Genomic DNA, 178,207 nt, shown 5'->3' with positions numbered 1-178,207 from the left:
ATAATTCTCATCCACACAACACAGACAAAAATATAAAATCTAGTACATTGGTACACTATTGAGTTCTCAGACAACAATCGCACACTCGATTGGAGCTTTTTTAGCTTAGCCCCGCTCTTAAGCGGCTTTATTGAACTTACGCTTCCGATTTAACTTTGTCAAATCCTTGCTTGGAAGTTCTTGTTTGTTTCGCTTCGCGTTTACCTTGCGGCAACCTCTCGGCGACATCCATAAAGGTAGTTGATGTTGACCGATTAAGGCAAATCGGCCTTTCGCACTACTCCTTTTTCGCAGGTAAACAACCATTTCTGTTCTTGTGCAATCGATTGCTAGTTCATCGAAGAATGCACAATGCCCGCCACCATTGCGGTGACGGGCATTGAAAAGAATCTATTTCTAACTAGTGGTAGCAAGCCAGTAATCCACCAGGACCATCAATGACTTGAATCCGGGTATTGAAGATTGGCGTGAGGACTTCTTCGCGCATGATTTCTTCGGGCGTACCGAAGGCAACGATCTGCCCATCTTTAACCGCGCAGATGTATTCCGCGTAGCGCGCTGCGTAGTTGATATCGTGCAACACCACGATAATGGTGCGGCCAAGTTGTTTCGCTGCTTCCTTAAGGTGACGCATCATCTCCACGGAGTGTGCGATGTCTAGGTTATTGAGCGGCTCGTCGAGCATGACGTAGTCAGTCTCCTGGCACAGAACCATCGCAACATAAGCACGTTGACGCTGTCCACCAGAGAGCTGATCCAAGTAGCGGTCTTCTAATTCACCAAGGTGAAGGAAGTCGATGTACTTGGTGATGATCTCTTCGTCTTCATCGGTAAGCCGACCCTGTGAATATGGGAAACGTCCAAATCCTACGAGCTGGCGCACGGTGAGCTTAGTGATGAAGTGGTTTTCCTGACGCAGGATAGAGATAATCTTCGCCAAGTCCTTGGACTTGGACGTCGAGATATCCATGTCCGCAACCTGAATTTGGCCAGCGTCCATGCCAAGCAGGCGGCCAATCATGGTCAGCAGCGTGGATTTACCGGCACCATTAGGACCGACGAGTGCGGTGATACCGCCAGCTGGGATTTCGAGGTTGACAGGACCAATTTGAGTTTCTGATGAATACGCCTTTTTGACGTCAGTCAGAGTAATCACAGTCGTCCCTTTCTTAAGATGACGTACAGGAACACCGAACCACCGATGAGTTCAATGATGATTGTAACTACGCCTTGGGCGTAGAAAACATGCCTCATTATGAAGTATGCGCCGGTTAGTACCGTAAAGCCAGTGACAGCGGCCATCGGGAACAAGTAGCGGTGGTCATAGGTATCAGCGAATTGATAAGCCAAGGTCGCAACCAAGAAGCCAAGGAAGGTCATCGGCCCAACCAGTGCCGTGGTGGTTGCCATCAAGATGGACACCAAAACCAAGGTGTAGATCGCATTGGTTTTGTGATTAACACCCAAGCTAATTGCGGCATCACGTCCCAAAGACAAGACATTGAGGCGACGGGAGTTGAGATACATCAACACTGTTGCGCCGATAATCAACGGAATCGCGATTGGATAGTAGTCAGTATCAGCATTGGTCACTGAGCCGAAGAGACGAGCAGTGAGGATATCGAACTCACTTGGAGTCAGTAGTCGCTGCATAAAGGTGGAGATTGAGCCCAGTCCGCCACCGATGACGATGCCGACAAGCAACATCGCATGCATGTTTTGTGCACGGCCGGTCAACAGCCAGGAGTAAAGCAGCAGCGAGAGGAAGACCATCAAGATGAGCTGGACGATAAACATTTCCACTGTGCGCGCGTTGTTAAGACCAACGGCGCCGAAAAAGAAGATAGTGGACGTGTGAATCACTCGGTACAGCGATTCAAAACCCATAATCGATGGAGTCAGAATGCGGTTATTGGTCACCGTATGAAAAGCGACGGTGGCGACAGCCTGGCACACAGCAACCAGTCCCATCGCGATAACACCATCGAGACGGCGATTAGCGATAAGCCAGTAACCCTTGGAACCGAATTCCATCGGGTTTTCATAGGACAGGAGCCCAAAGGAAAACAGTACTGCCATGGCTGACATAACAATCAGCATGATCCAGTATTTGCGCGCTGCCTTGGCAGATTGGAAAGCACCGACGTGGCGAGTCTTTCCTGCGTTTGGTGCATCCACTGTGGATTTGAGTTTATTTGTCACGGGTCGACCTCACAATCAATCCGACGAATACGAATGCGCCGACGATGCCCAAAATGACAGACACAGGCATTTCAAATGGAGAGATGATTGTGCGGCCCAAAAGGTCACACACGGTAACGATGGCAATACCTAAGAGCAAGACCCATGGAAGGTTGGAACGCAGGTCGTCGCCTCGGAACATGCTGACGATATTCGGGACAATCAGGCCCAAAAACGGCAGTGCACCGACTACAACGGTCACAACGCCAGTTGCAATGGAGACCAACGCGGTGCCCAGCAGCAAGATTTGGTTGTAATTGAGCCCGATGTTGGTTGCGATGTCTTCGCCCAGGCCAGCTGCGGTGAGCTTGTCAGCGAAGATGAAGACCATAATGACGACAACGAGAACAACCCACAGCACTTCGTATTGCCCCTTGTAAACAGAGGTAAACGAACCCATGAACCAAATGCCCAGCTGCTGCAGAGCATCGTTGGACAACGCGACAAAAGATGAGACTGCACTAACCACAGCGCCAAGCATGATGCCGACGATGGGCACAACCATCGAGGAGCGCAAAGTAACGCGGCGCAAGAACAAGAAGAAGACCATTGTGCCGATGAAGGCGAATATAACGGCGACGATCATCTTCACCAAGACTGAAGATTGTGGAAACAGAATCAGGCAGGTCAAAAGCCCTAGGCCAGCCCACTCAGTAGTACCCGTGGTGGTGGGTTCGACGAAGCGGTTTTGGGTGAGCAGCTGCATAACCAGGCCACAAATAGCCATGGCGGCGCCAGATAGAACCAGCGCGATGGTGCGAGGAATGCGGGTAATACCGAACATCTCCCAGCCGAATTCGCTGCTCAAGATGCTGTATTCGCCAACTGACAGCGAAACGATCAGCAAGAGTGCTACACCCGCAGCAGCGAGCGTGAGCTTCCAATTCCACAGCTTGCCACGCGAGCGCCGTATCGGCGCCTTTAATTCAGGACTCGATGCCGGCGCATTAGTCGCGGGCGACGAGCTCACAGAATTTTCCATAATTTTTAACTTCTTCCAAACTAAAAACCGGTTGAGGCTCTTGGGTCTGTATTCCCAAAGGTCAACCGGTTTTCATCGCTTAGCATATTGCAACTTTATCCAAGCTACAAGAATGCTCCTTAGTTCTGAGCCTCAAAAGCGTCAGCGATGAGGTTGAGAATCTCGGTGTAGGTCACGATGTTCTCGTTGGTGTAGGTGTCAGTTGGAGCAATGACGATGTTGTCATCCTGGATTGCGGTGACGTTCTGCAGAGCAGCGCTGTCAGCAATCAGGTCAGATGCTGGAGAGTAATCTGGCTCGTCGGAAGAAACAGCTGCGTCGCGGTCCAGAACCAACAGGAAGTCAGGGTTGGACTCTGCAATTGCCTCTACGGAGATGTCATCACCTTCGTGGTTGGAAGAACCATCTTCAACTTCGAGAGATGGGGTGAAACCGATCAGGTCAAACAGTGGACCCCAGGTACGGCCAACGGAAGGTGCGATGTAGTTGATCTCGCCACCGGAGGTGTTAACCGCCATGACGGTCTTTTCTGGATCGTATGCTTCCTTCGCACGCTCCAGAGCCTCGTTGAAGTCATCGATAGCAGCCTGTGCTTCATCCTCGTGGCCGAAGATCTTGCCCAGGGACTCAGTCAGACGGATAAGTTCTGCATCTAGTGGCTCACCATCACGTGGGGTGAAGTCAACCAGGGTTGCATCCGGAGCAAGTTCCTCAAGATCCTCACCGTGCTGGGAGAAACGCTGGCCGTTCCAGATCAGGTCCGGAGCCGCTGCAACAATTTTCTCTAGGTCTGGCTCACGGTGGCTACCGAGGTCAAACTCGATGGTGTCTTCGTTGTACTTATCAGACAGGGTGTCTGGAATCAGACCGATTGGAGCTGCTGCGAGTTCAACATCCCAGTCGTGGAGAAGCTCGAACGCACGGTTGTCAGTGACCACTGGGTTCTCAACTGGCAAAGAAATGGTCTTTTCACCGAAGTTGTCTTCAATAACCAGTTCACCTTCGCCGGCCGCTGCTTCATCGGTTGAGTCTTCAGATGCAGAGGAGTCAGAAGCGGTGGTTTCTGCAGCAGAATCAGCGGAGTCAGACTCAGAGTTGGAGCAGGACGCCAACACGAGGGACGCAGCTGCGACAGAAGCCACAAGGGCGTGACGAATCTTCATGGTTATAGGTAAACCTTTCTCAGTAAAATATCCACTTTGAGCATTAAGGGAGTTAGTAGAAAACACTTAACTTCCCCCAAGCTCTGACAAGGCTAACCTAACTGAGGAAAGGTTTATCTACAAGCCCTATTTTTAAAACCGGGGGTAAGAATACCCATCAGAAGTTGCACCCCTTTGCAAGCATTAGTCGTTGTTGTTAGCAAAAGCGCAGGGCACAAGACCTTTCCCGGCAAGTGGAACAACATCCAAGTGTGCCATTCCGTGAGGTAAGACACACCCTGGATGTCGAATTTATTTCAGCAAGTCCGCCACTGCCACTTGCCCACCCGCGCGCTCAAATTCGGTTTTAGCGGCGTCCAGCAAGGTGGCATCGGCAAGCAAATCTAGCGTGACCTGAGCCAACCCGGCCGCGGAGTCAACTGCTGCTTGCTTGGCTGCGGGCGTATTAGCCCACGTGGCAAATGCTTCGGTGTGCAAAGCAACATCTTCCGGTGACACCTTGACCATCGGGTGAATACCGGGGATCTGCTGGGAGACATTGCCAAAATCCGTGGATGCCGCGAGGGTGTCTGGCACCGTACCTTCGGGCAGCGCTACCCTGCCGCGCTGTGCTTGAGTGTGCGACCAGCGCGCGGCCATAGCTTTGTTATTGCGCACCGGTAAGGACATGGGGTGCGGGTCCCACTCGATCTCAAACCCACAACCCGCCATGAGTGCTGCTCCCTCAACGATTTCATTGACACGCTGGGAGATATCCATCAACGTGTCCACGCCTAAAGAGCGAACATATAATTCGAGGGTGGATTCCGCCGGGATGATCGACGGCCGGTGCCCACCGTGAGTGATGATCGCATGCAACCTATCACTCGGCGGCATCTGCTGCCGGAAAAGGCCCAGGCCCTGGTACACCAACGATGCCGCGTCGAGAGCATTTTTTCCCATATAGGGCTGGGAGCTGGCATGCGCCGCTACCCCATGGAACCGCACCGTAGCAGAACGACGACCCACCCACGCGTGTGAGGCAATGTCATAGCCAAAGCCGTGGATCATCACCGCGGCATCAATGCCCTCCAAGCTGCCGCCGCGGATCATGTACTCCTTGCCGGTATGTCCTTCTTCCGCCGGGGTTCCCTGCAGAACAATCCTGCCCTCAATTCCCTGCGCTGCCTGCGAAGAAAGTACCTGTGCCGCTGCCAGGTACGCACCCACGCCGGAAGCGGCAATGACATTGTGCCCGCATGCATGACCAATTTCTGGTAGCGCATCATATTCCGCCATAATCACGATGCTCGGATGTATCTCAGCATCGAAGCCGGGAGTCTGCACCGAAGATTCGAAGGCTGTGCTGACACCGTATACGCCAAGTTCAACATCGTGCCCATGATCTTCGAGCACCTTGGCAAGCACTTGTTGCGAACGCACTTCCTCAAAAGCCAGCTCCGGGTGTGCGTGCAGATCCTCGACGATGAAATCAAGCTCTGCCTGGATGCTCGCGACATGGCTATCCACTGCCGCCCACAGCTCGTGTTGCTGCGGATAGGCATCGAGGCGAAATTCTTGCTCGCCTTGCGCTTTTTGCGCCGCAGCCACGCGAGCCTCAATCAAATCCGAAGTGGCATCCAAGAAGGCCGTCGACGGCACTTGTGGTTGTCGGAGATCCGAATTATCTAAATGACCAGAATTATCAGTACACATATTAGCTACCGATCATAATGCCATTACCAGGTCCAAGTGGCAGGTCAACGAAGTACCACAGTCCCAGCAGCGCGGCCCACGCTACCCAGAATGGAATAACGAAAGGAATCAGACGCGCCATCAAGGTACCGATTCCGGCACGTGGTTCATAGCGCTGCAACAGGCCCAGCATCACAATCAGGTACGGGTTCAGCGGGGTAATAATCTGGGTTGCAGAGTCACCCACGCGGAATGCTGCCTGAATGAAGGCTGGCTCGTAGCCCAGCAAAGCAAACATCGGAACGAATACCGCTGCCATCAAAGTCCACATGGAAGAACCGGAAATAATCAGCAGGTTCAGCAGTGATGCTAGGACACAGAACGCTAGGATTGCTGGGAAGCCGGTCAGGCCGATCTGCTCGAGGAATGCTGCGCCCTTCACCGCGGTGTAGGTACCAATGCCGGTCCAGGAGAACAGCGCGATGAACTGGCCCAAGATGAACGCCAGCACCAAAAAGCCCATCATGGAGGCCAGAGATTGGCCCATCATGTCCACAACATCTTTCATATTGCGGATGGTCTTGACCACGTAGCCATAAACCAATCCCATGACGATGAAGTACGCGAAGATAATAAAGACGATGGAGCTAAGCAATGGTGAGGACGGCAAGAAACCGCCTTCTTCATTGCGCCATGGGGAGCCTGGCACCAAGACGGCTGCCAGAATAATCGCAGTCAAAATGACAATGGAGATAACCGACCAGACCAGGCCGCGGGATTCTTCGGCAGACAGTTCAGCGGAGAGTTCGTTACCCTCGGCATCGCGGTCGCCGCGTTCCTCGGCTTCTTCTGGGTCAATGTCCTCTTCAGTCGGGACATCTTGGCGCCACATGCGCGGTTCCAGCACCTTATCGATGAGCCAACCGGCAATCAGGCCGAGCACAATCGAGGAAGCGATGTTGAAGAAGTAGTTAGACACTGCCGTGACTTCTTGGAAGTCAAAGTCCGGCAAGGTCTCCATCACCGCGGTAGAAATACCAGCAAACAAAGCATCCAATGAGGTTGGCACCAGTGCCGTGGAATAGCCCGCACCAACCGCTGCGAAACCTCCCAACAGACCCGCTACCGGGTGACGGTTAGCGGCTTTAAACACCATCGCTGCCAGGGGCGGGATGACCACGAAGGCGGCGTCGCCCATCACGGAGCCGGTAACACCAATAACACCAACGGCATAAGGCAAGACGGCAGGCCGTGCGGAGCCAAAGAGCTTGCGAATCAGCGCTGAGAGCATGCCGGAGCGCTCCGCGATACCCACACCCAACAGAATGGGCAGCACGGTAACCAGCGGCGGGAAGCCGAGGTAGTTCTCACCCATCGTGGTGGTCAGCCACGTCATTCCCTCACCAGTAAACAGGCCGTGAATCTCCTGCACTTCATCGCTGCCTGGCACCTGGAAGGTGATGTTTTGCCACGCAAAGATGGTGGACAAGATACCTGTTAGCAGGAATAACCCAAGGAAGATAGTAAATGGTTCGGGCAGCTTATTGCCTAGGTATTCAATACCGTTTAAGAATTTATCCAGCCACTTGGTACCAGTCGACTGGTTGTCTTGGTACGGGTCATGCTCGCTTGTCGGTGTCTTCACAGACGAACTGGATTCCCCGACGTTCTCAGTTGCTCCTGAGTTTTCTAGATCGTCATGGGGTGCATGCTTTTTATCATCGTCCATGGCGCTCTCCTTTAGTCCAGTTAGGCGTCACATTTTTTGCAACAGCGTATCCAGCCAAACTAATGAGACTTAAACCACGTCGCAACCGATATGTGGGGCGCGGTACCAATTTGTTACCAATGCCCTCCCCCGCATCTAGCCCCTATTAATGCATGAAAACCCCTATTAACGACGATATTTAGCTAATTTTGCGAAAAACAGCTGCGTATCGCGTTTGCCCCCGATTTATTCACCCCGTGAAGCAGATTCTAGTCAGCTCTCCAGCCATTCTTTCAGCACTACCGCGTGATTAATATCGTGGTCTTTGGCCGCGTACATCAGCGAGACATCACCGTCATCAACCATCTCCTGCAACGTGGCCAGGTCTTCATTGCCACTGGAATCTGCCTCGGTCAGCTCCGCCTTATAGCGCTTGGAAAATTCTTTGAATTTCTCCTCATCATGGTCGAACCACTTGCGCAGATCCGGCGACGGCGCCACTTCTTTGAGCCAATGACCCGGCAGGTCTTCTTTCTTCACCCCGCGTGGCCACAGCCTATCCACCAAGACCTTCTTGCCAGGAGCCGTCTCTTTCCCAGAGACATAATCATGGACTTTAACCGTCTTAATCATTTTAAGCAGCACCCTTCTTCGAAAATCGCCGAACCGAAACTACATATCCAAGCCTACGCTGCTAGCTTCTTCTGACTTATGGAACGATGGATGTGCAACCAATCAATATTCGCCCGTCCCGCGGCTCGGAGGAATTTCCACTTCTCGTAGCAGTTTTCTTCCCCGTTGCTGACAACGATGCTTCTCAACCATGTCGTCGCCGGCAAGAGCGGGACAGAGGCCGATGTCAACGAGCACAGTACCCAGGCAGTGAATTTCTATCACGGTCGAGGTTTCCAGACCGCCAGCCGCAGTGAAACCGACGAGACTTCCTCTCCCCTACCCGTTATTGCATTTTGATCTCTAGAAAAGCCAACTGGGTCTGAGTATTGCAGGGCAGAGGGCGAAAACGAGAAGTAGCCCCAGCTCAAACATTGTTGAGCTGGGGCTACGGAGTGGAGTTGCCGGGACTTGAACCCGGGTCCTCCGTCATCTTGCCAGGGCTTCTCCGTGCGCAGTTCGCGCAGGATCTCTACTCGGCTCTCCGGCTCGGACGAACACGTTCCGGATGATGAGCCCAGTCGCCAGTAGAAGTCCCATCTGGCCCTGTCGACCCAGCCAGACGGCAAGTTCCCTAGTCGATGCCAGGTTCTAGGTCAGGAACATAACCTAGGCTGACAGACACGCGTCGCTGTAATTAGGCAGCGAGGGCGTAGTCACGCTGAGAGTTCTTCTCTGCGTTTATTGGTTGCTACGACGCTTAACGGTGGTCTCTAGCCTGCACCGGCACGCTTCCCCTGGCTCAATGAGCGAAGTCGAAACCAAATCAACCCCATTGTTGTAGGCGGGATGTGCATCTTCCTACAGTCTTTACAACACTACAGCAGTAATATTCATTCCCACAAGCTTGCGGCTCAAGCAAAGCTCTCGCCCGCAAGCCTGTTTTCGGCTTTCGCCGGCGAAGCACTTAAGCGTTGATGCCCTTGATACGCCGGCCAAGCTCACGCGTGATGTCACGGTCTTGGTCGCGGCGCTTGATGTCTTCGCGCTTGTCGTAGTCTTGTTTACCTTGGGCAAGACCCAGTTCGAGCTTTGCATAACCGTTGCGTAGGTAAACCCGCAGCGGAATCAGCGTCTTGTTGCCGTCACGGACTTGGCCCATGATTTTGTCGATTTCACGACGGTGCAACAACAGCTTCCGGGTGCGCTTGGGCGAATGGTTTGTCCACGAGCCCATGGAGTACTCCGGAATATGCAGATTACGCAGGAAAACCTCACCGTTATCTACGGTTGCGAAAGCATCGGTTAGAGAAATCTTGCCTTCACGTAGTGATTTAATCTCCGTGCCCAGCAAGACAATGCCACACTCGAATTCCTCGAGAATTTTATAGTCATGGCGGGCACGCCGATTAGTCGCCAACGTTTGAGTACCGTCAGCGCCTACCGCATTCTTTTTCTTCTTGCCCTTTTTAGCCATAACAGTTAACCCTACCTGCACTAAGGGCTGCTATTCAAGAAAAGAACGGACAGCTTAAAGCTTGTCCGTTCTTTCGTCTTTTCTTTGGCGCTGGCGATTAGCAGCGCGAAGCCAGCCACACTATTTGCGCACGTAGGCCCGCAAAGTAACCGAGGCCGTAATCGCCGCAGCCAAAATAGCGGCAATGCCAACTAGTGGCCACGAGACCCAAATATCAGAGGTTTGAATCGGCGCCAGCAGCTGGGATTGGTACAGGGATGCAAGCGAAGAATCCACGATTGTGGACTTCGCGGCGAAAACCCCAAGTCCGGCCAGAACCACACCGATAAACGATGCCACCACCGCTTCCAATACGAATGGCGCCTGTGTGATCCAGCGGGAAGCACCCACCATGCGCATAATGCCAATTTCCGTGGAACGGTTATAGGCGGCGATCTGCACCATGTTCGCAATCAAGAAGATGGCAGCAACCGCTTGCACAAAAGCCAGCAAGAAGGTGGCATTTCGAATCGAGTTGAGGTTATTCGTCGCCGAACGCACTTCCTCGACCTGGTCAACGATGGTGTCCACCTGCGGTAGGTCACGCACTGCATCAACCGGCGCGGTATCGGTTGGGTTAACCAGTCGCACGTGCAGCGCAGCTGGCAATGCATCAGGAGAAGTTTCTTCTACCAGCACCGGGTCGGTATCTCGGAATACTTCGACAAAGCGCTGATAAGAGTCCTCACGAGAGCGATAGGTTACGGTCTCTACCCCGTCATCAGCTTCCAAAATGTCTTTAACCTCTGCACACGCAGCGGAAGAACAGTCCTGGTCAGTGTTGGAGATTTCTTCATCTAACTGAATCATCACCTCGACGCGCTCTAGATAAATCTCTTGGGTCTCGCGCGCCATATTCGACACCAAGACACCGGCAACCACCAGCGCGACAGAAATCGCGGTGGTAATCACCAGCGCGATGGTCATGGTCAGGTTGCGGCCCAGGCCTTTGAAAGCTTCACGGAGAACAAATTTAATCTGCATTGTTTTTAAGCCTCTCCGTATTCCGCGTTGTGCTCATCGCGCACCAGGTTGCCATTGCTCAGCTCAATAACTCGCTGACGTGCATCGTTAACGGCACGCGCATTGTGCGTGGACATCACCACGGTAGTGCCGTGGCGGTTGATTTGATTGAGCAAGGTCAAAATTTCATCAGCGGTGCCAGGGTCCAGGTTGCCGGTGGGCTCATCGGCAAGCAGCAACTTCGGGCGGTTCACAAAAGCTCGCGCCACAGCAACGCGCTGCTGCTCACCACCGGATAGTTCAGCCGGCATGCGGTGGGCTTTCGTACCCAGACCCACCATGTCAAGTACCTCAGGCACTTGCTTTTCGATGCGACTTTTCTTCTTCCCAATCACTTCCAACGCGAAAGCCACGTTGGAGTACACATCGAGCTTGGGCAGCAGGCGGAAATCCTGGAAGACATAGCCAATGGATTGGCGCAGCTTATTGATTTCTGTGCCTTTGAGCTGGTTGACGTGGAAGTCATTGAAGTAAATATCGCCGGCTGTAAGGTTTGTCTCACGCACCATCAGCTGCAAGAACGTGGATTTACCAGAACCAGACGGGCCAATGAGGAAGACAAATTCGCCGTCTTCGATCTTAAAAGACACATCATTTAAGGCCGGCCTGGTGGAGGTGGAATAAACCTTGGTTACATTCTCGAACGTGATCACAGGTGCAACACTAGCAACATTAGATGCGTACGAAAACTAAAATACAGGTTTATTCAGTATTTACAGCCCGTGCCCATCTGCCTTTCAGGCTTCGCGCATCTCTGCCATGCGCCAGCGAATGCCTGCTTCGAGGAAGCCATCAATATCGCCGTCGAGTACCTTCGATGGATCGCCCACTTCATGGTTAGTGCGCAGGTCCTTGACCATTTGGTACGGATGCAGGACATAAGAGCGCATCTGATTACCCCACGATGCATTACCGCCGGCACCCAGTGCATCCATTTCGGCGCGCTCTTCTTGGCGCTTGCGCTCTAACAGTTTCGCCTGCAGCACGCGCATCGCAGATGCCTTGTTTTGAATCTGCGATTTCTCATTTTGACAGGTCACCACAATGCCCGTGGGCACGTGCGTTAAACGCACTGCTGAGTCCGTGGTGTTGACGGACTGCCCACCAGGACCTGAAGAGCGGTAGACATCCACGCGGACTTCCGCATCGGGGATCTCAATAGAGTCGGTTTGCTCCACCACTGGCAGGACCTCGACCTCGGCAAAGGAAGTCTGACGGCGGTTTTGATTATCAAAGGGCGACAAGCGCACCAAGCGGTGCGCGCCTTGTTCTACGGACAACGTGCCGTACATATATTCACCGTGGACTACAAAAGTCGCCGACTTGATGCCAGCTTCTTCGGCATAAGAAATGTCATAGACATCGACCTTGTGTCCGTGCTTATCAGCCCAGCGGGTGTACATGCGCATGAGCATCTCCGCCCAGTCCGCCGCATCCACACCACCGGCACCAGAGCGGATATTAATCACTGCCTCACGCTGGTCATATTCACCAGAAAGCATGGTGGTTACTTCCAAAGATTCGATGGCATCGCGCAGGTCGGCAAGCTCTTCATCGACAAGCGATGCATCGCCTTCTTCTTCCGCGAGCTCATACATCACGGGCAGATCATCCAAGCGCTGGCGCAACGACGACAGCTTCTTGAGCTTGCCCTGGGTCGAGGACAGCTCCGAGGTAACTTTCTGCGCATGGTTTGGGTCATCCCACAGTGACGGATCACCGGCCTGAGCTTCCAGCTCACGCGCCCTTTCTTCCAAGGCACGCGGATCCATGACCTTTTCAATAGTGGTCAAGGTGGCAGAAAGATCATCAATCGCTGCAGAAATATCCGGTTGCATGGCACTAGAGTCTACCGCGCGGAAGCATTTCAATTCGCAATCACCTGATAAAGCGACAACAATAGCTTCTATGACTGAATCAGCTCAGCCCACTTTTGAAGAGATGCTCGCAGCTATCACCAAGACTTTCATCGTCGCGCACGTCGATGACACCGACGCCCACCTAGCGCAGGCTTTGGTGTACAACGCCGGGCGTTTGGCGTGGCGCATGCGTGAACAGGGCATTTCCACCGAGCAAAAGACATCCGTGTCCGATGTCGTGACCGAAGCAGACCGCGCGGCCGAAAAATTCGTCGCCGGCGTGCTCGAAGCCATCCGCGCTGACGACGGCATCGTTGGCGAAGAAGGTGCGCAGCGGGAGTCCAAGTCAGGCCGCACCTGGGTTATCGATCCTGTTGATGGCACCTATAACTTCACCAACGGTTCAGATTATTGGTGTTCAGCACTAGCGCTGAGCGATGCGTCCGGCACCGTGCTGGGCGCAGTCCACCGCCCCGCGATGGGATATACCTGGTTCGGCGGCCGTGATTACCCGACCTCACGCGATGGCAAGGAAGTAGCAGCGCTTACCGATGCCCCCGCATCGCAGCTGTGTCTCGCTACCTACCTGCACCCACGCTTTATGGCAGATGAGGCACTGTGCGGCGCCTGGCAAAAGGTAGCGCAGAATTTTGCCTCCGTGCGGATGTTGGGCGCAGGCTCCGTGGATCTATCTACCGTTGCTGATGGCTCCATGGGGGCATGGATGCAGCACTCTGTACCAGACTGGGATTGGCTACCTGGCCAGGCATTAGTACACGCTGCCGGGGGTGCAACTTCCAAAGTTGAAGCAGGTGGAGTTGAATGGTGTATCGCTGGAAACCAGCAAGTTGTATCTGAAATGGAGAACTTCCTTCGTGGGTAAGTACAAAGAAGACCTCGGATTGGCACTCGAGTTAGCAGGCCACGCCGATGTTGTGACCATGCACCGCTTTGAAGCAGCGGATCTATCGGTGAAAGCAAAGCCCGATATGACCCCAGTTTCCGATGCCGACCTAGCGTGTGAGAAGAAACTGCGCGCCGAGCTAAAAAAGGCCCGTCCGCAGGATGAAGTCCTAGGCGAAGAATTCGGTGGCGAGCCGGTCACCTCTGGTCGCCAGTGGGTCATCGACCCCATTGATGGCACCAAGAACTACGTCCGCGGCGTTCCTGTCTGGGCAACGTTGATTTCGCTGTTGGAAAATGGCGAACCGGTAGTCTCCGTTGTGTCGGCGCCGGCGTTGCGCAGGCGCTGGTATGCATCGAAAGGCGCTGGCGCTTTCCGCGTGTGGTGCGGCGAACCTAAGCAATTGAAGGTCTCCCAAGTATCCAAGCTTGCCGATGCCTCCGTTGCCTTCTCCTCCCTTGAAGGCTGGTCCGAGCGCAACCTGCTGCAAAACTTCATCGATCTATCCGAATCCACCTGGCGCCTGCGCGGCTACGGCGATTTCTGGAACTACTGCCTCGTCGCTGAAGGCGCAGTCGACATCGGCGCTGAACCAGAAGTCTCCCTCTGGGACCTAGCTGCCCCCTCCTTGTTGGTTACCGAAGCCGGCGGCACCTTTACCAACCTCGAAGGCAAAGAAGGCCCCGCTGGTGGTTCGGCCATCGCCACCAACGGCCTGCTGCACTCGAAAGTGCTCGACAAACTCTCCAAATAGGGTTAATCCTGACGGATTAACCCAAGAGCTGGATTAACCCGAGACAATAGAAAAGCAGTCCTCGAAGTTTTCCGCTTCAAGGACTGCTTTTGTTATGAGCAGGTAGTGCTAGGCCAACTTAAAGCCTGCGCCTACTCCACCGCGACGGTTCATGTCTGCGATAACAACATTCGAGTCAGAAACCACGGTTGGCACATGCAGCGCACCCTGCAGCGGGGTGATGCAGGAGGAGCCCATATTTCCTGGGCGGTAGCCGCCGGAGATAGCTCCCACAATCTGGCCATTGCGGAAGACTGGCGCGCCAGAGTCGCCGACAGTCGCGCAGACCTGGTTGAGCTGGATATTCTCACTCTTCATCAAGGTCATACCGCAAGTGGTACCGGTGGCCACGCCGCGCTTGCACACGACATCGCCCGGCTGCACGTTGCCACCGACCCCGCGTGCGGTCACGCCGTTGTAGGAGTTGGTGACTTCAGCGTCCGAACCAAATTCGATAACGGAATAATCCAAAGCTGCATTCTTCGAGACCACGGTGCCGGTTGGGCCGACCTGCCAGGAATCAGCCGAAGCAACCGAGTCGCCTACTTCCGCGCAGTGGCCAGCAGTGACGCCGACCTTGCGGTTTTCTGCATCGGTACCAGCCATCGTCAAAGTACACATGGTCTGGTCATTAATGTAGATAGGCGTGCCCGGACCGTACAAAGACTTTCCTTGGGTCATGGCTTGATTGGATTCTTCTGGCACGCGCGGTGCATCAAAGAAAGAACCCGGTGCGCGGTGCAAGACGAAGTCTTCAAAAGGCTTGCCAGCGGCTACCTTAGAAAACAGGTCATTGCGCCATACATAGTTCGGATCAACCTGTACTGGCTTAAATTCTGGCTGCGTTAATTCCTGCAAACCAATCGGATTCGGGTTAGTAAGCGCCTGCGCCTGGTCATAGGCCTGGGTCGCAAACTCCTCTACCTCGCCCGCTACAGGAGATTCCGCCACATCCGGAGTCTCCGGCACCGTCGGAACCTGTGGCGTTTCCGGTTGAGGCAACGCCGGCGTATTGTGCGGCACTACCTTCTGCAGCGCGTCATCGACGGCGTCAGTAACTTGGCTATCTACCTGCGGAGTCTGCACTCCTACAGATGACAGCTCACCACGGACGTGCTCTACAAATCCAGCCGAATCAATGACCGGGTTTGGAAGTTCAGCAGCGCCCGCGGCTGGGGCTCCAATAAAAAAGGCACCCGCAAAGGCCGAGCCCACTAAGACTCTTTTTAGGTGCGGCATCCAGCGCATAAGCTTATTGCCTCATTTCCACATCTCACATCAGTATTCCCCTAGTGCAACATCACACTGCACTGGCATCTCCCATCATGTCACGTGCTGAAAGATCACGTCCCGAAAAATTTCGAGCGTTACATAGCCGTAATAAACCACCCGAAATCCCACCTGCGATTTTCCCCAGCCCTGAGCAGAACTCGCTGGTCACACACGCGTAAATGAAATAAATCACACGAGGCCAACAGCCTGCGCACTACCCCCGATCGGAACGCCGACCCACAGCAAACCTAAAGAATCGGACTTTTCTCCACCCTTCGCCTTAACCCATTTTCGCCCTTGGCAGCGAGTTGGCCATCGCCGCGCCTAGCGCTTCGACATATGTCAAAGAAATCTCCGACAAGCCGCCAATGACTTCCAAACCGTGATGCACAACCATTGAAAGAGTGAATTTAATCCAGCTCACATGGATTTACGCTGCATCCCGTTCACACCGTCTACAACCGGAGGAATCTTGCATACACTCAGCACATCTACGCTTGATAAGCCACCAGCAGAAGCGGCAGCGCCTGCTTCGTCGCTAGGGTCGCGCCTAAAATCCGCGCTGCTATTTACTGGTGCGCAGTGCTCCTTTTTCATCGGCGCTGGTATCGCTACGGGTCAGGAAAGCTTGCAATATTTCACCGCGCACGGCTGGTGGGGCATGGTTGCCATCATCCTCGTTGTCGTGCTGTTTTCGTGGCTGCTTTCTTCGCTGACCGAATGGGGTCGCAAGAACCGCGACAACAAGGCCGATCCCTTCACCGACATCTGCGGCAAAACCGTCGGCACGGTACTTCGCTACTGCGTTCCCGTGTTCGTCTTCATGATTGCGGTAACCATGTTCGCGGGTGCGGGAGCATTGCTTAGCGATGTCCTCGGCGCGCCCACCTGGGTCGGCGCCACCGGAATGGCAGTCGTGGTTGCCATTACTTTGATGTTTGGTTTCCGCAACCTGGTGGAAATTATCGGCCGCATTGGACCTGTCATCGTCATCGTTATCGGCATCGTCGCACTGTGGGTGGTTGTGGAGAATTTCGCCGCGCTTGCCGATGTCCCCGAAAACCTTGCCCAGTACCAACCCGCTAAGGCGAGTGAGAACTGGTTTATTGGAACCATCTTGTACAGCACCGCCATCTTGATTATTGCAGTGCCATTTCTTACCAGCCTGGGCCGCGAAGACCGCTCACTGCAGTCAACCGTTCGCCCGAGCGTTCTCACCGGCTTTTTATACGGCGGGGTCATGGGTCTGTGCGCACTCGCACTGCTAGCCACATTGCCGATGGTTTATGACCAAGCCACCCCACTGGTGATGCTCGGCATCGATATCGCGCCATGGCTTGGCTACGTCTTTTCCCTCATCACTCTTCTTGGCATTTACTCCACCGCAGCACCCATGCTGTGGACCGTAGCCGACCAATTCCCTCTGAACTCACGCCGCACCTACGCAATTGTCTGCCTGGCCCTGACCGTCGTAGCGCTCATCGGCGGGCTGAAGCTGCCATTCGCCGAACTCGTCGGCTTCGTCTACCCATCCATTGGCTACTTCGGCCTCGTCTTCTTCGGATTCCTTGCCTACCGCCAAATTAAGTCACGGTTAGCAAGCAACTAGAACCCAAGCTAGAAGTCATGCATAGGTACCGTTTTGCACCAATTGGCAGATTATCCCCTAGGTCCACCAGGAAATAGTGCCGTTTCGTGCTTGTTGCTACCGGCGTTCCGCGTAGTTGGTACCCGAGTTCCGGATAGGTGGCACTGATTGATGTCTGATTTCTCAGTCCAACTTTCGGGAAGCAGTTCAAAACCTTAGGAAAGAACTTATGGAAAAGGCATCCCCGAGAACGAACTTGCATATTCCGAGATAGATCCCAACAGGATGTATGCTCTGTTCAGAAGGTCTGCAGATTCCGGAAAATCAATGCGCTCTTCCGTGCCTCGAAGCGAACCCGAGTACCGGAAAGCTGTGCCGTTCCGATCAGCTTCGTGGAATTCTAAGATTATATCTTTTACCGATTTAGGAAATGGTTCGGGGAATTTCAGCTCTTCATAATGAGCCTCGACTTTATTCAATAACTTATAGAGATTGTGCCCCAGACTCTTTAAAGATTCTTCCGAACAATCGCGCTTCAATGCCTCAGAGCAACCCTCTCCAAACTCAATTCGAAGTTCTATCAAATCCTTGATAGTAATTTTAGCTGGAGCTCAAACGCTTGCCTGTAAAGCGCTAAAAAGGGTAGCAAAATCAAATCGTCACCAGCTTGCCCTTTAAAAGTGCCCGCTAGCCGTTTTGCGGATTCGTGATACGCCAGTGCATAGTCTTTATTGCTCTGTCCCGGAGAGTAGACTAAAAGATCTGCTATCCCCTTGGATTCATGTTCGCTGAATATTCTTGGAGAGTTCATCTGTTCACACATTTTCAAGAAACGTATCTCATAAATTAGTTGGCTTAATCTAGCAATTAAACATACGCAAATCCGTCCACTTCCACCTTTACCCAACAATCGATAAAATTGATGGAACGGTAAAATCCAAACCCTCAGATGTAATCACCACCGACAAAGGAGACCACTCGTGAAACCAAACTCGGAACGATATCATGAGGTGTCGAAATCTGAATTTGGCCACGAACGGGAAGGTCTGGCATTACTTCTCGATGCAGTGCCAGACGCCGCCCCCTACCGGGTATGGACGAACTTTACTTTCATGGACGCCCAAGGGCACTACAATGAAGTCGATGCGCTGGTGGTTGGACGCGGCCGTATTCATTTAGTGGAGCTAAAAAGCTGGAACGGCGTATTTCGCGGAAATGAACACCGTTTCGAAATTACTGGACCAAACGGACGTATCACCGATTTCCGGCATCCTAATCTAACGGCTAGGAACAAAGCACAGAAATTCGCAGACCGCCTCCGCAGACTTATGCCGACGATCGAGCATTCATTCCGCGAGCTAGGTGTACATCTCACCAGGGAAGATACACGCGTCCCTTGGGTACAGGAATCCTTATTTCTGCACGGCGATATCGTCCACTCCCAGCTCTCAGAATCAGGCGCACAAAATGTCTTCGGACGCGACGGACTTTCCGAACAGACTAACCTGCCTGGGATCTCAGCACGATTGACAGAATCCCCAGGCAGTGATCCTATTAGTGAGAAGCGTTCCCGGGACGTCTTAGAATCTGCGATCAACCAGATCACTGGCACTGCACAAAAGAGGCGCAAGCACATTGCGGGAAGTTGGCAGCTCGGTGAAGAGCTTGAACATGACGAAGATTTCCGAATCCGCAGGGCCACGAACACTAAGCACGACGAAAAAGGCATAGCTTATGTGTCAAATACCAGCGAAAACGATACTCAAGCCACACGTCTAAAACGCGAGCGACAAATGGAGAAGTCTTATGCGCTACTTCGCTCGCTCAATCACGACGGCATAGACCGACCGATCGCGTTAGAATTCATGGACGACTCGGACGCTCCTGTGTTGATCTATCAGGACCATCCAGGCTTTGAACCACTCGATATGTTGCCGCGGTCGCTGCGCTTAACCGCGCAACAGCAGGTGGAGATTATTCTCCAAGTCGCGGAGGCTATCGCCTATGCACACTCGAACAACGTTGTGCACCGCCGACTAGCTCCGGCAGCCGTACTTATCGACGTTCCAGCGCTACACTCCCCCAGCCCAGAAGTTCGAGTGAAAGTCTCTCGTTGGTCTACAGTAACTGCTGCTGATTCAGCTGGCACATCAACTGCCACCTACCTACCTACTACTACCGCTAGCGCCTACGACGGGTTTTCTGTATTCCTGCCGCCAGAGGGATTCCGTGACGGAAGCGATCGTCGCCAAGCTGAGCTCTTCTCTGTAGGCGCACTCGCATACTTCATCTTCTCTGGCGATATGCCGGCGCCAGACACAACTCGTTTGCTATCTCGCTTACGGGAGCAACAGGGGCTCGACCTCGCAGCTTCTAAAGCCTCCGTGGAAAACGACGTTCGCGAACTAATTTTGTCGATCACCCACCCTGAGCCGCAGCAACGCACAAGGAAGATCACTTCAGGTGCACGCTCGAAATCCACGGCGCTGAAAAACCCCGTTGAACTTTTCGCTGACTCCTTACGCAAAACCACAGTCGAGCGACGTGCCGATGATGGCGATGATCCCCTCAATCCTACGATTGGCGCAATGATCGCCGACCGGTTTGAGGTTGAACGAGTACTCGGCTCTGGTTCCACTGCACGAGGGCTCCGTGTTATCGATCATGCAGCGGGCGGTGAAAAGCGTGTCCTCAAGGTGGGATTATCCCCAGATAAAGACTCGACATTGCATGCTGAAGCACGCGCCATCGAGGACTTAACTCGGTCAGTAAGTGACCGGCGCATCTCAAAGCACTTCGTCTCGCTTCTCGAAAGCCCTCTAAACCTGCCACACAATCGCACCGCCCTTCTATTGTCTGACTGTGGCGATTACACCCTCAATGATTCTCTCCAGCTCTTGGAAAGCTCACCGAAGTTCTTCTGGGAGTCGGGAGAGCAATTAATGGATATTCTCGTGGCTTTGGAGTCCACCGGCATCGTCCACAGGGATATCAAGCCCTCGAATGTTGGCATGCTAACAAAGGGCGGAAAACGCCGCCTCATGCTCTTTGACTTTTCGCTGGCAGATACGCCTCTGGAAGATGTTCGTGCAGGCTCACCCCCGTACCAGGATCCTTTTCTGGTCGCGAAACAGCAAGGACGGAGCCAGTTTGATTCTGCCGCCGAACGCTATTCCGCAGCAGTCGTTCTGTTGAAGATCGCCACCTTCAAAGATCCAATTTATGGAGACGGCACAGCAAATCCTGCCACTCTGAAGGACCAGTCGCTAGCTTTAAACTCACAGGATCTCCCTGATTTTCTCAATTCAGTGCAAAAGCAGGCGTTAATCAAGTTCTTCCGTGGCGCATTGCATGGTGACCACACACGCCGTTTTTTATCTGCGGAAGAAATGCGAGGAGAGTTCCTACATATCAAGACTCTCGCCGAAGACGCCCCAGAGCATTCACCGTCGACCCGCCCCGCGCTAAGCCCTGCCATCACACCGACGGTTCCGGCTACCTCGGGGATCACCTCTTTTGCCGCTTTCCGAGATCAACTGGTGGCATTCACTGGCAAAAAGAATTCCATTATTCGACGTTATGTGCAACACGCGTTATCGAATACGACAAATGGCATCGACGATCCTTTCGCTACTGCAAAGATTTATGCTGCAGCTCTAAATAGCTCTCCACAGCGCATCCACCAGATTCCTGCTGAGCTGCCTACGTACTGGTCGCAATCGACAGAACTAGTCGCTGTCCTTGAGGAACTTGGAGAGGAAGTACTGAGAACAGTACGCGGCTTCGGTGGCATCGCTACCCCTGAACAACTAGAAAATGCTGTGTCATTAGTGTTGCACAACGACCTCGATGTGCAAGATTCCCGTACACGGCAGGGTGTGCTTCGCATGGTCGAGATATTTCTCAACCGCGATGAAGAAACTCTCTATATTGTTCGCCGTGGGCGCACGTGGGAGCATATCGCATTTGCCACTGATCCATCACTCGTTACGCTACCGAAAGCACTCGAAGATGCCGCAAGCCAGGCAGTTTCCAATTCCCAGTTCCTCTCAGCTTCAGCGGTTGCGAAACTAACCTCGACGACAGCTGCACAGCACCTAGAACTTAGCATCGCGAATTTGCCTGTTTCAGTATCGGTGCTTCCAGAGCTCGCTACGTTCCGATCCAAGAAAGTTGCGTTAACTTCATCCGGAGAACTGTATTCAACCGCAATCAATCTTCCGACAATGCTGAGGCTAGTCATTCACCCGTCGACTGAGTCAATTGCACGCAGTTCCCTAACGAACCTTTTAGCAGCCCGTTTTCCTTTTGCTGTCAACAGGGAGCTCCCCGGTACTCAGGAGCTTACTAGGCTTATCCAAGATATCGACCCTGAATTCACACTCAACAGCTCCAACCGCTACGTTCGCCATCAACCAGACGCCACTACCGGTTTAGAGACGAAGCTACCGACTCGCACCAAGCTCACCGGCCCTAAACCGCTTGCTTCGCACCCATCCTGGCTCCGTGATCTCTTTAGCCAGCTCGAACCAACAATATCCAGCAGAGATGTTCGCGTCATCACCGCTCCTCAGGGCACAACTTCTGAGGTAGTTGAAGCATTGACTGCACAGTTTGGTGTTTCACATGTTGATCTCGCTGGTGAGATTCTCGACGATCTTTACGAGAAACTCAGTGAGCATGGTCAAAGTGAAAAATTCCCGGCACTGCTCGGGTTGGATACTGAGCAAACACGACGAGACCTCAATATTCCCGTTCGTACGACCGCAGAGCGAGTTTTAGAAAACGCCATGCACCTCGATGCTCCCGCAGTAGTATTTACCGATTTATCAATCCTGGCTCGATTCAACGCAATAGATCTGTTGGGAAAGTATACAGACATAGCTTCCTCGCAAAATCCGCGGGCTCTATGGTTTGTACTGCCGCACAAGGGCAGTCTCGAACAGAACGTCAATGTCGAAGGTTTTTCTCTCCCCTTGACCAGCCCATCACAAATTGTTCGTGTCGCTGACCCTGCCCGCGTTTGACTTCTCTCCCCAAGGAATTCCACACATGTCCCAACAACTAACCCGCGCGCTACAACCGATTGTCAACACACTCGTCGATGACATGCGCGAACGCCTTCACAACAACTCTGAGCGGTTAACACACTGGCGGAAATCACACCAGGACGCAGAAAAGGCAGAGCGCACAGCAAGTTCATACTCGGAGTGGGAGAACGAACAGCTCCAGCAGGCTGCTGTCGGTTGGGTACTTACCTCGGTGTTCATCCGCTTCATCGAAGACAATTCCCTCTTTGGCGAATCGTGGGCGATGCTCTCTGGGCATTCCGATGAGGCGCGGCGGCGTGCGCGCGACCATGAGGACCAGTTTTACGCCGCTAATCCCGACCAAAGCTATCGTGGATACCTTCAGCACGTCTACAGCCAACTGGGGCAAGTCGACGCAACCCGAGCCTTAGTTGACGACTACGCAGGGTATCGAATCATGGAACCCTCAGAACGCGGAGCTCGCGAAATCATTGATTTCTGGCGCGCTGTAGACAGTGATGGAAAAATTCTCTGGAGCCTCAAGGACAATGCTCTATCAACTAGGTTCCTCGGCGACATGTATCAAGACCTATCAGAGTATGCACGAAAGCGTTATGCACTACTGCAAACACCCGGATTCGTCGAAGAATTTATCCTCGAGCGGACGTTGACCCCTGCCTTGGAGGAGCGTCCTCTCGAGGGCTTCACACTCATTGATCCAACATGTGGTTCTGGGCACTTTCTTCTCGGAGCATTTGAGGTGCTAGTTGACCGGTGGGAAAAAGAAGCACCAGGGCTCGACGCCCGAGAGCGCGCGGTTCAGGCTTCAAAAGCAATTCACGGAGTCGACATTAACCCCTTTGCTGTAGCTATCAGTAGATTCCGGCTGATTGTTTCTTTTATGAAGGCCTCCGGCGAACAATGGCTTTCGAGGGATCTTCCGAAACCAGACTTCACTGTGATATCCGGCGATTCCTTGTATTGGGGTCCAGGCTCAGCAGGTCTAGATGCTATTCCATTGAACATGTCGAAACGTGCGGTAGGCACTGAGGATCTCAGAACACTGATCGATGTTCTTGCTCCAGCGCGATACGACGTAGTGATCGGTAACCCGCCCTATATCACAGTGAAGGACAAAGCCCTCAATGCATTTTACCGAGAACGTTACAGCCCCTATTGCAAGAGAACATACGCTATGACCGCACCCAGTATGGTGATGTTCTTTGCTCTAGCTCGAGACAAATATTCGTCCCGAGGCCCAGGTTGGGTCGGCCAAATCACGTCGAATTCTTTCGAGAAGCGCGAGTTTGGTGCGCCTTTAATCGAGAAGTTTTTGCCAACCGTGGATCTTCGGGAGGTAATCGATTCTTCCGGAGCTTATGTTCCCGGGCACGGAACACCTACAGTTATCTTGGTTGGCAGAAATGCACCCCCATCAAAAACAAAAGTACGAGGCATTTTGGGAATTCAAGGCGAGCCTGGGATTCCGAAACATGCTGAGGATGGTCTTGTATGGCGAAGCATCGTCGAACATGTTGACGACCTTGGATTCGAAAATGACTTTATTTCTGTGCGAGAAATGGATAGAGACTTCATCGGATCACACCCATGGAATCTGCAGGGCGGAGCAGCACCTGAGATTTCTAACACGATTGAGCGACACGCAGGTTCTCTACTACAGACCCTATCTACGGAAATTGGACGTACCACACATACTGGCATGGATCCTGCTTATTTTATGCCCATCGCTCGCGAGCAAACTCACGGCCTGACTCATCTTGTGCCATTAATAACTGGTGACACAGTCCGCGATTTTTGCATAAGCATTCGAACCGCAACTCTATTCCCTTACGATAAGGAGGCCGAAAGAAGAACATTATCCCGTCCCGAGGAACGACACTTCTGGCCCCTACGCAAGGTTTTAAGCACTCGTCAAGATTTCGGTGAAACGCCAGAAGAACGAGGACTGCGTTGGTTCGATCACTCAATGTTTTTCCCGAGCCGTTATCGACGACCTCTGGGAATCACCTTCGCCTTTGTAGCAACCCACAATCACTTCGTGCTCGACCGGGGTGGCAAAGTATTCAATCGTTCCGCACCAGTCATCAAACTCAGAAAGGAAGCCACCGAGGACGACCATTTCGCCCTTCTAGGGGTGCTTAACTCTTCGGTGGCATGTTTCTGGCTCAGGCAAAATAGCCATAATAAAGGATCAACCACCGACAGCAAAGGAGCCCGAACGACGCTAAGACCTTGGGAAAACTTCTATGAGTTCACCGGCACCACTCTCAAGGAGTTCCCACTTCCCGAAGGTGCTGTCTCTGAACGTGGACGGCAGTTAGATACTCTGGCTACGGAACTCGCAACATGGGATCCCACAAATCTAGTTGCCAAGCACACACCCACTCCCGAGCTTCTGGATCAGGCGCAGGCCGAATACACACGTATTAGGGAGCTGATGATCGCGGAGCAAGAGGAACTCGACTGGTCGGTGTACTATCTGTACGGCCTGACAGAGACAGACCTTTCTCTACCCGTTGGAGCAGTCACTGGTTTACCCCTTGGAGCTCGCCCTTTTGAGATCACCCTTGCTCGCAGCGGACGTGAAACAGCTTGGTTTGATCGGCATCATTCGACCCCCGTTGTCGAGATACCAAAAGAGATCATTGGTGCGCAACGCGAGACGTACCAAAAGCGTCTGGCTCTCATCAGCAATGACAGACTAATCAAATTATTGGAAGCTCCAGAGTACAAACGTCGTTGGTCAGATGACCTCTGGGAGGACAAAGTTAAAGAGGCGTTGGAATCCTGGCTTTTGACTCGGCTGGAGTCTCAGATCTTGTGGTTCGACGATTCCGGAAAAATGCCAATCACACGCACAATTCGTGAGCTAGCTGGTGTTATCGAAACTGACCAGGCCTTTGCTGAGGTACTTGATGTATTGCAAATGTGGTCAACGAAACGTAATCGTTCGACCGTCGATATGTTAGTGGAGTTATTCAAGGGGCAGGCAGTGCCATTTCATAAGGAACTAAGGTACAAGAAACCTGGTCTGCGAAAGCGCGCCGAATGGGAGGAGACTTGGGCTGCGCAGCGTCGAGAGGATGCCGGAGAGATCTCTCCGGAAGAGGTTCCAGTACCTCCGAACTACACTACGGCTGACATGTACCCAGCAGTGTGGAAGCACCGCGGAAAGCTCGATGTGCCGAAGGAGAGGTTCATCTCCTACCCCGGTACACTTCGAGCGGATGACCCGACAGAAGTATTGGGTTGGGCTGGTTGGAATCATCTCCAGCAGGGGTTAGCTCTCGTGGGGCTTACCCGCGAACGGTTGGATGCCGACGCCGAACCGTCAGAAATCGCTGGACTATTATCGGGAATGAATGAGCAGTTACCATGGATTATGATGTGGCACAATGACCCCGATCCAGAACTAGGTCTGCGATTCGGGGATTACCTCAAAGGACAGGTAACCGAAGTAGCCAACCAGATTGGTGTGCCGGTCGAGGACCTCGATAACTATGCTCCACAACCAACGCGAAAAACTCGTACAAAGAAAGGACGGTAACCGCCGCGATGTCGTTCAACCCGTTCGCTCAAGCATCGTCTAGCGCACCTTTATTGCGTGATGTTTTCGATATCCCCGAGTACCAGTCTCAGACTTTCGTGCTCAAACTCGAAGATTCCACCGACGATGCACATCTTCGTGACACCCTGGAGTCCTACGTTGTCACTGAAGATATTGCACGGAATATGCATGCTGCCCTCGAGCACGTCGAAGCGGGGTTGAACACCGGTGAGAATCAGGGCGCCTACCTGTCTGGCTCTTTCGGTTCTGGTAAGTCGCATTTCATGGCGGTGCTCTACGCAATTCTCGCTGGTGAACCACTCACCCGCGAGATCGCCGATCTCCAGCCTTTTGTTGCTGATCACCCGAAGGCTGTCAATTCAAAACTCCTACAGTTGAAGTTTCATTTCCTCGGTTCAAAGACCATTGAAGATACAATCTTCAGAGGTTATCTCCAACAGGTCAGTAAGCTGCACCCTGGGGTTACCCCACCGGTGCTGCATTCTACGGGTGCGCTCTTCGAGGATGCCCAGAAGATGCGCACCCGCATGGGGGATGAAGCATTCTTCGCCGAACTAAATAATGCAGATTCTATGCCCTCCGGGCAGCAGAAAACTGTAGGGGCCGAAGCTGCTGGTATCGACCTTTCTATTTTCGGCGGCGAGCATCTCTATTCCGGCTGGGACGCGGAAGCTTTCGATGAGGCCCGTAATCCAAGTGCCTATTCCGAGTCCCGCTCCGCCCTAGCATCTGCACTAACACAGACTATCTTCAGCTCCTACGCCACTGGTTCTGAGTGGCTGCCTCTAGCGGAGGGGCTAAATATTATGTCCAACCACGCGAAAACCCTCGGTTACGAGGGGGTGGTACTGCTCCTCGACGAACTAATTCTGTGGCTAACCTTCATGATCTCTGATCAAGAGATGTTCAATCGGGAAGCACAAAAGCTCACCCTGCTGGTCGAAAGCAATGTCGGCACAATGGCTGTGCCGGTGATCTCGTTCATCGCTCGTCAACATGACCTCGCCTATTGGCAGGAGAATACTTCCGAAGCTGGCTCTACCATGGAAGCACGACGTAAAGCACTCCAGCACCAAGAAGGACGCTTCCGTAACATCGAGCTGGGTTCCCAAAACTTGCCAGAGATTGCCAATCGGCGACTTCTTACTCCGAAGCCTGGCCAGCAACTTGTACTACAACAAGCATTCGACCGACTGAAGCTTCGACCAGAGATCTCCAACGTGCTGCTAGACGGCGTGAATACAACAGACAGCCACCAAGCCTCAAGCATGGATGCCTTTAAATTGGTTTTTCCCTTCTCGCCTGCATTAGTCGACACGCTCGTCCATCTTTCCCCCGCGATGCAGCGCGAGCGCACAGCACTAAAAGTAATGGAAAAACTTCTCGTCGAGAAGCGAGACACCATGACAATTGACCAAGTCATTCCCGTCGGCGATGCCTTCGATCACATCATCACTTCCGATACCGGTTCACAGTCACAAGGACAGTCATCGTTAATCCAGCGATTCAGAAACGGCCGGAAGTTCTGGCAGGAAAAGCTACGCCCCTTAATTTACCGAGAAGCTGGTGCTGATCTGTCTACCAAGGAAGCAGATTTGCACAAGGATGCCCGCGGCAAACTACGCCTTGGGAAAACTCTTATTATGGCTGCTCTTGCCCCCGAAGTCCCTTCTCTCAAAGCGATCACTGCCTCACGACTCGTGCATCTCAACCACGGATCTATGGTCAAGATTTTCGAGGGTGACGACGTCACCAACGCATTAACCACCTTGCGCAATTGGGCCGGCGAGTTCCCGGAGATCATTATCTCTGAAGATTCTCGAGACCCGATCATTACTCTCAAACTCGAGGAGGTTCCTTGGGAAGAGGTTATTGACGCTGCACGGCAAGAGGATACGCCACAGCGACGTCTCAACCTCGTGCGGGAGTTCCTCGGTGATGCATTACGCGTTTCTAACATCAACATGGAAGCGGATAGCAGTCTCACCCGTGCGGTGTCATGGAAGGGTACGCCTCGAAAGGTCGAAGTAATTTTTGGTAACGTCCGCAACACTGCGGAGCTATCTAACGATGACTTCTTCGCCAACACGCCTGGGGCACTTCGTATTGTCATCGACCTTCCCTTTGATGAGCATGGGCACACCCCCGCTGAGGACCATCGTCGAGTCGAAGCTTTACCAGTTCGTGATCAGGCCCCTTTTACGATTGTGTGGCTGCCGCAGTTCTTTAGTTCCGAGCAAATGTCCAGGCTCGGTGAACTTGTCATTATTAACCGAGTGCTCGAACCATCCGGGTTCCGTGATTACACCGCACGGCTCGCGGGTGACGCTGCAACCGCAGTTCGCTCCGTGCTGGAGCAACGCCGTACAACCCTCAGCAACCAATTCCGGACATTGATCGCGGAAGTCTATGGAGCAGCTTCAGGCATTCAATTCCCCGAAGGCCAGGAGCCGCTGAAAAGTTTAGATCCTGCACTACATTTGACGAAACCGGTGGGCACCACTATGGCAGAGGCCACAGACCGGCTCATCGAACAGGCTTTCGATCACAAATATCCTGATCACCCATCATTCAATGCAGATAAGGCCATCCGTCCTGCCGACTTCAACCACGTATTAACTGCCCTCCGAGAAGCTGCAGCAAACCGTAATGACCGCACTGACCTTAGTATTGAAGCATCTCGGGCCACTAAAATGATCCTAGCTCCGCTAGACATTGCAAACGTTCAAGAATCTCATATCGTATTTAATGCCGACACAGTCGGCTCATCAATGTCTTCAATCAACGCCCAACTCCGCAATTCGGGAAAAGATTTGGACGCTCCAATCAAGGTTGCTGAACTACGAAACGCGATTCTTGCGCTTACGCCTCGTCAAGGACTAAGTGATCTGACCGTCGACCTATACGTTGGAGCGTGGACAGCTTTTCACCACAGATCCTGGTACCGATACAACGCACAAATTAAACCACCGACAATCACCGAGTTTGACGGTGACATGCAGTTACGCCCGGTAGCTCTGCCGGATCCTGAGGCTTGGAATTCTGCGATTCTGGTCGCGCAACATTTGTTTGGCATTAACGTATTTGAGCACTTAAATGGAGATAATCTTACGAGTCTTCAGAACGAGGTGATAGATGCAGTCAACGAGCACCGGGATGCTGCTCAATCACTGAGCACTGAACTCGGAATTTTGTCGCACAAGCTGGATTGGGGCTCCCAAACTCAGCGAGTCCGTCTAGCCGTGGAAACACGGAACCTGCTGGACTCATTGAGTTCTGTCCGAGGTGACGCAGTCGCGCTTGTAGAGCGACTGGCCAACGCGCGGACCGCTGACAACCGAATTTTAGGTGCTTCTCCCCAAGAGGCTTCAGTCTCCCTTAAAGAAGCAGCTTCATCCACCGACGCATTGCGTGAGCTGAATTCGACACAGCTGACCAGTAACCTAACCACATTAAGAAATTACGCCTTGCAACATCCTGGTGATGATCTAGGAGCAGCAGGTGTGCTGGATGAGTTGGAAGAAGCTTTGAAAGCTCATCAGTTCAAAATTCCTGCAGACAGGGCCATTGATAGATTCGAAGAACAATTCTCCCAGTGGACTAGTGCACTAGCACAGCGGCTTCCGAATTCCAGTCCGGAGCCGAAACGTGTAGACCACCACCAAGACCCGACTTCCGAAACTGTCCCATTGGTGTTTGAACATGTCACTGATGCGTCGGAAGTCATCGAGCAAATTCAGCAGCTGACTTTAGACGGCACCCCGATTAAAGTCACCATTGAAAAGCTGGGTGGCCGCTAGTGACCAGTTTGCAGTCCTCGTTCACCGTGACTCCACGTGATATCGAGCAACACGTCGAAAAGCTGCGGAATAAGAACTACACTCACGCCACTGTTGCGATTCGCACCTCTGCTGATTTTGTTGGTCGAGACCAATGGGTCAGCAACGGCCAGAATATCGAAGTCCAACGTGTAAACACACCATTGCTACTGCGTGCAGCATTACGACGATCCGATGAAGCTTCCCCGTGGAGGTTCTTCCTGACCACGCTGCCAGATTCAGAGATGCCTCTCGATCTGCAGGAAAAGCTTTACCCTTACGGACGCGTCTTCACTCCGGACCCCAGCGACAGCCTACGCAATCGTTTTTCTGCAACTCGACAGCACTCCGATGTTGTTCCTTCTCTACGCGATATTCCCGGATTGTTATCTTACTTCGATTCCGTCGACGCGAGTGTGCGCCCGGCTCCTGCTGGAGTACTCAGCTCAGATCATGTGTCGCGTGAACTTCTCTATGCAAAATTATTCAAGAACCACCCTGGCGCTACATCCACGCTAGCAGAGCTAATCCTCTGGTCTGCGGATGATCGAGCTGCTGCATCCTGGCAAGATTTCGCTGAAAGAGTACCCAAAGCCGTACAGGATCGTGCATGGGATTGGTTGTCTCGTCAGTTGGGTACCAATGCATCGTCCGCTATTAAGTATCTCGGAAAGCACGGCCCAGGTCAGCTGCTCGCGTATGGTCTTGTCGCTGAAGTTATCGTTCCAACCGCTGGAATGGATGAAACTCACCGGGCAGGAGCTGAAGGTGGTTTCCGAGTCGCTACAGGTATTTCCCAATCACGCGCGTCAGAATGGGAGGCTTGGTCCCAAGCTGCAATCGATGCTTATCGAAGTTTGCCAGACGATCACAAATCCGTCCGGCACGATGCTCAGCAGCTGGCTTATAAATTAGGAGCAGAGAAGCTGCTTCGTCACTCCACGGTTCTGGATGCTGGCCTTGACGCCCGTCTCGATGAGGCAGCAGCAGCAATCGAGTACTTTCTCAGTAGCGACAACAAACAAGAGCTAGTCGTGGCGCACCGACTAGTAAACGAACACGTCGGTCTCTCATCCTATGCTCGTGACGTGGCTACCGTGAATGCTTGCGCACGCCTTGCTCAGTGGCTTAGCCTACCCAAACCACAATTCCCATCCACGCTCGCTGGGTGGATCTCTTGGTACCGAGATGAACTCAGTTGGGTCGACACGTGTGTGTCTGCATCGTGGTGGGGACAGTCTAATTCCCGACTAGCCGCCGCAGCCACTCAGCTTATCCAGCGTGTTCGTCCGCATCGCAGAAACGCTGATCGGGAGTTTGCGCGCAGCCTTGCAACCAATGGAGGAAGCTCAGCAAACTCGAAGGATATCCTGTATGTCGAAGAAGTTCTCGACTCCGTCATCGCCCCCCTCGTCAGTCGCACGGATGACGAATCGTCACTACCAATTCTCTTGCTAGTGCTCGATGGCTGTTCGGTATCTGCTGCAAACGACCTGACTCAGTCGATTATGTCCACCTACCCAGGAACATGGCGGGAGTTGCTTCCAGTAGAGGACCGCTTACGGACAGCCCTAGCAGCATTTCCGACGATCACCAATGTCTCGCGGAATAGTTTGTTCAGCGGTGAAGTCAATTACGGCGGACAAAGCGAAGAAAAAAAGGGGTTTTCCAAGAAGCTAGGTCCAATCGGAAATGGCGCAAACGCAGTGACACTCTTTCATAAGAACGACTTGACCACTGGCATCAATGATATCGTGCGTTCCACGGTTGAAAACACCACTGACCACCCGATTGTGGCTGCAGTACTGAATGACATCGATGATTCTTTGGCTGCTGCCAATCCGATGAATACCACCTGGCAAGTACAGGACATTGCTTTTCTTTCTAATCTCTTGGAAGGCGCCGCTCGGGTGGGCCGTACGGTCGTGTTGGTTTCCGATCACGGACACATTCCAGAACGCCACGTTTCGGGACTCAGTCGTGTGGCCGAAGCCTCTTCCGCGCGCTGGCGACCGGACGATGCTGACAACCCGGCAAAAGAAAATGAGGTTCGGCTGAGCGGCCCCAGGGTAATGGCGGCTGGGGAAAATACCGCAATCCTTGCTGTAGACGAGGACACTCGATACTCAGCTAAGACTTCCGGTTATCACGGGGGAGCCTCCCTAGCTGAGGTATGTATCCCAGTAACAGTCTTGACCCAATCGCCAGCGGATTTTGCCAATAATTCGGCTTACACCGATGACGTGCTAACGCAGGAAGTACGTTTGCCGGCGTGGTGGCAAGTCCGCGAGGAGGTTCCTACTCCAGCGCAAACACCAGCTGCACAGAATGTGCCAAAAGCGAAAAATAATCCAAAGACTGCTTCAGAGGGTCAAGGCATGCTGACCTTCCAGGAATCTCAACCGAGTATTCGTAAAGACCGATTCGATTCCCTCTTGCAGAGCAGCAAATCCCTGCTCCCCACGCGCTACCGGAGTTACGGTCCGCCAGCCAGGTCCGTCGAAGAATTCGTTGACATGCTGCGAGCTATCTCCCGCAACAATGGGCGTATGGCCGTCGATTCGTTGACCGCTAAGTGGTCACTGTCTCGGATCACCGGACAGGGCACGATTAATAAAATGCGACAAGTAGTCAACATGGACGGTGTCGAAGTCTTGAGCATCGAAGGAACCGATATCGTTCTCAACGTCGATCTGCTATTTGAACAGTTTGGAGTCTAAACGGCATGAGTATCTCCCCTGCACGACGCGCTGCAGTTATTGACGCACTCCGTCGTGGCACAGTGCCCGCAGAAGGCCTCGATCAATTAGCTGTCGGACTCGATCATCTTGAGAGCGTCATCGGCAGCGAGCTCGACAGAGTTGCGAGCGGTGGCGCAGTGTTCAAAGCCGTTCGCGGCGAATACGGTTCGGGCAAGACCTTCGCTGCACGCTGGATAGAACAGCACGCTCTCGCACGCGGTTTTGCAGTGTCGGAGGTTCAAATCTCCGAGCTGGAGACTCCCCTCCATAAACTTGAAACTGTCTACCGACGCTTAATTGAAGAGTTACGCACTGATTCCTTCCCACGACAGGCTTTTCGCTCGGTCCTAGATCTATGGCTTTTCCAAGTGGAGACAGACGCCGAAACTTCCGGCCAAGACCCCGAAACAGTCATGGAGGAACGCCTAGCACCCATCGCTCAGGCTGCCCCCGTATTTCCACTTGCTCTACGTGGATATCGTCGAGCAGTTCTCGAAGATAATGCCGCAGTGGCTGATGGACTCGCCGCATGGCTCGGCGGCCAACCTACCGTATCCGCATCCATCAAAAGCTATGCTGGCGTGAAATCCGACCTCGATCACTTCACCGCCACGGGATTCATCCGCGGGCTGCTCGAAATACTGCGCGGCTCCGGACACCCCGGCCTTGTTCTCGTGCTTGATGAAGTGGAGACTTTACAGCGAATGCGCTCCGACACCAGAGAAAAAGCACTCAACGCTCTACGACAGTGGATCGATGAGATTGACTCTGGAAATTATCCGGGCCTGTATTTGCTAATCACTGGGACTACCGCTTTTTTCGAAGGACCACAGGGAATTAAACGCCTACCTCCGCTAGAATCCCGACTGCACGTTGATTTCTCTGGCGACCCGCGGTGGGACAATCCTCGCCTTCCACAGATACGGCTGCAAAGTTTCAACCTGGAACGACTAGGCATGGTCGGACGAAAAGTTCGGGACTTGTATGTCGATGGAACAAGTGACCGAGTTGCGGGGTCAGCAGACGATACATTCGTTGACGATCTGGCTTCTTCAGTTGCCGGCGAACTCGGTGGACAAGTCGGCATCGCCCCGCGTCAATTCCTGCGTACTCTCATCGATGTCTTAGACAGAGTAGATATTCACCCTGATTTCGATCCACGCAAGGACTACACAGTTGACATCACTTCCGCATCAATGAATGATACAGAACGCGCTGCTATAGCAACCGACCCGGACGACATCGAGTTCTAATGGGATTTTCGTCTCTACACCCCGTGCTCCAGCACCATATTGCAACCACGCTGCGATGGCCAGGATTACGTCCGCTCCAGGAGGCCGCAGTAGATCCACTCATTAATGGCGAAGATGCAATACTGCTTGCTCCCACTGCCGGTGGAAAAACGGAGGCAGCATTCTTTCCCGTGCTAAGCCGCCTGGGAACTGAAAACTTTTGCGGAGTAAGCGTTCTCTATCTCTGCCCGCTCAAGGCTCTACTCAACAACTTAGAACCCCGTTTAAGTGGCTACGCATCCTGGCTCGGGCGCAGGGTCGGTGTGTGGCATGGAGATGTAGGACAGTCAGCGCGTAAAAAGATGCTATCTGACCCACCCGATGTACTACTCACGACTCCCGAGTCCCTCGAAGCAATGATGGTCTCAAGAGGGGTTGACCACCGACGATTCTTGGGAGGGGTGCGCTCCGTCATCATCGACGAAGTTCACTCTTTCGCAGGAGATGACCGTGGATGGCACCTTCAAGGAGTGCTCGCACGCTTGGAGCATCTAGTAAAGTCTCCTATCCAGAGGATAGGAATGTCCGCAACAGTCGGGAATCCAGAGGATTTGCTCGGCTGGTTACAAGGTTCACTAGATCGACCGGGGCAAGTAATTAATCCTGAGGTACCCGGTACCGCTGTTGTACCTGAATTGCGGGTCGATCGAGTTGAATCCCTGGAGCAAGCCGCAACTCTGCTTTCTAAGCTTCATCAGGGAGAAAAGCGGCTTGTCTTTGTTGATTCTCGTGCTCGCGCGGAAAAGCTTGCTGTAGCATTGGGGGATCGCAACGTTGACGTGTATCTGTCGCATTCGTCCTTATCAGCTACGGAACGTCGGCGTTCTGAAGAGGCATTTGCTACGGCGACCAATTGCATCATCGTGGCAACTTCCACCCTCGAACTCGGCATCGACATCGGCGACCTTGACCGAGTGATTCAAATTGGGTCCCAATCGTCCGTTTCATCGTTTTTGCAGAGGCTAGGACGCACGGGTAGGCGCGCTGAAACAACCCGAAACTGTTTGTTTATATCACTTGACGACCAGGAATTACTCCAAACTCTGGGAATGCTCAATGCATGGGCAGATGGTTTCGTGGAACCAGTCGTTCCACCAGTTCTTCCGCTTCACCTAGTAGCACAGCAGATTCTTGCAGCTTGCCTATCGGAAGGAGCTCTCCCACGTTCTACCTGGCACGAACGCTGGACAGCATCCACGCTCATGTCACGATCGTCTCTAGGACGACAGGCCGATGAGGTGCTGGAATACTTACTTTCCGCAGGCATGCTCAACGAGGACGGGCCTTATGTTTTTATAGGAGAAGCCGCCGAAAAGGCGTTCGGCCGTCGGCATTTCATGGAGCTTTTGAGCGCGTTCACTTCTCCGCCACTCTTCACAGTGCTGGCTGGGCGCGCCGAGATCGGCACCGTAGAGTCACACACACTGACTACCTCCGTCGAAGGGCCGCGCGTGTTAGCACTAGCTGGAAGGTCGTGGAAGGTCACTGACATAAACTGGTCCCGACGCCAAGTTCGTGTGGAAGCAACAGATCTTAGCGGGATAGCCCGCTGGGGGATGTCTTCAGGTGGTGTGGGGGCAGCACTAGCAAAGGGGATGCGGGATGTTTTACTTGGCAAGGATCCAGGCGGGGTACTTTTATCGTCTCGGGCTTCAGACGCACTTGCGAACTTACGCGCGAGTGGACGGAGCCTGGTATCAAATCACGGTCTCATTTTCGTAGAGGCCTCGAACTCTAACTCTTTGGAACCGGAGTGGTGGACCTGGGCAGGTAGGCCCCGAAACCAACAACTCATAGCTTGGCTTGGTGATTCGTTAGCACGACAATCACAATCAGCGCGGCACGACCGGATCCGCCTGCAGCGCCCACTGGACAGAAAGGCCGTTGCAGAACGAATCAGTGAGATTGAGGGACTACCGAAAGACAAACGTCCACTTCCCAAAGTAGATGACCGTGCGTTGGAAGGATTGAAGTTCTTCGAAGCTCTCCCCGAGCAATGGGCACGCGAAGTTGTGGCAGCACGTTTGGTGCAAGAGTGATATATCGGCAGGGATTCCACTGATTAGTCCGCTCCACCTGCGGCAACACGGTCTACCCAAGCTAGTGAAGGCAAGCGGTGCTCCCTTTGGCTCAAACAGCCACGCCCATCGCTCAATGATCACTGTAACTGAACCCGCCCACCTTTGAGAGCTCAACAGCTAGATCAAAAAAGAACCGCAGCCGGTATTTCTACTGACTGTGGTTCTTTGAAATTGGTAGCGGGGGCAGGATTCGAACCTACGACCTCTGGGTTATGAGCCCAGCGAGCTACCGAGCTGCTCCACCCCGCGCCGATTGTCATCAACATTGCATGTCAATGGCACGGCCCCAACTCTATCAACAACCCTGAGACTCACCAAATCTGCTCGGCTGATGTATTAGCCTTTAATGTCTTTGAGCAGTTCCTTAAGCATGTCGAGCGATGCCATGGCATCGGTGTAACCGGCGACGGTCATCTTGCCAATTGGGTAGACTTTGCCGTCTTTGACCGCGTCGAGGTTTTGGAACATATCGGATTTCGACATGGTCTCGTAGTACTCAGTGGGCTTTTGATTGAGGTCTGTGCCGTACAAGATGACATCAGCATCACCGACTGCCTCATTGAGCTGTTCCAAAGAAACGGTGAGCTCACCACCATCTTCGTCGCCGACAATGTCATTTTGCTGCTGCGACCACTGAACACCAGCAGGCCCCAGAACGCTTCCCAACATGCTGGTGTCGCTATTGAGTGCTACTTCTTGCTCACTATAAGAGTTGAGGACAGCAAAGCGTCGATCGGCAAGCTCCGCGGAATAAGTTTCAGCGATCTCTTCCTGACGCTTTTCCATAGCATTCTCGAGCTCGTCAATCTTTGCGCTTTGGTTGGTGGCATCGGCAATCTGCGCAACACTTCCAGACCAGTTCGCACGCTCTTCACCGGAGTGGGTGTAGATATACGAAGGCGCGATTTCGCGAAGCTGCTCCACGTCAGAAGGTTCAATCATGTTAGGGACCAGAATCAGATCTGGCTTGAGGGCTGCAATCGCTTCCAGCTGCAGGCCATCCTCCGTATTCACAGTCGGAACATCTTTGATGTCCGCGGCCTTTTCTGGTGGCAGCAGTCCGTCATTGAAGCTTCCCTGCCCCACCGGAGTCAGGCCTAAGTCAACTAGTGCCTCAGTCGCGGCAAAGTGCAAAGTCACAATTCTTTGTGGTTCAGCGGGCACTTCAACATCATTGCCCTCGGAATCGGTAACCGTGCGGGTTTCCCCTTCAGCAGTTGCTTCAGAGATATCCGCGGCCTCAGTACTGTTGGTGCTCTCGGAAGAAGTGCTGTCATTTGTAGCATCAGAGGAACAGCCAGCGACAGTCAGTGCACCTGCGGTCAGCAAAGATACAAGCATCAACTTGCGTGAGCGGATATTGGGAGTAGACATAAGAGTCCTTTCGTCGAATTTATCTGGATTGGTCAACGCGGGAGCTTTAAGGTTCAGCCCCTGCCGTCCAGGCTTTCCAGAGCCGGGCATAACTGCCCTCGGCCTGAAGCAATTGCTCATGCGAGCCGGACTCGATGATGCGGCCGTTATCCATGACCACAATCCGGTCACTACGTGCAGCTTGTGACAAACGGTGCGCAATGACTATGGCAGCGCTGCTTGAAGTAACCACATCCGATGCTCGGTCCAGGACTTCCGCATCCGCGCTATCTGCTTCAGCGGTAGCTTCATCCAAGATGACCAGTGGCGGGTTCAGCAGGCTCAACCGTGCCAACGCCAAGTGCTGAGCCTGGGATGGTTCAAGATTTCGGGCACCATGCCCAACTTCCGTATCTAGTCCCTCCGGCAAAGCCATGACAAAGGAAGATGCGCCGGTAGACATCAGCGCCTGCGTGATTTCCTCCTCGGTAGCATCAGGTTTCGCCAGCGTGAGATTTGACCGAACTGTACCCATGAAAACGTGGGTTTCCTGCGACAGCGAATAGATATCCGCCGTACTAATGCTGCGCTGAATCTCCCCGCGACTTGGCCCATAGACACCAGAGACCAAAGACGCCAAGGTGGATTTACCGGAACCAGTCGCCCCGACAACGGCAATGGTCTCCCCCGGTGCAATTTCTACATCAATATTTTTCAACACATGGTGGCCATTGGGGTAAGCAAAGTCCATATCGCTCAGCTTCACCAAAGCATCAGGATGCAGTGCTCGTCGATGCTCCCCCGCAGCCTTTTCCTGCGGATGCTTAATAACTCCGACGAGCCGGCCGAGCGATGTTAATGCATCTTGGAAATCATCCATCACGTACACCAGCCCCTGAACCGGGCCGATAATGCGCTGGAATAGCAAGGCTGCGGCAGTAACCGCACCGGGTGTGACTTCGCCATTAAATGCTAGCCATACTCCCAGTGCCAGTACCGAGAACATTCCTAGGGCCTGGGAGAAATTGAGGCGGCCAAAGAGCCAGTTTTGTACGATACGAGTACGCATCGCCCAGCGGACTTTATCCCACGAAGATACAGAAATCCGCTCCAGCTGGTGTTGGCTTAATTGGTGAGCCTTGACGGTATCCATATTGTCCAAGGTGCCCAGAATATGCTGGCCACGTATGGATTCGACGGCGCGCTGCTTGCGATAAATGGGCGGGCCATTATCGAGGTACCACCGGATATGCGAGATATATAAAGGAATCAGTGCGACAAAGACGATTAAGAAGCGCCAATCGATAGTTGTCATGGTGCCGCCGATCATCAAGACCGTAAAGCCAGAGATGAAAAATCGTGGCAAGACATCAGGCATGGTGCCGGATAACTGGGCGATATCATCGGAAGCACGAGTCACAATGTCACCAGTACCGGCGGTTTCCACCGTTGCGCGCGGCAGGCGCAGTGCGGCACCGACATAGTCTTCGCGGATTTCGGCGATAAGGGTCTCGGAAATTCGAGATATTCCGACCCCACCCAACCACGCTAATAAGCCAGCGGCTAAAGCAGCACAGACGATCGCTGCGACCATAAGTGCGAATCCATCTGGTAATTGACTCACCCCGTTGAAGCTGAGCTGGTCGACAATGCGCCCAATCAAAAGTGGGACAACCAGTGCCGTTGCAGATTCAGCTAGGAAAATAAGCAAAACGAAGGCTAACGCGAGTCTGCGTCCACGAATCATCTTCCATAAATATCTAAGGACCGTCGCGGAGTCCGCGGCACCAAGTTGGTAATTGTTAGTGCTCATGACCGGCCCTCCACCGAAACTTTGTCTGACTCTCTGGGGGTAATGACCCGGTCGGCCGCCGCATTAAACGCACCGCTCGAGGTAATGACCATGGTCAACAGCCCCTCACGGTTTTTAATAAGACGATTGGCAATCAATTCTTCTGTCACTGCATCCACCGACGTGGTGGGCTCGACAAGCACGAGGATTGGGGGACGCGCAGCAACAGCACGCGCAAGGGCGATGCGCTGGCGTTGCCCGCCTGAAAGTTCCCACGCGCCATCGCCAAGCTGCGTACCAAGGCCATCGGGAAGCTCCTGCTCCCCAAAAGCTGCTACGTCCAGTGCTTCCCGTGCTGTGCGGGGACTTATCTCCCCACCGCCGTGAAATTGCACATTTTCCAAGACCGTGCCAGCAAAAAGCCCCGGGTGGTGCGGCACCACCATGACTTGGCTGTGCAAGGTCTGAGGGGTGAGCGCGGTGATGTCGAAACCGCCAACCACAAAAGTTCCTTCTTCAGGAACGCGGCGCAGCGAGAGAATTTCCGAAAGGTGCGACGCTGCTTCCTGCGAAAGGTTTAAAGTGACAAACTCATCAGGTTCGATGCGCTCGTCGATGATATTTTGCGCGAGCTTCAGCTCTTCAAAAGCCACAAAGTGCTCATTACCTTCTAATTCCACGGTGCCTTCAGTCGCTGGGTGCGAACCTGCATTCAGCAGTCCTAAAACGCGCTGTGCAGACGCCTGGGAAATAGCCCACATGGAGCCCAGCGTTCCCACGAGCTCTTCGACGGGGAAGATCATGATGACTGCAACGCTGGTTGCCGTAATCAGCTCACCGGCGGTAATCATTCCGTGAAAAGCCATGACTACCGCAGCTAATGCGACAGCGACTGCGACTAATTGCGCACCCGTGGTCGTGACACCTTCAAAGGCTGCCCGGGCGTTGCGTGCTGAGATCGTGTGGCGCAACGCTTCCCGGCTGAAAGCGTTATATCTTTGTGCCGCGGTCTTTTGCGCGTGTAATCCCGAAATGACTCGGAATCCAGACACCAGGTCTGCGGCAGCCCCGGCGGCATCGGCCAAACTGTGCTGTTCTTTCAAACTGCGATCTCGCAAAGGCCGGGCAGCTAAATGCATCAAAGCCAACAAAATGGGAAGGCCAATAACCACGCCCAGCCCAAGCCAAATATTGATAAAACCTAAGGTGCCAATCGCCACGACCAAGGACGCTACTTGGCTGGGAGGATAGACGATGATGTAGAAGACTTGGCACGCGCGCTGCGTATCACCAGTTGCAATAGATAGCAGCTGGCCCGGCGCGCGCTGGGTTCCTTCAAATCCACGCGGAGACAACACGCGTTCAACAACTGCCTGCGAAAGCTCATATTGTGAGCGCTGCACTGCCAGCCACCCCGTGCTGCTGCCGCGGCGGAAGCAGAAGTGCATGATGAGATATAGCAGGATCAAGCTGCCGAACCAGAAGTACAGCGAGCCGGAAATTTCTGCGAAGCTGGAGCCTTCATAGGCAGGGGTTGCCACATCATCTACCACGCGCCCCACGACCGTGGGCATGAGCATGCTGGCTATTCCATGGGCCATCAACAACAAAGAAGCTAGCGCGAGTCTTTTCCCATTGGCCCGAATAAGAGCAAAGCTTAACTGACGCGGTGTCCACGTGGGATCTAGTGTGATGCGCGGTGGGGTGGGGTTATCTGGTGCCTGTCCCCAACCCCAATTGCGCTCAGGAATTGTGGCTGTCATATGCGCTGTCCTATGCCTCAAATTCGTGCAAGGTCGCACCCCAGCCAATGGTTCGGCGTTGTGGGATACCGAGTCCTGCTTCGACAAATAGTTTGTCGAGCTCTTGCGCGGTCCGGTAGCTACCACCATTGAGCGCAAAGTAGCTTAAATCATCTTCATAGTCGTGATCATGCGCGGTGTCCGGGTTAAGCGCACGCGCAAAGTAGTAAAGGCGACCGTGGTTAGCGGCCTCTTTTAACAATGCGACGGATTCAAAATCAGATCGGTCATTAAGCGCTTCGATTACCAGCACAACATCAGCATCTGTCAGATTCGAATCCAGCGTGATACTTGCAGGCAGCTCCCCTTGAGCTCTAATCGCGTGAATCTCAGCAGGGCTGGCAACGATACGTACTTTTGCCGTGGGGTATTTCTCAGCGAATGCCTGGGCAAAGGCTTTCGTCCCGCGGCCGACAAGAGCAATGCTCTCCAGTTCTGCAAAGACTGGGTCTGCTGCCAGCGCGCCTGAAACATAGCCAGCAAATTCGTTTTCTGCTTCGACGCGCTCATCGGTGTGTGCAGGGGTTTCCTCAAACGCTTCTGGAGTGCCGTCCTGCACAGCTTTAAGCAGTGCGCTAATTGCAGCAAGTTCGCGTTGAGCAAAGTAGCCGTTTAGGTTGAGGTCCTCTATGACGTAATCATTATCTAATTCGCGGCCCAGTTCGGTGAGCTTCCAGCCGGCATCCGTTTGTTCTGCTACCTCGATAGCTTCCAAGTAACGCAGAAGCTTAAACAAACCGACTTGGTTCGCTCCGGTCTTCTGTGCGAGCTCTTCTATCGTGAGCTCTGAAGCCCCAAAAGTAGGACCGAAGTCTAAAGTTGCTGCTACTCGCAGGGCAAAGCCTGGCATGATTTCTGCCAGTTCATGAAATACTTCGCGCACATCTTCGTGCGCTGTGAAATCTGGTAATTCGGGATTGTCTGCTGTTGCGGTGACTTTCTGTTTCTTCCAGTATCCCGTTACATCAATCTGTTCTTTATCGAGCTGCTTTTCAATGCGAAGCCAACGGCGAATCGGCGTGAGTGTTCCGGCTTCGCCAGCTACCCACGCAAACACCGTGCCTTCCCACCAATCGGCGGCCTTGAGGGCATCGAAAAGCAGCGTGGTGGTACCGGCTTCTGCCCCATGGCGTACCAACCAGGTCAGCTCAACACCTTCTGGCACCACCAGGTCCTGGCGGTGAGAATCTTCTTCAACCTCGATAAAGACCTGCCCACGTGCACCTTGAGGCCACTCCTCCAACCAGCGGGCAACCGCAGGAAGGGCTGTCTCATCTGCTCCCACCAATACCCAGTCAGCATTTTCTGGGTGCGCAGAAGAAGACTTCGGGCCAGCAATTTGGACGGTCTCCCCTACCTTCACGTTGCGTGCCCAACTCGTAGCTGGGCCTACTCCGTGGTTGACGAAGTCTACGTCCAATTCACCGGTTTCCGGATCCCAGCGGCGCACCGTGTAGGTGCGAAGCAGCTTCGCGCCCTCCCCTCGGGGCCAATCCAAAACTCCATCCAGCTGGGTAGGTCCTTGAGATTCCTGCGCATCTGGGTGGTCAATGAGCACCTTGAATTCATCGTCAAAGCCATCGGAGCGAAACTCCGCCACTGGGTACCCGTTATCTGCAGTATGTGCTTTGAGTTGTTCACCGCCCAAGGTGACTCGGCGCATGCCGGGGGTGACATCAGCTGTGCGAATAACCTGCAAAAAGCGTGTGGTGATGGGGAAAATCTCTAGAGGACGAAGGCTGTTGGCCATGAAGGGTTCTCCTGTGAATGAGGTTTTAGCTAACTTGCGGACTATGTATGTGAAGCTTTAGCGAGTGCGCAACATCGATTTATCGAGAACCTCACTGTCCGCAGGTTTCTGTGCCCGGGGGTCCAGGGGAACCACATTCGGTGTTCCGGTGGCCGGGTCTGGACAGATCATGGCTTCGAGGCCAAAGACTTCCTTGACCAGTTCCTTCGTCAGCACATCTTGCGGGAAACCCGTGGTGATGACTTTTCCTTGCTTCATCACGATGAGGTGGTCGGCGTAGCGCGCCGCCTGGTCTAGGTCGTGCAAGACGGTGACAACGGTTTTGCCGTCCTCGTGGAAATCACGCAGCAGCTCCATGAGCTCATACTGGTGTGCGATATCCAAGAAGGTGGTGGGCTCATCGAGCAACATGATGGGTGTTTGCTGCGCTAGCAACATCGCAATCCATACACGTTGGCGCTGTCCACCAGAAAGCTCTGCAACAAAGCGGCTTCCCAGTTCCGTCAAGCGGGTTGCTTCCAGCGCCGCGTTGACTGCTTCTTCATCAGATTTACGCCACTGCTGAATCAGCGATTGATACGGTGCGCGCCCACGCGCAACAAGGTCAGCCACGCGGATACCTTCTGGTGCGAGCGAGGTCTGTGGCAACAAGCCCAGTTCGCGCGCTACATCCTTGGGCTTGTATGTGGAAATATCCTTGTCATCCAACAGCACGCGGCCTTTGACCGGAGTCAAAACCCTGGCGAGCCCACGCAGCAGAGTGGATTTACCACAGCCGTTGGGGCCAATGATGGCGGTGAAAGAATTATGCGGAATCTCTACTGAGATGTCTTCGCTGATAATGGTCTTGTCGTAGCCAATGGTGGCATTTTCAATCCGCAACCGAGACGCGGCTGAGTGTATTTCTTGGTTCATTTCTTTTCCTGTCTCGTGCTTAAGCGATACGGCCGTAGTGACGGCGGGTTTCCCGAATGAGCAGCCAAATCATGTAACAACCGCCGATAGAAACGGTGATCAATCCAACCGGAATAGGCCGGTAGAAAGTAGCGATTACAAGGGCTAATAGGTGCGCTGTTGATAGCAGCGCCGCGCCCATTGCTGCCGATGGCAAAAGGCTGACTCCTGGAGAGTTAGTAATTCGGCGCGCCAGTTGCGGCGCAGCCAACGCCACGAAGCCAATCGGGCCGGCGGCGGCAGTGACTAGCGCTGAAGTAGCAACACCCACCACGATCAGTGCCAGGCGGGCTGGGCCTACTTTGAATCCGTGGGTGAGCGCTGTGTCATCTCCCATTTCCATGTGCTGTAAAGACCTGGCTAAGAACATAGCGAGTACGAAAATGACCACGGCGATGGCAACGCTTGGAATTAGTGATTCCCAGGTCACGCGGTTAATCGAGCCGGCGCTCCAGAATCCGACCATCATGGCGTCGTCAACATCAGCCCGCGTAATCAGATAGGAGTTGACTGAAGTCAACATGGCGGAAACACCAATGCCAACGACGATAAGGCGGAAACCCTGGACCCCGTTGCGCCAGGACAAGATATAGACCACGAAGGCTGTGATAACACCGCCGACGATGGCACCCGCTGCAATAGTCCAGTACTGGGTGGTTCCGATTACTAGCATCAGCAAGACAACGGCCGTGTAAGAACCAGCATCGAAGCCAATGATGTCAGGCGAGCCCAGCGGGTTGCGGGTCAGTGACTGGAAAATTGCACCGCCTAAACCAAGTAGCGCGCCAAAAACCACAGCCGCGATTGCAACCGGGAGGCGCCATTCACGCACAATGAGCACGTGGAATTCCTCGCCCACACCGGCAATAGCTTGTACGACCTGACTTAGCGTGATGGGGAAATCTCCCAGCGTAATCGCCACTGTCGCAGCAAAGACACCCAGAATAATCAGAATCGCCGAGACCGTGAGAATCTTGACGGGCAGGCGGAGTGAGAAGAATTTATTGCGGATGGTCAGCGAGCTGTATCCGTAGTCGATCTCTTTGTTTTCTTTCATGAGCATTACAGACCACTAGCCTTTCGACGACGCACTAACGCAATGAGCACTGGGGCGCCGATGATTGCGGTGACCACACCGACTTCAATTTCACCTGGGCGGGCGATAACACGGCCAATGACATCGGCCGCAAGAACCAGCACTGGGGCTGCAAAGATGGAGTACATGATGATCCAGCGTTGGTCAGGACCGACGAACCAGCGCACGACGTGAGGAATCATCAAACCGACAAATCCGATACCGCCGGTCAGCGCCGTAGCGCCACCGGCAAGCAAGGTCACGGCGATGATGCCGAATACACGCGAGCGAGCAACGCGGGTGCCCAAGGAGGCAGCGAGGTCATCGCCAAGCGCTATGGAGTTCAACGAGCCCGACAAGCCAATTGCGATGAGTAGCCCCACGGCGATAAAAGGCGCGACCATCATTGTGTCTTGGATGCTCGTGCGGGCAATGGATCCCAGGCCCCAGTTGCGGATGCTTTCAAAGGTATTGGGGTCAATCAAGGTCAAAAAGGTGGTGACACCACCTAGCACTGCAGCGAGCGCAACACCGGCTAGCACCAGGGTCACCGGATTGGCAGTTCCCCCAACTGCACCGATGAGGTAGACCAAAATAGTGGCTGCAGCTGCACCGATAAATGCAAACCAGATGTAGCCAGATACGCTGCTCAGGCCGAATATGCCAACGCCGACAGTCACGGCAAAGCCTGCACCAGCGTTCACGCCCAAAATTCCGGGATCTGCCAGAGGGTTTCTGGTCATCGCTTGAATCAAAGCACCAGCAACACCGTAGGCTGCACCAACCAGAAGTCCTGCCACGGTTCGCGGGATGCGCAGGCTCCAAATAATAATGGCCGCTTCAGAATCATCATGCGCGCGGAATCCTTGCCACACTTCCGCCATCGGCATTTTATTCGCGCCAACGGCGAAACTCAGCCACGTCGTGATCAATAGCGCTATAACAATAATGACTAGCCCAAGAGTGCGTCGCCCGAAGAGGGAATTCGGTTGAGGCTCTTTTATGACATCCGGCGCTTGTGGAGTTTCTACTGTCATATTCTTCCACTTCTCCATTGCGATGACCGGACATGATGACGGTCAATGGATACAATTCGAACTCCCACGAATTCCTTTCAAAATCTCACGCGTCTTTTTAAACCAGACTCAAAAAGTCAGGCCGCAATCGTGTGCAGCGGCAGACGCTGCTTCCCGCTTGAGCCCGACCAAATTTACCCATTTAGGTTAGGGCAGGCTAAGCTTCGAGGCAATACCTTATCCGCCAACTTCTAACCCCTTGCTGACACTTGAGCGTTAACGAGGATTTCAGCACAGGAGATTTCAATGACCGCAAGCATCAGCTTTAGCCAGCCGCACCAAGCAGGCAGCTTTGACAATGCGTCACTTCCAATGTCCCGGCCGGTTCAAGCGCTTAACCGCATCCATCCGGAAGCACACATGGTGTTTTGGCAATACCGCGGCAGCGCCAGCTACATTCTGAAAGACGGGCATTTCCGCACCTACGCACAGCAGGCCTTATGGTTACCCGCTGGTTACCGCCACGACGTGTACGTGGACGCCAATTCTGTATTACTCCGGATTTTCTTCGGTGCAGATAAGGTCTTTACCCCGAAAGCTTTAAACCAGCCGCGTATTTTCCAGGTCAACCAGGAACTAGCTGGTTATTTTATGGGGATGGTCCAAAGTGATTCCTCGCTCCTGCAGCATCACCGTGAACTCGACCAACATGTGCTCAATAAACTAAGCCACCATTGCAGCACGCTTATGTGGCCACACACCCCGGCTGCGCGCAAGATTGCAGAACTGCTGAATGATAATCCTGGCGATCCGCGCACTTTGCACGAATTAGCGAAGCTAGTTCATGCTTCGCCGCGGACTATCGAGCGCGCATTTGTGACAGAAACGGGCGAGACTTTCCAGGAATGGCGCATGCAAGCGCGCACCACGAAGGCTAAGCAGCTCATCATCGATGGTCTGCCCATAGATTCCATTGCTCTGCACGTCGGCTATTCCACGGCTAGCGCTTTCGGCCGCGCGTTTAAAAAGCGCACAGGGCTCTCCCCGAGTGCCTATTTCAATGAGCACGTTAGCGCCGATGTCCGGATTTAATCGCTTCTCCGGCAGCCCACCAGCCCGGCATGCCATGTACCCCGGCGCCAGGTGGCGTCGCGCCGGAGGCCATGAATAGTCCAGGTCGCAGCATATAAGGGTGCAAGGAAATCCCTGGGCGCATAAGGGCTTGCACCCCGGCCATGGAACCACCGGCGATATCGCCGCCGATTAAATTGGGATTCCCCTGTTCCAAATCGTGCGGGGAGGTAGCCACGGCCTCCACGATGGTGTCGCGAAAGCCCGGCGCGAAACGCTCAATCTGACTGGTGATTAGTTCGCGGACTTCTCCCGGATAGCTCTCGATGTATCCATGCGGCACATGTGCATAGGTCCACAGGGTGTTGCCACGCGTTGGGTCAGCAACAAACTGCTGGCAGACCATCACAAAAGGCCGCTTCGGCATTCTTCCTGCTGCAACTTCGCGTTCGGCAAAGCTGATTTCTTCTACGCTTCCACCGATGTGCACGGTTGCAGCTTCTCCAACGCGCGGGTCTTTCCACGGCACGGGCGCATTGAGCAGGAAGTCGACTTTGTACGCCGCGGGACCGTACTGCCAGTTTCCCAATCGCTGAAGAGTCTTTGCTGAAAGATCAGTGCCTTTTAACGCGAGAATCTGCCGTGGGGTGAGATTTAAGATAGTGGCATCGACAGGCCCCAGCTCGCGCAAGTCACGCACACTAGTGTCAGTGTGAATTTTTCCGCCGTTGCTTTTAATGACAGACACCAGCGCTTGCACGATGGCTTGAGTGCCACCTTCAGCAACGGGCCACCTGCGGCTCATGCCGAGGGCGCCAAATAAAATGCCAAAAGCGGCGGTAAAAGGCCGGTCGGGAGAGGTTATTGCATGCACAGCACTGCTGGCAAGCAATGCTTTAGCCTGCTCCGACTTAAACAATGCCTTCCCCAGTAAAGAAGCCGGGGCCAGGGCCGGGAGGCCAAAGCGCACAAGGTGTACAGGGTGCGGTGGTACCTGCAACATCGGCCTCAAAAGATTCGCTAGATGCTTATCGATGCCGTCCACAACATGTCCGTGTAAGCGGACCCACGCCTTATGATCTACGCCTAGTCCTGCGGCGGTTTCTTCTAAAGAATTCGCCAACAAAGCTGTTTCGGCATTATCGAGTGGATGCGCCATCTCAATCGGCGCGTTCTTCCACGTCAACCCGTGCTCTTCGAGTTTTAGCTCGCGGAAAGCGGGACTCGCTGCGCCGAAAGGATGGCCGGCTGCGCCTAGGTCAACAGTTGCACCGGCAAACAGCTGCGTTGACGAGCGTGCCGCTCCGCCGGGTGTGGAGGCTGCTTCATAGATGTCAACGTCCCATCCGGCTTTCAGCAGCCGTGCCGCGGCAGTAAGCCCATTCGGACCGGCGCCGACAACAGCTGCACGAGGCTTGCTACTCATAGGACCTAGCCTACGTTCTACGCAGAAATCCCGGCGTAGCGTACACGTAGCTTGTTTTCTTGGCGCCCTGCCACCGTGCACCCCAGTTGCAAAAGGCGCAGCGCACGTTCAGAAGCATCTACCAGCAGGTCACGGCCATCACGGACTGCGTCTTCCAGCTCCATTGGAATGGTCATAATCGATTGCACCGCACCGATTCCCACATCATGAACGCTCGGGGCGCCCTCTCCCAGGGAGCCAGCTAGTCCCATGACCGGTACTCCTGTGGCTTGGCAACGCCGTGCAATCTCGGCCGGGACTTTGCCGCGGGGAGTCTGGAAATCAATGGCGCCTTCAGCGGTAATGACGAGATCCGCCGTGGCGATAAGAGCATGAAGGTCGCGTTCAGCTGGGAGCTGTTCCAGCAGCACATCAAAGCGCTCACCGGCATCAGCACCCAGCGCCATCAGGCCGGCGCCGAGCCCACCGGAGGCACCAGAGCCAGGGCCTTTGTGAAGGTCGGCGATGGGCGCGAAGGCATCGACAAGCAAATCTGCCCAACAGCTCAACCCCTCGGCGAGTTCTTTAACCTGGGTCTTCGTCGCGCCCTTTTGCGGTCCAAAGACGCGCGCAACGCCGCGCTTTCCCGTCAACACGTTATGGCGGTTACACGCCATGGTGATGCTGACATCGCGCAGCCGCGGATTCATACTGCTGGTATCCAAGGACTTGGCGTGTACCAAGTTTGCCCCGCCGCGTTCGACTTTCTCGCCCTTTTTATCCAGGGTAATAACTCCCAGTGCCTCTAAAGCCCCCGCGCCGCCATCGGAGGTGCCAGAGTCTCCACAACCCACCACGATTTTGCTACAGCCGCGCTCAATCATGATGTTGATAAGCTCGCCCACCCCAAAGGTGGTGGTAGCACCCGGATCGCGCATATCGCTGGGCACTAGCGAGAGCCCGGCGCACGATGCCATTTCCATAACCCCGATGCTAGATTCAGGAAACTCCACCCAGGTGGCTTGAACTTTCTGCCCGACGGGCCCGGTGACTGTTTCAGTATGGGTGACAGCGCCACGGCGTTGGGCGAGAATATCAACGGTGCCCTCACCGCCATCAGGAACCGGAAAAGTATCAACGCGAGAGCCCGGGAGAACACGGCGGATACCGGCGGCGATGGCATCGGCGACTTCAATCGCCGAGAGGGATTCTTTAAAACCAGAAGGTGCGACAAGGATGCGTTCAGGTGCGTACAACATGGGAAATACTCCTTTGAAGTGGGATGGATTTTTACAAGCAGAGATTTAGGCCCAGCGCTGGCCAGATGAGCCAGGCGAAAAGCCCCATGACGATGAGATGAACAGGAAATAGCGCTGCTGCTACGCGCATGAGTTCACGTGTGGAAAAGGCGGCGGGTTCATCGCCGAGTTCAGCATTGGCGAAGATAGCCAGCGGCTTGGCCGAGGATGGCAACGTGTGGCAGAAACCGGCAGCCACTGTGGAGATGAACGCGACGGCGACGGGATTAACGCCAATCGCGGGTGCAGTGGCCACGACCAACGGGATTAATACTGCCGAGCGCGCCGAGCGTGACTGAATGACCAGATGTGCTGCGGAGGACACAATGATGACAAGCGCGACGAACAGCGTTGGATGTGCTGCGCCCAAAATGGCAGACGCTAAGACATCGGCGGCGCCGGACGATAACAGTGCTTGGCTCATGGCGATGGTGCCTGCCATAAACAGCAGCAGATTCCACGGCACCTGGCGAATGGTGTCTTTGAAATCGACGCAGCCGACCTGCGGTGAGCACATCAACAGTGCCGCGAGGACTGCGACCAGGGCCGGGTCAATACCATGCAGGGGTTCGCTAAACCACAAGGACACGGCCGCGCCAAGCACAGCCATTGAGCGTTTTTGTTCAGTATTTAAGGCCCCTGTGACTGCTTCCCCAAAGTCAGCCGTCTTAAGCACAATGCCTTCGGCGCGCTGCGCGGAGGTGGAGAACATGCGCAGAATCACTTCCGCCGACAGATGAGCCATAACCAGTGCATAAGGCAGGCCCAGCACAATCCACCGCGTAAACGAGATCTCAGGTAATTCATTAGTGCTCAATATCTGCACCGTAATAAGGTGTGCGCCGGCACCAATAAGCGATGCCGCGGCAGTAAATAAAACCGCTGTGGGCAGCACGAGTGCCAATACCTTCACCAACCACTGCTGCGGCGCGGGCAATACCCCACGCAGTGCCACCAGCACCGGCAAGACTAATGCTGCACGCCCACTAGTGGCGGGCACAGCAAAAGCAGTAAGAGTAACGGCAAAGGCCATCAGGTGCACTAGCCCGCGCACGCTAGTCACACGCTGGCTGAGCCAAGCTGTTGCCCGCAGAGCCAGCCCGGACTGGGTCACCGCAGCGGATAAGATGAAGGCGCCGATGAGGAGCCAGGTGGTGTCATCGCCAAGCGCTGCAAAGAATTCCTCTGCACTCAACACATTGGCTAGAACCAGTGCACTAGCTGCACCAAGTGCTACATAGGTGTCATTGAGACTGCCAAAGATCCACAGCCAGATGGCTGCGACGAACACTGTGAGAGTTGCTTGTGCTTCGGGGCTAAAACCACTTGTGAAAATCCAGGCACCTGCAACTGCCAGCACCCCAGCGACGGTCTTTCCTGTGAGAAAATCCGGTGTGGCAAACTGCCGCCCGACCTTGGGAAGAAGACGTGGAGCAGGAGGATTACTGCTGACGGTGCTCCGTTGTGGCATTTCAGTTTTCAAAGATTTAAAGCTCATCGTGCTCACCTCCGGCAGGAAGCTCTAAAACCACCGTGGTTCCGTGCTCGGCATCGGCGCTAACCAACGCGCGCCCGCCATGGGCATCTGCAACGGCGCGCACCACTGCTGCGGAGGTGGAATTCACTGGCCAGGCGATCATCGCAGCAGCTTGTTCCTTATCTGCCACGAAACCTGGGGCGCGCAGCCACAGCCAGGCGGTCTCCCCTTCCACGCTCGCACCAGCCTGTAACTCCTGGCGCGTATGCGGGGCAAGCATGCCGGATATGGCACGGAGGGCATCGACAAGCGCGTGGCGATCAACCTGTGCCCTACCGCTGGCCTCTATCGCTTGCGGGACGACATCGCGCGCAATGACTCCAAGGTCAGCTTCTTCGGTGGCTATCCCGCGCGTGCCTGGGGCCAGACGCGATAACGCGTGCAAAGATTGGCACGTCGCACGCAGCTTTTCCGGCTGATCGATGCCTTCGCGGATTTCACGCGCCGCTGCTTGCATAACCGACTGGTTGACCGCACGTACTTCGTGCTCACGCACCCAGGCGTCGTTATAGGCCCGGGCGAGCTCGGTGATTTCGTCGGTGCCATCAAAACCTAGTCTGGTGGCCGTTCCCTTATCCGCGTCTTCGAATGCCTGCAGGGACACCTTGCGAATTGGCGAAAGCAACCGGCCAGTAATCAACCACGCCAGAAACGCGGCCAGGATAAGAACCCCGCCGGAAACCAACGTGACAATCCGCATCAATTCAGAAATCTCGCGGTAGTCCGCATCGGTAAACCTGGCAACCAGTAGCTTTACGTCTTGAGCGCCCTCGATCCCGGTGACAGTCACTGTTCCCCAGTGAATTGCCTCGCCATTATCCGGTGTATAGATTCCCGATGGCATAGGTGAGTCCATAGCATGGCGAATCAGCGGATCACCCGCGCCAAGACTGCGTCCGCTTGCACCCGGCAGCCCCACGATGGTGCCATCTACGATTCCCACTAAGGCTTCATCACTGGTGGGAATCTGGCGCGATAAAAACACCTCCAATAACCGCGTATGTGTTGCAAAAGGTTCAGAGGTTTCAGGATCAATGCCATCTTGTGCGAAAGACCGGAACTCTTCTAGTTCTTGCACAACATCTTCGTTGGCTTTCTCCGGAGCCGTCCCCAGCAGGGCAGTTCTAGTCGTCAGCACGATAGCTAACAGAGACACTGCTACTAATCCCAGCAGCCACGACAGCATTCGCGACCGCGAAGAATGACGAGCCATATCAGGCATTGCAGCCTCCCTTCATAAAAGTAAATCAGCACTCCAATGTGGAATGCTGATTACCGTATAAACGAAGGATGAAACCCCAATGAGCCATTCATTAAACAATCTTCATGATTGTTTCGCACTGTTAACTTCGCGGGTTTGCTTGTCGATGCCTCACAAAGAAATTCCCTGGCGATGGCCCTCGAAAGAAGCCAGTCACCGGGGAGAATGTCGATTGCAGCCGAGTTCAGCTAATAACCGAAGCCGCTCCGAAACTGGGGTCAACGGCAAGCCAGGGAGGGGTGACCACCAGGCCCACCGACTGCTCCATGCCTGCGGTAAACACGGCAGGCATCGTCACGGCTAGGTAGCCCTAGACACCGATGTCATACCATTCGATGAAGTTTCCCACTCCGGCGCCAAGTTGACATCTTCTCCGCACAGTTCCCGACTGGGCTCAGTGTTTATTCTATTACCGGACATACCGTCCTCCTGCTGTTTTAGTTCGGGTCTGAATTCTCTCTCAAAAGCCGAGCTTTGAAAAACGAGTGCTAACCCGGCCCACTATGTCCGAGGCAATCCCAAACTTCAGCGGTATGCGTTTAGACGCATGCCAAGGGGGCATAAAATGCTTCACGTTTGTGACCACCGAAAAGACAGACACGGAAAAAGACTAAAACAATTAGCAGGTGCTTTGGGAGAAATTTTTCTGCCTTGCTACGAAGACCGAATACTCTCCAAGATGATCATCAGGAAAATCATTCCAGGAAGTCTCGCTCTCGCGAGCTTCCTAATTGGTGGGGGCAGAATTCAACAAAACCCCACGCAGAATCCCCCGCGCATTCCCCGCGATTTCCTCAAACGCTTCCGGCGAATGCCCCACCAATTCCGCGCGCGAACCAATCCAGCGAAATACCCCATTGAGCATGTGGTTGGTCATGGCGACTTCATCGGCGAGTTCTTGCTCCGAGCGCTCTGGTTCCTGGTTGCGAAGACGCAGCATGATTATTTCATTAAGCTCGCCTTCCAACGCTTCGAGCCTTTCCATCTGCTTAGACAGCAGAGTTGGCGTGGCAGCGATAACCTTCCACCGCTCTGACATGCGATGATGCGTACCGCCCTCAGCCGGCATGGTGATTAGTGAAACGGCGTCGAGAAGAACCGGGCCGCGAGCAACAATGAACTGACGCGCAGCACGTTCATCAATTTGCGGAAGGTCACGGCCTAAAAGCGCATCATCTTTGGTTGGAAAATGATTAAAGAATGTCCGCTGCGTAACCCCGACCTGCTCGCAGATCATATCGACCGTGACCTGGTCATATCCACGCGCCAGCGCAAGATCCAATGCAGCGTCTTCAATAGCTGTCTTCGTCGCTGCCGCGCGTGAACTGCTCATCTATGGCCTCCATCTCAATCAATACACCGTGCGTTTATCTTCTCAGACTACTCGCCCAGCTAGTCAATTACAGCAGGTGTACCCTAGAATTTCAGTCACTGTAATTTCGCTTTTGCTTTTCGATGAGGACCCCATGACAACAATGACGAAAGACGCGCCGCTGCTGCTGACAAAGCGGCGCATCTGGATTATCTTCTCCGCACTGCTGGCAGGCATGATGCTCTCCAGCCTGGACCAAACAATTGTGTCCACCGCTATGCCAACCATCGTTGGCCAACTCGGCGGTGTCGAGCACCAGATGTGGATTACCACCGCATACCTGCTGGCCACCACCATCGTGATGCCTATCTACGGCAAGTTCGGTGACGTACTAGGCCGCCGCAACCTGTTCCTGCTAGCCATCGCGCTGTTTACCCTGGCTTCGGTCGGCTGTGCATTCGCCGGCGATTTCTGGACCTTTGTCATCTTCCGCGCCATGCAGGGCCTTGGCGGCGGCGGATTGATGATCCTGTCGCAGGCGATAATCGCCGACATTGTGCCCGCTAGTGAGCGCGGCAAGTACATGGGCCCTATGGGCGCAGTCTTTGGTATTTCTGCTGTTGCCGGGCCGCTACTTGGCGGCTACTTTGTAGACCACCTGACCTGGCAGTGGGCATTTTATATCAACATCCCAATCGGCATCATTGCCTTCTTTATCGGCGTCTTCGCGCTACAGCTGCCAACACACAAGGCCACCAAGCGCATTGACTGGCTCGGTGTTGTCTTCCTGTCTGCAGCGACCGCGTGCTTGATCATGTTTACCGACTTCGGCGGCAACGCCAACCACGGCTGGTCTGCCGCCTCCACCTGGTTGTGGGGCGCTGGTCTGCTTATTGCAGTATCCATCTTCGTATTCATCGAATCGCGCGCCGAAGACCCCATCATCCCGCTGTCATTGTTCCGCAACAAGCTGTTTATTATCACCGCGACCATTGGATTTACCCTCGGCATCGCGATGTTCGCAGCGCTCGGCTTCATGCCGACCTTCTTGCAGATGGCATCCGGCACGTCCGCCGCCGAGTCCGGCCTACTGATGATTCCAATGATGGCCGGTCTCATGCTGACCTCCATCGTCTCCGGTATCTGGGTGGCTAAGAGCGGCAAGTACAAGGTCTATCCAATCATCGGCATCATCCTGGCCATCGCGGCACTATTCGCCATGACCACGCTATCGGCCGAGACCCCAATCTGGCTCATTTGCGCTTACCTTGCCCTCTTCGGCGCTGGCCTGGGCTTTGTCATGCAGATCATCGTGCTGGTGGCACAAAACTCCGTGGCAGCAGATACCGTCGGTACCGCAACCAGTACCAATAACTACTTCCGCGAGGTCGGTGCGTCTTTGGGCACAGCAGTCTTCGGCGCTTACTTCACCGCACGGTTGTCAGAGCGGCTTACCGATGTCTTCACCAACTCCGGCCTCGACGCCTCCCAAGCAGCAAACGCCACCGCAACTATTGACCCGAAGACTTTGAGCACCCTGCCGGAACACGTGCAAGACGGCATTGTTGCTGCCTACGCTGATTCTTTGGCGCCAGTGTTCTGGTACGTCATCCCCTTCTTGGTTCTCGCGCTGCTGTTTGCCTTCTTCCTCAAGGAAATCCCGCTGGAGACCGAATCCGGCCTCGTCGCCCGCGGCGAAGCCATCGGTGGCGAAGAAGCCGAACGCCTCGAGGCTGAGCAGCGAGCTGACGACGGAAAGCTCAACTCTTAAGTTTCCTTATTCAGTCCACCAACGCATATATATATGAGTCTCCAGTAGATTAGCGACGCTCGATTGATCGGCCATAGAATTAACCGACGGCGCCGATCTAACTGAGGAGTTTTAAGAAATATGTTTGAAGAAAACCGCACCTTGGTGCTTGACGGCGGGCTGGGAACACACCTGGCAGCACGCGGCAATGACATCAGCGGCGAGCTGTGGTCGGCGGCGATTTTAAATGAACATCCGGCTGAAGTTCGCGCAGCGCATGAGGACTTCTTTAACGCTGGCGCGCAGGTGGCCACCACGTGTTCTTATCAGGTGACTTTCGATGGTTTCGCCCAGATTGGGATGGGCAAAGGGGACATCGAAAAGCTTTTGCGCACAAGTGTGAACCTTGCGCGCGAGGCTACCGGTGGGGTCGATGGCCGCTATGTGGCGGCATCGGTTGGGCCCTACGGCGCGGGACCTGGTGCTGGTACGGAGTATGACGGCGCCTACGGTATCGGCGCGAAGGAGCTTTCGGAGTGGCATCGCCCGCGCATGGAGATTCTCGCCGATTCCGGCGCAGATGTCCTGCTCATGGAAACAGTCCCCAACATCTATGAGGTCGAAGCACTCGCCGCGGAAATCTCCCGCCTTAATATCGACGGCTGGCTCAGCGTCACCCTTGATGGCACAACGCTTGGCGATGGCACCCCACTCGACGAGGTCCTCAACATAGTGAACGACACCCCCGCAATTAAGGCGTTGAGCATCAACTGCTGCTCCGCCGGCGAGGCTCTATCCGCGGCGGAACATTTCGCCCGAGGCACCGAAAAGGCCTTCGGAGTGTATCCCAATAGCGGCGAGACCTGGGACCACGTCAACCGCAAGTGGTTATCGCGTGACGCGGGCAGCGTTGGTTTGCTCGAAGCAGTCCCCCAACTGCTTGACCTGGGAGTTTCCTTTATCGGCGGCTGCTGCCGGGTGACTCCGCGGGAGATCGAAGCCATCGTCAAGCAAGTTAGCTGACAAATGAATCCTCACGGACTGGCTTGTCAATGACCACCTTGTGAACGATGTAGCAGATGACCACGAACGGGATGCCGAACAACAATGCGGCGACTTGGTTCGGGTCAAAAGCCACCGCGATAAGCGAAATCACGCAGGCCACCAGCGCGATGATAGGAACCCACGGATACATCGGCGTCTTGTACGCAAGCTTGTCGATGTCCCCTCCATCCGCCACAATCTTGCGGCGGTTCATCATCTGTGCGACCACGATGACAATCCACACTGCCACGACAGCGAAACCGGCAATGGAAACCAGCGCCAAGTAAACCGCACCGGGTGAGACCACACTGGAAATCAGGCATATAAGGCCGGCTGCGAGGCTAATAACCAGCGACAACATTGGCACGCCTCGCTCAGTTGTCTTGCCGAAAGCCGCTGGAAGCTGGTTCATCTCAGCCATCGAATACATCAGGCGGGAGCAGGCATAAAGACCACTGTTGCCCGCGGATAGCAGCGCGATGATGACCACAACCGCCATGATGTCAGCCGCGTATGGAATGCCGACAATCTCAAAGATGGCGACAAATGGGCTGGCTTCAATGTTTTCATCACTCAAGAGCGAAATCTGATCCCACGGCACGAGCGCTGCGATGACAAAGATTGCGCCGACAAAGAAGATGACCAAACGCAGCAACGTCGTGCGGATAGCGCGCGGGATTGCTACTTGCGGATCTTTGGTTTCGCCCGCTGCGATAGCGATGAGCTCCGTACCGGAGAAAGCGTAAAACACTGAGAGAATCGTGATGAATACGCCGGTTGTGCCGGTTGGCAGGAGACCATCTTCTGTCATGAAGTTGGACAGCAGCGGCGCTTCTCCCCCGGCATTGAAACCGAAGATCGCAGCAAAGCCGACGATGAGCAGCACAACAATCGCCGCAACTTTTAGCAGTGAGAACCAGAACTCGGCCTCGCCGAACCATTTAACGGAAAAGGCGTTGAGCAAGAACAACAGCGCCGCGAAAATGACGCACCAGATCCACACATCAACCTGGGGGATCCAACGCTGCATGAGCAGCGCAGAAGCTGTAAATTCTGAGCCCAGCGCAGCCACCCAGCACAGCCAATACAGCCACGCGGTGGTAAATCCTGCCGCTGGGCTAATCGCCTTGTAGGCATAGACATGGAATCCGCCGGATACCGGATACTGCACGGCCAGCTCACCAAGGCAGGACATAACGAGCCACGCGATCACTGCGCCGACGACATAAGCCAACACCGCGCCGAGTGGACCAGCCTGTCCAATGGTGTACCCCGAACTAACAAACAAGCCCGAACCAATAACACCACCGAGGGCGATCATGACTAGATGGCGCACCTCAAGAGCACGTTTGGTGCCATTGTGCTGCTCTGAAGAAGCCCTAACATCACTATTATTCACGTATAGAAAGTGTAGTGTTCCGACTAGCTAGTTCATCATTACCTGATGCCTCCATCCCCTGGATCTCCTGATATCGCAGGCCGGTGCCATTTCAGTGATGAATGTAAATTGCACAGGTATCACCACCTGCTAATCCAGGTTGAACGAGTATCTAGCAGTTAGCCCGTTGTGGATCACTAAGGAGTAGCTTTCTCCGATCCAACGAGGCAGTCACGAAAAGTCCTTTCAGTCCTAAGCGGTCACAGCCACGGCAGCAAAGAGAAAGAAAATAGCCGCAGTCAGTATTTCTACTGACTGCGGCTATTTGAAATTGGTAGCGGGGGCAGGATTCGAACCTACGACCTCTGGGTTATGAGCCCAGCGAGCTACCGAGCTGCTCCACCCCGCGACGAATGAACTAAAAGTTCACCTGCGCTTTGCTTAAAGTTCAAGCATTGGCGACTTTCTCAACTATACACACAGCATAGCCAACACCCAAATCGCGTCATGATATGCAAAGTGCGGGCCACCCTTTTCTATCAGGGCGACCCGCACTTTGTTACTGCTTGTAGGTGAGTTTAGCTATTACTCAGCTGGCTGCTCAGCAGAGTCTTGCATGTCCTGGAAGCGCTGTACCGCGCGGTCCAATTCATCCAAGGCACGGCCATACTCCTCGTGGGAGCCATCGCGTGCATCCTCCAACCCAGTCAATGCATCATTGATGGAATTCAATGCTTCATCAGCATTTTCTGGAAGCGGTGCAGCTGGGGTTTCTTCTTCATCAGCTGGTGCTTCATCGGCAGGCTGCTCATCAGTGCTGGTACCGCCGCCGTCATCGACAACGTCAATATTTTGTACGGCATCGGAGTTAATACCGACCTGCTCAAGCGCAGCATCCACGGTTGGGGCATAACCAACGCGGCCCTTGTAAGAGACCAAGACGCGCAGCAGCTTAGGGAAGGCAGAAGCCTGGTCCTTACGCTGGGAGTAAATAGGCTCCAAGTACAAGATCTCGCCGCCACCGACTGGTAGAGCCAGCAAGTTACCGTTGTGCAGATCATTCGATCCACGCCACAGCGTCATGTCGCGGGCTACCTGGTCCGAAGACATCATCGCATCCTGTGCCTGCTTTGGACCCTGAGTTTGGGTATTGGTTGGCAGTACGCGAACCGTGATATCGCCGTAGCTTTCTGGATCCGAGGAAGCAGTCATGTGGGCAGACAAGAACTCACGAGACAGACCACGGAAGGAAGAAATCAGCTGGAAGGTTGGCTCACCGGTCTCAGGATCGGCAGCAACAACATAGTACGGAGGCTGATCCAAGTTCTCTTGGTCGGCACCGGTTGGGTCCGCTGGGACAGACCAGAAGGCGTCGTTGTTAAAGAACACTCGTGGGTCATCAACGTGGTAGCGCGCCAAGATGGAACGCTGCACCTTGAACATGTCCTGTGGGTAGCGGAAGTGCGCGCGCAGTTCATCAGAGATTTCTGCCTCTGGATTGACCACGCCTGGGAATACGCCTTCCCATGCCTTCAGCACTGGGTCTTCGGTATCGAATTCGTAGATTTCCACGGTGCCGTCATAAGCATCGACCGTGGCCTTAACAGAATTACGGATATAGCCGACTCGGTCAGAGATCAAACGCTGCTGAGTACCTTCAGCGTTCAAAGCATCCGCAGTAGCCTCGGTCAGGCTCTCGCTTTGAGAGTACGGGAAGCTATCCAAAGTCGTGTAACCATCGACGATCCACTTGATGCGACCGTCAACAACTGCTGGGTAGGTCTCGGAGTCGGTGGTCAACCATGGTGCGACCTTCTCGACGCGCTCACGTGGATCGCGGTCGTAGAGGATCTTGGATTCAGAGCCAACACGATCAGATAGCAGCAGGTTCATTTCCTGGTAGCGCAAAGCATATGCAACGCGGTCGAACATGTTGCCAATGTCAACGCCGCCCTTGCCGTCATAGGTGAAGTTAGAGCTATCAGTGTCGAATTCAACCGGCCCATTCCCGGTATCGCCGACGATGGCATAGTCCGCGCCATCTTCAGCCGAAGCAGTCACTGGGCCGTAGTAGATACGTGGCTGTTCAACGTTAATACCCAACTCGGATTCAGCATCCAGGGTCTCGCCTTCGCCTTCAGCTTCTTCGCCTGCCTTGGTCTGCAAGTCGGAGACGTTAAAGACTGGGAAGCCACCACGGGTAGAGCCCGCGTCCTGTGCTACTTCGTCAACGCGGTTTGCCTGTGCGGCGACAAAACCATTGCCGTGGGTGTACACGGTGTGGCGGTTAATCCAGTTCAACTGGTTCTCCCGCAGAGCATTGGGGTCAACCTCACGCGCTGCAACAACGAAGTCGCGCAGTTCGCCATCCACGATGTAGCGGTCCATAGACAGCTGATCGGCAAAGCCGTAGAAGTTACGCAGCTGCTGCATCTGGGTAAAGGTTGGTGACAAAATATCTGGGTCCAATAGACGCAGGTTAGAAATCGTGGCCTCATCGGCCGCGACGTCTTCATCGGAAGTTTCTTCGGCGCCCCAGTTTTCGACGTAGGTTACTTCGTCATCGGTAAGCCCGTAAGCAAAACGGGTTGCTTCAATATTTCGTGAAATAGACTCTGCTTCTTTTGCCTGACGGTTCGGCTGGACGGAGAAACGCTCCATCAGGATTGGCCATGCGCCACCGATAACGATGCCGGAGACCAGCATCAGCACTACAGCCAGTGCTGGGATGCGCAGATCCTTGAGGACGGTAGCAGCAAAAAATGCGACGGCGACGAACACGCCGATGACCATCAAGATGATCTTCGCTGGCAGCTGTGCGTTCAAATCGGTGTACGAAGCACCCGAGAACATGTCATTGGAGTTGTACAGCAACTCATAGCGTGCCAGCCAGTAATCGATGACCTTCAGAAGCATCCAGATACCAGCAGTCACCGCCAGCTGCACGCGTGCAGGCTTAGACAAAGAACCCTTGACGCCGGCCGCCTGGTTACCAATGCGGATACCGCCAAGAACGTAGTGGCCAACGAGTGCAATGATCAACGCGACGATGGTCAACATCGACAGCGTCGAGACAATCATCTGGAATACGGGCAGCTTGAAGGCATAGAAACCGTAGTCAAGACCAAACTGTGGGTCAGTTTCGCCAAAGTCGGTGCCGTTGACAAAAAGCAAAATGGTGCGCCAGGAGCCCTGCAGCATAAAGCCGGTAAGCAGGCCGATGAGAAGTGGCAGGACCTTCAGGAAGGTTCCGACTGACTTTTCAATCGCCTGACGGTATTGGTAGACCGGCGAATTTAAGTCGCCCAGATCTAGGATGTCGGGGCGTCCACGCCATACAAAGAAGCCAGCTAACCATACGACTAGGGCTGCGATGATGGCGGTAACAATGAACAGGACTACTCGAGCAATGATGGCGGTGTTAAAAACCCCGCGGTACTCAATTGCGCCAAACCACTTCCAGTCGGTATACACTCCAACGAACAAAGGTCCGATGAAAAGTATTACAGCGATGATACCGAGCACCCACGCTAATATGCGGGGCGGTCGCTTCATAGGGGCGGAGGGTTGGGCTGTATGTGAAACCAACGCCAGCTCCAATCAAATCGTATGCCAAAATTGTCTATTAGTTGGCCAATTTTAAGGCCAGTACCATCTAGCTAACGAATGAGGTTGCTTATGAGTTCCCCAGGTTTTAACCAACAAGCATTAAACAAAGCGATGATGGAAGCTGTTGACTTCGTTCACGCTGAGGGCTGGGAGGCTCCCCCAACGCTTTTTGCATTGGTTCCGACCGAATTAGTCGTTGATCAAATTGAGCTTGACGATGACTCCGCGCCACTAACCTTGGTTGTGCAGGATAACCTGCCAGAAAATATTCTCCCCGGTTCAGAAGAGCTGGCGGAATATGTCTCGCGCATCGCGTGGCCGCGCCAGGTTGAAGGTGCCGTGCTTGCGCAAGAGATTATGTTCCAAGACACTGCTGCCCCAGATTCGGAGCCACGTCCTGCCAGACTTTTTTCAGGATGTTTGCGTGAAGAAGGCTTGGAATTGACTGTGTTGCAAATCCGCCCAACCGAGGAAGAGCTCGCGGAGGCAGGTCCTTTTGCAGAAGATGATATTCAGCTGCGCGGTGGCCCTGAGGTGGCGCCCGGAGTTGTTGCGGCTTTGCGCTATGGGCTGGAACAAGACCCAGATGAGTTACTTTAAGCAATTCGTCTAGACTATTAAAAGCAAATCTCACGCATTACTTTCAGGAGTAGGTTCCCGTGCTTAAATCCCGCAAGCCGCGCATCATTGAACTGACTGGCGCTGTCTTTTTAGCAGCGACCCTTGTTGCATGCGGCAACACGCAAGAACCTGCTCCCGAACCCGCACCGGAGACCTCTGCTGCGGCAGAAACCTCGCAGTCGACCTCCGAGACTTCAGAAGAATCCAGCTCTGAGGCATCGGAAACTTCGTCGGAATCCAGCACGGAGACAACCTCAGCAGAACCTTCGGAGTCGGAGTCTGACGAGCCGACAGAGACGACATCGGCAAGCGCAAGCGACTTTAGCGATGATATTGAAGCTGCCTATGAAATCTTCGGTTCTATTGCTCCGCGAGAACTTTTCGCCCAATTCGACTCTTGCGACTCCGTGGGCAGCGAACATAACTACAACTGCTCCGGCCCAGAAGTAGGCCAGATGCAGTTTTCTAAATCCTCCAACCGCGCCACGCAGACCACCCAAGTGCTCACCGAACTGCGCAGCTCCACCGTCTTAGAAGACAGTGGCGACCGCGTGGTGGGCTGGTCCACACTCGGCAGCACCGCAGTGCTGACAGTGGTGGATAACAAGGAGGGCTTGGTCCTGCAGCAGATGCTGTCCACCGACCAAGACGATCCCGAAGACCGGCTCATTGAGCTCGGTCTCTACGATCCCGCGGGATAACTTGAGCTTTCCGTTCTCCCCCGCGGAATAACCTAAGCTTTCCTTTTCTTTGCGGAATAGTCTGAGCTTTAGCGAAGACTATTCCGCGCAGGTCTTAACCTCTGCCCCGCTGGCGAAGTCTTCGATGGCGTGGATGGCATCGTCGAGGGTCTCAACGGAGGCAATGACCATGTCGCCGTGATCGCGGCTGGTGGCTGCCTCACAGTTGGCGGCTGGGGCTAGGAATAGTTCAGCTCCTGCCTCTTGGGAGGCTTCGACTTTGTGCTCAATACCGCCGATGGGTCCAACGGTGCCATCTTCAGAAATCGTGCCGGTACCTGCCACAAAGTGTCCTTCGGTGAGGTCGTCCTCGGTGAGTTTGTCAATGACAGCCAAAGAAAACATCATGCCTGCAGAAGGCCCGCCGACGTCTTGCAGGTTATAGGTGACATTCATGCCATCGCGCGGTGCAGAGGACATGGTCACACCCAGCAGCGGGATTTTGGAATCGTGGGGGTGTTCACCCAAAGTAATGGTTTCTTCGCGCTCTTGGCCGTTGTTTTCCAGGGTCAACGTGACCTCATCGCCAGGCGCTTTGGCGCGGATGAGTTCTTGCACCTCGGCAGGCTCGGATACTTCTGTGCCATCTACTGCGAGAACCACGTCCTCGGGCTTGACCCTATCGACAGCCGCGGAATCATCCATAACGCCTGCGACGACTACGTGGACGGGAATGTCCAGGTAATTCATCGCGGTAACGGTGGCCGCTGCCTCTGATTGCACAAAGGCCTGCTGGTTGGCTTCCTGCATTTCTTCAGAAGAGGTCCCGGTTGGAATGACAGTTTCCAGGGGCACGATGGTGTCATTGGTTGTCAGCCACCGGCCAATGGCCTGGGACAGCGACATATTCGTGCGAACAGCCACCGTGGTCATGTTTAACTGGCCGGAGGTGTCATAGGTTTCGGCGCCGGAGATTTCTACGACATCCTTGCCTTCCACACTCGACAAAGTATCCACGGTGGGCCCTGGTCCTTGGGCAGCATATGGCACGGTGAGAGAAATATCGGTGCCGGGAATGTGGTCAATGCTCATTAACCCACCCAGCACAACGATGGGCACAGCACCCAAGGCCAAGGTGGTTAATCGACGGTTCGACGGTGTACTCACGCCAAAATACCCTACCCTTGTTCGCTGTCAGCGTAGCTATCACCATGGAGATATCCACCTCACACTGGGTACATTGGGAGTATGAGTAATGGATTCGGTTTTTCATTCAACAATGATGACGACGACGAAAACAATCGCAATAACAACCCATTCGGTTTTAACTTTGGCGGAGCCGGTGGCGGTGGCTTAGGCGATATGCTGAATCAGTTCGGCGCCATGCTATCTGGCATGGGCAGTTCCATGAATTCGCCGGAGGGCTCAGGCCCGGTTAATTATGAGATGGCGGAGCGCATTGCACGCCAGCAATTAGGTTCTGAAAAGGCCATTAGCGCTGAAGATACGCGCGCGGTCGAAGAATCCGTGCGCTTAGCGGAACTGTGGTTAGACGAGCACACCACGCTGCCTACGGCGTCTGCATCGACAGAAGCTTGGAATGCGCAGACCTGGCTGGATAAGTCCATGCCGATGTGGAAGCGCATGGTCTCCCCTGTTGCCCAGCACATGGCGGATGCGCAATTAGAGTCCATGCCTGAAGAAGCCCGTGAGATGATGGGCCCTATCGCCAATATGATGACGCAGATGTCAGGCATGAATTTCGGCATGCAATTAGGTCATGCTTTAGGCGATTTGGCCCGCCAAGCTCTGACTGGCTCAGACTTTGGGTTGCCGGTCGCGCCCACGGGAATTACCGCAATTTTGCCGCACAATATTCAGTCCATCGCGCGTGATTTGAAGGTGCCAAGCCAAGAGATTCTGGTTTACATCGCAGCGCGTGAGGCCGCCCGCCAGCGCCTGTTCAAGCACGTTCCATGGTTGGTAGAACGCCTAGTCTCCTCCGTTGAGGAATACGCCATGGGCTTGGAGATTGATACTTCCCATATTGAGGAAGCAACCCGTGAGCTCAACTTGGAATCTGGTGATCCACAGGCGATTCAAGATGCCATCGGCAAGCTGCAAGGCATGGACTTAAGCCCCCGGATTACCTCCCGGAATGCTTCTGCCGTCGCACGCCTGGAAACCCTGCTGGCGCTAGTAGAAGGCTGGGTGGAGTACGTCGTCAATGAGGCACTTAGCTCACGTATTCCTTCTACTCCAGCGATGGCACGCGCATGGCAGAACCGACGTAACTCTGGCGGCTCTGCGGAAAAGGCTTTCGCCAAGGTTGTCGGGATCGAATTTGGTGCGCCAAAGGTTGAAGCCGCAGCAGAGTTGTGGCGCCGCTCCACCATCGCTGTTGGCGTGGACAAGCGTGACCACGTCTGGGACCACCCAGACCTTCTGCCTGCTGCAGAGCACTTGGAAAACCCTGCTGCCTTTATTGACGGCTTGCTTGACGATGCCCCCTCGGATGACTTTGATGCCGAGTTTGCCAAGCTCGAAGAAATGCTGCGCAGCGGTGACACTGGCGTAAGCGAAGACGAAGAGACCAAGAAGGCTCAAGACGCAGAGGATAAAGATAAGAAGGACGGCGAATCCGATTCTGATTCTGACTCCGGTTCTGACTCCGATGAGAAGTAATTAATCTTCCTCGGTGTGACCAAAGCGCGCGAAGGCCTCAAGGTAGCCCTTTGCGCGCTCTGCTTTTGGTGCCCTATCGGCCCAGTCCCAAAACTCTTTGGGGTGCCCGGAGATAAACGTGTGCGTAAGTTCGTGAATGATGACCGAATCCAGAACATAATCCGGCACCTTCTGTAGCCGGTCAGAGATACGGATATCCCCTGTTGCCAGCGTCGTACTGCCCCAACGAGTGTTTTGATTACTCACCCACCGAATCGAGCCGACGGTTGCCCGATTGTCTAAATACTTAGCGTTGAGCTCATGTGCGCGCTGAGCCAACTGTTCATCTGAAGCATGCTGCGTTGTGGTGCGTTTAGCCACCCGCGATAGCATGTCAGCAACGGCTTCGGCTTCTTCACGCTGATTCATCCAGCCCGGAATCCGCACTTCTAAAACTCCGCTATTGATGCGTCCAGCCACCGTGCGCTTGCGCCTGGTGGAGCGGATGACCTTGACGGGCATTTCAGAACTACTCGACATAGCAATCAATATTATCCTGCGCCCTTTTCCACTTCGTGGCAGACTGAAGTTTAAACGGGGGTAAGACATGATGACAGTAGATATCAGTGAGCGTGCGCGGTATTTTCTCAGCACCGATATTGGCATATTTTTACGCGATGAAACCCATATTCAGTTTGGGTTAGACTCCACGCGCGCGGGCATCATCGAATCACACAACGCTGAAAGTTTAGTAGAAATCTTGCGTGCAGGACAGCACCAGGGCGCGCGCACCAGGTATCAGTGGGAGCGTGCTTTCGCCGCTGGGGGCATGTCCATGTTGGCGGCACGCAGCTTGCTGCATGATTTGGTGGAGTACCGGATCATGCACCTGGAAACCGCTCCCCCGCGGGTGGTGATTTTAGGAGATTCTCCACTGGCGCAATCTATCCGCACAATGTGCTTTGACCGCGGTTTGGGTGTGCGCTCACCGCTGGATTGGGAATCACTGGGCGTGTATCTATCCACCATGGAAGATGACACGGTCGTCATAGCCGTTGACCAGTTGTATCGGACGCCGAAGGTTGCCGCGGCCTTGTATTCATTGCCCAAGACGTGTTCGTGGATGCCTATTTCGATAGTGGACTCACGCGGGTTTATCGGGCCCTTGCACTTAAAAGGCAAAGGGCCATGTCCTTTGTGCTTTGAACTTCACCGCGCGGCTTTTGACCCGCGCTGGGCAGTCATTACCGAACAATTAGAAGAGACCATCATCACCCCTAATGACCAAGTGCTCGCGGCGGTAACCGCGCAAGCAGCGGTCATTATTGATTGGCTAACAGGCCGGCCTTTTCCGCCCGGCGCGCCGCACAAGCGCTTTTATGCCGGGGAGCTTTTTGATATCGATATCTACGGCAAATCCCAGCACCAGCTAGTGGGCGCGCACGAACAGTGCCCAGCCTGTTTCCAAGCCTGAGTGCCCAACGAGGTACGCACTTAGCTGCGTACTGAAGAGATCACTTCTAAGACTTCATCGCCGTATTGTTCCATCTTGGCAGGGCCAACGCCGGAGATAGACAGCAAGCCATTCTTATCGGATGGCAAGGATTCAGCCATCGACAGCAAGGTTGCGTCAGTAAAGACAACATAGGCTGGCTTACCGATATCCTTGGCCACCCGCGCACGCCACTGGCGCAAGGCAGTAAAGACCTCTTCATCAGCTAAAGATTCACAAGTCTCGTGCCGGCCCAGCACTTTGTCGGCGGGTGCATTGAGATAGCCATTGCACACGCGGCAGCGTTTCGGGCGGGAGGCTCGGGAGGTGTGCGCGGAGGCATCGCCAAGCTCTGGCACCACGCCGTCGAGAAAGCGCGTGCGCTGCCTGGATGCGCGCGAGCCGGTGGTCTTCGCCAGCGCCCAGGAGCACAACAGGTGGATACGCGCGCGGGTGATGCCGACATAAAACAGGCGGCGTTCTTCCTCAATGGCTTCATCATCACCACGATCATCTTGGGCTTTAATGGCCTGATTAATGGGCAAAAGCTTTTCGGTCAGACCCACGAGGAATACTGCGTCCCACTCCAAGCCCTTGGCTGCGTGCAGGGTTGATAAGGTCACGCCTTCCATGGTCGGGGCTTGTTTATTGCTCGCACGGCGTTGCAGATCCACAATCACCCCGGGCAGATCAATGCCGGGTTGGTCGCGCACGATGGTAGAGATCAGATCCACCAGCGCGCTCAGCGACTGCCAACGCTCACGTGCCTGGGCGCCTTCGGGCTCAGCTGAAGACAGCCCGATTTCCATAAACGCTGCTTTGGCAATAGCGACTGGGTCATTGGGCAGGTCTGTACGGCGAGCAGCGCGATGCAGCGCGCGGGTTGCTTCAATGATTTCTTGTCGATGAAAAAAGCCATCTCCACCACGGACTTGGTAGACGATGCCGGCATCAGCAAGTGCTTCTTCAAAGACCGCCGACTGGAAATTGGTGCGATATAAGATCGCGATCTCACTCGCAGCAACGCCTTGATTTAGCAGGGTGAGAATTTCTCCGGCGACTTCTTTCGCCTCAATCTCTTCTGACTCATAAGCGTGGAACTTCGGCACAGGACCCGGGTCACGCATACCTTCCAGGCGCAAGCGTGTGCCTGCAGCGCGTCCGACGGCCTTATCAATAACCGTGTTCGCAAGGTCGGTTACTTGTGGTGTCGAGCGGTAGTCACGTTGCAGCTTAACCACGGTGGCATTGTCATAAGTCTTGGAAAAATCCAACAGGAAATCAGGCGATGCGCCGGTAAAAGAATAAATCGTCTGGTTGGCATCACCCACTACTGTTAAGTCATCGCGCTCGCCTAACCACGCGTTGAGTACGCGCTGCTGCAAGGGCGTGACGTCCTGGTACTCATCGACGACAAAGGTACGGTACTGCTGGCGAAATTCTTCCGCGACCGCGGGAGCATTTTCTAAAGCGCCCGCGACGTGGATGAGCAGGTCATCAAAGTCTAATAACATCCCATCGGGTTGGGATTTGAACTCTTCATAGCGCTGATAGACCTTCGCTACTTTCACTGGGTCTTTAGGCGCGATGCGGTCGTGCGCTTTTAAGGCTTCGACATAGCCATCGGCAGAAATCAACGACGCCTTTGCCCACTCAATTTCACTTAAGATATCGCGCACGGTTTCCTTAGACGGATCCATGCCGACATTGCGCACAGCGCGTGAGACGATGGGGAATTTATTATCCACCAAACGCCATGGCAGATCGCCTGCCACCTGCGGCCAGAAATACCGCAGCTGGCGCAATGCAGCCGCGTGGAAGGTGCGTGCTTGGACGCCAGTAACCCCCATCGACAGCAAGCGGTCGCGCATCTCGCCTGCTGCTTTCGAGGTAAAGGTCACGGCCAATACGCGCTGCGGGGAGACGAACCCTTGATCCACAAGATGCGCGATCCGGTAGGTGATGGTGCGGGTCTTACCGGTTCCCGCGCCAGCTAGAATGCACACCGGTCCCCGGGGTGCGGTTGCAGCAACGCGCTGGTCATCATCCAGCGCCTCCAAATCTAACTCGAAGGAACTCACTGCGAATACCACTCCTCTAATAACCTGTGCGCAATTGAACCTGGGCCTGGCAGATTCAACTTATCAATCTCAGTCTTGTCCACCCAACGGACTTCAACCAATTCCCCATCGCGGGGTCCGGGGTTTTCCAAAGACTCTTTCGTTGCCACCGCGCTAAAGCCAACCATCAAAGAACCAGATAAAACCCAGGGCTGCGAACCAACGTATCGCACGTCCTGGACATCAAACCCTGTTTCCTCTTTGACTTCGCGCGCAGCGGCATCTTCCAAAGACTCACCAATGTCGACATACCCAGCAATGATCGAGAAATTCTTCGGTCGTTTCTTGTCACGCCCCATCAAAATCGCATCTTTTTCAGGATGGTGCACCCGCGTGATCACTGCCGGATCAAGTCGGGGAAATAGCATGCCGGGACGCTGTTCGGGATGGCCAACCACGCCAGTATCCGGAAATTCCAGACGCTGCCCTGTGACCGCATCAAAGCGGTGCAAATAGCGATACTTCATCATGCCGATGGCACGGGTCATGAGCCGATCCCCGAAGAAGGCACGCGCTGATACCAATGTTCCTAAACTTCGAGCGTGGTCTTCTGAAATCGCGCACGCCCACAACTCAGGAGACTTGGACACCCGCACGGTCATCTCCCCGGCTGGAGCATCCAACAAGATCGGTTTGCCAGTACTATCAACCGGCACGAGGCCTTGTTCAGTAACCGGAACAAACATCTACTCATCATCCAAAATCTCAGAAGGGTCTTCCGTCTCATGCTTGATATAGAGCAAACGGTCACCCGGTTTAATCGCCGAAGCACCCGCGGTATCAACGCGAATCAATTCCCCATTACGCAAGACCGCCAGCACGATATCAACCAGGTGGCGCGGATTCGAGCCCACCTCATATTCACGCACTGGGCGCTCCGCGACTGAGAAGCCTTCGTTAGGGGAGAGCAGGTCTTCCATCATCTCCACCACCGTCGGTGTGACCGTGGCAAGACCGAGAAGGCGTCCTGCGGTTTCTGCAGAGGTAACAACCGAATCAGCACCGGATTGCAGCAACAGATGCCGGTTCGCGGATTCGCGGACCGAAGCCACAATCTTCGCCGATGGAGCGAGCTCGCGCACCGCCAAGGTACACAGCACCGCCGTATCATCCGTAGAGGGGGTCACTACTACTGCTTTCGCATGCGCGACGCCTGCGATTTTGAGCACGTCATTTTTCGTACCCGAGCCAAAGACAGTCACCAGTCCATGATGTTCAGCATGGGCAAGGGCCGCGCGATTTTGGTCAACGACGACAATTTGAGCCGGTGAAATGCCATCGGCAAGCAATGCGGCAACTGAGCCAGCGCCCTTGGTGCCATAACCGATAACAACAGTGTGGTTACGCAAAGTTCTTCTCCAACGTGAAATCTGGAATGTACGGCGAGCATGATCAGTCAACACCGACAAAGTCGCACCGACCAATAACACCAGGAAGGCCAGGCGGGCCGGGGTAATAACCAATAGGTTAACCAAGCGGGCTTCCTGGGTGACGGGCACAATATCGCCATAGCCCACCGTGGTGAGCGAAACCGCCGAATAATATGCCGCGTCAATAAGCGTTAAGTCTTCGCTATAGCCACCCCGGTCGAAATAGACCACCAGGCTGACAAAGAATAAAAGCCCAAAAGCCCACAACAGGCGCATGGCTAATTTTCGCCACGGACTGGCCGCAAGATTACGCGGCACCGTGATGACATCAATCAGCGCATGGTCTGGCTGCGAGGAGAGCTCTACCCCAGGTCGAAACTTATCGACGATACGGTTTTTCATCCGCTTCACTCGTTGTGCCATAACCCTCCGACGCCTTCCTTTCTGCGTGCGAGAAGCCATTAAGACTGATAAGCATATACCTACTTTGTGGCCACCGTTGAAAACAGCCGCGCAAGTGCATCACCGTCGGGAAGATTCCGCGGCTCAAAGGTAAAATTATCCGCCACATAGTGAAACCCAGCGCGAATCGGTTGGCCATCGGCAACAATTCGGCGCCACGCTTCACGGTAGATAGCCAGCTGCAACGCCGCATTGTCCATGTCGCGACCCTGTGGTGGCCGGCCAGTTTTCCAGTCCACCACAAACCAGGAGCCATCTTCTTCTTTAAAGACTGCATCCATACGGCCGTTGAGAATCTGCCCACCGGAGTTAAAACGAAATGGCGTCTCCACGGCATACGGTGTGCGATCCGCCCACGCCGATTCAAGGAATTTCTCCTTCAAAGCTTCAACATCAGCAATTGGCACTTCGCCGGTTCCTGGCAGTTCATCTTCTTCCAGCAAAGCTTCCATGCCAAAGCGTTCTTCCAGCCACGAGTGAAAGGCCGTACCGCGCTTGGCATAAGAATTTGGTTTAAAAGGCACAGGGCGGCGCCGCCGGCGCGCAAACTCCTCCGGGTCAGTGGACAAACTCACCACATCAGATGCCGTGAGCTCACTGGGCATGGTTACTTCAATCACCGGGGTGGTCAGCGCACGGTGTTCTTCAATCAGTGCGGTAGCATCGCTTTCCCATAGCCCAAATTCCTCACCGGATTGCGCCTTTGGCAGTTCCTGCTTAGCGGCATCGACAAGCAGCGCGCCCGCAAGTGCTTCTGGGGTCGGCTGCAAGAAGGGAAACTTCGCTGCATCCATCGCCGTATCAGCAGCCTCATCAGCAGGGTCTTCAGGGACATTCCATTCCACTACGAGGTCAGGGAATTTCTCCGCCAACATCTCGAGATAAACATACGGCCCCTTCTTCGATCCATGGCCAGCCTTGTAGCTATTGGTGCCACCGCCGGTGACGGTCAAGGACTTTTCCGTACGCGTCATGGCCACATAAAACAGCCGCGCGGATTCCTCCGCGTTGGCGTCTTTGTACTGCTTGTCCAAAGCCTTCGCGGCTTTGCCATAATCCGTGCGTGTTACCGGTTTCTCATCGCCATTTTTATCATACTGCGGCTCTGGTTCAATCACATCCTCATCAGAGGGAACCTGCTCGACCTTGGTGATGAAAGAATTCGCTTTGGCGCCATAGGTCGTCGAATCCGCATGCAGGACACAGACATGCTCCCATTCCAAGCCCTTGGACTTGTGCACGGTAAGCACCAGCACGCGGTCATCCACAGCCGGGACTTCACCGGGATCCAGACCATCTTCATGTTCACGCGCAAGGTCAAGGAAGTCCAGCAAGCCGCCGAGACTATCTCCTTGATAACCGGCAACAATATCGGCAAATTTATCCAGATGCGTTACACCACCAGCACGGTTTCGTGACAGCACTTCGGTGCGCAGATTGAAGATAGCTTCGATATCAGAAAATAGGTCAGCTAAGGATTTGCCCAAAGAATAGGTACGCAGGTGGCGCAGCTTTGACGCAAGCTTTTCGATGCGCCCTCGTCCCTCTTCGGTATAGCGCTCCGCCTCCCCCATATCGGCCACGGCATCAGCTAAACCCAACACCTGCTCAGGACGGTGTGTGGTGGCACTAGCTACTTGCTGGTGCAGCTGCGCGCGTAAGTGCTCCAGCGGGTCATCGCCAGGGGTGTACACGACGCGTTCATCCGATGCGCCTGTCATATTGTCTACGCGCTGGCGCAACGCCAAAATATCCGACATGCCCAGCCCACATAGCGGACCGGCCAAGATACGCAGTGCTGCAGCAGAGTCTTGCGGGCGCACCAGCATCGTTGCCAGTGCGACTAGGTCTTGTATCTCTGGTTCCCACAGAAGGCCACCTAGGCCAACGATTTCATAAGGCACGCCTTCTGCTTCCAAGTGGCGTGCGATCTCGGCTGCATGGCGGTTGGTGCGAACTAAGACAGCCGCGCTTAAAGGCTCTTTATTTTCTTGGGTTTTGTCATAGATTGCGCGCATATGACGCGCAACGAATTCGCGTTCTTTTTCTTGGCTTTCAAAATATCCCAGCTGCACATCGCCGTCGTCGGCGCCTGGGCGCGCGCTGAGCCTATCGACTGGCCGCGGATTAGCGCCGGCAAAGATGTCATCTGCAACAACGTTGGCTAAATCTAGCACGCGGGAAGGATTACGCCATGACACCGTCAGCTGATCTTGTGGCGCCGGCGTGGAATCGCTTACGGGAAAGTCCCGCACAAACTCGTTGAGGTTCTCGGTGGTCGCACCACGCCAGCCATAAATTGCCTGCATCGGGTCACCGACGGCAGTAACGGAAAGATTCGGGTGCGCAGATCCTCCAAAGAGGCTGCGCAATAACACACGCTGCGAGTGTGAGGTGTCCTGATATTCATCAAGCATGACCACGCGGTAGCGCTGGCGTTGAATCGCACCAATGCCTGGGTTTGCGGCAGCTACGCGCGCCGCAAAAGACATCTGCTCGCCGAAGCTGACTACACCTTGAACATGCTGTTCTGCTTGCACCGCAGCAACAAGCTCCAGATACTCCACGCGAATTCTTTGCACATCGAGAATCTTTTGTAATTCTTGAGAAAACTCCGGGCCACTCTTACGCGCTTTCGGCAGCTCCGTGGCATCGCTGAGCATAATCCGTGCATGCTCGCGGATATCTTCTTCACTCATGAGCACATTGCCCATGTTGTCCGCGAGCTTCAGCACGGTCTGCGCCACGGTTGCCACCGAGGTCTTCGTGGTCATCTCACCCTCGAAGTTGCTGACTATCTCATGGGCAATCGCGAAACGCTCAGCATCAGTAATCAGCCGCGCGCTGGGCTCAACCGGCAGGTACAAACCATATTCGCGCACCAATTCACCCGCATAAGAGTCATAGGTAGATACCTTCGGCGCAATGGACTCTAAAGACTTCGCTACCTCACTGCCTGGGGCAAATAATCCCGTATCGCGCAGTTGAATCAAGGATTTGCGGATGCGCTGTTCCAGCTGCTGTGCAGCCTTGCGAGTGAAAGTCAGGCCTAGTACTTGTTCGGGGCGCACCAATCCGTTCGCGACCAAAGACACCACGCGTGATGCCATGGTTTCGGTCTTTCCGGCGCCTGCGCCCGCAGTCACCAACTTCGGGCCGAGTCCACCAGCAATGACCTGAGCTTGTTCATCGGTCGGCGCAAACTTTTTGCCGACTGCCGCGGCAATATCCGCGGGAGAAAAATTAGGCGTTGACATCAGTAGTCACCTTTCCTTCGGCTTGCACCGGGCAAATGGGTTTCAGTGGGCAGCGATCACACTCAGAACTGATCCTGGCGGTTACCCGCGGGCCAGCTAATTCCTCCAGCAACGGCGGGAGCTGCGCTGCGAACTCTGCCAGCTCCTCATCTTCTTTGCGTGCCTGTTCTGCTGTGCCAATCTTCTTCGTATCCACACCCGGATATACCAAGGTCGCGCCATCGCGTTCTTCTCCCTGCTGCGAGGAAACTACCCGGGTGAAACCGTCAACCTGGCGCAGTTCACCGTGAGCAAGCACCAGTTGATAGGCCATTAGCTGCGGGTGCGCAGAAGTCTCTTCATCAGAGGGCTTATACGCGCCCGTCTTTAAGTCAATAACACGCAGGCCACCGTGCTCGCCATTCTCGCCGACGGCACGCTCCAGACGGTCCATATAACCGGTAATGCGCACCCCTGGCTCGGTTTCCACATCCACGCGCACTTCCACGTCCACGAGCTCTAGCACTCCGCGGGTTTCTTGAATCCACTGGTTGGTACGCAGCAATAACCGTTCAAACTCTTCACGCTCCTGCGCGCGTTTCCACGACGGCGAGGTCTGAACCTTCGAGAATGCCTCGACGGTTTCCCGGCGCGCTAGTTCCTCATCAGCTCCACGTCCCAGTGCTTCCATGTATGCGTGAGCCAGGTTGCCACGCACCAAGTGGTAAGTATCGCTGGTGTTATCTGCGGTATCTTTCAACATCGCGTTCAACGGGCATTTCAATAGTGCTTCGATGCGCGAGGGGCTCAGCCGGGGATTGTTATTTAAGGGCTTTTCTTCCGAGATCGTCTGGGTTGCCCACCACTGCTCAGGGTCAGCACCTGGCACACCGGCTTCGGCCAAACGTGCAAGTTGCCGGGCAGCTTGTGCGCGTGCCGCCTCAGTTGCTTGAGGGTTCCCGACCACCGTGCGCATCTGGGCAATAAATGACGACACCGATAACACGGATACTTGCAGCGGGTCGATTTCTTTGTCAGGTTCGTGTATCTCAACGGTCGCTGGCGGTTCTAACCCCATCTCCCGAGCAAACAATTGCTTACGGAACGTTTCTTGCCGTGCCAGTCGCTGCAACTGCTCCGGGATATTGCGAGCATGCCCTGCACGATTAGCGAATTCATCGATAAAGCGTGATGGTTCAGCGACTTCATCACCATCTGGATTATCAATTGCTACCAACAGCATGCGTGAAGTGTGCCGCGTGGTGGCAACGTGGAATAGACGGCGTTCTTCATGCAGGCGGTCTGCGATGTTATTAACGGGAATATTTGGATCGATGCCCAAATCCACTAGGTCAATGAGTTCTTCTTGGGCAAAGATAGTGCCGGTCTCCCCCAACGCTGGCCAGGCGCCTTCTTGGGCGCCAACGACGGCCACGGTGTTAAATTCTCTGCCGACCGCACCATGGGCAGTGAGAATGCTGACGGCATCCGGCACGGCCGTGCGCCTATCGCGTACTCCGGTGGGTAATACTTGCTCGGTGATGTGGTTGATAAAGGCACTAAGTTCTGCGCCGGGGCGGCGCTCTGAGTAGTCACCTGCGGCGTCAAAAAGGCTCATCATGGCATCTAAGTCACGGTCTGCTTGTGAACCTGTAGCGCCACCGCGCAGCGACGAGTTGCGCAGACGGTTAGCCAGCTCGGTCTTGTGCCAAATCGCCCACAGCACTTCTTCCGGCGAGCCATTGTGTTTAAGAACTTCGCGGCCGCTATTTAAGATGCCGATGATGCGCTCTAAGGTCGCGGTTTCATAGTTGTTGAGAACTTCTTGCAAAGACTCTTCGATTACTTCGCTCGCAAGAATCTCCCGCAACATATCCATACCGCGGGCTTCTGGGTTCCAGCGGCGCAACGCACGAATCAAGCGGCGCAAGCCAACTGGGTCAGCACCACCGATGGGCCCCGTTAAAAGTTCTTCTAAGTCTTTATTATCCAGTGGTTCCTCAAGCGCCCGCACGGCCAATAAAATCGCCGCAACGAGACGTTGTTCCGATAAGACGACATCGGTGGGATTGATGTGTACGGGCACGCCAGCGGCCAGCAGGGTGCGGCGAATCGGGCCTAAATCTCCCGAAGAGCGTACAATGCATGCGATGTCTTTCCATGCCACGCCGTCATCCAAGTGGCGGCGGCGAATAAAGTCCGCCAAAACGTCGCGTTGCGTGCGCTCTGAATCAACGATGCTCACACACGCTGGTTCGGGGTTACGCAGCGGCGTAGACAACTCGATCTGGTGCTGCGCTGGAAAGGTTTCTAAAAAGTCGGTTGTTGCACCGCGGAAAGCAAAAACCGCCTGGTTGGGATCACCGCCGACAACAACAAGCTTGGCGGTCTTTGCCAAACGCCGAATCAGCTCCCCGGAGGTGGGATCCAAAAGCTGTGCCTCATCCACCACGATGGTCTCCCACGGATGTGATTGCGTCAGGTGCTCGCGCAATAGCACTTGGGTAACCAGCTCTGCTGCAGAATAAGAGTGCATGCCGGATAGCGCCATGACTTGCTCATACTCACGCAAGAAATGCCCGGCTGCAGTCCACATGGGCTGGTTATGCTGATTGCCTAAGGCAATGAGCGAGTCAGGGGTTTGCTGCCTTTCGATGGCGCGCAATAAAAAGTCACGCAGTTGGCGGGCAAAGCCGACATAGCCCAAAGCGGGGCGAATCTCTGCTGGCCAATCGCCGGCATTATTTTCTACATGCCCTTCTAGCAGCTCGCGGATAACGGCGTCTTGCTCAGCACCAGTAATCAGACGAATTTCTTCGTCGCTATCTTGTCGCAGCAAAGCAAAGGCCAGTGAGTGTACCGAGCGCACAATGGCGGATTCGGAAATAAATTCTTGACCTTGCGACGCTGCCAAGCGTGTGGTGATATCTTCGCGCAGGCGCGAGCCAGATTCTTTCGATGCCGCAACCACCAGGATGCTATCGGGGTTTTGCCCTAGCTCAATCTGGTGCAGCACAGTATCTGCTAAAAAGCTGGTCAGGCCCGAGCCAGCGGTTCCTTTCACCACATAAGAACCCGCGGTGGGAAAGGAAAGATCCCAGGTGCGCGGGGTGATATTTTGTTCACGCGGGATTAAACGCGTGGCAAGATCGGTGCTTCCCTCAAGACTCATGCACCCATTGTCGCATTGACACGGGACAACAGATATTCTTCGACCCTTTCAATATGTGAACGGGTGTACGATTTCGACTCCGGGTGCAGGTTATTAACGTGCCTGCGATAGGCAATAGCACGCAAAAGCAGCTGGTCGATGCACGGAACATGCGCAAAGCGATCGCAAATACCGTCATCACACGCACCGGCGATGAGCCCATCAACAATAACTAGAGCCGCCGAGTAGCCCTTCGGCCGCGGTGCAGCCGTGGGAATAACGTCGACAATCGCAGGTGACTTAGAACCGGAATAAATAGTGGTGCCCAGCAAATCTGCATGGCCTATGACCACAGGGCGATTGGCGGGTAGTTCTTGATAGCCTTCGCCAGTTTCTTTCCAGGCAATTTCTTCAGCTTGTGCGAATACATCATCCCGCGCAAGCACCTGCTCGGACTGCTCCAGCATGACTTCATCCCAGCGCAAAGCAAGCGCTGCGGTTTCATCGACACGCTTGCTCAGCTCACCGGGCACATGCTGATTGGCTTTCCAACCGCCGACGACAAACCTGCCATCGGTCGCGCGCATGGGGCGCACCACACGTGCTCCGGGAATTTCTAACTTAAGACGAAGCTTGGCTGACCAAGCGGCGATATCGGTCGCGCGTGCAAAGACTACATCGCCCATGCGCCACCCATAATCCCAAGCCCCGGACATTTTCTCCGGTTGGCTCACGCTCGCGTTAAAAGCACTTAAAACCTGCTCAGAAGGCTGCGGAGATGCAATTTGTGCCATTAGTTTTCCTTCCTACTGGGTTTGCGGATAAGGCCACGGGTTTGGATTACACGTGACGTCTTCGTCAGGATAGACCTCTTCCGGAGACAACTTGAGCAACTCAGCATTATTCAGTGACAAAGTCTGCTGCATCATCACTGGCGCTAACTCTTTATCGCCACCGCAAGCCTGGTGCTCGGCATAGCCTATGGCATGGCCAAATTCGTGGTTAATCAAGTATTGGCGGTAATTACCCAAGTCGCCTTCAAAGGGAAGCGCACCGCGCACCCAGCGAGCTTCATTAAGCAAGACCGTCGATTCCCCAGTAATACGGGTATGGCAGGAAGTTTCCGTCTCTAATTCCGCACCGCATAGCTCCGCTGCAGTCGACAAAGACGTGAGCTGAATGCGGGTATCCGGGCGAGAGTCTGCCGGCACGTGGACAAATTTATAGCGATTGTCCTTTGTCCAGCCGCGTGGGTCTGCCAAGGTGGCATCGACCATCGTGGCAAAGGCAGTGTCTCCACCATAAGGGGTGGTATCAATTCCGTTTTCTACTTCCACGGAATAGCGGACGATAATTTCGCGTCCTTCCCCGACGTCTTGACCAGGGGTACCAACGGGGCGGAAGGTGCCATCGCCACCGTCGGAAAAAGCCCCACCGGCGGGAAGCGCATTGGTCACCGCTGCTACTGCAGCATCAACTTCTGCTGGATCCGGGCCGGTTTCTTCAGGCTCTTCTTCCGCAGCCTGCTGCGAAGTTTGCACCGAGGTGGCATCAGTAGCCGGCTGCAAATTGGCTGCCGGCTTATCCACCGCAATATCTACTAGGACCCAAACCGTCAACACCGCCAGAATTGGGATGGCAACAACTCGCCACCATCCAAATTCTTCAGCGAAATGCACAATTTTTTGGACAACAGGGTTGGCTTCTAGACGCTGTGACGCGCGGGAAAGATTGGGCCTAGAAGAATTCATGTGCCTTAGGTTACCGGGATCTTATACGCCGGCGAAACCAACCTGGCGCTGGCTGGTGCTACCCACCTCGACGTAGACAACGCGGTCGGTGCGCACGATGAACTTCTTGCCCTTTTCATCCTCGATTTCAACATTCGAGTCATTAGCAAGTGCCTCATTAATTTGCTGCAGGTAACCGTCCTGCTCACCTGCCACACGAATGACAAGCTCACGAGCAGTATCAGCGAAACCGAACTTAATATCCATAAAAATTTCTCCTATCTTTTTCACTTACTAGCCCCACTATAACCCCGACAGATAGTATCTAGGTGTGTCAGTTAACAACACTACTTCGCCGACCTTTGCGGCCATGGGTGTTGCAGCAGAGATCTGCGACGCGCTCGCGGCCCGAGGTATTACCCATACCTTTGCCATCCAAGAACTTACTTTGCCGATCGCATTATCCGGCACCGATTTGATCGGCCAAGCCCGCACCGGCATGGGTAAAACCTACGGTTTCGGGGTTCCTTTATTAGACCGCGTTTTTGATGCCGCTGACGTGCCTGAACTGGACGGATCGCCGCGCGGCTTAGTGGTTGTTCCAACCCGTGAATTGGCGGTCCAGGTGGCTAATGATTTAGCTATCGCTGCGGCCCAAATTCCCGTGCGCGTGGCAACGATTTTAGGTGGCCGCGACTTTGATGAACAACGGGCAACTTTGCGCGCTGGAGTCGACGTTGTCGTAGGCACCCCAGGGCGGTTGCTTGATCTCTATCAGCGCAAAGATTTACGCCTTGATAAAGTCTCCGTCTTAGTTCTCGATGAAGCCGATGAAATGCTGGATTTGGGCTTCATGCCCGATATCGAAAAGATTTTGGCGGCCTTGAGCGATTTTCCGCATCAAACCATGCTCTTTTCGGCCACGATGCCCGGCGCGATTGTGCGCCTAGCGCGGACTTTCATGACGCAGCCGGTGCATATTCGTGCTGATTCAGAATCATCTGCGCCCACCCACGCTTCGACGCGACAAGTAATTTTCCAAGCCCACCGCATGGATAAGCTGCCGGTGCTATCAAGAATCTTGCAAGTACCCGACCGCGGTCGCACGATTGTCTTTACGCGTACTAAGCGCACGGCGGCGCAAACTGCGCAGGAATTAGCTGACTTAGGTTTTCATGTTGGTGCAGTGCATGGAGATCTGCACCAGCAAGCACGTGAGAAAGCCCTGCAGGGATTCCGTGATGGCACAGTTCCAATCTTGGTAGCCACCGATGTGGCATCCCGCGGCATTGATGTTGAAGATGTCACTCACGTCATCAACTACCAGGTACCTGATGACGCCATGACTTATGTCCACCGCATTGGCCGCACCGGCCGCGCGGGTAATTTTGGAACCGCCATTACTTTGGTTGGCTTCGACGAGCTGCACAAGTGGCAGGCTATTGACTCGGAATTAGACCTGGGTCAGCCTGAACCGCCGCAGTGGTTTAGTACCTCAGAAGAATTCATCGACAAGCTAGATATCCCGGCTGAAGCTCAAGACGCTGTGGGACCTGCACGCAAAGTTGCTGGCGGAAGCGTTGGCGGTGGTGGTCGCCGCCGATGAAAGCCCCCATACTGCGCCGAACGCGCGCTGATTGGCTCACAGTTGGTGTTATCGCGGCGGTTACCGCTGCCGCGGTGGGACTAAGCGTTGCAAAATCGGATATTTCGCATGCGTCTTTAAACCCAGTGTCACCTCCTGGCGCTGAACACCAAGCAGAGCTTTTAAACTCTGTCCCCAACTCCTTGGAAGAAGCATTCCGGGTGCCACATGATGGTGCGCCTGGGGTGTATAAACCAGTGGTTTCTCAAGGTTTGCTCATTAGCAATGATGCGCACACTGTTACCGCAACTAATCCAGATGGTTCCACAGCATGGACCTATAGCCGCGATAACGTGGAGATTTGTTCTTTAGCCACGGCGTGGAATCGCGTGGTCATTACTTTCCGCAACGGCCGCGGCTGCGGTGATGTGGTCGCCATTGACGCCGCGACTGGCCACTATGCCCATACCCGCAGCGCGAATAACTCTGATGAAGTCATTGCGATCTCGTCTAATGACCGCGTGGGCACGGTATCTTCTGACCGCGTGGATTTATGGCGCTCTGATTTGGTGCGCACGGTCGAGTATGGCGATGTTGAAGCCAAGCAAGAACCCGATTTGCAACCGCATGAAGAATGCACGATTAACTCAGCACTCACGCGTACAGAACTGCTGGTCGTCTCCGAATCATGCCCCGGAAACAACCAAGTAGATCATTTGCGCTTTCAAACGACTACTCCGGAAGACTCCCGCGAGCCGGAATTAACGCAAGAAGTCACCATCGACGGTGATGGGGCACGTCTTGTTGCCGTTGGACAATCCGCCGCAGCAGTATATGTGCCAGGTGAAAGGCCCGCGATCATCTCCTATAACGATGAAGGCCAGGAAACCTCACGCACGGATGTCGCCCCCTCTGCAAAAATCCGTGACTCGGCATCGCCTTTTGCGGCTGCGACCGCTGATTTGCCACACCACATGACGTGGTTCGATGGCGAGCGTCTATATCTGTTTACCCCGACTGCCCTACGCGTTACGCAGGTTATTGAACAAGCCATTGGCACGGGAGTATCTGCTGGGGACAAGGCCTTAGTCCCCACCCGCGAAGGCATTGATGTTATCGATTGGACCACCGGTGATGTCCAACGCAGCATCCCCGTGGACCGCGAAGGTTATGCCGGCGATGTCTATCTCGCTATTGCTGATGGCAATATTGTGGAAGCCCGCGACGGCGAACTGGTGGCGTTAACTAGTAGTTAAGCGCGAACCATTCGCCGGAGCTTTTCACGCCAAAGATCAAAAATACGGTCAAAATGGCGGATACTAAGGTGACAATTCCCAAGAGGATGGATCCGCCAGTCATCATCTGGAAAGAGCTCGCGCCGAGGATGAATTCCACAAGCACGATGGCACCGCGTCCCCATCGCTTGCCGCGCGTCATCGCCCAGGATGAGGCGATGACAAATCCAAAGATGATGAAGATGAAGATGGCGGTTCCAGTGCCCACGTGCGAGGCAGTGCTTGTCGATGTCACCATCGAGTCATTTTCCGCCCCCGTAAAATCACGCACCATGAGAAATGCCCCAAAGACGATCGCTACTAACGACTGCAGCGAGGCTAGAATCGCCGCGTAGAGGATCGATGGCGGTGGGGTTGGCCCCTTTGTCACTTGCTTTTTATTCCTTTGGCTCACGCGCCACATCATACTTTGGTTTGGTGCGCGGTGGTTAACCAACATCCACCCCCTTCCCCACATGCGATTTGACGCACACCACGAAAGTACACTCACGTGTGTTTTCTAAAAACTGCAGGTTATCCGCCCGAGGGTTTAAGTAAGTCAACCCTAAGTTGGTTAATATTCTTAAGTCACCAGGGGCGATAAGCGTTAGGTTAGTCACAATTTGACCTTTACCCCTAGCCAACGGTAGGGAAACGTGCGATTATTTCCAAGTAGCAAAAACAACGAACTGTTTAACAGTTCCTAACTTTGGGTAAGCCCGGAGTTAACGCCAAGTAAATAGCGCGGTCGAGCGACGCGAACCTGATTCCCACTGACTCACCGCCTCTTGGCACAAACCACGAACACTTTTGCGTTGCCTGCGCGCAACGCGTGAAACCGCTGTCTTTTAAAAACTAGTTAGGAGCATTAACCATGGATTGGCGCCACGAAGCAGTATGCCGAGATGAAGACCCAGAACTGTTCTTCCCAGTAGGAAATTCCGGCCCTGCACTTTCCCAGATCGCAAAAGCAAAGCTTGTCTGCAACCGTTGCCCTGTTGCAACCCAGTGCATGAAGTGGGCCCTGGAATCCGGTCAGGACGCTGGTGTTTGGGGCGGACTGTCTGAAGAAGAGCGTCGCGCACTCAAGCGTCGCCGCAACCGCGGCCGCGGCCGCACCCGTATCTCCGCGTAAGAGATACCCACCCCAATTTATGTCCCGGCGTTCTTTGCCGCTAAAGTAAACAGAAGTTCATTTGACCTCAATATAAGGAGTATGCGATGAGCAAGCGTGGTCGTAAGCGTAAGGATCGCCGTAAGAAGTCCGCTAACCGCGGCAAGCGTCCTAACTCATAAGACAAGCCCTCAAAGACCCCGTCATTAATTTGACGGGGTCTTTGACGATCTGAAACAAGGTGGGTTTATATACCCGCAGAAAGAAACGCTAGCGCGAGAAAAAGAAATAGGCATGTAAAGCTTTCCACACGCCCCACTCCCCCGAGATATCTTTAGCACCTAGGCTTTAGGCACGCTAGGACGCAGCGCCAGCGCGGGTACTACGGCGAAGCAGGCCTAGCCCTGCCAATGCACCGTTGTTTGTGACATGTGAATTTGGTAACTGATCTTTTTCCGCAGCGTCTCTGGCGCATGCGTTGACTCGTCGCAGCCTTTAACAATCTGGCGAACGGTCTCTTCCGAGTCCAGGCGCGAGGAACAACACGAGCACTCCGAAATGCGAGCGCGAATCTCTTCAGCTCTTTGCTCAGAGGTGCAATTATCTAGAAGTTCGCAGCACAGTCGCTCTATTTCTTCGGAGCTGCACCGCGAGTGATCTTCTTTCGACATTAGTTGTCCTCCATATCCGGGTGTCCTATTCCAATTCCTTGTTCACGGGCTACATCCTTCAACGCCTTTCGCAGTAATTTTCTTCCCCTATGAAGCCGGCTCATCACGGTTCCCAAAGGAGTTTCCATTACGTCAGCGATTTCTTTGTAGGCTAAACCGACAACATCGGCGTAGTAGACCACCATCCGGTAGTCCTCCGGCAAGTCATTCATGGCCTCCGACACCGTCTGGTTCGGCATGGACTTCAAGGCCGCAACTTCCGCTGATTCGAGGCCCGTCGAGTCATGGCCGGAGGTGGTATAAAGCTGAAAATCTGTCAGCTCATCTGCAGAAGACTCCGTGGGGCGCCGCTTAGCTTTCCGGTAGGAGTTGATATAGGTATTGGTCATAATCCGGTACAACCAGGCTTTGAGGTTCGTTCCCTGTTTATAGGAGTCGAAAGCGTTGAAAGCCTTCAGGTAGGTTTCCTGAACCAGGTCCTCTGCATCCTGCGGATTCCTGGTCATGCGCAGGGCGCCACCGTAGAGCTGATCAAGCAGCGGGAGCGCTTGTTCCTCGAAAGAATCAGCCACTGGCGTCCTCCTTGTAGTATTGGCAGCCATCTTCACTATTCTAACCTCATGGCAAAAACTCCAGCGCTACAGGTAGTGGCAGATTCCGGTATCGACCACACCATCCATACTTTTGATGCCGGTTCCAGCAATTTTGGCGAGGATGCAGCCCATTCCATGGGTGGAGATCCCGCACGTATTTTCAAAACCCTGGTTATTGAATTATCCACCGGCAAGTTAGCCGTCTGCTGTATTCCGGTGCCAGAAAAGCTCAACCTCAAGCGCGCGGCGAAGGCTTTCGGCGTGCCCAAAGCAGCCATGGCGGAAACGGCGAAGGCGCAGCGCTCCACCGGCTATGTCCCCGGCGGTATCAGCCCGTTGGGGCAGAGAAAGAAGCTTGCTACGGCTATTGATTCCAGTGCGCAAGACCATGACACGATTTATGTCTCCGCGGGCCGCAGAGGGCTAGAGCTAGAGATTTCTCCCGCTTCGCTTGCAGCGCTTTGCGATGCCACCTTTAGCCAACTAACTTTGAGCAATTAACTCTGGATAATCATTTTTCACATTGCCCACTGCTTTATCCACCGGGCGTACGTCAAATAGCTCCCGCAGCTGCTTTGGCGTCGGCTGCAAAAGTTGCTCATCCATGTCCCCTGTAAGCCACGGGCGGATCTCTTCTTCGGTTAAAAAGCGTGGAAGTCGGTTATGCAGCCAATCCATGGGTTCTAGGGCTTCGGTGGTCACCATGGTGGCTGACAGTCGGTCTAGGCCGGTTGCCCATAGCCCTGCTACCCACATCAGCTCCCCGTCACTGCGGGTGACATAATGCGGGACTTTCTCATGCCACTCGTAATAACCGTTCATGGGAATCACACACCTGCCAGATCCATTTGTGCCTTTGTAGGCATCCCGAAACGAGGGCTTGGAGGCGACAGTTTCGCCGCGGGCATTAAACAGTGGTGGCCCCTCGAGGTCCTTTTTCCAGTGTGGCAAAAGCCCCCACCGCCCCGGATCTACTTGGGCTAGGGATTCTTGGACGCGGATGACGGGCACCATCATCGTCGGGGCAATATTGTATCTAGGTCCTGGCACCCCATCGGGGGCGTGGACTTCTTTAATTCCAGGCAGCTTTCCCACGTGGTCTAGGAGCTCGGAGGTGAATAAAACAAATCGTCCGCACATGGCTCTATTATGGTTGATATGACAAATTCGTGGACTGCACCCGTGGCCCAAGGCCCTATTCAATGGACCCAACCGATTCCAGGGTCCAAATCAATAACCAATCGAGCCTTCATCTTGGCCGCCCTTGCGGACTCCCCCTCGTTGCTGCATAATCCGCTCACCTCGCGCGATACTGATTTGATGGCGCAGGCGCTACGTAGCTTAGGCGTTGGTGTTGAAGCTGAAGGCGATGATATTCGCATCACCCCCGGTGAGCTTTCCGGTGGTTTCATTGATTGCGGGCTCGCCGGTACCGTCATGCGTTTTATCCCGCCTGTGGCAGCATTGGCCTCCGGTCCAGTGGAAATCGATGGCGATGAGCAGGCCCGCGTACGCCCCATGGCAACCATGTCGCAGGCGTTGCGCGAGCTCGGCGTGGAAGTCTCAGCTGACACGCTGCCGATGACCGTGACCTCAACTGGCGTACCGGCCGGCGGCGAGCTCACCATTGACGCCTCCGGCTCCTCTCAGTTCGTCTCTGGGCTACTGCTTTCGGCTCCGCGCTATGAGCAAGGTATTACCGTGCGTCATGAGGGAGGTACCTTGCCTTCAATGCCGCACATCGAGATGACCGTTGCCATGCTGCGCCAAGCTGGCGTGGAAGTTGAAGTAGGCGAGAATTGGTGGAAGGTTCACCCTGGCACTATTCAAGGTGGCACTTGGAAGATTGAGCCGGACTTATCTAATGCCACCCCGTTTTTGGCAGCTGCGCTGGTCACCGGTGGAGTCTTAACCGTCAATGACTGGCCAGCCACCACTACCCAACCAGGAGATGCTTTCCGCCAGATCATCATGGATATGGGCGCTACTGCTGAGCAGACGCCGGAATACTTCCGCGCTGTTGGTAATCTAGGGGGCAAGCTCAACGGCATCGAGCTTGATATGTCACAGATTGGTGAGCTCACCCCCACTGTCGCTGCTCTCGCAGCTTTAGCAGATACCCCCTCGCGCCTGACCGGCATCGCGCACCTGCGCGGGCACGAAACTGACCGCCTCAAGGCACTGGCTACCGAGATTAATAACCTCGGTGGCGATGTCACCGAGCTTGAAGACGGTCTGGAAATTAACCCTGCACCTTTACACGGTGGGCTGTGGAAGTCTTATGCCGATCACCGCATGGCTACCGCCGGCGCAATTATTGGTCTGCGCGTTGAAGGCGTAGAAGTCGACGACATTGAAACCACCGCAAAGACCTTGCCGGGCTTTGCACAAATGTGGGAGAAGATGCTCAACGCTCATGGCTAGACGGTATGACGAATCTGATGTCCGTGTCCGCCCCGGCAAAGGCTCACGCCCACGCACCAAAGACCGCCCTTTACACAAAGACGCGAAATTTGGGATGGTCATTACCAAAGACCGCGGCAGGTGGGGCGTTGCGCTAGATAATGGCCCCACTGTGGTCGCTATGCGTGCGCGCGAAATGGGCCGCACGCCGGTGGAAGTCGGTGACCGCGTGGGTGTCGTGGGAGATACATCAGGGCAAAAGGATACGTTGGCGCGCATCGTCAAGCTTGAAGAGCGCACCTCTGTGCTGCGACGAACCGCTGATGACACTGACCCTTATGAGCGCATCGTAGTCGCCAACGCGGACAAGATGTTGATCGTCACCGCGGTCGCAGACCCACCACCGCGCGAAGGCTTTGTCGAACGCGCCCTGATTGCGGCCTTTGTGGGCAATATCGACCCCATTTTGTGTCTGACCAAGACCGATCTGGCGGATGCTGCACCTTTTGCCGAAGCTTTCGCGGATTTGAACGTCACCGTTGTCGAAGCTGGCGTAGATGATGGTCTTGAGGCTGTTTCACAGATTATCTCTGGGCATGTCACCGCGCTCATTGGGCATTCAGGCGTTGGAAAATCCACCCTGGTTAACCGCCTGGTTCCTGATGCGTTTCGTGAAACCGGCGAGGTTTCAGCAGTCGGCAAAGGCCGTCACACTTCTACCCAGTCTGTTGCGCTGCGTTTGCCCGATGATGCTGGCTGGATCATCGATACCCCCGGTATTCGCTCCTTCGGGCTGGCACACGTGGACGCAGACACCGTCCTCGAGGTATTTTCCGACCTCGCGGCTATCGTCGAGGACTGCCCTCGTGGCTGCAGCCACGCCGGCCCCCCAGCCGACCCAGAATGTGCCCTAGACACAATAGAAGAGGGCACCTCTACTGCGCGCAGACGCGACGCAGTAAGGGCCCTCTTAACTGCCTTACGCAGTAACGACGAGTACTAGAGCTGCTCTTATCGAGCAGCTCCGTCAAGAGGCTCCGTCAAGAAAGCTCGATTAGAGTAACTTCACTAAAGAAGCTCGACGAGGAATGGAAGCTCGCTGACATCGTAATAAGCCATGAAATTATCCAAGGCATCACCGACAGCGAGCTCAGCATCCTGATCGCCTAAATCGGCGGTGTCAATGACCTCGATGGCTTTTGCCGTCGCGGCCTCAGATTCTTCGACGTCAACGTGTACGCACACAACGTCATCTAAGCTCACGCGCGCAGGTTCCAGCTTGACTACTGGGTCACCCATATCTGGCATCGGGGTAATCTGTGCATCATCGATATCCGCGGAGATGACCACGCGACGGCGTGGGAAATGTGGTTCATCGCCGATTGCCAAAAGACGAAGTGAAGCCATAGAAGCTTCGAGGAATGCCGAGTAGGCAATCTCTTCTTCATCACCTTCGGTGTAGAACTCATTGAGTGCCTGCGTGGAGGCAAAGCCCCAACCAGAACGCGCAAAGAACTCACTATTTTCATTGAGTTCCACCAGCATGTTGAAAGTCGCGGGTAGGTAGACGCGCACTTTAGAACTCACCCTCGAGGTCGAAGACTGCCTGGACTTCCACGCTGGTGCGGTCAAAGACCGTGTACAGCATGCCAATCATGCCGTTTTCTACCGCAGCACGAACATTGAGAATGTTGTCATCGACCATCACGCAGTCGCTCAATGGCAAATCGAGTGCATCTGCAGCAGCCTGGAAAGCAGCGCGATCTGGCTTTTCTGCGCCCACTTCACCGGAGAGGATTACCGCATCTACTAGGCCCTTGTATTCCCACTCGCGGATAGGTTCTGCAGCAGGGCCACCTGGGTCATTAGACAAGATCGCGGTGTCGACCCCATTTGCTTTAGCCGCCGAGAGCAGCGTCTTCCAACGCTTTACGTCTTCGTCTGGCCCGTCTAAGACGCCGACATAGTCAACGATCAGTCCACGCATGTAAGTGCTTCCTCCAAAAAGATTTATACGAAATTAAACTCGAGACTAGCGCAATCTCATGTAATAATGCTTGCTAAGCCCACAATCTACCGCCTGGGACCCTCATTTGAAAGGTCCCACCACGTGTATCAACCGATCCCTGGCTGCGCTCATTTGATGCGCTTTATCCCAGATGACCCAATTATTTATTCAGCACCGTCCAGCAACATGGACTCTGAACAAAAGGTGTTCACCAGCAAACTCATAAAGATCGCGCTCGATGTCGCCTCCGGCTTAAGGCCTTTGGCGCATTTATCACCCAGGTACTTTGACCCCTCTATCCTCACGCATTTGAGCTCATGGTCTCGAATCCACGGCCGCAATAATGCGCGAATGTGGATGAAATCACTGCACGCGCGCGAAGATGGCGAATACTTCGGTACCGCCATCTTGGGTGATAAGCAGTTCGCTTTTACCGGAAGGCTCTCTGCGCAACAGGACAAGCTGCGCGCCTTCCGGCTGCTTTAGGCCTGCTTTAGGCCTGCTTTTGCTCCTGTTCTTGGGCAGTCATCTGCTTGCGCAGCATGAACAGCTGGCGCACGGTTTCTTCCTTGATGCCTTCGTTCATGGCGTTGAACATATCGCCGCCTTCCTTTTGGTATTCCACCAAAGGATCACGCTGTGCCATCGCGCGCAGGCCGATGCCCTCTTTGAGATAGTCCATCTCATACAGGTGCTCGCGCCACTTATTATCAATGACCGGCAAGATGATCATGCGCTCAGTATCACGCATTTGCTTCTCGCCACCGATGGCAGAAATACGCTCTTCCAAGTCGTCGTACTGCGCCAAAGCATCAGTGACCAATGCGTCGGTAAGCTGCTCGGCGGTAAGTTCACCTGGGGCGCCGTACTCGGAGCCATCGACAAGCTCTTGTGCGTCAATACTTGGCCCGTACAAAACGTCCAAAGCATTCCACAGCTGGTCTAGGTCCCAGTCCTCGACATAACCCGTAGCAGTTGCTGCAGCGACATAATCAGCGACAGTGTCAGCGACCATGGAACGGATATTGTCCTTGATATCGGATGCTTCCAAAATCTCACGGCGGGTTGCGTAGACAACCTTGCGCTGTTCGTTGAGGACCTCGTCGTACTTGAGAACGTTCTTACGCATCTCAAAGTTCTGGTTCTCAACCTGTGCCTGCGCGCCCTTAACGGAGTTGGACACCATCTTGGAGTCAATCGGAACATCATCTGGAACATTCAGGCGGTTCATCATGTTTTCCATGGACTGACCGACGAAACGCACCATGAGCTCATCACGCATGGACAAGTAGAAACGAGACTCACCAGGGTCACCCTGACGGCCTGAACGACCGCGCAGCTGGTTATCAATACGGCGGGATTCGTGGCGCTCCGTGCCTAAGACGTAGAGGCCACCGGCTTCACGGACTTCATCACCAAGGCGCTTGGAACGCTCACGTTCATCCTCGATTTCTGCGTCCCAGGCTTCCTGGTACTTCTCTTCATCATCGAAAGGATCAAGCCCGCGCTCACGCAGCTTCATGTCCAAGATGACTTCGGGGTTACCACCCAGCACGATATCGGTACCACGGCCAGCCATGTTGGTAGCAACCGTGACGTTGCCGGGGCGACCCGCACGCGCGACGATATTGCCTTCTTCTTCGTGGTATTTCGCGTTAAGCACGTTGTGCTTCACGCCCCGCTTAGTCAAAAGCTCTGACAAGTATTCCGAGCGTTCCACCGAGGTGGTACCAACCAGAACTGGCTGGCCCTGCTCCACGTGTTCTGCAATGTCATCTACAACGGCAGCAAACTTGGCTTCCTGCGTCTTGTAAATGCGGTCAGGGTGATCCTCACGCTGGTTCGGGCGGTTGGTTGGGATAGGAACAACATCCAGGCCGTAGATGGAATTAAGCTCCGCAGCCTCAGTTTCTGCAGTACCGGTCATGCCGGCAATCTTGTCGTAGAGGCGGAAGAAGTTCTGCAAGGTAACGGTCGCCAGCGTCTGGTTCTCGTTTTTTATCTCGACGCCTTCTTTGGCCTCAATAGCCTGGTGCATACCTTCGTTGTAGCGGCGGCCCGCCAGGATACGGCCGGTAAATCCGTCAACAATGAGGACTTCGCCATCGCGCACGATGTAGTCCTTATCGCGGGTGAACAGCTCCTTCGCTTTAAGCGCATTGTTGAGGTAGCTCACCAGCTGGGAGTGTTCAGGCGCATAGAGGTTATCGATGCCCAATTGGTCTTCGACGTATTCCACGCCTTCTTCCAAGACACCAATGGTGCGCTTTTTAATGTCAACCTCGTAGTGGATGCCCGCGCGCATGCGCGGAGCCAGGGTGGCAAAGACGCCGTAAAACTGCGACGAGCCATCAACCGGGCCAGAAATAATCAACGGCGTACGGGCCTCGTCGATCAGGATGGAGTCCACCTCATCGACGATGCAGTAGTGGTGTCCACGCTGCACGCAATCTTTGAGGTTACGAACCATGTTGTCGCGCAAGTAGTCAAAGCCCAGCTCATTGTTTGTCGCGTAGGTGATATCGCAATCATAAGCTTCCTTGCGCTCCTGCGGACGCATGTCATTTAAGATCACGCCAACAGATACGCCCAACCAGCGGTGCACACGGCCCATCATCTCCGCGTCACGACGCGCAAGGTAGTCATTGACGGTCACAACGTGCACGCCCTTGCCTTCCAAGGCATTCAGGTAAGCAGGAAGCAGGGAGGTCAAGGTCTTACCTTCACCAGTGCGCATCTCAGCAACGTTGCCAAAGTGCAAGGCCGCGCCGCCCATGATCTGCACCTTGTAGTGCTTCTGGTTCATCACGCGCCAAGCAGCTTCGCGCACGGTGGCAAATGCCTCAAGAAGGATGTCGTTGAGTCCTTCTCCGTCGGCTAAGCGCTTTTTAAACTCATCGGTCTTGCTTTTGAGCTCTTCATCGGAAAGCGCGGCAAAATCGTCTTCAAGAGCAATGACTTGGTCAGCCATTTTGTCGAGCCGCTTGACGGTACGTCCTTCACCCGCACGTAGCAGCTTGGAAAGTCCAAACACTTGTATTTTATTCCTTTACTTCCACGACATTGTTGACTAGCTCCCCGCTATTGTACGCAAGGAACGCATTAGTACTGCCTTAGCTCCCCAGTAAAACGTAGAAAGCTCAGTCGCACTTGCTTTCAAATGCGACTGAGCAAACTAGTTAAGACTTAGGATTCTGCGTCCTCGGTCAAAGAAATCAAACCATAGTCAAATGCGTGACGACGGTACACCACGGATGGGCGCTGCGTTTCTTCATTGATGAAGAGGTAGAAATCGTGCCCGACCAGTTCCATCTCGCTCAAAGCATCATCGACGCTCATTGGCGTTGCAGTGTGCTCCTTCGAGCGCACTACCTGGCCTGGGCGCTGGTCCTCAACGGTTTCTGCGTATGGGTCAACCAGGCGGTCTTCGCGCGCCTGTGCACGTGCTGCCTCTGCATCAGCAACGATTTCAGCAGCGAGCTCTCCAGTGCCCTTGCGTGCACGGTGACCGGACTTGGTAGCTTCACGGCGCACTTTAACCTTGCGCAGCGAACGTTCCATCTTTGCCACGGCGGTTTCTAGCGAGGCGTAGAAGGAATCTTCCTTAGCTTCTGCACGGGCAATGTGTCCCTTGCCAGTGGCGGTAATCTGAATGCGCTCTGCCTGCGCGTCACGGCGAGGATTTGGCTCATGCTGCAGTTCTACGTGGAAGAAGGTCAGCGTTGGATCAAGTCGTTCGATCTTTGCCAGTTTTGCCTTTACTCGGTCGGAGAAGTGCTCTGGCACCTCAACATTGCGTCCGGTAATGGTGACCTTTGCTGCGGTGGTGGTGTCGGTCATGACTTGCCTCCCTGTGATCGCGGGGTCAAACATTTGGACCCCTGGGGCCGGATGTACTCACAAGCAGTAAACAATCTCTAGTAGGTAATTGTTTACTAGTTAGCAATTGCTACTGTGTGTGACAACTCCCATTCTAGCAGTGGTCATAACCTATGTCCCTAAACATCGGCAAAAACTAATCCCCCGGCGATTTTCGCCCCCGCTCCGCGCAGTACTTCTACGGTGGCAGAAAGCGTGGAACCTGTGGTCATAACATCATCAATCACCATGACCGGGGACTTTGGCGCGGGGGCATAGAGCTCAACGCTGCGGCGCATATTATTGCGACGTTCTTCAGCCGAGAGGGTGGACTGGTCGGCAGCCCCTTTAAAAATCCGCACGCACCGATGCACTTCCCTTCCCGTAGCGCGGCACATATCCACCACCGGGTCCCCGCCTCTTAATGCCGCTGACTTTTTACGCGTGGGGGCAGGCACGAGCGTTACCGTGGCTGGAATATCTCCACGGGCAACCAAATAGTCCAGTCCTGCATGTATCACCGCTCCAACATGAGGACGAACCGCGCGATTGTTATATTCCTTCATCGCCAAGATGATATTTCGCCGCACCTCTGAATAGGAGCCGAGAGTAAACACGGGGACATCGAGAAGCGATCTGCGATAGATACGACGCGGTGGCTCCCGTAATTCCTCTTGACAGTCCCGGCACAAAACTGCCCCCGGCGCGCGACACCCCGCGCACGACCGCGGGAGCAAAAGCTCCATCTAATTGGCCACAATCGGCGCGGAGCGCATTCCCTGCATGCTCGGGACCTCACGCCAGTAGGTAGATTCAGTTTCCACGGGCAGTTGCAACATGGCGTGATAATCGGTGATGTACAACGTCGACGGCGACGCTGCAATCGACACCACGGGAATGGTGATATTGCCAGAAGGCAAAGTAGACACCGAAGAGCCATCTTGCTCCACGCGCCACACCGGCGCTTCCTGAGTAGATGTGCCCACCACCAAGGAGCCATCTGCCTGCCAATCCAAGCTCAGCGCAGTGCCACCCAATTCGCTGGCTGGGTTGTAGATATTCGTCAGACGGAAATCCCCTGAACGTTCCCGTTCCACAACACCGATGTAGACCTCACCACCGATAATCATTGCTGCTTGCGCACCCGAATTTGAAAGCCGAATAACAGAGATCTCGCCCTCAATCGAGTCCAAATCTGTAGTAATCACGCGCGTGGTGGTCAGCTCCCCTGTTTGGGGAGAGCGCACAACACGCATGACCTCATCACCATCAACAACGGTCCACGCAGACTGGCCTGCATTTTCAAAGGTCGGGCGCGAAATAGTCTCAGCGCTTAAACCTTCTTCGATATCGCCTTCAATATCACCGAAGATAAATCGCGATTCATCTCCTTCTCGGCGTACCGCAGCGATAACTCCATCAGCGGTGATATCGGCAGATTCAATATTGCCGCCATCGCCCAATCCCCCAGCTACCGGTTCAGCGGCATTCGCGGAGACCTGCAAAATATCGCCTTCGTGGAGAGCATAAAGCGGCGCTACCGAATTAGAGGCAACGCGGGGGTTATATTCCGCGAAATCATCAGTAGTCATGGTCTCTAGATTTTCTACCAGCGGGGCACCATCAGCGGTTACCGTATAAGGTTCCTGAATACCCGCGTGAGATAGCGTCCACACCAGCTCCGCTGCAAAGCGCAGGCGGTCTTCAGGAGACATATTTTGCATGCCGGCGAAGTTGTAGACGCCGTTCTCAATGCCTAAGAACGCCGCATCATCAGGTACGACATTGGTGGTCGCCGGTGCCAGGCGTGAGGAAGGCCCCGCCAATAGCAAAGTAATCAATTGCGCATCGAGCGAGTTTTGGCTGCCAAAGAGCCAGCGCCGATCTGTAACTAATACCCCGGCGGTTTGACGATAAAAGTAGACGGGCAATGGCTGGTAATGATTACGCAGCTCGGTGCGTTCGAAGACCACGCCATCAGGCAAGTCGGTAATGCGCCATTCGTCATCGACCTGCTCCATGCGGATGGTTGTTTCATAGCCCGAGTTTTCAGGCACATAGCTTCCGCCGGAGGCAATCGAACCAATGACACTGCCGCGCACGGTGAAGGCACGCTGGTCTGAGCGGGTGGTATTTTGTGAGGTCAGCTCAATGAGGTCCACAATCCGCATGGATTCTTCTGGATCCCAATTTTGTGCAGCTTCTGGGCTTAAAAAGGAGCGTGCAGCACCATAATCTGAGGAAGGAATCGCAGCCGCAGCATAAAATTCGCGAACCAACAGGTCTGCTTCCTGGCCAGGAGTTGGACCCACTGCCGGGTCTACTTCAGGCTGCGGGGAAAAAGAACGCAGAATATGCGGGTCTGAATTATTCGGCAAGGTTGAACAACCCGATAGCACTAAAGCGGGAATAGCGAGGGCAGCGATGAGACGTTTTTTCATTACTTCTCCTCGCTTTCTTCATCAATGACCACTGGTGCGTTTGGAAGCACCAAAGGCAAAGGTTCTTCCCCAAACGCTGCTCCAGGTTCACGCGGGATAATAAGGCGGAACCGGGAACCGATGCCTGGGATACCCGTGGCATCCAGGCTACCTCCATGCAATGCCGCATCCTCGCGGGCAATCGCCAAACCCAGCCCGGTGCCACCGGAATGACGCTTACGAGAAGCATCGGCACGCCAGAAACGGTTGAATACTAACTCTTCCTGGCCTTCCTTTAGGCCCACGCCTTGATCTGTCACAGCAACCGCAACCGCAGTTTCGGTATGCCCAATATCAATGGTGACGGGGTTGCCTTCGGAGTGGTCGATGGCATTGGCCAAAAGGTTGCGCAGTACGCGTTCGATGCGGCGGGAATCAGCTTGCACATTAACGGGATAGTCCGGCAGGTTGGCGTTGATTTTTACATCAAGTTCTTTAGCCAAGTGCTCGGTTTGTTGCATCGCAGATTCGATGCACGAACGAATATCCATCGACGATGCTTGTAGGTCTGCAACGCCGGCATCGTGGCGTGAAATCTCCAGCAAGTCCGCCAGCAGTTCCTCAAAGCGGTCGAGCTCACGGGTCATCAACTGGCTAGCACGGCGCGTATGCGGTTCCAGGTTGTCCGCATCATCCGCGATCAAATCTGCTGCCATGCGCACGGTGGTTAGCGGCGTGCGCAGCTCGTGCGAGACATCGGAGGTGAATTGGCGCTGCAGATCACCGTATTCTTCCAGCTGCGTAATCTGCTTCGACAGCTTATCGGCCATGTCATTGAACGAGGCAGCCAAACGCCCCATCTCATCTTCGCCGTCAACCACCATGCGTTCGCGCAGATGTCCGGCGGCAAGCCGTTGAGCGATGCGCGAGGCCGAACGAATCGGGGTAATAACCTGCTGAATAGCAAGCCATGCAATACCAACCAGCAGAACGACTACGACCACCCCGGCGGCAGAGAGCAAACCGCGCATCAGCGCCATGGTGGATTCTTCATTCTCCATGGACATGACCAGATAAAGCTGTAGTTCAGGAATATCTGCCATGGTCGGAGTACCCACCACTAGCGCGTGGTAGCTCGACCCGCCTGGCTGGTCAATCGTTGTAAATTGATACGCCACTTGGTCATTAGCCACCGAATTACGCAAAGGCTCAGGGATGCGATAGCCCTCAGGCGCGGTGGTTATTTCCCCACTGGAGTTTTCCACCACGATGACCGGCTCGTAGGTGGTATTCGACTCCCCGCCTTCGGCACTTAACTGAGTCAAAGAAGCCCGCGCTGAGTTAATACGCACTTGGACAGAGTTCGCTGCACCAGTGGCATTAATTTGCTGTTCGACGGCAATGCGCGCGCGATCAATTTCTTGATCCCCGATGCTAATCTTTTGATCAACCAGACGCTGCGTAAGCACCGATACAAGCGCATAAGCCAAGATGATCATGACCACCGTGGAGGCAACCAAAATCATGCCAATGACGCGTACCTGCAACGAGGTACGCCACATTTCACTTATGACGTCGCGTAAATGGCGCAACCGGGACTTAATAACTCAATGCCTCCATCACTGATGAAAAACTAACTAGCAACTAGTCGTTTTTACCAGTCTTATAACCAACACCGCGCACGGTCAACACAATCTGCGGATCTTCAGGATCATGTTCAATCTTGGCGCGCAAACGCTGCACGTGCACGTTCACAAGGCGAGTATCCGAGGCGTGACGGTAGCCCCACACCTTTTCCAATAGCTCCTCACGCGTGTGTACCTGGCCTGGCTTACGAGCCATCTCCACCAGCAGGTCAAACTCCAGCGGGGTTAGAGAAAGCTCTTCGCCTGGTCCGCCCTGCGGGGAGCGGCGGGTCACGGTGTGCTCAGAGACATCAACGAGCAAGTCGCCGACCTCGATAAGCTCCGAGGACTTTGTCTCCGTACGGCGCAGACGCGCACGCACGCGCGCTACCAATTCCTTCGGCTTGAAAGGCTTGGTGACATAGTCATCCGCCCCGGATTCCAAGCCCAGTACTACGTCCACGGTGTCAGTCTTCGCGGTGAGCATGACAATAGGCACGTTGGAATCTCGGCGAATCGCGCGGCAAATGTCCACGCCATTCATTCCCGGAAGCATCAAGTCCAACAAGATGAGATCCGGATTATGCTGCTCAAAGGCTGGTACAGCATCATTGCCGTCGGTAATGGGGATGGGCTGTAGCCCCTCGGATTCGAGGACAATAGTCAACATTTCCGAAATGGCAGGATCATCATCTACCACTAGGATTTTTGGCGCCACTTTTACTCCCCTACGAGGTCGAGAACTTTGTCGATGATACTACCTTGATCCGCGGTAGCAATCCACTGGCCAGCCCAATTGCAAGCTGCGAGTCGCTCATAAGCGGCTGCTGTTGCAGCCTGCAGATCAGAGTCTTGTTCATACTGGTCTTTCTCGCGGGAGGCATCTTCTGCTTCCCGCGATGAAGCGCGTTGCGCCGCAACCTCAACCGGCGTGGAGAGATACACCTGCAAGGAGGGCTTAGGTAAGCCAAGACGATCGAATTCCAGCTCATAAACCCAGTCCATGACCGCATCATCACCCAGCCGGGCAGCAGAGTAAGCAGCATTCGATGCCACGTAGCGATCCAAAATCAACAGCGAAGAGCTCTCAGCAGCCGCCTCTAATTGCGCTTTCGCGCCGTGGCGATCCAAGGCAAATAACGTCGCCATGGCATAGGCCGACGAGGTCAAGTCCCCCATGCGGCCGTACAGCGCTTCCTGAGCAAGCTGAGCGTGAATAGAATCCGCATACCGAGGAAAGCCCAAGACCTCCACCGGAATATCTAATGCGTCGCGCAGCTTGTGAACCAGCGTGTTTTTTCCAGCGCCGTCAATTCCTTCAATCGCAATAATCATTAAGCGAGGGCTTCAAGAAATGGCTCGAGGTCAAACTCTTCTTCTACTTCTTCAAGAAGCTCGGTTGCCTTTTCGTTCAAAGACTCAGCGGAGTAGCCCACTAGGTCACGGATATATGGGTAGTTGGATACAACATCCCCCGCGGTGAAAGGTGCACCTGCCCAGATAGCAGCAATGGTGGCTGCCGCGAGTGCATTTTGCTCTTCTTCTTCGGTTGCTTGGCTTTCTCCGGTGGCCAGCATGATGGCGTCGTGAATTGCTTCGATGACGTCATCTTCTTCCAAGGAGTTCAAATCTTCGAGAAATTCGACATTGTCTTCACTGGTGAAAATATGCTCATCCCAAGTGCTCATGGGCTCTGCTCCTTTTAACTTTTTCTCGTGCTTAATAGCGGATTACAAGGCGCGGCAATTCTGCACAATCGACACTAGCCAACTTGGTCACGCTAGCCTAGTAATAACTGCCGGGTGTAGCTTCAATTAATAACAAGCAAGCCACAACACTCAGTCTTCCACTGGCGTGAGGTTGACCACAAATGGGGCTAGTTTCGCGACCATGCCTGAAGAAAACTCCTGCTAAAGCCATATTTTTCCAGCCGGGAAAAAGATCACGCGAAAGTATTCCCCTCACTAGACCCTCGTGGTACTCTCGTTATTAATTTGTTACCAACCTAGAAAGGGCGCCTGTGAATTCAGATGTTCGTCGCGTCACCATATTTTTCACGGTAGGACTGCTTGTTGCGGCTGCCGTGGGTTTTGGTGTGTGGCGAATGGGCAGCCCTTCATCGGTTAACGCAGATACGACTATGACGACGCAAACCTCCTCGGAGAACACGTCGACGGAGAAGAAGGAAGCTCAGACCACTGTAGAGTCTGAAACCCAGGAACGCCGTGAGCAGGAGTCCGTTCCTGCCCAGGCCGCTGCGCCGAATTACGATGATGACCCGTTCTTGGCACCTAATTCCGTGGTCAATCCTCAGCGTGAAACCCCAACTCCGACCAATGTGTATCGTCCAGAGCCAATTTTCGGTGAGGAATACGATTCCTATGCGCAGAGCTCAGGGGCTGAGAATGAATTCGACGCCAATGGCGATGCGAACCAGACTGAAGAAGCATTGACATCTGATAGTGAAGCTACGCAGTCTCCTGATGAGACCACTGACGGCTCGGCACCTTCGACCAGCCCAGATCAAGATGGCGACGATAACGTGACTACTCGCCCATCGGGTCCGAGCGAAGAGCCAACGGAGCCAAACGAGTCTACGCAGCCAGCTGAACCTTCAGAGCCAGTGGAGACGTCGAAGCAAACCCAGCCTGGCAAGCCAGTAAACCCTGCTGCTCCGACTGAATCCCTCAAGCCGCAGACGACTGTGAGCCAGTCGCCAACGACAACGCGGACGCAGCAGGCGCCCGCTACAACTGGTAGCTCTTACTGAACTCGTGCGATAAACGCTTGAGCTTTACCCTGAGTACTCAAGGTGACATCACCATCGGAGGCAGGTAGCCATGCGGCATCGGAAGGCAGAAGCTCCAAGCTGGAGCCATCTTGAGCCTGCAGCGTCAAAGTACCAGAGGTGCATAAAATAATGCCTGGCCCCTCACTTTCGGATACGACCTCATCGCCTGCCTTTAGGTCACAGCGTGTCAGGGTGTATTCCTCTACTGGCACTGGGTAGTTCAACACTTGCGCGGAATCTGACAAGCTAATCTGCTCAACACGTGGGTCGCTGATCGTGTTAAAAGATAGAACTTTCACGAGCTCAGGTACATCAACATGTTTTGGAGTAAGTCCGCCGCGCAGCACGTTATCGGAGTTGGCCATAATTTCCACGCCCAGTCCACGCACGTAGGCGTGCAATTGGCCAGCGTTGAGATAAATCGCCTCACCAGGGCTTAGCTGCACGTGATTGAGCAAGAGCGCACCTAAAACTCCCACGTCGCCGGGGTAAAGTTCGTTTAACTCAATGATGGTCTCTAAAACTGGGCGCATCCAAGAAGTGGAGTTAAGCGTGGTCAGCAACTGCTTGGAAGATTCCATCAGCGCCGAGATCAACTCGCGGCGGGTGGCCGCAGGGATGGTAATCCAGGTGGTAAATAGCGCCCGAAGATTATCTGCTTCTTCTTCCTTAGTCAGGCGCCCGTCGGCAATATGCATGCTGGTATACCGGTTAAGCTCTTCACAATCTAGGGCATTGAAAAGCTCACGAGTGTGCACCAGCGGGCGAAATCCTGCCATGGCATAAAAGTCAGTTAAGGCAACGATGAGTTCTGGCTTGTGATTGTCGTCCTTGTAGCTGCGCTGCGGCGCATCCATGGCGACTTTTTGGGAATTCTCGCGTGCAAAGCCCTGGCGCGCTTGTTCTTTAGACGGGTGTGCTTGCAAAGACAAAGGTTCATCGGCGGAAAGAATCTTCAGCAAAAAAGGTAGCTTGCCGTCGAATTCCGCAGCGACATTTTCCCCAAGGGCTGCTTGGGGGTCTGCTGCAATAACCGCATTCAGTGGCTCATCTTCAATCGTCGCAGGACCTGCTGGGTGGGCGCCGTACCAAAGCTCTGCGATGGGATAATTGGATGCAGCCTTGCCTTGCAAGTGCGGAATGAGTGTCTTAGAACCCCATGAATAGGCTCGGGTGGCACTGTTAAGCAGTTGCATTAATCTTCCTTCAAAACATCGTAAGCGGTCGCGGCATAGGCGCGGATGAGCAATTGAACGGCGCAAACCAAATCACTGAGGCCAGAATCGGTGCATGCCATAGCGAGGGAATGCGGCAGATGTGACTCCGCCTGCCCCCACACAATTATTTTTAAGGGTACTAGAGTCTTTTCCCCATCCAGGAAAGGGTCATAAAAAATGTCATCGCGCGCAGAGTTATCTTGGTTGCGTTCTAACACCATAGGTACGAGTTCAGGTTCTACAAATTCACCTGATAGCCCGTGCGCTGACCAGATTTGCGCGGCACATCGGGCCACAGCCATTCCAACGTTGATTCCGACTGGCAGATCCGCTGGCTTATCGATGCGTGATGCAGTGTGCAGTACACGCGCCTGGGCGGTAAATTCCCGCAGGGCACGCCCAGGGTTTACTGTGGCATCACGTTCTGGGGAAAGCTGCTGCAATTCTTCATCAGCGATATCGGCGAGCTCATGCAGGCGCTCAGCGACGATAACCTCAGCATCAGTGATCGACCACAGCACGGCTAAAAGCCCTGCGATATAACGGCTTGGGGATCCCCCATCAGCGGTCGGCGGCACTGGGAAAGTCAGTGTCTCCTGCGGTGCATCTTCTGCTAGTGGCCCACGATTTGGTCCGATAAGTGCTGTAGTTGCTCCCCTACGCGCGGCAGTAATCAATGCCAAAGAAGCCCAATCGGCATCGGCGCGCTCTCCTACTACTACAACTAAATCAAGCGGGCCTACAAAGTGTGGCAACTTGTCAGAAATGGTTACCGGCCACGCAAGCGGTGATATTAATTCAGCCACCATCTCTGCGCTGGCGCGCGCAACTTGGTCAGTTGGCAGGAGAACAATGGAGCGAAATTCCGCCCCGCGCACGACGTTTAAGTGCTGGATATGTGCGGCGATTGCGCGAATGTGTGCACCTTCGTGTGCAACATCGAAAAAGCGCACGGTTTCTGGGTCATACTGAGAGCCAGAAAAATAGCCTTCATCTGTCATGGCTTCAAGCCTAGTAAATGCTTGCTTGTCGTGGTGGCGCGGTAATCTATTTCCATGAGTCTTTCAGCACATTTATCAGATTCCCCTAAGCCTGTGGTTCTTATCGGCGGTGGCCCAGGCGCCTGGGATTTAATTACGGTGCGCGGCATGCATGCATTACAAGAAGCTGATGTCATTTTGACGGATCACTTAGGCCCGGCTCTGGAACTGGACAAGTTGTGCGATGTGGATGCCAAAGAAATTATTGATGTTTCTAAGCTGCCCTATAAGAAATCGGTGTCGCAGGATCGCATCAATGAATTATTGATTGAATATGCCCGCGCGGGGAAAAAGGTCGCGCGTTTAAAGGGCGGGGATCCCTTTGTCTTTGGCCGGGGCTTTGAAGAGGTTCAAGCTCTAGCTGAAGCTGGTCTCCCCTCAGAAGTCATCCCCGGGGTGACTTCTGCGGTCTCGGTTCCCGCGAGTGCCAATATTCCTGTCACTCAGCGCGGTATCGTGCATGCTTTTACCGTGGTTTCAGGCCATTTGGCACCGGGACATGAGAAAAGCTTGGTGGATTGGGAAGCACTTGCAAAATCTGGCGCTACCCTGTCGGTCATCATGGGCGTGCGCAATGCCGCCGCTATTGCCGAGGCCTTGCTCTCCGGAGGCCTTGCTTCTTCGACCCCCGTGGCAATTATTGAAAATGGCACCATGGATGAAGAGCGCGTGGTCAAAACCACCTTGGGCCACATGGGCGAAAAGACTGCCGAGGCACAGATTGTGCCTCCAGCAGTCTTTGTCATTGGTGAAGTAGCAGGCTTGAGTTAACAGACCTGAGCTAGCCGCTTTTATGCTTAGCCAGTCTTGGCTTCTTCATGGGCGCGGATGGTTGTTTCTTGAACAACCTCCGCGCTTTGTGCTTCTGCGGCTTTCTCAGCAGCACGCTGGGCACGAGATTTCAGGTGCCCGCGAATCGTTGCGCCAATACCCACGGCAATAATGGCGCCGTGAATAACAACCACCCAGAAGGTCGACGGTGCAAAACCAAGGCCTTCATACACATTAGATACATTCAATGCGGCGATGGCGGTTCCCACAAATCCGCCGAGCACGATGGGGTTAAGCCGTGAAATCAGCCACGCTGCAATCGGTGCTGCGATAGAGCCGCCAATTAGCATCGCAACAATCGCGCCCAGGTGAGCGACGATGTCCTCCCACAGGCCAAAGGCAAAGCCGATGGTAGCGCCTAAGGTAACCAAGAACTCAGCGGCGGAAACGGTACCGACAATGCGGCTGGGTTTTTCTTTGCCTGCGGCCAACAAGGTCGAAGTCGTGACCGGTCCCCAACCACCGCCACCGGTGGCATCAACCATGCCGCCGACCGAGCCCAACACAACAAGGAAGGGTTTTGCGTGCGGTTTATTAGAAATGGTGCGTTTGATATGCCCGCGGCTAAAACGCCAAATCAGATTGATGGCAATCAATAACAAGATGCCCGAGGTAATCGGCTGCGCCGCTTCCATGGACAGATTCGACAACAGCGTCGCGCCCACAAAAGCAGCAATGCCGCCGGGAATCGCAAGAGAGAAGACAATCTTCCAGTCCACATTGCCAAAGCGCCAGTGACTAAACCCAGACACTAAGGTAGTGCCTAATTCCGCCGCGTGGACTACCGCCGAGGCTTGAGCTGGGCCCAGGCCTGCGAGGAAGATTAATAACGTGGTGGAGGTGACGCCGAAGCCCATGCCAATTCCGCCATCAACTAATTGCGCAGCAAAGCCAGCTATGGCAATAAAAATGAGCGTTGGCATGTGTTCATCCTAAGTAGTTTGGGGCACTTGCGCTGGGGAAGCGACTGTAGTGCGTTGTGCGTGGGAGAGGCGGTGTGCAAGGATTTCGGCGAGCTGCGAACCCAGTGGTGCAGAACTTGTAATCTGCGAGCCGGTGATGTGCATGATCTCTGCCATCGCGGCGTTCGCGGAATCTAGCAGTAGCCCTTGGGTCACAAATAACGGCAGCAGGTGAACGCGTGAATGTGCGGTTGCTTGCAGCCGCAGTCCCTTGTTTCCCCACAGAAAACCTGCTCTTCCCGCACCTGGGGTGGCAAAGAGCGTGCTGGTTTGAAAACCTGTGGCATCGGCGAGGCGCACGGCCAAGCGCACGACTGCTTCATTGGCTGCAACATTTGAAGAGCCCACCGCGTATAAAATCACGTGCGGGTTATCCCCGGCTGCAACATCCTGGAAAAGCCGGGTGCGTAGCTGTTCCAAGACCTCAGCACCAGTGCCAAGACCTGCGGTGGGGTGTAGTTCCACACCACTTATCCGCTGGGCTTCCGCTACCACGTTGGGTACGTCATAGCGCATGTGAAAGCCGTTGGTAAAAAGCAAAGGCATCAACGTCGCACGCTCAAAGCCGCGTTCTTTCAGGCTCACGGCGGCATCGACAAGCGAAGGCGTATCAAATTCCAAGTGCGCTGCTTGCCCGAAAGCTCCCGTCAAAGAGGATGTGCGAGCAACTAGCTTGTCGATGCCCACCGCCGCCTGCGGGTGCCTAGAGCCATGCGAGAGCGCGATGAAGGCTTGACTCATAGTTCATGGCCTTTCCTTTTCAAGGAGTTCGCAAGTGCCTCATGCGAAGACCGCGCTGGCTCCGGCTTTACCGGTGGGTCATCTTGGCCGTGGAATTGCACGGAAAATACCCTCAGGCAGTCCTGGCACGACCATGCGAATTCGGTTTCTTCATCGGGAAAAAGCAGCTCGCTGGCGCAATATGGGCAGTGCAGTGGGTGGTTGCGGTTCGGGTTGGGTTTGCGCCGAAACCTCATGACAAATCCTCATCCTCAGCGCGCAGTACCCAATCACGGAACTGCTCGCCTGGGTTTCGCTGTTCCTTGAAGTTGGTGACAACGCGCACGACGTAGTCCGTAACCTCAGACGCCTTAACCTTGTGTCCACGCAGTTTGCGGCCGAAATCTGGGTTCAGACCCATTGCTCCGCCCAAGTGAACCTGGAAGCCTTCGATACGGTCGCCGTTTTCATCGGTAAGCGTCTGGCCCTTGAAACCAATGTCAGCGACCTGTGTGCGGGCGCACGAGTTCGGGCAGCCGTTCAAGGTAATCGAGATTGGCACGTCGAGATCACCAATGATCTCTTCCAGCTCGTCGACCAATTCGATCGCACGAGACTTAGTCGTGGTGTGCGCCAGCTTGCAAAATTCCAAGCCGGTGCAGCTCATGACGCCGCGGCGGAACTCCGATGGCTTCGGGTACAGACCGGTTTCAGACAGCTTCTTCGACAAAGGCTCAATGACATCTTCATCCACGTCCAAGAAGAGCAATTCCTTCATTGGAGTGGTGCGGATGCGCTCGATGCCGAAGGATTCTGCCACCTCAGCGATAGCAACCAGCTGCTCACCGGTGGTGTGTCCCACGGTCGGCTTAACACCAACGTAGAACTTGCCATCCTGCTGCTGGTGCACACCGACGTGATCGCGGTTGCCCATGTGCGGAACGGTTGGGATGCCATCTTGCAATGGGGACTCGAGGTATTCGTCTTCGAGCACCTGACGGAACTTCTCTACGCCCCACTGCGCTACCAAGAACTTCAGACGTGCGCGGTTGCGCAGACGGCGGAAGCCGTAGTCACGGAAGATAGAGACTACCCCGTGCCATACCTCTGGAACGCGCTCAAGCGGTACGAAAGCACCAATGGATTGCGCAAGCATAGGGTTGGTAGACAGGCCACCGCCGACAAAGCAGTCAAAGCCAGGGCCATATTCTGGGTGGTTGGTACCTACGAAAGAAACATCCTGGATCTCGTGGGTAACATCTTGGCGGGCATTGCCTGAAATGGCGGTCTTGAATTTACGCGGCAGGTTCTGCACGTCTTCGCGGTGCAGGTACTCGTTAACAATGGTCTCAATAGCTGGTGTGGCGTCAATAATTTCATCTTGAGCGACACCGGCGACTGGCGAACCTAAGATAACGCGGGGTACGTCGCCGCAGCCCATCATGGTGGAAAGGCCCACGGCTTCTAGGCGCTCCCAGATTTCTGGCATATCTTCAATGCGAATCCAGTGCAGCTGGATGTTTTGACGGTCGGTAAAGTCCGCGGTGGAGCGCGCAAACTCCTGCGAAATCTCGCCGACTACACGCAGCTGCTGCGGCGTTGCGCGGCCGCCATCAAAACGGATACGCAGCATGAAAAATTCATCTTGCAGTTCCGAGTTTGGAACTTGTCCAGTAAGCTCACCACCAAGGTTTTGCTTACGCTGGGTATAAATGCCGAGCCACTTAAAACGCGGGGCTAGGTCCTCTGGTGGAATGGAGGCAAAACCTTGCTTGGAGTAAATATCAATAACGCGCTGCTTCGCGGACAAGCCAGGATCTTCCTGCTTAATGCGCTCGTCGTCATTGAGCGGCTCCATTCCGTCAATCTTCCACTGCCCCTCCGGCTTGGGAGTGCGCTTCGGGCGTGGCTTCTTGTCAGTCGCAATGGTCATGTGATTCCTAACGTGGGGAAGTTAAATCGTTTAGAACCAACCTATCCACACCACTTAGTTCACACAATACATACCGCTTGGTCTATATTTTAATTCACAGAAGTACACCCTCCAAGCTGCACGAATGCGCAAGCGCCCGACAGAATATAAAGATGCCCTAAAAAGGCAATTTCCCGCCAGAAACCTGTCCTGGCGGGCAATTTGAAAGAGCCTTTTGCTGCTTTTTAAGCGCGAATAATGCCTAGCACTCGGTCAACAATCTGCGTGACCTCGTCTTCGGTCTTAGCCTCGACGTTGAGACGCAGCAATGGCTCAGTATTAGACGCGCGAACATTGAACCACGCATCCGTGCCTTTCAGCTGCACGGTAACACCATCGAGGTGATCTACTGACTCAATGTCGTCGGCTAGCTGCTCCAAGATCGCCTCTTGGCTAGCTTTCTGGTCCGCGACGGTGGAGTTGATTTCCCCCGAAGCGTGGTAGCGGGAGTACTGTGCCATGAGCTCAGACAAAGGCTTGTCTGTCTGCCCCAGGGCAGCCAGTACGTGCAAGGCCGCGAGCATGCCAGAATCAGCATTCCAGAACTCCTGGAAGTAATAGTGCGCCGAGTGCTCGCCACCAAAGACAGCCGCGTGTTCTGCCATCTGCGCCTTAATAAAGGAGTGACCCACGCGCGTGCGCACAGGCTTACCGCCGTGCTCGGTGACGATTTCCGGCACCGTCTTAGAAGTAATGAGGTTATGGATGATGGTCTCGCCAGGGAATTTCTCCAGGTAGCGCTCTGCAATCAGGGCACAAATCGCCGAAGGTGAGACAGGCGCACCCTTTTCATCAACCACAAAACAGCGGTCGGCATCGCCGTCGAAAGCAAGGCCGATATCCGCGCCTTGTTCCACGACGAATTTCTGCAAGTCCACGAGGTTCTTTGGATCCAACGGATTGGCCTCGTGATTCGGGAATGTGCCGTCGAGTTCAAAATACAGTGGACGAACATCGAAAGGCAGCGATTCAAAGACCGCTGGAACAGTATGTCCACCCATTCCGTTGGCCGCATCCACAGCTACAACGAGCGGGCGTGATTCCTTTAGCCCAACTAGGCCATTAAGAAAGTCCGCGTAGTCGCTGAGGATATCGCGATGGGTTACGGTGCCTGGGGTGACATCGTCGGGCGCAATGCCTTCGACCATTTTGTCCTTGATGGTGGCAAGTCCCGTGGCTTCACCAACCGGGGTAGCGCCCTTGCGACACAACTTAATGCCGTTGTACTGCGCTGGGTTGTGCGATGCGGTAAACATCGCGCCAGCGCAGTTAAGGGTGCCGGCGGCAAAATAGAGTTGGTCTGTGGCACACAGCCCCAACTGGATGACATCTAAACCTTGAGAGATCACGCCTTCGGCAAAGGCATCGGCAAGCTGCGGTGAGGATGGCCGCATGTCGTGGCCAATGGCCACCGTCGTCTCGTTTTCTTCGCGCAACAAAGACGCAAACGCTGCCCCCACATCGCGGACAAAGGCTTCATCAAAGTCTTCGCCGACAACGCCTCGCACGTCATAGGCTTTAATCACTGCATCTAGTGCTTCACGGTTACGCATAACCCGCAAGTTTAGCGTTGCCGGGCTTGCTACCGGCTACTTGCGGCCCGATGTGGGCCACCTTGTTGCCGAGATCATAGCCCTGCCAGGGGTTTTAAACCTCAGGCGTGACATCCGGCACGACGGACAAATGCGCACGGCGTCGTTGATGGGCGTCGGCAACCCGTCGGGTGCGAAAGACCGGATGGTTAGACCGCTGCGGGTCTGCACCGTCAAAGTTGGCTTTATAGTCAATCGGGTCTTGCCCGCCACCAGCGGTGGAATCATCGATCAGACCGGTGGTCACACGACCTGCCTCGCGAACAGCCTCAGCCAAAGCCAGCAAGTCTTCATCATCTTCAAGCTCGATATGGTCCACACGCACCAGCTCCCAACCCTGGGGAGCGGTAATTTTATCTGCGTGGTGCGAGCACAGATCCCACGAGTGGGGATCTTCCTCTTCTACGAGCGGGCCTACAACTGCAGTTTGTTCACTGTAGGCATAGGTCAACGTCGCTACGGCCGGACGGCCGCAGCCAGGGCGGGAACAACGACGAAACTCATTCACGAGATTCAAGTCTAAACCCAAACTTGAGATTTAGATAGTCCTAACTTCAATCACGCTCACACCAGCAGGTTCAAACGGCCCCGCTTTCGCCACCACACCCGGACCTGACGAATCCGTCGCTCCACATACAACTCAAGCATTCTTCAGACTTGACACAGGCGTCGCACTGGCGTGGCGCAGGCGTCGCACTGGCGTGGCGCAGGCATCGCACTGGCGTGGCGCGCCTAGAAATGGACGGGATCCGCCTTAGAATTAAAGTCATGTCTCCTGCGCGCAACCACCTTCGCCCCGCCCGCGACCGCCATGGCCGCGGACTGCGAGGCCCGCTTTTGCCGCAGCAAACCCCGCGCTTTCGCACGCGCGGCCAGCGCTTCGACATGGAAGTTTTAGAAGCCTACTCTCCCATCCACAATGCTTACCTCGATGAGCTTCTGGGCCTAGACATTGCGGTAGACACTGTGCCGCGCATGCGACTGCGCGCTGATATGTCCATTCTGCCCGACGATATCGTCGCCGATGGCCCCGTCCCCCTGGGTCGCATCGTGCCCGCAGGCGTCGACTCGGCAGGTCGACCCACCCGCGCCAGGCTCGTCATCTTCCGCAAGCCCGTGGAGGCACGCTGCGCCAACCGCGCCGAGCGAGAAGAGCTTTTAGGCGCAGTGCTCACCGCACTGGTCGCCAACTACCTCAACATCGATCCGGAGGTCATTGACCCGCGGTTTAACTGGTAGCAAAACAACAACCCCACCACAAGGTGAGGTTATGTTGTTTAAAAATATCTTCCCCGAGTATCGCGTCTATCACCGCCTGCTTTTGCAAGACTTTGATTTACGCATCCCCCTTGAAGATTATTAGCCAATCTGGCGCTTAAGGCGGCGACGCTCACGATCTGAGAGCCCACCCCAAATACCAAATCTCTCATCATGCTCGAGTGCATATTCCAAGCACTCATCGCGGACGGCACAAGCCTGGCAAATGCGCTTGGCTTCGCGGGTCGATCCACCCTTTTCAGGAAAGAACGCCTCCGGGTCAGTTTGCGCACACAAGGCTTGGTCTTGCCACTCCTGCTCGACGGCACCAAAGAGTTCATCGAGCGTCATCTCTGCAGCAGCACCGCCACGGAGAATGGCGTTATTTTTTGGTTTGTCCACGCCGATTCCTTCCTCCGTAGTTGGGTTAAATATGGATTGGTTTTACACCACGCACTGGCAGTGCGGCGTAAATAACACTGTTGTGATTACACACCGAAACACTAAATATCGTCAACCCGATTTGAGGGAATATTTCACCCAACCAACGAAAACGCACGTCATTAACCACAACAGTCACACCAGTAACAAGAGTTCATGGCAAGGGCTACTTTGCGGGGGTACTACATGTAGTGCTGCCTGCAAAGTATGTGAACTATTTTCAGGAAACTACGGCGTGTCGCGCCACTTTCCTGGTTTTCTGGGATCCAGCTGTGAACAATTGCACTTCTGTTCCTGCCCATCCAACTAGGAATGCTCATGAAAAAGGAGGGACACGTGCTAGCAAAATGCACGTGTCCCTCCTTCTAAAACAAGCCGGTGATTCTAAGCATCAGAGCTAAACCGCACACCGGCGTCTGGAATATCTACACCGGGGAAGATTCGCATCCCATTGAGCAATTCACAACGCGCGCCGATAAGCGCGCCTTCACCAATGACGCAGTCTTCAATATGGGCATTCGCGCCAATGCGTGCCCCGGAAGCAATAATGGAATTGGCAATATGGGCGCCAGGTTCAATGGTCACACCATCGAAGATGACGGTGCCATCGAGGCGGCAGCCCGCACCAATTTCACTGCCCCGGCCAACTGAGGTGCCAGAAAGCAAGAGCACTCCACCGGCAACGCCTGCCGATGGATCCACCAGGGATTCGCCGGTTTTGCCTTCCAGCAGTGGCGAGTGTGCAATTCCGCGGACTAGGTCGGAGGAACCGCGAACGAAGTCATCGGGACGGCCCATATCGCGCCAGTAGGAATTATCCACGTGACCAAAGACCTTGTAGCCTTCTTCCAACACACCTGGGAAGGTCTCCCGCTCAACGGAAACCACGCGGTTTTCTGGAATGGTAGCAATCAAGTCTTTTTTAAAGACGTAGCAACCAGCGTTGATCTGATTGGTCGGAGGATCTTCAGTCTTTTCCAAAAATTCCAGCACTCGGCCATCGTCATCAGTTGGTACGCAGCCAAAGGCACGCGGGTCACGCACGTTGAGAAGATGCATGGTCAAGTCCGCATCTTTGCTGTGGTGCGTATCCAGGATGCCGCCGAGATCCATCCCGGACAAAATATCACCGTTAAAGACCATGACGGTGTCATGACGCAGGTGGTCATAGACATTGCGAATTCCGCCGCCGGTGCCGAGCGCGGTGTCTTCGACAACGTATTCAATCTCTAAGCCCATGTCTGAGCCGTCGCCGAAGTACTCTTCAAAAATCTCCGCTTTAAAAGAGGTCGACATCACCACGTGTGTGATGCCGGCGGCTTTAATACGTGCCAGCAAGTGCTGCAGGAAAGGGTGATTGGCGGTCGGCAGCATGGGCTTTGGGGTACCGATGGTCAATGGGCGCAAGCGGGTGCCGCGTCCTCCGACCAAAATCACCGCGTCTACTGCCCGCGTGGTGGCAGGCTGCACATCAGCGACACCTGAATTATCGTCGCTTGCTGCGCCGTGAACGCTATTCGCCATGGAGGCAACCTTTCAGTTCTTGATGAGGTAGTGAATAAATTGTATGCGTTGTCAGCTATTTTGCGCGCTGCGGCGCGGGCTTTAGCTTTAAGAACTAAGCATCCTAGAACGAATCTGCAGGCCGGTTTTAATTACCCACCGCAACGGCGCCTGCCACGGCTTTGGATGCCGGTCAGAAATGAAGCGATATGCAGAATCATGGTGGGCACGCAGCATCTTTTTGGAATGCACGGCCGTGGAATGTCCTTGCGCGTGATTAATCGTGGCATCTGGGCAGAAGATATTAAGGTAGCCCGCACGGCTCATCCGGTCTGCTAAGTCGATGTCTTCGAGATACATAAAGTAGCGCTCATCAAAGCCACCAATGGCATCGAAAGCATTCCAGCGCACTAGCAAGCAGGAGCCCGATAGCCAGCCAGAAACCCTTTCGGTATCCATATCATCGTCGTCGCGGTAGGACTTAGACCACGGATTTGAAGGCCAGATATCAGCAAAGATTGCGTGGCCAATGCCATTTATAATGCTGGGGATAGCACGTGCCGAAGGATAAATTGCGCCATCCGGCTCCACGATCTTTGGCCCAACGGAACCAGCTTTGTCCCATCTGCGGGCACATGCAATTAGCTTGTCGATGCTTCCCGCGTTAAATTCCACATCCGGATTCACTAGGAGGAGAAATTCTGTATCTATCTCCCCGGCTTCCCGCGCGGGGCGCAAAGCGTTAGCTCCCGCGTTCATGCCGCCGCCATAGCCAAGGTTTCCACCGGTATCTAGAAATTCCACCCACTCGTACTGCTGGGCTGTGTGCTCGGGCACGCCATCGGTAGAACCGTTGTCCGCGAGAACAACGCGCGCTTTTTGGGACACCGCAGTAGGAATGGAGTCGATAAAGCGGCTGAGGTACTCGCCCGGTGAATAAGTCACCGTGACAATCCCCAGCGGCGCCCGGTTACCCGGTTCGCTTGGTGTGGAAAAAGAAGTTGAGTCGTTCACGATGGCCCTTAGCGTACCCAAGCTTTCCGCCATCCTTCGCAATTGACACTGTGCGTCGTATAACTATGTGATGGGTACCTCCTCGCGCGTGTTTTCACGGCTACTTAGCTGCATTGATTGTCATTTGCGCATTAGTAAAGGCGCTTGGCGCAGGCGCCGGGGAGAATCATTATGCGGTTTTCATGGTTCTATGCCATAGAATGATGGATCTTAAACCCTGCCCGCTTAGATAATTGGGAAGCGAAATATAAGTGAGCTCTGAGAATTTCCGGAAGGCGCGCGATATCCAGCCTGCGCCAACGAGTGCTCCGGTGACAACTCAGACAGGTTCTGCAGCAGTGAAAACAATCATTGCGCTCTTGTCTGTCATCGTGCTGTTGGTATCAGGCGTTGGTTATTTTACCGTCGGTCGCCTTGGCGGAGGAATGTCTTCTGCCTCCAATCTGAATTTGGGCGGTGACGGAAATGGCGGCCAGGGCTTTAAAAATAATGTCGATGGCGCAGTCGATATTTTGCTCGTTGGTTCAGACTCCCGCTCAGATGCACACGGTAACCGTTTGTCTGATGAGGAACTTGCGGCACTTCACGCTGGTGTTGATGACGGCGAAGAAAACACCGACACCATAATGGTTATCCGCGTGCCTGACGATGGCTCGCGTGCCACCGCCGTGTCGATTCCTCGTGATACCTATGTTCATGATGCGGAGCACGGCAACATGAAGATCAACGGTGTATACGCAGCACACAAGTCCGCCAAGGTCGATGAATTGGTGACTGCCAATGAAGCTGCCTCGGATGATTCCGAGAAGCTTTCTGAAAAACAAATCGAACAGGCCGGCGTTGATGCCGGTCGTGCTGCCTTGCTCGATACCATTCGCGGGCTGACAGATATTGAAATTGACCACTACGCCGAGGTCGGCCTTCTCGGCTTTGTGCTGCTGACCAACGCTGTGGACGGTGTCGATGTCTGTCTTAACAATGCAGTTGATGACCCAATGTCTGGTGCTAAGTTCCCCGCTGGCGAATCGACGCTCGATGGCGCTGAGGCTTTGTCCTTTGTTCGTCAACGCTACGGCCTGCCACGCAATGACTTAGACCGCATCGTTCGCCAGCAGGCGTTTATGGCGTCTTTGGTTAACAAAGTGCTTTCCACTGGCACGCTAACTTCGCCTGGAAAATTGAGCAAGATTTCGGAAGCTGTGGAACGCTCAGTAATCATTGATGAGAACTGGGATGTGATGGGCTTTGCTACGCAGATGGCTAATCTCGCTGGCGGCAATGTCACCTTCAACACCATCCCGGTTACTTCTGTTGATGGCACCGGTGACTATGGCGAATCTATCGTGACCGTGGATCCGAACCAGGTGCACAAGTTCTTCGAGGACTTGGCAGTAGCCGATCCTTCTTCGGAAGCACCTGCTCCAGAAGAAAAGCCTGCCGACGAAGAATCATCAGACACCGGCGAAACCCCCGTTGCAGATGATCTTTCCCTGCACGTGCTCAACGCCGGCACCGTCTCCGGTATGGCCAGTGGCTTGGCAGCATGGCTCGAGAAAACTGGCTACACCATCGAAAAGACCTCGAATGCGATGCCAGGGGTTTACTTCGAGTCGCAGATCGTCGCCGCGGATCCTTCGGACCCACGTGCTATCGCACTGTCTGAACAGCTCGGTGGTCTACCGATCACCGCTAATGAAGGCCTCGATGCTTCTTCCTTGGTAGTTGTCACCGCTGATGACTACACCGGACCTTTGGATGAATCCGAAACCGAACCTGAGACCTCACAAAATGAGCCAAGCCCAGAAGACACCGTCGGTACCCCAGGCGAAGACTTCGGTGCTGCAGAAGTCAGCCCAGAAATTGACGCTGGCGGCGATGGCCCACGCTGTGTGAACTAAGCCTTTCCGCTCATCCCTACCCCGCTGTGCTGCCCGTTTGAGATTTACAACGGAGCACCAGCGGGGTTTTGCCTACGATGGGCAGGTATGGACATGCTTAATCATTTATTAAACGCCGATGCTGCAGCTCCCCGCCTAACCGTTTATAACGAATCCACGGGCGCCCGCATGGATTTCTCTGCGCAGACTTTGGAAAATTGGGTCGCCAAGATTGCCAATATGTTAGAAGAAGAGCTGGAATTAGATGATGACTCTGCGCTGCTGATTGATTTACCCGTCACTTGGCAGGCTGCAGTTATCGCACTGGGCGCCTTGGCTGGCGGCATCGAATTCGATTTCGCGAATTCCTCGTTAGCAGATGATGACGCTGATGCGGCGTCGCAGCTGCAAGCAGATGCGGCGTCGCAGCTGCAAGCAGATGCGGTCTTTACTTCCCCCGATAAATTTGATCTCTACAGCGTCGGTGATGTCGCTACCTCCTTTGATGGATCCGCGCCTGATGTTGTTTTAGTTACCGATGATCCTTTTGGCCGTGGCGTCGTTGAAGCCGGCGGGGAGCTTCCTTCAGGAGCTATCGATTTCGGACCTACCGTACGGTTTTATGGCGATGACTACTTTGGTCAAACAACGCCTTTGCCCGAGCTTTTCCCTGATGCAGGTTCGGCCTCCCGACTACTGTCGACGGGCTGGCATGACAAAGAAGGATTTACAGTCAGCGTTTTACATCCTCTCGCCGCTGGTGGATCTGCCGTGGTGGTTTCTGGTCTAACTACCGCCGAGCGTTTGCAGCAAATCGCGGATAATGAAAACACCACGGCACGCCTCTAGCAATCGTTGGGACCATGCTCCCAGGATTCGCGAATAAGTACCTCTAATACTTCTAGGTCAATGTCTTCCGGTTTATTGACATAAACACAGGAAGCACCCGTGGTGTGCTTACCTAGCTGCGCGCTGAGTTCATCCCAGCGTGGGCTTTCTTGTATTCCATAAAGCGATAGCTTCGCTTTACGCGGTGAGAAGCCCACCCGAAAAGTATCTCCCTCGCGCCCAGTTGCATATTTATAGTGTGCTTCGCCGTAGCCGATCATGGACGGCCCCCACAGCCGTGGTGCATCACCGGTCGCGCGGGCGAATATCTCCAGCAGCAGTGCTGCATGGTCTACGCGCCGGCCCTCCAGAGTGGAAAGATACGCCTGCAGATCATCGTCGCTACCAGCATGGGTTTTAATGTCTTTATCTTGGACACCGGTATGACCAATTGTCCACTGGTTCTTACTTGGGCTGGGCTCGGGGATGTTGCCGCTAAGGCTGAGACCTTGCGCGACAAGAGCTGCTTGCAAGCGCTCTAAGCCGCGCTTGCCGATGCCGTGCATCGCCAGCAAGTCCTGATAGTTTGCACCATGCAGTGACTCAAGGTTTGGATAGCCATTCTCGGCCAGGGCTTGGTGTGCTGGTCTACCAACGCCTGAGACATCTTCGAATTCAGTCATGGCTCTAAGCCTAAACAATGCCCGGCAGCTGCAACAGCATTTTTGCGCCAGCTCCCGATTGCCCAATGCAATTACGGTGCGCGTACGCTATGGTGCGGTTCTATACACGCCGAAGAAAGGCTAGCCCGAAGTGGACATCATTTTCTCCCATGACGCACTGCCCTATATCTTCTTAGGGCTTATCATCTTTATTGGTGCGACCGTCCAGGGTGTTATTGGCTTCGGGCTCGGGACGATCTCAACGCCCATCATGGCGCTTTTGAAACCAGATCTGGTTCCTGTTGTCGTGCTCTGTCTAGCCTTTATCATCGCTTGTTCCACTTTGCATCGTGCGTGGGCAGAAACTGACTGGAAGATGGTGTTATATTCCAACATCGCCCGTCTTCCCGGCACTTTCTTGGCGGTATGGGCGCTGGCGGTGTTGTCGACCAATTCGCTGCAGCTATTTATTGGCTGTGCGGTCATTTTCACCATGGTCTTAAGCTCTTTGGGCTGGACTCCCAAGGTCAATGTTGGAAACACCGTTATCGCTGGTGCGCTGTCCGGCTTTCTCGGTACCTCGACTTCAATTGGTGGCCCGCCCATGGCGCTGTTGATGAAGACCTTTAATCCTGCCAAAGCCCGCGGCACCCTAGCCGCTACCTTCGTGTTCGGCAGTATTGTCTCCATGGTTACCTTGGCACTTGGTGGCCAGGTGACCACGTATCAGTTGAAGTACGCACTGATTTATTTGCCACTGGCTGTCTTAGGGCTTGTGGCTGCGAACTACTTTAATCGCTTTGTTGATCGCAAAATACTCAACCGGATGGTCGTCATTGTCTCCATCGGAGCATCAATTGTACTCATTGCCCAGTCGCTTGTGGGCTAACACACATACATACGGCTAATGAACAGCTAAATTTTTGTCCCACAAATCTATATTTCGGACTAATGTGGATGAGGTCAAGAAAGATTATGAAGGAGATTTAAATGACTGCAAACATCTCAGAGGTTTTGTCCCACGTTCCAACCGGCTTATTAATCAATGGCCAGTGGGTTGACGCACAGGACGGCGCAACCTTTGATGTGGAAAACCCTGCGACTGGTGAAGTTATTGCAACGCTTGCTTCTGCAGGTGAAGCGGATGCAATGGCTGCGCTGGATGCAGCTTGTGCAGTCCAAGATGAGTGGGCAGCAACTTCCCCACGTGAGCGCTCCGCAATTTTGTCCCGCGCTTTCAACTTGGTTCAAGAGCGCGCGGAAATCTTCGCCACCTTGATGACCTTGGAGATGGGCAAGCCTTTGGCTGAAGCCCGCGGCGAGGTTACCTACGGCGGCGAATTCTTGCGTTGGTTCGCTGAGGAAGCGGTCCGTGATTATGGCCGTTCCTTCCCAGCTCCTGAAGGCACCCTCAACATGATTACCCGCCGCAAGCCGGTTGGCCCATGCTTGCTGATTACTCCATGGAACTTCCCACTGGCAATGGCAACCCGTAAGGTCGCTCCAGCTGTCGCAGCTGGCTGCACCATGGTGCTAAAGGCTGCAAAGCTCACCCCTCTAACCGCGCAATACTTCGCTCAGACCATGATCGATGCTGGTCTGCCAGCTGGCGTTCTCAACGTTGTCTGCGGTAACTCTGCATCCGCAATCTCTGGCCCAGTCATGGCAGACTCCCGTTTGCGCAAGGTGTCTTTCACTGGTTCTACCCCAGTGGGCAAGACCTTGCTCAAGGCTGCTGCAGATAACGTTCTGCGCACCTCCATGGAACTCGGCGGTAACGCTCCATTTATCGTCTTCGAAGATGCCGACATTGACCAGGCAGTCGAAGGCGCAATGGGCGCCAAGATGCGCAACATCGGTGAAGCTTGCACCGCCGCTAACCGCTTCATCATCCACGAGTCCGTAGCTGAAGAGTTCTCCAAGAAGTTCGCTGACAAGATTGCGGCACTGAACCTCGGTAATGGCCTTGAAGAAGGCATCACCTGTGGCCCACTGGTTGAGAAGAAGGCTCAGGATTCCATCGCATCCTTCGTTGATGATGCCGTGGAAAAGGGCGCGACGGTTCTCGTCGGCGGCGAAAAGCTTGAGGGCGCTGGCTACTTCTACAAGCCAACCGTCTTGACCAATGTCTCCCCTGACATGCGCGTTGCTCAGGAAGAGATCTTCGGCCCAGTAGCGCCAATCATCACCTTCTCGGATGAGGATGAAGCACTCAAGATTGCCAATGACACCGAATTCGGTTTGGCATCTTATGTCTACACCGAAAGCATTGACCGCATGTTCCGCGTCGCTGATGGCCTGGAATTTGGCCTCATGGGCGCGAATGCTGGTGTTATCTCCAACGCTGCTGCCCCCTTCGGTGGAGTCAAGCAGTCCGGCATGGGCCGCGAAGGCGGCGCCGAGGGCATCGAGGAATACACCACGGTGCAGTACATCGGTATCCGCAATGCTTACGCTAATAAGTAAGAGCTAGAAACCACAATGTCCGCTGCGCTCCTTCTGGGAGCACAGCGGACATTGTCATTCATTTAATGACAAACGCTACATCGTTGCCAGCACTTAGCGCTTAGACTTTGCATGATCATCTTGTGCGGGTGCCGCAGCAATATCTCCTGGGTTTCCATTGGCTGCTTTGGACTTAGACTTAGCTGCGGATTCCTTACGTACTTCCTTGGTCAGAAATACGATGGCGACAATAACGATAGCCAAGACCACAATCAGGCCAAGCGCAGGGACAATGCCGTCACCGGTGAATATCGCGAGGACAGCACTCCAACCGGCAAGGCCAACACCGCTATAGATGGTTGCCCAGGCAATCGCACCGGGGATCTGCGCGACGGTAAATTTCCACCACTGGATACGAACCAGTCCTGCCGCGGCAAGCACTGCCGTTTGCAAGCCGACGGTGAGATAGCTCAGTGGCACGGCGACGACACCGATCTTATGAACGAGAGTTCGCCCTGTCTTTGTTCTATCGCTGTTGAGCCAGGCTTTAATCTTGGCCCATTTACTATCGTGATCTTCCTCAGAGCCCACGTGCGTTGCTGCGCTGGAGGCGCCTCGTCCTATCCAGTAGGTCCCCTGGCCGCGCAAGGTGCCGAGGATATACATGAATATCCAGGCTCCCCAGAATGGGAAGTTCGACAGCATTTCGTCCATAAAGCATTCGCTCCAACCGGTTTTACAAGGAATCACTCCAAGTACATTTAGCCTTAGCTTACCGAAGTAACCCTAAGGAACCACAAATCTTAATTTCCCTAAAAGATAAGGCGAAAGATAAAGCACGCCATTGGCTCCGGAATCCGTACAGCCTGTGAACAATGACGGGAGAATACCCCCGTACCGTTTAATGAATAAATATCCACTAACAGCAAGCGCACAGAAAAGTCACTACAAGCTTTAACTTTATTGCCCGAGAAACCCGTGGTTAATCAGATCCATAGCTTCTTCAATCGATTGCAAATATCGGAAGTTGATGACACCGACACAAAATGAAATGAAACCTACGCCACACCCGACTACCCCCACATAGAGCTTAAAGTTGCTGCGTGTACCCATAATAGGTATATGCCTTCGCCAAAAGCCTGCTGCGAACCCCACAAGTTTGTATTCTTGAACTCGTGTCTGGGACCAATAAAACATCCGTGAATACCTACGAATCAGCTGCCCCGGTATCAGCAGCTGTGAGCTCATCTGCGACTGAGCAAAACGCGAAAAAATTCCGTCGCCCACGTGGCCACCGTGCGGGATTGAACATTGAAAAGATTGTCGACGCAGCTCGCGCTCTGCCGCAAAACCAGCTGAGTATGCAAGCCGTAGCCAATTCCTTGGGCGTTGACCGCAAGGCTTTAAACCACTACGTCCACGACCGGGAGAACCTCCTTTCTATCGTCGCGGCGATGGAATTTACTGAGGCTTTCGAAGAGTTAAGCATCCCCGATGATGCCGACTGGCGCACTGTAGCTCTAGCCTTTGCCCACAGCAATGCCAAAGGCATGCTCGCCGCCGGATTACTAACTGATTACCTGCGCACCGGTTCCAACAACGCCGCGCCCTTCTTGCGTTCTTCGGAGATGGTGCTGCGCTCTTTAACTGATGCTGGTTTGGATCTAGACACCGCTATTCGCAGTTTTGCTGTCATCAATAATGCCTGCGCAGCTTTTACTCGCGACGTAGTTATCGCGCGTAATTCTACAGCCGCACTACGCCACGAGCTTCTAGAAGAAGCACTCAATGACGAGAACCGGGATATCTTCCCGCTCCTGCACGAAGTTGCCAAGCTTCCTATTTTGACCACCGATGATCAGCAGCTAGATTTCGCAATCTCGGTTGTTTTGGATGGTATCGAAGTACTCATCGACAAGCACAAGGCGAAATAAACACCCTATTAAATAGGCACCCTGGCGAGTACGCTGAGCACTATGCAGAAGATAGTGCCGAACTTATGGTTTGACCAAAATATTGACCAGGCCGCCAACTTCTATGCGTCCGTACTCCCCAATGCGCATGTCCAAAAAGGCTTTAGCCACCCAGACACTGGCGAAGCAATTACCACGGACGTAGTCATCGAGGACTACCGCATCACCTTGATTAACGGCGGGCCTTATGCCACGCCTAATCCCTCCATCAGCTTCTTTCTCAACTTCGATCCTTCCCAGCGCCAAGATGCCGAGGCCGACCTCAAACGCGTGTGGAACGCGCTCACCGCGGACGGTGAAATCCTCATGGAACTGGGTGAATATCCATTTAGCAAGCTCTACGGTTGGGTAACAGACCGCTTTGGCTTTAACTGGCAGCTCATGCTGAGCAACCCAGATAATGAGCCGCGACCATTCATTGTGCCGAGCTTGATGTTTTGCGGTGCAGCACAGGGTAAAGCCACCGAGGCAGTGGACTATTACACAGAGCTTTTCGATGTCGCAGCCCTTGCAAACCGCGTCACCTACGAAACGATGGGCGTCGCCGGTGATAAAAATTCACCAGATGCTATCCCCCAACCATCGCATGTTGCCTTTTCAGATTTCCACATTTTCAACCACTGGTTTGCCGCCGCGGATTCCGGGGTTGCGCAGGATATTACCTTCACCCCGGCGGTCTCTTTCATGCTGTTCGTGCAAGACCAAAGAGAGCTTGACCATTACTGGAATGCGCTCTCAGCATCGCCAGAGGCAGAACAATGTGGCTGGTTGGAAGATAAATTCGGACTAAGCTGGCAGATAGCTCCGCAAAATCTTCCGGACCTGCTGTCGAAGCCTCACGGTTTTGAGAACATGCTGAAGATGAAAAAGCTTGTCATTGATGAGTTTTAGACTCGGAGCATCACCACCACGAGGAGATCGAAAATGAAATTTTACGGTTCCATTGAATGCTCACGGTGCCGCGCTGCCATCGCAGAATTAGATGAAGCAGGCACCGAGTATGAATTCTTTGATGTCATCGCATCAAAAGATAACCTCAAGGAATTTTTGCAGCTGCGTGATTCCAGCGCGCTATTCGATGTTGCGCGGGCAGAAGGCCGCATCGGCATTCCCGCATTTGTGAAAGACAATGGTGAGCTGACACTTTCTATTTCCGACGTGAAGTAATTTAAGGAAAGGTATAAAGAAATGGCATTGAAGTTCTACGGCACCATGCTCTGCCCTGATTGCGTTGATGCGCACAAGGTTTTGGATGAGTCCGGCACACCGTATGAGTTTGTGGACATCACGGGATCGATTCCGGCGCTGAAGGAATTTATGTTCTTGCGTGATTCCAACCCCGCATTCGATGGAGCAAAGGCTGAGCAATACCTTGGCATTCCGGCTTTTGTCACCGACGATGACCCAACCACCACAACTCTCAACGTTCAAGACGTTGTGCAAAAGTAACGCATAGGTTTCAGAACTAGCATCTATTCGCACAGTTCATCGCCGTTAACTAGGGAAAACATGGCCGCAGGTCACATTTTTACCTACAGTGGGATCCAGTTCCCACAATTTCGATGACTAAGCGAGGATGAAGAATGCAACAGTATCGCACCCAAAATCCGGTCAATGATGAAATCGTCGCAACATACGATTTCACCAGCGATGCGGATATTAATATTGCACTGGATGATTCTGCCCAGGCATATAAATCATGGTCGAAGCTATCCTTCGCAGACCGCGCAGAAGTCGTGCACAAGATTGCAGACCTCATGTTGGAACGCCGCGTTGAACTCGCGCAGATTGCTGCACAAGAGATGGGCAAGCGCATGGGCGAAGCAGTCGGTGAGGTTAAGTACTGCGCCTCAATTTTGAAGTACTACGCCGACAACGGTGCGCAGTTTGCTGCCGATGAAGAAATCCCGACCAATTCCGACGGCAAGGCTGTCATTCGCCGCCTGCCACTGGGTCCGCTGCTTGGTGTAATGCCGTGGAACTTCCCGTATTACCAGGTGGCACGTTTTATCGCTCCAAACTTGATGCTGGGCAATACTATTTTGCTCAAGCATGCAGAAATTTGCGCCGGATCAGCACTTGCTATCCAAAAGCTGCTTGATGATGCCGGCGTGCCTAAGGGCGTCTACATCAACCTTTTCGCTACTCACGATCAGGTCGAGGAGATCATCGCCGATAATCGCGTACATGGTGTATCCCTGACCGGTTCCGAGCGCGCCGGTGAAATCGTCGCGGCCCATGCCGGAAAGAACTTGAAGAAGTCCGTGCTCGAGCTCGGTGGCAATGACCCGTATATCGTTTTGGACACCGATAATGTAGCTGAAGCTGCAGCGCAAGCATGGTGGACCCGGATGTCTAATACCGGTCAATCGTGTACTTCTAACAAGCGTTTGATTGTGCATGAGGATATCTACGATGAGTTCGTAGAAGAGCTGGTTAAGCTGGCAACGCAAATGACACCTGGTACTCCAGATGACCGCGATGCGGCTAAGTACTGCCCGCTATCCTCGCGCGAGGCCGCTGAGCGTTTGGCTAAGCAGATTGAAAAGGCTTCTTCCAATGGCGCCACAGTGCGCGCTGGTGGCGTTATCTCCGAAGTCGGTGCTTACTACTCACCTACGGTCTTGACCGATATCCCGATGGATTCTGAATCTTTCCACGAGGAGTTCTTCGGGCCAGTGGCGTCTGTGTACAAGTTCTCCACGGATGAAGAAGCTGTGGCAATGGCCAATGATTCCCTCTTCGGTCTTGGCGGCTCGGTCTTTTCCACCGATACCCAGCGTGCACAGGAAGTCGCGCTACAGATTGAAACCGGCATGATGGCAGTCAACGCACCTGGCACCGCCGGTGCCGAGATGCCTTTCGGCGGTATCCAGCGCTCCGGCTATGGCCGCGAGCTCGGTCCACTGGGCATGGATGAGTTCGTGAACAAACAGCTCTTCTTCGTCGCTAACTAGTACTGGCCTAAAGGAAGAGCGTTTCCCGTGACCATGCCATCGCGCTTATCGAAGATTTGCTCGCAGATGGCAAATAGGTCCACCACGTCCCCATCAGGCAGCTGAATACCAGGGTGCAGCCACCGGTCCGCCGGGTGCTGCACCCACTGAGCGTCTGGGACCTGATGCCGGTAGAATTCCCCAAATATCCGCAGGTAGGCTGTTTGCAGATAGAAATTCTGGGGTTGGGAGAAATCAGCATAGTCAGCGAAAGTATCCAAGAGCTGACACTCCAGCGCCATGGCATGCGCGAAGTTAAGCGACTGAAAATCTACCTCAAAAAATACATCGCGGTTTAAAAACTCGTGTACCACCGCAACGGTGTGCTCGACCCAGCCGGCGATATCATCCGCCGGCCAATTGAGATCGATTGCTTCTACGCGCTTGCCGCTCGGGGCACGGGCGGGCATATTTTGGCGGCGCCACCCGGCGCGCGAAGCCACAATCGCTCCAGGCCTAGGCTGCGGCTGCATCTGAAATTCTTCCGGGTCTTCATCTGACCCGACCAGGTACCACAGCTTTAGCCGGTCCATCGGAACGGAATCAAGAAGTTTTAAGAAGGCATCACCGATGTTGTTTCCATAGTGGGCATCGATAAGCCGTGCCGTGTGCTCCAATGCTGCGCGTCCATCCCTGCCATTGGCTGCCAGAACCATCATGACGGTTTTCCAATGCAGTGGGGACAACCGGTAGCCATCGACAAGCTCTAGCGAAAGCCCCAGCAACCCCTGAATCGACCAGGCCATCAGGTCAATCTGATCTTCAAATATCTTCAATCGGCCCAGAAATTGACGCTCGGTGAGCTTAGGAATCTCCGCTTGCGAGCACACCCCGATGGTGGTGGGAATGATATCGCTTAAATCAAAAGGACGCTGCACCCACAGCTCACCCCATGTGCGCTGGTGAAAGCGATACATATTTGCTGTGGCATCTGCGGGGAGAAAGGTTTCTACCTGCCCGATATCTACCAGCAACCGGAATACCGGCGTGACATACGCCGTTTGGGAACCATCGCTAAATTCTGCCGAACCGGTAGGTGTCTCCACTGCGATATAGGCATTAGCCATACCTGCTACGGGCTTGACCCACACACTGTCAGCGCCGGTGAACTCCTGGCCTTTGAGTGCTTTGACAAGGGCTGATTCAAGCTCACGTTCCAACATCGACATACCAAGATCCTAGCGCCGACTGCTCTAGGTTGCAGGAAGGACACTTTTAGAAGATTCCTACTACCCTGGGAGCCATGACTGATACTCCACAGAAGATGAACGTTGAATCCTTTAATCTCGACCACCGCGCGGTAGCTGCCCCCTTTGTGCGTATTGCTGACCGCAAGGAACTACCTGGTGGCGATGTGCTGGTGAAGTACGATGTGCGCTTCAAGCAGCCTAATGTTGAACACCTCGAGATGCCCACCGTGCACTCCTTAGAGCACATGCTGGCTGAGCACCTGCGCAATCACACTGATGCGCTCATCGATTTTTCCCCAATGGGCTGCCAGACCGGCTTTTATGCCCTCATGCTCAATGTTGAAACCGAGGATTTTCTCGAGATTTTGGAAAAGGGCCTCAATGACGTTCTCAACGCCACCGAGGTTCCAGCAGCCAATGAAGTCCAGTGCGGCTGGGGCGAATCCCACTCCCTGGAAGGCGCGAAGGAAGCAGCTCGCGAGCTGCTATCCAAGCGCGCTGAGTGGAACCAAGTCATGGCCGCTTAAAACCAGACTGGATTAAGTTCTAGCTTTTCGCAGCGCTTGCGCTCCGCGGGTGTTATTGTTCCCCGCGGAGCTTGTTGCTTTTCACGGCTAGAGTCTCCCACGCAAGCTGGTGCAGCGGAGCACTGGTGTTGTATTTCTTGGCACAGCGTACGATGCCGCCGACCTGGGAATCTAGCTCGCTGTGCAGGCCGTCTAGGATATCGCGCTGCATGGAAGCGGTGCCGCCTTCTGGCTGCGCATCAGTAAAGGACAAGACGATATCTACCGCGTCATCTTTCATCTGGATACCAGCCGAGCGCGCCACGTTCGCTGCTTCTGTCATCAGTGCCTGCAAAGTGTCCCGGTAGGTTGTGCGCAATACCCCAATGGGTTCTTCCATAACCGCGCCGAGCGCGCCAAAGCAGGTCACCAGCATGGCCTTCATCCACACATCCCGAAGGATATCCGGATGCATCTTCGCCTTAATCGGCGTTGGCTCTAGAGCCTCCAAGAACTCTTGCACCACAGATTCTGTAGCCGGGTCCAACGAACCGAAAGTCAACGACATTCCCCCGCCCATAAAGTGCGCGGTAGCTGGCCCTTCGCGGTGGATAAAAGCTCGGACCACCGCGGGGATGACTTTATCGGCACCATATTTTTCCTGCGCCAACATGGGGTATTCCACAGAGTTTTCCGTGGTCATAAATTTCGCGCCCGCTGGCAGATTTTCTGGAAGTTCTGGCTCACCGAAAATCTTGATGGCTGAGATCACCAGGTCCGCTGAGTCCACCTCATCAAGGCTGCCGACGGTGGAGACATTAGTGATATTTTCTGTGCCTTCAGGGCTAATGAGCGTTAGACCTTCTTCATCAATAACCTTGCGGGTTGCAGGACGCACAACATAAGTAATGTCATGGCCGGCCTTGGCTAGTTGGCCGCCGTAGTATCCGCCGATGGCACCAGCGCCAATGAATACAATCTTCATTTTCCTATAACTCCTTGTGCGTCATAATGGCGCGGTTAAAAAGCCGGGAATGACCCCGGCTCATTCGACTATGTAATCTGCAGACTACGGACGGGTTTGTCCGGTGCCCTGCAAAATCCACTTGGTGGAGGTTAGCTCAGGCAAGGCCATCGGTCCACGCGCGTGTAGCTTCTGCGTGGAGATACCGATCTCTGCTCCCATGCCGTACACCTCACCATCGGTAAAGGCAGTCGAAGCATTCAGCATAACCGCTGCAGCATCCACTTCATTAGCAAAGCGCAGCAACACATCAGCATCTTGCGCAGCAATACCTTCCGTATGGCCCGTCGTGTATTTGGCAATATGTGCAATGGCGCCATCAACCCCATCAACAACCGCGATGCGGATATCAAAGCTTAAGTGCTCTTCATTCCACTGCTCTGCTTCGTGCACATCTTGGGCACCAACAGTCTGCAGCTGCTCAACATGGCCATGCACGGTAACTCCAGCATCCTGGAATGCTTTAATGACGCGCAGCTTGACTTCATCATCCAAAGCCGCATCCAGCAGCACGGTTTCAGTGGCATTGCACACTGAGCAGCGACGGGTCTTGCCGTTCAGCGCCATCGCAATAGCCTTGTCAATATCCGCCGAAGCATCAATGTAGAAGTGGCAATTACCCGTACCGGTTTCAATAGTTGGCACGGTTGCACCAGTGACAACAGCGTTAATCAAACCTGCACCACCGCGTGGGATAACCAGATCCACCAGGCCGCGTGCCGTGATGAGGTCCTGCACCGAATCATGCGACTCACATGGCAAAAGCTGCACTGCCTCCCGTGGGACATCAAACTTAGCCAGGGTTTCCTGCAGAATCTCCACCAGCTGCGCATTAGAATTTCGCGCCGACTTCGAACCGCGCAACAGGGCGACGTTGCCGGACTTCAATGCCAAGCCAAAGGCATCCACAGTGACATTAGGGCGAGCCTCATACACCATGCCCATAACGCCCAAAGGCACGCGGACCTGCTTCATCTCAATGCCATTGTCCATGCGGCGGCCCTGGAGGACCTCACCTACTGGATCGGAAAGACCAGCAACCTGGCGCAGGCCTCCCGCAATACCTTCGATGCGCTCTGTACTTAGGGCCAAGCGGTCCAGCAGAGATTCGCTCATGCCACGTGCACGGCCAGCGTTTAAGTCTGCTTCATTGGCCGCCAGAATCTTGTCGGTCTGCGCAACCAGGTTATCTGCCGCTGCCAGCAAGATGTCATTTTTCTGCGGAGTGGTCAGCCGGGCAACCGCTGGGGTTACCTCTTTGGCCTTTGCAGCCTTGTCCAGTACTTCCGCACGTTCTTGATCACGAGTTAGAGTTTGTTGATCAGTCATGCTCACCAGTCTACGTAAAATACCCACCCCATGGGCATAATTCCCACCAGGTAGGCACCTTTTCCTGCAATTCACGCAACAGCTATAGCTATCGCTGTTGTTAGCCCTCTAGCTCCCGACGACGCTCCGCCGCTTTACGCAACCGCTGAGCGCGTTCAGATTGTTCTTTGTCGGCGATTTCTTTGTAGATTTCCTCTTCGTCATCATCCAGCTTGTAGATGGCACGCACCGCAATCGACCCGCCCACAGCAGCTACTGGGAACAGCCAGAAATACGACCATTCAGTTAAGAACATGAAGACGAAGAACAGCACCATTGCCACTGTCCAAATAGTTGAATCGAGGCGCTGTACAGTCTTGCCGCGCTGGATAAGCTCATCGAGCTCACGGTCCGAAGACTTCGGCGCCACCGCATGTGGAGATTTCTGCTGCTCCTGCACTTCCGGGTTCAGGCTAGGAACCGCCGCTAAAGAGTTTCCCGAAGGTAAATCCTTCAACAGCGAATCTAGGTCACCACGGGTTCGTGCAGTTGCTGCGTGACCAGTGCGCTCTTCAAATTCATGGACATCAATATAGCCATCGGCAAAGTGCGCAGAGAGCAGTTCTAACACGTGAGTACGCTCTTTATCACCAACGCGGACGTCAGCATGCTCCGGACGAGGTTCAGAATTCGGCTGTGGCGTTGTCATATCTAATAGCCTACCAGCGACGATAGGCATTAGATAGAAGCACTAATAGCCCAGGGTTGGGTCTACCTCGGTGGGAAGTGGCTCGCCGGCTTCAAAAGCCTTCACTACTTCAACGGTGTGGGCACCGATGCGCTTGCGCACGGAGTATGGCGGGTTCGCCAGGTGCGGGGTGATTACGCAGTTAATTTCATCCCACAGTGGGTGCCCGTCTGGCAATGGTTCAGGGTCAGTGACATCCAGACCAGCACCAGCGATGACGCCGTTTTTGAGAGCTTCAGTAAGAGCGTCAGTATCAACCAATGGGCCGCGGCCGACGTTAACCACAACAGCATGCTTTGGCATCTTTTCCAGTGCTTCAGCATTGACCATGTGGTGAGTCTCAGGAGTAAGTGGTGCCAGCATCACGAAGTAGTCCGCAGCAGGCCACACCTCATCGAGCTGGTCGAAGGTGAAGACTTCATCGGCGCCCTCGACAGGCTTTCCAGAGCGGTTTACCGCAATAATCTTCGGGCCAAAGCCCTGCAGCATCGAAATCAGCTTCTTGCCAATTCCACCAGCACCGATAATTGCCACGGTCTTGTCTTCAAAAAGGAAGGTTGTATTCGCTTCGGCCTCATCACGTACAGACCAGGTTTTCGCCAGTGCCATGCGCTTGTGTGAGTGCAGCTGCGCCAACAGCAGCCCAATGGTGGACTCAGCAACCGTGGAGTCATAAACACCTGCCGCATTGGACCAGCGCACACCGTACTTCTTGTGCGTATCCGCAATCAGGTCCAAGATGCCATCCACACCAGCAAAAGGAACCTGAATAAACTTCACGGACTCCGGAAGCTCTTCTGGGAAATCGGGGGTCTTGCCCGAGAAGAACACAAAATCAGGATTCTCAGAAAGCTCAACCTGAGTATGTCCTGCGGCATCTAGCGCTTCGGCGGATTCTTCCCAGACGGTAGGAACCATTGCGTACTTCATTATTAATAACCTGCTTTCGGGTCAATACGAGTAGGAAGGGGTTTGCCCTCTTCCCATGCTGCAGCATTTGCGTTGAAGATTTCACCCAAATGGAAATCTGCTACCTGCCAGCTTGCCCCCATATGTGGAGTCATGGTGCAATTTTTCATTCCCCACAACGGATGATCATCTGGCAAAGGCTCTGGATCTACTACTTCTAAGCCAGCCCCGGCAATCTCCCCGGTGCGCAGTGCCTCCACCAAGTCATCGGTATTGACCAGCTTTCCGCGGCCGACATTAATGAGGATGGCGGACTTCTTCATCGCCTTAAATTTAGCGGCATCTACCAGCCCATTCGTCTCCTCAGTCAACGGCATAATCAACACGATGAAATCGGCTTCGGACCACACCGATGTGGCATCGCTAAGCGCAAGCGAAACGTCCGCTCCTGGTACTTCTCTGCCTGAGCGATTAACCGCCGTGATGTGCACGCCGAAAGGCGCAAGCATTGAAATTAATTCCTGCCCAATGCCTCCCGCCCCAAAGATGGCGACGCGTTTGGGCGCATGCCCATTCGGCGAATACAACCACGCCTGGGACTCATCAATCTCGCGCGCACCATCCCACGTGGCTTCCAACGCAAAGCGCTTATGGTGATGCGCCTGAGATAACAACAAGCCCAGCGCGGACTCCGCGACGGGCTTGGCAAAAGCACCCGCGGCATTGCACCACGGGACACTGTTATCGGTTAAGACACCGCCCTCAATCATCTGATTAACGCCGGTGAAACAATGCTGCACGAATTCAATATTCGCCGGCATTTCCGGAACTTCCTCCGCCTTGGACGAGGTGTTGATATACACCTGCGCCTGGTCGATGGAGTCCACTTCTTGGTGGCCAGCAGCATCAATATCAGCCTTCATCTGCGGCCACGACCTAGGCCCGAAAAAATATTTCATGCACCTAGGTTACGTCACTGACATGCTATTTTCCGGCGAGTCAGACGCGAGATGCGAAATTTGAAAGATAGTCCGCGTGCACCACTGGGCGACGCAGACGGTCCGGCAGCTCAGTGCTTGGCTTGCCCGCCATCTGCCGCAAATCAGTTGAATCCACGCTGACTTCACCGCGGCCAATAATCTGACCATCGGGGCCGACAATCTCCACAATCTCGCCGGCGGTAAATTCGCCGTCGACATCAGTAATGCCGACAGACAACAAGGAGTGGCGGTCTTCGGTGACAGCTTTCACCGCGCCTTCATCAATGCGAATCACGCCGCCGGTATCAGCCGAGTACAGCGCCCAGAACTTCCAGGCACTGAGCTTGCGCTCCGGACGGGTGTGGAACACGGTTCCCACGCGGGTCTCCCCCAGCGCGTCATGAATGCGTTCCGCGGAAGTAAGCAGCACTGGAATACCAGCGCGGGTTGCTAGACGCGCTGCTTGGACCTTAGACGCCATGCCGCCGGTGCCAACCTTGCCGCCGTCCCCGGCTGCAACCTCTTTCAGGTCTTCGCCAGTACGCACCTCAGAGATGAACTTGGCATCTTCTTCAGCGGGGTTTTTATCGTACAAACCATCCACGTCGGACAGCAGGTACAGTGCGTCAGATTCCGTCAGCTGCGCAACCAGAGCAGACAAACGGTCATTATCGCCAAAGCGCATCTCGGAGGTTGCTACCGTGTCATTTTCATTGACAATCGGCACCACACCCCAGTGCAAGAGCTTATCGATGGTTCGCTTGGCATTTCGCGTTCTATCACGCTGGCCGGCGTCAGACGCGGTTAATAGCACCTGGCCGACGGTGCGGCCATGACGGGCAAAAGAACGGGACCATTCATTAGCTAAGTGAATCTGGCCAACAGAAGCCGTGGCCTGCTTATCGGCAAGGCCCATCGGGCGTTGATTTAACCCCAGTGGGCGCATGCCGGCGGCTACGGTACCGGAAGAGACGATGATGACGTCAGTGGTTTCCATGCGTTTGACTACAGCATCCACGATGCGGTCAATCTTGTCGCTCGCGACCGAAAAATCTTCTTCGGTCAGCGAGGAAGAACCAATCTTTACAACGATTCGGTTCGCGGCATTGATCTGCGCTCGCAAGGTAGCTTCTGGCAACAGGTCTGACAGGGACTCGGAAGTTGTCGAAGAACTCATGCAAGTGATCTTAACCCTGCCAGCGGTCCTTATTCGCAGATTCACGGGTAATTTCGTTATCTTGACCGAAATCGTACTCATCAATAAGGCCACGACGTGCTTGGGAGGCGCGCTTTCGCTCTGCAGCAGACGGACGTGATGTTCCCAACAATCGCGCATCTTGGCCACGCCCGGCCAAAGTTGGGTCGCCTCCGGTCATTGGTTCCCACTCGAAAGTGATAAATCCAATGGTGACTGGACAGCCCTCGACAGCGCCTTGTTTGCGCAGCGCATCTTCCACGCCGGCTTTAGCCAGACGGTCAGAAAGGTAGCCCACTGCTTCATCGTTTTCGAAATCAGTCTGGGTAATCCAGCGCTCGATCTTCTCGCCTTCGACGATGAAGCCGCCTTCAACCTCTGGGTCTGGCTTAACCGTGAAGTCAGCGAAACGTCCAGTGGACTTCTTCGTAACAGACTTCGGGCGGATGATGGTGTGCTCTTTATCAACCTTGACGCGCGGCTGCGACTTACGGTGCTTGGTCACCATCTCCAGCAGCTTGTACTTCAAAGGTTCTAGACCCTTGCGCGCTACTGCAGAGATGATAAAGACTGGCCATCCAAAGTGCTCTTCCAAGTCTTCTTTAACAAACTCAGCAAGCTCTTCTGCCTCTGGAACGTCGGCCTTGTTCAAGATGATGATCCGCTGACGGTCTCGCAGGTCTCCCAGTCCGGTATCAGCATCGAGTGCGGATTGGTAGTTCGCCAATTCCGTTTCGAGCGCCTCAATATCGGACTGCGGGTCACGGCCTGGCTCAATGGAAGCAGTATCCACTACGTGCGCAAGTACAGCGGTGCGCTCAATGTGGCGCAAGAAATCTAGCCCTAGGCCTTTGCCGTCGGCAGCACCAGGAATCAAACCTGGCACATCCGCGATGGTGAAGGAGGAATCACCCATGTCCACCACGCCAAGGTTTGGCTGCAGGGTGGTAAATGGGTAGTCACCAATTTTTGGCTTGGCAGCAGACAGCACAGAAATCAACGAAGACTTACCCGCCGATGGGAAACCAACCAGTCCTACATCAGCCATCGACTTGAGCTCTAGAACCAAGTCATGCTGCTGACCTGGTTCACCTTGGAGCGCAAAGCCTGGTGCCTTACGCTGTGCGGAAGCCAAAGCTGCGTTGCCCAGACCGCCATAGCCACCTTCGGCGGCGATGAAGCGAGTTCCTGGAATAGTTAAGTCAGCGAGCATCTCTCCCTTGGCATTGTGCACCACAGTGCCTGCGGGAACATGCATGATCAAATCTTGACCACGCGCGCCATTGCGGTGGTCACCTGCGCCATTAGCGCCGCGCTCAGCTTTAATGTGGGGACGGTAGTGAAAGTCCATCAGGGTGTGGATTTGTGGGGAGACTTCCAAAATGATGTCTCCGCCGTGTCCGCCATTACCGCCGTCGGGTCCACCGAGCGGCTTGAACTTTTCACGGTGTACGGAGACACAGCCGTGCCCGCCGTCGCCGGCTTGCAGGTGCAGTACAACGCGGTCAATAAATCGTGCCAACTCGGATAACTCCTCGAGAAAAATTTGGTTATGGCTTGCCAGTTTACCTAAGAGCAAGCATCAAAAGAAAAGAGCCTGACCCCACCAGGGAGCCAGACTCTTTAGTCGCGCTTTTTAAAGCGCTTGCACTTATGCAGTTGCTTCTGCAACCTGCTCAGTGGCTGGAACGATGTTCACGGTGCGACGGTTGCGCTTGATAGCGAACTCAACTGCACCTGCTTCGAGAGCGAACAAAGTGTCGTCGCCGCCGCGTCCAACGTTCTCACCTGGGTGGAACTTGGTGCCGCGCTGGCGAACGATGATCTCGCCGGCCTTAACCTGCTGACCACCGAAACGCTTGACGCCGAGGCGCTTTGCCTCAGAATCGCGACCATTGGAAGTGCTGGATGCACCCTTCTTCGATGCCATGTGGTTTCCCTCCTTCTAAAGGTATTCGGTGGCTATTTACTTAATGCCGGTAATCTTGACTACGGTAAGCGGCTGGCGGTGGCCCATGCGCTTCTTGTAGCCAGTCTTGTTCTTGTACTTCATGATGTCAATCTTTGGGCCACGTGCGTGCTCAACGATTTCCGCAGCAACTTCAACCTTGGACAGGTCATCAGCCTTGGACTTAACATCTGCGCCATCTACGAGCAGAACCGGGGTAAGAGCTACGGACGAACCCGGCTCACCCTCGATCTTCTCGATCTTGACGAGGTCACCTTCGGCAACCTTGTACTGCTTTCCGCCGGTCTTGACGATCGCGTACATAGAGGGTTACCCCTTATCTAAACTCGGCTCAAGGACTTGCCTCGACTTTTGTCGAAGCCACATCCTTGAATGGACAATTACTTCAAACAGTGCTTAGGCGGCGCACTATCCCTACGGGACAGCAGATTCTTCGCCTAAACAGCAACTGTCAAAGAGTACCCCGAGAGAGGCCTAAAATACAAACCGTGTGATCGACACGGCTTTAAAATCCACTCTGACCGTTGCGCAGCCAATACTCACAATGAGTATGTCTTGCCTAGGTGATAAGAGTACAGCCTGCTTCTACAGATCCGAAAATCGTCGCAGACTGCACTTCTTTCACTTGCCTACTACACCTCTAGTTGCTGGTGCGGCGGGCAACCCGACGGCGTGTACGACCGCCGGATTTTTGTCCACGAGTCTCTTCTGCCTTCGGTGCTTTGCGCGTTTGCGCCTTTGGTTCCTGCGTCACGCTCTGCTGCGACGCGCTCGGCTGAATATTCTTTCCTTCACTACCTGCGCGAACGGCTACGCGACGTACTGCACGCTTACGTCCGCGACGCACGGTGGTTACTTCCATGCCGTCATCGGTACGCTTGCGCTGGATTTGGGGCTCAGTGCTTTGCGATGCTCCGTCTTGCACTCGCGCAGAGGCCTTCGCGGCCGACGCATCTTTTGCGACATTGCGAGACTGCGAAGCCCGACGCACTGCGCGGCGACGTCCGCGAGCTATGGCTTCTACCTGCGCACGCTTTTTCTCACCTCGCGATGGCTCACGCTGCTGCGAGGACTGCTGCTCAGCAGCCTCCGACGCGCCTACCGCAGTTGGCTGAGATGCGGAAGCTGGCTTGCGGTTGCTAGCGCGCACGCGACGTCGTTTGGAGTCCTTCTTAATCTCCATTCCACTCGCAGGTTGCTCCTCATCCTGTGCACTATCGTGCGACTTCGGTGCTGCTTGGGGCGCCTGGAAGTCTTCGGGACGCGGTGGGTAATCGCTGCGTGAGTTGCCACGTGTCTTGCGCTTACGGCGAGGTGATTCCTCAAATTCCTTCAAGGCCTCAGCATAGGTCTTCTGCCCAGCCTCTTCGGCGACGTAGAAAGAAAACTCTCCGACATCATCTAGCGCTTCTGCCCTCTCTGATGCTGCATAAGCAATCGACTCAATATCGGTTACTGAGCCACCACGGTTATCTGACTTTTGCTCCTTGTCCTTGGACGCCGAGGAATCAACAACGATGCCGGCAATCAGTTCATCCAAGTTGGAGTCATCGCCACGACTAGCCGCACCCTTGGTTGTTCCACGCGATGCCGGGCCGCGTTGCGATGCGCCACGCCGACTTGCTCCACGACGGCTTTGCTTACGGCTCGTGTGGCCACCGCGCTGACCGTGGTCTGCGCGCTCTTGCTTGGAGTCATCGGATGCGTCCTCTGACTGATCCTGCTCGCCTGCTAACTCGTACTTATCACGATGCTTCTTGTGCCCTCGGCGTGATTCGCCATGGTGATCATGGCGTGGATCGTGAGCTTCAATAGGTCCTTCTTCGACCGGATCCTCATGCAAGATCAGTCCGCGTCCCTGGCAGGCCTCACATTCGGTGGAGAATGTTTCCAAAAGACCCGAGCCCAAACGCTTACGCGTCATTTGTACAAGACCTAAGGAGGTAACTTCAGAAACCTGGTGACGGGTACGGTCGCGCCCCAGCGCTTCTTTGAGACGGCGTAGAACCAGTTCTTGGTTTTCTGGCAGAACCATGTCGATGAAGTCAACCACGATCATCCCGCCCAAATCCCGCAGGCGCATCTGACGAACAACTTCCTCGGCAGCTTCGAGGTTATTCTTGGTCACGGTCTCTTCAAGGTTGCCGCCAGTACCGGTGAACTTGCCGGTATTGACATCGACAACGGTCATGGCTTCTGTGCGGTCGATGACCAAGGTGCCACCTGACGGCAGCCATACCTTGCGGGAAAGCGCCTTCTGCAGCTGCTCGTCAATGCGGTAGGTCTCAAAGGCATCAATACCGGCATTGTCTGCGCGGTCGTAGCGTGAAACGCGATCCGCTAATTCCGGCGCCAGCCTATTGACGTAGGAACTCACCACGTCATAAGGACGTGCGCCGTCGACAATGAGGCGATCGAAATCCTCATTAAACAAGTCCCGGACGACTTTAACGAGCATCTGTGGTTCTTCATACAAAGCCACCGGCTCGCTTCCCTTGGAAGCCTTTTCCTTCTCCGCGGCTTCCTGGATTTCATTCCAGGTGTCATGCAAGCGGTTGACATCGGCAGCAATTGCTTCTTCTGCCACGTTTTCTGCTGCCGTGCGAATAATCGCACCACCTTGTTCCGGAACAACCTTGTCCAAAATCTCACGTAGGCGTTTGCGCTCAGGCGCTGGAAGCTTGCGCGAAATACCAGCATTGCGTCCCCCCGGAACATAAACCAAAAAGCGGCCAGGCAATGAAATCTGCGTGGTTAGACGCGGACCTTTATGGCCCACGGGATCTTTGGCTACCTGTACTAAGACCTGGTCACCGGATTTCATGGCTTGTTCAATCTTGCGCGCACGACCACCTAGGCCAGCCTGGCGCCAATTGACCTCTCCGGCATACAGGACGCCATTGCGACCAGTTCCAATATCGATGAACGCAGCTTCCATCGAAGGCAGCACATTTTGTACGCGGCCCAAGTAAATATTGCCGATGATCGACGTATTGGTCTCATCGGTGACAAAGTGCTCGACGAGCATGCCGTCTTCTAAGACCCCAACCTGGGTAATATTGCCATGTCCGTCGTGGCGTTCGCGCTCGCGAACAACCATCGTGCGCTCTACGGCTTCCCGGCGCGCTAGGAACTCCGCCTGCGTGACAACATGGCGGTTCTCGCGGTCTTTGGAGCGCATTTCTGCACGACGACGGCGCTGGGATTCAATACGGGTTGAGCCTTTAATGCCGCGTGGTTCATCGATGATTTCGACATCGTTGCTCTTCTCCGCCTCTGGCTCAACAACAACTTCCTTGCCGCGCCCGCGGGATGTGCCACGACTTCCACGACGACGGCGCGTTGAGGTTGCCTCCGAGGATTCCTCATCGTGGCCATCTGCATCATCAGCGAAGTCTTCTACGTCCTGAGACGCCGCTGCACGGGTGGTTGTCTCACTAGTCTTGACTGGCTGCGGCGGCATAAAGATTGGCGCATAGGCCGCTAAGACATCATCTTCCTTGGCAACAGCATCCGTATCCTGCACAGCTGTTGCGGATTTCTCTACGGCAGATTCTTCTACCGGCACATCAGCAACGACGTCATCGGTGTTGTCAGCGTCATCGTTACCGTGGGTTTCCGATAATGCCTCTAAGGCAACAGCAGCCAGTTCCGATTCCACCTTGCCTTCAATTTGGTGGATCTCATTTTCTACATTCTTCTGCACACGGTAGCGCAGCTTATCGCTGTCTCCGCTTCCCTCTTCAGCAGAATCGGCAGTGCCCTCGGCTTCTGATGGCTCCGCATCCTGTGAAGGCGGCTGCACTGCGTCAGAAGCCGCTGGTTCAGGAGCAGCAGCACGCTTGACCACTCGACGGGTGCGGCTGCGCTTGCGCGTTGTTGTTGTTGCTGGCTCTTCAGCCTGCTCAACAGCTTCTGCTTGCTCTACTGCAGCTTCTGCCGCAGCGCCTACCTCTGCAGCATCCTGGGCATCAACTGCTGGAGTATCGGACTTCTTCGACTGAGTGCGAGTGCTAGAACGCACGGCGCGCTTACGAGTCTTTTTAACGGGAGTTTCTTCCGGCTCTTGTGCCTGCGGTGCTGGTTCTTCGGCCACTACCGCTTCAGGTGCAGCCGCTTCAGGTGCAGCCGCTTCAGGCGCTACCGCCTCTGCCGCTGATGCTTCCGTAGCCAGGTCTTCAGCTACTGGCTCCTCAGGCGCAGCAGTGCTCTTCTTCGTAGCCTTTTTCGTAGCTTTTGATGCGGTCTTCTTGGTGGCCTTGGTGGCCTTCTTTGTGGCTTTCGCCGACTTCTTAGCAGCCTTCTTCGGGGCAGGCTCCGTCGACGGTGCCTCAGGTTGGGCGCTCTGCAAAGAGTCTAGAAGCTGGGTGACTTCCGCGGTTGACAGCGCTGACTGTGCCTTCTTGGAAATTCCGATGGTTCCGAGCTGTTCCAGCAACACCTTGGAAGAAATTCCCAATTGCTTTGCCAGCGTGTACACGCGAGTCTTCTCTGCGAGCTGTTGCCTATCAATTTGCCCTGCCAATGCAGCGGCACCTGTTAGTTGTTCATTCAATTTTTCGTCTGCTGTAGCCATCGGCCACGCTCCTGTCGTAGGTCGTTGAAAGCCTTTCCCTCGGGCGCAGGCGTGGGTCTTCGCGAGCATCTGCCACCAAGCACGTATTGCTTAGGTTCAAGCCACTGCTATTTTCTTAGGCACTGGCATGTGCTGGGTCAACGCTGCCGCCACACAAGGAGAAAAGCTTTGTCATAAAAGTGAAAATCTTCAAAGCCTTATGAAATTATGGCTCCCATTGTTCCACATCTAATGAACTTGCGAGTTTGCCATGCATAAAAGTCCGTGCTTATTTAGTATGGCACCGCTAAGCTTTGTTTCATGAATGAAGTCTCTGGACGGGAATTTAGTGCTGAAGTATCCCACCGACCGGCGGGAGAACTTGCTCCAAATGCCCCGGTAAATAGCCATATTCAGCATTACCGCTCCCAAAATGAGATGAGCCTTCGCAATATTTTGTGGACTGGGCTGCCCATCGGACTAGCCATTGGTGCTGTTGAATCTGGCACTTTAGCTTTTGGTCTTTTAGCAATCCCGCTGCTGGCAGTGTCTATTATTTATGGCGTTAAGATTTTCCGCGAACGGCCGAAACTAGTCCAGTCCAACATCACCGAATTCAAAAGTGGCGATTACACAGCCATGCAAATGTGGGCTCCTTTCCTGCCCGCTTTAGGCTGGTTGGTCGCTATTCCGATCGACGCACTGGGACTATCAAGCCTTCCGACGCCACCTTTGCTTGCAGCCTTATTTAGTGGCGCACTCTTAGGTGTCGGAGGGTCTTTTGGCATGTGGGCAATGTTCCAACGATCTTTTCGCGTGGGCAAACGTCGGATTAAGGCCATCACCGAAAAGCAAAGCCTCGAGGGCGTTACCCAACCACGCATGGACGCAGTAGAAGCCAATGGCGATATTTTAGGTGCGCTCATTGCCGCGGGCGCAGTCGATGGCAATAATATTTCCATCAAAGTGCTGGGAAAACTGCTCGACTGCGATATGGACAATGCCGAAGATGCCGAGTACCTAGTATCCCGTATCAAAGATCTCCAGTCTGATGGCATCATCAAAATTTCCGGGCAGGCTCTGTATCAAAAGCAACAAAGTTGGGAAGTCACCGTCACCCCAGATGGAATCCGCAACCTGGCGCAAATTGGGCATCGCTAGAAGGCTTCGCTGAACCAAGGCTTCGCGCAGCCGAATAAAGCCGAGTTAGGCATCCAGTAAACAATGAAACGTCCCAGCAAACACCGAGTGTTGCTGGGACGTTTGGTTTCTCAAGAGTCAGCCGGAGAGTTCGGCCTCTTTAAGAATTTCTTACTTGTTTGGGAACCAGATTGCGATCTCGCGCTCAGCGGACTCAGGTGAGTCGGAGCCGTGAACAACGTTTTCACCAACGGTCAAGGCGAAGTCACCACGGATGGTGCCTGGGGTTGCCTTGGATACTGGGTCGGTGCCGCCAGCCAGCTGACGCCATGCATCGATAGCGCGCTCGCCTTCGACGATGCCTGCAACCAGTGGTGCGGAGGTGATGAACTCTACGAGCTCACCGAAGAATGGCTTATCGGAGTGCTCTTCGTAGTGCTTTTCAGCGGTCTCACGGTCTGCGGTGCGCAGATCCAATTCGACGAGCTTGAGGCCCTTGCGCTCGATGCGTGCGATGATCTCACCGACGTGGCCGTTAGCAACGCCGTCTGGCTTAATAAGAATGAGTGTACGTTCAGTCATGGTAGATATCGTAGACGAGCCAGTAATCCACTGCAGTGTTGGGGGATGTGAATTAGCGGAAGTTTTTAATAAAGGCTTCCGCGTCGTCATAGGAGACGTACTTAAACCACAGCTGGATTTGTTTAACTGCGGTGCCAAATTGGCCATCGGCAAGCAAAGCTTGAATCTTTTCTGCCTGCTCATCCGATAAATCGGCTCGTGTGAGCTCACGGTCTTTGCCCGGTTGCGGGGTCTGATTAGTCCGCAGCGCTAATATCAAAAAGACCGCAGCCGCAGCCAGACATACCAACGCGATAAGCGTCGGTAAATCCGCGAGATTAGCGAGCAACGCCGCAAGACAAAAAACTGCGGCGAGACCCGAATATGCATAACGCATGGCTACTTCTTAGCCTCTAAGTGCTGGGTTGTCAGGTAACCGCGCTTCATGCGCTCGACGATAATTGAGCGCAGGTACAAACCAAAGCCCCATACGGCGATGTACAAAATCATGATTGCGGTAATCGACCAGTGCACCAAAATACCGCCGATGGCTCCGGCAAATTGCACTACCATGATGGTCGAAATCGCCCAGGGCTTGCGCGCAAAACCTAACATGACCAGGTGAATAAGACCTAAGACAGTAATGAATAACCAGTTGAAGGTCGTCCAATAAGAACCGCCATCAATCTTTAACACCACAAGTAGGCCCAGGAAGATTGAAATAGCTTCCAGCAGCAAGGTGGCTGAGACCATGCCATTGAACCCTTTAAGTGGGTCCTTGGTGGGCTCATGCCCCATGCCCAAAGGACTTATATCTTGTGGGGTGTTGTGATTGTTGGTCATGCCGGTTCCTTTCCAAACATCGCACGAGCTTCGCCAGCGGTGACTACCGATCCGGTAATGACGATACCCGAGCCTGATTGGATCTCAGCATCCTCAGCTAATTCCACCGCCTGCGCGTACGCACCTGGAAGGTCATCGGAGACATAGACGCGTTCTTCGCCGAAGATATCGCGTGCGGATTCTGCCAATTCATAGGCATCAAGGGCACGCGGCGAAGTGTTTTGGGTAATCACAATCTCCGACAGGAATGGCTCAAGCGCCTGCAGGATTCCCAGTGCATCCTTGTCACCGAGCACGCCAACCACGCCGATGAGACGCGCGAAATCAAAGTCACGGTCTAATGCCTTGCCCAGTGCGGTGGCGCCGTGTGGGTTATGCGCAGCATCGATAAAGGTTGTCGGCGAGGTGCGCACGCGCTCCAGCCTGCCTGGGCTGATGACCTTGCTAAAGCTATTGCGCACATTGGCAATATCGAGCGGGCGGCCAGAAGATGCACCGAAGAATGCTTCTACCGCGGCCAGTGCCACGGCAGCATTTTTTGCTTGGTGTTCACCGTGCAGCGGGATGAAGATATCTTCATACATTCCGCCGAGGCCTTGGATGTTGACTTGCTGCCCGCCGACGGCAATGCGTGATTCCACTGCCGCAAATTCGCTTCCGGCACGCGCAACACCTGCATCAACCTCAACGGTGCGCTGCAGCAGCACATCCATCGCTTCTTTTTCTTGCTCAGCGATGATCGCGATATTTTCTTTCGGCTCCGCGAAGTCTTCCGAATCTGGGCGCGCTTTAATGATGCCGGCCTTTTCGCCCGCGATTTCCACCAGGGTCTCGCCTAAGTAATCGGTGTGGTCTAACCCGATGGGCATGACCACGGCCACATCAGCGTTGACCACATTGGTGGCATCCCACGTACCTCCCATGCCGACTTCGATGACCGCAACATCAACCGGGGCATCGGCAAAGGCGGCGTAGGAAATACCGATGAGCACTTCAAACTTGCTCATCGCTGGGCCGCCTTCGGCTTCCGATGCCTTGTCAACCATCTCTACATAAGGCTTGATTTCTTCCCAAATACGCACGTAATCGCGCGGGTGAATGGGCTTGCCATCGATACCGATGCGTTCGGTTACGCGCTGCAGATGCGGCGAGGTCACCAAACCTACGCGGCGGTGAAATCCGCGCAGCAGCGCATCAATCATGCGCGAAGTCGAGGACTTACCGTTGGTTCCAGCAACTTGAATGACATCAAAAGAGCGCTCTGGATTGCCCAAAAGGTCCATGAGCATTTCGATGCGTTCAAGTGATGGTTCTAGTTTGGTCTCTGGCCACCGCAGGTTTAGTTCCGCTTCGACGGCTGCTAGCGCAGCAAGTTCCTCAGCACTGACTTCTTCAGGTGCGATTTCCGAATATTCTTCCTCATCACCGAAATTCAGGTTAAGTTTCAAACCCGATTCGGTGATTTCGACAGGACTATCCTCAGTACCTTCGGCAAGAGCATCCACGATTTCATATTCTTCACCAGTCGATTCAGCACCCGATTGCTCGATCAAATCATCGAGCATATCCTTCGCCGCTTGCTGGCGCTTGTCGATGCTTTCACCTTCACCTGGGATAGTCACTACTTCAAGGCCTCCAAACGAGTATTAATGCGTTCTACTTCTTCCTGCGCAATGGTTTGGCGCTCACGAATCTTAGCCACAACATGGTCTGGAGCCTTAGACAAGAAAGCTTCATTGCCTAACTTCGCACCGGTTTGTTGTAATTCCTTCTCAGCCTTGGCGAGGTCCTTTTCCAAACGCTTGCGTTCTGCTTCCACATCGATGGCATCGGAGGTATCCAAAGATACTTCAACGGTGCCTTGCGACAAACGCACTTCGATGCTTGCCGATGCAGTGAAGTCTGCTTCCGGTTCGGTGATATTAGCGAGGTTGCGCACCAAGTCTTCCTGGTTGCCCAAGTCGACTGCGGCAAAGTCCAAACGGCCAGGCACCTTCTGCGAAGGCTTAACGCCCTGGTCCGCGCGGAAACGACGCAACTCAGTAATGAGCTTTTCGGAATCCTCAATGCGACGCAGTGCGACTTCATCGGCAGTGGCCCCGCCATTGGTATCGGCTGCTGTTGGCCATGGTGCGATCATGATGGATTCTGCTTGCTTGCCATCGGTCAGTGCCTGCCACAAAACTTCGGTGACAAAAGGCATGGTTGGGTGCAGCAGGCGAAGTACTACATCCAAAACGCGTCCCAACACGATCTGGGTGTTGCGGCCGGTTACAGATTCCCCATCGCGTGGAATCTGTGTCTTGGCAATCTCCAAGTACCAGTCACACAGCTCATCCCACGCAAAGTGGTAAAGCAGCTCATTGGCACGAGCGAATTGGTAATCATCCAAGTAGGCATCAACGCGCACGCGCACATCTTCGGCGCGGTCCAAGATCCAGCGGTCGGCATCAGTCAGCTCATCGCGGTTCGGCAAGGTGTCAATGCCTGCGCCATTCATCAACGCAAACTTGGTGGCGTTAAAGAGCTTGGTCGCAAAATTACGTGCCGAAGCTGCGGCGTCGCTGCCCAGCGGCAAGTCCGTGCCCGGGTTAGCACCGCGCGCAAGCGTAAAGCGCAACGCATCAGCACCGTAATCACGCACCCAGTCCATTGGGTCAATGCCATTGCCCAAAGACTTCGACATCTTCCGGCCGTGCTCATCACGAACCAAGCCGTGCAGGTACAGGTCCTTAAATGGAATCTGTGGGCGGCCCTCTTTACCCTCACCCAAAAGCTCTGGGGTTTGGGTTGCCGCAAAGGTGCCGAACATCATCATGCGCGCTACCCAGAAGAAGATGATGTCGTAGCCGGTGACCAGCACGTTGGTTGGGTAGAACTTTTCTAGATCTGGGGTCTTTTCTGGCCAACCCAGGGTAGAAAATGGCCAGAGCGCCGAGGAGAACCAGGTATCAAGAACATCTGGGTCCTGCTCATAGCCTTCCGGTGCGGTTTCATCTGGGCCAAGACAGACGATGTCCCGGTTGCCCTCTGCATCCTTTGGTCCGTACCAAATTGGAATGCGGTGACCCCACCACAGCTGACGGGAAATGGTCCAGTCATGCATATTGTCTACCCACTCGAAGAAGCGTGCTTCCTGAGCCTCTGGATAAATAGTGGTATCACCTGCACGAACAGCATCAGCTGACATCTTCGCAATTTTTTCCACTGCAACAAACCACTGCAGCGACAAGCGAGGTTCAATGGCTTCCCCGGAGCGTTCCGAGTGGCCAACCGAGTGCACATAAGGGCGCACTTCTTTAACAATTCGTCCCTGCTCAGCCAATGCTTCGCGGACCTTGACGCGCGCTTCTTCGCGCGACATGCCATCGAATTGGGTTCCGGTATTAGCGATATGACCGGTGGTGTCCATGATCGTTGGCATGTCCAAGTTGTGGCGGTTGCCCATGGCGTAGTCATTAGGGTCATGCGCTGGGGTGATCTTGACGGCACCAGTACCAAATTCAGGATCGACGTAGTCATCAGCGATGACTTTCAGCTTGAGATCATCACGGAATGGGTGATCAAACTCGTGGCCGATGAGATGAACGTAGCGCTCATCTTCTGGGTGCACGGCAATAGCAACGTCACCCAACATGGTCTCAACACGCGTGGTGGCAACCACCATATGTGGCTCATCGTCATTGAGCGAGCCGTAGCGTAAGGAAACTAATTCGCCTTCGACGTCCTTGTAGATGACCTCAATATCGGAAACCGCGGTTTCTAGAACCGGCGACCAGTTCACCAAGCGGTTAGCTTGGTAGATCATCCCAGCATCATAAAGCTGCTTGAAGATAGTCTGAACGGCGCGCGACAATCCATCGTCAAGTGTGAAGCGCTCACGTGACCAGTCAACCGAGTCACCAATCGCCTTCATCTGGGAAGTGATGGTCTTGCCGTATTCATCCTTCCATTCCCAGACCTTGTCGATGAATTCTTCACGCTCATAATCCCAGCGCGACTTGCCTTCAGTCTCCTTCAGGCGCGCTTCAACCTTGGTCTGGGTCGCAATACCCGCATGGTCATAGCCTGGCAGCCACAACGCGGAATAGCCCTGCATGCGCTTACGGCGGATAATCGAGTCCATAAGAGTATGGTCCAGCGCATGGCCCATGTGCAGCTGACCTGTCACATTAGGCGGTGGCAACACAATAGAAAAGGGCTCCTTATCAGGATCTTCATCCGGCTTGAAGTAGCCTTTTTCTACCCAGCCTTCATACATGGCTGGCTCTACTGCCTGCGGCTCCCAGGATTTAGGAAGTGCATCTGCGCGATTGGTACCGATAGTCTTATTTTCCTCAGTCACGCCGATAATTCTACACTGCAGGACAAATTGTTACTTCAGCAGGTCAGCGACCATCTCCCGCTCTGCTTTCAACTCATCGACTGATGCCTGGATGCGTGCTTCCTGTGCCGGGGTGAGCTCTAAATCAGGCACAATCTCCCACTGTCCTGCGACCGCACGAGTTGGGAATCCCACAAATAGCCCTTCTTCGATGTCATAAGAGCCATCGGAATAAACCCCGGCTGTGCGCCACTGCTGGGCCTCTTCGACGCCATGCACCCAGTCGCGCATGTGGTCAATGGACGCCGCGGCTGCCGATGCCGCCGACGAGCTTCCGCGCACTTCAATGATTTCAGCGCCACGTTTGGCCACTGTGGGGATGAGATAATCTTCTACCCACTGTGCATCGACCAGCTCCGTGACCTTCTTGTCCCCGGCCATGGCATAGCTGATATCAGGAAATTGCGATGCTGAGTGATTGCCCCACACCGCAATCTGAGCAAAGTCAGTCACAGGCAGCTGCAATTTGCTCGAGAGCTGCGATACCGTGCGGTTATGGTCAAGGCGCATAAGCGCCGTAAATTGCCGTGGGTCAATATCGGGAGCATTCGACGATGCAATTAGCGCGTTAGTATTAGCCGGATTACCCACGACAACTACGCGCACATCACGGCGTGCAACCTCATTTAAAGCTGCCCCTTGCTCCGAGAAAATCGCCGCATTCGCGGTTAATAGGTCAGCACGTTCCATACCTTTAGTGCGCGGCTGTGCACCCACAAGAAAAGCAGCCGACACATCATCGAAAGCTTCTCGCGGATCAGTGGTGACCTGGACATTGGCCAGCAAAGGAAAAGCAGAGTCCAACAACTCCATTTCCACCCCGCGTGCAGCTTGCTGTGCCTTCTCAATTTCTAAGAGCTGCAGCTGAACCGGTTGTTGCGGGCCGAAGACTTCACCTGAGGCAATACGCCACAGCAAAGAGTAGGAAATATTTCCAGCAGCGCCGGTGACTGCGATCTTGATTGGGTCTAGTGATTGAGTATGACTGGACAAAAGAAAACACCTTCCTCCAGGCTGTGACTTCACCAGCGAATCCAACCCCGAGGTCGCTTCACATTGACTTCCAAGGTCTACCCGACTGCGATGTGCACTGCCAATGAAATATTTGAGCCCAGCCTAGCGCAATCTGCCGCGGTCTGCCCTACCCCCAAAAGCAGCATACAAAGTCGCCGACATCTACACCATCACCCCCATTTCTCCTAGGTTTTTACCCCCTCAAAACGCAAATGCTGCGGAAAGACAACACCAAAGGAGCATTTGCGGCACGATAGAGGTAAATCCGTAAGATTGAAAGTTCCAAATTTTAAGGCGATGACGCCCCACTTGTGCCTGACATTAGGCACGCCTTCATCTGTTATGCGGGATTGTGGGAATGTCAGAACAAGGCGCAGGGAGAATTGCACACGATGACCACCAATGACCACGTTGAAGCTTCGGCCAATGTGACAGTCGAGGAAGTCATTGCCGTTGCCATCACCCAATTTTCTACCGATGGCTTCGACGGCACCAAGTTAGAAGACATCTCCCGCGCCTCCGGCATGTCCAAGCGCATGATTCACTACCACTTCGGTGACAAGCGCGGGCTGTACTTGCAAAGCCTTAATTCTGCCATGGACAGCTTGCAGCCGCCGAGCGATCAATTAGTCATTGACTCAGCGGTTCCTGTTGAGGGCATGCGCAAATTAGTCGATTGTTTATTTGAAATTTTTATGAACAATCAAGATGCTGTGCGCATGGTGGTCGAAGAAAATACCCACCCAGTACTCGAAGCTGCGGAACGTCCAGGGGTTACTGATGTTTCCGGGGTCATGCTGCACATTAACCGGTTGCTCATGCTCGGTCAGGACTCCGGCGCATTTCGCCCCGGCATTTCTGCCACAGATCTCTACCTACTCATGACTTCGATGACCTTGTTGCCTGTGGCGACACACAACATCACGCAGAGTCTTTTCAATGTTGACCTGTACGCCAAAGAAAACGTTGCTGGACTCCACCGCCTAGTCGTTGACATGGTTCTAGCTTTCTTGACTTCTAATATCCCCGATAGCGGTCATCAAAGCTATTTGGAAGAAGATATCTCCGAGTCGAAGTCTGATTCCTCAGCCAGCATTTATGAAGATGGCAGCGACGATATTTTCTCCTAAACCGCCACTGCCACTGCCATAGCCGCGGCTACAGTGAATAGTAAAGGCCCAGTTCAACAATGAACTGGGCCTTCAACTTTTTATCTAGGAAGCTTTTTCCTCTGAGTCGGTGTACTCATATTCCGGTTCTGCTTCCCCACGTACGGCCTCTGCCGTAATGCGGACTGTGTCGATGTCATCGCGGTCCGGCAAGTCATACATAACTGGGACGAGAAGCTCTTCCAAGATGGCGCGCAAACCACGTGCACCGGTCTTGCGTTCAAGGGCAAGGTCGGCGATCTCGTTCAAAGCCTCTGGAGTGATATCCAGATGTGCACCGTCCATCTCGAAAAGGCGCTGGTACTGCTTGACCAAGGAGTTCTTTGGCTCCGTGAGCACTTTAACCAAGGAGTCCTGGTCAAGATTTTCCACGGTGGCTACCACAGGAAGACGGCCAATAAATTCGGGAATGAGCCCGAATTTCACCAAGTCTTCAGGGCGTACCTTTTCAAACATATCGACGCGTTCGCGCTCTTCCTGGGTGTCGAGCTTGGAGCCGAAGCCCACGCCCTTCTTACCCACGCGCTCAGCGATGACCTTTTCCAGTCCCGCAAAAGCACCGGCGACGATGAATAAGATATTTGAGGTATCGAGCTGAATGAATTCCTGGTTAGGATGCTTACGTCCGCCCTGAGGCGGGATCGAAGCAACCGTGCCTTCGAGGATTTTCAGCAGGGCCTGCTGAACACCCTCACCAGAAACATCACGCGTTATGGACGGGTTATCTGACTTGCGCGAGATTTTATCTACCTCATCGACGTAGATAATTCCGCGGCTTGCGCGGTCAACATCGAAGTCAGCTGCTTGCAACAGCTTGAGCAAGATATTTTCTACGTCCTCGCCAACATAACCAGCCTCAGTCAAGGAAGTCGCGTCAGCAATCGCAAAAGGAACATCCAGCATGCGCGCGAGTGTTTGCGCAAGGTAAGTCTTACCCGAACCGGTTGGACCCAGCATCAAGATATTGGACTTGGAAATCTCCACGTCCTCATCCTTGTTGGTCTTACGGCTGCTGGAAGCAGCTGCGGCTTGCGCCTCTTCTGCCTTGATGCGCTTGTAGTGGTTATATACCGCTACAGATAGCACGCGCTTGGCCGGATCTTGACCGATGACGTACTTGTCTAGGAAAGCAGAGATTTCCGAAGGGCGTGGAAGCTTCTTTTCTTCGCTTTCTGCGGCGGCAGCTTGTGCTGCACCAAGTTCTTCTTCAATGATTTCATTGCAGAGCTCAATGCACTCATCACAAATGTACACACCGCCACCGGCGATCAGCTTCTTAACTTGCTTCTGGCTCTTGCCACAGAAGGAACACTTAAGCAGGTCAGCGCTTTCTTGCATACGTGCCATGAAGATCTTTCTACTTGAAGAATTTTAAAGCTTGAAGTCTACTGATGGCCGCAATTATTCTCCACAACCATCGCATGCGCGGCGCCGACTTCTCCCGCCGCACGGTATTTACTCCACCTTAGTAAATGGAGTCCTATCCACACCAACGCGACATCCATCCTAGTCATTCCATCCGACGCCGATCACCAGCTCGCATCCAATATGCGAATGCTTTATCGACAACCCGATAAATATGACCGCAGCGCCCGGTCTTTTGCCACTATGGCAGATCGAGCGCTGCGATATTAAATAGCCAGGCGGTTTCGCGAAAAGCGATGCCTAGACCCGGGGTTTAGCGGAAGGTAGCAAACTGCTTGACTACCCATTTGCTAATGAACAGCAGGATGATACCCAAGATGACGGAGACTACGCCAAGGGAGATAAAGAAGCTATTTTCTGCGCCAGCATCGGGTGGGTCATAGTATGCGGCCAAGGAACCGGCCAAGGAGGTACCGATAGATACTGTCATCATCCAAACCGCCATCATGCGGGATGGGAAGGCTTCTGGCGCAACCTTGGTGGCAAGTGCGTTACCTACTGGGGAAAGCATGAGTTCACCCATGGTGAAGAGGAACAAAATCCAAACAATTGCGATCATCGGGGTGGAGTTTGCTGCACGGCCAGAAAATGGCAGGAAGAAGAAGAGCGATACACCGATGATGACATTGGCAACGCCGAACTTAACAGGAGTAGATCACTGGCGCTTACCAAGTTTGCTCCACAGGGCTGCGAATACACCAGAGAAGATGATGATAAAGATTGGGTTTATTGACTGCACCAGTGATGGTGGAATCTCCCAGCCAAAGATCTCACGGTCAAGACGAACATCTGAGTAGATGGTCAGAACCGTAAATTGCTGCTGGAAGATGGCGAAGAACAGCACGCCAGAAATAAACAGCGGGATAAAGCCAATCAGGCGCTTGCGCTCAAGTGGTGTGGTGAGATTGGAGCGATACATCTGTACCCACAGCACAACAGCTGCAATCAAGGCAATAATGGTGACAATATTTGCCAGCCAGTCCATCTTGACCACGCCCGTTGCCAACAACATGGTGGCGATGACAACGATCGCAATAATCGCGATGGTTGAAGTAACCAGCTGGTTCTTGGTTGCTGGGTTCGGCACATCGTGTCCGGCATCTTTAATGGTGTGCTTACGCATCAGCATGTACTGGATAAGGCCGACGGCCATACCCACTGCTGCGATACCAAATCCCCAGTGGAAACCTTTCCAGCCCCACATAGCGGTGGTAATCAGCGGGCCAAGCAGTCCACCGATATTAATGCCCATGTAGAAGATGGAGAAGCCACCATCACGGCGCGGGTCATCTTTGGTGTACAGGGAACCAAGAACGACCTGCACGGTGGTCTTTACGCCACCAGAGCCGATGGCGATAAGCACCAGACCGATGCCCAGGCCGGTAACTCCTGGGATTACAGCCAGCGCAATGTGGCCGAGCATGACCATAACGGCTGAGTAAAACCGCGTACGTTCGGAGCCAAAGAGCTTATCGGCGACAATCGATGCCAGTAGGCAGGCCATGTAGACCAAGCCGCCATAGGCGCCCACAACCGATGCAGCAGTAGCCTGCGGAATACCCAAGCCACCGTCAGTAACGGAGTAGTACATGTAGAGCAGAACAATGGCCTGCATACCGTAGAAGCTAAAACGCTCCCACATTTCAACGCCGAAGAGGTAGCTAGACCCCAAGGTTGGCCGAAGAACTGTCTTTCCTCCGGCTCTTGTGCGCGACTGCGATCACTCGCGCCAGCTTGTGTTTAAGTAGAAGACATGTAGTTGATTGGAACACAACACAATACCTCGAACAAAATCACTTATGACGTCTTTGCCCAGCTCATAGCAGTTTGTTCCACAGAATATTAAAGGGAAAACATCTTGATTCGAGCAAGGAAACAATCGACTTAAGCTGTTCTTATGAAGATGAAAATTCACTACTTTGAGCTTGTGACTGCAGCCAATGCAATACCGGCGATGCCCATTGCTTCCACTTCCCAAGGCCCAATCAGCCCGCGCCAGTCGCGAGATTGTAAATCATTAAGCATCCAACAAAGTGCTCAATTTAGTGAACTAAAGAACAATCAGGTTCTCTAGTCTAATTTCTCACCAGTTGAGATTCCGAGGCCTTGGAAAGCACAAAAATAGCGGGAATGACGCCATGCCATCCCCGCTATTTCTTAACTACACGCGCTGTTAGAAATTAATCATTGAGCTTACGGTAATCAAAGACCTGGTCGATAATGCCGTACTCTACAGCTTCTTCTGCAGTCAGAATCTTGTCGCGGTCGGTATCAATGCGTACCTGCTCCGCGGTGCGGCCAGTATGCTCAGCCAAGGTCTTTTCCATCAGACGACGCATGCGCTCGATTTCAGCAGCCTGGATCTCCAGGTCAGAAACCTGGCCCTGGGTGCCCTGGGTTGCTGGCTGGTGAATCAGGACGCGGGAGTTAGGAAGCGCTGCACGCTTTCCTGGTGCGCCTGCAGCAAGCAGAACAGCAGCTGCCGATGCAGCCTGGCCCAAGCAGACAGTCTGAACGTCAGGACGGACATAACGCATGGTGTCGTAGATAGCCATCAACGCGGTAAAAGAGCCACCTGGCGAGTTGATGTACATGGTGATGTCGCGGTCTGGGTCCATACCCTCGAGAACGAGCAGCTGCGCCATGATGTCATTGGCGGAGGTGTCATCGACCTGAGTACCCAGGAAGATAATGCGCTCTTCGAAAAGCTTGGAATATGGGTTGGTTTCCTTCGTACCCTGCGCGGACTGCTCAATAAACGATGGCAGTACGTAGCGGGATGAAGGCATCTGGAAGTTAGACATAATGAGTTTCTCCTTTATCCCTTAGTTGCTAATTGGTCCGGAAGCAGAATCGATGACGTGGTCCACGATGCCGTATTCCTTCGCCTGCTGTGCAGTAAACCAGCGGTCGCGGTCGGAGTCCTTGGTAATCTGCTCAAAGGTCTGACCAGTGTGCTCTGCGATAAGCTCAGCCATCTCGCGCTTGGTAGCTGCGAACTGTTCAGCCTGAATAGCGATATCCGATGCGGTACCGCCTACACCAGCGGAAGGCTGGTGCATCATGATGCGTGCGTGCGGCAATGCGAAACGCTTGCCCTTGGTGCCGCCAGAAAGCAGGAACTGGCCCATCGACGCAGCAAGACCCATGCCATAAGTGCGAATATCGCATGGTGAGTACTTCATGGTGTCGTAGATTGCCATGCCTGCGGTAACCGAGCCACCTGGAGAGTTAATGTAGAGCGAAATATCGCGAGTCGGATCCTCTGCGGAAAGCAGAAGAATCTGCGCGCACAGCTTGTTCGCAATCTCGTCATCAACTTGGGTGCCCAAGAAGATGATGCGCTCACTAAGCAAGCGCTCATAAACGCTGTCTCCCAGGTTCATACCTGCGCTCGGGGAGGTCATCTGAGGCTTGTCAGACATGGTTAATACTCCTTGTCAGTTCTAAAATTCATTCTTGGCTTTGAAGATTGCTTCTTCAATGTCAATGGCACCTACCCTACTTAAATTTCGATCGCCCATGCGAGAAAAATAGGGCTTGTTCGCTGATAGCGTTAACCCTCCTCGAAAAATGGGTGATGAAAGTTCAACAGGTCACACCACCAGCCAGGCGGCATGTCGTTGAGGTGGTCGCCGAGCATCCTTCAATCGGTAGAGAAAGAGGGACCTAGCTGCGTAGCTAGGTCCCTCTTTATCAATCAACTAGTCCAGGTTTCCCACGGCGAAATGCCGGAAGGAATACTGCTAGACAAGGGTTTATGCCTCGTCGTTAGAGGACTCTTCTGCCTTGGAGTTGTCCTCAGCTTCTTCTTCGCCGAAGTACTGCTCAACGTCAACAACGTTGCCTGCATCGTCCTTAGCTTCGACGCGGCAGATAGCAGCTGCTAGAGCCTTGCCACGACGGACGTCGGAGAAGAGGTTGCCGATCTGGCCGTTGGAGGAGATCTGCTGGATGAACTGGTTAGGGTCCATGCCGTAAGACTGAGCGGTGAACAGGATGTGGTCGCTCAGCTCCTGCTGGGAAACCTCTGGCTCCTCAACATCAGCCAAGGTATCCAGGAACAGCTGGGTGCGTACGGACTCTTCAGCGGACTCGCGGGATTCCTTGTCGAATTCCTCGCGGGTGGTGCCCTGAGCCTCAAGCAGGCGGTTCAGCGCAGCGTCGTCGTGTGCCATCTCGCCCAGGATCTGGTGCAGCTGAGCGTGAACCTGCTCATCAACAACAGACTTAGGAAGCTCGAAGGAAACCTCAGCCAAAGCAGCCTTGAGGACCTCGTCGCGAACTGCGACAGCCTGGTCATTCTTCTTGGACTCTTCGAGGCCGGACTTGGTGTTCTCGCGCAGCTCTTCGATGGTGTCGAACTCGGAAGCCATCTGTGCGAAGTCGTCGTCGAGTTCAGGAAGCTTGCGCTCCTTGGTCTGCACGACGTGAACCTTGATGGTTGCTTCCTTGTCCTTGTGCTCACCGGACTCGATGGTTGCGCTGAACTCGTTGTCTTCTTCAGACTTCATGCCACGCAAAGCGGTGTCGAGGCCCTTGATCAGATCGTCGTCGCCAACGCGGTAGGACAGGCCCTCGGTGGAGATTTCAGAGACCTTTTCGCCGTCAACCTCAGCCTCGACGTTGATGATTGCGTAGTCGCCGGTCTTCAGCTTGCGCTTGGTGTCCTTGAGCTCACCGAAGCGGCCTGCAAGTTCTTCGAGTTCCTTTTCAACGTCTTCGTCGGTGACAGCAAGTGCTGGGACGGTGACGGAGATCTTGGAGAAGTCTGGAACTTCGATCTCTGGGCGAACATCAACCTCAGCGGTGAACTCAACGAAGTCGTTGTCTTCAACCTTAGGGATGTCGATGTTTGGCTGACCGATGACCTTCAGGTCGTTTTCGGTGACAGCCTGCTCGTAGCGGGAAGGCAGCATGTCGTTAACGACCTGCTCCAGCATTGCGCCGCGACCGAAGCGAGCGTCGATCAGCTGGCGAGGTGCTTTACCCTTACGGAAACCCGGAATTTGTACCTGCTGCGCAATCGCAGAGTAAGCCTGGTCGATTTCCTTGTCGAGCTCAGCAAACGGAACGTTGACGGTGAGCTTGACGCGGGTGTCGCTCAGCTTGTCCACGGTAGTCTTCACGAGTATTTCTCCTGATTAGTTGTCTGCATTTACTAACTGCTGCAGTGTTTAGAAATTGTCAACTGCTTAATTTACCAAACGCGTTTTACAAACAGTAAAGGGGTCTGGGAAATCCTTTACTAGGTTTCCCAGACCCCATACGTCGGGGCGACAGGATTTGAACCTGCGACCCCCTGCTCCCAAAGCAGGTGCGCTACCAAACTGCGCCACGCCCCGTATGTAGCCACCGGAGTTTGCCTCCGTGCTGCGTACGTTTGATAACTCTAGCCTAGGAAGTTTTAAAGCTACAAATCCGCCCCCATCCAAGCGGAAAATTTAACCATAACCACAGGTCAACGGCCTGTCAGAAAAATCGTGACTTTGCGTGAAAACCGTTCATTGCACCGAAATCTTCTCTAGTCCGTCAATGAAACCTGCCCTGTAATCACGCGTCCCCACCGAGTTATCGAAGAAGCATCCACATCCCCGCCTCAGTGGCTCTAATTCCCAACCAAGAGTTTCTCGCAAAGACTCCAGCTTCTTTCCCCGAATTCCTTAAAGCGAGGAACATCCCGCGAGAAACTTTAAAGTTACGCACGGGGACGATTGCAATACCCCGCCTCCGGCCTGGAGTGGGATAACCCTCCCCTTGGAAGCTAGGCAGGTGACACAAAAGAAACACCCACCTACCAAAACTGCTGGTAGGTGGGTGTTTTAAACTTGGAGGGAATGACGGGAATCGAACCCGCGTCTTCAGCTTGGAAGGCTGAGGTATTAGCCACTATACGACATTCCCACAGCGCATCAATTGATGTGCGTTAGCTATCTTAACTCACGTTGTTAATTCATTCCAAAATGACCCCACCTATTTCATAAATGACGCAGCTCACCTTGGGCGAAAGAGTCCGGACACACTAACAGCTGTTGACGCTTTCGGTGCTGATGAGCACCGCTGACTCCTACGAGCATGCCGGCTAAACCGATTATTCGATGATCTGGGCGTTTACTTCCATTGTCTGCTGGGGAACTTTAAGCTGGTAGTAGACGTTGTTCTAGACAGACAATAAAACAATTGTGGGAAGTGAACTCCAATCATGGAAGTATTATTAATTCTCGCTGTTCTCGGCGGCGGCGCTTGGTACCTTTCTTCTAGGAATTCTAAGAAGAACTTAGAAGAGCGCGAGCGTCGGGAATTTGCAGACGCGCACGCTGATGCGCAGCGCTGGACTGAGCGCCTCGGCGGTCAGGTCATGCAGATCTCTGGCACGGACACAGCATCAACGCAGGCGATGGCCGATGCTTCAGAGCGTTTTACAGCAGCGAACTCCGCGCTAGCACAGGCAACCACTACCAAGCAAGCAAAGCTCGCGCGTGAATCGGCGCTCGAAGGCATGCACTATGTTGCTGCGGCTCGAGAAATCATGGGCATGAGTGCAGGCCCTGACCTGCCACCACTAGAAGGTCAGCGTTCTGCAGGCAAGGTGACAGAAAAGCGCACCATCGAAGGTGAAAATGGTGAGTCTTTGACTGCTTCGCCATATGCCTCCGAAGAAACCCCGAACTACTACCCCGGTGGCACGGTGGCCGGCCGCCCAGTCCCAGCTGGTTGGTACTCACGCCCGTGGTGGGCAGATGCCATGGCAACGGGTGTGTGGATGATGGGCTATTCCATGATGTTCAATGCAATGTTCATGGGCATGGCCGGCGTTGGTTACTCCGGTGAGGCAGCAGCGGCTGGAGAAGTTGGAGATGCCGGCGGTGACATGGGCGATGCTGGTGGCGATATGGGCGACGGCGGCGACATGGGTGATGCCGGTGGAGACATGGGCGATGGCGGCGGCCTCTTCGGCGGCGACGGGGGCGGAGGCCTCTTTGGCGGCGGAGAAGACGGCGGCGGAATCTTCGACTTTGGCTTTGACTTCTAGTCTTTAAAATTCGCCATTTCCTGCGCCTTGTTTAAGGGACCAGTAAGCATTTTCTTTGCTCAACGCAATGAAGATGAAACTGGTCCCTTTCTCTTTGCCAATTTCCGCGTAATCTCGATGGCATGACCGAAGCACATACAACATCGGAATTTGACCCATCGATTGTCCCTACCGTCACGCTGAATGACGGAAATATTATTCCGCAGCTGGGCTACGGGGTCTTCAAAATTGACCCCGAACAGACCGAAGAAATGGTCGCAGAAGCACTCAAAGTCGGCTACCGCCACATTGATACCGCAGCCATCTACGGCAATGAAGAAGGTGTCGGCGCAGCAATTGCGAAGTCGGGCATTCCGCGTGAAGAACTGTTTATCACCACCAAGCTGTGGAATGACCGTCACGAAGACGCAGAAGCAGCCCTGCAAGAGTCCTTGGACAAGCTCGGCCTAGACTACGTTGACCTGTACCTTATTCACTGGCCATCAACTAACACCGGCAATTTCAAGGCCGCGTGGAAGTCATTGGAAAAGCTCCAAGAGCAGGGCCTTACTAAGTCTATTGGCGTGGCAAATTTCACCGTGAAAAACCTCGAAGACCTAGCCATGGTCGCCAAGGTCAGCCCAGCGGTCAATCAGATTGAGCTGCACCCTTACTTCGCGCGTTGGAAGGAAGTAGACGCCGGCCGCGTACACGGCACCAAGGTTGAATCCTGGGGCCCTCTGGCGCAGAACAAGACGGATCTTCTTGAAAACGAAGATATCGTCGCTGCGGCTGAAGCACACGGTAAAACCCCAGCGCAGGTCGTGCTGCGCTGGCACCTGCAAAATAATGTCATCGTCTTCCCCAAGACCGTCACTCCATCACGCATGCGTGAGAACTTTGACATCTTTGATTTCGAGCTCACCGACGAAGAAATGATTGCGATCAATAGCCTCGACGTAGACGAAGATGGCCGCGTCGGCGCTGACCCGGATGATTTTAGCTAAGAGCTAAAAGCTGCTAAGCATTGAAAAGCAACTGCCCGCGTAGCCACTTCCTTATCGGGAGAAACTACGCGGGCATCTTTATGAGATTTTAATCTGGTCCGAAATTCTAAGCTTCTGGTGCTTCTGGCACCTCAGGAGCGATTCCGGTGCGCTCGTACTCAGCAAGAATATCGATACGACGCTGGTGGCGTTCAGCCTGGGACCATTCCTGGTCAATGAAAGCATCAACGATAGCTAGTGCTTCTTCTGCTGAGTGCATCCGGCCGCCAATGCCGATGAGCTGGGCATTATTGTGCTCACGTGCAAGGCGTGCGGTCTCCGGCGACCATGCCAGCGCACAGCGTGCGCCCTTGACCTTGTTCGCGGCAATCTGCTCACCGTTGCCGGAGCCACCGAGCACGATGCCCAAGGAACCTGGGTCGTTGACGGTACGCAGTGCGGCTTCAATACAAAATGCTGGGTAGTCATCCTCAGCGTCATAAATGTGTGCGCCACAGTCAATGACATCGTGGCCTTGGCTGGTCAGGTGTTCTTTAATGAGATTTTTGGTCTCGAACCCTGCGTGGTCTGCTCCTAAGTAAACGCGCATGCCACCCATAATATCAATGGTTGGCATGCGCGTTGGTTCACAGGGCGAAAAGGCTCAATTCAGCACAGCCTTCGCTTGAAGAACTTTCCCCACGGAGTAGGAAACTTTTCCGGGTCTCCTACTTATTGCTGACCTGTGGCATTTCAGTACGGGAGCGCTTAATTTCGAAAAAGTATGGATACTGCGCCAGACGCACTGCGGCATCGAAGATCTCGCCGGCTTCATCACCGGTTGGGATGCGCGTAATAACTGGGCCGAAGAATGCAGTATCACCAAGTTTGATAACTGGGGTTCCCACGTCATCGCCCACAGAGGTGATTGCTTCATTGTGGAATGCACGAAGTGCCTCATCAGCATCTTCAGTGTTAGCAACCTCAGCGTAGGATGCATCCAGGCCAGCATCCGCCAAAGCTTCTTTAATTAGCTCGTCATAAGCGCCAAATCCTGTCTTGCCGCCCTGCTCTTCACCGTGCAGTTTGGTGCCCAAGATGGTGTAAAGCTCATCGACCTTGGCTGGTTCTTCAGTTGCAACCTTGGCGAAGACGCGCGCTGGTCCCCATGCTGCTTGCATCATGTTCGCGTAACCCTCATCCAAGTCACGGCCGTCGTTCAGCACGGCAAGTGACATTGGTACGAACTCAACATTAATGTCGCGGACCTTTTCTACTTCCTTAATCCAGCGGGAAGTAGCCCACGCGAATGGGCAGGTTACGTCGAACCAAAATTTCACAGACTGAGACACTGATTAAACTCCTATGCATAAGATGAATACTGTCGCCTTGTACAACACTTGAGCATATCTACAAATTCCACCTAAAGGAGCAGGAGCTTTAATGACCTCTGTAAATCTCACCCGCGATGAAGCTAAGCACCGCTCTTTATTGATCGACGTTTCCCACTATGACGTGGAGTTAGACCTGCAGGAGGAAAAATACTTTTCCTCCACGACGACCGTGAATTTTACGGTCAAAGAACCGGGCTCAACCTTCATTGATCTGCGCGCTGATGAAATCCTCGAAGCCCGCCTCAACGGCAATCCCCTGCCACTGGATGCTTATAACCCGACCTATGGCATCGCGCTTTCTGGTTTGGAAGTTGCCGAATATGAACTAAAGGTCACCGCGAAGATTGCCTACTCACGCACGGGTGAAGGCCTGCACCGCTTCGTGGACCCGGTGGATAACCAGGTGTATCTGTACACGCAGTTCGAAACCGCCGATGCCAAGCGCGTCTTTGCCTGCTTTGACCAGCCAGACATGAAGGCCACCTATTCGCTGACTTTCCATGCACCTCAAGAGTGGAAGATCATCACCAACTCCCCGGTCACCCGCGAAGGCAATACCTGGCGCGCACAGGTTGATACCCCGCTATCGACCTACCTCATTGCCTTGTGCGCAGGCCCTTACTTTGAGGTCACCGACACCTGGACCGGTGAGCTCACCGCGCACCCCGAAGGCCAGCCAGCCACGCAGCTCGAGGTCCCACTGGGGCTGTACTGCCGCGCTTCCTTGGCAGAGCACTTGGATGCGGAGCGTCTATTCACCGAAACCAAACAGGGCTTTGATTTCTACCACGCCAATTTCGGTTTCGCGTACCCCTTTGGCAAATATGACCAGATTTTCGTTCCGGAATTTAACGCCGGCGCCATGGAAAACGCAGGCTGTGTCACCATCCGTGATGAGTATGTCTTTTCTTCGCAGGCTAGCCACTACATGTATGAGCGCCGCGCGGATACCATCCTGCACGAGCTTGCCCACATGTGGTTCGGTGACTTGGTCACCATGCAGTGGTGGGATGACCTGTGGCTAAATGAGTCCTTTGCTACTTGGTCAGCTGCTATTTCGCAGGCAGAAAATACCCAATATGACACCGCGTGGGTCACGTTCGCGAATGTGGAAAAGTCCTGGGCGTACCAGCAGGATCAGCTGCCTACCACGCACCCGATTTCCACGGATGCTTCTGATATTGAGACCGTGGAGCAAAACTTCGACGGCATCACCTACGCCAAGGGCGCATCGGTGCTCAAGCAGCTGCAGGCTTATGTCGGTCGCGAAAACTTCTTCGCGGGCGTGCGCCGTCACTTCAGCAAGCACGCGTGGGGCAATGCGACCTTCGATGACCTGCTGGAACACTTGGAAGATGCATCAGGCCGTGACTTGTCGTTTTGGGCTGAAGAATGGCTCAAGACGACTGGGGTTAACACCTTGTCGGCAGAAACTGAGCAAGAAGACGGCAAGTACACCAAGTTTATCGTCAAGCAGTCCGGCGATACGCTACGCACCCACCGCATTGCTATTGGCCTCTACAGCCTGGAAGACGGTCAGGTTACCCGCTTTAAGCAGGTAGAGGCCGATATCTCTGGTGAGCGCACGGAGATTGCCGAGCTTGTCGGGGCAGATGTTGCCGAGCTAGTTTTGCTTAACGATGACGACCTGACCTACACCCTGCTGGAATTTTCCCCAGAAACCGTGGACTTTGTGGTTGAGAATATCGACAAGATCACCGACCCAATGGCACGTACTTTATGCTGGTCTACCGCCTGGGAGATGACGCGTGCAGGAACCATGCGTGCGCGTGATTTCGCGCAGTTGGTCGCCCGTGGTTTGTCGGCAGAAACTGAGCTTGCCGTCCTGGAACGTATTTGTAACCAGGCGATTGTGGCGGTTGATACTTATGCCGATCCGCAGTGGGCCAAGGAGCAGGGTTTCGCATTGCTTGCCGATGCCTTCCTAGCCGAAGCTCAGTCCGCGGAAGCAGATTCCGCCCGCACCATTGTGTTTAAGCAGGCCTTGACCAAGATTGATCTCAACGATGCAGCACGCGATTACTTGGTTGAGCTGCGCGCTACTTCTGATGACAAGGCACTGCGCTGGAAGGCTCTGGCAGCTTTGGTCGCAAACGACGCTATTGGTGCTTTCGACGAGGTCCAGAAATTGGTGGCCGAAGAGTTAGAAGCAGATAACACCGCTTCTGGCTACCAAGCTTCCCTGCGTGCGCTAGCGGCATTTAACTCCGATGCGAATAAGCGCGCTGTGTGGGATGAAATTATGTCCCTTGAGCTGTCTAACTTAGAGCTGCGCCATAAGCTTGAAGGTCTGACCATGACGGGCTCGGAGAAGCACTTGGGCTTTGCGGTCGAGGAATACTTCGCCAATGCTGAGCGCGTGTGGGATGCCGGTTCCACGGAGATTGCCCTGGGCACGGTTCAAGGTCTGTACCCATCGTGGAATGTCTCTCAAGAAACTATCGATGCCACCGATAAGTTCTTAGAAAAGCAGTTGCCAGCGGGTCTGCGCCGCGCTGTCACCGAAGAGCGCGACCGCTTAGCCCGCGCGTTGCGCAACCGCGCTATCGACAGCGCCGGCGCCTAAGTAAAGAAAAGCTTGGTCCCGCTTGGGGTCAAGCTTTTTTGTTTAATCGCGCCGCTGTTTCGGTAACCCGGCCTTTGGCCGCAAGATATAACAGCACGACCCAAGCCAGGCCACACAGCGTGACCGTTATATTCACGGTCATGTTGTGGTTAGGGCTAAGCAGCAAAATGGCTCCGGCGATTTCCGCGCCCAGGCCTCCGAGCATGACGGTCATGCCGCCGGCTGCGTGGCTGGCCTCCCATACCGCGGCAGAGGTTTGAGTTTCTGCCGTGCGAAACCCCCAGCTAGAGCCTAGTTGCAGGCGTCTTTTGCGCATCTGCAGCCCGTTGTAGATAAATAACAGGCCGACAAGAAAAAGCGCTAAAGCACTAATCATCGCGCGCTATTTCCGGTCCGCAAGCTCAATACGCGGGCGTACTTGTACCTCAGTCAGCTGGGTTGTCGGCCCGGCATCAATGACCGCGCGGATAGCTTTGGCAATCTCCACTGGCGCAATGACGTGGCTCTTATCGTAATCGCCGCTTAAGCCTTGGAACATCGCGGTATCAGTAGGTCCCGGCGCGATGGTGGTCACGCGGATGTCGTGTTCGGACTTCCGGAGGCCATCGGCAAGCGCATAGAGCGCGTGCTTGGTTGCTGCGTAGACCACGTTGTCGCCAAAGCCCCCACGGCCGGCTCCGGAGTTGATAAAGATAGCGGTGCCTTCCGCTTTGCGCAGCCCGGGCAAAAGCACGCGGGTGAGCTCAGCCGGGGCATAGACGTTGAGCTCCATATGCGCGCGCCAGTCAGAAACGCGTGCAGATTCAACGGAGAATGCCTGCGCGATAGCCGCACCGTTGACCAGTACATCAACGCGCTCTAAAGCAGGGAGTACCGCATCCATGGCATCGAGCTCTGCAGCCAAGTCCACAGCAACCGCGGTCACTGCATCACCGTGGGCTACTACTAGTTCATCCAGCTTTGCTTGGTCGCGCCCGAGTGCATACACGTGGTGATCGGATACAAGGTTGGCAACAATTTCTTTGCCCATGCCACCGGTCGCACCGGTAACGACAGCAATCTTCGAATTTTGTACTTCAGTCATAACTTCTACCCTAATGATGAAAAGACAAAAGCTGCGATAGAGCAGATATCTACCGCAGCTTTTGCCATATTCAAAGAATTAATCCAAAGCGTCTAAAGCTTGCTCAAAATCAGCGAGCAAATCCTCGATGTCTTCAATACCAATGGAGATACGCACCAGATCAGATGGTGGCACCAGCTCCGAGCCTTCAGCGGAGACGTGCGTCATCTTCTCTGGGTGCTCAATCAGCGATTCCACACCGCCCAAGGATTCCGCCAAACACACCAAGCGGGTATTCATACAGGCCTGACGGGCGTGGTCTTCCTTGTGGAAGCGCACCGACATCATGCCGCCGAATCCACGCATCTGCTTCGCAGCAATATCGTGGCCTGGGTGATCCGGCAGACCTGGGTAAAGAACCTGCTTGACCTCTGGACGCGACTGCAGATATTCCGCTACTTGTTGCGCATTGCTGCAGTGACGATCCATGCGCACTGCCAAGGTCTTGATGCCGCGGGCGGTGAGGTAGGCATCGAAAGGCGAAGATACCGCGCCGACGCAGCCCTGGAAGTAGAGCAAACGCTCATCGACGTGCTCATCATTGGTAACTACCGCGCCGCCAAGCACGTCAGAGTGGCCACCTAGGTACTTGGTGGTTGAGTGCAGGACATAATCTGCGCCCAAGGCCAAAGGACTTTGCAGGTAAGGAGTCGCGAAGGTGTTATCCACAACCACCTGCGCGTGCTGCTTGATAGCAACAACGCCTTCGATATCGGTAACCGTCAGCGCCGGGTTGGTCGGGGTTTCCAACCAAATCAGCTTGGTATTCGGCTTAATCGCAGCAGCGACTGCATCCAGGTCAGAGGTATCGACGATGGATAGCTCCAAGCCCCACTCGCCGTAGTCGTTGTTGAGCAAACGGTAGGTGCCGCCGTAGGCATCGTTGCCCAAGATGACGTGGTCACCTGGGCGCACCAGGATGCGAATCAGCGCATCGGTAGCCGCCATGCCGGAGGCGAAGACGCGTGCGTATTTCGCATCTTCTAATGCTGCCAGGGTGTGCTCTAATGAACGCACCGTTGGGTTAGCAACGCGCCCGTACTCAAAGCCACCGCGAAGTTCCGCCAGCCCGTTTTGCTCATAGGTAGTGGAGGCATAAATCGGAACATTGATGGAGCCCATGTGTTCATCTGGTTCCCAACCAGCGTGGATAGCGCGGGAGTTAAACCCACTTGCAAGCTCGCGCTTGGTTTTTCCAGACATATGCACAATCCTCCAGTGATCTCATTGTGATTTTAAATGGGCTTTCCATTCTGACCACCGCCCACTATAGACCAAGCTGTTCACTTTGATTTAAAAAGGCACGAATATTATTCACACCACAACCTGCGGCTGAAAACTTTCTACTCACAGCCCTGAAGAATTCGCGCTGGCAGCAACCATGCGCCATGTGCACACAGGAAAGAATAAGGCAGGATAATTACCATCGGGGTAGAAAATTTCCACAGAATTCGATGAACTAACTAACCGAGCGAAAGGTTGTGATCATTTTTGTCTTCATCCCCCTTATTCGCAGATGCAACCGTGCTTGCTTCTGCCAGCCCCAGCCAAGCCGTAGCTGATGTCACGAATTGGTGGGCGGATCCCGCGACCAAAGAGTGGCTGATTGAACGCCCTATCAAAATCGGCGTCATTATTATCGTCGCGCTGATTCTGCATTGGGTTTCTCGGCGCGTCATCAACAAGCTGGCGAAGTCTTCCATTGAAAAGAAGGGCACGCGCTCTAATCCCATCAATAAGATTGGGCTGCCAGGCGCACTGAGCAAGAAGCAAAAAGACAAACAAGAAAAGCAGCTTCGCTCTATTGACAAATCACGGGAAAACCGGCGCATCTCACGCATTAAAACCCTCGGTACGGTTGCAACCTCTGCCGCGGCGATTGTCGTCTGGGGTTGGGCTGCGCTAGCCATATTGGATCAGGTCGGCGTGAACATTGCTCCGCTGATTGCATCCGCAGGTGTCTTAGGTGTTGCGCTTGGTTTTGGTGCGCAGTCCTTGGTCAAGGACTTCCTCTCCGGCATTTTCATGCTGTTGGAAGACCAGTACGGCATTGGTGACACCATCGACTTGGGCGATGGCGTATTCGGTGATGTTGAAGAAATCACGCTACGCATTACCACGGTGCGCGATATGGATGGCGCGTTGTGGTACATCCGCAACGGTGAAATCTTGAAGGTTGCTAACCACTCGGATGAATTCTCTGTCGCGCGTATTCAGGTGCCCGTGGGCTTGTCTAATGACACCGAAAAGGCGTTTGAAGTCATTGAAGAGAGCGTGCAGAAAATTGCCAAGAGCCCCGAGGTTGCAGAATTGCTTCTCGATGAACCCGTGGTCAACGGCGTCTCCGACTTCCAACCGGACTATCTGTCTTTCCGCGTGACGGTCAAGACGCTGCCTGGTTCGCAGTGGCAGGTCCAGCGCATCATGCAGGGCCGCGTGTTAAATTCCATGAATGATGCAGGCGTAACTACCCCTTACCCGTATGGTATTGGTATCACTGCTCCACAACTGGAAAAGGACGAGGAATAGCTCATGACTACCCCTGGCAGCGTGTATGAAGCAATTGGTGGAATGCCTACATTCCGCAAGATTGTTTCTGGCTTTTACGCGCAGGTCCCCGACGATGACATTTTGGGCCCGATGTACCCCGAGGATGACATGGCCGGTGCTGAAGACCGTCTCGCGTGGTTTTTATCGCAATATTGGGGCGGTCCACCGCTATTTAATGAAAATCGCGGCGCGCCCCGGATGCGCCTGCGTCACGCCAAGTTCCCCATCGATATGGCAGCGCATGACCGCTGGCTGGAATTGATGAAAAATTCCCTCGACCAAATTGATGAAGAAACACTTCCGCAGGCCTATCGCCAAATGCTGTGGCAGCACATGAATCAGCTTGCAGGAATGCTTATCAATAAAGCTCCTTAAGGTCTGCGACAATGCCCCGGTAATTTGTACCCGGGCTAAATTGATCCGCGCGGAAGCCATTGTCCATCATTCCTGGAAAGCGGATAGCGCTCAACGCTTGTTCCATACCGCGCGCATCTGTGGTTACTAAACCGGCAAGGTAGTCCGCGCCGGCATCGAAAAGCACTGGGCTCAGTGGAGTACTCGGTCCCACCACCGTGGTAAAAGCGTCTTGCGATAGCTCAAGCAGCCGCGGCAGCGTTTTATTGACGATGGCTGAACCGCTCAAAAAGACAAAGTCCGCCTCCGGCAAGATGAACTCACACGCCGATGCAGGATAATCACCAGGCTGGGCATTAGTTTCGAGCATGGCAAAGTCGCTGGCTTTCTCCAACGCCGCAGGTGCAAAGGGAAAGTGCCCGACTACCGCAACTTTCTTACCGGCAACAATTTCAAAAAAGGCTTCAAATACCTGCGGATAAAATTGCCCCTCACCTGCTGGAGTAAACCCGTTGTGCCGCGCTACTTCCGGTGTAGAAAAGTGCGCATTTAGCGCTGCTGCCCCGATGGCTGCCTCGCACAAATTCCAGCTCAAGGTTAGGCGCGCAACGTCGGTGAGCGACTCGCCTTCTTGATAAGGCTTCTCTGATATCTCGGGCCGCGTAGTCCCAGCCATCGTGTATGCCAAGCCCATCGCTTGATCAGTCGTGGTAACCCGCGTCCAGTGGAATCCCTGGGATACCGCGGCAACCGGAGTATCGAGTATCTCTGCAAGTAACTTGTCGTAAAATTCCGCAGCGCTCGACATCGCTAGACCTTCTTTCTGGGCACGCACCACAACCTTGTAACCCAGCCAAGCCTAGCCTAATTTAAAGATCTAATGCCTTGCGCACCGGTTCGGAAAGAAGCTTGCCACCGCGGGCCATCAGTCCATCGCGCAAGCCACTCGAGCGCTCAAACGCGCCATCGACGCCCTCTGCAGCAATGTCGCGGACATAGTTCAACGTCGCGGTCGTCAACGCCCGGGTCGAGGTATTCGCTACCGCACCCGGCATATTAGCCACGCAATAAAATATCGTGTCGTGGACCTTAAAAGTCGGCTCAGCGTGGGTGGTTTTGCGCGAGTTTTCAAAACATCCACCTTGGTCGATAGCAACATCGACAAGCACTGCTCCAGGTTTCATATCTTTAACCATGTCTTCGGTGACCAGCTTCGGGGCAGCTGCACCGGGAATCAGCACCGCGCCGATAACCAGGTCTGCTTCCACAAGTTCTTCACGCAGCGTCACCGGATCAGAGATTTGGGTACGCACACGGCCTTGATACAAGTCATCGAAATGCTGCAAAATGCGTGGTTCCAAATCCAAGACGGTAACCTCTGCGCGCAAGCCCGTGGCCATCGCCACTGCTGAAGCGCCAACCTGGCCGCCACCAATGACAACAACGCGTGCTGGCTTGGTTCCTGGCACACCTGGCAGCAACACTCCCCGTCCGCCTTGGGTGGACATCAAATGGTGTGCACCTTCAATAACCGCCAGACGCCCCGCAACCTGCGACATGGGAGTTAACAGCGGGAGCCCGCCATGACGGTCCGTGACAGTTTCATAAGCTAACGCGGTGCAGCCGGAATCCAGCAGCGCCTGAGTCAGCTGCTTGGAGGCAGCAAGGTGCAGGTAGGTAAATAACACGAGGTCTTCGCGCAGATAGCCATATTCCTCTTCCAAAGGTTCTTTGACCTTGAGCACAAGCTGCGCGGATTCCCACACCTGCTGCGCTGAGTCCACCACCGTGGCACCGGAGTTTGCATATTCTTCATCGAAGAAGCTGGCGCCAGCACCTGCTCCTTGTTGGACTAAGACTTCATGACCATCTTGGACCAAGGTGCGAACAGACGCCGGAGTCGCCGCGACTCGACTTTCGCCATTCATTATCTCAGCGGGAATACCAATGCGCATGCTGTGCCTTTCTTAAAGGAGCGCAAGTATTCAATATCCTGCGCTGGAGCGAGGGTGGATAAAACCCACCCTACGCGCGCACAACCGGTCCGTTGGGAAAATCCAGAGAGAACTTTTGCCAGCGCAACCTTCGGTTTAAAACAGCGACAGCCGGTTGGAGTGATACACCGAACCAAAAGCCGCATCCAAGCGCACCCAGCGACCGAGCCCCGAAATACGCAAATGGCGCGGCACATCCATCGGCGCGGCAAAGTTTGGGATCAGACCTAAATTGGTGCAGGCAAAAATCATGCGCATGGGAATCTCGACGCTCACGTCCTCAGACGAGGCCGTAATGACCTTTTGGTTCATAAGGCTCTGCGGTGGCCCCATGGGACCAGAGAACTGGCGCGCGAGCTTTTGTCCCTCATCGGATAGGTGCCGTGCAACATCCACCGGCAAATTATCAATGAGCTTAAATCCCACAGCAGGCGGCAGCGCGCCCGGCCAGGATGGGTCACGCGGGCGGCCCAAGTTTAGCTCAATCGGAGAATCCGAACTTGCCGCTGCAAAGTCAGTAGCGTTGAGCGCTTCGAGCATGGTGTCCGCGCCAACGACGGCGCCATCGCGGCTAATCACACCTTGCAGGCGTCGCGCCGCAACCACTTCAAAAGGTGTCGTGGCAAAGACATCGACTACGGGTGCTTGGCCATCGGAGCCATCGGTTAATTGACGAAGACGCACCATGGCTGTGGCATCAATGCCCGTCACCCGGGCGAGGAAAGAAACCATCCCCGCTCCGCCGCCGTGCAGCATCAATACTTCATCCATAGTGCGTCTCCTGAGTCTTGTCGTAGGTTTTAAGTAATTCACTTCCCTACCGACTCTAGCCCGAGCGCGATGACAGGTTAGTCGTCGTAACCGATTTCACCCAAGCCCAAGTCAGCCTCAGCGGCTGCTGGTTGCTTTTCTTCAACCTTGGTTTGGCCGATGTTGAGCAAAATCTCACGCTCTTGCTCAGTCAAAGAACGCGGCGTCTGTGTCTCCAAGTCAACCGCAACCTGTACACACTCAACCACGCACGCGGTACGACCGTGCTTATCTTTGATTTCCTGACGGGTTACAAAAGAAGTGTTGCCGACTTCTACAACCTGAGACTCGATGAGCAGTTCGGAATTTCCTTCAGGCTCAATCGGCTTGCGGAAGTCCACATCAAGGTGGCGAACGAAAGCTGCAAAATCAATATCCTGTGAATAGAATTTATCTTCTGCAAAAGCCAGGCGCGCTTCCTGTGCGATTTCCACGTAGTTCGCATTCATGATGTGGCCATAGCGGTCAAAATCAGACCAGCGAACCGGAATGTGGTGGGTGTGGATGGAATCTGAAGCCATAGGGCGGCAATACTCCTTGGGTTTATTTCCCGGTTAACCCAGCCTCAGACAATGCCTGCACCTTCGCGTGCAGGAAGTGCCTGAAAACTGGCGCTAACCTGGTCAAATCATAAAATTAATAGGTCTAATTAAACAAGAGGCGATAGTACACATCTTCCGTGCACTATCGCTTCTAGTTTATCGAGGTTCTAAGTGGTAGAGAATAGACTTCCCACCACCTAACACTAACGAGTCAGCTTGCGGTGGGTCACACGGGAAGGACGAGCTGCATCTTCGCCGAGGCGCTCAATCTTGTTCTTCTCGTAGTCGCCGAAGTTACCCTCGAACCAGTACCACTGGCCTTCTTCAACGTTGCCTTCCCAGGCCAAGATGTGGGTACAGGTACGGTCCAGGAACCAACGGTCGTGAGAAATGACCACGGCACAGCCAGGGAATTTCTCAAGCGCGTTCTCCAAAGAACCAAGCGTTTCCACGTCCAAGTCGTTGGTAGGCTCATCGAGCAGAATCAGGTTTCCGCCCTCTTTCAAGGTCAAAGCCAAGTTCAGGCGGTTACGCTCACCACCGGAGAGCACCTTGGATGGCTTTTGCTGATCTGGGCCCTTGAAACCGAATGCCGACAGGTATGCACGCGATGGCATCTCGTTTTGGCCGACGGTGATGTAGTCCAAACCTTCAGAGACTACTTCCCACACGGTTGATTCCGGATCGATGTTTGCACGGTTCTGGTCCACGTAGGACAGCTGAACGGTCTCGCCAACATCAACGGAGCCAGCGTCTGGCTCTTCCAAGCCAACAATCGTCTTGAACAAGGTGGTCTTACCAACACCGTTCGGGCCAATAACGCCGACGATACCGTTACGAGGCAGCGTAAACGACAGGTCCTTAATCAGGGTGCGGCTGTCAAAGCCCTTGGTCAGGTTCTTAGCTTCAACCACCTTGTTGCCCAGACGTGGTGGAGTAGGAATCTGGATTTCTTCAAAGTCCAGCTTCTTGTACTGCTCAGCTTCGGCAGCCATTTCCTCGTAGCGCTCCAGACGCGCCTTGTTCTTTGCCTGACGTGCCTTCGCACCGGAACGAACCCATGCCAGTTCGTCCTTCAGACGCTTACGCAGCTTGGCATCCTTCTTGCCCGCTACTTCCAAACGCTCGGCCTTCTTCTCCAAGTAAGTGGAGTAGTTGCCTTCGTATGGGTACAGCTTGCCGCGGTCAACCTCACAGATCCAACCCGCTACGTGGTCAAGGAAGTAGCGGTCGTGTGTAACGGCCAGAACAGCGCCTGGGTAGTTTTCCAGGTGCTTTTCCAACCACTGCACGGACTCAGCATCCAAGTGGTTAGTAGGCTCATCGAGCAGCAGCAGGTCTGGCTCGCTCAACAGCAGTTTCGCCAAAGCAACGCGGCGGCGCTCACCACCGGAAAGCTTGGTCACTGGGGCATCGGAAGGCGGGCAGCGCAATGCTTCCATTGCCTGCTCGATCTTGGAATCAACTTCCCATGCATCTGCTGCGTCGAGTTCCTCTTGCAGCTTGCCCATTTCATCCATGAGCTCATCGGTGTAGTTGGTAGCCATTTCTTCTGCAATGGCTTCAAAACGCTGCTTCTTTTCGAAAATCTCACCAAGACCCTCTTCAACGTTTTCACGCACTGTCTTTTCTTCGTTCAGTGGTGGTTCCTGCTGCAGAATGCCGACGGTAGCACCTGGATCCAGGAATGCCTCACCGTTGGAAGGCTGGTCTAGACCAGCCATAATCTTCAGAATTGAAGACTTACCCGCGCCGTTGGGACCTACAACACCAATCTTTGCGCCTGGGTAGAAAGCCATGGTGACATTGTCCAAAATGACCTTGTCGCCGATGGCTTTACGCACGTTTTTCATCGTATAGATGAACTCGCCCATGTCACTCCCTTAATTTTCGAGTTTTATCACCACAAAGCGTACCCGACTGACTAAATAAATGAACGCCTGCCACCGGCATTAGCCAGTAGCAAGCGCAGGATACGGCTCATAACCATTATTATGGAGCAGAAAATGTGGCAAAGACTAATTTCTCAATCTGAAATTCTCCACGCACCACTGTAATGGCCGACGCTGTAATTAACAGCATCGAATGAGACTTGGGACAGTTTTTTCTTAGAAGTTCGCTACAGCTACTTCCTCCTTTTCCGCCTCAGCTTCGCGTGGGTCATCGAAAGAAGCAGGCACTACTTCTTCGACTCCGGTTTCATCAATGACATCTTCCTTATCCAGGGTGTAGTCCTTGTTAATGTGCAACGCTTCCGAACCAGAGTTGAGCACCATCCCCTCTGGAGTATGCAAGGCATCCATGCGTTGTGAAGCCACAATGTAGCGGTTCATATCAATGCCGACCTGCAGGCCGCGCATGTAAGTGCGTTCGCGTTGCTTTTGGGTTTCATTATCGGTCCAGGTATCAGTGCACAAAGATCCCAAGGCGATAACCGGCATGCCCTTCTTTAAAGACTTAGAAGTGTTAATGGCCAACTGTCCCCATAGTTCGATGTTGATATACACGGTATCGCTATCGCGCCATTCAAATTCACCGTTGGAGTTGGTATGGCGCGTGCGACGCGAAGAAGCAATGCGCAAACGGGTATTTACTTTGTCGCTGCTGAATTTGGTAACGAAAGGGTCGTCGGTCAGGTTTCCGGTAATGGTGATTGGGTATTGAGACATGGGGTTTTTCCTTAACTTGTTGTGTTTTACCGAGCGGTTGCTCTTAAAAACTCATCTTTCCTGCCTATGCAAGAAAGCAAAACCCCAACGGCAAAAATCTGTGGATAACTATGATGACTCGTCACCCAAACGCCATAGTTATCCACAGGCGCGAACTTTTCCCAGCTCACAACAACGCCGCCGCTGACCCACATAAGGGCCAGCGGCGGCGTTTTGAGTCGTAGACTATGTCAGGATTTACTGCTGACGGAAATGTCCTTGGTTTCCGCCGCGATTAAGCTCAGCCAACATGCGGTTGTATTCGTCCATGTCCACATCGCCCTCGACGTCTGCCTTCGCATCGTAGAACTTCGATTCTGAGCGGTCTTCGCGCCACCAATCAAGCGCGAGCTTGCCAAAGACAATAGCCAATGGGAACTGGCCAAAGCCCCAGGCAATACCGCCGCCGACTTTCTGGTCCTGGAGGAAGTCATGATCCCACGGAATCTCCAGGGACAGGTAGTACTGCAGACCCATGATTTCTGTCAGCTGCATGAGGTAGACGCCCATAAACAGGTGAATTGGCATGGATGCAAACAAGATTGCCAACCGGATTGGGGTGCGTGCGCGCTTCGGCAGCGGGTCGGGGCCTACTACTTCCCAGAAGTAGATATAGCCAGAGATTAAGAACGTGAAGTTCATAATCACGTGACCTGCATGTTCAGAGTTTGCCGTTTGGTACAGGTCAAAGGACATGTACAGGACGTAGAAGAAGAACAAGAATTGCAAGACATTGACAATGGGGTGGGTGATAAACGCCAAAATCTTCGAATGCGTCAGCGCCACTACCCAGTCGTGGATGCTGGGCTTTCCGGGGCGTCCCGGTTCAAAGGCTTCCAGAATCAAAGTCAGTGGTGCACCCAGGCACATCATGAGCGGGAAGACCATCGACAATGCCATGTGTCCCAGCATGTGCATGGAGTAGGTCGCGGGGATATACATGCCTAAGCCCGTGGACATGTAGACGGTCAGTCCCAGGGATCCCAGCATCCACCACGTCGTGCGTCCGGCGGACCAGGAAAGGCCGCGCTGGCGTACCTTCCACAACGCATAGGCGTAGAGCGCCGCCAGGATGAGTCCGATGGTGCCGAATAAGATATCGAAGCGGAATTGCGTGAGCATATTGCCCATCGATGGCGCTTCGGTGAGTTGATAGCCCATGACAATTTGCATGGAGTTCAGGTTCGGATCCCGCGGCGGTGGCGGCGGGGTTCGGCCCATGGTGATGGCAACGCCTGCGGTAGCGGCCATCACGGCTACTTCCACGATGGAAACGCGCAAAAATAGTTGCGGCTTCTTCTTCAGCTGCGGGATGGTCAATTGACGGTGTACGAATCCGAAGAAAACCAATAGCAACGTCAGCGCAGTTTTGGTGACGATGATGAGCCCGTAGCGGGTGGTAAACCAGTCGGAGAATTCAATGCGGATGGCTGCGTTGACAAGCCCCGAAACCGTCATGGCACCAGCAGCGACCAGAGCAATGGTGGAATAGCGTCGCACCGCCATGGTCATATCAGGACCCAGGCGTCGCCCGTGGGCGATAAGACCTAGAATGCCACCGATCCACAGCGCCATAAACAACAGGTGCCACAGGAAGGAGTTGGTGCCGTAATCGTGGTCACCACCAGAAGCTGAGTGGCCTTCCATTCCGAGCGGGACAATCATCAACACCGACAGCACAAAGAGCACAGGTTGCATGGCCCATTTGCTGCTGACAAGCGCCAAGATGCCCACGGCGACAGCAATCACGGCGGTAATAACCCAGACTTGGGCCGTGGCTACTTGCTCCAGAGCCATCGACATCATTTGCAGATTAAGCACCTGCGCCATGGGTGTGCCGGAGACATCCGACATCACCAAAGGCGCTTCCAGCAAGGCAATCAGAGCCACACTAAAGGCGGCAAAAGCGCCAGTTCGCTTGGCGATGAACCCATCCACCGTCAACCGTGCCTCATGCAACCTGGAATTATCCTGATCCGGGATGTCAGGGTTGAGGAAAAATGCCGTGGTCAAAAAAGAGCCGATGGACAGCGCAATCAAAATCCAGGCGATACCGCGAAAGAAGGGCAATCCGAAGGTTGTCAATCTTCCAGGGTCAGGAATACCCAACGCGGCCAAAGAATCCGCGAGGAAGAACAAAGAGATAAACCCACCGACTACACCAGCGATGAGCGCTGCACCCACGTAGATGGGCCACGAGGAACGAACAGTGCTTTTCGGTGCGACCGCGGGGTTTGCCGGCGATTGCTGCGAGGTCATCGACATGGCCCTTAGTCTACTGAGCCACGCTCAGGCCTCATAAATGACAGCGATCGACTCCGTCACACCTGCTATTCCCCACCAGTTGATAATTTTTAAAGGTCATAGGCTAAAATCACCTCTGGTAAAACTCCCACGCGAGCTTTACTATCGCCTCCATAGCTCAGCGGATTAGAGCAACGGGCTTCTACCCCGTGTGTCGTAGGTTCGAGTCCTACTGGGGGCACTTTAAAAACGCGCATTTCACAGCGGGTTTTCCGCACTTTTCCCAATAGCCTTTCTGGGCCTCATCGCGGATAGTAGGCACATCCCGCAGCAATTGTCAGCGCGGGCACCTGGTCACCAAGACGGGAAAAGACCACGAGATTCGCTTTCTCACCGCGGCTTATTGTGCCATGGACGCCTGCAATCGCCGCTGCATTGCGGGTGACAAATGCGCTTGCTTCTTCAATAGATGATCCACGTGCGACCCGGCGCGCGAATTGCTCCGCTAATGTGCTTGTACCACCGGCAATCGCACCGCCGTCTGTCAACCGTGCAATACCGTCGCTGACGGTGACATCTAGTGCACCTAAGACATAAGAGCCATCTGCTTTGCCGGCTGCTGCCATCGCATCAGTAATAGCAAAAGCCTTATCTGGTGCCGCGTTGAAAATCATGTCGACGGTGCCATCATCTAAATGCACGCCGTCGCCGATAACTTCGAGCCCAGCTTCACCGCGCGCACCGGCGCTCAACAGTGCTGCGACGGCACCGGGATCACGGTGGTGAATCTGCGGCATGGCATTAAAAAGATGCGTCGCTGTCACCGTCGCGCCCACATCCCTACCACGCGCAATTGCTTCGGCCATCGTGGTGAAATCGGCATCGGTATGTCCCAGTGAGGCAACGATGTTGTGCCTGGCGCACAGTTCAAAAAGCGCATCCGAATTTGGGGTCTCAGGAGCGAAGGTAATCGCTTTCAAAAATCCGCGGCCCGCTTCAATAACATCGGCAAAGAGCTGCGGATCCCCGTCAATAAAATGGGCCGGGTTCTGCGCACCACACCGGCAGGCCGATATGAAAGGCCCTTCCATATGAATACCCCCTATCAAGCCCTGCTCAGCTAATCCGGCTAGCAGCTCAGTCTGCGCGATAAGCTCGGCGCCTGGCGCTGAGACCAGCGAGGCCCACAACGTCGTGGTGCCGCGCTGGCGGTGATAGAGCGCAGCATCGATGCATTCTTCAACGGTTCCGTTGGGAAATCCCCCACCCGCACCGCCGTGATTATGCAGGTCCACAAATCCCGGCACGATCAGCGGTTCACTTATCGTCGTCAGATTCCGGCTTCCAACATCCCCGGTGTCCGGAATGTCACTGATGTCGGTGATTACACCAGCGTCCAAGTGCAGCGTGGCTCTTCGGGGCGGCTGGAGGCCATCGTAAAGTAAACCGGCGATCTCGCCGCTAAACGGCGCCATGTCGGCTCGGCGTGCAGGTTGTGCGGGCATAGCCAACTCCTCAAAGCGCTGCGGGTAATGCGCCTAAGTCTAGCAAGGCGCACACCACCCACAAGGAGCTTTTTAGGAGCTAACGTGAGCCTTTTCCAGCGATGGATAGTCAATGTATCCTTTTGGCCCACCAGCGTAGAAGGTGGCCATGTCTGGCTCATTGAGTTCCGCGCCGCTCTTCCAACGCTCCACTAGGTCTGGGTTGGCAATGAGCATGCGGCCTACAACCGCTGCATCCGCACCTAGTTCGTCGACAATCTTCTGTGCTTCTTCAAGCTGGGTTACCACTGCAAAACCGGTGTTGAGCAGCAAAGGCCAGCCGTGGGTGTGCTGGATCTGGTGGCGAAGTTCCGTTGCAACCGGGCTTTGTGGATCATTTACAAGTACGGAGACATAAGCGAGTTTCAGGTCTGCAATCTGCTCAAAGAGTGCTTGGTAGGTCGCTATGGTTTCGTCCACATCAACTTCCGCAATGCCCTGAATATTGTGCTGTGGGGAAATACGCACCGCGGTGCGGTCGGCACCAATTTCCTCGGCCACTGCACGGATAATCTCCGCGGTCAGCCGCGCACGGTTAGCGGGGCTGCCGCCATATTCATCATCGCGCACGTTGGAGTTTGGCGCCATAAATTCATGCAGCAAATAGCCATTTGCACCGTGGACTTCGATGCCGTCTAAGCCGGCATCGATAGCCCGGCGCGCGCTGAGTCGAAATTCCTCGATGACCTGAGCGATCTCCTCCGTGGTCAGGGCTTCCGGAACCACGCCTTCAGTCTTTCCGCCAAAGCCACGAACTTCCCCACCGGTGGCAAGAGCACTAGGTGCTTTTACCGGCGCATCGCGCAAAAGGTCAGGGTGCGAGGTACGACCACCATGCATTACCTGAGCAAAAATGACGCCATCGCGCCCATGCACGGCCTCAGCTACCGGCTTCCAAGCCTCGGTGTGCTCATCGGTAGCAAGACCTGCCTGGCCGGGGAAGGAACGGCAGCTATACGCCGGGAAGACTCCCTCAGTCACGACAAGGCCAGCGGATGCACGCTGGGAATAGTATTCCTTGTGCAATTCGGTAGGGGTGCCGTCTTCGCCTGCACGTTGGCGGGTCAAAGGCGCCATGGTTACGCGGTTGTCGAGGTTGTATCGGCCGATTTGTACCGAATCAAATAACTTTGTCACTGTCTCCCTTTCGATGAGTGTTTGTCCAAGCGGTACAACTTCACGCCAAGACAATTAATTCCATGGGAAACTATTTCTCAAGGTCGATATGCCTTCAAGGCGGTTGACATACTCGGGTAGACCACGGGTGCAGTAGATTTGAAGGCTAGAACAAGTACTGAGACAAGCACTGAATATTTTTGCCTGAAGTGAAAGGATTTCCACCCACCATGGCACTTCCCTCCCCCGCTAAAGATTCCTACGCGCTTATTACCGGCGCAAGTCAGGGCATCGGTGAAGCAATGGCGCGCGACCTGGCAAAGCTTGGTCATAATGTCATCCTCGTTGCCCGCAGGCAGGAGGTTTTGCAGTCGCTTGTCGATGAATTCGTCGGCAATTACGGCATCGACGCCCTAAGCTGGCCCGCAGACCTGTCCAAAGAAGATGAAGTGAACGACATCATTTCCAAGTTGGCTGAGGTCAAGATCCACATCATTATCAACTCTGCGGGCATTGCGAGCTTCGGCGCTTTCATGGATCAGGATTGGCAGTATGAGACCGATCAGTTCCACCTCAACGCCACTGCGGTACACCGGCTAACGCGTGCAGCACTAGAGCAAATGCTGCCGCGCAAGTCCGGCGCTATCTGCAATGTTGGCTCGGCAGCTGGTAATGTGCCCATCCCGTATAACGCGACCTACGTGTTTACCAAGGCAGGCGTAAATGCCTTTACGGAAGCGCTGCACTATGAGCTGAAGAAGACAGGCGTATCTTGCACTCTTCTTGCACCAGGTCCTGTGCGCGATGCCGTCATTCCTGACGCTGAAAAGTCCATCGTGGACAAAGTTGTCCCCGATTTTTTGTGGACGACCTACGAGTCCTGTTCCGAAGAAACCTTAAGCGCCATGGCCAAGAACCAGCGCCGCGTCGTACCCGGACCACTATCAAAGGCGATGAATGTCGTCTCCCAGATCCTTCCCACCCCAGCTTTGGCGCCACTGATGGGTAAGTTTTACTCCAAGATGGGGTAAAACGCTCACTTCGTTCGCGTTTTACATAAATTAACAATTCGCGTTTTGCCTTACAAGCGCAAAAGGCTCGCTGTGAGAAGAATTCACAGCGAGCCTTCGAAGTATGCAGCAGGAAATCTCACCGGCTGCAGCAGTCCTTATTCTTGAACTGGTGCGGTTTCAGATGGACGAGATACAGTTGCATTTCCGTACAACTCTGGCTTTTGCAACTTACGCTTTTCCCAGAAAGTAGCGTTTTTGATTCCCAATGCTTCTGGGTCGAACTGAGGATCCTTGCCCGCCTTCTTCTGCTCGTAGTAATCCTTCATCGCCTTGAGAGCTGGAACCTGAAGGATAATAATCCCGATGATATTGAGCCATGCAGTGGCGCCCACACCGATATCTCCCAGTGCCCATGCAGCACCAGATGCAGATGTTGCACCAACCACAACGGAGATAACAACGAGAACTCGCAGTACCCAAATGATGCCGCGACGGACAATAGAACTTGGAATCCATCGGTTGAAGTAAGCCAGGTTGGTCTCTGCCATGTAGTAGTACGCCAGCACAGTGGTAAAGGCGAAGAACATAATTGCTAGAGCCACGAAGCTTGGACCGAAACCAGAGAAGTGAGCATCCATACCTTCTTGAACGAATCCAGGTCCTACCGCAGTGTCAGAAGGCAGCATTTGTCCTTCGTAGCGGATAGCACCATCTTCGCTTTCGCCCTCGAACACGCGGTACATATCAGTAGAGATGATGATGAATGCAGTTGCGGAGCATACGAACAAGGTGTCAACGTAGACAGCGAATGCCTGAACAAAGCCCTGCTTTGCTGGGTGCGAAACTTCTGCCGCAGCGGCGTGCTGCGGACCAGTACCCTGACCAGCTTCATTGGAGTAAATACCACGGCGAACACCCCACATGATAGCGACGCCCAGCATGCCACCAAATCCAGCGTTCAGGTTGAATGCTGAGGTGAAGATCAGGCTGAATACTTCAGGAATGTCCTGGTAATTAATGAACAGGATGATGAGCGCGAAAATGATGTAGATGACCGCCATGAATGGAACCACCATGGAAGCAAACGACGCGATACGCTTTACACCGCCGACGACAATAACCGCGAGGACGACTGCCAAAGCAATGCCGGTAATGGTGGTGCTAATACCCCATGCGTTTTCAACAGCAGAAGAAACGCCGTTGGCCTGAATTCCCGGGAGGAAGTATGCAGTTGCCAAGATCATCGCAACCGCAAACACGATGCCATAAATAAGCATGAATGGAGCAGCCTTGGTGTGGGCGTACGCCTTTTCAATGTAGTAAGCCGGACCACCTCGGTACTCACCTGTATCCTTGTCCTGCTCTTTATAGATTTGAGCAAGAGTACATTCGATAAATGACGTTGCGGAGCCGAGCAATGCCACGGTCCACATCCAGAAAACCGCGCCTGGACCGCCGAAAGCAATAGCGGTTGCAACACCCGCGATGTTGCCAACACCAACGCGTCCCGCCAATGACATCATGAGGGACTCAAAAGATGAGACACCATTTTCAGACCTTTCACCCCGTACAAGTTGCTTAAGCATGTCTGGGATTCCACGAATCTGGATGAATTTAGTGACGATTGTGAAGTAGACGCCTGCGGCCAAGCAAAGGAAAACCAATGCTGGCGACCAGATAACGCCGTTTAGCCAATCGAATACGGCTGCCATGTGGGCTCCTTTTATTTGAGATTATTCGCACACACCCAACGCGAAGGTTTGTGTCAGATGAGGAAAATTGTGCCCTATTTACGTTGCAAAAGTGAACTGAATCACTCAATTTGTTTTGGAACATTCGAGCTCACCATTTCGGTCGCTCTATAGAAATGGTAGCAACCTGCGGAATCAACTCCAATGGGTGAATTTACATACTTTTCCAGATACCCTAATTCGGGGGTTTAAATATCGCGCCGATAGCAAAGGCTAAGATGAATGCCATGTCTTCTACGCACACTCCTGCCAAACATGACCGCCTCGTGTGGATCGATCTGGAAATGACTGGCCTCGATCCAAAGCGGCATGTCATCGTAGAAATCGCCGCCATCATCACGGACGCCGATCTCAACATCATCGGCGAAGGGCTCGACATTGTCGTTCATGCCACCGACGAAGAACTGGCAGAAATGGATGATTTTGTTACCAACATGCACAATTCCTCTGGCCTGACAGAAGAAATCAAGGCCGCGACCACAACGCTGGCGGAAGCCGAAACTGCGGTTCTGGAACTCATCGAAAAGCACTGCGACCCTGAACACCCCGCGCCGCTGGCCGGCAATTCCATTGCCACCGACCGCGCGTTTATCCGCGAATACATGCCGCGTCTTGACGAAGCCCTGCACTATCGCATGATTGACGTTTCCACCATCAAGGAACTTGCCCGCCGTTGGCACCCACGTGCGTACTTCAACCAGCCCGACAAGGGCCTGGCCCACCGCGCACTTGCCGATATCGTCGAATCAATCCGCGAGCTGGACTACTACCGCCGCTCCGTATTCCGCACCGACGAAGGCCCAACCTCGACTGAAGCAACCGAAGCAGCCAAGGAATCAAACGCTGCCTACCAGGCGTTTTTGTAATTTCAACTTTCTGAGTTAGTCTTTAATACGCTGCTTCAGAGCAGCAATGGTGGCTGTAGTTCAGCTGGTAGAGCACCAGGTTGTGATCCTGGGTGTCGCGGGTTCGAGCCCCGTCAGCCACCCCCATGTCCTCAGTCGGTACATAGTTGACACTATGAGTCGAGTGATGGTTGACGGAAAAGCAGTTACTGTTCTGGTGAAT

General features: G+C 54.2%; 145 protein-coding genes, 6 tRNA genes, 1 other RNA gene and 2 pseudogenes. 49 read left to right on the top strand and 105 right to left on the bottom strand.

Translation table 11 applies throughout. The features are described from left to right. Window positions 1–400: 400 nt before the first annotated feature. The 12 genes from C5Y44_RS10745 to prfB all read right to left on the bottom strand — a co-directional run bounded on the left by C5Y44_RS10745 (window position 401) and on the right by prfB (window position 12,757). Window positions 401–1,156, bottom strand: a complete 756-nt coding sequence (locus tag C5Y44_RS10745; RefSeq protein ID WP_105324926.1) for an ABC transporter ATP-binding protein — start codon at window positions 1,154–1,156, stop codon at window positions 401–403. Further along, window positions 1,153–2,202 carry an iron chelate uptake ABC transporter family permease subunit gene (locus tag C5Y44_RS10740; protein ID WP_105324925.1) on the bottom strand — a complete coding sequence of 350 codons (1,050 nt, stop codon included), beginning with the start codon at window positions 2,200–2,202 and terminating at the stop codon, window positions 1,153–1,155. Before C5Y44_RS10740 ends, C5Y44_RS10745 begins: the two co-directional genes overlap by 4 nt. After that, window positions 2,192–3,223 carry an ABC transporter permease gene (locus C5Y44_RS10735; protein ID WP_199186036.1) on the bottom strand — a complete coding sequence of 344 codons (1,032 nt, stop codon included), beginning with the start codon at window positions 3,221–3,223 and terminating at the stop codon, window positions 2,192–2,194. The genes C5Y44_RS10740 and C5Y44_RS10735 overlap by 11 nt, the downstream gene beginning before the upstream one ends. Window positions 3,224–3,342: 119 nt before the next feature. After that, on the bottom strand, window positions 3,343–4,386 hold the full coding sequence (locus tag C5Y44_RS10730) for a siderophore ABC transporter substrate-binding protein (protein ID WP_105324924.1): 1,044 nt from the start codon (window positions 4,384–4,386) through the stop codon (window positions 3,343–3,345). A gap of 291 nt (window positions 4,387–4,677) precedes the next feature. Continuing rightward, on the bottom strand, window positions 4,678–6,081 hold the full coding sequence (locus C5Y44_RS10725; protein WP_105324923.1) for an amidohydrolase: 1,404 nt from the start codon (window positions 6,079–6,081) through the stop codon (window positions 4,678–4,680). Window position 6,082: 1 nt separating this feature from the next. Then, a complete protein-coding gene (locus C5Y44_RS10720) occupies window positions 6,083–7,789 on the bottom strand; it encodes an AbgT family transporter (protein WP_105324922.1) in 1,707 nt (568 codons plus the stop codon). Between the two features lie 252 nt (window positions 7,790–8,041). Further along, window positions 8,042–8,401, bottom strand: coding sequence for a DUF488 domain-containing protein (locus C5Y44_RS10715; RefSeq protein WP_105324921.1), 360 nt, complete (start codon window positions 8,399–8,401; stop codon window positions 8,042–8,044). A 432-nt stretch (window positions 8,402–8,833) separates the two neighbouring features. Next, window positions 8,834–9,214, bottom strand: a transfer-messenger RNA (tmRNA) gene (gene ssrA / locus C5Y44_RS10710). Window positions 9,215–9,347: 133 nt separating this feature from the next. Beyond that, window positions 9,348–9,857: an SsrA-binding protein SmpB gene (smpB, locus tag C5Y44_RS10705; RefSeq protein ID WP_105324920.1), complete on the bottom strand. Its 510-nt coding sequence runs from the start codon at window positions 9,855–9,857 to the stop codon at window positions 9,348–9,350. Window positions 9,858–9,977: 120 nt separating this feature from the next. Continuing rightward, window positions 9,978–10,880: a permease-like cell division protein FtsX gene (gene ftsX, locus C5Y44_RS10700; RefSeq protein WP_105324919.1), complete on the bottom strand. Its 903-nt coding sequence runs from the start codon at window positions 10,878–10,880 to the stop codon at window positions 9,978–9,980. A 5-nt stretch (window positions 10,881–10,885) separates the two neighbouring features. Then, entirely contained in the window at window positions 10,886–11,572 is a 687-nt protein-coding gene (gene ftsE, locus C5Y44_RS10695; protein WP_066795570.1) for a cell division ATP-binding protein FtsE, read from the bottom strand. 84 nt (window positions 11,573–11,656) lie between these two features. Continuing rightward, window positions 11,657–12,757, bottom strand: coding sequence for a peptide chain release factor 2 (gene prfB, locus C5Y44_RS10690; RefSeq protein ID WP_105324918.1), 1,101 nt, complete (start codon window positions 12,755–12,757; stop codon window positions 11,657–11,659). Between the two features lie 70 nt (window positions 12,758–12,827). Here prfB and C5Y44_RS10685 point away from each other — a divergent pair, with 70 nt between their 5' ends. After that, a complete protein-coding gene (locus tag C5Y44_RS10685; protein ID WP_105324917.1) occupies window positions 12,828–13,661 on the top strand; it encodes an inositol monophosphatase family protein in 834 nt (277 codons plus the stop codon). Continuing rightward, entirely contained in the window at window positions 13,654–14,436 is a 783-nt protein-coding gene (gene hisN / locus C5Y44_RS10680) for a histidinol-phosphatase (RefSeq protein WP_105324916.1), read from the top strand. Before C5Y44_RS10685 ends, hisN begins: the two co-directional genes overlap by 8 nt. 108 nt (window positions 14,437–14,544) lie before the next feature. Here the strand turns inward: hisN and C5Y44_RS10675 are convergent, their stop codons facing one another. Then, complete coding sequence (locus tag C5Y44_RS10675) at window positions 14,545–15,723, bottom strand: S1 family peptidase (RefSeq protein ID WP_105324915.1); 1,179 nt, start codon at window positions 15,721–15,723, stop codon at window positions 14,545–14,547. A 304-nt stretch (window positions 15,724–16,027) separates the two neighbouring features. Continuing rightward, complete coding sequence (locus tag C5Y44_RS13325) at window positions 16,028–16,171, bottom strand: hypothetical protein (protein ID WP_158255483.1); 144 nt, start codon at window positions 16,169–16,171, stop codon at window positions 16,028–16,030. Between C5Y44_RS13325 and C5Y44_RS10670 the strand changes: the two genes are divergently transcribed. From C5Y44_RS10670 to C5Y44_RS10630, 8 genes and pseudogenes are all read left to right on the top strand, one after another. After that, entirely contained in the window at window positions 16,172–17,356 is a 1,185-nt protein-coding gene (locus tag C5Y44_RS10670) for a hypothetical protein (RefSeq protein WP_233189957.1), read from the top strand. It begins immediately after the preceding gene. A 959-nt stretch (window positions 17,357–18,315) separates the two neighbouring features. Beyond that, window positions 18,316–22,362 (top strand): protein kinase, encoded by a 4,047-nt coding sequence (locus C5Y44_RS10655; protein ID WP_105324912.1) that lies wholly within the window; start codon window positions 18,316–18,318, stop codon window positions 22,360–22,362. Between the two features lie 25 nt (window positions 22,363–22,387). Then, complete coding sequence (gene pglX / locus C5Y44_RS10650) at window positions 22,388–25,933, top strand: BREX-2 system adenine-specific DNA-methyltransferase PglX (RefSeq protein ID WP_105324911.1); 3,546 nt, start codon at window positions 22,388–22,390, stop codon at window positions 25,931–25,933. An 8-nt stretch (window positions 25,934–25,941) separates the two neighbouring features. Then, a complete protein-coding gene (locus C5Y44_RS10645; RefSeq protein WP_105324910.1) occupies window positions 25,942–29,754 on the top strand; it encodes a DUF6079 family protein in 3,813 nt (1,270 codons plus the stop codon). Next, entirely contained in the window at window positions 29,754–32,492 is a 2,739-nt protein-coding gene (gene pglZ, locus C5Y44_RS10640; RefSeq protein ID WP_105324909.1) for a BREX-2 system phosphatase PglZ, read from the top strand. The genes C5Y44_RS10645 and pglZ overlap by 1 nt, the downstream gene beginning before the upstream one ends. Window positions 32,493–32,497: 5 nt before the next feature. Further along, window positions 32,498–33,766: a BREX system ATP-binding protein BrxD gene (gene brxD, locus C5Y44_RS10635; RefSeq protein ID WP_105324908.1), complete on the top strand. Its 1,269-nt coding sequence runs from the start codon at window positions 32,498–32,500 to the stop codon at window positions 33,764–33,766. After that, a pseudogene (locus C5Y44_RS13620) lies at window positions 33,766–34,296 on the top strand (DEAD/DEAH box helicase); the annotation flags it as partial. The gene brxD and the pseudogene C5Y44_RS13620, both read left to right, overlap by 1 nt. A 30-nt stretch (window positions 34,297–34,326) precedes the next feature. Further along, the gene (locus C5Y44_RS10630) at window positions 34,327–35,844 is read left to right on the top strand and encodes a helicase-related protein (protein ID WP_369831087.1); all 1,518 of its coding nucleotides are present in this window, start codon (window positions 34,327–34,329) and stop codon (window positions 35,842–35,844) included. Between the two features lie 214 nt (window positions 35,845–36,058). Here the strand turns inward: C5Y44_RS10630 and C5Y44_RS10625 are convergent. From C5Y44_RS10625 to C5Y44_RS10590, 8 genes are all read right to left on the bottom strand, one after another. Continuing rightward, window positions 36,059–36,135, bottom strand: a tRNA-Met gene (locus C5Y44_RS10625). Between the two features lie 87 nt (window positions 36,136–36,222). Next, a complete protein-coding gene (locus C5Y44_RS10620; RefSeq protein WP_158255482.1) occupies window positions 36,223–37,260 on the bottom strand; it encodes an ABC transporter substrate-binding protein in 1,038 nt (345 codons plus the stop codon). A gap of 46 nt (window positions 37,261–37,306) precedes the next feature. Further along, window positions 37,307–39,052, bottom strand: coding sequence for an ABC transporter ATP-binding protein (locus C5Y44_RS10615; protein ID WP_105324905.1), 1,746 nt, complete (start codon window positions 39,050–39,052; stop codon window positions 37,307–37,309). Beyond that, window positions 39,049–40,794, bottom strand: a complete 1,746-nt coding sequence (locus tag C5Y44_RS10610) for an ABC transporter ATP-binding protein (protein ID WP_158255481.1) — start codon at window positions 40,792–40,794, stop codon at window positions 39,049–39,051. The genes C5Y44_RS10615 and C5Y44_RS10610 overlap by 4 nt, the downstream gene beginning before the upstream one ends. 10 nt (window positions 40,795–40,804) lie before the next feature. Next, the gene (locus tag C5Y44_RS10605; RefSeq protein WP_105324903.1) at window positions 40,805–42,583 is read right to left on the bottom strand and encodes a siderophore-interacting protein; all 1,779 of its coding nucleotides are present in this window, start codon (window positions 42,581–42,583) and stop codon (window positions 40,805–40,807) included. 57 nt (window positions 42,584–42,640) lie between these two features. Then, complete coding sequence (locus C5Y44_RS10600; RefSeq protein ID WP_105324902.1) at window positions 42,641–43,498, bottom strand: ABC transporter ATP-binding protein; 858 nt, start codon at window positions 43,496–43,498, stop codon at window positions 42,641–42,643. A gap of 19 nt (window positions 43,499–43,517) precedes the next feature. Further along, window positions 43,518–44,600 carry a FecCD family ABC transporter permease gene (locus tag C5Y44_RS10595; RefSeq protein ID WP_369831086.1) on the bottom strand — a complete coding sequence of 361 codons (1,083 nt, stop codon included), beginning with the start codon at window positions 44,598–44,600 and terminating at the stop codon, window positions 43,518–43,520. Further along, window positions 44,600–45,649 carry an iron ABC transporter permease gene (locus tag C5Y44_RS10590; protein ID WP_105324901.1) on the bottom strand — a complete coding sequence of 350 codons (1,050 nt, stop codon included), beginning with the start codon at window positions 45,647–45,649 and terminating at the stop codon, window positions 44,600–44,602. The genes C5Y44_RS10595 and C5Y44_RS10590 overlap by 1 nt, the downstream gene beginning before the upstream one ends. A gap of 285 nt (window positions 45,650–45,934) precedes the next feature. Here C5Y44_RS10590 and C5Y44_RS10585 point away from each other — a divergent pair, with 285 nt between their 5' ends. Next, entirely contained in the window at window positions 45,935–46,720 is a 786-nt protein-coding gene (locus C5Y44_RS10585; RefSeq protein ID WP_105324900.1) for an AraC family transcriptional regulator, read from the top strand. On the opposite strand, the gene C5Y44_RS10580 is transcribed toward C5Y44_RS10585, so the two are convergent. From C5Y44_RS10580 to C5Y44_RS10560, 5 genes are all read right to left on the bottom strand, one after another. Continuing rightward, window positions 46,698–48,125 carry an NAD(P)/FAD-dependent oxidoreductase gene (locus C5Y44_RS10580; RefSeq protein ID WP_105324899.1) on the bottom strand — a complete coding sequence of 476 codons (1,428 nt, stop codon included), beginning with the start codon at window positions 48,123–48,125 and terminating at the stop codon, window positions 46,698–46,700. The two genes, C5Y44_RS10585 and C5Y44_RS10580, sit on opposite strands and share 23 nt — an antisense overlap. 17 nt (window positions 48,126–48,142) lie before the next feature. Beyond that, entirely contained in the window at window positions 48,143–49,363 is a 1,221-nt protein-coding gene (locus C5Y44_RS10575; protein WP_105324898.1) for a glycerate kinase, read from the bottom strand. A gap of 31 nt (window positions 49,364–49,394) precedes the next feature. Then, window positions 49,395–50,900 carry an SLC13 family permease gene (locus C5Y44_RS10570; protein WP_233189956.1) on the bottom strand — a complete coding sequence of 502 codons (1,506 nt, stop codon included), beginning with the start codon at window positions 50,898–50,900 and terminating at the stop codon, window positions 49,395–49,397. After that, the gene (locus C5Y44_RS10565; RefSeq protein ID WP_105324897.1) at window positions 50,890–52,161 is read right to left on the bottom strand and encodes a methyl-accepting chemotaxis protein; all 1,272 of its coding nucleotides are present in this window, start codon (window positions 52,159–52,161) and stop codon (window positions 50,890–50,892) included. Before C5Y44_RS10565 ends, C5Y44_RS10570 begins: the two co-directional genes overlap by 11 nt. Before the next feature lie 766 nt (window positions 52,162–52,927). Then, complete coding sequence (locus C5Y44_RS10560) at window positions 52,928–53,533, bottom strand: TetR/AcrR family transcriptional regulator (protein ID WP_105324896.1); 606 nt, start codon at window positions 53,531–53,533, stop codon at window positions 52,928–52,930. Between the two features lie 133 nt (window positions 53,534–53,666). On the opposite strand from C5Y44_RS10560, the gene C5Y44_RS10555 reads away from it, so the two are divergent. Then, window positions 53,667–55,283 carry an MDR family MFS transporter gene (locus C5Y44_RS10555; protein ID WP_105324895.1) on the top strand — a complete coding sequence of 539 codons (1,617 nt, stop codon included), beginning with the start codon at window positions 53,667–53,669 and terminating at the stop codon, window positions 55,281–55,283. 120 nt (window positions 55,284–55,403) lie between these two features. Beyond that, window positions 55,404–56,285 carry a homocysteine S-methyltransferase gene (gene mmuM, locus C5Y44_RS10550; RefSeq protein ID WP_105324894.1) on the top strand — a complete coding sequence of 294 codons (882 nt, stop codon included), beginning with the start codon at window positions 55,404–55,406 and terminating at the stop codon, window positions 56,283–56,285. On the opposite strand, the gene C5Y44_RS10545 is transcribed toward mmuM, so the two are convergent. The 3 genes from C5Y44_RS10545 to C5Y44_RS10535 all read right to left on the bottom strand — a co-directional run bounded on the left by C5Y44_RS10545 (window position 56,278) and on the right by C5Y44_RS10535 (window position 61,239). Continuing rightward, on the bottom strand, window positions 56,278–57,705 hold the full coding sequence (locus C5Y44_RS10545) for an amino acid permease (RefSeq protein ID WP_233189955.1): 1,428 nt from the start codon (window positions 57,703–57,705) through the stop codon (window positions 56,278–56,280). The two genes, mmuM and C5Y44_RS10545, sit on opposite strands and share 8 nt — an antisense overlap. A gap of 311 nt (window positions 57,706–58,016) precedes the next feature. Next, window positions 58,017–58,093, bottom strand: a tRNA-Met gene (locus C5Y44_RS10540). 176 nt (window positions 58,094–58,269) lie between these two features. Beyond that, window positions 58,270–61,239, bottom strand: a complete 2,970-nt coding sequence (locus C5Y44_RS10535) for a UPF0182 family protein (protein WP_105324892.1) — start codon at window positions 61,237–61,239, stop codon at window positions 58,270–58,272. A 123-nt stretch (window positions 61,240–61,362) separates the two neighbouring features. Between C5Y44_RS10535 and C5Y44_RS10530 the strand changes: the two genes are divergently transcribed. After that, window positions 61,363–61,893, top strand: coding sequence for a PPA1309 family protein (locus tag C5Y44_RS10530; RefSeq protein ID WP_105324891.1), 531 nt, complete (start codon window positions 61,363–61,365; stop codon window positions 61,891–61,893). A 59-nt stretch (window positions 61,894–61,952) separates the two neighbouring features. Further along, on the top strand, window positions 61,953–62,615 hold the full coding sequence (locus tag C5Y44_RS10525) for a beta-N-acetylglucosaminidase (protein ID WP_105324890.1): 663 nt from the start codon (window positions 61,953–61,955) through the stop codon (window positions 62,613–62,615). Between the two features lie 78 nt (window positions 62,616–62,693). Here the strand turns inward: C5Y44_RS10525 and C5Y44_RS10520 are convergent, their stop codons facing one another. Continuing rightward, window positions 62,694–63,761 carry a PDZ domain-containing protein gene (locus tag C5Y44_RS10520; protein WP_105324889.1) on the bottom strand — a complete coding sequence of 356 codons (1,068 nt, stop codon included), beginning with the start codon at window positions 63,759–63,761 and terminating at the stop codon, window positions 62,694–62,696. Between the two features lie 81 nt (window positions 63,762–63,842). Between C5Y44_RS10520 and C5Y44_RS10515 the strand changes: the two genes are divergently transcribed. Then, window positions 63,843–65,279, top strand: a complete 1,437-nt coding sequence (locus C5Y44_RS10515; RefSeq protein WP_105324888.1) for a zinc-dependent metalloprotease — start codon at window positions 63,843–63,845, stop codon at window positions 65,277–65,279. On the opposite strand, the gene C5Y44_RS10510 is transcribed toward C5Y44_RS10515, so the two are convergent. Continuing rightward, window positions 65,280–65,798 carry a M48 family metallopeptidase gene (locus C5Y44_RS10510; protein WP_105324887.1) on the bottom strand — a complete coding sequence of 173 codons (519 nt, stop codon included), beginning with the start codon at window positions 65,796–65,798 and terminating at the stop codon, window positions 65,280–65,282. Between the two features lie 67 nt (window positions 65,799–65,865). Between C5Y44_RS10510 and C5Y44_RS10505 the strand changes: the two genes are divergently transcribed. Continuing rightward, complete coding sequence (locus C5Y44_RS10505; protein WP_105324886.1) at window positions 65,866–66,732, top strand: hypothetical protein; 867 nt, start codon at window positions 65,866–65,868, stop codon at window positions 66,730–66,732. A 20-nt stretch (window positions 66,733–66,752) separates the two neighbouring features. On the opposite strand, the gene C5Y44_RS10500 is transcribed toward C5Y44_RS10505, so the two are convergent. Genes C5Y44_RS10500 through C5Y44_RS10465 form a run of 8 tightly spaced genes read right to left on the bottom strand, consistent with a single transcriptional unit; the run spans window position 66,753 to window position 79,086 of the window. Continuing rightward, on the bottom strand, window positions 66,753–68,831 hold the full coding sequence (locus tag C5Y44_RS10500) for an ATP-dependent DNA helicase UvrD2 (protein WP_105324885.1): 2,079 nt from the start codon (window positions 68,829–68,831) through the stop codon (window positions 66,753–66,755). Beyond that, window positions 68,828–69,556 carry an NAD(+) diphosphatase gene (locus tag C5Y44_RS10495; protein ID WP_105324884.1) on the bottom strand — a complete coding sequence of 243 codons (729 nt, stop codon included), beginning with the start codon at window positions 69,554–69,556 and terminating at the stop codon, window positions 68,828–68,830. Before C5Y44_RS10495 ends, C5Y44_RS10500 begins: the two co-directional genes overlap by 4 nt. Then, the gene (locus C5Y44_RS10490; RefSeq protein WP_105324883.1) at window positions 69,557–70,663 is read right to left on the bottom strand and encodes a TrkA family potassium uptake protein; all 1,107 of its coding nucleotides are present in this window, start codon (window positions 70,661–70,663) and stop codon (window positions 69,557–69,559) included. A 59-nt stretch (window positions 70,664–70,722) separates the two neighbouring features. After that, entirely contained in the window at window positions 70,723–73,959 is a 3,237-nt protein-coding gene (locus C5Y44_RS10485) for an ATP-dependent helicase (RefSeq protein WP_105324882.1), read from the bottom strand. Then, window positions 73,946–77,110, bottom strand: coding sequence for an ATP-dependent DNA helicase (locus tag C5Y44_RS10480; RefSeq protein ID WP_105324881.1), 3,165 nt, complete (start codon window positions 77,108–77,110; stop codon window positions 73,946–73,948). Before C5Y44_RS10480 ends, C5Y44_RS10485 begins: the two co-directional genes overlap by 14 nt. Beyond that, on the bottom strand, window positions 77,107–77,883 hold the full coding sequence (locus C5Y44_RS10475; protein ID WP_105324880.1) for a hypothetical protein: 777 nt from the start codon (window positions 77,881–77,883) through the stop codon (window positions 77,107–77,109). The genes C5Y44_RS10480 and C5Y44_RS10475 overlap by 4 nt, the downstream gene beginning before the upstream one ends. 12 nt (window positions 77,884–77,895) lie before the next feature. Then, window positions 77,896–78,840 carry a DUF3152 domain-containing protein gene (locus tag C5Y44_RS10470; protein ID WP_105324879.1) on the bottom strand — a complete coding sequence of 315 codons (945 nt, stop codon included), beginning with the start codon at window positions 78,838–78,840 and terminating at the stop codon, window positions 77,896–77,898. A gap of 21 nt (window positions 78,841–78,861) precedes the next feature. Further along, window positions 78,862–79,086 (bottom strand): DUF3107 domain-containing protein, encoded by a 225-nt coding sequence (locus C5Y44_RS10465; protein ID WP_105324878.1) that lies wholly within the window; start codon window positions 79,084–79,086, stop codon window positions 78,862–78,864. A gap of 103 nt (window positions 79,087–79,189) precedes the next feature. On the opposite strand from C5Y44_RS10465, the gene C5Y44_RS10460 reads away from it, so the two are divergent. Next, the gene (locus C5Y44_RS10460; protein WP_105324937.1) at window positions 79,190–80,425 is read left to right on the top strand and encodes a DEAD/DEAH box helicase; all 1,236 of its coding nucleotides are present in this window, start codon (window positions 79,190–79,192) and stop codon (window positions 80,423–80,425) included. Continuing rightward, window positions 80,422–81,660, top strand: coding sequence for a hypothetical protein (locus tag C5Y44_RS10455; RefSeq protein ID WP_105324877.1), 1,239 nt, complete (start codon window positions 80,422–80,424; stop codon window positions 81,658–81,660). Before C5Y44_RS10460 ends, C5Y44_RS10455 begins: the two co-directional genes overlap by 4 nt. Here the strand turns inward: C5Y44_RS10455 and C5Y44_RS10450 are convergent. Next, entirely contained in the window at window positions 81,650–82,069 is a 420-nt protein-coding gene (locus C5Y44_RS10450; RefSeq protein ID WP_233189954.1) for a hypothetical protein, read from the bottom strand. The genes C5Y44_RS10455 and C5Y44_RS10450 overlap by 11 nt on opposite strands. Window positions 82,070–82,552: 483 nt before the next feature. Between C5Y44_RS10450 and C5Y44_RS10445 the strand changes: the two genes are divergently transcribed. Then, window positions 82,553–82,813 carry a WhiB family transcriptional regulator gene (locus tag C5Y44_RS10445; protein ID WP_066795645.1) on the top strand — a complete coding sequence of 87 codons (261 nt, stop codon included), beginning with the start codon at window positions 82,553–82,555 and terminating at the stop codon, window positions 82,811–82,813. Window positions 82,814–82,899: 86 nt separating this feature from the next. After that, window positions 82,900–82,974 carry a 50S ribosomal protein bL37 gene (locus C5Y44_RS13615; RefSeq protein ID WP_095066802.1) on the top strand — a complete coding sequence of 25 codons (75 nt, stop codon included), beginning with the start codon at window positions 82,900–82,902 and terminating at the stop codon, window positions 82,972–82,974. A 488-nt stretch (window positions 82,975–83,462) separates the two neighbouring features. Here the strand turns inward: C5Y44_RS13615 and C5Y44_RS10435 are convergent, their stop codons facing one another. Continuing rightward, window positions 83,463–84,065 carry a sigma-70 family RNA polymerase sigma factor gene (locus C5Y44_RS10435; RefSeq protein ID WP_066836820.1) on the bottom strand — a complete coding sequence of 201 codons (603 nt, stop codon included), beginning with the start codon at window positions 84,063–84,065 and terminating at the stop codon, window positions 83,463–83,465. 18 nt (window positions 84,066–84,083) lie between these two features. On the opposite strand from C5Y44_RS10435, the gene ybaK reads away from it, so the two are divergent. Next, window positions 84,084–84,557: a Cys-tRNA(Pro) deacylase gene (gene ybaK / locus C5Y44_RS10430; protein WP_105324875.1), complete on the top strand. Its 474-nt coding sequence runs from the start codon at window positions 84,084–84,086 to the stop codon at window positions 84,555–84,557. On the opposite strand, the gene C5Y44_RS10425 is transcribed toward ybaK, so the two are convergent. After that, window positions 84,540–85,196 carry an SOS response-associated peptidase gene (locus C5Y44_RS10425; protein WP_105324874.1) on the bottom strand — a complete coding sequence of 219 codons (657 nt, stop codon included), beginning with the start codon at window positions 85,194–85,196 and terminating at the stop codon, window positions 84,540–84,542. The two genes, ybaK and C5Y44_RS10425, sit on opposite strands and share 18 nt — an antisense overlap. An 18-nt stretch (window positions 85,197–85,214) precedes the next feature. Between C5Y44_RS10425 and aroA the strand changes: the two genes are divergently transcribed. Both aroA and rsgA read left to right on the top strand, forming a co-directional pair. Then, entirely contained in the window at window positions 85,215–86,480 is a 1,266-nt protein-coding gene (aroA, locus tag C5Y44_RS10420) for a 3-phosphoshikimate 1-carboxyvinyltransferase (RefSeq protein ID WP_199186034.1), read from the top strand. After that, window positions 86,473–87,462 (top strand): ribosome small subunit-dependent GTPase A, encoded by a 990-nt coding sequence (rsgA, locus tag C5Y44_RS10415; RefSeq protein ID WP_066795664.1) that lies wholly within the window; start codon window positions 86,473–86,475, stop codon window positions 87,460–87,462. Before aroA ends, rsgA begins: the two co-directional genes overlap by 8 nt. A 65-nt stretch (window positions 87,463–87,527) precedes the next feature. On the opposite strand, the gene C5Y44_RS10410 is transcribed toward rsgA, so the two are convergent. Beyond that, on the bottom strand, window positions 87,528–88,034 hold the full coding sequence (locus C5Y44_RS10410) for a hypothetical protein (RefSeq protein WP_199186038.1): 507 nt from the start codon (window positions 88,032–88,034) through the stop codon (window positions 87,528–87,530). A gap of 1 nt (window position 88,035) precedes the next feature. Further along, on the bottom strand, window positions 88,036–88,446 hold the full coding sequence (locus C5Y44_RS10405) for an HAD family hydrolase (protein ID WP_066795673.1): 411 nt from the start codon (window positions 88,444–88,446) through the stop codon (window positions 88,036–88,038). Window positions 88,447–88,569: 123 nt separating this feature from the next. Here C5Y44_RS10405 and C5Y44_RS10400 point away from each other — a divergent pair, with 123 nt between their 5' ends. Continuing rightward, window positions 88,570–88,953, top strand: coding sequence for a hypothetical protein (locus C5Y44_RS10400; protein WP_066836834.1), 384 nt, complete (start codon window positions 88,570–88,572; stop codon window positions 88,951–88,953). Between the two features lie 7 nt (window positions 88,954–88,960). On the opposite strand, the gene secA is transcribed toward C5Y44_RS10400, so the two are convergent. From secA to C5Y44_RS10360, 8 genes are all read right to left on the bottom strand, one after another. After that, window positions 88,961–91,501: a preprotein translocase subunit SecA gene (secA, locus tag C5Y44_RS10395; RefSeq protein WP_105324872.1), complete on the bottom strand. Its 2,541-nt coding sequence runs from the start codon at window positions 91,499–91,501 to the stop codon at window positions 88,961–88,963. Between the two features lie 152 nt (window positions 91,502–91,653). Next, on the bottom strand, window positions 91,654–92,307 hold the full coding sequence (gene hpf, locus C5Y44_RS10390; RefSeq protein ID WP_066795679.1) for a ribosome hibernation-promoting factor, HPF/YfiA family: 654 nt from the start codon (window positions 92,305–92,307) through the stop codon (window positions 91,654–91,656). A gap of 158 nt (window positions 92,308–92,465) precedes the next feature. Beyond that, complete coding sequence (locus C5Y44_RS13510; protein WP_233189953.1) at window positions 92,466–92,687, bottom strand: ComF family protein; 222 nt, start codon at window positions 92,685–92,687, stop codon at window positions 92,466–92,468. A 384-nt stretch (window positions 92,688–93,071) separates the two neighbouring features. Further along, complete coding sequence (gene lpqB, locus C5Y44_RS10380) at window positions 93,072–94,766, bottom strand: MtrAB system accessory lipoprotein LpqB (RefSeq protein WP_105324870.1); 1,695 nt, start codon at window positions 94,764–94,766, stop codon at window positions 93,072–93,074. Beyond that, window positions 94,766–96,307: an MtrAB system histidine kinase MtrB gene (gene mtrB, locus C5Y44_RS10375; protein WP_199186033.1), complete on the bottom strand. Its 1,542-nt coding sequence runs from the start codon at window positions 96,305–96,307 to the stop codon at window positions 94,766–94,768. Before mtrB ends, lpqB begins: the two co-directional genes overlap by 1 nt. An 82-nt stretch (window positions 96,308–96,389) precedes the next feature. Further along, window positions 96,390–97,088: an MtrAB system response regulator MtrA gene (gene mtrA, locus C5Y44_RS10370; protein ID WP_105324869.1), complete on the bottom strand. Its 699-nt coding sequence runs from the start codon at window positions 97,086–97,088 to the stop codon at window positions 96,390–96,392. Window positions 97,089–97,090: 2 nt separating this feature from the next. Further along, complete coding sequence (locus C5Y44_RS10365) at window positions 97,091–97,705, bottom strand: dTMP kinase (protein ID WP_105324868.1); 615 nt, start codon at window positions 97,703–97,705, stop codon at window positions 97,091–97,093. After that, window positions 97,705–98,058: a DUF4259 domain-containing protein gene (locus tag C5Y44_RS10360; RefSeq protein WP_075723325.1), complete on the bottom strand. Its 354-nt coding sequence runs from the start codon at window positions 98,056–98,058 to the stop codon at window positions 97,705–97,707. The genes C5Y44_RS10365 and C5Y44_RS10360 overlap by 1 nt, the downstream gene beginning before the upstream one ends. 332 nt (window positions 98,059–98,390) lie before the next feature. Between C5Y44_RS10360 and C5Y44_RS10355 the strand changes: the two genes are divergently transcribed. After that, entirely contained in the window at window positions 98,391–99,140 is a 750-nt protein-coding gene (locus C5Y44_RS10355; RefSeq protein WP_105324867.1) for a hypothetical protein, read from the top strand. Here C5Y44_RS10355 and manA read toward each other — a convergent pair. After that, on the bottom strand, window positions 99,134–100,357 hold the full coding sequence (gene manA / locus C5Y44_RS10350) for a mannose-6-phosphate isomerase, class I (RefSeq protein WP_105324866.1): 1,224 nt from the start codon (window positions 100,355–100,357) through the stop codon (window positions 99,134–99,136). The two genes, C5Y44_RS10355 and manA, sit on opposite strands and share 7 nt — an antisense overlap. Continuing rightward, window positions 100,357–101,379: a hypothetical protein gene (locus C5Y44_RS10345; protein ID WP_105324865.1), complete on the bottom strand. Its 1,023-nt coding sequence runs from the start codon at window positions 101,377–101,379 to the stop codon at window positions 100,357–100,359. Before C5Y44_RS10345 ends, manA begins: the two co-directional genes overlap by 1 nt. A gap of 54 nt (window positions 101,380–101,433) precedes the next feature. Between C5Y44_RS10345 and cobA the strand changes: the two genes are divergently transcribed. Beyond that, window positions 101,434–102,189 carry a uroporphyrinogen-III C-methyltransferase gene (gene cobA, locus C5Y44_RS10340; RefSeq protein WP_105324864.1) on the top strand — a complete coding sequence of 252 codons (756 nt, stop codon included), beginning with the start codon at window positions 101,434–101,436 and terminating at the stop codon, window positions 102,187–102,189. 26 nt (window positions 102,190–102,215) lie between these two features. Here cobA and C5Y44_RS10335 read toward each other — a convergent pair whose 3' ends face one another. The 6 genes from C5Y44_RS10335 to C5Y44_RS10310 form a co-directional block, all read right to left on the bottom strand. After that, window positions 102,216–103,172 (bottom strand): sulfite exporter TauE/SafE family protein, encoded by a 957-nt coding sequence (locus C5Y44_RS10335; protein WP_105324863.1) that lies wholly within the window; start codon window positions 103,170–103,172, stop codon window positions 102,216–102,218. A 9-nt stretch (window positions 103,173–103,181) separates the two neighbouring features. Next, complete coding sequence (locus C5Y44_RS10330; protein ID WP_105324862.1) at window positions 103,182–103,952, bottom strand: sirohydrochlorin chelatase; 771 nt, start codon at window positions 103,950–103,952, stop codon at window positions 103,182–103,184. Further along, complete coding sequence (locus tag C5Y44_RS10325; protein ID WP_075723336.1) at window positions 103,949–104,188, bottom strand: hypothetical protein; 240 nt, start codon at window positions 104,186–104,188, stop codon at window positions 103,949–103,951. Before C5Y44_RS10325 ends, C5Y44_RS10330 begins: the two co-directional genes overlap by 4 nt. Then, window positions 104,185–105,864, bottom strand: coding sequence for a nitrite/sulfite reductase (locus tag C5Y44_RS10320; RefSeq protein WP_105324861.1), 1,680 nt, complete (start codon window positions 105,862–105,864; stop codon window positions 104,185–104,187). The genes C5Y44_RS10325 and C5Y44_RS10320 overlap by 4 nt, the downstream gene beginning before the upstream one ends. 224 nt (window positions 105,865–106,088) lie before the next feature. Next, window positions 106,089–107,456 (bottom strand): phosphomannomutase/phosphoglucomutase, encoded by a 1,368-nt coding sequence (locus tag C5Y44_RS10315; protein WP_105324860.1) that lies wholly within the window; start codon window positions 107,454–107,456, stop codon window positions 106,089–106,091. 94 nt (window positions 107,457–107,550) lie between these two features. After that, on the bottom strand, window positions 107,551–108,003 hold the full coding sequence (locus C5Y44_RS10310) for a DUF3499 domain-containing protein (RefSeq protein WP_066797864.1): 453 nt from the start codon (window positions 108,001–108,003) through the stop codon (window positions 107,551–107,553). A 260-nt stretch (window positions 108,004–108,263) separates the two neighbouring features. On the opposite strand from C5Y44_RS10310, the gene C5Y44_RS10305 reads away from it, so the two are divergent. After that, window positions 108,264–108,734, top strand: a complete 471-nt coding sequence (locus C5Y44_RS10305; RefSeq protein ID WP_066795718.1) for a metallopeptidase family protein — start codon at window positions 108,264–108,266, stop codon at window positions 108,732–108,734. Between the two features lie 120 nt (window positions 108,735–108,854). On the opposite strand, the gene C5Y44_RS10300 is transcribed toward C5Y44_RS10305, so the two are convergent. From C5Y44_RS10300 to C5Y44_RS10290, 3 genes are all read right to left on the bottom strand, one after another. Then, the gene (locus tag C5Y44_RS10300; RefSeq protein WP_147581137.1) at window positions 108,855–109,103 is read right to left on the bottom strand and encodes a WhiB family transcriptional regulator; all 249 of its coding nucleotides are present in this window, start codon (window positions 109,101–109,103) and stop codon (window positions 108,855–108,857) included. A gap of 474 nt (window positions 109,104–109,577) precedes the next feature. Beyond that, complete coding sequence (locus C5Y44_RS10295) at window positions 109,578–110,717, bottom strand: sugar phosphate nucleotidyltransferase (RefSeq protein ID WP_079005557.1); 1,140 nt, start codon at window positions 110,715–110,717, stop codon at window positions 109,578–109,580. A gap of 87 nt (window positions 110,718–110,804) precedes the next feature. Continuing rightward, window positions 110,805–111,710 carry a glycosyltransferase family 2 protein gene (locus tag C5Y44_RS10290; RefSeq protein ID WP_233189952.1) on the bottom strand — a complete coding sequence of 302 codons (906 nt, stop codon included), beginning with the start codon at window positions 111,708–111,710 and terminating at the stop codon, window positions 110,805–110,807. Window positions 111,711–111,961: 251 nt separating this feature from the next. Here C5Y44_RS10290 and C5Y44_RS10285 point away from each other — a divergent pair, with 251 nt between their 5' ends. Both C5Y44_RS10285 and C5Y44_RS10280 read left to right on the top strand, forming a co-directional pair. Then, on the top strand, window positions 111,962–113,608 hold the full coding sequence (locus C5Y44_RS10285) for an LCP family protein (RefSeq protein WP_199186032.1): 1,647 nt from the start codon (window positions 111,962–111,964) through the stop codon (window positions 113,606–113,608). Between the two features lie 87 nt (window positions 113,609–113,695). Beyond that, window positions 113,696–114,436, top strand: coding sequence for a TIGR03089 family protein (locus C5Y44_RS10280; RefSeq protein ID WP_105324858.1), 741 nt, complete (start codon window positions 113,696–113,698; stop codon window positions 114,434–114,436). Here the strand turns inward: C5Y44_RS10280 and C5Y44_RS10275 are convergent. Then, entirely contained in the window at window positions 114,433–115,098 is a 666-nt protein-coding gene (locus C5Y44_RS10275; RefSeq protein ID WP_105324857.1) for a DUF1801 domain-containing protein, read from the bottom strand. The two genes, C5Y44_RS10280 and C5Y44_RS10275, sit on opposite strands and share 4 nt — an antisense overlap. A 130-nt stretch (window positions 115,099–115,228) precedes the next feature. On the opposite strand from C5Y44_RS10275, the gene C5Y44_RS10270 reads away from it, so the two are divergent. Both C5Y44_RS10270 and C5Y44_RS10265 read left to right on the top strand, forming a co-directional pair. After that, a complete protein-coding gene (locus tag C5Y44_RS10270; protein WP_105324856.1) occupies window positions 115,229–115,966 on the top strand; it encodes a sulfite exporter TauE/SafE family protein in 738 nt (245 codons plus the stop codon). A 101-nt stretch (window positions 115,967–116,067) separates the two neighbouring features. Beyond that, a complete protein-coding gene (locus C5Y44_RS10265; protein WP_105324855.1) occupies window positions 116,068–117,543 on the top strand; it encodes an NAD-dependent succinate-semialdehyde dehydrogenase in 1,476 nt (491 codons plus the stop codon). A gap of 93 nt (window positions 117,544–117,636) precedes the next feature. Here the strand turns inward: C5Y44_RS10265 and C5Y44_RS10260 are convergent, their stop codons facing one another. Next, complete coding sequence (locus tag C5Y44_RS10260) at window positions 117,637–118,236, bottom strand: DedA family protein (RefSeq protein ID WP_105324854.1); 600 nt, start codon at window positions 118,234–118,236, stop codon at window positions 117,637–117,639. A 461-nt stretch (window positions 118,237–118,697) separates the two neighbouring features. Between C5Y44_RS10260 and C5Y44_RS10250 the strand changes: the two genes are divergently transcribed. The 5 genes from C5Y44_RS10250 (at window position 118,698) to C5Y44_RS10230 (ending at window position 122,452) form a co-directional block, all read left to right on the top strand. Then, window positions 118,698–119,456 (top strand): TetR/AcrR family transcriptional regulator C-terminal domain-containing protein, encoded by a 759-nt coding sequence (locus tag C5Y44_RS10250; protein WP_233189951.1) that lies wholly within the window; start codon window positions 118,698–118,700, stop codon window positions 119,454–119,456. Between the two features lie 42 nt (window positions 119,457–119,498). Continuing rightward, window positions 119,499–120,386: a VOC family protein gene (locus tag C5Y44_RS10245; RefSeq protein ID WP_105324852.1), complete on the top strand. Its 888-nt coding sequence runs from the start codon at window positions 119,499–119,501 to the stop codon at window positions 120,384–120,386. Between the two features lie 33 nt (window positions 120,387–120,419). Then, window positions 120,420–120,662, top strand: coding sequence for a glutaredoxin (locus tag C5Y44_RS10240; protein ID WP_105324851.1), 243 nt, complete (start codon window positions 120,420–120,422; stop codon window positions 120,660–120,662). 21 nt (window positions 120,663–120,683) lie between these two features. After that, window positions 120,684–120,944 carry a glutaredoxin gene (locus C5Y44_RS10235; protein ID WP_066795749.1) on the top strand — a complete coding sequence of 87 codons (261 nt, stop codon included), beginning with the start codon at window positions 120,684–120,686 and terminating at the stop codon, window positions 120,942–120,944. A 134-nt stretch (window positions 120,945–121,078) separates the two neighbouring features. Continuing rightward, complete coding sequence (locus C5Y44_RS10230) at window positions 121,079–122,452, top strand: NAD-dependent succinate-semialdehyde dehydrogenase (RefSeq protein WP_105324850.1); 1,374 nt, start codon at window positions 121,079–121,081, stop codon at window positions 122,450–122,452. Here the strand turns inward: C5Y44_RS10230 and C5Y44_RS10225 are convergent. Beyond that, complete coding sequence (locus C5Y44_RS10225) at window positions 122,449–123,660, bottom strand: hypothetical protein (protein WP_105324849.1); 1,212 nt, start codon at window positions 123,658–123,660, stop codon at window positions 122,449–122,451. The two genes, C5Y44_RS10230 and C5Y44_RS10225, sit on opposite strands and share 4 nt — an antisense overlap. 74 nt (window positions 123,661–123,734) lie before the next feature. Here C5Y44_RS10225 and C5Y44_RS10220 point away from each other — a divergent pair, with 74 nt between their 5' ends. Next, complete coding sequence (locus C5Y44_RS10220) at window positions 123,735–124,208, top strand: S-ribosylhomocysteine lyase (protein ID WP_066795763.1); 474 nt, start codon at window positions 123,735–123,737, stop codon at window positions 124,206–124,208. Window positions 124,209–124,260: 52 nt separating this feature from the next. Here the strand turns inward: C5Y44_RS10220 and C5Y44_RS10215 are convergent, their stop codons facing one another. From C5Y44_RS10215 to C5Y44_RS10170, 10 genes are all read right to left on the bottom strand, one after another. Further along, a complete protein-coding gene (locus C5Y44_RS10215) occupies window positions 124,261–125,172 on the bottom strand; it encodes a 2-dehydropantoate 2-reductase (protein ID WP_105324848.1) in 912 nt (303 codons plus the stop codon). 84 nt (window positions 125,173–125,256) lie between these two features. After that, window positions 125,257–126,540 (bottom strand): glutamate-5-semialdehyde dehydrogenase, encoded by a 1,284-nt coding sequence (locus C5Y44_RS10210; RefSeq protein WP_105324847.1) that lies wholly within the window; start codon window positions 126,538–126,540, stop codon window positions 125,257–125,259. 100 nt (window positions 126,541–126,640) lie between these two features. Beyond that, a complete protein-coding gene (locus tag C5Y44_RS10205; RefSeq protein ID WP_105324846.1) occupies window positions 126,641–127,228 on the bottom strand; it encodes a DUF1707 domain-containing protein in 588 nt (195 codons plus the stop codon). A gap of 42 nt (window positions 127,229–127,270) precedes the next feature. Beyond that, window positions 127,271–128,197, bottom strand: a complete 927-nt coding sequence (locus C5Y44_RS10200; protein WP_105324845.1) for a D-isomer specific 2-hydroxyacid dehydrogenase family protein — start codon at window positions 128,195–128,197, stop codon at window positions 127,271–127,273. A 2-nt stretch (window positions 128,198–128,199) separates the two neighbouring features. Next, a complete protein-coding gene (locus tag C5Y44_RS10195; protein WP_105324844.1) occupies window positions 128,200–129,135 on the bottom strand; it encodes a D-isomer specific 2-hydroxyacid dehydrogenase family protein in 936 nt (311 codons plus the stop codon). Window positions 129,136–129,175: 40 nt separating this feature from the next. Next, a complete protein-coding gene (proB, locus tag C5Y44_RS10190) occupies window positions 129,176–130,333 on the bottom strand; it encodes a glutamate 5-kinase (RefSeq protein WP_233189950.1) in 1,158 nt (385 codons plus the stop codon). A gap of 10 nt (window positions 130,334–130,343) precedes the next feature. Further along, window positions 130,344–131,873 carry a GTPase ObgE gene (gene obgE / locus C5Y44_RS10185; RefSeq protein ID WP_075723364.1) on the bottom strand — a complete coding sequence of 510 codons (1,530 nt, stop codon included), beginning with the start codon at window positions 131,871–131,873 and terminating at the stop codon, window positions 130,344–130,346. A gap of 129 nt (window positions 131,874–132,002) precedes the next feature. Continuing rightward, window positions 132,003–132,281 carry a 50S ribosomal protein L27 gene (rpmA, locus tag C5Y44_RS10180; RefSeq protein WP_066795789.1) on the bottom strand — a complete coding sequence of 93 codons (279 nt, stop codon included), beginning with the start codon at window positions 132,279–132,281 and terminating at the stop codon, window positions 132,003–132,005. 36 nt (window positions 132,282–132,317) lie between these two features. Beyond that, window positions 132,318–132,623: a 50S ribosomal protein L21 gene (rplU, locus tag C5Y44_RS10175; protein ID WP_003847302.1), complete on the bottom strand. Its 306-nt coding sequence runs from the start codon at window positions 132,621–132,623 to the stop codon at window positions 132,318–132,320. A gap of 337 nt (window positions 132,624–132,960) precedes the next feature. Then, the gene (locus C5Y44_RS10170) at window positions 132,961–136,896 is read right to left on the bottom strand and encodes a translation initiation factor IF-2 N-terminal domain-containing protein (RefSeq protein WP_105324843.1); all 3,936 of its coding nucleotides are present in this window, start codon (window positions 136,894–136,896) and stop codon (window positions 132,961–132,963) included. A 300-nt stretch (window positions 136,897–137,196) separates the two neighbouring features. Between C5Y44_RS10170 and C5Y44_RS10165 the strand changes: the two genes are divergently transcribed. Next, a complete protein-coding gene (locus C5Y44_RS10165; protein WP_105324842.1) occupies window positions 137,197–138,036 on the top strand; it encodes a hypothetical protein in 840 nt (279 codons plus the stop codon). Between the two features lie 150 nt (window positions 138,037–138,186). On the opposite strand, the gene ndk is transcribed toward C5Y44_RS10165, so the two are convergent. From ndk to C5Y44_RS10135, 6 genes are read right to left on the bottom strand one after another with little or no spacing between them, the layout of a single operon-like run. Continuing rightward, entirely contained in the window at window positions 138,187–138,597 is a 411-nt protein-coding gene (ndk, locus tag C5Y44_RS10160; RefSeq protein ID WP_066795798.1) for a nucleoside-diphosphate kinase, read from the bottom strand. Window positions 138,598–138,649: 52 nt separating this feature from the next. Then, window positions 138,650–138,973, bottom strand: a complete 324-nt coding sequence (locus C5Y44_RS10155; RefSeq protein ID WP_105324841.1) for a hypothetical protein — start codon at window positions 138,971–138,973, stop codon at window positions 138,650–138,652. Window positions 138,974–138,975: 2 nt separating this feature from the next. Continuing rightward, window positions 138,976–139,419 carry a DUF4233 domain-containing protein gene (locus tag C5Y44_RS10150; RefSeq protein ID WP_105324840.1) on the bottom strand — a complete coding sequence of 148 codons (444 nt, stop codon included), beginning with the start codon at window positions 139,417–139,419 and terminating at the stop codon, window positions 138,976–138,978. Beyond that, on the bottom strand, window positions 139,416–140,984 hold the full coding sequence (locus C5Y44_RS10145; RefSeq protein WP_105324930.1) for a folylpolyglutamate synthase/dihydrofolate synthase family protein: 1,569 nt from the start codon (window positions 140,982–140,984) through the stop codon (window positions 139,416–139,418). Before C5Y44_RS10145 ends, C5Y44_RS10150 begins: the two co-directional genes overlap by 4 nt. Before the next feature lie 56 nt (window positions 140,985–141,040). Next, complete coding sequence (locus C5Y44_RS10140) at window positions 141,041–143,764, bottom strand: valine--tRNA ligase (RefSeq protein ID WP_105324839.1); 2,724 nt, start codon at window positions 143,762–143,764, stop codon at window positions 141,041–141,043. 30 nt (window positions 143,765–143,794) lie between these two features. Further along, entirely contained in the window at window positions 143,795–144,796 is a 1,002-nt protein-coding gene (locus tag C5Y44_RS10135; RefSeq protein WP_105324838.1) for a malate dehydrogenase, read from the bottom strand. A gap of 413 nt (window positions 144,797–145,209) precedes the next feature. On the opposite strand from C5Y44_RS10135, the gene C5Y44_RS10130 reads away from it, so the two are divergent. Further along, complete coding sequence (locus tag C5Y44_RS10130; RefSeq protein WP_105324837.1) at window positions 145,210–145,947, top strand: TetR/AcrR family transcriptional regulator; 738 nt, start codon at window positions 145,210–145,212, stop codon at window positions 145,945–145,947. An 84-nt stretch (window positions 145,948–146,031) separates the two neighbouring features. Here C5Y44_RS10130 and clpX read toward each other — a convergent pair whose 3' ends face one another. From clpX to C5Y44_RS10095, 7 genes and pseudogenes are all read right to left on the bottom strand, one after another. Continuing rightward, window positions 146,032–147,333 carry an ATP-dependent Clp protease ATP-binding subunit ClpX gene (gene clpX / locus C5Y44_RS10125; protein WP_066795816.1) on the bottom strand — a complete coding sequence of 434 codons (1,302 nt, stop codon included), beginning with the start codon at window positions 147,331–147,333 and terminating at the stop codon, window positions 146,032–146,034. Between the two features lie 331 nt (window positions 147,334–147,664). After that, window positions 147,665–149,115, bottom strand: a pseudogene (locus tag C5Y44_RS10120) (peptide MFS transporter); the annotation flags it as partial. 476 nt (window positions 149,116–149,591) lie between these two features. Continuing rightward, entirely contained in the window at window positions 149,592–150,215 is a 624-nt protein-coding gene (locus tag C5Y44_RS10115) for an ATP-dependent Clp protease proteolytic subunit (protein WP_066795819.1), read from the bottom strand. Window positions 150,216–150,236: 21 nt separating this feature from the next. Next, the gene (locus C5Y44_RS10110; protein WP_066795822.1) at window positions 150,237–150,836 is read right to left on the bottom strand and encodes an ATP-dependent Clp protease proteolytic subunit; all 600 of its coding nucleotides are present in this window, start codon (window positions 150,834–150,836) and stop codon (window positions 150,237–150,239) included. 333 nt (window positions 150,837–151,169) lie between these two features. Further along, window positions 151,170–152,540, bottom strand: a complete 1,371-nt coding sequence (tig, locus tag C5Y44_RS10105; RefSeq protein ID WP_105324836.1) for a trigger factor — start codon at window positions 152,538–152,540, stop codon at window positions 151,170–151,172. Between the two features lie 142 nt (window positions 152,541–152,682). After that, a tRNA-Pro gene (locus C5Y44_RS10100) sits at window positions 152,683–152,756 on the bottom strand. Window positions 152,757–153,240: 484 nt separating this feature from the next. Further along, a tRNA-Gly gene (locus C5Y44_RS10095) sits at window positions 153,241–153,315 on the bottom strand. 298 nt (window positions 153,316–153,613) lie between these two features. On the opposite strand from C5Y44_RS10095, the gene C5Y44_RS10090 reads away from it, so the two are divergent. Together C5Y44_RS10090 and C5Y44_RS10085 are read left to right on the top strand one after the other, a co-directional pair. After that, entirely contained in the window at window positions 153,614–154,444 is an 831-nt protein-coding gene (locus C5Y44_RS10090; RefSeq protein WP_105324835.1) for a hypothetical protein, read from the top strand. 122 nt (window positions 154,445–154,566) lie between these two features. Continuing rightward, window positions 154,567–155,430, top strand: coding sequence for an aldo/keto reductase (locus tag C5Y44_RS10085; RefSeq protein ID WP_105324834.1), 864 nt, complete (start codon window positions 154,567–154,569; stop codon window positions 155,428–155,430). Between the two features lie 106 nt (window positions 155,431–155,536). Here C5Y44_RS10085 and C5Y44_RS10080 read toward each other — a convergent pair whose 3' ends face one another. Together C5Y44_RS10080 and C5Y44_RS10075 are read right to left on the bottom strand one after the other, a co-directional pair. Further along, window positions 155,537–156,019 (bottom strand): ribose-5-phosphate isomerase, encoded by a 483-nt coding sequence (locus tag C5Y44_RS10080; protein ID WP_105324929.1) that lies wholly within the window; start codon window positions 156,017–156,019, stop codon window positions 155,537–155,539. 118 nt (window positions 156,020–156,137) lie between these two features. Beyond that, window positions 156,138–156,761 carry a DsbA family protein gene (locus C5Y44_RS10075; protein WP_105324833.1) on the bottom strand — a complete coding sequence of 208 codons (624 nt, stop codon included), beginning with the start codon at window positions 156,759–156,761 and terminating at the stop codon, window positions 156,138–156,140. A gap of 91 nt (window positions 156,762–156,852) precedes the next feature. On the opposite strand from C5Y44_RS10075, the gene pepN reads away from it, so the two are divergent. Next, on the top strand, window positions 156,853–159,390 hold the full coding sequence (gene pepN, locus C5Y44_RS10070) for an aminopeptidase N (protein ID WP_105324832.1): 2,538 nt from the start codon (window positions 156,853–156,855) through the stop codon (window positions 159,388–159,390). A gap of 28 nt (window positions 159,391–159,418) precedes the next feature. Here pepN and C5Y44_RS10065 read toward each other — a convergent pair whose 3' ends face one another. The 3 genes from C5Y44_RS10065 to C5Y44_RS10055 form a co-directional block, all read right to left on the bottom strand. Beyond that, window positions 159,419–159,766 (bottom strand): SdpI family protein, encoded by a 348-nt coding sequence (locus tag C5Y44_RS10065; protein WP_105324831.1) that lies wholly within the window; start codon window positions 159,764–159,766, stop codon window positions 159,419–159,421. A 6-nt stretch (window positions 159,767–159,772) separates the two neighbouring features. Beyond that, window positions 159,773–160,474 carry an SDR family oxidoreductase gene (locus C5Y44_RS10060; protein ID WP_105324830.1) on the bottom strand — a complete coding sequence of 234 codons (702 nt, stop codon included), beginning with the start codon at window positions 160,472–160,474 and terminating at the stop codon, window positions 159,773–159,775. 78 nt (window positions 160,475–160,552) lie between these two features. Beyond that, window positions 160,553–161,716, bottom strand: coding sequence for a cystathionine gamma-synthase (locus C5Y44_RS10055; RefSeq protein ID WP_105324829.1), 1,164 nt, complete (start codon window positions 161,714–161,716; stop codon window positions 160,553–160,555). A gap of 288 nt (window positions 161,717–162,004) precedes the next feature. On the opposite strand from C5Y44_RS10055, the gene C5Y44_RS10050 reads away from it, so the two are divergent. Continuing rightward, complete coding sequence (locus C5Y44_RS10050; protein WP_105324828.1) at window positions 162,005–163,042, top strand: mechanosensitive ion channel family protein; 1,038 nt, start codon at window positions 162,005–162,007, stop codon at window positions 163,040–163,042. Window positions 163,043–163,045: 3 nt separating this feature from the next. After that, window positions 163,046–163,438, top strand: coding sequence for a globin (locus C5Y44_RS10045; protein WP_105324827.1), 393 nt, complete (start codon window positions 163,046–163,048; stop codon window positions 163,436–163,438). On the opposite strand, the gene C5Y44_RS10040 is transcribed toward C5Y44_RS10045, so the two are convergent. The 7 genes from C5Y44_RS10040 to C5Y44_RS10010 all read right to left on the bottom strand — a co-directional run bounded on the left by C5Y44_RS10040 (window position 163,422) and on the right by C5Y44_RS10010 (window position 171,736). Then, a complete protein-coding gene (locus C5Y44_RS10040; protein ID WP_105324826.1) occupies window positions 163,422–164,225 on the bottom strand; it encodes a DUF364 domain-containing protein in 804 nt (267 codons plus the stop codon). The genes C5Y44_RS10045 and C5Y44_RS10040 overlap by 17 nt on opposite strands. 61 nt (window positions 164,226–164,286) lie before the next feature. After that, complete coding sequence (gene ald, locus C5Y44_RS10035) at window positions 164,287–165,372, bottom strand: alanine dehydrogenase (RefSeq protein WP_105324825.1); 1,086 nt, start codon at window positions 165,370–165,372, stop codon at window positions 164,287–164,289. A gap of 135 nt (window positions 165,373–165,507) precedes the next feature. Beyond that, window positions 165,508–166,182, bottom strand: coding sequence for a hypothetical protein (locus C5Y44_RS10030; protein WP_105324824.1), 675 nt, complete (start codon window positions 166,180–166,182; stop codon window positions 165,508–165,510). Window positions 166,183–166,259: 77 nt separating this feature from the next. Next, window positions 166,260–166,742 (bottom strand): thioesterase family protein, encoded by a 483-nt coding sequence (locus tag C5Y44_RS10025; protein WP_105324823.1) that lies wholly within the window; start codon window positions 166,740–166,742, stop codon window positions 166,260–166,262. A gap of 224 nt (window positions 166,743–166,966) precedes the next feature. Beyond that, window positions 166,967–168,637 (bottom strand): energy-dependent translational throttle protein EttA, encoded by a 1,671-nt coding sequence (gene ettA, locus C5Y44_RS10020; RefSeq protein WP_105324822.1) that lies wholly within the window; start codon window positions 168,635–168,637, stop codon window positions 166,967–166,969. Window positions 168,638–168,871: 234 nt separating this feature from the next. Continuing rightward, complete coding sequence (locus C5Y44_RS10015) at window positions 168,872–169,432, bottom strand: single-stranded DNA-binding protein (protein ID WP_105324821.1); 561 nt, start codon at window positions 169,430–169,432, stop codon at window positions 168,872–168,874. Between the two features lie 237 nt (window positions 169,433–169,669). Next, window positions 169,670–171,736: a cytochrome c oxidase assembly protein gene (locus C5Y44_RS10010; RefSeq protein ID WP_105324820.1), complete on the bottom strand. Its 2,067-nt coding sequence runs from the start codon at window positions 171,734–171,736 to the stop codon at window positions 169,670–169,672. 146 nt (window positions 171,737–171,882) lie between these two features. Here C5Y44_RS10010 and C5Y44_RS10005 point away from each other — a divergent pair. Beyond that, window positions 171,883–171,956 (top strand) — tRNA-Arg (locus C5Y44_RS10005). 61 nt (window positions 171,957–172,017) lie between these two features. On the opposite strand, the gene C5Y44_RS10000 is transcribed toward C5Y44_RS10005, so the two are convergent. Both C5Y44_RS10000 and C5Y44_RS09995 read right to left on the bottom strand, forming a co-directional pair. Further along, complete coding sequence (locus tag C5Y44_RS10000) at window positions 172,018–173,220, bottom strand: N-acetylglucosamine-6-phosphate deacetylase (RefSeq protein ID WP_233189949.1); 1,203 nt, start codon at window positions 173,218–173,220, stop codon at window positions 172,018–172,020. A 72-nt stretch (window positions 173,221–173,292) separates the two neighbouring features. Then, the gene (locus C5Y44_RS09995) at window positions 173,293–174,396 is read right to left on the bottom strand and encodes an alkene reductase (protein WP_105324819.1); all 1,104 of its coding nucleotides are present in this window, start codon (window positions 174,394–174,396) and stop codon (window positions 173,293–173,295) included. A gap of 209 nt (window positions 174,397–174,605) precedes the next feature. Between C5Y44_RS09995 and cmrA the strand changes: the two genes are divergently transcribed. Further along, window positions 174,606–175,406 (top strand): mycolate reductase, encoded by an 801-nt coding sequence (gene cmrA / locus C5Y44_RS09990; protein ID WP_105324818.1) that lies wholly within the window; start codon window positions 174,606–174,608, stop codon window positions 175,404–175,406. 137 nt (window positions 175,407–175,543) lie between these two features. On the opposite strand, the gene C5Y44_RS09985 is transcribed toward cmrA, so the two are convergent. Next, entirely contained in the window at window positions 175,544–177,100 is a 1,557-nt protein-coding gene (locus C5Y44_RS09985) for a sodium:alanine symporter family protein (RefSeq protein ID WP_105324817.1), read from the bottom strand. 257 nt (window positions 177,101–177,357) lie between these two features. On the opposite strand from C5Y44_RS09985, the gene orn reads away from it, so the two are divergent. Both orn and C5Y44_RS09975 read left to right on the top strand, forming a co-directional pair. Beyond that, the gene (gene orn / locus C5Y44_RS09980) at window positions 177,358–178,005 is read left to right on the top strand and encodes an oligoribonuclease (protein WP_369831085.1); all 648 of its coding nucleotides are present in this window, start codon (window positions 177,358–177,360) and stop codon (window positions 178,003–178,005) included. 49 nt (window positions 178,006–178,054) lie between these two features. Continuing rightward, window positions 178,055–178,127: transfer RNA gene (locus C5Y44_RS09975), tRNA-His, on the top strand. Window positions 178,128–178,207 lie beyond the last annotated feature (80 nt).

This window comes from Corynebacterium sp. J010B-136, assembly GCF_002967075.1.
Classification (GTDB): Bacteria; Actinomycetota; Actinomycetes; order Mycobacteriales; family Mycobacteriaceae; genus Corynebacterium.
Note: the sequence above shows the minus strand (reverse complement) of the source record. Positions and strands in the feature narration are given on the sequence as shown.

Bases quoted from the DNA above. Each gene is read 5' to 3' on its own strand.
- C5Y44_RS10735 (WP_199186036.1), bottom strand. From the start codon at position 3,223: ATGGAAAATTCTGTGAGCTCGTCGCCCGCGACTAATGCGCCGGCATCG.
- C5Y44_RS10730 (WP_105324924.1), bottom strand. From the start codon at position 4,386: ATGAAGATTCGTCACGCCCTTGTGGCTTCTGTCGCAGCTGCGTCCCTC.
- C5Y44_RS10725 (WP_105324923.1), bottom strand. From the start codon at position 6,081: ATGTGTACTGATAATTCTGGTCATTTAGATAATTCGGATCTCCGACAA.
- C5Y44_RS10720 (WP_105324922.1), bottom strand. From the start codon at position 7,789: ATGGACGATGATAAAAAGCATGCACCCCATGACGATCTAGAAAACTCA.
- C5Y44_RS10715 (WP_105324921.1), bottom strand. From the start codon at position 8,401: ATGATTAAGACGGTTAAAGTCCATGATTATGTCTCTGGGAAAGAGACG.
- smpB (WP_105324920.1), bottom strand. From the start codon at position 9,857: ATGGCTAAAAAGGGCAAGAAGAAAAAGAATGCGGTAGGCGCTGACGGT.
- ftsX (WP_105324919.1), bottom strand. From the start codon at position 10,880: ATGCAGATTAAATTTGTTCTCCGTGAAGCTTTCAAAGGCCTGGGCCGC.
- prfB (WP_105324918.1), bottom strand. From the start codon at position 12,757: ATGCAACCGGATATTTCTGCAGCGATTGATGATCTTTCTGCCACCTTG.
- C5Y44_RS10685 (WP_105324917.1), top strand. From the start codon at position 12,828: ATGACTGAATCAGCTCAGCCCACTTTTGAAGAGATGCTCGCAGCTATC.
- C5Y44_RS10675 (WP_105324915.1), bottom strand. From the start codon at position 15,723: ATGCGCTGGATGCCGCACCTAAAAAGAGTCTTAGTGGGCTCGGCCTTT.
- C5Y44_RS10670 (WP_233189957.1), top strand. From the start codon at position 16,172: ATGGATTTACGCTGCATCCCGTTCACACCGTCTACAACCGGAGGAATC.
- pglX (WP_105324911.1), top strand. From the start codon at position 22,388: ATGTCCCAACAACTAACCCGCGCGCTACAACCGATTGTCAACACACTC.
- C5Y44_RS10645 (WP_105324910.1), top strand. From the start codon at position 25,942: ATGTCGTTCAACCCGTTCGCTCAAGCATCGTCTAGCGCACCTTTATTG.
- brxD (WP_105324908.1), top strand. From the start codon at position 32,498: ATGAGTATCTCCCCTGCACGACGCGCTGCAGTTATTGACGCACTCCGT.
- C5Y44_RS10630 (WP_369831087.1), top strand. From the start codon at position 34,327: ATGTCCGCAACAGTCGGGAATCCAGAGGATTTGCTCGGCTGGTTACAA.
- C5Y44_RS10620 (WP_158255482.1), bottom strand. From the start codon at position 37,260: ATGTCTACTCCCAATATCCGCTCACGCAAGTTGATGCTTGTATCTTTG.
- C5Y44_RS10615 (WP_105324905.1), bottom strand. From the start codon at position 39,052: ATGAGCACTAACAATTACCAACTTGGTGCCGCGGACTCCGCGACGGTC.
- C5Y44_RS10610 (WP_158255481.1), bottom strand. From the start codon at position 40,794: ATGACAGCCACAATTCCTGAGCGCAATTGGGGTTGGGGACAGGCACCA.
- C5Y44_RS10605 (WP_105324903.1), bottom strand. From the start codon at position 42,583: ATGGCCAACAGCCTTCGTCCTCTAGAGATTTTCCCCATCACCACACGC.
- C5Y44_RS10600 (WP_105324902.1), bottom strand. From the start codon at position 43,498: ATGAACCAAGAAATACACTCAGCCGCGTCTCGGTTGCGGATTGAAAAT.
- C5Y44_RS10595 (WP_369831086.1), bottom strand. From the start codon at position 44,600: ATGCTCATGAAAGAAAACAAAGAGATCGACTACGGATACAGCTCGCTG.
- C5Y44_RS10590 (WP_105324901.1), bottom strand. From the start codon at position 45,649: ATGACAGTAGAAACTCCACAAGCGCCGGATGTCATAAAAGAGCCTCAA.
- C5Y44_RS10585 (WP_105324900.1), top strand. From the start codon at position 45,935: ATGACCGCAAGCATCAGCTTTAGCCAGCCGCACCAAGCAGGCAGCTTT.
- C5Y44_RS10580 (WP_105324899.1), bottom strand. From the start codon at position 48,125: ATGAGTAGCAAGCCTCGTGCAGCTGTTGTCGGCGCCGGTCCGAATGGG.
- C5Y44_RS10575 (WP_105324898.1), bottom strand. From the start codon at position 49,363: ATGTTGTACGCACCTGAACGCATCCTTGTCGCACCTTCTGGTTTTAAA.
- C5Y44_RS10570 (WP_233189956.1), bottom strand. From the start codon at position 50,900: ATGAGCTTTAAATCTTTGAAAACTGAAATGCCACAACGGAGCACCGTC.
- C5Y44_RS10565 (WP_105324897.1), bottom strand. From the start codon at position 52,161: ATGCCTGATATGGCTCGTCATTCTTCGCGGTCGCGAATGCTGTCGTGG.
- C5Y44_RS10560 (WP_105324896.1), bottom strand. From the start codon at position 53,533: ATGAGCAGTTCACGCGCGGCAGCGACGAAGACAGCTATTGAAGACGCT.
- C5Y44_RS10555 (WP_105324895.1), top strand. From the start codon at position 53,667: ATGACAACAATGACGAAAGACGCGCCGCTGCTGCTGACAAAGCGGCGC.
- mmuM (WP_105324894.1), top strand. From the start codon at position 55,404: ATGTTTGAAGAAAACCGCACCTTGGTGCTTGACGGCGGGCTGGGAACA.
- C5Y44_RS10535 (WP_105324892.1), bottom strand. From the start codon at position 61,239: ATGAAGCGACCGCCCCGCATATTAGCGTGGGTGCTCGGTATCATCGCT.
- C5Y44_RS10530 (WP_105324891.1), top strand. From the start codon at position 61,363: ATGAGTTCCCCAGGTTTTAACCAACAAGCATTAAACAAAGCGATGATG.
- C5Y44_RS10515 (WP_105324888.1), top strand. From the start codon at position 63,843: ATGAGTAATGGATTCGGTTTTTCATTCAACAATGATGACGACGACGAA.
- C5Y44_RS10510 (WP_105324887.1), bottom strand. From the start codon at position 65,798: ATGTCGAGTAGTTCTGAAATGCCCGTCAAGGTCATCCGCTCCACCAGG.
- C5Y44_RS10505 (WP_105324886.1), top strand. From the start codon at position 65,866: ATGATGACAGTAGATATCAGTGAGCGTGCGCGGTATTTTCTCAGCACC.
- C5Y44_RS10495 (WP_105324884.1), bottom strand. From the start codon at position 69,556: ATGTTTGTTCCGGTTACTGAACAAGGCCTCGTGCCGGTTGATAGTACT.
- C5Y44_RS10490 (WP_105324883.1), bottom strand. From the start codon at position 70,663: ATGGCACAACGAGTGAAGCGGATGAAAAACCGTATCGTCGATAAGTTT.
- C5Y44_RS10485 (WP_105324882.1), bottom strand. From the start codon at position 73,959: ATGTCAACGCCTAATTTTTCTCCCGCGGATATTGCCGCGGCAGTCGGC.
- C5Y44_RS10480 (WP_105324881.1), bottom strand. From the start codon at position 77,110: ATGAGTCTTGAGGGAAGCACCGATCTTGCCACGCGTTTAATCCCGCGT.
- C5Y44_RS10475 (WP_105324880.1), bottom strand. From the start codon at position 77,883: ATGGCACAAATTGCATCTCCGCAGCCTTCTGAGCAGGTTTTAAGTGCT.
- C5Y44_RS10470 (WP_105324879.1), bottom strand. From the start codon at position 78,840: ATGAATTCTTCTAGGCCCAATCTTTCCCGCGCGTCACAGCGTCTAGAA.
- C5Y44_RS10465 (WP_105324878.1), bottom strand. From the start codon at position 79,086: ATGGATATTAAGTTCGGTTTCGCTGATACTGCTCGTGAGCTTGTCATT.
- C5Y44_RS10460 (WP_105324937.1), top strand. From the start codon at position 79,190: ATGGGTGTTGCAGCAGAGATCTGCGACGCGCTCGCGGCCCGAGGTATT.
- C5Y44_RS10455 (WP_105324877.1), top strand. From the start codon at position 80,422: ATGAAAGCCCCCATACTGCGCCGAACGCGCGCTGATTGGCTCACAGTT.
- C5Y44_RS10445 (WP_066795645.1), top strand. From the start codon at position 82,553: ATGGATTGGCGCCACGAAGCAGTATGCCGAGATGAAGACCCAGAACTG.
- C5Y44_RS10435 (WP_066836820.1), bottom strand. From the start codon at position 84,065: ATGGCTGCCAATACTACAAGGAGGACGCCAGTGGCTGATTCTTTCGAG.
- ybaK (WP_105324875.1), top strand. From the start codon at position 84,084: ATGGCAAAAACTCCAGCGCTACAGGTAGTGGCAGATTCCGGTATCGAC.
- C5Y44_RS10425 (WP_105324874.1), bottom strand. From the start codon at position 85,196: ATGTGCGGACGATTTGTTTTATTCACCTCCGAGCTCCTAGACCACGTG.
- aroA (WP_199186034.1), top strand. From the start codon at position 85,215: ATGACAAATTCGTGGACTGCACCCGTGGCCCAAGGCCCTATTCAATGG.
- rsgA (WP_066795664.1), top strand. From the start codon at position 86,473: ATGGCTAGACGGTATGACGAATCTGATGTCCGTGTCCGCCCCGGCAAA.
- C5Y44_RS10405 (WP_066795673.1), bottom strand. From the start codon at position 88,446: ATGCGTGGACTGATCGTTGACTATGTCGGCGTCTTAGACGGGCCAGAC.
- hpf (WP_066795679.1), bottom strand. From the start codon at position 92,307: ATGACCGACACCACCACCGCAGCAAAGGTCACCATTACCGGACGCAAT.
- lpqB (WP_105324870.1), bottom strand. From the start codon at position 94,766: ATGAAAAAACGTCTCATCGCTGCCCTCGCTATTCCCGCTTTAGTGCTA.
- mtrB (WP_199186033.1), bottom strand. From the start codon at position 96,307: ATGTGGCGTACCTCGTTGCAGGTACGCGTCATTGGCATGATTTTGGTT.
- C5Y44_RS10365 (WP_105324868.1), bottom strand. From the start codon at position 97,705: ATGATTATTGCGATTGAAGGAATTGACGGCGCTGGAAAAAACACGCTG.
- C5Y44_RS10360 (WP_075723325.1), bottom strand. From the start codon at position 98,058: ATGAGCACTTGGGATGAGCATATTTTCACCAGTGAAGACAATGTCGAA.
- manA (WP_105324866.1), bottom strand. From the start codon at position 100,357: ATGCAACTGCTTAACAGTGCCACCCGAGCCTATTCATGGGGTTCTAAG.
- C5Y44_RS10345 (WP_105324865.1), bottom strand. From the start codon at position 101,379: ATGACAGATGAAGGCTATTTTTCTGGCTCTCAGTATGACCCAGAAACC.
- cobA (WP_105324864.1), top strand. From the start codon at position 101,434: ATGAGTCTTTCAGCACATTTATCAGATTCCCCTAAGCCTGTGGTTCTT.
- C5Y44_RS10335 (WP_105324863.1), bottom strand. From the start codon at position 103,172: ATGCCAACGCTCATTTTTATTGCCATAGCTGGCTTTGCTGCGCAATTA.
- C5Y44_RS10330 (WP_105324862.1), bottom strand. From the start codon at position 103,952: ATGAGTCAAGCCTTCATCGCGCTCTCGCATGGCTCTAGGCACCCGCAG.
- C5Y44_RS10325 (WP_075723336.1), bottom strand. From the start codon at position 104,188: ATGAGGTTTCGGCGCAAACCCAACCCGAACCGCAACCACCCACTGCAC.
- C5Y44_RS10320 (WP_105324861.1), bottom strand. From the start codon at position 105,864: ATGACCATTGCGACTGACAAGAAGCCACGCCCGAAGCGCACTCCCAAG.
- C5Y44_RS10315 (WP_105324860.1), bottom strand. From the start codon at position 107,456: ATGCGTAACCGTGAAGCACTAGATGCAGTGATTAAAGCCTATGACGTG.
- C5Y44_RS10305 (WP_066795718.1), top strand. From the start codon at position 108,264: ATGTCTCCTGCGCGCAACCACCTTCGCCCCGCCCGCGACCGCCATGGC.
- C5Y44_RS10300 (WP_147581137.1), bottom strand. From the start codon at position 109,103: ATGACGCTCGATGAACTCTTTGGTGCCGTCGAGCAGGAGTGGCAAGAC.
- C5Y44_RS10295 (WP_079005557.1), bottom strand. From the start codon at position 110,717: ATGGCGAATAGCGTTCACGGCGCAGCAAGCGACGATAATTCAGGTGTC.
- C5Y44_RS10280 (WP_105324858.1), top strand. From the start codon at position 113,696: ATGGACATGCTTAATCATTTATTAAACGCCGATGCTGCAGCTCCCCGC.
- C5Y44_RS10275 (WP_105324857.1), bottom strand. From the start codon at position 115,098: ATGACTGAATTCGAAGATGTCTCAGGCGTTGGTAGACCAGCACACCAA.
- C5Y44_RS10265 (WP_105324855.1), top strand. From the start codon at position 116,068: ATGACTGCAAACATCTCAGAGGTTTTGTCCCACGTTCCAACCGGCTTA.
- C5Y44_RS10260 (WP_105324854.1), bottom strand. From the start codon at position 118,236: ATGGACGAAATGCTGTCGAACTTCCCATTCTGGGGAGCCTGGATATTC.
- C5Y44_RS10245 (WP_105324852.1), top strand. From the start codon at position 119,499: ATGCAGAAGATAGTGCCGAACTTATGGTTTGACCAAAATATTGACCAG.
- C5Y44_RS10240 (WP_105324851.1), top strand. From the start codon at position 120,420: ATGAAATTTTACGGTTCCATTGAATGCTCACGGTGCCGCGCTGCCATC.
- C5Y44_RS10235 (WP_066795749.1), top strand. From the start codon at position 120,684: ATGGCATTGAAGTTCTACGGCACCATGCTCTGCCCTGATTGCGTTGAT.
- C5Y44_RS10230 (WP_105324850.1), top strand. From the start codon at position 121,079: ATGCAACAGTATCGCACCCAAAATCCGGTCAATGATGAAATCGTCGCA.
- C5Y44_RS10225 (WP_105324849.1), bottom strand. From the start codon at position 123,660: ATGTCGATGTTGGAACGTGAGCTTGAATCAGCCCTTGTCAAAGCACTC.
- C5Y44_RS10220 (WP_066795763.1), top strand. From the start codon at position 123,735: ATGACTGATACTCCACAGAAGATGAACGTTGAATCCTTTAATCTCGAC.
- C5Y44_RS10215 (WP_105324848.1), bottom strand. From the start codon at position 125,172: ATGAAGATTGTATTCATTGGCGCTGGTGCCATCGGCGGATACTACGGC.
- C5Y44_RS10210 (WP_105324847.1), bottom strand. From the start codon at position 126,540: ATGACTGATCAACAAACTCTAACTCGTGATCAAGAACGTGCGGAAGTA.
- C5Y44_RS10205 (WP_105324846.1), bottom strand. From the start codon at position 127,228: ATGACAACGCCACAGCCGAATTCTGAACCTCGTCCGGAGCATGCTGAC.
- C5Y44_RS10200 (WP_105324845.1), bottom strand. From the start codon at position 128,197: ATGAAGTACGCAATGGTTCCTACCGTCTGGGAAGAATCCGCCGAAGCG.
- C5Y44_RS10195 (WP_105324844.1), bottom strand. From the start codon at position 129,135: ATGAAATATTTTTTCGGGCCTAGGTCGTGGCCGCAGATGAAGGCTGAT.
- proB (WP_233189950.1), bottom strand. From the start codon at position 130,333: ATGAGTTCTTCGACAACTTCCGAGTCCCTGTCAGACCTGTTGCCAGAA.
- rpmA (WP_066795789.1), bottom strand. From the start codon at position 132,281: ATGGCATCGAAGAAGGGTGCATCCAGCACTTCCAATGGTCGCGATTCT.
- rplU (WP_003847302.1), bottom strand. From the start codon at position 132,623: ATGTACGCGATCGTCAAGACCGGCGGAAAGCAGTACAAGGTTGCCGAA.
- C5Y44_RS10170 (WP_105324843.1), bottom strand. From the start codon at position 136,896: ATGGCTACAGCAGACGAAAAATTGAATGAACAACTAACAGGTGCCGCT.
- C5Y44_RS10165 (WP_105324842.1), top strand. From the start codon at position 137,197: ATGAATGAAGTCTCTGGACGGGAATTTAGTGCTGAAGTATCCCACCGA.
- ndk (WP_066795798.1), bottom strand. From the start codon at position 138,597: ATGACTGAACGTACACTCATTCTTATTAAGCCAGACGGCGTTGCTAAC.
- C5Y44_RS10155 (WP_105324841.1), bottom strand. From the start codon at position 138,973: ATGCGTTATGCATATTCGGGTCTCGCCGCAGTTTTTTGTCTTGCGGCG.
- C5Y44_RS10150 (WP_105324840.1), bottom strand. From the start codon at position 139,419: ATGACCAACAATCACAACACCCCACAAGATATAAGTCCTTTGGGCATG.
- C5Y44_RS10145 (WP_105324930.1), bottom strand. From the start codon at position 140,984: ATGCTCGATGATTTGATCGAGCAATCGGGTGCTGAATCGACTGGTGAA.
- C5Y44_RS10130 (WP_105324837.1), top strand. From the start codon at position 145,210: ATGACCACCAATGACCACGTTGAAGCTTCGGCCAATGTGACAGTCGAG.
- clpX (WP_066795816.1), bottom strand. From the start codon at position 147,333: ATGGCACGTATGCAAGAAAGCGCTGACCTGCTTAAGTGTTCCTTCTGT.
- C5Y44_RS10115 (WP_066795819.1), bottom strand. From the start codon at position 150,215: ATGTCTAACTTCCAGATGCCTTCATCCCGCTACGTACTGCCATCGTTT.
- C5Y44_RS10110 (WP_066795822.1), bottom strand. From the start codon at position 150,836: ATGTCTGACAAGCCTCAGATGACCTCCCCGAGCGCAGGTATGAACCTG.
- C5Y44_RS10090 (WP_105324835.1), top strand. From the start codon at position 153,614: ATGGAAGTATTATTAATTCTCGCTGTTCTCGGCGGCGGCGCTTGGTAC.
- C5Y44_RS10085 (WP_105324834.1), top strand. From the start codon at position 154,567: ATGACCGAAGCACATACAACATCGGAATTTGACCCATCGATTGTCCCT.
- C5Y44_RS10080 (WP_105324929.1), bottom strand. From the start codon at position 156,019: ATGCGCGTTTACTTAGGAGCAGACCACGCAGGGTTCGAGACCAAAAAT.
- pepN (WP_105324832.1), top strand. From the start codon at position 156,853: ATGACCTCTGTAAATCTCACCCGCGATGAAGCTAAGCACCGCTCTTTA.
- C5Y44_RS10065 (WP_105324831.1), bottom strand. From the start codon at position 159,766: ATGATTAGTGCTTTAGCGCTTTTTCTTGTCGGCCTGTTATTTATCTAC.
- C5Y44_RS10060 (WP_105324830.1), bottom strand. From the start codon at position 160,474: ATGACTGAAGTACAAAATTCGAAGATTGCTGTCGTTACCGGTGCGACC.
- C5Y44_RS10055 (WP_105324829.1), bottom strand. From the start codon at position 161,716: ATGTCTGGAAAAACCAAGCGCGAGCTTGCAAGTGGGTTTAACTCCCGC.
- C5Y44_RS10045 (WP_105324827.1), top strand. From the start codon at position 163,046: ATGACTACCCCTGGCAGCGTGTATGAAGCAATTGGTGGAATGCCTACA.
- C5Y44_RS10040 (WP_105324826.1), bottom strand. From the start codon at position 164,225: ATGTCGAGCGCTGCGGAATTTTACGACAAGTTACTTGCAGAGATACTC.
- ald (WP_105324825.1), bottom strand. From the start codon at position 165,372: ATGCGCATTGGTATTCCCGCTGAGATAATGAATGGCGAAAGTCGAGTC.
- C5Y44_RS10030 (WP_105324824.1), bottom strand. From the start codon at position 166,182: ATGGATGAAGTATTGATGCTGCACGGCGGCGGAGCGGGGATGGTTTCT.
- C5Y44_RS10025 (WP_105324823.1), bottom strand. From the start codon at position 166,742: ATGGCTTCAGATTCCATCCACACCCACCACATTCCGGTTCGCTGGTCT.
- ettA (WP_105324822.1), bottom strand. From the start codon at position 168,637: ATGGGCGAGTTCATCTATACGATGAAAAACGTGCGTAAAGCCATCGGC.
- C5Y44_RS10015 (WP_105324821.1), bottom strand. From the start codon at position 169,432: ATGTCTCAATACCCAATCACCATTACCGGAAACCTGACCGACGACCCT.
- C5Y44_RS10010 (WP_105324820.1), bottom strand. From the start codon at position 171,736: ATGTCGATGACCTCGCAGCAATCGCCGGCAAACCCCGCGGTCGCACCG.
- C5Y44_RS10000 (WP_233189949.1), bottom strand. From the start codon at position 173,220: ATGCCCGCACAACCTGCACGCCGAGCCGACATGGCGCCGTTTAGCGGC.
- cmrA (WP_105324818.1), top strand. From the start codon at position 174,606: ATGGCACTTCCCTCCCCCGCTAAAGATTCCTACGCGCTTATTACCGGC.
- C5Y44_RS09985 (WP_105324817.1), bottom strand. From the start codon at position 177,100: ATGGCAGCCGTATTCGATTGGCTAAACGGCGTTATCTGGTCGCCAGCA.
- orn (WP_369831085.1), top strand. From the start codon at position 177,358: ATGAATGCCATGTCTTCTACGCACACTCCTGCCAAACATGACCGCCTC.